General features: G+C 71.4%; 183 protein-coding genes, 4 tRNA genes, 9 pseudogenes and 1 riboswitch (1 of these 197 cut by a window edge). Of the genes and pseudogenes, 84 read left to right on the top strand and 112 right to left on the bottom strand.

Annotated elements, in window-relative coordinates; all coding sequences use genetic code 11:
• Positions 1-106 precede the first annotated feature (106 nt).
• A pseudogene (locus tag QIS99_RS10690) lies at positions 107-326 on the top strand (amino acid permease); the annotation flags it as partial.
• Between the two features lie 27 nt (positions 327-353).
• Here the strand turns inward: QIS99_RS10690 and QIS99_RS10685 are convergent.
• Both QIS99_RS10685 and QIS99_RS10680 read right to left on the bottom strand, forming a co-directional pair.
• Complete coding sequence (locus QIS99_RS10685; protein WP_282512745.1) at positions 354-638, bottom strand: hypothetical protein; 285 nt, start codon at positions 636-638, stop codon at positions 354-356.
• 75 nt (positions 639-713) lie between these two features.
• Positions 714-1,550, bottom strand: a complete 837-nt coding sequence (locus QIS99_RS10680; RefSeq protein ID WP_282512743.1) for a MurR/RpiR family transcriptional regulator — start codon at positions 1,548-1,550, stop codon at positions 714-716.
• A 136-nt stretch (positions 1,551-1,686) separates the two neighbouring features.
• Here QIS99_RS10680 and QIS99_RS10675 point away from each other — a divergent pair, with 136 nt between their 5' ends.
• Positions 1,687-3,087: a purine-cytosine permease family protein gene (locus QIS99_RS10675; protein ID WP_282512741.1), complete on the top strand. Its 1,401-nt coding sequence runs from the start codon at positions 1,687-1,689 to the stop codon at positions 3,085-3,087.
• 298 nt (positions 3,088-3,385) lie between these two features.
• Here the strand turns inward: QIS99_RS10675 and QIS99_RS10670 are convergent, their stop codons facing one another.
• Entirely contained in the window at positions 3,386-4,780 is a 1,395-nt protein-coding gene (locus tag QIS99_RS10670; protein WP_282512739.1) for a cystathionine beta-synthase, read from the bottom strand.
• A 172-nt stretch (positions 4,781-4,952) separates the two neighbouring features.
• Between QIS99_RS10670 and QIS99_RS10665 the strand changes: the two genes are divergently transcribed.
• The 3 genes from QIS99_RS10665 to QIS99_RS10655 all read left to right on the top strand — a co-directional run bounded on the left by QIS99_RS10665 (position 4,953) and on the right by QIS99_RS10655 (position 8,670).
• Entirely contained in the window at positions 4,953-6,164 is a 1,212-nt protein-coding gene (locus QIS99_RS10665) for an SGNH/GDSL hydrolase family protein (RefSeq protein WP_408909525.1), read from the top strand.
• 63 nt (positions 6,165-6,227) lie between these two features.
• A complete protein-coding gene (locus tag QIS99_RS10660; RefSeq protein WP_282512737.1) occupies positions 6,228-7,448 on the top strand; it encodes an acetyl-CoA C-acetyltransferase in 1,221 nt (406 codons plus the stop codon).
• 370 nt (positions 7,449-7,818) lie between these two features.
• Positions 7,819-8,670, top strand: coding sequence for a hypothetical protein (locus QIS99_RS10655; RefSeq protein WP_456316494.1), 852 nt, complete (start codon positions 7,819-7,821; stop codon positions 8,668-8,670).
• A 42-nt stretch (positions 8,671-8,712) separates the two neighbouring features.
• Here QIS99_RS10655 and QIS99_RS10650 read toward each other — a convergent pair whose 3' ends face one another.
• A complete protein-coding gene (locus QIS99_RS10650; protein ID WP_282512733.1) occupies positions 8,713-9,024 on the bottom strand; it encodes a hypothetical protein in 312 nt (103 codons plus the stop codon).
• 98 nt (positions 9,025-9,122) lie between these two features.
• On the opposite strand from QIS99_RS10650, the gene QIS99_RS10645 reads away from it, so the two are divergent.
• Complete coding sequence (locus QIS99_RS10645) at positions 9,123-9,353, top strand: DUF4287 domain-containing protein (RefSeq protein WP_282512731.1); 231 nt, start codon at positions 9,123-9,125, stop codon at positions 9,351-9,353.
• 142 nt (positions 9,354-9,495) lie between these two features.
• Here the strand turns inward: QIS99_RS10645 and QIS99_RS10640 are convergent, their stop codons facing one another.
• Both QIS99_RS10640 and QIS99_RS10635 read right to left on the bottom strand, forming a co-directional pair.
• Positions 9,496-10,401 carry a Bax inhibitor-1/YccA family protein gene (locus QIS99_RS10640; protein WP_282512729.1) on the bottom strand — a complete coding sequence of 302 codons (906 nt, stop codon included), beginning with the start codon at positions 10,399-10,401 and terminating at the stop codon, positions 9,496-9,498.
• Positions 10,402-10,534: 133 nt separating this feature from the next.
• Positions 10,535-10,617 (bottom strand) — tRNA-Leu (locus tag QIS99_RS10635).
• A gap of 414 nt (positions 10,618-11,031) precedes the next feature.
• On the opposite strand from QIS99_RS10635, the gene QIS99_RS10630 reads away from it, so the two are divergent.
• Positions 11,032-11,832, top strand: a complete 801-nt coding sequence (locus tag QIS99_RS10630; protein ID WP_282512727.1) for an ABC transporter ATP-binding protein — start codon at positions 11,032-11,034, stop codon at positions 11,830-11,832.
• 41 nt (positions 11,833-11,873) lie between these two features.
• The gene (locus QIS99_RS10625) at positions 11,874-14,405 is read left to right on the top strand and encodes an ABC transporter permease (RefSeq protein WP_282512725.1); all 2,532 of its coding nucleotides are present in this window, start codon (positions 11,874-11,876) and stop codon (positions 14,403-14,405) included.
• 93 nt (positions 14,406-14,498) lie between these two features.
• Here the strand turns inward: QIS99_RS10625 and QIS99_RS10620 are convergent, their stop codons facing one another.
• The 14 genes from QIS99_RS10620 to QIS99_RS10555 form a co-directional block, all read right to left on the bottom strand.
• Positions 14,499-15,788: an SAM-dependent methyltransferase gene (locus QIS99_RS10620; protein ID WP_282512723.1), complete on the bottom strand. Its 1,290-nt coding sequence runs from the start codon at positions 15,786-15,788 to the stop codon at positions 14,499-14,501.
• A 227-nt stretch (positions 15,789-16,015) separates the two neighbouring features.
• The gene (locus tag QIS99_RS10615) at positions 16,016-17,434 is read right to left on the bottom strand and encodes an NAD(P)/FAD-dependent oxidoreductase (RefSeq protein WP_282512721.1); all 1,419 of its coding nucleotides are present in this window, start codon (positions 17,432-17,434) and stop codon (positions 16,016-16,018) included.
• A 465-nt stretch (positions 17,435-17,899) separates the two neighbouring features.
• Positions 17,900-18,841 (bottom strand): Ppx/GppA phosphatase family protein, encoded by a 942-nt coding sequence (locus tag QIS99_RS10610; RefSeq protein ID WP_282512719.1) that lies wholly within the window; start codon positions 18,839-18,841, stop codon positions 17,900-17,902.
• Positions 18,838-19,377, bottom strand: coding sequence for a DUF501 domain-containing protein (locus QIS99_RS10605; protein WP_282512717.1), 540 nt, complete (start codon positions 19,375-19,377; stop codon positions 18,838-18,840). Before QIS99_RS10605 ends, QIS99_RS10610 begins: the two co-directional genes overlap by 4 nt.
• A gap of 69 nt (positions 19,378-19,446) precedes the next feature.
• Complete coding sequence (locus QIS99_RS10600) at positions 19,447-19,935, bottom strand: FtsB family cell division protein (protein WP_282512715.1); 489 nt, start codon at positions 19,933-19,935, stop codon at positions 19,447-19,449.
• A gap of 91 nt (positions 19,936-20,026) precedes the next feature.
• The gene (eno, locus tag QIS99_RS10595; RefSeq protein WP_282512713.1) at positions 20,027-21,307 is read right to left on the bottom strand and encodes a phosphopyruvate hydratase; all 1,281 of its coding nucleotides are present in this window, start codon (positions 21,305-21,307) and stop codon (positions 20,027-20,029) included.
• A 489-nt stretch (positions 21,308-21,796) separates the two neighbouring features.
• Complete coding sequence (locus QIS99_RS10590; RefSeq protein ID WP_282512711.1) at positions 21,797-22,495, bottom strand: LysM peptidoglycan-binding domain-containing protein; 699 nt, start codon at positions 22,493-22,495, stop codon at positions 21,797-21,799.
• 4 nt (positions 22,496-22,499) lie between these two features.
• A riboswitch (cyclic di-AMP (ydaO/yuaA leader) is annotated at positions 22,500-22,743 on the bottom strand.
• Between the two features lie 218 nt (positions 22,744-22,961).
• Positions 22,962-23,954, bottom strand: coding sequence for a LysM peptidoglycan-binding domain-containing protein (locus QIS99_RS10585; RefSeq protein ID WP_282512709.1), 993 nt, complete (start codon positions 23,952-23,954; stop codon positions 22,962-22,964).
• Positions 23,955-24,133: 179 nt separating this feature from the next.
• Complete coding sequence (locus tag QIS99_RS10580; protein WP_282512707.1) at positions 24,134-25,414, bottom strand: cytochrome P450 family protein; 1,281 nt, start codon at positions 25,412-25,414, stop codon at positions 24,134-24,136.
• Positions 25,411-26,397, bottom strand: coding sequence for a nucleoside triphosphate pyrophosphohydrolase (locus QIS99_RS10575; RefSeq protein WP_282512705.1), 987 nt, complete (start codon positions 26,395-26,397; stop codon positions 25,411-25,413). The genes QIS99_RS10580 and QIS99_RS10575 overlap by 4 nt, the downstream gene beginning before the upstream one ends.
• Before the next feature lie 80 nt (positions 26,398-26,477).
• Positions 26,478-27,119 (bottom strand): SurA N-terminal domain-containing protein, encoded by a 642-nt coding sequence (locus QIS99_RS10570; protein ID WP_282512703.1) that lies wholly within the window; start codon positions 27,117-27,119, stop codon positions 26,478-26,480.
• A 151-nt stretch (positions 27,120-27,270) separates the two neighbouring features.
• Positions 27,271-28,809 carry a serine/threonine-protein kinase gene (locus QIS99_RS10565; protein ID WP_282512699.1) on the bottom strand — a complete coding sequence of 513 codons (1,539 nt, stop codon included), beginning with the start codon at positions 28,807-28,809 and terminating at the stop codon, positions 27,271-27,273.
• A complete protein-coding gene (locus QIS99_RS10560) occupies positions 28,806-29,459 on the bottom strand; it encodes a hypothetical protein (protein ID WP_282512697.1) in 654 nt (217 codons plus the stop codon). The genes QIS99_RS10565 and QIS99_RS10560 overlap by 4 nt, the downstream gene beginning before the upstream one ends.
• Positions 29,460-29,586: 127 nt before the next feature.
• Positions 29,587-30,360, bottom strand: coding sequence for an N-acetyltransferase (locus tag QIS99_RS10555; protein WP_282512695.1), 774 nt, complete (start codon positions 30,358-30,360; stop codon positions 29,587-29,589).
• Positions 30,361-30,443: 83 nt separating this feature from the next.
• Between QIS99_RS10555 and QIS99_RS10550 the strand changes: the two are divergent.
• Positions 30,444-30,734: pseudogene (locus tag QIS99_RS10550) on the top strand (nuclear transport factor 2 family protein); the annotation flags it as partial.
• A gap of 4 nt (positions 30,735-30,738) precedes the next feature.
• Here QIS99_RS10550 and mfd read toward each other — a convergent pair.
• Complete coding sequence (mfd, locus tag QIS99_RS10545) at positions 30,739-34,278, bottom strand: transcription-repair coupling factor (RefSeq protein WP_282512693.1); 3,540 nt, start codon at positions 34,276-34,278, stop codon at positions 30,739-30,741.
• A 231-nt stretch (positions 34,279-34,509) separates the two neighbouring features.
• Here mfd and QIS99_RS10540 point away from each other — a divergent pair, with 231 nt between their 5' ends.
• On the top strand, positions 34,510-35,928 hold the full coding sequence (locus QIS99_RS10540; RefSeq protein ID WP_282512691.1) for a DUF2079 domain-containing protein: 1,419 nt from the start codon (positions 34,510-34,512) through the stop codon (positions 35,926-35,928).
• A gap of 80 nt (positions 35,929-36,008) precedes the next feature.
• Positions 36,009-37,652, top strand: coding sequence for an MFS transporter (locus QIS99_RS10535; protein WP_408909522.1), 1,644 nt, complete (start codon positions 36,009-36,011; stop codon positions 37,650-37,652).
• Positions 37,653-37,749: 97 nt separating this feature from the next.
• Here QIS99_RS10535 and QIS99_RS10530 read toward each other — a convergent pair whose 3' ends face one another.
• The 3 genes from QIS99_RS10530 to QIS99_RS10520 all read right to left on the bottom strand — a co-directional run bounded on the left by QIS99_RS10530 (position 37,750) and on the right by QIS99_RS10520 (position 43,053).
• A complete protein-coding gene (locus tag QIS99_RS10530; protein ID WP_282512689.1) occupies positions 37,750-38,652 on the bottom strand; it encodes a cellulose-binding protein in 903 nt (300 codons plus the stop codon).
• A gap of 338 nt (positions 38,653-38,990) precedes the next feature.
• Positions 38,991-42,032: an SUKH-4 family immunity protein gene (locus QIS99_RS10525; protein ID WP_282512686.1), complete on the bottom strand. Its 3,042-nt coding sequence runs from the start codon at positions 42,030-42,032 to the stop codon at positions 38,991-38,993.
• A 7-nt stretch (positions 42,033-42,039) separates the two neighbouring features.
• Positions 42,040-43,053 (bottom strand): SMI1/KNR4 family protein, encoded by a 1,014-nt coding sequence (locus tag QIS99_RS10520; protein WP_282512684.1) that lies wholly within the window; start codon positions 43,051-43,053, stop codon positions 42,040-42,042.
• Positions 43,054-43,425: 372 nt separating this feature from the next.
• Between QIS99_RS10520 and QIS99_RS10515 the strand changes: the two are divergent.
• Both QIS99_RS10515 and QIS99_RS10510 read left to right on the top strand, forming a co-directional pair.
• Positions 43,426-43,914 (top strand): annotated as a pseudogene (locus QIS99_RS10515) (YwqJ-related putative deaminase); the annotation flags it as partial.
• Positions 43,915-44,042: 128 nt separating this feature from the next.
• A complete protein-coding gene (locus tag QIS99_RS10510; RefSeq protein WP_282512683.1) occupies positions 44,043-44,552 on the top strand; it encodes an SUKH-3 domain-containing protein in 510 nt (169 codons plus the stop codon).
• A 149-nt stretch (positions 44,553-44,701) separates the two neighbouring features.
• Here the strand turns inward: QIS99_RS10510 and QIS99_RS10505 are convergent, their stop codons facing one another.
• Entirely contained in the window at positions 44,702-46,006 is a 1,305-nt protein-coding gene (locus QIS99_RS10505) for a sensor histidine kinase (protein ID WP_282512682.1), read from the bottom strand.
• Positions 46,007-46,169: 163 nt separating this feature from the next.
• Here QIS99_RS10505 and QIS99_RS10500 point away from each other — a divergent pair, with 163 nt between their 5' ends.
• From QIS99_RS10500 to QIS99_RS10470, 7 genes are all read left to right on the top strand, one after another.
• Entirely contained in the window at positions 46,170-47,024 is an 855-nt protein-coding gene (locus QIS99_RS10500; protein ID WP_282512681.1) for a hypothetical protein, read from the top strand.
• A gap of 14 nt (positions 47,025-47,038) precedes the next feature.
• A tRNA-Gln gene (locus QIS99_RS10495) sits at positions 47,039-47,115 on the top strand.
• Between the two features lie 127 nt (positions 47,116-47,242).
• Entirely contained in the window at positions 47,243-48,694 is a 1,452-nt protein-coding gene (gene glmU, locus QIS99_RS10490) for a bifunctional UDP-N-acetylglucosamine diphosphorylase/glucosamine-1-phosphate N-acetyltransferase GlmU (protein ID WP_282512680.1), read from the top strand.
• Positions 48,695-48,795: 101 nt separating this feature from the next.
• A complete protein-coding gene (locus tag QIS99_RS10485; RefSeq protein WP_282512679.1) occupies positions 48,796-49,770 on the top strand; it encodes a ribose-phosphate diphosphokinase in 975 nt (324 codons plus the stop codon).
• A 214-nt stretch (positions 49,771-49,984) separates the two neighbouring features.
• Complete coding sequence (locus tag QIS99_RS10480) at positions 49,985-50,575, top strand: 50S ribosomal protein L25/general stress protein Ctc (protein ID WP_282512678.1); 591 nt, start codon at positions 49,985-49,987, stop codon at positions 50,573-50,575.
• A 111-nt stretch (positions 50,576-50,686) separates the two neighbouring features.
• Positions 50,687-51,283 carry an aminoacyl-tRNA hydrolase gene (gene pth / locus QIS99_RS10475; RefSeq protein ID WP_282512677.1) on the top strand — a complete coding sequence of 199 codons (597 nt, stop codon included), beginning with the start codon at positions 50,687-50,689 and terminating at the stop codon, positions 51,281-51,283.
• A gap of 55 nt (positions 51,284-51,338) precedes the next feature.
• Complete coding sequence (locus QIS99_RS10470; RefSeq protein WP_282512675.1) at positions 51,339-51,815, top strand: hypothetical protein; 477 nt, start codon at positions 51,339-51,341, stop codon at positions 51,813-51,815.
• A gap of 143 nt (positions 51,816-51,958) precedes the next feature.
• Here QIS99_RS10470 and ppc read toward each other — a convergent pair whose 3' ends face one another.
• On the bottom strand, positions 51,959-54,712 hold the full coding sequence (gene ppc, locus QIS99_RS10465; RefSeq protein WP_282512673.1) for a phosphoenolpyruvate carboxylase: 2,754 nt from the start codon (positions 54,710-54,712) through the stop codon (positions 51,959-51,961).
• A gap of 329 nt (positions 54,713-55,041) precedes the next feature.
• On the opposite strand from ppc, the gene QIS99_RS10460 reads away from it, so the two are divergent.
• Together QIS99_RS10460 and QIS99_RS10455 are read left to right on the top strand one after the other, a co-directional pair.
• Positions 55,042-56,043 (top strand): acyl-CoA desaturase, encoded by a 1,002-nt coding sequence (locus QIS99_RS10460; RefSeq protein ID WP_282512671.1) that lies wholly within the window; start codon positions 55,042-55,044, stop codon positions 56,041-56,043.
• Between the two features lie 46 nt (positions 56,044-56,089).
• A complete protein-coding gene (locus tag QIS99_RS10455) occupies positions 56,090-56,791 on the top strand; it encodes a TetR/AcrR family transcriptional regulator (protein WP_282512669.1) in 702 nt (233 codons plus the stop codon).
• 80 nt (positions 56,792-56,871) lie between these two features.
• Here the strand turns inward: QIS99_RS10455 and QIS99_RS10450 are convergent, their stop codons facing one another.
• Complete coding sequence (locus QIS99_RS10450) at positions 56,872-57,696, bottom strand: trans-aconitate 2-methyltransferase (protein WP_282512668.1); 825 nt, start codon at positions 57,694-57,696, stop codon at positions 56,872-56,874.
• Positions 57,697-57,827: 131 nt separating this feature from the next.
• Between QIS99_RS10450 and tamR the strand changes: the two genes are divergently transcribed.
• The gene (tamR, locus tag QIS99_RS10445) at positions 57,828-58,325 is read left to right on the top strand and encodes a MarR family transcriptional regulator TamR (RefSeq protein WP_282512666.1); all 498 of its coding nucleotides are present in this window, start codon (positions 57,828-57,830) and stop codon (positions 58,323-58,325) included.
• On the opposite strand, the gene QIS99_RS10440 is transcribed toward tamR, so the two are convergent.
• The 4 genes from QIS99_RS10440 to galT form a co-directional block, all read right to left on the bottom strand.
• Complete coding sequence (locus QIS99_RS10440) at positions 58,284-59,060, bottom strand: response regulator transcription factor (RefSeq protein ID WP_282512665.1); 777 nt, start codon at positions 59,058-59,060, stop codon at positions 58,284-58,286. The genes tamR and QIS99_RS10440 overlap by 42 nt on opposite strands.
• Before the next feature lie 329 nt (positions 59,061-59,389).
• Entirely contained in the window at positions 59,390-60,562 is a 1,173-nt protein-coding gene (gene galK, locus QIS99_RS10435) for a galactokinase (RefSeq protein WP_282512664.1), read from the bottom strand.
• A complete protein-coding gene (galE, locus tag QIS99_RS10430; RefSeq protein WP_282512663.1) occupies positions 60,523-61,503 on the bottom strand; it encodes a UDP-glucose 4-epimerase GalE in 981 nt (326 codons plus the stop codon). Before galE ends, galK begins: the two co-directional genes overlap by 40 nt.
• Complete coding sequence (galT, locus tag QIS99_RS10425; RefSeq protein ID WP_282512659.1) at positions 61,500-62,567, bottom strand: galactose-1-phosphate uridylyltransferase; 1,068 nt, start codon at positions 62,565-62,567, stop codon at positions 61,500-61,502. Before galT ends, galE begins: the two co-directional genes overlap by 4 nt.
• Positions 62,568-62,748: 181 nt before the next feature.
• Here galT and QIS99_RS10420 point away from each other — a divergent pair, with 181 nt between their 5' ends.
• Both QIS99_RS10420 and QIS99_RS10415 read left to right on the top strand, forming a co-directional pair.
• A complete protein-coding gene (locus QIS99_RS10420) occupies positions 62,749-64,419 on the top strand; it encodes a sodium:solute symporter family protein (protein WP_282512657.1) in 1,671 nt (556 codons plus the stop codon).
• A 20-nt stretch (positions 64,420-64,439) separates the two neighbouring features.
• Entirely contained in the window at positions 64,440-64,730 is a 291-nt protein-coding gene (locus tag QIS99_RS10415) for a hypothetical protein (RefSeq protein WP_282512655.1), read from the top strand.
• On the opposite strand, the gene QIS99_RS10410 is transcribed toward QIS99_RS10415, so the two are convergent.
• The 11 genes and pseudogenes from QIS99_RS10410 to rsmI all read right to left on the bottom strand — a co-directional run bounded on the left by QIS99_RS10410 (position 64,615) and on the right by rsmI (position 78,755).
• Positions 64,615-65,388, bottom strand: a complete 774-nt coding sequence (locus QIS99_RS10410; protein ID WP_282512653.1) for a response regulator transcription factor — start codon at positions 65,386-65,388, stop codon at positions 64,615-64,617. The genes QIS99_RS10415 and QIS99_RS10410 overlap by 116 nt on opposite strands.
• Before the next feature lie 225 nt (positions 65,389-65,613).
• Positions 65,614-67,440, bottom strand: coding sequence for an outer membrane protein assembly factor BamB family protein (locus tag QIS99_RS10405; protein WP_282512651.1), 1,827 nt, complete (start codon positions 67,438-67,440; stop codon positions 65,614-65,616).
• A 114-nt stretch (positions 67,441-67,554) separates the two neighbouring features.
• Complete coding sequence (locus QIS99_RS10400) at positions 67,555-69,450, bottom strand: outer membrane protein assembly factor BamB family protein (protein ID WP_282512649.1); 1,896 nt, start codon at positions 69,448-69,450, stop codon at positions 67,555-67,557.
• 255 nt (positions 69,451-69,705) lie between these two features.
• Entirely contained in the window at positions 69,706-71,523 is a 1,818-nt protein-coding gene (locus QIS99_RS10395; protein ID WP_282512786.1) for an ABC-F family ATP-binding cassette domain-containing protein, read from the bottom strand.
• Positions 71,524-72,015: 492 nt separating this feature from the next.
• A pseudogene (locus QIS99_RS10390) lies at positions 72,016-72,921 on the bottom strand (acyltransferase family protein); the annotation flags it as partial.
• Positions 72,922-73,108: 187 nt separating this feature from the next.
• Positions 73,109-74,014, bottom strand: coding sequence for a 4-(cytidine 5'-diphospho)-2-C-methyl-D-erythritol kinase (locus QIS99_RS10385; protein WP_282512647.1), 906 nt, complete (start codon positions 74,012-74,014; stop codon positions 73,109-73,111).
• Positions 74,015-74,890 carry a 16S rRNA (adenine(1518)-N(6)/adenine(1519)-N(6))-dimethyltransferase RsmA gene (gene rsmA, locus QIS99_RS10380; RefSeq protein WP_282512645.1) on the bottom strand — a complete coding sequence of 292 codons (876 nt, stop codon included), beginning with the start codon at positions 74,888-74,890 and terminating at the stop codon, positions 74,015-74,017.
• A gap of 18 nt (positions 74,891-74,908) precedes the next feature.
• On the bottom strand, positions 74,909-76,204 hold the full coding sequence (locus QIS99_RS10375; RefSeq protein ID WP_282512643.1) for a resuscitation-promoting factor: 1,296 nt from the start codon (positions 76,202-76,204) through the stop codon (positions 74,909-74,911).
• Between the two features lie 139 nt (positions 76,205-76,343).
• Positions 76,344-77,231, bottom strand: coding sequence for a TatD family hydrolase (locus tag QIS99_RS10370; RefSeq protein ID WP_282512641.1), 888 nt, complete (start codon positions 77,229-77,231; stop codon positions 76,344-76,346).
• A 23-nt stretch (positions 77,232-77,254) separates the two neighbouring features.
• Positions 77,255-77,707 carry a hypothetical protein gene (locus tag QIS99_RS10365; protein ID WP_282512639.1) on the bottom strand — a complete coding sequence of 151 codons (453 nt, stop codon included), beginning with the start codon at positions 77,705-77,707 and terminating at the stop codon, positions 77,255-77,257.
• Positions 77,708-77,876: 169 nt separating this feature from the next.
• Positions 77,877-78,755 (bottom strand): 16S rRNA (cytidine(1402)-2'-O)-methyltransferase, encoded by an 879-nt coding sequence (gene rsmI / locus QIS99_RS10360; RefSeq protein ID WP_282512637.1) that lies wholly within the window; start codon positions 78,753-78,755, stop codon positions 77,877-77,879.
• 155 nt (positions 78,756-78,910) lie between these two features.
• On the opposite strand from rsmI, the gene QIS99_RS10355 reads away from it, so the two are divergent.
• The 4 genes from QIS99_RS10355 to QIS99_RS10340 all read left to right on the top strand — a co-directional run bounded on the left by QIS99_RS10355 (position 78,911) and on the right by QIS99_RS10340 (position 84,093).
• Positions 78,911-80,662 (top strand): dolichyl-phosphate-mannose--protein mannosyltransferase, encoded by a 1,752-nt coding sequence (locus tag QIS99_RS10355; protein WP_408909521.1) that lies wholly within the window; start codon positions 78,911-78,913, stop codon positions 80,660-80,662.
• Positions 80,663-80,819: 157 nt separating this feature from the next.
• On the top strand, positions 80,820-82,592 hold the full coding sequence (locus tag QIS99_RS10350) for a penicillin-binding transpeptidase domain-containing protein (protein ID WP_408909520.1): 1,773 nt from the start codon (positions 80,820-80,822) through the stop codon (positions 82,590-82,592).
• A gap of 98 nt (positions 82,593-82,690) precedes the next feature.
• On the top strand, positions 82,691-83,245 hold the full coding sequence (locus tag QIS99_RS10345) for a YbaK/EbsC family protein (protein ID WP_282512635.1): 555 nt from the start codon (positions 82,691-82,693) through the stop codon (positions 83,243-83,245).
• On the top strand, positions 83,242-84,093 hold the full coding sequence (locus QIS99_RS10340) for a DMT family transporter (protein WP_282512633.1): 852 nt from the start codon (positions 83,242-83,244) through the stop codon (positions 84,091-84,093). Before QIS99_RS10345 ends, QIS99_RS10340 begins: the two co-directional genes overlap by 4 nt.
• 265 nt (positions 84,094-84,358) lie before the next feature.
• On the opposite strand, the gene QIS99_RS10335 is transcribed toward QIS99_RS10340, so the two are convergent.
• Genes QIS99_RS10335 through QIS99_RS10320 form a run of 4 tightly spaced genes read right to left on the bottom strand, consistent with a single transcriptional unit; the run spans position 84,359 to position 88,333 of the window.
• A complete protein-coding gene (locus QIS99_RS10335) occupies positions 84,359-85,624 on the bottom strand; it encodes a serine hydrolase domain-containing protein (protein WP_282512631.1) in 1,266 nt (421 codons plus the stop codon).
• A 15-nt stretch (positions 85,625-85,639) separates the two neighbouring features.
• Positions 85,640-86,416, bottom strand: a complete 777-nt coding sequence (locus tag QIS99_RS10330; protein ID WP_282512629.1) for an energy-coupling factor ABC transporter ATP-binding protein — start codon at positions 86,414-86,416, stop codon at positions 85,640-85,642.
• Positions 86,404-87,165: a cobalt ECF transporter T component CbiQ gene (gene cbiQ, locus QIS99_RS10325; RefSeq protein WP_282512627.1), complete on the bottom strand. Its 762-nt coding sequence runs from the start codon at positions 87,163-87,165 to the stop codon at positions 86,404-86,406. Before cbiQ ends, QIS99_RS10330 begins: the two co-directional genes overlap by 13 nt.
• 1 nt (position 87,166) lies before the next feature.
• On the bottom strand, positions 87,167-88,333 hold the full coding sequence (locus tag QIS99_RS10320) for an energy-coupling factor ABC transporter permease (protein ID WP_282512625.1): 1,167 nt from the start codon (positions 88,331-88,333) through the stop codon (positions 87,167-87,169).
• Between the two features lie 257 nt (positions 88,334-88,590).
• Here QIS99_RS10320 and QIS99_RS10315 point away from each other — a divergent pair, with 257 nt between their 5' ends.
• The 3 genes from QIS99_RS10315 (at position 88,591) to QIS99_RS10305 (ending at position 92,754) form a co-directional block, all read left to right on the top strand.
• Positions 88,591-88,974, top strand: a complete 384-nt coding sequence (locus QIS99_RS10315) for an SsgA family sporulation/cell division regulator (RefSeq protein ID WP_282512623.1) — start codon at positions 88,591-88,593, stop codon at positions 88,972-88,974.
• A 106-nt stretch (positions 88,975-89,080) separates the two neighbouring features.
• On the top strand, positions 89,081-92,383 hold the full coding sequence (locus QIS99_RS10310) for a S41 family peptidase (protein WP_282512621.1): 3,303 nt from the start codon (positions 89,081-89,083) through the stop codon (positions 92,381-92,383).
• A 101-nt stretch (positions 92,384-92,484) separates the two neighbouring features.
• The gene (locus tag QIS99_RS10305; RefSeq protein WP_282512619.1) at positions 92,485-92,754 is read left to right on the top strand and encodes a hypothetical protein; all 270 of its coding nucleotides are present in this window, start codon (positions 92,485-92,487) and stop codon (positions 92,752-92,754) included.
• A gap of 116 nt (positions 92,755-92,870) precedes the next feature.
• On the opposite strand, the gene QIS99_RS10300 is transcribed toward QIS99_RS10305, so the two are convergent.
• Genes QIS99_RS10300 through QIS99_RS10290 form a run of 3 tightly spaced genes read right to left on the bottom strand, consistent with a single transcriptional unit; the run spans position 92,871 to position 96,225 of the window.
• The gene (locus QIS99_RS10300) at positions 92,871-93,746 is read right to left on the bottom strand and encodes an SDR family oxidoreductase (RefSeq protein WP_282512617.1); all 876 of its coding nucleotides are present in this window, start codon (positions 93,744-93,746) and stop codon (positions 92,871-92,873) included.
• The gene (locus QIS99_RS10295; RefSeq protein WP_282512615.1) at positions 93,743-94,681 is read right to left on the bottom strand and encodes an alpha/beta fold hydrolase; all 939 of its coding nucleotides are present in this window, start codon (positions 94,679-94,681) and stop codon (positions 93,743-93,745) included. Before QIS99_RS10295 ends, QIS99_RS10300 begins: the two co-directional genes overlap by 4 nt.
• Entirely contained in the window at positions 94,678-96,225 is a 1,548-nt protein-coding gene (locus QIS99_RS10290; RefSeq protein WP_282512613.1) for a flavin-containing monooxygenase, read from the bottom strand. Before QIS99_RS10290 ends, QIS99_RS10295 begins: the two co-directional genes overlap by 4 nt.
• 290 nt (positions 96,226-96,515) lie before the next feature.
• Here QIS99_RS10290 and QIS99_RS10285 point away from each other — a divergent pair, with 290 nt between their 5' ends.
• Positions 96,516-97,136 carry a MerR family transcriptional regulator gene (locus tag QIS99_RS10285; RefSeq protein WP_282512779.1) on the top strand — a complete coding sequence of 207 codons (621 nt, stop codon included), beginning with the start codon at positions 96,516-96,518 and terminating at the stop codon, positions 97,134-97,136.
• A gap of 22 nt (positions 97,137-97,158) precedes the next feature.
• Here the strand turns inward: QIS99_RS10285 and QIS99_RS10280 are convergent, their stop codons facing one another.
• A complete protein-coding gene (locus tag QIS99_RS10280) occupies positions 97,159-97,971 on the bottom strand; it encodes an exodeoxyribonuclease III (protein ID WP_282512611.1) in 813 nt (270 codons plus the stop codon).
• A gap of 8 nt (positions 97,972-97,979) precedes the next feature.
• On the opposite strand from QIS99_RS10280, the gene QIS99_RS10275 reads away from it, so the two are divergent.
• A complete protein-coding gene (locus QIS99_RS10275) occupies positions 97,980-98,462 on the top strand; it encodes a GNAT family N-acetyltransferase (RefSeq protein WP_282512609.1) in 483 nt (160 codons plus the stop codon).
• Between the two features lie 100 nt (positions 98,463-98,562).
• Here the strand turns inward: QIS99_RS10275 and QIS99_RS10270 are convergent, their stop codons facing one another.
• The 9 genes from QIS99_RS10270 to galU all read right to left on the bottom strand — a co-directional run bounded on the left by QIS99_RS10270 (position 98,563) and on the right by galU (position 105,987).
• Positions 98,563-99,774: a sensor histidine kinase gene (locus QIS99_RS10270; RefSeq protein WP_282512607.1), complete on the bottom strand. Its 1,212-nt coding sequence runs from the start codon at positions 99,772-99,774 to the stop codon at positions 98,563-98,565.
• 20 nt (positions 99,775-99,794) lie between these two features.
• Positions 99,795-100,289 carry a hypothetical protein gene (locus tag QIS99_RS10265; protein ID WP_282512605.1) on the bottom strand — a complete coding sequence of 165 codons (495 nt, stop codon included), beginning with the start codon at positions 100,287-100,289 and terminating at the stop codon, positions 99,795-99,797.
• Positions 100,290-100,413: 124 nt separating this feature from the next.
• Positions 100,414-100,487, bottom strand: a tRNA-Ala gene (locus QIS99_RS10260).
• An 87-nt stretch (positions 100,488-100,574) separates the two neighbouring features.
• A complete protein-coding gene (gene sepX, locus QIS99_RS10255) occupies positions 100,575-101,738 on the bottom strand; it encodes a divisome protein SepX/GlpR (protein WP_282512604.1) in 1,164 nt (387 codons plus the stop codon).
• 196 nt (positions 101,739-101,934) lie between these two features.
• The gene (locus QIS99_RS10250; protein WP_282512778.1) at positions 101,935-102,582 is read right to left on the bottom strand and encodes a GNAT family N-acetyltransferase; all 648 of its coding nucleotides are present in this window, start codon (positions 102,580-102,582) and stop codon (positions 101,935-101,937) included.
• On the bottom strand, positions 102,579-103,094 hold the full coding sequence (locus QIS99_RS10245) for a MogA/MoaB family molybdenum cofactor biosynthesis protein (RefSeq protein ID WP_282512777.1): 516 nt from the start codon (positions 103,092-103,094) through the stop codon (positions 102,579-102,581). The genes QIS99_RS10250 and QIS99_RS10245 overlap by 4 nt, the downstream gene beginning before the upstream one ends.
• 86 nt (positions 103,095-103,180) lie before the next feature.
• A complete protein-coding gene (gene moaC / locus QIS99_RS10240; RefSeq protein WP_282512603.1) occupies positions 103,181-103,660 on the bottom strand; it encodes a cyclic pyranopterin monophosphate synthase MoaC in 480 nt (159 codons plus the stop codon).
• A gap of 82 nt (positions 103,661-103,742) precedes the next feature.
• A complete protein-coding gene (gene glp, locus QIS99_RS10235) occupies positions 103,743-105,080 on the bottom strand; it encodes a molybdotransferase-like divisome protein Glp (protein ID WP_282512602.1) in 1,338 nt (445 codons plus the stop codon).
• A 4-nt stretch (positions 105,081-105,084) separates the two neighbouring features.
• Positions 105,085-105,987, bottom strand: a complete 903-nt coding sequence (gene galU / locus QIS99_RS10230; RefSeq protein WP_282512601.1) for a UTP--glucose-1-phosphate uridylyltransferase GalU — start codon at positions 105,985-105,987, stop codon at positions 105,085-105,087.
• 93 nt (positions 105,988-106,080) lie between these two features.
• Here galU and QIS99_RS10225 point away from each other — a divergent pair, with 93 nt between their 5' ends.
• On the top strand, positions 106,081-106,683 hold the full coding sequence (locus QIS99_RS10225; RefSeq protein ID WP_282512776.1) for a 5-formyltetrahydrofolate cyclo-ligase: 603 nt from the start codon (positions 106,081-106,083) through the stop codon (positions 106,681-106,683).
• On the opposite strand, the gene QIS99_RS10220 is transcribed toward QIS99_RS10225, so the two are convergent.
• Complete coding sequence (locus QIS99_RS10220; RefSeq protein ID WP_282512598.1) at positions 106,673-109,483, bottom strand: penicillin acylase family protein; 2,811 nt, start codon at positions 109,481-109,483, stop codon at positions 106,673-106,675. The two genes, QIS99_RS10225 and QIS99_RS10220, sit on opposite strands and share 11 nt — an antisense overlap.
• Before the next feature lie 260 nt (positions 109,484-109,743).
• Here QIS99_RS10220 and QIS99_RS10215 point away from each other — a divergent pair, with 260 nt between their 5' ends.
• The 6 genes from QIS99_RS10215 (at position 109,744) to mscL (ending at position 115,622) form a co-directional block, all read left to right on the top strand.
• Positions 109,744-111,243, top strand: a complete 1,500-nt coding sequence (locus tag QIS99_RS10215; RefSeq protein ID WP_282512775.1) for a potassium/proton antiporter — start codon at positions 109,744-109,746, stop codon at positions 111,241-111,243.
• Between the two features lie 284 nt (positions 111,244-111,527).
• The gene (locus QIS99_RS10210) at positions 111,528-112,811 is read left to right on the top strand and encodes an MFS transporter (RefSeq protein WP_282512596.1); all 1,284 of its coding nucleotides are present in this window, start codon (positions 111,528-111,530) and stop codon (positions 112,809-112,811) included.
• Between the two features lie 67 nt (positions 112,812-112,878).
• Entirely contained in the window at positions 112,879-113,232 is a 354-nt protein-coding gene (locus QIS99_RS10205) for an FmdB family zinc ribbon protein (RefSeq protein ID WP_282512594.1), read from the top strand.
• Positions 113,233-113,333: 101 nt separating this feature from the next.
• A complete protein-coding gene (locus QIS99_RS10200) occupies positions 113,334-114,194 on the top strand; it encodes an S-methyl-5'-thioadenosine phosphorylase (protein WP_282512592.1) in 861 nt (286 codons plus the stop codon).
• Between the two features lie 366 nt (positions 114,195-114,560).
• The gene (locus QIS99_RS10195) at positions 114,561-114,968 is read left to right on the top strand and encodes a hypothetical protein (protein WP_349017290.1); all 408 of its coding nucleotides are present in this window, start codon (positions 114,561-114,563) and stop codon (positions 114,966-114,968) included.
• 108 nt (positions 114,969-115,076) lie between these two features.
• Positions 115,077-115,622: a large conductance mechanosensitive channel protein MscL gene (gene mscL, locus QIS99_RS10190; RefSeq protein WP_282512588.1), complete on the top strand. Its 546-nt coding sequence runs from the start codon at positions 115,077-115,079 to the stop codon at positions 115,620-115,622.
• A gap of 7 nt (positions 115,623-115,629) precedes the next feature.
• Here mscL and QIS99_RS10185 read toward each other — a convergent pair whose 3' ends face one another.
• The 4 genes and pseudogenes from QIS99_RS10185 to QIS99_RS10170 all read right to left on the bottom strand — a co-directional run bounded on the left by QIS99_RS10185 (position 115,630) and on the right by QIS99_RS10170 (position 119,453).
• Entirely contained in the window at positions 115,630-115,842 is a 213-nt protein-coding gene (locus tag QIS99_RS10185) for a hypothetical protein (protein ID WP_282512587.1), read from the bottom strand.
• A 148-nt stretch (positions 115,843-115,990) separates the two neighbouring features.
• Complete coding sequence (pflA, locus tag QIS99_RS10180) at positions 115,991-116,794, bottom strand: pyruvate formate-lyase-activating protein (RefSeq protein WP_282512584.1); 804 nt, start codon at positions 116,792-116,794, stop codon at positions 115,991-115,993.
• Between the two features lie 96 nt (positions 116,795-116,890).
• Positions 116,891-117,802: pseudogene (locus QIS99_RS10175) on the bottom strand (pyruvate formate lyase family protein); the annotation flags it as partial.
• Between the two features lie 220 nt (positions 117,803-118,022).
• Positions 118,023-119,453 carry a NarK family nitrate/nitrite MFS transporter gene (locus tag QIS99_RS10170; protein ID WP_282512582.1) on the bottom strand — a complete coding sequence of 477 codons (1,431 nt, stop codon included), beginning with the start codon at positions 119,451-119,453 and terminating at the stop codon, positions 118,023-118,025.
• A 227-nt stretch (positions 119,454-119,680) separates the two neighbouring features.
• Between QIS99_RS10170 and QIS99_RS10165 the strand changes: the two genes are divergently transcribed.
• Positions 119,681-120,871, top strand: a complete 1,191-nt coding sequence (locus tag QIS99_RS10165; protein WP_282512580.1) for a P1 family peptidase — start codon at positions 119,681-119,683, stop codon at positions 120,869-120,871.
• Positions 120,872-121,035: 164 nt separating this feature from the next.
• Positions 121,036-121,833 carry a DUF6227 family protein gene (locus tag QIS99_RS10160; RefSeq protein WP_282512579.1) on the top strand — a complete coding sequence of 266 codons (798 nt, stop codon included), beginning with the start codon at positions 121,036-121,038 and terminating at the stop codon, positions 121,831-121,833.
• Between the two features lie 238 nt (positions 121,834-122,071).
• On the opposite strand, the gene QIS99_RS10155 is transcribed toward QIS99_RS10160, so the two are convergent.
• The 4 genes from QIS99_RS10155 to QIS99_RS10140 all read right to left on the bottom strand — a co-directional run bounded on the left by QIS99_RS10155 (position 122,072) and on the right by QIS99_RS10140 (position 127,918).
• The gene (locus QIS99_RS10155) at positions 122,072-124,198 is read right to left on the bottom strand and encodes a PTS fructose transporter subunit IIABC (protein WP_282512578.1); all 2,127 of its coding nucleotides are present in this window, start codon (positions 124,196-124,198) and stop codon (positions 122,072-122,074) included.
• Between the two features lie 184 nt (positions 124,199-124,382).
• The gene (gene pfkB, locus QIS99_RS10150) at positions 124,383-125,330 is read right to left on the bottom strand and encodes a 1-phosphofructokinase (protein WP_282512577.1); all 948 of its coding nucleotides are present in this window, start codon (positions 125,328-125,330) and stop codon (positions 124,383-124,385) included.
• Positions 125,331-125,500: 170 nt separating this feature from the next.
• Entirely contained in the window at positions 125,501-126,262 is a 762-nt protein-coding gene (locus tag QIS99_RS10145; protein ID WP_282512576.1) for a DeoR/GlpR family DNA-binding transcription regulator, read from the bottom strand.
• 135 nt (positions 126,263-126,397) lie between these two features.
• Complete coding sequence (locus tag QIS99_RS10140; RefSeq protein WP_282512774.1) at positions 126,398-127,918, bottom strand: MFS transporter; 1,521 nt, start codon at positions 127,916-127,918, stop codon at positions 126,398-126,400.
• A gap of 224 nt (positions 127,919-128,142) precedes the next feature.
• Here QIS99_RS10140 and QIS99_RS10135 point away from each other — a divergent pair, with 224 nt between their 5' ends.
• Positions 128,143-129,132, top strand: coding sequence for a helix-turn-helix transcriptional regulator (locus QIS99_RS10135; protein ID WP_282512574.1), 990 nt, complete (start codon positions 128,143-128,145; stop codon positions 129,130-129,132).
• Positions 129,133-129,296: 164 nt separating this feature from the next.
• On the opposite strand, the gene QIS99_RS10130 is transcribed toward QIS99_RS10135, so the two are convergent.
• Complete coding sequence (locus tag QIS99_RS10130; RefSeq protein WP_282512572.1) at positions 129,297-130,313, bottom strand: sigma-70 family RNA polymerase sigma factor; 1,017 nt, start codon at positions 130,311-130,313, stop codon at positions 129,297-129,299.
• Positions 130,314-130,512: 199 nt separating this feature from the next.
• On the opposite strand from QIS99_RS10130, the gene QIS99_RS10125 reads away from it, so the two are divergent.
• Positions 130,513-131,043, top strand: coding sequence for a GNAT family N-acetyltransferase (locus QIS99_RS10125; protein WP_282512570.1), 531 nt, complete (start codon positions 130,513-130,515; stop codon positions 131,041-131,043).
• 243 nt (positions 131,044-131,286) lie between these two features.
• Here QIS99_RS10125 and QIS99_RS10120 read toward each other — a convergent pair whose 3' ends face one another.
• Positions 131,287-132,072, bottom strand: coding sequence for a dioxygenase family protein (locus QIS99_RS10120; RefSeq protein ID WP_282512568.1), 786 nt, complete (start codon positions 132,070-132,072; stop codon positions 131,287-131,289).
• A gap of 118 nt (positions 132,073-132,190) precedes the next feature.
• On the opposite strand from QIS99_RS10120, the gene QIS99_RS10115 reads away from it, so the two are divergent.
• Positions 132,191-132,691 carry a MarR family winged helix-turn-helix transcriptional regulator gene (locus QIS99_RS10115; protein ID WP_282512566.1) on the top strand — a complete coding sequence of 167 codons (501 nt, stop codon included), beginning with the start codon at positions 132,191-132,193 and terminating at the stop codon, positions 132,689-132,691.
• A gap of 30 nt (positions 132,692-132,721) precedes the next feature.
• Here the strand turns inward: QIS99_RS10115 and QIS99_RS10110 are convergent, their stop codons facing one another.
• On the bottom strand, positions 132,722-134,311 hold the full coding sequence (locus QIS99_RS10110) for an MFS transporter (protein ID WP_282512564.1): 1,590 nt from the start codon (positions 134,309-134,311) through the stop codon (positions 132,722-132,724).
• A 142-nt stretch (positions 134,312-134,453) separates the two neighbouring features.
• The gene (locus QIS99_RS10105; protein WP_282512772.1) at positions 134,454-135,071 is read right to left on the bottom strand and encodes a TetR/AcrR family transcriptional regulator; all 618 of its coding nucleotides are present in this window, start codon (positions 135,069-135,071) and stop codon (positions 134,454-134,456) included.
• A gap of 507 nt (positions 135,072-135,578) precedes the next feature.
• Between QIS99_RS10105 and QIS99_RS10100 the strand changes: the two genes are divergently transcribed.
• The 4 genes from QIS99_RS10100 to QIS99_RS10085 all read left to right on the top strand — a co-directional run bounded on the left by QIS99_RS10100 (position 135,579) and on the right by QIS99_RS10085 (position 138,879).
• Complete coding sequence (locus tag QIS99_RS10100; protein ID WP_408909519.1) at positions 135,579-136,868, top strand: M6 family metalloprotease domain-containing protein; 1,290 nt, start codon at positions 135,579-135,581, stop codon at positions 136,866-136,868.
• 72 nt (positions 136,869-136,940) lie between these two features.
• Positions 136,941-137,549, top strand: a complete 609-nt coding sequence (locus tag QIS99_RS10095) for a TetR/AcrR family transcriptional regulator (RefSeq protein WP_282512562.1) — start codon at positions 136,941-136,943, stop codon at positions 137,547-137,549.
• A 35-nt stretch (positions 137,550-137,584) separates the two neighbouring features.
• Positions 137,585-138,538 (top strand): DMT family transporter, encoded by a 954-nt coding sequence (locus QIS99_RS10090; protein WP_282512560.1) that lies wholly within the window; start codon positions 137,585-137,587, stop codon positions 138,536-138,538.
• Between the two features lie 265 nt (positions 138,539-138,803).
• A tRNA-Arg gene (locus QIS99_RS10085) sits at positions 138,804-138,879 on the top strand.
• Between the two features lie 269 nt (positions 138,880-139,148).
• Here the strand turns inward: QIS99_RS10085 and QIS99_RS10080 are convergent.
• From QIS99_RS10080 to QIS99_RS10070, 4 genes and pseudogenes are all read right to left on the bottom strand, one after another.
• Positions 139,149-139,307, bottom strand: a complete 159-nt coding sequence (locus QIS99_RS10080) for a hypothetical protein (RefSeq protein ID WP_282512558.1) — start codon at positions 139,305-139,307, stop codon at positions 139,149-139,151.
• A 434-nt stretch (positions 139,308-139,741) separates the two neighbouring features.
• A complete protein-coding gene (locus tag QIS99_RS32320; RefSeq protein ID WP_408909518.1) occupies positions 139,742-139,882 on the bottom strand; it encodes a hypothetical protein in 141 nt (46 codons plus the stop codon).
• 88 nt (positions 139,883-139,970) lie between these two features.
• Positions 139,971-140,324 (bottom strand): annotated as a pseudogene (locus QIS99_RS32315) (dihydrofolate reductase family protein); the annotation flags it as partial.
• A 345-nt stretch (positions 140,325-140,669) separates the two neighbouring features.
• Positions 140,670-141,125 (bottom strand): excalibur calcium-binding protein, encoded by a 456-nt coding sequence (locus tag QIS99_RS10070; protein ID WP_282512554.1) that lies wholly within the window; start codon positions 141,123-141,125, stop codon positions 140,670-140,672.
• 108 nt (positions 141,126-141,233) lie between these two features.
• Between QIS99_RS10070 and QIS99_RS10065 the strand changes: the two are divergent.
• Positions 141,234-141,575 (top strand): annotated as a pseudogene (locus QIS99_RS10065) (PadR family transcriptional regulator); the annotation flags it as partial.
• A 568-nt stretch (positions 141,576-142,143) separates the two neighbouring features.
• Here the strand turns inward: QIS99_RS10065 and QIS99_RS10060 are convergent.
• Both QIS99_RS10060 and QIS99_RS10055 read right to left on the bottom strand, forming a co-directional pair.
• Complete coding sequence (locus tag QIS99_RS10060) at positions 142,144-143,400, bottom strand: Cmx/CmrA family chloramphenicol efflux MFS transporter (RefSeq protein WP_282512769.1); 1,257 nt, start codon at positions 143,398-143,400, stop codon at positions 142,144-142,146.
• 437 nt (positions 143,401-143,837) lie between these two features.
• Entirely contained in the window at positions 143,838-146,426 is a 2,589-nt protein-coding gene (locus QIS99_RS10055) for a D-alanyl-D-alanine carboxypeptidase family protein (protein WP_282512552.1), read from the bottom strand.
• A gap of 204 nt (positions 146,427-146,630) precedes the next feature.
• Between QIS99_RS10055 and QIS99_RS10050 the strand changes: the two genes are divergently transcribed.
• From QIS99_RS10050 to QIS99_RS10040, 3 genes are all read left to right on the top strand, one after another.
• Positions 146,631-147,380 carry a GOLPH3/VPS74 family protein gene (locus tag QIS99_RS10050; protein ID WP_282512550.1) on the top strand — a complete coding sequence of 250 codons (750 nt, stop codon included), beginning with the start codon at positions 146,631-146,633 and terminating at the stop codon, positions 147,378-147,380.
• Between the two features lie 437 nt (positions 147,381-147,817).
• Positions 147,818-148,684: a helix-turn-helix domain-containing protein gene (locus tag QIS99_RS10045; protein WP_282512548.1), complete on the top strand. Its 867-nt coding sequence runs from the start codon at positions 147,818-147,820 to the stop codon at positions 148,682-148,684.
• Between the two features lie 326 nt (positions 148,685-149,010).
• Complete coding sequence (locus QIS99_RS10040) at positions 149,011-149,217, top strand: DUF397 domain-containing protein (RefSeq protein WP_282512546.1); 207 nt, start codon at positions 149,011-149,013, stop codon at positions 149,215-149,217.
• A gap of 117 nt (positions 149,218-149,334) precedes the next feature.
• Here QIS99_RS10040 and QIS99_RS10035 read toward each other — a convergent pair whose 3' ends face one another.
• Complete coding sequence (locus tag QIS99_RS10035) at positions 149,335-150,174, bottom strand: hypothetical protein (RefSeq protein ID WP_282512544.1); 840 nt, start codon at positions 150,172-150,174, stop codon at positions 149,335-149,337.
• Positions 150,175-150,264: 90 nt separating this feature from the next.
• On the opposite strand from QIS99_RS10035, the gene QIS99_RS10030 reads away from it, so the two are divergent.
• A complete protein-coding gene (locus QIS99_RS10030) occupies positions 150,265-151,047 on the top strand; it encodes an SDR family oxidoreductase (RefSeq protein WP_282512542.1) in 783 nt (260 codons plus the stop codon).
• 145 nt (positions 151,048-151,192) lie between these two features.
• Here QIS99_RS10030 and QIS99_RS10025 read toward each other — a convergent pair whose 3' ends face one another.
• Both QIS99_RS10025 and QIS99_RS10020 read right to left on the bottom strand, forming a co-directional pair.
• On the bottom strand, positions 151,193-152,308 hold the full coding sequence (locus QIS99_RS10025; RefSeq protein WP_282512541.1) for an ADP-ribosylglycohydrolase family protein: 1,116 nt from the start codon (positions 152,306-152,308) through the stop codon (positions 151,193-151,195).
• A gap of 160 nt (positions 152,309-152,468) precedes the next feature.
• Complete coding sequence (locus QIS99_RS10020; protein WP_282512539.1) at positions 152,469-155,093, bottom strand: bifunctional FO biosynthesis protein CofGH; 2,625 nt, start codon at positions 155,091-155,093, stop codon at positions 152,469-152,471.
• 158 nt (positions 155,094-155,251) lie between these two features.
• Here QIS99_RS10020 and QIS99_RS10015 point away from each other — a divergent pair, with 158 nt between their 5' ends.
• On the top strand, positions 155,252-155,953 hold the full coding sequence (locus QIS99_RS10015; protein WP_282512537.1) for a hypothetical protein: 702 nt from the start codon (positions 155,252-155,254) through the stop codon (positions 155,951-155,953).
• Positions 155,954-155,961: 8 nt separating this feature from the next.
• On the opposite strand, the gene QIS99_RS10010 is transcribed toward QIS99_RS10015, so the two are convergent.
• From QIS99_RS10010 to QIS99_RS10000, 3 genes are read right to left on the bottom strand one after another with little or no spacing between them, the layout of a single operon-like run.
• Positions 155,962-156,366: a helix-turn-helix domain-containing protein gene (locus tag QIS99_RS10010; RefSeq protein ID WP_282512536.1), complete on the bottom strand. Its 405-nt coding sequence runs from the start codon at positions 156,364-156,366 to the stop codon at positions 155,962-155,964.
• Between the two features lie 4 nt (positions 156,367-156,370).
• Positions 156,371-156,700, bottom strand: coding sequence for a hypothetical protein (locus tag QIS99_RS10005; protein ID WP_282512535.1), 330 nt, complete (start codon positions 156,698-156,700; stop codon positions 156,371-156,373).
• Positions 156,701-156,720: 20 nt separating this feature from the next.
• Entirely contained in the window at positions 156,721-157,182 is a 462-nt protein-coding gene (locus tag QIS99_RS10000) for a prevent-host-death family protein (RefSeq protein WP_282512533.1), read from the bottom strand.
• Positions 157,183-157,277: 95 nt separating this feature from the next.
• Between QIS99_RS10000 and QIS99_RS09995 the strand changes: the two genes are divergently transcribed.
• Entirely contained in the window at positions 157,278-158,624 is a 1,347-nt protein-coding gene (locus QIS99_RS09995) for a radical SAM protein (RefSeq protein WP_282512531.1), read from the top strand.
• Between the two features lie 117 nt (positions 158,625-158,741).
• Entirely contained in the window at positions 158,742-160,250 is a 1,509-nt protein-coding gene (locus QIS99_RS09990) for a CehA/McbA family metallohydrolase (RefSeq protein WP_282512529.1), read from the top strand.
• Between the two features lie 21 nt (positions 160,251-160,271).
• Here QIS99_RS09990 and QIS99_RS09985 read toward each other — a convergent pair whose 3' ends face one another.
• Positions 160,272-160,670, bottom strand: a complete 399-nt coding sequence (locus QIS99_RS09985) for a type II toxin-antitoxin system VapC family toxin (RefSeq protein WP_282512527.1) — start codon at positions 160,668-160,670, stop codon at positions 160,272-160,274.
• Positions 160,667-160,897, bottom strand: a complete 231-nt coding sequence (locus tag QIS99_RS09980) for a FitA-like ribbon-helix-helix domain-containing protein (protein WP_282512525.1) — start codon at positions 160,895-160,897, stop codon at positions 160,667-160,669. Before QIS99_RS09980 ends, QIS99_RS09985 begins: the two co-directional genes overlap by 4 nt.
• Positions 160,898-160,981: 84 nt before the next feature.
• On the opposite strand from QIS99_RS09980, the gene QIS99_RS09975 reads away from it, so the two are divergent.
• Positions 160,982-161,317 (top strand): putative quinol monooxygenase, encoded by a 336-nt coding sequence (locus QIS99_RS09975; protein ID WP_282512523.1) that lies wholly within the window; start codon positions 160,982-160,984, stop codon positions 161,315-161,317.
• Between the two features lie 240 nt (positions 161,318-161,557).
• On the opposite strand, the gene QIS99_RS09970 is transcribed toward QIS99_RS09975, so the two are convergent.
• From QIS99_RS09970 to QIS99_RS09950, 5 genes are all read right to left on the bottom strand, one after another.
• Complete coding sequence (locus QIS99_RS09970) at positions 161,558-162,667, bottom strand: methyltransferase domain-containing protein (protein WP_282512521.1); 1,110 nt, start codon at positions 162,665-162,667, stop codon at positions 161,558-161,560.
• Between the two features lie 136 nt (positions 162,668-162,803).
• A complete protein-coding gene (gene tgmB, locus QIS99_RS09965) occupies positions 162,804-163,721 on the bottom strand; it encodes an ATP-grasp ribosomal peptide maturase (RefSeq protein ID WP_282512519.1) in 918 nt (305 codons plus the stop codon).
• A gap of 50 nt (positions 163,722-163,771) precedes the next feature.
• Positions 163,772-163,990: a putative ATP-grasp-modified RiPP gene (gene tgmA, locus QIS99_RS09960; RefSeq protein WP_282512517.1), complete on the bottom strand. Its 219-nt coding sequence runs from the start codon at positions 163,988-163,990 to the stop codon at positions 163,772-163,774.
• 97 nt (positions 163,991-164,087) lie between these two features.
• Entirely contained in the window at positions 164,088-164,402 is a 315-nt protein-coding gene (locus tag QIS99_RS09955) for a hypothetical protein (RefSeq protein ID WP_282512515.1), read from the bottom strand.
• Complete coding sequence (locus tag QIS99_RS09950; RefSeq protein ID WP_282512513.1) at positions 164,387-164,608, bottom strand: hypothetical protein; 222 nt, start codon at positions 164,606-164,608, stop codon at positions 164,387-164,389. The genes QIS99_RS09955 and QIS99_RS09950 overlap by 16 nt, the downstream gene beginning before the upstream one ends.
• A gap of 338 nt (positions 164,609-164,946) precedes the next feature.
• On the opposite strand from QIS99_RS09950, the gene QIS99_RS09940 reads away from it, so the two are divergent.
• The 3 genes and pseudogenes from QIS99_RS09940 to QIS99_RS09930 all read left to right on the top strand — a co-directional run bounded on the left by QIS99_RS09940 (position 164,947) and on the right by QIS99_RS09930 (position 166,533).
• Positions 164,947-165,789 (top strand): helix-turn-helix domain-containing protein, encoded by an 843-nt coding sequence (locus QIS99_RS09940; RefSeq protein WP_282512509.1) that lies wholly within the window; start codon positions 164,947-164,949, stop codon positions 165,787-165,789.
• Complete coding sequence (locus QIS99_RS09935; RefSeq protein ID WP_282512506.1) at positions 165,786-165,995, top strand: DUF397 domain-containing protein; 210 nt, start codon at positions 165,786-165,788, stop codon at positions 165,993-165,995. The genes QIS99_RS09940 and QIS99_RS09935 overlap by 4 nt, the downstream gene beginning before the upstream one ends.
• 80 nt (positions 165,996-166,075) lie before the next feature.
• A pseudogene (locus QIS99_RS09930) lies at positions 166,076-166,533 on the top strand (NUDIX hydrolase).
• Here QIS99_RS09930 and QIS99_RS09925 read toward each other — a convergent pair.
• From QIS99_RS09925 to QIS99_RS09895, 7 genes are all read right to left on the bottom strand, one after another.
• Positions 166,530-166,988 carry a hypothetical protein gene (locus QIS99_RS09925; RefSeq protein ID WP_282512504.1) on the bottom strand — a complete coding sequence of 153 codons (459 nt, stop codon included), beginning with the start codon at positions 166,986-166,988 and terminating at the stop codon, positions 166,530-166,532. The pseudogene QIS99_RS09930 and the gene QIS99_RS09925 sit on opposite strands and share 4 nt — an antisense overlap.
• 133 nt (positions 166,989-167,121) lie before the next feature.
• On the bottom strand, positions 167,122-168,660 hold the full coding sequence (locus tag QIS99_RS09920) for an APC family permease (RefSeq protein WP_282512502.1): 1,539 nt from the start codon (positions 168,658-168,660) through the stop codon (positions 167,122-167,124).
• Between the two features lie 222 nt (positions 168,661-168,882).
• The gene (locus tag QIS99_RS09915; protein ID WP_282512500.1) at positions 168,883-170,343 is read right to left on the bottom strand and encodes an aldehyde dehydrogenase family protein; all 1,461 of its coding nucleotides are present in this window, start codon (positions 170,341-170,343) and stop codon (positions 168,883-168,885) included.
• Positions 170,340-172,079, bottom strand: a complete 1,740-nt coding sequence (locus QIS99_RS09910; RefSeq protein WP_282512498.1) for an N-acyl-D-amino-acid deacylase family protein — start codon at positions 172,077-172,079, stop codon at positions 170,340-170,342. The genes QIS99_RS09915 and QIS99_RS09910 overlap by 4 nt, the downstream gene beginning before the upstream one ends.
• A gap of 96 nt (positions 172,080-172,175) precedes the next feature.
• On the bottom strand, positions 172,176-173,294 hold the full coding sequence (locus QIS99_RS09905; RefSeq protein WP_282512496.1) for an LLM class flavin-dependent oxidoreductase: 1,119 nt from the start codon (positions 173,292-173,294) through the stop codon (positions 172,176-172,178).
• A gap of 173 nt (positions 173,295-173,467) precedes the next feature.
• Positions 173,468-174,253: an SDR family NAD(P)-dependent oxidoreductase gene (locus QIS99_RS09900; RefSeq protein WP_282512494.1), complete on the bottom strand. Its 786-nt coding sequence runs from the start codon at positions 174,251-174,253 to the stop codon at positions 173,468-173,470.
• An 8-nt stretch (positions 174,254-174,261) separates the two neighbouring features.
• Entirely contained in the window at positions 174,262-175,209 is a 948-nt protein-coding gene (locus tag QIS99_RS09895; RefSeq protein ID WP_282512492.1) for a TIGR03619 family F420-dependent LLM class oxidoreductase, read from the bottom strand.
• A gap of 221 nt (positions 175,210-175,430) precedes the next feature.
• On the opposite strand from QIS99_RS09895, the gene QIS99_RS09890 reads away from it, so the two are divergent.
• Positions 175,431-176,300 carry a hypothetical protein gene (locus tag QIS99_RS09890; RefSeq protein ID WP_282512490.1) on the top strand — a complete coding sequence of 290 codons (870 nt, stop codon included), beginning with the start codon at positions 175,431-175,433 and terminating at the stop codon, positions 176,298-176,300.
• 72 nt (positions 176,301-176,372) lie between these two features.
• On the opposite strand, the gene QIS99_RS09885 is transcribed toward QIS99_RS09890, so the two are convergent.
• Positions 176,373-177,707, bottom strand: a complete 1,335-nt coding sequence (locus QIS99_RS09885; protein WP_282512488.1) for a tetratricopeptide repeat protein — start codon at positions 177,705-177,707, stop codon at positions 176,373-176,375.
• A 186-nt stretch (positions 177,708-177,893) separates the two neighbouring features.
• Between QIS99_RS09885 and QIS99_RS09880 the strand changes: the two genes are divergently transcribed.
• The 5 genes from QIS99_RS09880 to QIS99_RS32165 all read left to right on the top strand — a co-directional run bounded on the left by QIS99_RS09880 (position 177,894) and on the right by QIS99_RS32165 (position 179,420).
• Positions 177,894-178,229 (top strand): hypothetical protein, encoded by a 336-nt coding sequence (locus tag QIS99_RS09880; protein WP_282512486.1) that lies wholly within the window; start codon positions 177,894-177,896, stop codon positions 178,227-178,229.
• Entirely contained in the window at positions 178,226-178,411 is a 186-nt protein-coding gene (locus tag QIS99_RS09875) for a hypothetical protein (protein WP_282512484.1), read from the top strand. The genes QIS99_RS09880 and QIS99_RS09875 overlap by 4 nt, the downstream gene beginning before the upstream one ends.
• A 47-nt stretch (positions 178,412-178,458) precedes the next feature.
• The gene (locus tag QIS99_RS09870; RefSeq protein ID WP_282512483.1) at positions 178,459-178,725 is read left to right on the top strand and encodes a hypothetical protein; all 267 of its coding nucleotides are present in this window, start codon (positions 178,459-178,461) and stop codon (positions 178,723-178,725) included.
• Between the two features lie 138 nt (positions 178,726-178,863).
• The gene (locus tag QIS99_RS32170; RefSeq protein WP_349017289.1) at positions 178,864-179,181 is read left to right on the top strand and encodes a hypothetical protein; all 318 of its coding nucleotides are present in this window, start codon (positions 178,864-178,866) and stop codon (positions 179,179-179,181) included.
• A complete protein-coding gene (locus tag QIS99_RS32165) occupies positions 179,181-179,420 on the top strand; it encodes a hypothetical protein (RefSeq protein WP_349017288.1) in 240 nt (79 codons plus the stop codon). The genes QIS99_RS32170 and QIS99_RS32165 overlap by 1 nt, the downstream gene beginning before the upstream one ends.
• Positions 179,421-179,585: 165 nt before the next feature.
• On the opposite strand, the pseudogene QIS99_RS09860 reads toward QIS99_RS32165, so the two are convergent.
• Positions 179,586-180,803: pseudogene (locus QIS99_RS09860) on the bottom strand (amidohydrolase family protein); the annotation flags it as partial.
• Between the two features lie 171 nt (positions 180,804-180,974).
• Here QIS99_RS09860 and QIS99_RS09855 point away from each other — a divergent pair.
• Positions 180,975-183,911, top strand: a complete 2,937-nt coding sequence (locus tag QIS99_RS09855; protein WP_282512481.1) for an AfsR/SARP family transcriptional regulator — start codon at positions 180,975-180,977, stop codon at positions 183,909-183,911.
• A 209-nt stretch (positions 183,912-184,120) separates the two neighbouring features.
• Complete coding sequence (locus tag QIS99_RS09850) at positions 184,121-184,279, top strand: hypothetical protein (protein ID WP_282512479.1); 159 nt, start codon at positions 184,121-184,123, stop codon at positions 184,277-184,279.
• Between the two features lie 156 nt (positions 184,280-184,435).
• On the opposite strand, the gene QIS99_RS09845 is transcribed toward QIS99_RS09850, so the two are convergent.
• A complete protein-coding gene (locus QIS99_RS09845) occupies positions 184,436-184,951 on the bottom strand; it encodes a DUF3515 family protein (protein WP_282512477.1) in 516 nt (171 codons plus the stop codon).
• A 210-nt stretch (positions 184,952-185,161) separates the two neighbouring features.
• Here QIS99_RS09845 and QIS99_RS09840 point away from each other — a divergent pair, with 210 nt between their 5' ends.
• Positions 185,162-185,353: a hypothetical protein gene (locus QIS99_RS09840; protein WP_282512475.1), complete on the top strand. Its 192-nt coding sequence runs from the start codon at positions 185,162-185,164 to the stop codon at positions 185,351-185,353.
• A gap of 340 nt (positions 185,354-185,693) precedes the next feature.
• A complete protein-coding gene (locus QIS99_RS09835) occupies positions 185,694-186,350 on the top strand; it encodes a hypothetical protein (protein ID WP_282512473.1) in 657 nt (218 codons plus the stop codon).
• Here QIS99_RS09835 and QIS99_RS09830 read toward each other — a convergent pair.
• A complete protein-coding gene (locus QIS99_RS09830) occupies positions 186,325-186,843 on the bottom strand; it encodes an ATP-binding protein (protein ID WP_349017287.1) in 519 nt (172 codons plus the stop codon). The two genes, QIS99_RS09835 and QIS99_RS09830, sit on opposite strands and share 26 nt — an antisense overlap.
• Before the next feature lie 266 nt (positions 186,844-187,109).
• Here QIS99_RS09830 and QIS99_RS09825 point away from each other — a divergent pair, with 266 nt between their 5' ends.
• The 3 genes from QIS99_RS09825 to QIS99_RS09815 all read left to right on the top strand — a co-directional run bounded on the left by QIS99_RS09825 (position 187,110) and on the right by QIS99_RS09815 (position 188,752).
• Positions 187,110-187,961: a helix-turn-helix domain-containing protein gene (locus tag QIS99_RS09825; protein WP_282512471.1), complete on the top strand. Its 852-nt coding sequence runs from the start codon at positions 187,110-187,112 to the stop codon at positions 187,959-187,961.
• 11 nt (positions 187,962-187,972) lie between these two features.
• Positions 187,973-188,164 (top strand): hypothetical protein, encoded by a 192-nt coding sequence (locus tag QIS99_RS09820; RefSeq protein ID WP_282512469.1) that lies wholly within the window; start codon positions 187,973-187,975, stop codon positions 188,162-188,164.
• An 81-nt stretch (positions 188,165-188,245) separates the two neighbouring features.
• Entirely contained in the window at positions 188,246-188,752 is a 507-nt protein-coding gene (locus QIS99_RS09815) for a pyridoxamine 5'-phosphate oxidase family protein (protein WP_282512467.1), read from the top strand.
• Here the strand turns inward: QIS99_RS09815 and QIS99_RS09810 are convergent.
• Entirely contained in the window at positions 188,749-190,362 is a 1,614-nt protein-coding gene (locus QIS99_RS09810) for a FadD3 family acyl-CoA ligase (protein WP_282512465.1), read from the bottom strand. The genes QIS99_RS09815 and QIS99_RS09810 overlap by 4 nt on opposite strands.
• A 133-nt stretch (positions 190,363-190,495) precedes the next feature.
• Here QIS99_RS09810 and QIS99_RS09805 point away from each other — a divergent pair, with 133 nt between their 5' ends.
• From QIS99_RS09805 to QIS99_RS09795, 3 genes are all read left to right on the top strand, one after another.
• Positions 190,496-191,650, top strand: coding sequence for a lipid-transfer protein (locus tag QIS99_RS09805; RefSeq protein WP_282512463.1), 1,155 nt, complete (start codon positions 190,496-190,498; stop codon positions 191,648-191,650).
• Positions 191,651-191,751: 101 nt separating this feature from the next.
• A complete protein-coding gene (locus QIS99_RS09800; protein WP_282512461.1) occupies positions 191,752-192,210 on the top strand; it encodes a Zn-ribbon domain-containing OB-fold protein in 459 nt (152 codons plus the stop codon).
• Positions 192,207-192,986 (top strand): enoyl-CoA hydratase/isomerase family protein, encoded by a 780-nt coding sequence (locus QIS99_RS09795; protein ID WP_282512459.1) that lies wholly within the window; start codon positions 192,207-192,209, stop codon positions 192,984-192,986. Before QIS99_RS09800 ends, QIS99_RS09795 begins: the two co-directional genes overlap by 4 nt.
• Positions 192,987-193,132: 146 nt before the next feature.
• Here the strand turns inward: QIS99_RS09795 and QIS99_RS09790 are convergent, their stop codons facing one another.
• The 3 genes from QIS99_RS09790 to QIS99_RS09780 form a co-directional block, all read right to left on the bottom strand.
• A complete protein-coding gene (locus tag QIS99_RS09790; RefSeq protein ID WP_282512457.1) occupies positions 193,133-193,663 on the bottom strand; it encodes a hypothetical protein in 531 nt (176 codons plus the stop codon).
• 191 nt (positions 193,664-193,854) lie between these two features.
• Complete coding sequence (locus QIS99_RS09785; protein WP_282512456.1) at positions 193,855-196,395, bottom strand: outer membrane protein assembly factor BamB family protein; 2,541 nt, start codon at positions 196,393-196,395, stop codon at positions 193,855-193,857.
• A gap of 263 nt (positions 196,396-196,658) precedes the next feature.
• Entirely contained in the window at positions 196,659-197,468 is an 810-nt protein-coding gene (locus QIS99_RS09780; RefSeq protein ID WP_282512455.1) for a VOC family protein, read from the bottom strand.
• A 166-nt stretch (positions 197,469-197,634) separates the two neighbouring features.
• Here QIS99_RS09780 and QIS99_RS09775 point away from each other — a divergent pair, with 166 nt between their 5' ends.
• Entirely contained in the window at positions 197,635-198,282 is a 648-nt protein-coding gene (locus tag QIS99_RS09775) for a TetR family transcriptional regulator (RefSeq protein WP_282512454.1), read from the top strand.
• Positions 198,283-198,434: 152 nt separating this feature from the next.
• Here QIS99_RS09775 and QIS99_RS09770 read toward each other — a convergent pair whose 3' ends face one another.
• Together QIS99_RS09770 and QIS99_RS09765 are read right to left on the bottom strand one after the other, a co-directional pair.
• On the bottom strand, positions 198,435-198,911 hold the full coding sequence (locus QIS99_RS09770; protein ID WP_282512452.1) for a nitroreductase family deazaflavin-dependent oxidoreductase: 477 nt from the start codon (positions 198,909-198,911) through the stop codon (positions 198,435-198,437).
• Complete coding sequence (locus QIS99_RS09765; protein WP_282512451.1) at positions 198,911-200,170, bottom strand: acyl-CoA dehydrogenase family protein; 1,260 nt, start codon at positions 200,168-200,170, stop codon at positions 198,911-198,913. Before QIS99_RS09765 ends, QIS99_RS09770 begins: the two co-directional genes overlap by 1 nt.
• Before the next feature lie 151 nt (positions 200,171-200,321).
• Between QIS99_RS09765 and QIS99_RS09760 the strand changes: the two genes are divergently transcribed.
• From QIS99_RS09760 to QIS99_RS09750, 3 genes are all read left to right on the top strand, one after another.
• A complete protein-coding gene (locus QIS99_RS09760) occupies positions 200,322-201,512 on the top strand; it encodes a thiolase C-terminal domain-containing protein (protein WP_282512450.1) in 1,191 nt (396 codons plus the stop codon).
• 174 nt (positions 201,513-201,686) lie between these two features.
• On the top strand, positions 201,687-202,109 hold the full coding sequence (locus QIS99_RS09755; RefSeq protein ID WP_282512448.1) for a pyridoxamine 5'-phosphate oxidase family protein: 423 nt from the start codon (positions 201,687-201,689) through the stop codon (positions 202,107-202,109).
• 27 nt (positions 202,110-202,136) lie between these two features.
• Entirely contained in the window at positions 202,137-202,841 is a 705-nt protein-coding gene (locus QIS99_RS09750) for a pyridoxine/pyridoxamine 5'-phosphate oxidase (RefSeq protein WP_282512446.1), read from the top strand.
• Between the two features lie 104 nt (positions 202,842-202,945).
• Here QIS99_RS09750 and QIS99_RS09745 read toward each other — a convergent pair whose 3' ends face one another.
• The 4 genes from QIS99_RS09745 to QIS99_RS09730 are packed head-to-tail and all read right to left on the bottom strand — an operon-like array spanning position 202,946 to position 204,625.
• Positions 202,946-203,113: a PIN domain-containing protein gene (locus tag QIS99_RS09745; RefSeq protein WP_282512443.1), complete on the bottom strand. Its 168-nt coding sequence runs from the start codon at positions 203,111-203,113 to the stop codon at positions 202,946-202,948.
• Between the two features lie 44 nt (positions 203,114-203,157).
• The gene (locus QIS99_RS09740; protein WP_282512441.1) at positions 203,158-203,736 is read right to left on the bottom strand and encodes a GNAT family N-acetyltransferase; all 579 of its coding nucleotides are present in this window, start codon (positions 203,734-203,736) and stop codon (positions 203,158-203,160) included.
• 8 nt (positions 203,737-203,744) lie between these two features.
• Positions 203,745-204,173: a Zn-ribbon domain-containing OB-fold protein gene (locus QIS99_RS09735; protein ID WP_282512439.1), complete on the bottom strand. Its 429-nt coding sequence runs from the start codon at positions 204,171-204,173 to the stop codon at positions 203,745-203,747.
• The gene (locus QIS99_RS09730) at positions 204,173-204,625 is read right to left on the bottom strand and encodes a DoxX family membrane protein (protein ID WP_282512437.1); all 453 of its coding nucleotides are present in this window, start codon (positions 204,623-204,625) and stop codon (positions 204,173-204,175) included. The genes QIS99_RS09735 and QIS99_RS09730 overlap by 1 nt, the downstream gene beginning before the upstream one ends.
• Before the next feature lie 223 nt (positions 204,626-204,848).
• Between QIS99_RS09730 and QIS99_RS09725 the strand changes: the two genes are divergently transcribed.
• Both QIS99_RS09725 and QIS99_RS09720 read left to right on the top strand, forming a co-directional pair.
• Positions 204,849-207,104, top strand: a complete 2,256-nt coding sequence (locus tag QIS99_RS09725; protein ID WP_282512435.1) for an acetate--CoA ligase family protein — start codon at positions 204,849-204,851, stop codon at positions 207,102-207,104.
• Between the two features lie 151 nt (positions 207,105-207,255).
• Positions 207,256-207,789, top strand: the 5' portion of a protein-coding gene (locus tag QIS99_RS09720) for an enoyl-CoA hydratase/isomerase family protein (protein ID WP_282512433.1). 258 nt of this gene lie beyond the right edge of the window; 534 of the gene's 792 nt are visible here — the first part of the coding sequence; it begins with the start codon at positions 207,256-207,258; its stop codon lies beyond the right edge, outside the window.

Raw genomic sequence — 207,789 nt, 5'->3', positions numbered from 1 at the left:
GTAGCCGAGGTAGACACTGCGGACCCGTGCACACAACGCCGTCAGAGCAGCCCTGAGAAGCCATTCCCTACCGGGCTGAAGCCCGGTACTCCCTGGCTAGATCCTGGTGGCGGTGCTTGTGCTTCGCAGGGACCGCGTGGAGCCCAAGCACTTCCGTACGCCGATGATCCTGCCGGTCCTCGGCGCCCTCACGGCCCTGATCCTCGCCAGCCCCCCTGGCCGACCGCCCGGCCAACGTCTACATCCGCGCCGGCGTCCTGCTGGCCATCGGCATCGCGCTGTGGGTTGTCAACAAGCTGGTGCTGCGGGCGCGCGCCGAGGACTGAGGGCGCCTCTGTCCAGGAGCAGCGGCTTCACCGGATGCGGCCCTCATCGATCCACTCCCCGATCAGTTCTTCATGGCGACGGGCCGTGTCCCGGTGTCCGGAGCGCCCCATCCCCACGAAGGCGGCGAACCCAGGCCGTTCGATGGCCGGAGGCAGCTCCTCCTCCCCTTCCTCCGGTTCCTCCGGTTCCTCCGGTTCCTCCGGCTCAAGCTCGGGGTCGTTGTCCGCAACGGCACGCAAGTGCCGAAGCTGTTCCGGCCCCAGCTTGTCCAGCAAGTGCCGCAAGTGGTCGTAGTCCCCTGCTGAGCTCATGTCCCGAGCGTACGACCGGGTCCGGCTCCCCTGACACCGTCCCGCATTCGTTCACCCGTACGAGCGAGCGCGCCCTCACTCCACGAACAACCCCCGCTCCGCGGCCCGGGTGTCGAACTCCTCCAGGCGGGACTGGGCGTCCGGGAGGGCGTCGGCCATGGACTCCAGGAGGACGCGGCCGAGGAGCATCGGGGCGCAGGCCGTGTCGAAGGCGAGGCCCGTGCCGACCGCCGCCGGGATCAGCAGGTCGGACACCTTCGCGACCGGCGCGAACGCGCTGTCGGCCACCGTCACCACGGTCAGCCCGGCCGCGCGCGCGTACGTGAGCGCCTCGACCACCTCGCGCGAGTGCCGGGGCAGCGCGAAGCAGAGCAGCGCCGAGGCCCCGGCCCGTACCGCCGCGTCGATCCGGTCGGCGAGCATCGTGCCGCCCTCGTCCAGGAGCCGGACGTCCGGGTGCACCTTGGCGGCGAAGTACGCGAAGCCGTACGCCTGGGCCGCCGCCGCGCGCAGGCCGAGGACCGGCAGCGGCCGGGACGCGGCGAGCACCTGCCCGGCCCGCTCGACCGGCGCCGGGTCGGCGAGCGCGGCGGCGAGGTGCCGCAGGTTCTCGATCTCGGCCTCGACGGCCTGCTGGTACTCGTTGAACTCGCCCTGGCCCACGGCCTGTTCGGTCGGTGCGACCTCACGCAGGTGGCGGCGGAGCGCCGGGTAGCCGTCGAAGCCGAGCGCCACCGCGAAGCGGGTCACCGAGGGCTGGCTGACGCCCGCAAGCTCGGCCAGCTCCACGCTCGACAGGAACGGCACCTCGGCGGCGCGCCGCACCATGCAGTGGGCGATCCGCCGCTGCGTGGGCGTGAGGCGGTGCCCCTCGAAGAGCTGCTGCAGGCGGGCGGCAGGGCTGTCCGTCACCGGGCCCCTCCTTCGTAACCAGTCGGATTGCGCCAAGGCGTTTCGCGCCAGGGTATTGACAAAATATTCAGTCACCCAGAACTCTGCATGACGTTATACAGACAGGCAGCACCGCTCCACCGAACCTGGGAGACCCATGGCAGGCTCACTCGTCGAACAGCGGTCCATCGATGTCGTCCCGGACGAGGAACGGCACGGTACCGCCTTCTCCCAGTTCACTCTCTGGCTGGGCGCCAACCTGCAGATCACCGCCGTCGTCACCGGCGCCCTCGCCGTCGTCTTCGGCGGCGACGTGGTCTGGTCGATCGTCGGCCTGGTCGTCGGCAACCTGCTCGGCGGGGCCGTGATGGCGCTGCACTCCGCGCAGGGGCCCAAGCTCGGACTGCCCCAGATGATCCAGTCCCGGGCGCAGTTCGGGGTGCGCGGCGCGGTCGTGCCCCTGGTCCTCGTGATCCTGATGTACATCGGCTTCTTCGCCTCCGGCAGCGTCCTCGCCGGGCAGGCCGTGGGCGAGCTGACCCACCTCGGCGAGACCCCCGGCATCCTCATCTTCGCGGCCGTCTCCGGCCTGATGGCGGCCGTCGGCTACCGCCTGATCCACGCCGTCGGCCGCATCGCCGGCGTGGTCTGCGCGCTCGCCTTCGTCTACCTCGGCAGCCGCCTCCTGGAGCGCGCCGACCTCACCGCGCTGCTCGCGGACGCCCACTTCGACCTGCCGATGTTCCTGCTCGCCACCTCCCTCTCGGCCTCCTGGCAGCTGGCGTTCGGCCCGTACGTCGCGGACTACTCGCGCTACCTGCCGCGTACGACCTCGACCCGCGCCACGTTCTGGTGGACCCTGTCCGGCTCGGCGCTCGGCTCGCAGTGGTCGATGACGTTCGGTGTGCTCGTGGCGGCGACGGCGGGCGGCGCGTTCATGGACAGCCAGGTCGGGTACGTGGTCGGCCTCGGCGGGGGCGGGCTCGTCGCCGCGTTCCTGTACTTCGTGATCGCGCTCGGCAAGCTCACCATCAACGTCCTGAACACGTACGGCGGCTTCATGTCGATCGTGACGAGCGTCAGCGGCTTCCGCGGCCGGCGCGTGCTCTCCCCGCGCGGCCGGGCCGCCTACATCGCGCTGATCATGATCGCGGGCACGGCGGTCGCCCTGCTCGGCAAGGACAGCTTCCTCACCTCGTTCAAGGACTTCCTGCTCTTCCTGCTGACCTTCTTCACGCCCTGGTCCGCGATCAACCTGGTCGACTACTACCTGATCTCCCGCGAGCAGTACGACCTGCCGGCCCTGTCCGACCCGAACGGCCGCTACGGCGGCTGGCGCTGGGACGCGCTCGCGGTCTACGCAGTCGGCATCGGCGTCCAACTCCCCTTCCTGGTAACCCACTTCTACACCGGCCCGCTCGTCGCCCCGCTGGGCGGCGCGGACGTCTCCTGGATCGTGGGGCTGACCGTTCCGGCGGTGCTGTACTGGGGCGTGGCGGGCCGGAAGCGGGGCACGGAGGCCGAGCCCACTCCGGTGCCCGCCGGTCACCTGGACTGACCTGAGGGAACCGACCTGAGGGAACCGACCTGAGGGAGGGGGCGCGAGACGCGCGGGGACCACCACACCTCCGGCCGGGCCGGAGGGCGGGACGACGGTGGTCCCCGCGGGGACGCGCGTGCGCGTCCGGGCGTTCAGGAGGTCCGGGAGCCGCTCCGGAGGGGTCCTGTGCGCCGACACCCACCAAGGTGCCGGAGCCGCATGAAGCGGGCGCTGCGCGAACGTGTCGCGCGCGTACCGTTTTCCCGAACCCCGAACCCCGAACCCCGAACCCGACCGAACCCCGAGTCCGTACGGGCTAGTTCTTCTCGCGCGCCAGATACGCCAGCAGATCCTGCCGGCTCACCACCCCCGTCGGCTTGCCCTCGACCAGGACGATCGCCGCGTCCGCGCCGGTCGCCGCGGACAGCACGGACATCAGGTCGGCCACCGGCTCGCCCGAGCCGACCTGCGGCAGCGGCGACGACATGTGCTTCTCCAGCGGGTCGGCGAGCGAGGCGCGCTGCGTGAACAGCGCGTCGAGCAGCTCGCGTTCGACCACCGAGCCGATGACCTCGGCGGCCATCACATCCGGGTGGCCCGCGCCCGGCTTCACGATCGGCATCTGCGAGACGCCGTACTCGCGCAGCACGTCGATGGCCTCGCCGACGGTTTCCTCCGGGTGCATGTGCAGGAGCTTCGGGATGCCGCCCTGCTTGTGCTCCAGGACGTCGCCCACGCGCGGTGCGTCGCCGGGCTGCTCCAGGAAGCCGTAGTCGTTCATCCACTCGTCGTTGAAGATCTTCGAGAGGTAGCCGCGCCCGGAGTCCGGAAGGAGCACCACCACCACGTCGTCCGGACCGAGCCCCTCGGCCACCTTCAGGGCCGCCACGACCGCCATGCCGCAGGAGCCGCCGACGAGCAGCCCCTCCTCCTTGGCGAGCCGCCGGGTCATCTGAAACGAGTCCTTGTCGGACACGGCGACGATGTCGTCCGTCACGTGCCGGTCGTACGCGGTCGGCCAGAAGTCCTCGCCGACGCCCTCGACGAGGTACGGCCGCCCGGAGCCGCCGGAGTACACCGAGCCCTCGGGGTCGGCGCCGACGATCCGGACCCTGCCCTCGCTGATCTCCTTCAGGTAGCGGCCCGTGCCCGAGATGGTGCCGCCGGTGCCGATGCCCGCCACGAAGTGGGTGATCCGCCCGTCGGTCTGCTGCCACAGCTCGGGGCCGGTGGTCTCGTAGTGCGAGCGCGGGTTGTCGGGGTTGCTGTACTGGTCCGGCTTCCAGGCGCCCGGCGTCTCACGGACGAGCCGGTCGGAGACGTTGTAGTACGAGTCGGGGTGCTCGGGGTCCACGGCGGTCGGGCAGACGACGACCTCCGCGCCGTACGCGCGCAGCACGTTGATCTTGTCCGTGGAGACCTTGTCGGGGCAGACGAAGATGCACTTGTAGCCCTTCTGCTGGGCCACGATCGCCAGGCCGACCCCGGTGTTGCCGCTGGTCGGCTCGACGATGGTGCCGCCCGGCTGCAGCGCGCCGCTCGCCTCGGCCGCCTCGATCATGCGCAGCGCGATGCGGTCCTTCACGGAGCCGCCCGGGTTGAAGTACTCGACCTTGGCCAGGACCGTCGCCTTGAGGCCGGCGGTCACGTTGTTGAGCCTCAGCAGCGGGGTGTTGCCGACGAGGCTGATCATCGAGTCGTGGAATTGCACCGTTGTCTCCGGTTCTCCCTAGGAATGCGGTCAGCCTAAGCGGAATTGGGCTGTCCGGCGCTGACTTCCGAGGGCCCGCACCAGCTCGGAGATTGACCGGCGGTACGTACCGGGCAAGGAGTTGATGTACGGCGCTTCAGGGAGGTGGCTTCGGTCCATGTCGAGGGCAAGGGTGGCGCGGCGGATCGCCGCGGGTGCCGCGTACGGCGGCGGCGGGGTCGGGCTGCTCGGCGCGGCGGCGGTCGGGGTGCTGCTGGCCGAGGTGCAGCTGGCGAAACGGCAGGTGGGCAACGGCTCCGGCACCGAGTCGGGGCATCCGCCGAACGCCGACGGCCTGTACGGCAGGGCGTTCCTCGACCCCGCCGACACCCGCTCCCCGCTGCGCCTGACCCTGCTCGGCGACTCCACCGCCGCCGGCCAGGGCGTGCACCGCACCGGCCAGACGCCGGGCGCGCTGCTCGCCCAGGGCCTCGCGGCGGTGGCGGAGCGCCCGGTGCTGCTGCGGAACGTGGCCCTGCCGGGCGCGCAGTCCGACGACCTGGCCCGCCAGGTCACGCTGCTGCTCGCCAACTCGTCGGCGGTGCCGGACGTCTGCGTGATCATGATCGGCGCCAACGACGTCACCCACCGGATGCCCCCGACCAGCTCGGTCCGCTGCCTCGCGGCGGCGGTACGGCGGCTGCGCACCGCGGGCGCCGAGGTGGTCGTCGGCACCTGTCCCGACCTGGGCTCGGTCGAGCGGGTCTACCAGCCGCTGCGCTGGCTGGCCCGCCGCGTCTCCCGCCAGCTGGCCGCCGCCCAGACCATCGGCGCGGTCGAGCAGGGCGCCCGTACGGTCTCGCTCGGCGACCTGCTCGGGCCCGAGTTCCTGGCCAACCCGCGCGAGCTGTTCGGCCCGGACAACTACCACCCGTCGGCCGAGGGGTACGCGACGGCGGCGATGGCCGTGCTGCCCACGGTCTGCGCGGCGGTCGGCCTGTGGCCGGAGGAGGAGCGCCCCGACACCTCCCGCGACGAGGGCTTCCTGCCGGTCGCGCGCGCGGCGGCCGAGGCGGCGTCCGAGGGCGGTACGGAGGTCACGGCCGCCATGCCGACCGGGCCGCGGGGTCCGTGGGCCCTCCTCAAGCACCGCAGGCGGCGCCGCATCCACGCCCCGGAGAAGGTCCCGGAGAAGGTCGCGGAGAAGGTCGCGGAGAAGGTCGCGGGAAACGTCACGGAGAGCGCCCCGGAGAACTCCCCGGAGAACGCCCCGGAGAACCTCCCCGAGAACGGCACGGAGAAGTTCCCGGAGAGCGGGGAGTCCGGGGAGTCCGTCGACCCAGGCCCGTCAAACCCTGAGCAAGCGCTTAGAAAAGAGGCGGGTGTCACACGCCAAGAGCGATGACCCGCGCGGTACGTGCAGGTAACTTCCCTCACGGTCCGCCAAATCCTCAGTAGGGAGCCTCCCGTGCCCGAAGCCGTGATCGTCTCGACCGCCCGCTCCCCCATCGGCCGCGCCTTCAAGGGCTCCCTGAAGGACCTCCGCCCGGACGACCTGACGGCGACGATCGTCCAGACCGCCCTCGCCAAGGTCCCCGAGCTGGACCCGAAGGACATCGACGACCTGATGCTCGGCTGCGGCCTGCCCGGCGGCGAGCAGGGCAACAACCTGGGCCGCATCGTCGCCGTACAGATGGGCATGGACCACCTGCCCGGCTGCACGATCACCCGCTACTGCTCCTCGTCCCTGCAGACGACCCGGATGGCCCTGCACGCCATCAAGGCCGGCGAGGGCGACGTCTTCATCTCGGCGGGCGTCGAGATGGTGTCCCGCTTCGCCAAGGGCAACTCGGACTCGCTGCCCGACACGCACAACCCGCTCTTCGCCGAGGCCGAGGCCCGTACCGCCGAGGTCGCCGCGCAGGAGGGCACCACCTGGCACGACCCGCGCGAGGACGGCCTGGTGCCGGACGCGTACATCGCGATGGGACAGACCGCCGAGAACCTGGCCCGGCTGAAGGGCATCACCCGCGAGGACATGGACGCCTTCGGCGTGCGCTCGCAGAACCGTGCCGAGGAAGCCATCAAGAACGGCTTCTGGGAGCGCGAGATCACCCCGGTCACCACTCCTGACGGCACGGTCGTCGCGAAGGACGACGGCCCGCGCGCGGGCGTGACGCTTGAGGGCGTCTCGGGCCTGAAGCCGGTCTTCCGCCCCGACGGACTGGTCACCGCCGCCAACTGCTGCCCGCTGAACGACGGTGCCGCCGCCCTCGTCGTCATGTCCGACACCAAGGCCCACGAGCTCGGCCTGACCCCGCTCGCCCGCGTCGTCTCCACCGGCGTCTCCGGCCTCTCCCCGGAGATCATGGGCCTCGGCCCGGTCGAGGCGTCGAAGCAGGCCCTGAAGCGCGCCGGGCTCGGCGTCTCCGACATCGACCTGTTCGAGATCAACGAGGCCTTCGCCGCGCAGGTCATCCCGTCCGCCCGCGACCTGGGCATCGACGAGGACAAGCTGAACGTCAACGGCGGCGCCATCGCCGTCGGCCACCCCTTCGGCATGACCGGCGCCCGGATCACCGGCACGCTGATCAACTCGCTCCAGTTCCACGACAAGCAGTTCGGCCTGGAGACCATGTGCGTCGGCGGCGGCCAGGGCATGGCCATGGTCATCGAGCGCCTCAGCTGACGGCCGCGCGCCCCAGCTGACGGCCGCGCGCCCCAGCTGACGGCCGCGCGCCTCAGCCGACGACCGCGCACCTCAGCTGACACCGGCCACGGCGCCCGGCTCGACAGGGGGCGCGCGCCGGACGCCTCGCGCGTCCCGCGCACCCCGCGTAACCCCCCGAGTCCCGGCCGTGACACAACCTCCCCCAGGATGTGACCTATGTCCTGGGGGAGTAGCATTTTCGCAGGTCAGAGCGGCGCGGGCGAAAACCTCGGGTAGAAAGTCCTGTCCCTTTCGTGACCTAATGCACTGACAGCCCACAGTCGTCTCCGACAAGCTGCTGTAGTAAGTCGGGGGTCGACTTGAAACCGGGAGTACGTCAGTGAGCGCCATGACCCTTGCCCTGCTGCTCGCCACCGCCGCCGCCACGGCCGTGGGAGCCGCCGCGCTGAACACCGTGCGTGGCCTCCGCAAGCAGCTCTCCGAGATCTCCGCGCTGCGCACCGAGCTCGCCGCGAGCCTGGACCGCCGCACCGACCTGGCCGCCGTGCCGCACGCCCGTGAGGCCGCCGAGTCCGGCGTGCCCGCGCAGGGCGCGGAGGTGATCCGCACGGCCGTCGCCGAGGCCCTGGCCGAGGAGCGGGAGCGGGAGCTGGCCGAGGCGCGCGCGTTCTGGGCCGCGCAGGAGGCCCGCGACGCCGCCGACGCCCCGTCGCTGCTCGGCGGACTGCCGCCGCACCTGGCCGAGGAGCTGTTCCTGCCCCGCCAGTCGGACTTCGTCGGCCTGGAGCGCGAGCTGCAGCACGAGCTGGCCGAGCCCGCCGAGGAGCCGCTCACCGGCGAGGAGTTCCCCGAGGACTCCCCGGAGCTGGCCGCGGCCCGCCGCCGCCACCCCTCGCACCCCGACTTCGTGCCCGTCAAGCCGGTACGGGACGGCGTCACCGGCGACCACGAGCACACGCTGCGCTGCCTGGAGGAGCTCGCCCAGGACCGCACCGCGCTCTCCGACGTCCGCCCGGGCCCGCTCGGCACCCTCGACGTGTACGTCTTCACGGACGGTACGACGCTGTGCATGACCCCGGGCCACCGTGAGACCGCGGAGCGCCTGGCCGCGGCCCTGCAGGCGGGCGACACCCCGGTGCTGCTCGGCGGCTCCGGAGTCTCCGGCGCTTACACACTGACCTTCGGCTGCGGCGAGGAGAACGTCTACATCCTGGCGGACCGCGTCATAGCCTCCGCCTGACCTCGGGGGCGCACGCCGCCCGACCCCGATACGCGCCGGTGTTCATACCCCGGCGCGTTTCTGCGCTTCGCGCACCAGCTCGACCGCCTCCGCGAGCTGCGCCTCGTCCGTCAACACGAGGGCCAAGTCGCGCCCCGCGACGGTGACTTGGTCGGAGACCGCGAACAGGCCCGCGTCGGGCATCTCCCGCGGCTCGGCCCGCGGGTCCTCGACGGTCTGCGCGCGCACCGCCAATTCCCTGGCAAGGGACCGGGCTTCGGCCGCGGCAACGCGCTGGAGGCGGCTCTCCGGGGCGGCCCGAAGGCGGTCGGCGAACTGGTCCACGGCATCCGTCAGGGGCGTCGTATCAAGCACCCTGCGACCCTATGCGCCCTTGCCGGACTGTTGCCAACGCCCGGGAGCTCAGGCACGGTGACCTGAAGGACTCGCATCGACAGCGTCCGGAGGCGCCGATGTCCCTAGTCTTCTCCGAGGAGACCCACCGCAACCTGCTCTCCCGCATCCCTCATTGCACCGGCCGCGAAGTCGCCGAATGGCTGCGCGCGGTCGACGAAGGCCCGTCCTTCCTCCGCTTCGACGAGAAGGTCAGCTGGCTCCGTGCCGAGTACGACCTGGCGTACGGGCACGCGAAGGCGATCGTCCACGAACACGACATGAGGAGGGCCGCGCGCAGACTCCTCTGAGCGCACCCCGTCCCACCCCCCAGGCAAGCCCAGACAAGCCCCAGACAAGCCCCCCGACAGGCCCCGGACAGGCCCCGGACAAGCCGAAGGGCCCGCGAAGCGAACGCTTCGCGGGCCCTTCGCAGGACCGGACGGCGGTACGTCAGTCGCTGCTGTTCAGGATCGCGACGAGGCGCAGCATCTCCAGGTAGATCCACACCAGCGTCATGGTCAGACCGAACGCGGCCAGCCAGGACTCCTCACGCGGAGCGCCGTACGCGATGCCGTCCTCGACCTGCTTGAAGTCCAGGGCGAGGAAGAAGGCGCCGAGCAGGATGCCGACGATGCCGAAGACGATGCCGAGGCCGCCGCTGCGGAAGCCGAGGCCGTCACCGCCGCCGAAGACCGCGAACAGCAGGTTCACGGCGGTCAGCACCAGGAACGCCGTCGCGGCGATCATCAGGAAGCGCGTGAAGCGCCGCGTGACGCGGACGATGCGGGTCTTGTAGAGGACCAGCATCGTGACGAACACGGCCATCGTGCCGAGCACGGCCTGCATGGCGGCGCCGTCGGCGATGTACGTGTTGACGTAGTTGCTGATCGCGCCGAGGAAGACGCCCTCGAAGGCGGCGTACGCCAGGATCAGCGCGGGGTTGGCCTTGCGCTTGAAGGCCTGGACGAGCCCGAGAACCATCGCGATCAGCGCTGCGCCGATGGCGATGCCCAGGCCGACGTTCATGACCCAGGCGACGGTGGCGCCGGCGATCACGGTGCCGAGCGTGATGCCCGTCCGCATGACGACGTCGTCCATCGTCATCTTGTTGCCGGTGCTGACCGGCGCCTGCGGGGCGCCGTGCTGGAGGTCCTGCTGTGCGTAGGGGTTCTGCGCGTACGGGTTCGTCGGCGCCTGGGCGTACGGGTTGCCGCCCGCGTACGGGTTGCCGCCCGCGTACGGGTTGCCCTGGGTACCGACCGCGGGGCCCCCGGCCTGCGGCGCCGAGCCGAAGCCCGCGTAGCCGTTGTCGCGGCTGAACCCCCGTCGCGAGAAGACCGGGTTGCTGCTCCTCATTTCACTCCTCTGCGCCAAACACGACAGGCCACCCTGCGCGGCCTTACCTCAAGGGTAATGCGTAAGCAAAAGAAGCACCCTAGTGCTCTGGGAGGATCTTCTCTCACATCCCGGACGAGTGGGGTGGAGAAGGTGCCCGGAACCGGATTTGAACCGGTACGCCCCCGAGGGGCAGCGAGGTTTAAGCTCGCCGTGTCTGCATTCCACCATCCGGGCAGACCGTGGACTCCGCGTGTGCGGGGTCCTGAGCCTATCGGGACGCGTCCCCCGAACGGCCGAACTGGAGCCCGATGTTGTCTTGTTTTATTGACGTCTGAGGGTGCGTCAGCGCTCGTGAGGGGTGTTCGGCGCTTACGTGACCGCCCCCGCGCGCGCTCCGGCAGGCCCCGTCGGAATGACGGGATTCTGTCGCCCCGCGCGGGGGTGCGCGGGGGTGCGCGGCGGTCCGGACTCCGTGGCCGGACTCCGGGCCGGACTCAGGGTCGCGACTCCTCCCCAGGTATGACTCCGGCCCCACCGGTCAGCCTGAAGAGGAAGCAGCGAACGAGAGCTGGGGCTGACTTCTTCACACGGATCCGACAGCACGATGGATACCGGAAGTTGACGTCGTGCCGACAGGAGCCCCGCCCCGTGACCACCACCCCCGTCGCTCAGCAGGCGACCGCAGTAGCCGCCCGTGCCACCGAGCTGACCAAGGTCTACGGCCAGGGCGAGACCCAGGTGGTCGCCCTGGACCGGGTCACGGTCGACTTCCGGCAGGCCGAACTCACCGCGATCATGGGCCCCTCCGGGTCCGGCAAGTCGACCCTGATGCACTGCGTCGCCGGGCTCGACTCGTTCAGCTCCGGCTCCGTGCGCATCGGCGACACCGAGCTGGGGTCCCTGAAGGACAAGCAGCTGACCAGGCTCCGCCGGGACAAGATCGGCTTCATCTTCCAGGCGTTCAACCTGCTGCCCACCCTCACCGCGTACGAGAACATCACCCTGCCGATGGACATCGCCGGGCGGAAGCCGGACAAGCAGTGGGTCGAGCAGGTCATCCGCATGGTGGGTCTCTCCGGGCGGCTCGGGCACCGGCCGAGCGAGCTCTCCGGCGGCCAGCAGCAGCGCGTGGCCGTGGCCCGCGCCCTCGCCTCGAAGCCCGACATCATCTTCGGCGACGAGCCGACCGGAAACCTGGACTCCCGCTCCGGCGCCGAAGTCCTCGGCTTCCTGCGCAACTCCGTACGGGAGCTGGGCCAGACCGTCGTCATGGTCACGCACGACCCGGTGGCCGCCGGATACGCCGACCGCGTCGTGTTCCTCGCCGACGGCCGCATCGTCGACGAGCTGCACGAGCCGACCGCCGAGGGCGTCCTCGACCGCATGCTGCGTCTTCCTGGGGGGGACCCCCAGACCCCCGGATTCGACGCCAAGGGCCGGACCAGCTGAGCCCCGACGCCCACCACTGACCTCAGGACTCAGGACCCCACATGTTCCGTACCGCCTTGCGCAATGTGCTCGCGCACAAGGCCCGGCTGCTGATGACCGTGCTCGCCGTCCTCCTCGGCGTGGCCTTCGTCTCCGGCACCCTGGTCTTCACCAACACCATCTCCGACGCGTTCCAGAAGAGCTCCGCCCAGGGCTTCGAGCACGTCGACGTCGCCGTACAGCCGAAGAAGGGCGACGACGCCGCGCCGGGCGCCGCGCCCGCGCTGAGTCAGGACCTCCTCGACCAGGCCGGGAGCGTGCCCGGCGCCGCCTCCGCGACCGGCAGCGTCTCCGGCTTCGCCGCGCTCGCCGGCAAGGACGGCAAGCTGATCGGCGAGGGCTGGTCCACGACCGGCGCCAACTACTACGGCGAGAACGACTCCCGCTACCCGATGAAGGACGGCCGCGCCCCGTCCGGCAAGGGCGAGATCGCCCTTGACGCGAAGACCGCGGAGCGCGCCGGGTTCAAGGTCGGCGACACGGTACGGATGTCCATCGACGGGCCCGTGCTCACGCCGAAGGTCACCGGCATCTTCACCACCGACGACGGCAACGTCGCCGCGGGCGGCAGCCTCGCCCTCTTCGACACCGAGACCGCGCAGGCGCTGTACGGCAAGCCCGGCGAGTTCAGCGAGATCGACGTGCGGGCCGCGCCCGGCACCAGCCAGGCCGAGCTGAAGGCCGAGATCGAGAAGGTGCTGCCGAAGAACGGCACCGCCGAGGCCACCACGGGCGCCGAGCTCGCCGACGAGCAGGCGAAGCAGATCGAGAGCGGCATGAGCGGCATGCAGACCGGCATGCTGGCCTTCGCCGGGATCTCGCTCTTCGTCGGCATCTTCATCATCGCCAACACCTTCACCATGCTGGTCGCCCAGCGCACCAAGGAGCTCGCCCTGATGCGCGCGGTGGGCGCGTCCCGCCGCCAGGTCACGCGGTCCGTGCTGATCGAGGCGTTCGTCGTCGGCGCGGTCGCCGCGGTGGTCGGTCTGGCCGCGGGCGTCGGCATCGGCGCCGGGCTTCGCTCCCTGATGGGCTCCTTCGGCGGCACCGTGCCGGACGGGCCGCTGGTCGTCTCCCCGTCGACGGTGATCGCCTCGCTGGTCGTCGGCATCGTGGTGACGATGCTCGCCGCCTGGCTGCCGGGCCGCCGCGCCGCGAAGATCCCGCCGGTCGCCGCGATGAACAGCGTCCACGCCACGGCGACCACCAAGTCCCTCGTCGTACGCAACACCATCGGCGCCCTGCTCTCCGGCGCGGGCATCGCCGCCGTACTGGCCGGGACGCAGATGGGCGACGACGGCAAGCTGCCGATGGGCCTGGGTGCCGCGCTGCTGCTGATCGGCGTCTTCGTCCTCACCCCGCTGCTCTCCCGGCCGGTGATCGCGGCCGCCGCCCCGGTCCTGCGGCTCTTCGGGGTCTCCGGGAAGCTCGCCCGGCAGAACTCGGTGCGCAACCCGCGCCGCACGGCCGCCACCGCCTCGGCGCTGATGATCGGGCTCACCCTGATCACCGGCATGACGGTGATCGCGGGCAGCGTGCAGAAGTCCATCGACAAGATGGCCACGGACTCCCTCAAGGCCGACTACGTGGTCTCGATGCAGAACTTCAACACGCTCTCCCCCGACGTGGAGAAGAAGCTGGCGGACCTCGACGGCGTCACCGCCACCAGCCCGCTGCGCAACTCGCCCGCGCGGATCGACGGCGAGAAGGATTACGCGTACCTGACGGGCGTCGACGCGCAGACCATCGGCTCGCTCGCCTCCCTCGACTTCGAGCAGGGCTCGTGGGGCGGCCTCGGCGGCGGCAAGGTCGTCGTCGACAGCGACACCGCGCAGCGGTACGGCTGGAAGGCCGGCTCGGACTTCCGCGTCACGTACGAGGACGGCGAGAAGGGCACGCTGCGGGTCGCGGGCGTCTACCAGGGCAACGAGATGATGCGCGGCATCCTGCTCGACAAGGACCAACTCGCCCCGCACCAGCGGGAGATCACCGACATGCAGGTGATGGTGAAGACCGCGGACGGCGCGACGCCCGCGGCCAAGGACTCGATCCGCGCTGCCCTCGGCGACAACCCGGCGATCGCCGTCGAGGACAAGCAGGACATCTCCAACGGGATCGCCCAGATGTTCACGCTGATGCTGAACATGCTGTACGGGCTGCTCGCCATGGCCGTGATCGTGGCCGTGCTCGGCGTGATCAACACCCTGGCGATGTCGGTCTTCGAGCGGTCCCAGGAGATCGGGATGCTGCGCGCGATCGGCCTCGACCGCAAGGGCATCAAGCGGATGGTCCGGATGGAGTCCCTGGTGATCTCGCTCTTCGGCGGGGTCCTCGGGATCGGCCTCGGCGTGTTCTTCGGCTGGGCCGCCGGCGAGCTGATCGGCTCGTCCCTGGCGACGTACGAGCTGGTGCTGCCGTGGGGCCGGATGGGCGTCTTCCTCGCGCTGGCGGCGGTGGTCGGAGTCCTGGCCGCGCTGTGGCCGGCGCGGCGGGCGGCCCGGTTGAACATGCTGGCCGCCATCAAGGCGGAGTAGCGGAGTAGCGGATACCGCAGCCGAACGCCGGAGGGGCTCAAATCGAGCCCCTCCGGCGTTTGAGGAGCGGGGGCCTGAGGGCGGAGGCCCCGGTTACCGCCAGTCCCGCGCGCGCAGGGGCACGCCGGAAGTGCCGGACTCCTCAGTCCGCACCGCCACCACCTGGTTCACCCCGATCCGGTTCCGCTCGAAGGCCAGCGCGGAAGCGGCCATGTACAGGCGCCACACCCGCGCCCGCCCCGGCGAGACCAGGCGCAGCGCCTGCGGCCACGCGGCCTCCAGGTTGGCCACCCACTGCCGCAGCGTCAGCGCGTAGTGCTCGCGGATCGCCTGCACGTCGCGGACCTCGAACCCGGCCTCCTCCAGGAGCGAGACCGTACGGCCCACGGGGGCCAGCTCGCCGTCGGGGAAGACGTACGCGTCGATGAAGGCGTCCACGCTGTACGCGTCCTCGTCGCCCACCGGCCGCCGCGCGATCTGGTGGTTGAGCAGCCGCCCGCCGGGCTTCAGAAGGGCGTACAGGTCGTGCGCGTACCCCAGGTACCGCACCGAGCCGACGTGTTCCGCCATCCCGACGGAGGAGATCGCGTCGTACGGCCCGTCCCGGACGTCGCGGTAGTCCTGGACGCGGATCTCGATCCGGTCGGTCAGCCCCTCGTCCGCGATCCGCTTGCGGGCGTACGCGGCCTGCTCCTGGGAGAGCGTGACACCGACGACCTGCACGCCGTGCTCGCGGGCCGCGTGGACGGCGAGGGAGCCCCAGCCGCAGCCGACGTCGAGGAGGCGCTGGCCGGGCCTCAACTCCAGCTTGCGGCAGATCAGTTCGAGCTTGTCCCGCTGGGCGTCCTCCAGGGTGGACTCCGGCGACTCCCAGTATGCGCAGGAGTAGACCATCGACGGGCCGAGGACCAGTTCGTAGAAGTCGTTGCCGACGTCGTAGTGGTGGCTGATGGCCTGGCGGTCGCGGATCTTGGTGTGCAGGGGGCCGCTGCGCCGGCCGACCTCCTCGGCGGGCGGCGCCGGGGGCAGCAGCAGTGGTCCGGCGAGGGAGAGCAGCTCGCGGATCGCGGCGCGGGTGTCGGGGTCGCGCAGCGAGGAGCGCGAGGCGTCCTCGGCGCGCTCCCAGATCAGCTCGGAGATCAGGTCGAGGGCGGCGTAGAGGTCGCCCTCGACCTCCAGGTCTCCGGCCACCCAGGCACGGGCCATGCCCAGTTCGCCGGGCTTGAAGAGGATCCGGCGCAGGGCGCGGCGGTTGCGTACGACCAAGGTGGGGGCGCCGGGGGGGCCGCCCTCGCTGCCGTCCCAGGCGCGGATGCGGACGGGGAGCGGGGCTCCGAGGAGTTGCTCGGCGAGAGTCCTCAGCCGCAGCGCGGCGTCTGTCATGGCGGGTCACCTTCCTGGTCGTCACCGGTAGGTCCAACACCACGTAAACACCAACAGGGGGCTCATGCAGTCCCGTTGCGACATAAAGGGATCGCAAAACAGTTGCCTCGGGACACCTCATCGCCCCTGGGGTCGCAGAAAACCCCGCAGGGGCCGCCCGCACCACGGATGGCGGGCGGCCCCTGCGGGGTCTGACGGGTGAGCCGGAGCTCAGGCGGCTTCGGCGCTCAGGAGGCCTTGGCCTTCTCCGACTTGGCGTCGGCCTTGTCGGCGGCCTTGTCGGCGGCCTCGGCGGCCGGCGGGGCGACCGGGGCGGGCTTGGCGGCCTCGTAGAACTCCTCGCGCGGCGACTCCATCGCGCCGAGGGAGACGACCTCGCGCTTGAGGAACATGCCGAGGGTCCAGTCCGCGAAGACCCGGATCTTGCGGTTGAACGTCGGCATCGCCATGCCGTGGTACGCGCGGTGCATGTACCAGGCGAGACGGCCCTTGAGCTTGATCTTCATCTTGCCCATGACGATCATCGCGACGCCCTTGTGCAGGCCGAGACCGGCGACCGCACCCTTGTTGGCGTGGCTGTACTCCTTCTGCGGGAAGCCCCGCATGCCGGAGATCACGTTGTCGCCGAGGACCTTCGACTGACGCAGCGCGTGCTGGGCGTTCGGCGGGCACCAGGCGTTCTCGTTGCCCGCCTTGCGGCCGACCATGTCGGGCACCTGGGCGTTGTCGCCCGCGGCCCAGATGTAGTCGCTGCCCTGGACCTGGAGCGTGGCCTGGGTGTCCACGTGGCCGCGCGGGCCGAGCGGCAGACCGAAGCGGGAGAGCACCGGGTTGGGCTTCACACCGGCGGTCCACACGATCGTGTTGGAGTCGACCTCAAGGCCGTTCTTCAGCACCACGTGGCCGTCGATGCAGGAGTCCATGGAGGTCGAGAGGTAGACCTCGACGCCACGGCTCTCCAGGTGCTCCTTGCCGTACTGGCCGAGCTTCGGGCCGACCTCGGGGAGGATCTTGTCGGCGGCGTCGACGAGGACGAAGCGCATGTCCTCGCGGGACACGTTGTTGTAGTACTTCGCCGCGTCCCGGGCCATGTCCTCAACCTCGCCGATGGTCTCCGCACCGGCGAAGCCACCGCCCACGAAGACGAAGGTCAACGCCTTGCGGCGGACCTCCTCGTCGGTCGTGGAGTCGGCCTTGTCGAGCTGTTCGAGGACGTGGTTGCGCAGGCCGATGGCCTCCTCGATGCCCTTCATGCCGATGCCCTGCTCGGCGAGGCCGGGGATCGGGAAGGTGCGGGAGACCGCGCCCATCGCGATGACCAGGTAGTCGAAGGGCAGCTCGTAGGCCTCGCCGACGAGCGGCGCGACCGTGGCGACCTTGCGGTCCTGGTCGATGGTGGTGACTCGGCCGGTGAGCACCTCAGCCTTGGGCAGCACACGTCGCAGCGGGACGACGACATGCCTGGGCGAGATGCTGCCGGCGGCAGCTTCGGGGAGGAAGGGCTGGTACGTCATGTACGACCGGGGGTCGACGACCGTGACGGTCGCCTCGCCGTAGCGCATCTTCTTGAGGATGCGCCGAGCTGCGTACAGGCCTACGTACCCACCGCCTACAACGAGGATCCTGGGACGCTCCGTGGTGCTCATGCCATCGAGTATCCACCCCCCGATGAGGGGTCGCTCGTGAGCCCCTTCACAAGGGTGTCGACACCTTCTGCTACACTCCGCGGCCCACGTGACCCAGGTCATGGTGCGCCCGGGGAACCATCACCCCGGCCGAACGCGTTGAGACCGCCGCTGAGCTGCCCCTCCGGCCGCGACTCCGAGTGGACCACGCCCCGGTTTCGCGGCGGTTACCTCCACCCGACCCGCCTCTGAAACCCAGGGTGAGGCCAGGCGGAGCCCGCCATTCAGGACGAGAGGCGCACAAAGACGCCCGTCGGCCCCCTTTTCCTTGTGAAGAAGTTCACGAAGTTCGTGCGCGCCCCGGTCGATCCGCCCCACCGCCAAGGATTCCAAGGCGGATTCCGTGGCCTGCCTCTCGGGGTGCTACCGACGGCGCCGGGCCATCAGCAGGCCCGACGTCCACCGCAACCTGCAGCACCCCGCCCCTCAGGCCAGGGACCAGGCGATCCCGTCCAGAATGTCGTGTTCGCTCACGACGACCTCGTCCGCGCCGACGCGTTCCATGATCATCAGCAGTACGAGGGCGCCCGCGGCGATCACGTCCACCCGGCCCGGGTGCATCGGGCCGATCGCGGCGCGTTCCGCGTGGGTCGAGCCGATGAGGCGCTCGGTGATCTCCTTGACCTGGGTGAAGGGGATCCGGGAGTGGTGGATCGCGGCGGACTCGTACGCGTCGAGGCCGAGCGCGATCGCGGCGATCGTCGTGACCGAGCCCGCGAGGCCGACCAGCGTGTGCGCCGAGCCGATCGGCACCGTCTGCGCGGCCAGGTCGAGGGCGGCGCCGATGTCCGCGCGGATGGCCTCGACCTGCGCCTCGGTGGGCGGGTCGGAGACCGCCCCGTCCCGTACGAGATGGCGCTCCGTCATGCGGACGCAGCCGACGTCCACGGAGCGGGCGGCGCGCACCCCGTCCGCGTCGCCGACGACGAACTCGGTGGAGCCGCCGCCGATGTCCACCACCAGGTACGGCGTCTCCAGACCGGACCCGGTCAGCTCCTTCGTGGCGCCGGTGAAGGAGAACTCCGCCTCCTGGTCGCCGGTGATCACCTCGGGCTCCACACCCAGGATGCCGACGACGCCGCGCACGAACGCGTCCCGGTTCTCCGCGTCCCGCGAGGCCGAGGTGGCCACGAAGCGGAGGTGCTCGGCGCCGTGCTCCTTGATGATCTCGGCGTACTCACGGCAGGCCGCGAAGGTGCGCTCCAGGGCCTCGGGGGCGAGCCGGCCGGTCCGGTCGACGTCCTGGCCGAGCCGGACGATCGTCATCCGCCGGTCCAGATCGACCAGTTGACCGGTCTTCGGGTCCGCGTCCGCGACAAGCAGGCGGATCGAGTTCGTACCGCAGTCGATGGCGGCGACGCGGGTCATGCGGTCTCCTCCGGCTTGTCCTCGGCGGTCGTCACGCAGGCGCCCTTGCGCCACCACTCAGGCAGCATCGCGATCGCCTCGTCGCCCAGCGGGTTCACGCCGGGGCCGGCCGCCAGCGAGTGGCCGACGAGCACGTGCAGGCACTTCACCCGGTCCGGCATGCCACCCGCCGAGGGGAAGCCCTGGAGGACCTCGATCTCGTCGCGACGGCGGATGTAGTCCTCATGCGCGGCGCGGTACGCGGCGGCCAGCTCCGGGTCCGTGGCGAGGCGCTCCGTCATCTCCTTCATCACGCCGTTGGCCTCAAGCGTGCCGATCGCCGAGGCGGCCTTCGGGCACGTCAGGTAGTACAGCGTCGGGAAGGGCGTGCCGTCGGGCAGCCGCGGCGCCGTCTCCACCACGTCGGGCTGACCGCACGGGCAGCGGTGGACGATGGCCCGCAGGCCGCGCGGCGGGCGGCCGAGCTGCTGCTTGAAGGCCTCGACGTCGGCGTCGGTCGGCTCGGTGCGGGGGGTGGAGGGCGGGGGCGTTTCCATGCCGGTGCTCGTGTTCTTTCGGTGAGGTCGAGGAGAGTGCGGGTCAAAAGTGCGGGTCAAAAGGGGCGGTCAGTCTTCGGCTGCGTCGGCTCGGCGGTCCGCCTTGTCCACGCTGTCGAACAGGTTGCTGTACCAGGCGCGGTCGGCCGCTCCCGGTTTGGTGGGGCGCACGCGGCCGCCGCTCGGGTCGACCACGGTGTACCCGGTCTCGCCGGGCCGCACCATGTGCAGCCGCTCGCGGGCCTGCCGCTCGACGTAGGCCGGGTCGCTCCAGCGGGCCTTGGCGTCCTTGAGCTTCTCGGTCTGCTCGCGCGCCTCGGCCAGCTGCTGCTCCTGCTCCTCTATGTCCGCGCGCTGGGCGACGTACTGCCTTATCGGGTACGCGAGCGCCACGACAAGGGAGCAGACGACGAGCGCGAGCAGCGCGGCGCGGCCGGTGAGGCGGGAGCGGCGGGCCTGGCGGCGGGACTGGGAGCGGTAGACGCGCGCCGCGGTCTGCTCGCCGAACAGCCGCAGCCTGGTCGCGGTGGAGAACCGGTCCTTCTCCTTCACGGCCATGTCCCCGCCTCCCGTTCACACGCGCGTACGTCCCCGCACACGGTACGGGACCGGGTGCGGGGACGTACGTAACTGCTCAGGCCGTGAGGGGTCAGCCCTTGAAGCGCGGGAAGGCGCTGCGGCCGGCGTAGACCGCCGCGTCGTCGAGGATCTCCTCGATGCGAAGGAGCTGGTTGTACTTGGCGACGCGCTCGGAGCGGGCCGGGGCGCCGGTCTTGATCTGGCCGCAGTTGGTGGCGACGGCCAGGTCGGCGATGGTGACGTCCTCGGTCTCGCCGGAGCGGTGGCTCATCATGCACTTGAAGCCGTTGCGCTGGGCCAGCTCGACGGCGTCCAGGGTCTCGGTCAGCGAACCGATCTGGTTGACCTTGACGAGCAGGGCGTTCGCGGACTTCTCCTCGATGCCGCGGGCCAGGCGCTCCGGGTTGGTGACGAACAGGTCGTCGCCGACGAGCTGGACCTTGTCGCCCAGCTTCTCGGTGATGACGTTCCAGCCGGCCCAGTCGTCCTCGAACAGCGGGTCCTCGATGGACACGAGCGGGTACGCGGAGACGAGCTCCTCGTAGTACTCGGTCATCTCGGCGGCGGAGCGGTCCTTGCCCTCGAAGGTGTACGTGCCGTCCTTGTAGAACTCGGAGGCGGCGACGTCGAGGGCGAGGGCGATCTGCTGGCCGGGGACGTAACCGGCCTCCTTGATCGCTTCGAGGATGAGGTCGAGGGCCTCGCGGTTGGAGCCGAGGTTCGGGGCGAAGCCGCCCTCGTCGCCGAGGCCGGTGGCCAGGCCCTTGCTCTTCAGGACCTTCTTGAGGGTGTGGTAGACCTCGGTGCCCCAGCGCAGCGCCTCGGAGAAGGACTCCGCGCCGATCGGCGCGATCATGAACTCCTGGATGTCCACGTTGGAGTCGGCGTGCGAGCCGCCGTTCAGGATGTTCATCATCGGCACCGGCAGCAGGTGCGCGTTCGGGCCGCCGAGGTAGCGGAACAGCGGCAGGTCGCTCGCCTCGGAGGCGGCGTGGGCGACGGCGAGGGAGACGCCGAGGATGGCGTTGGCGCCGAGGGAGCCCTTGTTGTCGGTGGCGTCCAGGTCGAACATGGCCTGGTCGATCAGGCGCTGCTCGGTGGCGTCGTAGCCGACCAGCTCCGGGCCGATCTGCTCGATGACCGCGAGGACGGCCTTCTCGACACCCTTGCCCTGGTAACGGTTGGGGTCACCGTCACGGAGTTCGATGGCCTCGAAGGCACCGGTGGAGGCGCCGGACGGAACAGCAGCACGACCCGTGCTGCCGTCGTCGAGGCCGACCTCGACCTCGACCGTGGGGTTGCCTCGGGAGTCCAGGATTTCCCGGGCTACGACGACGTCGATGGACGGCACGAGCATCTCCTTCTGGGATGTGACGCATAGCTGTGCTTGCACGCGGACCGCGCCGTTGCGGCCGACCATGCTTTGCCTTGCGTCTCACGAGCCTAACCGCCCCGGGAGGCTCGGCCACCCGGCCGCCCGCCCGCTGGGACGAAAAGAGGCGCGAAGACGCGCATTGAGGGTCAAAGAGCAACAACACTACCGAGCGGTACGCGGGTGTGCGCCCGCCCGCTCGTACGCGCATGACCCCGCCCCGGCGCGTACGGGGGAATGCACGCCGGGGCGGGGAGTGGGGGGAGTTGGCGGGCGGCCGGGGACGGTTGGTGGGGGGATGTGCCGGTTCCGTCCGGGCCGCGCGCCGGGGGTGCTGCTGCTTGGTTCAGGCGCTTGCCGACAGGCGCTTACTGTCAGGCACTTGCCGACAGACGCTCGCAGGCGCTTGCCGACAGGCGCTCGCAGGCGCTTGCCGACAGGCGCTCGCAGGCCCTTGCTGACAGGCGCTTACTTCAGGTGCAGCTGCTGGCCCGGGAAGATGACGTCGGCGTCGTCGACGATGTCCTTGTTCAGGTCGAACAGCTTCTCCCAGCCGCCCTTGACGTCGTGCGCCTCGGCGATCTTGGAGAGCGTGTCGCCCTTCTTCACCTTGTACTCGCCGTCACCCTTCTTGACCTTCTTGCCGGTCGGGGTCTCGACGGTCTTCTGCGGGGCGCGCTCCTGCGAGCGGGAGGCGGGCTGCTCGGCCTTGCGCTCCGGCTGCGGGGCGGCCTGCTGCTGCGGGGCCTGCTCGGCGGGCTGCTCCGAACCGCCGCCGTCGTACGCGGCGTTGGAGAGGCCGGTGCCGCAGTTCGGCCAGGCGCCCTTGCCCTGACCGGCGAGGACCTTCTCTCCGATCTCTATCTGCTGGGCCTTGGTGGCCTGGTCGGCGGTGGCCGCGTACTTGCTGCCGCCGTACGCGTTCCAGGTGGAGGCCGAGAACTGCAGGCCGCCGTAGTAGCCGTTGCCGGTGTTGATGGACCAGTTGCCGCCGGCCTCGCACTGGGCGACGGCGTCCCACTCGGAGGCGGTGGCGGCGGAGGCGGAGCCCGCGGTGGCGATCGGCGCGGCGACCGCGGCACCGGCGACACCGGCGACCGCGAGGGCGCGGGTGGCCTTGTCGGCCTTGGTCAGACGGCGGTGCTTGCCCTTGCCGGAGAACAGCATGGAGTAATCCCCTCACCGACGCCTGCGAGGTGAGCTGTCGGGTTCGGGCGGTGGGGTATCCCCTGCTCCTTAAGAGCTTGGGGAAGAGTTGCCCGGCCACCGGTTCGTACGTGGTGTACGTACGCGGCGACTTCACCCCAAGCCGTTCCCTGCGCCGCTGCGGACTCCTCGTTCCTCGTGGAGCTCCGGGCGGCCGGGCCCGGCACAAACCTTGGGTCCCCCGCTCCTGCCTACGGCGCGTTGCGCGACGACTGTTCCCAAGGGCCGCCGGCAGGATTCGGCGTGACGGCCATCGGGGCCCGCCAGTGGCGAGCGGTGACGACGGTAGCCATGCGATCCGCGGAAATACCAAGCCGATCAAGGCTGATGAGACTCATCTCTCACCATGGGCGAAGTGTCTTTATAACGGACATTCAGCACTGAACTGCCGCCGGATTCCGCCCAGTTTCGCCCTGGTTCCGACGGACTAGATCCCGGTGAGGTCGAGGCGCTGGCCAGGCAGGATGAGGTCCGGATCGGCGCCGACGGTGTCCTCGTTGGCCTCGTACAGGGCGGGCCAACCGCCGTCCACCCCACGGGCGTCGGCGATCGCGGAGAGGGTGTCGCCGAGGCGGACCGTGTACGCGCCTTCGGCATCGCCGCGGGAGTCGTCACGGGCGCCGTCACGGGCATCGTCGCCGCGCGAGGCGTGCCGACCCGAGGAGTTGGGGTCGCGGTCGTCGTCCGGGACCTCGGGGGCGGGTTCGCCGCGGTGCTTTCCGGAGCCGGTCTGGCCGGAGTTGCCCGTTTCGCCCGATGCGTCACCTGACGGGGTGTCGGTGGGGGTATCTGGCGTATCAGGCGTATCAGGGGTATCGGTGGGGGCGTCGGTGGGCTCGTCGACGGATGTGTCGGCGGGCGGCTCCGCGCCGGGGTCCTCGGCCGACGGGTCGCCGTTCGCCGGGTCTTCGGCCGACGGGTCGCCCGAAGGCTCGTCGGCCGGTTGCGCGGGGTCGGCCTCCGGCTCGCCCACCGGGTCCGCCGAGTCCGCCGGGTCCGCCGGGTCCGCCGGGTCCGCCGGGTCCGCAGAGCCTTCGAGCGGGAACCCGGCGACCAGGCCGCAGGTGGGCCAGGCGAGCGGGCCCTGCTCGGCGAGGACCTTCTCCGCGACGGCGATCTGCTGGGCGCGACTGGCGAGGCCGGCCGTCGGCGCGTACTCCAGGCCGCCGTGGGCCTCCCAGGTGGCCTGGGTCAACTGGAGCCCGCCGTAGTACCCGTTGCCCGTGTCGGCGCTCCAGACCCCGCCGCTCTCGCAGTCGGCGAGCCGGTCCCAGGTGTTGGCGTCGACGGTGGCCTCCGCGGCACCGGCGCCGGTCGCGCCGAGCAGCGGGATGGCGATCGCCGACCCGGTCACTCCTGCCGCGACCACGAGGGCCGGGGCCTGGCGGGGGCGTCGGTGACGGCCGTTCCCGGAGAGCATGCGGTTCCCTTTCGCGCGACAACAGGCGTGGCGTCTGACAGCAGTGGCGTCTGAGACCCCTCGGCGTCGAGGGTGAACGTAGCGACAGTCGAACGCTTGTCACAACCCGATACAGCGCAGATCACGTGAAAGTCACAGTCTTGACGCCCCGTCAGACAGCCCGGCCCGCGGCCCGTACGTCACTCCGGCGTGAACTCCGGCGTGAACTCCACCGGAAGCGTGCGCAGTCCGCGCATGATGAGGCCGCCGCGCCAGCGCAAATCGGCAGGTTCCGCCGCGAGCCGCAGGTCGGGAAGGCGGCGGAGCAGCGTCGCGATCGCCGTCTGCCCTTCTAGACGGGCCAGCGGCGCGCCCAGACAGTAGTGGATGCCGTGCCCGTAGCCGAGGTGCTGGTTGTCGCGCCGGGCGAGGTCGAGGGTGTCGGGCTCGGGGAAGCGCTCCGGGTCGCGGTCGGCGGCCGCGAGGACGACCAGGACCGGGTCGCCGGGCGCGATGTCCTGGCCGCCGATGGTGAGCGGCTGGGTGGCGAAGCGCCAGGTGGCGAGCTCCACCGGGCCGTCGTGGCGCAGCAGTTCCTCGACGCCGGTCTCAAGGAGGTCCGTCTCCCCCGCCGCCAGGGACCGCTGCAGCCGCTCGCGCTGGCCGGGGTTGCGGAGCAGCTGGTACGTGCCGTTGCCGATGAGGTTGACCGTGGTCTCGAACCCGGCGAAGAGCAGGATGAAGGCCATCGCGGCGGCCTCGTTCTCGGTGAGGTGCTCGCCGTGGTCGCTGGCCTTGATGAGGCCGGAGATCAGGTCGTCGCCCGGTTCTAGACGCTTGCGGTGGATGAGTTCGGCGAGGTAGCCGCGCATCTTCTTCACCGAGCGGGCGACGCCGCCGCGCGGGCCGCCGCCGTGCCCCGGTTTGAAATGTCGCAGCATCATCCCGGCCCAGTCGCGGAAGTCGTCCTGGTCCTCGCGCGGGACGCCGAGCAGGTCGCAGATCGCGTAGATGGGCAGCGGGAACGCGAACTCGTGGATGAGGTCGGCCTCGCCCTTGCCCGCGAAACCGTCGATCAGCTCATCGGTGAGCTCCTGCACGCGCGGCGCGAACTCCGCCACCCGGCGCGGGGTGAACGCCTTCGCCACGAGCCGCCGGAGCCGGGTGTGGTCCGGCGGGTCGATGTTGAGCAGATGCGTCATCAGCTCGGCCTTGCGCTCACCCGGAATGCCCGTCTTGCCCTTGGCGTGGGAGGGCTCGTCGTGGTGCTCGGGGTTCTTGCTGAGCCGCTGGTCGGCCAGGGCCTGCCGGGCGTCGGCGTACCGCGTGACCAGCCAGGCCTCCACCCCGCTCGGCAGCCGGGTGCGGTGCACCGGCGCGTGCTCGCGCAGCCAGGCGTACGCGGGGTAGGGGTCGCTGGCGAACTCCCAGGTGAACAGCGGGGGTTGGGGGCCTTCGGGGCACTGTCCGGTGGTGCTCACGCGTGGCCCTCCGCCGCGCGGATCGCATCGCGGTAGGCACGGGCGGCGGCGCGCAGGGCGGCCTCCGGGTCGGTGCCGGCGGCCTCGGCGCGCACGGCGAGGGCAAGCAGCTCGTAGCCGACGCCTTCCCCTGCGGGCAGCTCCACGTCAAGGCCCGCCGTCCGCGTACGGGACGCGAGCTTCGCGGCGAGCGCCAGGCCGGGCTGGCCGAGCGGGACGCCGTCGGTGACGGAGTCGCGCTGCTTCTCCTCGGCCTTGGTGCGCAGCCAGTGCGCCTTGACGTCCTCCGGGGTCTCGGCGGAGTCGTCGCCGAAGACATGCGGGTGGCGGTGGATCAGCTTGGCGACGATGGTGCCGGCCACGTCGTCGATCGAGAACGGCTCGCCCTCTTCCCCGGGGTCGGCCTCCTCGGCGATGCGGGCGTGGAAGACGACCTGGAGGAGGACGTCCCCCAGCTCCTCGCGCAGTTCGGCGCGGTCGCCGTCCTCGATGGCCTCGACGAGTTCGTACGCCTCCTCGATGCCGTACTTGGCGAGGCCCTTGTGCGTCTGCTGCGAGGACCAGGGGCACTCCCGCCTGATCCGGTCCATGACCTGCACGAGGTCGATCAGGCGCGCGCCGGGCAGGTCGTACGAGGCGGGCAGCAGCTCCAGGTCCGGCATCGTGATCCGCCCCGACCCTGCGAGCCGGGCGAGGCCGTCGGTCAGGCGCGGCTCACCCTCGCCGGTGGCGACGACGACCACGGTGCGGCCGCCCGCGCAGGCGTCGACCAGCTCCTCGGCGGCGGGGGCGGCCTCGTCGACGGTGACGCCGGCGTCCCGGAGGTACGGGAGCTGGGGGTGCGCGGGGTCTGCGCACACCACCTGGTCCGCGTCGTGCAGGGCCTTCCAGGCCGGCCAGGAGAGGAGGCCGGGGGCGACACGGTGCGAGGTGGTGAGGAGGACGATGCGGCCGGGGCTCGCCGAGGCGTGTTCGGGGTTCACACCCCGAACCTAACCCGTGGGGTGTGGGGTGGGCGCGGGTGGTCTTCTCCGGGGGCGGAGCCCCCTGCGGTGGCCTACGCCTACGCGTCCGACACGTTCCGCACCCACGGCGGCTTCGCGTCCACCCGCCGGCTCTTCTCCACGTCCCACGTCCCGTACCGCGGGTTGAGGTCGATGTTCAGGGCCCCCGACGCCTTGGCGAGGGCCTTCCAGAACGTGGCCTGGCCCTGGGCCGTGTTGGGGTCGGCGCCCAGCTCGCTGTAGAGCTTCTGGGCCTCGATCTCCGTACGGAGGCTGTCGTCGATGCGGGACGCCGGGATGTTGTACTGCCGCAGCCACCCCGCCTCCAGCGCCTCCGCGCCGCCCGCCTGCTTCTCCAGGTTGCCGCGCAGGCCCTGCACCTCCTTGCGGCTCACCTGCACCCCGGCGTCGGTGGCCGCGCGGTGCAGGACGCGGTCGAGGACCAGGGACTGCAGGGTGTCGCGGGTGAGGCCGCCGGTCTTCTCCACGGCCTGGGCGTACTGCCCGGACTCCTCGGTGGCCGACCGCTGCGCCGCCCGCACTTCCTGTACGCGGGACTGGAGTTGGGCGACCGTGATGCGCTCGCCGCCGACCACGGCCGCGGCGCCTGGGTGTGCCTCGTCGCCGCAGGCGGTCAGGAGCGGGGCCGCGACCAGGGCGGCGGCAGAGAGGGCGAGCGCGGTGCGACGGCGGCGGTGCAAGAGGGCCTCCCGGCGGCGTGACGGCGAGCTTGTGCTTCGTTGCACAAGGGCCTTGCGTTGATCGATGTTAGGCAGTGGCCGGGGGTTCGGCCACTGATTCGACCAACGATTCGGGGAGAGTTCCGGGTACGCCCGGAGGCCGGGCCGGGGTTCAGCCGCGCACCTGCCCGAGCCAGTGCAGGGTGCGGCGGATCTCGCCGGGCAGCGGATGGCCTGGCCCGTGCACCCGCTCCGCGTCGTACAGGAGGCGGGCCAGGGTGTCGTGGGCGCCCGCGCGGTCGCCGAGGGCGAGCAGCAACTGGCCGATGCGGCGGCGCAGTTCGAGCGCCTTGCCGGGGTCGCCGACCGTGCTGGCCACGTACTGGTTCTCGTGGAACGGCAGCAGCGAGCGGTACTCGGCGAGCGCCGCGGCCGGTTCGCCGAGCTGTTCCAGGCACTGCGCCATCTCGTACCGGAACTGCAGCGAGGCCGGGTCGGCCTTGCCCGCCTCGGCGCTGCGTTCGTCGGCGAGGCGGCGCAGCTCGGGCAGGGCGCGGCGGAACTGGCCGTCGTCCATGAGCGTGGCCGCGTACTGCTTGCGGAGCGTGCGTACGACGGTGGAGCGGGGGCCGTGCTGGGCCTCGGCGGTGGGCAGGATCGCGCCGAGGAGGTCGACGGCCTGGGTGACGCGGCCCTCGCCGAGCAGCCGCTTCACGTCGTCGACGGCGCGGGCGATCTGCGAGGTGCCCGCGGCCGAGGGCGGGGCGGCGGGGCGCGGCGGGACCGGTACGGGTGCGGGCGTGCCGGCGCGGTCGGGCCAGGGGGCGCCGGGGCGCAGGAAGGGGCGGGTGGGGTCGAGCATGCCGGTGGGGGTGCCGCGCGCGGGCAGGAGCGGGGCCAGCGCCTCGAAGACCTCCTGCGCGGAGTCCGGGCGTTCCTTCGGCTCCTTGGCGAGCAGCCGCGTCACGAGCGCTTCGAGCTGTTCGGGGATCTCGGGGCGCTTGCTGCGGACGGGGACCGGCGCTTCGTAGAGGTGGCTGTGGAGGACACCGAGGACGGTGGCGCCGTCGAACGGGACGTTCCCGCTGAGGAGTTCGTAGAGCAGGATGCCCAGTGCGTACAGGTCGGTGTACGGGCCGACGGCGCCGCCCATGGCCTGTTCGGGGGCCATGTACGCCGGGCTGCCGATGGGCGAGCCGGTGTGGGTGAGGCGGGTGGAGTCGGTGTCCATGACGGAGGCGACGCCGAGGTCGAGGACGGTGAGCGTGCCGTCCGGTTTCACCATCACGTTCCGCGGCTTGAGGTCGCGGTGCACGATCGGCACGGCGTGCACCGAGCAGAGCACGGCGCACAGTTGCGCGGCGACGGCGACGGCCCACGGCCAGGGGTAGGGCGTGTGCCGCTCGATGTGGTCGGCGAGGTCGGTGCCGTCGACGTGCTGCATGACGAGGAACAGGTCGTCGCCTTCGCTGCCCGCGTCGTGGACCGTGACCAGGCCGGGGTGGTCGACCTGGGCGGTGACGCGGCACTCGCGCACGAAGCGGCGGCGCAGCTCCTCGGCCTCCCCGCCGGCGACCCGGTCGGGGCGGAGTAGCTTGACGGCGACGCGGCGGTCGAGGCGCTGGTCGTAGGCCGTCCAGACCTGGCCCATGCCGCCCTGGCCGATCTGCTGGGCGAGTTCGTACCGGCCGGAGATCAGGCGTCCGCTCACCGGCGCTCGCCCTCAGCGCGGCCGTCCTGCTGGGTTCCGTCCTGCTGGGTTCCGTCCTGCTGGGTTCCGTCCTGCTGGGTTCCGTCCTGGCGCAACAGGCTGCTCAGCTCGTCAAGTTCGGCTCTGACCTGGTCGATGCGGGCGGGCGCGGGGTGCTGCGGGGCGGCGGCGCCGGGCGTTTGACCGGGCCCGGGCTGCGGCAGGCCGGTGGGGCGGGTCGGCTCCTGGGCGGGGTTGGGCTGCGCCGGGTACCCGTACTGGCCCTGGACGGGCGGGCCCTGGGGCGGTGCGAACGGGGCGGCGTACGACGGCTGCTTCGCGAAGTGACGGATCTCCGCGATGAGGTAGTACGTGACGGCGGCGACGAGACCGCCGAGCAGGAGCATCAGGCCCAGGTTCTCCTGGACGGTGTCGAGGTCGGCCGTGCTGTCGTCCCCGATCAGCATGACGGAGGCGAAGACGAGGAAGATCGACCCGGCGAACAGCCACCAGTCCCGCACCGCGCGCGTGACGATGGCGAGGCGCAGCAGCGGGACCCAGGAGAGGAAGCCGCAGGACATCAGCGCCAACGTCACGAAAAGCACGCGCAACCCGACGAGCTGCGCGGACGAGGGGCGCTGTGGCGGCGGTGCATAGCCGTGGCCGTGCATGGGGGCTGCTCCTGGAAACCGAACGGGCGTGTGCAAGGTCGAGACTAGCCCCCAGAACCGACAGCCGGACCTGAGTTGCCCGGCTGGGCGCCCGAGCCGCGTACGCGGAGCGTGCCCGTCCGACGGCTCAAAGCGTGTGCCGGACCCACACATTGGGCTCGACATACACGGCGTAACCCTGGTCCGCAGCGCAGTGCACCGGCACCAGCGCCCGGGGCACCTCGACCTCACCGGCCGCGTCGAAGGGCAGGCCCGTCCACGTACGCCACTCCTCCAGGGTGCCGGAGACAGTCATGGAGGTGCGGGCCACCGACTCGACGACGCCGCCGAAGCGGACGTGGACGCGCAGCCAGGGGTCGTGCGGCAGCCCGTCGCGGCGCAGCCGGCGCGCGTACTCCTCCATGGGCGTGCGCGGTTCGAGGTGCTTGGCGCTGGGCCGGACCGGCGCGACGAGCGTCCCGAAGCCACGCGCGCGGGCGCCCGCGGCCATGGCGTCGAGCATCGCGTACGAGAGACCGCCGCCCTGGGCGCCGGGTGCGACGGTGATCTCGATGGCGCTGACGGTGTCGGGCGCGGTGCCGTGCCTGCGGTCGGAGAACGCCCACATGAGGACGCGGTCCCAGCCGCCGTCGGGCAGGGCGCCGCGGCCCTTGGCGTCCAGGGCGAAGGGCACGCTGAGCGCGCGGGCGACGAGTTCACCGCGCGCATCGGTGGCGACCAGCACGTACTCCGGCAGCTCGGACACGATGCGGCCCCAGAGGATCCATCCGACCGGGTCCTCGGTGACGAACCGCGGCCAGGCGTCACCCAACACCCAGAAGGCGTCGGCCAGTTCGGGCCGCTCGGCGAGCGTGCTGATCGTCAGGTCGCTGCGGGCGGCGCGGGGCTTCTCGGCGTCCATGCGGCGCACGCTAGCGGGGCGTCCGACCGGGACGGTACCGAATTACGACGGCCCCTTACCTCCCGGGTAATCGCCCCCTCCCCCACCCCCCGGCAGGGTGGATCCGGCCGCGGTCGACGGGGTGCGAATGTGCCGCTCAGGGTGTTGAGTTGGGTGCGTACGTCGAGGGCCAGCAGGCCTCCGTGGACGCGCTGATCGTCGACGGGGCGGACGCCGGGGTCGTCGGGCGCCTCTCCGGGGTCGTACGGGCCACGGGGAAGGCCTTCGGCGGGCCGTTCGCGTTGCGGCTCAGCGTTGAGGACGGCCGGATCACCCGGCACCACCTCTACGAGAACAGCCTGTCGATCGCGCAGGCGTGCACCCCGGCCGAGTGAGCCGTCACGAGCCGAGGATCGACGTCAGGAACTCACCCACCCACGCCAGGAGTTCACGTCCGACCACCGGCTTGCCGCCGACCTTCGCCGTCTTCGGGCGGGGGACGAGGAGTTGCCGGCCCGTGGGCTTGACGACCGTGCCCGGGTAGAGCCGCTTGAGGCGGAGCTCCTGGGACTCGCGCAGCTCCACCGGCGCGAAGCGGATGTTGTTGCCCTGGAGCACGATCTCGCCGACCTCGCAGGCGCGGGCGAGCATGCGCAGGCCCGCGACCAGGAGCAGGTTCTCCACCGGTTCCGGCAACTTGCCGTAGCGGTCGACAAGTTCCTCGCGTACGGCCTTGATGTCCTCCTCGGAGCCCGCCGAGGCGATGGCGCGGTAGGCCGCCAGGCGGAGGCGCTCGCCGGGGGCGTAGTCGTGCGGGACGTGCGCGTCGACCGGGAGCTCGATCTTGACCTCAAGCGGCGGCTCCTCCTCCACGCCGCCTTCGAGCGAGGCCCGGTAGTCCGCCACCGCCTCGCCGACCATCCGGACGTACAGGTCGAAGCCGACGCCCGCGATGTGGCCCGACTGCTCGCCGCCCAGGAGGTTTCCGGCGCCGCGGATCTCCAGGTCCTTCATCGCCACGTACATGCCCGCGCCCATCTCGGTGTGCTGGGCGATCGTGGCGAGGCGTTCGTGGGCGGTCTCGGTGAGGGGCTTCTCCGGCGGGTAGAGGAAGTACGCGTAGCCGCGCTCGCGGCCACGGCCCACGCGGCCGCGCAGCTGGTGCAGCTGGGAGAGGCCGAAGTTGTCGCCGCGCTCGACGATCAGGGTGTTGGCGTTGGAGATGTCGATGCCGGACTCGACGATCGTGGTGGAGACGAGCACGTCGTACTTCTTCTCCCAGAAGTCCACCACCACTTGCTCCAGGGCCTGTTCGGACATCTGGCCGTGGGCCGTCGCGATCCGCGCCTCCGGCACGATGTCCCGGAGGCGGGCCGCCGCCCGGTCGATGGACTCCACCCGGTTGTGGATGTAGAAGACCTGGCCCTCGCGCAGGAGTTCGCGGCGGAGGGCCGCGCCGATCTGCTTCTCCTCGTACGGGCCGACGAAGGTCAGGACCGGGTGCCGTTCCTCCGGCGGGGTCGTGATGGTCGACATCTCGCGGATGCCGGTCACGGCCATTTCGAGCGTACGGGGGATGGGCGTGGCCGACATCGTCAGGACGTCGACGTTCGCGCGGAGCTTCTTCAGCTGCTCCTTGTGCTCGACGCCGAAGCGCTGCTCCTCGTCGACGATGACCAGGCCCAGGTCCTTGAACTTGGTCTCGGAGGAGAACAGGCGGTGCGTGCCGATGACGATGTCGACCGCGCCGCCCTTCAGCCCTTCCAGGGTCGCCTTGGACTCGGTGTCGGTCTGGAAGCGGCTCAGCGCCTTTACGCTGACGGGGAATTGGCCGTACCGCTCGGTGAACGTGCCGAAGTGCTGCTGCACGAGAAGAGTCGTCGGGACGAGGACGGCGACCTGCTTGCCGTCCTGGACCGCCTTGAACGCCGCGCGGACCGCGATCTCCGTCTTGCCGTAGCCGACGTCGCCGCAGATCAGCCGGTCCATCGGGACCGACTTCTCCATGTCCTCCTTGACCTCGGCGATCGTCGTCAGCTGGTCCGGGGTCTCCGCGTACGGGAAGGCGTCCTCCAGCTCGCGCTGCCACGGCGTGTCCGGGCCGAAGGTGTGGCCGGGGGCCGCCATTCGCGCGGAGTACAACTTGATGAGGTCGGCGGCGATCTCCTTGACGGCCTTCTTCGCGCGGGCCTTGGTCTTCGTCCAGTCGGCGCCGCCCAGCCGGTGCAGGGTGGGGGCCTCGCCGCCGACGTACTTGGTGATCTGCTCCAGCTGGTCGGTGGGGATGTACAGGCGGTCGCCGGGCTGGCCGCGCTTGGCCGGGGCGTACTCGACGACCAGGTACTCGCGGGTCGCGCCCTGCACCACGCGCTGCACCATCTCGATGTAGCGGCCCACGCCGTGCTGCTCGTGCACGATGTAGTCGCCGGATTCGAGGGTGAGCGGGTCGATGGTCTTGCGGCGCCTGGCCGGCATCCGCTGCCCGTCCTTGCCGGCGGCCTTCTGTCCGGTCAGGTCGGTCTCGGTGAGCACGGCGAGCTTCAGCGCCTCGTCCACGAAGCCGTACTCGACGGAGCCGCAGGCCACGTGCACCACGGACGGGGAGATCTCCGCCAGGTCCGCATCGAGGCGGGCGGCGATGCCCTCGCCGCCGAGCACCTCGACGGTACGGGCGGCCGGGCCGTGGCCCTCCGTCACGTACACCGTGCGCCAGCCGTCGGCCAGCCAGCCCTTGGTGTCGGCGAGGGCGCGGGCGGTGTCGCCGCGGTACGTCTCGGGGGCGTGCATGCCGAGCTTGAGGGTGTCGCCGTCCTCGGGGTCCAGCTCTTCGTCGGCGGCGAAGGGGGACACCGACCACCACATCATGCCGAGCTCGCGCGCCCGGTCCCGGACGTCCGCGATGCCCCACAGCGAGGCCGCGCCCACGTCGATCGGCGCCTCCCCTCCCCCGGCGGTCGCGGCCCAGCTGGCCTGCAGGAACTCCTGCGACGTGGCGACCAGGTCGGCGGCGCGCGTCCGCACCCGCTCCGGGTCGCACACCACCGCCATGGCGTTCGACGGCAGGACGTCGAGCAGCAGCTCCATGTCGTCCACCAGGACCGGGGCAAGGGATTCCATGCCCTCCACGGCGATGCCCTCGGCGATCTTGCCGAGCAGTTCGCCCAGCTCGGGGTGGCGTTCGGCGAGGTCCGCGGCCCGCTCCCGTACGTCCTCGGTGAGCAGCAGCTCGCGGCAGGGCGGCGCCCACAGGCCGTGCTCGGCGATCTCCAGGGACCGCTGGTCGGCGACCTTGAAGTAGCGGATCTCCTCGACGTCGTCGCCCCAGAACTCGATCCGCAGCGGGTGTTCCTCGGTCGGCGGGAACACGTCGAGGATGCCGCCGCGGACCGCGAACTCGCCGCGCTTCTCGACCAGTTCGACCCGGGCGTACGCGGCGGCCGCGAGCGCTTCGACGGTGTCGTTCAGGTCGACGGACCAGCCCTGCTTCAGGCTCACCGGCTCCAGGTCGCCGAGCCCCTTGACCTGCGGCTGCAGCACGGAACGCACGGGGGCCACGACGACGGAGACCGGGCCGGTCTCCGGGTCGTCGGTGCTCGGGTGGGCGAGGCGGCGCAGGACGGCGAGGCGGCGGCCCACGGTGTCGCTGCGCGGGCTGAGCCGCTCGTGCGGCAGCGTCTCCCACGACGGGTACTCCACGACCCCGCTCGGGTCGAGCAGCGAGCGCAGCGCCGCCGCCAGGTCCTCGGCCTCGCGGCCGGTGGCGGTCACGGCGAGCACCGGCCGCTTCGCCTCCCGCGCGAGCGCGGCGACCGCGAAGGGGCGGGCGGCGGGCGGGCCGACCAGGTCGACGTGGTTGCGCCGGCCGTCGGTGGCGGCGTTCACCGCTTCGGTGAGTGCGGCGTCCTTGACGACCGTGTCGAGCAGACCGTGCAGGCTCATGAAGGGGCTTTCCGTCCGGGAAGCGGGCAACGCGCGACGCCCGACACGGGTTCCGGGCCGGGGGTTCCCAGCGTACGCCGGTTCTTTCCCCACCCCGCCCCTTCCCGAAAGCCTGCGGCGCTTCGGGGGCCGGCCCCCGGACCCCCGCTCCTCAATCGCCGGAGGGGCTCAGTTTTGAGCCCCTGGAAGGGGCGGGTAAGGGAAAAACGCCCAGCTGCGACCATGGCCCCCATGCCCGGTACCGACCTGACCACCGCCCGCGGCGCCAGCACCGACACCCGAGCGGCGGGGGCCGCGTGCCGCGCGAAGTACGACCCGTACCTCCTCGCCACCGCCCTCTTCCTCGCGTACGCCCTGCTCTCCGTCCTCCGCTGGTACCGGATGGAGAACCGTTCCTGGGACCTCGGGATCTTCGAGCAGGCGATCCGGGCCTACGCCCACCTGCAGGCGCCGATCGCCGACCTCAAGGGTCCCGGCACGCACATCCTCGGCGACCACTTCTCGCCCGTCACCGCGCTCCTCGCGCCCCTCTACCGGGTCTTCCCCTCGCCGGTGACGCTGCTGCTCGCGCAGGCCGCGCTGTTCGCGCTGTCCGCGGCGGTGGTGGCGCGGGTCGCGGCCCGGCTGCTCGGGCGGGCGCGGGGCCTCGCGATCGGGGTGGCGTACGGGCTCTCCTGGGGGCTGCAGCGCGCCGTCGACTTCGACTTCCACGAGATCGCCTTCGCCGTACCGCTGATCGCGCTCTCCCTGGAGGCCGTGCTGCGCGAGCGGTGGCGGGCCGCGCTGTGGTGGGCGCTGCCGCTGGTGTTCGTCAAGGAGGACCTGGGGCTCACCTGCTCCGCGCTCGCCGTGGTCGTCGCGGTGCGCGCCCGCCGGACGCGGCGGCGGACCGCGTGGTGGGCCGTCGGGCTCGCCGCCTTCGGGGCGCTCGCCGCGCTGCTCACGTTCACCGTGCTCATACCCGCGTTCAACACCACCGGCGGCTACGACTACTGGTCCAAGGTCAGCGCGGGCCCCACCCCGCTCGACGGCCTCGACGTCAAACTCCGCACCCTCGGCTGGCTGCTCATCCCCACGACCGGGCTGCTCGCCCTGCGCTCCCCGCTCCTGATCGTCGCCCTGCCCACGCTCGGCTGGCGCTTCGTCTCCGGCGACAGCCACTACTGGGGCACCGACTGGCACTACAGCGCCGTCCTCATGCCCGTCGTCGCGCTCGCCCTCGTCGACGCCCTCCGCCGCTCGCGCCACAGCCCCCGGCCCTGGCTCCGCGCATACGCGGCCCAGCTGCCGGCCGCCGTGGCCGCCGCGGCGCTCGCCCTGACCACGGCCCTGCCGCTCGGCACGCTCACCGAGGCCGCCACGTACCGCGAGACCCCGCGCGTCGCCGCCGCCAAGGAACTCCTCGACCGCATCCCGGACGGCGCGAGCGTCGAGGCCAACATCGCCCCGATCAGCCGCCTGACCTCCCGCTGCCGGGTCTTCTGGATCGGCAACACCCAGGGCGTCACCCCCGACTACCTCGCCCTCGACAACACCGACGGCAAGTACGAGGACCCGCTGCGCACGGCCCGCGACCTGCACCCGGACGCCACGTACGAGATCGCGGGCACGGCCGGCGGGCATGTGGTGCTGCAGCGCGTCGTCGGGTGACGCCTCTCCCGCCGCGGCCGAAGAGGTGAGAAGGTGTCCGACGGCGCGCAGATGGATGTATAGGGAAAGGAACGGGGCCGGTGGCGGCAGCGCAAGGCATACCGGAAACACCGGGCGGCACCGGCCCACGCAGGCGCGGGGCCGTCGTGGCCGCCCTGATGCTCGCCATGGCGCTCGCCGCGCTCGACGCCACGATCATCGCGACCGCCGTCCCGCAGATCGTCGGCGACCTCGGCGGCTTCTCCGTCTTCTCCTGGCTGTTCTCCGGCTACCTGCTCGCCGTCACCGTCACCCTGCCCCTCTACGGCAAGCTCTCCGACACGTTCGGCCGCAAGCCCGTCCTGATCTTCGGCATCGCCCTCTTCCTCGTCGGCTCGCTGCTCTGCGCCGGCGCCTGGGACATGGCCTCCCTGATCGCCTTCCGGATCGTCCAGGGCCTCGGCGGCGGTGCCATCCAGGGCACCGTCCAGACCCTCGCCGCCGACCTGTACCCGCTGGAGCAGCGCCCCAGAATCCAGGCCCGGCTGTCCACCGTGTGGGCGCTCTCCTCGGTGGCGGGGCCGGGGCTCGGCGGGGTGCTCGCCGCGTACGCCGACTGGCGCTGGATCTTCCTCATCAACCTGCCCGTCGGAGCCTTCGCCCTCTGGCTGATCGCCCGCCACCTGCACGAACCCGCACGCGAACGGGCCACCCGGCTCAGCGTCGACTGGGCGGGCGCGCTCGCCGTCTTCGCCTGCGGCGGCGTCCTGCTCACCGCGGTCGTCCAGGGCGGCGTCGCCTGGCCCTGGCTGTCCGCCCCGTCCCTCGCCCTCTTCGGTACGGGCGCGCTGCTCGCCGTCGTCACGGTGGTCGTCGAGCGCCGGGCGGCCGAGCCGATCATCCCCGGCTGGGTGTGGAAGCGCCGCACGATCGCCGCCGTCAACCTGGCCCTCGGCGCGCTCGGCCTGCTGATGGTCGCGCCGACCGTGTTCCTGCCGACGTACGCCCAGTCCGTGCTGCGGCTCGACCCGGTGGCCGCCGGGTTCGTACTCAGCGTGATGACGCTCAGCTGGCCCGTGTCGGCGGCCCTCAGCCAGCACGTCTACCGGCGGATCGGCTTCCGCAACACCGCCGTCGTCGGCGTCGGCGCCGCCGCCCTGGTCCTGCTGTCGTTCCAGCTGGTGCCGTATCCCGGCGCGGCCTGGCAGCCCGCGCTGATCATGCTGCTGCTCGGCGCCGCGCTCGGCCTGTTCCAGCTGCCGCTGATCGTCGGCGTGCAGTCCACGGTGGGCTGGGCGGAGCGCGGTACGACGACGGCTTCCGTGCTGTTCTGCCGCCAGATCGGCCAGACCGTCGGCGCCGCCGTGTTCGGCGCGGTGGCCAACGGCGTCCTGACGGACCGGCTCGGCGGCTCCGCCGACCTGGACTCCGCCGCGCGCAACCCGGGCGACGCGGGGGTGCGCCGCGCGATCGACGCCGCCGTCGACTCGGTGTACCTGGGCGCGGCCTGCGCCGCCGGCCTCGCCCTCGTCGTCCTGCTGACGGTGGCGCCGCGGCGGTTTCCCGTACGGAAGGGGGAGCCCGGAGAGACCGGGGCGACCGGAGAGACCGGGGCGGCCGGGGAGACCGAGGCGGCCGGGGCGGCCGGGGCTGCCGGGGAGACCGGGGCGGCCGGGGCTGCGACCCAGGAACCGTCTCAGGCGCCCCGCGAAAACCCCAGGCCCCACGCGCCCTCGGCCGACTGATCACTTCGGTCGAACCGAACGCCATGTGCAGCCTGCCTCACGCCAGGTACAGCCTGCCTCACGAGGCGCAGCGCCGATCGGTTCGCCCACAGCAACCTCACCCGGAAGCCTGCGGCGGCACCGTACTCCCGGACCCCACCAAGCCGGCCAAGCTGCTCCGTACGTGGTCCATATGCGCCCGCACCTCCTCCGAGGCCTCCGCATGCTCCCGCAGCACCCGCTCCGTCTCCCGCTCCAGCCGCTCCGCCCGCAGCCGCGCCTCGGCAAGGACCTCCGCCGCGCGCGCCTCCGCGTCCTCCTGCCCGTGCCGCGCCGACTCCTCCGCCTCGGAAAGCGCCCGCTCCGCCTCCGCGAGCCGCGCCTCGCCCGCCCCGGCGAGCTCCGACTCGTACGCCTCCGCCGCCGCGCCCCGCTCCGCCTCCTCCCGCCGCTCGGCCTCACGCTGCTCTGCCTGCCCCTTCGCCTGGTCCGCGAGGAGCCGCTCGCACCGCTCCCGCGTCGCCCGCAGCACCGCGAGGGCCTCGCCGCGCACCTCCTTGGTCCCGGCCCGCACGCCGGCCCTGATCCCGTCGACCTCGCCGCGCGCCGCGTCCAGCACCCGCCCCGCATGGTCCTCCGCCGCCCCGCGCACCGACTCGGCGTACCCGGCGGCCTCCTCGCGCTGCCGCAGCCCGTACGCCTCGGCCTCCTCGGTCGCCCGCAGCGCTCCGGCCCGGCCTGCGCCGAGAACGTCGTCGGCCTCCTCCCGGGCGGTGGCGAGCAGCTGCCGGGCGCGGCTGCTGAGGGTGTCGTACGTCTGCGGGGACAGCTGCGCCACGACCTCACGCAGCCGGACGGCCTCGTCCTCCATCTCCTTGGCGAGCACGGTCAGCCGGGCCGCCCGCTCCCAGGCGGCGTCCCGGTCGGCGCAGACACCCGCGGCGTACGCGTCCACCTGCTGCGGCCGATAGCCACGGCCCCGTACGACAGTGAAGCCGGGGGGTGTCGGCGCTGCACTCATCCTGGAACCTCTTCTCCCGCGAACTCTTCGGCGCACATCTTGATGGATCACGCGGAAGCGCTCATACCGCGACACTCCACCCATGTCCTCGGTCAAGGATGCGCGAAAACCGGGCGAAGCCGGAATTCCGGCCGACGAGGCGTACGAGACGGGCATACGGGGCGGGTATACGAGGCGGGGGCATACGGGGCGGGTATACGGGGCGGGCATACGGGGCCGGTATACGAGACGGGGGCATACGAGAACGACGCGGCGCCGGGACCGCCCTGTCCTGGGCGGAACCCGGCGCCGGAGTAAGGCAGACCGACCTGACCGAGCAGCATTGCCTGACCGAGGCCCTACAGCAGCCCGTCCCACATCTGCTCAAGCAGCACCGACCACCAGCTGTCCGGCGACCCGAGCGCGGCCCCGTCGAGCGCGGCCAGCTGCTGCTGGAAGTCGACCGTCCAGCGGCCCGCCTGCTCCTGGTTGAGCCCGTACCGCAGCCGCCACATCCGCCCGAGCAGCGCCAGGCAGCGGACGAACTCCGGCAGGCCCGTGTTGACGAACTGCGGCGCGGCCGACGCACCGCCGGGCCCGGCCTCGACCGGCACCGCCACGATGTTCGCCGTGCCGTACTGCACACAGATCGCCCGGCCGAAGTCGCTGCCCATGACGAGGTACGACCCGGCGTCGGACGCGGGCTGCACACCGCGCTCCTGCGCCAGCTCGGCCAGCGTCGGCACCGGCCGCCCCGGCTGGGCCTGCGCCCAGAAGAACGGGCCGACGTCCACCGGCAGGCCGGACCACATCAGCGTGTGCGCCACGATGTCCGGCACGCCCTGCCGCGACACCGCCCGCTGGTCGAAGCGGAAGATGCCCTGCGGCCCGAACGCCCCGGCCAGCTCCTGCGCCACCCCGTCCGGCGGAATCGGCGGCGCGGGCTGCACCGGCTGCACCGGCACCCGCACCGGCGCCGGCCGCGCCGGACCGTCCGCGACCTGGTGCAACTCGCCCTGGTGGGCGAGGAGTTGCTGCATGCCCTGCTGGCGCGAGGCGTGGTCCGTGCCGTACGGGGCGATCGACGTGATGCGCGCCTGCGGCCAGTTCTCGCGGATCATGCGCGCGCAGTAGGCACCGGGCAGCTCGCAGGACTCCAGCTCCGTGTGGAGTTCGAGCACCTGCTGCGGCGGCACGTTCATGCCGCGCAGCTCGTGCAGCATCTGCCACTCCGGGTGCGGCATACCGGGCGCGGAGCGGCGGATCAGCTGCTGCTCGGAGCCGTCCTGCGCGCGGTAGCGCAGCACGGCCTGGTAGCCGGGTCCGACGGTCGGCTGCCCGGCGGGCTGCTGCTGCGGATAGCCGTACGCGGGGGCCTGGCCGGGAGCGGGGGCCTGGCCGGGAGTTGGTGCCGGGGCCTGGCCGGGAGCCGGTGCCGGGGCCTGCGGCGGCTGCGGCGCGCCGGGCGGCGGGCCCGGCGGCGGACCGGGCGGCCCGACGGGCGCGGCCGGACCGCCGACCGCGGGACCGGCGAGCATCGTCGCGGCGTGATGCACGCCCTCGCCGGGGGCACCGGGAGCACCGGGAGCACCAGGCGTACCAGGCGCGGCGGGGGCTCCAGGTGCCGCGGGCGCAGCCGGAGTCGAGCCCGCACCCGGAGCACCGGGCGCGCCGGGAGCGCCAGGCGGGCCGGGAGGCTGAGGCGCGCCGGGCGCACCGGGCGGGCCGGGCGGCTGCGGGGCGCCCGGGCCCATCGCGCCAGGGCCCATCGCGCTCGGGTCGGCGAACATCGTCGCCGCGTGATGCATCCCACCGGACCCCGCACCGGGCACCCCGGGCGGACCGGGAGGCTGCGGCGCACCCGGAACACCGGGCGGACCGGGCGGCTGCGGGACGCCGGGTGCACCAGGCGCACCAGGAGGTCCAGGGGGACCGGGCGGCTGCGGGGCGCCCGGGCCCATCGCGCCAGGGCCCATCGCGCTCGGGTCGGCGAACATCGTCGCCGCGTGGTGCATCCCGCCACCGGCACTGTCACCCGCCGACGGCGGTGCGGGAGGACCGGGAGGAGCGGGGGGACCGGGAGGAGTGGGGGGACCGGGCGGGTTGGGCGGCCCGGGTGGCTGCGGCCCGTCGGGGCCGAGCGAGGAGACCAGCTGCGTCGGTACGTACCCACCGGCCGGAGTCCCGGGCGCACCCGGCCCCGAGGCGGGCGCCGTCGGCTCGGCGGCCGCCTCCTCCTCGAAGTCGGACGGCGAGGCGGCGGTGGACACGTCATCGCCCGCCACATCTCCGGCCCCGGCCCCGGCAGCGCCCCCGGCAGCCCCGGACTCCGCGGGCGGCGCGGGCGGATACCCGTACGACGACGGCTGCGGCGCACCCGGAACCCCCGGCGCCGCGGGTACGGCGGGAGGCGGCGGAGGCGTGCCCGGACCGCCCGAGGCGGGCGGCGCGGGCGGTGCGACCGACTGCTCCTCGCGCCGGTAGGCAGGCGACACGGCGGTCGGCGGGAGCTGGCTGCCGCCCTCCATCAGCGCGGTCTTGGCGTCCGGCGCGACCGCGGGCGGCGCCGCGTCGTCGTCCGAACCCGAAAGGGCAGGCGCGGTCACGGTGTTGGGCAGCGAGACGGAACGGTCGTCGTCGTCCGCGTTCGTGTCCGTACCGGCCCAGGGCGTCGCGTCCACGGGCCCGGCCCCGGCCTCGGTCCGCGCGAGCGTCTCGCCCCCACCCGCACTCGGCCAGCCGTCACCGGCGGCAGCCGCGGCATCCGGCACAGCCGGGGCATCCCGTACGACGGGAGCCTCGGGCGCGACCGGCGGCTCGGGCACGACGGGAGCCTCGGGCACGACCGGCGGCTCAGGCACGACCGGCGGCTCAGGCACGACCGGCGGCTCAGGCACAGCGGGAACCGCAGGGGCAGCCGGAGGCACAGCCGCCCCCGAAGCCCCAAGCGACACCGCCCCGGACGCAGGCCCGGACGGAACCCCGGACGAAGCCCCGGACGAAGCCCCGGACGGCACCTCCCCCCGCCCCCCGATGCCCATCTGATCCGCGGCCTCCTGCAGCCACTCCGGCGGGCTCAGCAGGAACGACGTCTGGTGGAGGTCCACCCGCTCCGGGCCCGCCGGGGCGTCCGGCGTCCCGGCGACCGCGTACTCCTCCTCGTACCGCCTGATCACCTCGCCCACCGGAAGCCCCGGCCACAGCGTGGCCTCGCCGCTGTCCCGGGCGATCACCAGGCGCTGCCCGCCGCCCTCGGACCGCGGACCCTCCGCACGGTCCTCGGCCCAGACCACGAAGCCCAGGTCGAACTCGCGCACCCGCACCTCACGGTGCTGATACGCCGGCACATCGCCGTTGATCCACTCCTCGGCGCGCTCCTGCGCCTGTGCGAACGTCACCATCGCCTGCTCACTCCCCCACCGCGGACACCGGCACGGCACGCGCGAAGCCGCCGTCCACCATCAGGTTCGCCACCGTCTCCAGCTCCGGCGGATTGCCCGCGAGGCGGGACAGAAACGCGTCGAAGTCCTCACCGCACGGCAGCAACAAACGCTCCACCCGGTCCTCGATCGTCAGACCGTCCCGGTCACGAGCATCGTCGTACGGACAGAACCACACCGAACCGAGCCGGTCACCGCGCACCTTCACCGCGATGATCCCGCCCTGCACGAACGCCACCCCCAGGTAGTCCTTCGTCAGGTGGTCCCGCAGACACTTGTTGACGTAGAAGAGGTCGTTCACCGCCGCCTCGTCCCGCACCGTGAAGAACGGCTGATCGACGAGCAGCCCCAGCTCCGCGTCGAGCGCCGCCCCGGCCGGCGCGCAGCCGCCCGCCGCCTTCAGGAACGAGCGGTACGCACCCGGCAGCCGATAGCCCAGGTCCTCCTCGATGCCGATCAGCTGCTGCTCCGACACCGCGAGCCGCGCCTTCGGCAGCCGGAAGTGCGCGGGCAGCGTCTCCTGCAACGGCCGCGTACCGCGCTTCTCCTGGTCCACCACCGCCGTCGCGATACCGCCGTGATGCCGCAGCAGCGCCTTCACCTCGACCGGGATCAGCTCCAGGCGACGCGTGCCCGCCACGTGGTGCCACGTCCAGCCGTGCGGCGTCGCCACCGCCGGGATCGTGTCCCACAGCTCATGGCCGTCCGCCGCGAGCGCCGCGTTCGCCGACACGTAGTCCGTCAGCCGCAGCTCGTCCACGCCGAAGCCCTCCGGCGGATCCGCCACCTCCGCGGCGGCACGCGCATACGGCGAGAAATCCGGATGGCCGTCCGAGCCCATCCGCACCCCGCGCGGATGGCGCGCGGCCCGCACCGGGTCCGGGAAGTGCACGAGCTGACCGGCGTACGCCGCGTTCGGCGGCGCGGCTGCCGCGGCCTGGGAACCGGGCGATACCCCAAGGCCGAGCCGACCTGTCGTCATGGCGGTTGCCCCCTGCGGCACATCTGAAGGTTCGGATCGAATCCATCGCGTCCCCGACGGAATCACCGAGTCCACCGAGTCCTGAGACGGGCCGGCCACGCACGGCCGACACGCCACAGCCTAAGCGCTGCCGCACCCCCGGTCACCGGGCGTCCGCTTCCGTGACCTGCGGTCACCCGTACGTGACGGTACGACGAAACGACACAACACACACAGCCCCAGCTTCCGCACCAGGCACGCCATTTGGCAGGCTGTCCCCGCACTCCGGGGAGTGCAGGGGGCGCCACCAGAGGTCACCCCCACGGGCCGGCCAAGCCCCACGCCCCCGGCAAGATCCGCCGGACGGGGCCCAGGGAGGGGACCAGAGCCCACATGCACACCGCACAACCGCACAGCGCGGGCGACCCGCGCCTCAGCTGGAGCGCCACCGGGACGACCCCGCCGCCCGCGCTCCGGCACCGCCGCGACGGCATCCTGCCCACCGTCGCCGCCGCACTCTCCGTACGCGGCGAAACCCTCACCTCCACCGCCGGACGCGGCGACACCGCCCCCGAACTGCACCCCCTCGTCCAGGACTTCCTCGACACCCTCACCAGCGGCCAGCGCGAACGCTCCACCGGCCGCTGCCCCGAAGCCCTCCTCCTCTCCCGGCACCTCAGCGTCGTCGAGGCCGGACGCTCCAAGCGCGCCCAGCGCAAGCCCCTCACCCCGAGCGAAGCCCGCAAAGCGCTCAAACATGCCAAACTCACCACCCGCCGCATCCGCGAGGCCGGCGACCCCCTGCACGGCGCCTTCGCCACCCCCTGCCGCTCCTGCAGCGCCCTCATCGCCCACTTCGGCGTACGCGTCGTCGCCCCCGCCGAACCCGCTGAACCCACGGGCCACGAACCCACCGGGCCTACGGGAGCCACCAGACCCACCGGACCCACCGGGCCCACCGAGAACGCAGCACCCGCCGCACCCGCCGCACCCGCCGAGGACCAGGCCTGATGCCCCCCGCCGACCGCGCCGCCGCGCGCACCTCCACGACCCGCTTCTCCGTCACCGTCGACGACGCCCTGCGCGCCTCCGGCTGGCAGCCCGGCCGCTGGGACATCAAGCAGGCCGAACACTGGGCCGACGCCCTCCGTCAGCACACCTCACCCGCAGGCCACCGGCACACCGTCTTCCCCGCCGCCGTCGAGGTCTGGGCCGAATTCGGCGGCCTCACCCTCACCCCCACCGGCCCCGGCCGCCAGATCGCCCCCGTCACCCTCCGCATCGACCCCCTGTGCGGCCTCCACATGGCCCGCACCCTCGGCGACCTCGGCCGCGCCCTCGACACCGAGATGTGCCCCCTCGGCGAGGAGACCGACACCCAGGCCCTCATCGCCATCGACGCCGAAGGCCGCGTCTACGCCCTCGACCACTCCGGCGACTGGTACGCGGGCCCCGACATCGACGCCGCCCTCGACACCCTCATCTCCGGCACCATGCCGACCCGCCTCACGGCAAACTGACACACGAGCGCTGGCACGAGCCCCGGGCCGGGCCTGGCAGGGGCCGGACACAAGCCCCGACAGGGAGCCCGGCAGGGGCCTGACACAAGCCCCGGCAGGGAGCCCGACAGGGGCCTGACACAAGCCCGGCAGGGAGCCCAGCAGGGGGCCTACCCCCGAGCCGGAATCACCGCCGACACCCGGAACCCACCCGCATCCGTCGGCCCCGACACAAACACCCCACCGAGCGCCCCCACCCGCTCCTTCATCCCCACCAGACCATTCCCCCCGCTCGGCAACCGCGCCTCGTCCCCCACACCCTCCGGCGGCGGCTCGTTCTCCACCTGCATCGCCACCTCACCTCCGCGATGCGCCACCCGCACATACGTCTTCGCACCCGACGCATGCTTGTGCACGTTCGTCAGCCCCTCCTGGATCACCCGGTACGCGGTCTGCTCCACCTCCGCCGGATAACTCCCCGGCACCCCGTCCACCGACAGCACCACCGCCATCCCCGCCGAGCGGGACTGCCCCAGCAGCTCCTCCAGATCCGCCAGACACGGCCCCGGGCCCTCCTCGACCCGCGCCCGCGAAGCCGCCGCCGCAGCCGCCTCCCCCACCACGGCAAGCGGCGCCTGCACCCCGCTCCGCACCGCCTCCCCCGTACGCAACACCCCCAGCATCTCCCGCAGTTCGGTCAACGCCTGCCGACCCATGTCCCCCACCAGCGCCGCGTTCCGCACCGCCATCTCCGGGTCCTTCCGCGCCACCGCCTGCAACGCCGCCGCATGCACCACCATCAGGCTCACCCGGTGCGCCACCACGTCATGCATCTCGCGCGCGATCCGCGTCCGCTCCTCGTTGCGCGCCCACTCCGCCCGCTCCTCGGCCCGCTCCGCGAGCAGCTGCAACTCCCGCTCCAGGCTGTCCGCACGCTCCCGCAACGACTCCATCAACCGCCGCCGCGCCCCCACGTACAGACCCAGCAACAACGGCGGAGCCGTCACCCCCAGCGAGGCCGTCACCGCGATGAACGGCACGAACCACTCGCCCAGCTCCAGGTTCCCCTGCGCCATGTCCTGCCGGGACCGCACGAACGTCACGATCATCGTGCCCGCGAGCGACATCCCCGCCAGCGCAGCCGTGATCCGCCGCGGCACCTCGGACGCGGCGAGCGTGTAGAGCCCCACCACCGTCAGCAGAAAGCCCATGTTCGCCGGAGTCACCGCGATCGACACAAGGACCACCGCGATCGGCCACCGCCGCCGCAGCACCAGCACGGAACCGGCCAGCACGCCGATCACCACACCCACCGCGACCGGCACCCCGGCCCGCCCGGCGAACGCCACACCCTCGGCCGCGCACTCCGCGCCCGACACCACCCCCAACCCCACATCGAACACGGCACTACGCCGCCGCCCCCACCACCACGGCCCCCCGGCCGCCTCGTGGTCCGCTACCCCCGTCGTGGTCATGCCTCCAGCGTACGGGCGAGCACTGACGATCAGGGGCCGGCCGAAAAACCGCAACTGGCAGATGCGACGCTCAAACGGAAGCGAAACGCGACGGTATTAACCGAACTGGTGAATCGCTCAAAGATTCGACCCGGACGTCCGCATTCCGGACGAGGCTTGCCGCATGAACGACAGCACGAGCCGCTACGGCGACTTCGAGACCCTCCGCGAACAAGCCATCGCCCTGCGCCGAGCCGGCCTCAGCCTCCGCCAGATCCGAGACGAACTGAAGATCTTCAACAACGACCTACTCAACCGCCTGGTCAAGGGCGAACCGGCCCCCGCCCGGCGCCACCGGGCAAAGGACGACCTCCGGGACCGCGCCCGAGAGCTCCGCCTCCAGGGCTGGACGTACGACCAGATCCAATTGGAGCTGGGCTGCTCGAAGAGCTCCATATCCCTGTGGGTACGGGATCTGCCGAAACCCGAGCCGCGCTACACACCGGAGGAACAGCAGGCACTCATGCACGCCGGGCTCGCCAGGCTGCGCAGTGCGCAGAACGAGGAACGTGAGCGCGTCAGGCTCGCGGCACACCAGGAGACCGCCGACCTCTCCGACCGCAAGCTGTTCCTGGTCGGAGTAGCTCTCTACTGGGCGGAGGGCAGCAAGAGCAAGCCGCACGCCCGTCGCGAGCGCGTGATCTTCGTCAACAGCGACACTGGCGTCATCGAGACCTTCGTGTCGTGGCTGGACTTACTGGGAGTCGAGCCGGAACACCGGCGCTACCGCATCCTGATCCACGAGTTCGCCGACATCCCCGGCGCTCACCAGCACTGGGCAGACGTGCTCGGCGTGGACGTCGACGCCTTCAGCCGCCCGACCCTGAAGCGGCACAACCCCAAGACCCTCCGCAAGAACACCGGCGACGACTACCACGGCTGCCTCGTCATCGGGGTCAACCAGAGCGCCCGGCTGTATCTGCGCATCGAGGGGTGGTGGAACGGAATCGCTGCCCACGCACAAGGCCGTCTCAGGTAAGGTCTCAAGGGCTGTCCCCCGTGGTGTAACCAGGCAGCACACGGTCTTTTGGTGGCCGCAGGTCAAGGTTCGAATCCTTGCGGGGGAGCCACAGTCCCCAAGGGCCAGGTTCGGGTCCTGACCACAAGGTCAGGACCCGTCCCCATTTCCGCCCCACAACGCCCCGGTATCCTGCGGATGTCCACCCCGCAACACCACCAGAGCCGAAGGGCATATCCGTGAGCGTCACACCCCCGGCCGCCGTTGTCGTCCTTGCAGCGGGTGAGGGCACCCGCATGAAGTCCAAGACCCCGAAGGTCCTCCACGAGATCTGCGGGCGTTCGCTCGTGGGTCATGTGGTGTCCGCCGCGCAGGAGTTGACGCCGGAGCGGCTCGTCGTGGTCGTCGGGCACGCGCGGGAGCAGGTCGTCGCGCACCTCACCGCCGCCGATGCGGCGATCCGTACCGCCGTGCAGGAGGAGCAGAACGGCACCGGGCACGCGGTGCGGATGGGGCTTGAGGAGCTGGCCGCGGAGCGGGCGGTGGACGGGACCGTGATCGTGGTGTGCGGGGACACTCCGCTGCTGACGGGTGAGACGTTGCAGGCGCTGGCCGCGACGCATGCCGCGGACGGGAATGCGGTGACGGTGCTGACGGCGGAGGTGCCGGATGCGGCCGGGTACGGGCGGATCGTGCGGGATGCCGCGGGTGCGGTGACGGCGATCGTGGAGCACAAGGACGCGGATGACGCGACGCGGGCGATCCGGGAGATCAACTCGGGTGTGTTCGCGTTCGACGGTGCGCTGCTTGCGGATGCGTTGGGCAAGGTGCGTACGGACAACAGTCAGGGTGAGGAGTACCTGACTGATGTGCTCGGGATTCTGCGGGCGGCGGGGCATCGGGTGGGGGCTTCGGTTGCGGGTGATCACCGGGAGATCGCGGGGATCAACAACCGGGTGCAGTTGGCCGAGGCGCGGCGGACGTTGAACGACCGGCTGCTTGAGCGGGCGATGCTCGGCGGCGTGACGGTGGTGGACCCCGCGTCGACGTTGGTGGACGTGACGGTGACGTTCGAGGCGGATGCGGTGGTGCATCCGGGTACGCAGCTGTTGGGGGCCACGCATGTGAGTGCGGATGCCGAGGTGGGTCCGAACACGCGGTTGCGGGACACGTCGGTGGGTGCGGGTGCGCGGGTGGACAACACGGTGGCGGAGGGTGCGGAGATCGGTGCCGAGGCGCTGGTGGGTCCGTTCGCTTATCTGCGGCCGGGGACGCGTCTGGGTGTGAAGGCGAAGGCCGGCACGTATGTGGAGATGAAGAACGCGTCGATCGGTGCGGGGACGAAGGTGCCGCATCTGTCGTATGTGGGGGACGCGACCATCGGTGAGCACTCGAACATCGGGGCCGCGAGTGTGTTTGTGAATTACGACGGTCGGGACAAGCACCACACGACGATCGGGTCGCACTGTCGTACCGGGTCGGACAACATGTTTGTGGCTCCTGTCACGGTCGGGGACGGTGCTTACACGGCCGCGGGGTCGGTGATCACGAAGGATGTGCCGCCTGGTTCGCTGGCTGTTGCGCGCGGTCAGCAGCGGAATATCGAGGGTTGGGTGGCTCGTAAGCGTCCGGGGAGCGCGGCTGCGAAGGCGGCTCAGGCGGCTGCTTCGGAGCCGGAAGGCGAAAGCTGACCGGAAACAGGTGCGTCTGAGGCGGCGTACCGTGATAGGTGCACGTTATTCGGCTGGCTCGTAATCAGGGCTGCGATGAACACGTCTGAGGAGACTGTGCTGTGAGCGGGATCAAGACGACCGGCGAGAAGAAGTTGATGCTCTTCTCCGGCCGCGCCCACCCCGAGCTGGCCGAGGAGGTCGCCCACCAGTTGGGCATCGGCGTCGTTCCGACGAAGGCGTTCGATTTCGCCAATGGCGAGATCTACGTCCGCTATCAGGAGTCGGCGCGTGGTGCGGACTGCTTTCTGATCCAGAGCCACACGGCTCCGATCAATAAGTGGATCATGGAACAGCTGATCATGATCGATGCGTTGAAGCGGGCGTCCGCTCGGAGCATCACGGTGATCGTGCCGTTCTACGGTTACGCGCGGCAGGACAAGAAGCACCGCGGACGTGAACCGATCTCGGCGAAGCTGGTCGCGGATCTGATGAAGACGGCGGGTGCGGACCGGATCGTGACGGTCGATCTGCACACGGACCAGATCGTGGGCTTCTTCGACGGTCCGGTGGACCACCTGTTCGCGCTGCCGATCCTGGCGGACTATGTGGGCGCGAAGGTGGACCGGGACAAGCTGACGGTGGTGTCTCCGGACGCCGGCCGTGTGCGCGTGGCGGACCGCTGGTGCGACCGCCTGGGCGCGCCGCTCGCGATCGTGCACAAGCGGCGTGACAAGGACGTGGCGAACCAGGTCACGGTCCACGAGGTCGTGGGTGACGTGAAGGGCCGGGTCTGTGTCCTGGTCGACGACATGATCGACACGGGTGGCACGATCTGTGCGGCTGCGGACGCGCTGTTCGCGCATGGTGCGGAGGACGTCATCGTGACGGCGACGCACGGTGTGCTGTCGGGTCCGGCGGCGGACCGGCTGAAGAACTCGAAGGTGAGTGAGTTCGTGTTCACGAACACGCTGCCGACGCCGAACGAGTTGGAGCTGGACAAGATCACGGTGCTGTCGATCGCGCCGACGATCGCGCGGGCGCTGCGTGAGGTGTTCGAGGACGGTTCGGTGACGAGCCTCTTCGAGGAGCAGTAAGCGGAGCAGTACGCGGAGCAGTAAGCGGCAAGCAGCGCAGCAGCTGCTGTAGATCGATTTCTGGTACGGCCTTCCCGCCGAGTAAGCTGTCGAAGTTGCTCGGCGAGGGAGGCCGTACCGCTGTGTGCGGCTCCGTTATCGACGCGCTCTTCGTAGCAGGCCGTTCGTGGCCGGGTGACCTGTCCGTTTCTCACCCGTACGAGGAGTGAAGAGCATGTCTGAGGTCAAGATTTCCGCTGAGGTCCGTAGCGAGTTCGGCAAGGGCGCTGCCCGCCGTCTGCGTCGTGCGGACAAGCTGCCGGCCGTGGTTTACGGTCACGGCGAGGCCCCGGTGCACGTGGCGCTGCCGCACCACGACACGCTGATGGCGCTGAAGACCTCGAACGTCCTGATCAACCTGGACATCGACGGCAAGTCGCAGCTGGTCATCCCGAAGGCCGTGCAGCGTGACGTGCTGCGTCAGGGCATTCTGGAGCACGTCGACCTGCTGCTTGTGAAGCGCGGCGAGAAGGTCCAGGTCGAGATTCCGGTGCACACCGAGGGCGAGCTGGCCCCGGGTGGCAACCTGCTTGAGCACGTGCTGAACTCCCTGCCGGTCGAGGCCGAGGCGACGCACATCCCCGAGTCCGTGACGGTGTCGGTCGCCGGTCTGGACGCGGGTGCTTCGGTGCTGGCGAAGGACATCGTGCTGCCGAAGGGCACGACGCTGGCCGTCGAGGAGGACGCTGTCGTCCTGCAGGTCCTGGCCGCGCAGGCCGAGGAGGCCCCGGCCGAGGGTGCCGAGGACGAGGCCGCGGAGGCCTGATCCGCTGTTGTTCCGGTGCCGGGTACCGTCGTGCTGCGACGGTGCCCGGCATCGGGCGTTTCTGTCCGCCGTACGACATGACGAGAGCTGCGAGATGACGAGAGCTGCGAGATGACGACCGATGCGAACGCGCCCTGGCTGATCGCCGGCCTGGGCAATCCGGGGCCGGGGTATGCGGCCAATCGCCACAATGTCGGGTTCATGGTGGTGGATCTCCTCGCGCAGCGGATGGGCGGCGGCTTCAAGCGGCACGGGAAGGCGCAGGCGCAGGTGGTGGAGGGCCGGGTGGGTCCGCCGGGTCCGGCGAGCCGGCGGGTGGTGTTGGCGAAGCCGATGTCGTACATGAATCTGTCGGGTGGGCCGGTGACGGCGCTGCGGGATTTCTACAAGGTGCCGACGGCGAACATCGTGGCAGTGCATGACGAGTTGGACATCGATTTCGGTGTGCTGCGACTGAAGCTGGGCGGCGGGGACAACGGGCACAACGGGCTGAAGTCGATGACGAAGGCGATGGGTGCGGATTATCACCGGGTGCGGTTCGGGATCGGGCGGCCGCCGGGGCGGATGCCGGTGGCGGACTTCGTGCTGAAGGATTTTTCGGGGGCGGAGCGCAAGGAGCTCGACTATTTCGTGGACCGGGCGGCGGATGCGGTGGAGGCGCTGGTCGCGGAGGGTCTTGAGCGGGCGCAGGGTACGTACAACTCGTAGGTCGGGGTGGGCCCGAGCTTGACCGAGGGCTCATTGTTGGCCAAGGATTTCGGCCATGTCTGCCGCTACTGCCCAGCCGGGTCTGCTGTTGTTCGGTCGGCGTGCCGGGTCTGTCCTGCTTGCGCTGTTGTTGCTGGTGGCGGGGGTGTGGACGTCCTGGGCGACGGCGCAGCACGTGGTGTTCTCCCAGGACCGTGAGCAGGGCACGTTGACGGTCGCGCGGTGTGAGGGTGAGGCGTGTACGGGGTCGTTCGCGCCGGCGGATCCGGAGGGGAAACCGCGGGGGTCGGTGGTGATCGACCGGTCGATCGGTGAGCACAAGGGTGCGCGGGTGCCGGTGGCGGTGAAGCCGGGCACGGATGAGGTCGTACGGACGGGGGGTCCGGGTTTTCTGCATGCGTGGGTGCCGTTGGGCGGTGCGCTGCTGTTGGCGGCGGTGGTGCTCGGGGGTGGTCTGCGGTCGGCGCGGTTGGCGTGGGGTGTGGGGTTGACGGGGGGCTTGTTGCTGGTGGCTTCGTTCGCGACGTTGTAGTTCTGGTCGTACGAAACGGTTCTGGTCGTTTACGAACGGTTCTGGTCGTAGGAACGGTTCTGCTCGTACGAACGCCCGTGCCGGGCAACGCGGTCAAGTGCGTTGCCCGGCACGGGCGTTTCCGGTGTGCGTACGGGTCGGTGTCAGCCGGTGTTGCGCAGTCCGGCGGCGACTCCGTTGACGGTGAGGAGCAGGGCGCGGCTCAGCGTCGGGTCGGGCTCGGCGTCGGTGGCTGCGGCGTCGCGCTGGCGCTTGAGGAGGGCGACCTGGAGGTAGGAGATGGGGTCGAGGTAGGCGTCGCGGATGGCGAAGGTCTGCTGGAGGACCGGGTTGGTGTCGAGGAGTTCCTTGCCGCCGGTGATGCGCAGGACTTCCTGCACGGTGAGCGCGTGCTCGGCCTCGATGGTGTCGAAGACGTGCTTGAGCTCGTCGGGGACGAGGGTGTCGACGTAGTGGCGGGCGATGCGCAGGTCGGTCTTGGCGAGGGTCATCTCGACGTTGGAGATGAAGTTCTGGAAGAAGTGCCAGTGCTCGTGCATCTCGTCGAGGACGGTGTCGAGTCCGGCTTCGCGCAGGGCCTTGAGGCCGGAGCCGACGCCGAACCAGCCGGGGACGATCTGCCGGGACTGGGTCCAGCCGAAGACCCACGGGATGGCGCGGAGTCCGTCGAGCGAGACGCCGGAGCCGGGGCGGCGGGAGGGCCGCGAGCCGAGGTGCAGGTCGGCGAGCTGGTCCACGGGCGTGGAGGCGAGGAAGTACGTCGGCAGGTCGGGGTCTTCGACGAAGCGCCGGTAGGCGGCGTGGGCGGCGTCGGAGACGGTGTCCATGGCGGCGTCCCAGCGGGCGAGGGCCTCGTCGGACTGGCGCGGGGCGGTGTGCAGGGCGGAGGCCTGCAGGGTCGCGGCGACGGTCAGTTCGAGGTTTTCGCGGGCGAGGGACGGGACGAGGTACTTGTCGGAGATGACCTCGCCCTGTTCGGTGACCTTGATCTCGCCTTCGAGGGTGCCCCAGGGCTGGGCGAGGATCGCGTCGTGCGAGGGGCCGCCGCCGCGGCCGACGGTGCCGCCGCGGCCGTGGAACAACCTCAGCCTGACTCCATACCGGTGGGCGACGTCGCGCAGGCGGCGCTGGGCGCGGTGGATCTCCCACTGGCTGGTGGTGATGCCGCCGAACTTGGAGGAGTCCGAGTACCCGAGCATGACCTCCTGGACGTCGCCGCGCAGCGAGACGAGGCGGCGGTACGAGGGGTCGGCGAGCATTTCGTCGAGGATGACGTCGGCTGCGCGGAGCTCTTCGGTGGTCTCCAGGAGCGGCACGATGCCGATCTTGGCCCAGCCGGCGTGCAGGTCGATGAGTCCGGCCTCGCGGGCGAGGACGGCGGCGGCGAAGACGTCGTCGGCGCCCTGGCACATCGAGATGATGTACGACTCGATGACTTCGGGGCCGAAGACCGCGAGGGCCTTCTTGACGGTCTCGAAGACGCCGAGGGTCTTCTGGCCTGCGGCGTCGAGCGGGGCCGGGCGCGGGCCGAGGGGGCGGCGGGAGCGGAGTTCCTTGGCGAGGAGCTTCTGCCGGTAGTCGCGGGGCATGTCGGCGTAGCGCCAGGTCTCCTCGCCGAGCCGGTCGAAGAGCTGGCCGAGGGCGTGGTGGTGGGCCTCGGCGTGCTCGCGTACGTCCATGGTGGCGAGCTGGAGGCCGAACGCGGCGAGGGTGCGGATGACCCGGTCCATGCGACCGTCGGCGAAGAGGGCGCCGCGGTGTTCGCGCAGGGAGGTCTGGACGAGGGTGAGGTCGCTGATGAGCTCGGCGGTGCCGAGGTAGTCGCGGCCGGGCTCGTGCGGGGTGCCCTTGGCGAGGCGTTCGCGGGTGTTGACGAGCTTCTGCCGGATGCAGGTGGCCTTGAGGCGGTACGGCTCTTCGGCGTTGAGGCGCTTGTAGCGGGGGCTGATCTCCGGCAGGCGCTCCAGGTCGGCCTGGAGGGAGCTGCGGAGCTCTTCGGTGGCGCCCGCGTAGCGGATGGAGTTGGAGAGCAGTCCGCGCAGGTGGTCGACGAGTTCCAGGGCGTCGGTGATGCCGTGCTCGTGCTGCAGGATCAGGACGTCCCAGGTGACCTGGGGGGTGACGTTGGGGTTGCCGTCGCGGTCGCCGCCGATCCAGGTGCCGAAGGTGAGGGGGCGGGTGCCGGCGGGCAGCTCGACGCCGACGCGGTCCAGTTCGGCGGTGAGGTCCTCCAGGACGTCGCCGACGGCGCCGGTGTGCAGCTCGTCGAGGTAGTAGATGGCGTTGCGGGCCTCGTCGGCGGGCTCGGGGCGGACCACGCGGAGCTCGTCGGTCTGCCAGACGAGGTCGATGTTCTCGGCCAGGCGCAGGTCGAGGCGGCGGCGGTCGGCGGCGGAGCCGGGGGATTCGAGGAGCTCGGCGATGCGGCGGAGCTTGTTGAGGACGGAGCGGCGGGCGGCCTCGGTGGGGTGGGCCGTGAAGACGGGCCGCACGTTGAGGTGCGCGACGGTTTCCCGCAGGTGCGCGGGGTCGGCGTCCTTGAGGAGGTCGGCGGTGCGGGCGAGGGTGCCGCCCTCGGCGTCGCGGCGGACGGCGAGCTCGCGGCCTCGGTGCACCTGCTCGGTGACGTTGGCGAGGTGGAAGTAGGTGGAGAAGGCGCGCACGAGCTTGGCGGCGGTCTCCAGCTCGGTCTCGCCGAGGAGGCGGGCGGCGGCCTCGCCGTCCTCGCGGGTGAGGGCGCGGACCTGCTCGACGAGGTCGAGGAGTTCGTGGCCCTCCTGGCGTACGAGGGTTTCGCCGAGGAGGTCGCCGAGGCGCCGGATGTCGGCGCGGAGGGCGGCGTTGGCGTTCGTACCGCTGGTGCTGGTGCTGGTGTTCTGGTGGTCGGCACTGCTCACAGGTGCGGCTCCTTGCAGTGTTGAGCTCGTATCTGGAGGAAAACTGAGGGAACTCCGTAATCCGCAGAAGACCCGAGCTGGATCTCCGGATCACGGGGAAGACTCAGAGCGGACCACGCTGTCCGACGTCACCAGGATAGGTCGCGGTCCGGCGGGGCCCGTCCGTGGCCACTTGTGGCCGGGGCGAGCGCTGCCATACTTACGATGCCGTAGGTTACGCAGCCGTAGGAACTGCGCGGGAAGACCGCGCGAGGCCGGCGGCAGGACCGCAGGAATTCCCGTGACCCGGCGCACCTGCCGAAAACCCTCGACCCCCCAGGGGACTCCCCATGACCACGAGGTCCGAAGTGATCGACGATGCCCGGAAGGATTCCGCTCAGCGGAAACAGGGCGGCGCGGCGGAGCTGCCGTCCGCCACGCTCGGCGGTGAGCAGAAGCGTTCACTCGAACAGATCACTCTGCTGCTCTTCATCACGGTTCCGTTCCTCGCACTGCTCGCGGCGGTGCCGCTGGCCTGGGGGTGGGGGGTGAGCTGGCTGGATCTGGGTCTGCTCGTCTTCATGTACTACCTGGGCTGCCACGGCATCACGATCGGCTTCCACCGCTACTTCACGCACGGTTCGTTCAAGGCGAAGCGGCCGCTCAGGATCGCGCTCGCGGTGGCGGGTTCGCTGGCGGTGGAGGGGCCGCTGGTGCGGTGGGTGGCGGATCACCGCAAGCACCACAAGTTCTCCGACGCGGAGGGTGATCCGCACTCGCCGTGGCGGTTCGGGGAGACGATTCCGGCGCTGATGAAGGGCCTGTGGTGGGCGCACATCGGCTGGATGTTCGACGAGGAGCAGACGCCGCAGGAGAAGTACGCCCCGGATCTGGTCAAGGACCCGGCGCTCCGTCTGATCTCGCGGCAGTTTGTCCTCTGGACGGTGGTGTCGCTGGCGATCCCGCCGCTGGTGGGCGGCCTGGTGACGATGTCGTGGTGGGGCGCGTTCACGGCGTTCTTCTGGGGTTCTCTCGTACGGGTGGCGCTGCTGCATCACGTGACGTGGTCGATCAACTCGATCTGTCACGCGGTCGGCAAGCGGCCGTTCAAGTCGCGTGACCGTTCCGGGAACGTGTGGTGGCTGGCGGTCCTGTCCTGCGGTGAGTCCTGGCACAACCTGCACCACGCGGACCCGACGTCGGCGCGGCACGGGGTGATGCGCGGGCAGCTGGACTCGTCGGCGCGGCTGATCCGCTGGTTCGAGCTGCTCGGCTGGGCGCGGGACGTGCGCTGGCCGTCGCAGTCGCGGATCGACTCCCGGCGCAAGCCGCAGGTGGCGGACGCTGCCTAGGCAGGGCCCAGCCAGGCCGTTTCCTTCGGGCCGGGCCGGACACGGCATGATGGAGGGCGTGGCCACCGACTCAAGCACCCCGCGCACCCCGAACAGCACGAACAGTGACCGGCCCGAGAAGGCCCGGCGCGGGCGGCGTACGCGGATGACGGGGGCCGAGCGGCGCCAGCAGCTTCTGGAGATCGGCCGCACGCTGTTCGCCGCGAAGGGTTTCGAGGGCACGTCGGTGGAGGAGATCGCCGCGAAGGCGGGGGTGTCCAAGCCGGTGGTGTACGAGCACTTCGGCGGCAAGGAGGGCCTGTACGCGGTCGTCGTGGACCGGGAGATGCGGCAGCTCCTCGACATGGTGACGGGGTCGCTGACGGCGGGGCATCCGCGGGAGCTGTGCGAGCAGGCCGCGTTCGCGCTCCTCGACTACATCGAGGAGTACACGGACGGTTTCCGGATCCTGGTCCGCGACTCCCCCATTCCGCAGTCGACGGGTTCCTTCGCGTCGCTGATCTCGGATATCGCGACGCAGGTGGAGGACATCCTGGGCCGGGAGTTCAAGGCCCGCGGCTTTGACCCGAAGCTGGCGCCGCTGTACGCGCAGGCGCTGGTGGGGATGGTCGCGCTGACGGGTCAGTGGTGGCTGGACGCCCGTAAGCCGAAGAAGGCCGAGGTGGCGGCGCATCTGGTGAATCTGGCGTGGCACGGCCTGGACGGGCTTGAGGCCAAGCCGCGGCTGATAGGGCATCGCAAGAACTGACGTGTGCACGAGGACGGGCCCGGCGGCGGTTGCTGCCGGGCCCGTCGTCGTACGGGTGCCGATGACCGCTTACGGCTGCCTCAGCCCGTCTTGACGGCGAGCGCGAAGATGCGGCGGAACGGGAAGACGGTGCCGTGCGGGCCCGGCGGGTAGGCCTTGCGGAGCAGGTCGCGGTATTCGGCGAGGAAGTCCGCGGCGGCGGCCGGGTCGTCGGCGAGTTCGGTGAGGACGGGGCGCAGGGCGGTGCCCTTGACCCAGTCGAGCACGGGGTCCTCGCCCTGCAGGAGCTGGGAGTACGTGGTCTCCCAGGCGTCGGCCTCGCAGCCGAGGTCGGTGAGGCGGATCAGGTAGTCGGCGGGGTCGAGTATGTGGACGAAGCGGCGGCCGTGGTCGCCGAGCCGGTCGCGCCACTGCGGGGTGTCGCAGAGTTCGCCGAGCAGGGCGTGGCTGGGCGAGGTGAAGTTGCCGGGGACCTGGAAGGCGAGGGTGCCGCCGGGGCGGAGCGCGTCGATCCAGGCAGGGAAGGACTCGGGGTGGTTGGGCACCCACTGGAGCGCGGCGTTGGAGACGATCAGGTCGAAGGTTTCGTCGGGGGTCCAGTGGGTGGCGTCGGCCGGTTTGAAGTCGAGGCGGCCGCCGCCCGGGGTGGGGCCGGCGTGGTCGGCCGCCTTGGCCAGCATCTCCGGGGAGCTGTCGAAGCCGGTGATGTGGGCGGTGGGCCAGCGGTCGGCGAGCAGGGCGGTGACGTTGCCGGGGCCGCAGCCCAGGTCGGCGATGCGCGGCGGCTCGTCGGGCCCGGCGGTGGGCAACTCCGGTAGGCGCGCGAGCAGATCAAGGAAGGGGCGGGTCCGGTGGCTGGTGTGGCGGAGGTACTGTTGCGGGTCCCAGGTTGGTGCGGAATGCATGTTCGAGCTCCCTGCCAGGTACGCGGTGCAGATCCGGAAGGCACTTGCTTCGCGACGATGCCCACAGCGAAGCCGGAATATCTCTCGACGTCAAGAGACTTCACGTCGAGGGACCCCTTACACTGATCGCCATGGAGGACGAGGTCGACCGGCTGGTCGCGGCGTGGCGCAGAGAACGCCCCGACCTGGACGTGGAACCGCTTGAGGTGCTGAGCCGGGTGAGCAGACTCGCCCGCCATCTCGACCGGGCCCGTCGGCTTGCCTTCTCCGAGCACAACCTGGAGCCCTGGGAGTTCGACGTTCTCACGTCGCTGCGCCGCGCGGGCGCCCCGTACCAGCTCTCGCCCGGGCAGCTGCTCACGCAGACCCTCGTCACCTCCGGCACGATGACCAACCGCATCGACAGGCTCGCCAAGAAGGGCCTGGTGGAACGGCTTCCGGACCCCAGCGACCGGCGCGGCGTGCTCGTCCGGCTCACGCCCGAGGGCCGGGACCGGGCCGACCAGGCGCTGGCCGGACTGCTCGACCAGGAGCGGGCGATCCTCGCGGAGCTGTCGCGTACGCAGCGGGGTGAACTGGCCGGACTGCTACGCCAGTTGACCGCCCCGTTCGACAACATCCCCGGCTAGGGCCTGTCCTGGGTCGAGTTCGGCCGGGCCCACCCCCGCGCGCCGGGCGAGCGCGACGGCGGCGAGGGTGGAGTGGACGCCGAGCTTCCCCAGGACGTTCTGCATGTGCGTCCGGACGGTGTGCGGGGACAGGAAGAGGCGCTCGGCCACCGCTTTGCGCCCCAGGCCCGCCACCATGCAGCGCAGCACTTCCCGCTCACGCGGTGTCAGGGACTCCACGAGCTGCTCGCTCTCGGTGCGGTGCTTGCGGGCCGCGGTGAGTTCGCGCAGTACGCCGGTCAGCAGCGCGGGCGGCAGATGCGTCTCGTCGCGCAGCACGCCGCGGACGACGGTGAGCAGCCGGGACAGCGAGCACTCCTTGGCGACCCAGCCGGAGGCCCCGGCCTGCAGCGCGTGCGCCGCGCGGCGCGGGTCGTCCTTCTCGGCGAGTGCGACGGTACGGACCGTGGGGTGTGCCGAACGCACGGCCGCGACCAGGGAGATGCCGTCGGCGGGGCTCTCGTTCTCGGGCGGGGGCGCGGCCCGCACGGCTCGTACGCCGTCGCCCAGGTCCGCGTCGACGAGCAGGACGTCGAAGCCGCGGCCTTCGGCGAGGCCGCGCTCCAGGCAGCGCAGGGCGGCGGGGCCGCTGCCCGCGGCCGCCACCTCGACGTCGGGCTCGGCCGCGAGCGCTGCCGCCAGCGACTCGGCGAAGATGCGGTGGTCGTCGACGACCAGGACCCGGATGCGGACCACGTGATACCCCCAGGCTCGTGTTCCGGGGAGCGCGTCGGCTCCCCGCCCCCCGGCGGGAGACGGACAGCGGGAGACGGACATCGGTGCCATCGGCACGGGTACGGCGCCCGGGTGCGGGTCGGCACGGCCGCCGCCGTGCTCTGACTGCTACCCCCACTCCGGGTGCCGCACCCGGCTGTCTCGCCCCCTGATCGGCACCGGCCCCCACCGGTGCTGTGCATCAGAGTACGGCGGGGAGCGGGGGGTGGAAGGGCAGTTGCGGTTTTTTCCCCTCCCCGCCCCTTCCCGAAAGCCTGCGGCGCTTCGGGAAGGGGCGGAGTGGGGAAGAATCACGCCAGTCGGCGTGCGCCCGGCGACGAGATCGCTGTGAAGACGCGGGGAGCCGCGAGGCCCGCCCCTTCGAACGCCGCCTCGACCGCCTTCGTCACCGTGTCCACCGAGGCCGCCTCCACCAGCGCGATCGCCGAACCCCCGAAGCCACCCCCCGTCATCCGAGCCCCCAGCGCCCCCGCGCCGAGCGCCGTGTCGACCACCAGGTCCAGCTCCGCGCAGGAGATGCGGAAGTCGTCCCGCAGCGAGGCGTGGCCCTCGGTCAGGACCGGGCCGATCGCCCGCACCTCGCCCGCCGACAGATGCTCGATGACCCGCTCCACGCGCCGGTTCTCCGTGACGATGTGCCGGACCAGGCGCCGCACCTGAGCGTCGTCGAGCCGGGCGAGGGCCGCGTCCAGGTCCTCGTACGCGATGTCCCGCAGTGCCGTCACTCCCAGCGAGGCCGCCCCCGCCTCGCAGCCCGCGCGGCGCTTTCCGTACTCGCCGTCGCTGTGGGCGTGCTTGACCCGGGTGTCGACGACGAGGAGGCACAGGCCGTGCGCCGCCAGGTCGAGGGCCACCTGTTCCTGCGCGAGGTCGCGGGTGTCGAGGAACAGGGCGTGGCCTTCCGTGCAGCAGGCCGAGGCGGTCTGGTCCATGATGCCGGTCGGCGCGCCCACGAAGACGTTCTCGGCGCGCTGGCAGAGGCGGGCCAACTGCCAGCGCTTCAGGCCGAGTTCGTACACGTCGTTCAGGGCGAGTGCCGTGACGATCTCCAGGGCCGCCGAGGAGGACAGACCCGCCCCCGTCGGCACCGTCGACTCGATGTGCACGTCCGCACCGCCCACCGCGTGCCCGGCGTCGCGCAGCGCCCAGGCGACGCCCGCGACGTAGTCCGTCCATCCGGACGCGGGGGTGAGCGTGTCGAGGTGCAGCTCGACCGGGGCGCCGTCGGCGTCCGCCGAGTGCAGTCGCAGTACGCCGTCGTCGCGGCGGCGGACCGCGGCGGTCGCGGTGTGCGGCAGCGCGAAGGGCATCACGAAGCCGTCGTTGTAGTCGGTGTGTTCACCGATCAGGTTGACGCGGCCGGGGGCGGCCCAGACCCCCTCGGGGGCCCGGCCGTACAGCTCCGCGAAGGTCTCGGCGGCGGTCACTCGCCCGCCCCCGAAGAACGCTGTGCGAACGCCCACGCGTCGGCGACGATGCCCGCGAGGTCCGCGCGGGACGGGTTCCAGCCGAGCTGCTCGCGGGCGTTGTCCGCGGAGGCGACGAGGACGGCCGGGTCGCCGCCCCGGCGCGGGGCCATGACCTCGGGGACCGGGTGTCCGGTGACCTGCCGGACGGTCTCGATGACCTCGCGCACGGAGAAGCCGTTGCCGTTGCCCAGGTTGCAGATCAGGTGCTCGCCGGTCTTCGCGGCCGTGACGGCGAGCAGGTGGGCCTCGGCGAGGTCGGCGACGTGGATGTAGTCGCGTACGCAGGTGCCGTCCGGGGTCGGGTAGTCGTCGCCGAAGACGGAGATGGCCTCGCGGCGGCCCTGGGCGACCTGGAGGACGAGCGGGATGAGGTGCGACTCGGGGTCGTGCCGCTCACCGAACTGACCGTACGCACCGGCCACGTTGAAGTAGCGCAGCGAGACGGCCGCGAGCCCGTGGGCCGCGCACTCGCCGGTGATCATGTGGTCGACGGCGAGCTTGGAGGCGCCGTACGGGTTGGTCGGCGCGGTCGGCGCGGACTCGCGGATCGGGACCTCCTCGGGCTCACCGTACGTGGCGGCCGTGGAGGAGAACACCAGCTTGCGCACACCCGCCGAGCGCATCGCGGCGATCAGCGCCATGGTGCCGCCGACGTTGTTCTCCCAGTACTTCTCGGGCTGCACGACGGACTCGCCGACCTGCGAGAACGCGGCGAAGTGCAGCACCGCGTCGTAGGACGGGTCCAGCCACTTGGCGGCGTCGCGGATGTCGCCCTCGATGAACTCGGCGCCCGCGGGCACGCCCTCGCGGAAACCGGTGGAGAGGTTGTCGAGGACCGTCACCTCGTGGCCCGCCTCCAGGAGATGGGCGGCCACCACACTGCCGACATAGCCCGCGCCACCGGTGACCAGATACTTGCCGTACCTACCGCTCATTTGCTCGCTACCTCTCGCAGTCGCTCGGCCGCGGTCTCCGGCGGCACGTCATTGATGAACACGTTCATGCCGGATTCGGAACCCGCGAGGAACTTCAGCTTGCCGGAAGTGCGGCGAATGGTGAAAAGCTCAAGGTGAAGCGCGAACGCGTCGCGGTTCACCCCGAACTCGCCGAGGTCCGTGAACGGCGCCTGGTGCCAGGCGGCGATGTACGGCGTGGGCGGTTCACCGGGGCCGAAGATCCGGTCGAAGCGCCGCAAGAGTTCCAGATAGAGCTGTGGGAACTCGGTGCGCGCCCCCTCGTCCAGGGCGAGCAGATCGGGCACGCGACGCTTGGGGTGCAGATGCACCTCGTACGGCCAGTGCGCCGCGTAGGGGACGTACGCGATCCAGTGCTCGCCCTCCAGGACGACCCGGTCGGAGGCGGATTCGCGGGCGAGGACGTCGTCGAACAGGTTGCGGCCGGTGGCGGCGCGGTGCGCGGCGAGGTTGCGGAGCATCAGGGCCGTGCGGGGGGTGACGTGCGGGTAGCCGTAGATCTGGCCGTGCGGGTGGCCGAGGGTCACGCCGATCTCGGCGCCGCGGTTCTCGAAGCAGAAGACCTGGGCGACGGACGGCAGATGGGACAGCTCGGCGGTCCGGTCGGTCCAGGCGTCCAGGACGAGCCGGGCCTGTGCGTCGGTCAGGTCGGCGAAGGACGCGTCGTGGTCGGCGGTGAAGCAGACCACCTCGCAGCGCCCAGAGTCGCCGGCGAGGGACGGGAAGCGGTTCTCGAAGACGACGACGTCGTACGAGGAGTCCGGGATCTCGGTGAGCCGGTCACCCTCGGAGGGGCCCTCGGAGGGGCACAGGGGGCATTCGTCGGCCGGCGGGTGGTAGGTGCGGCCCTGGCGGTGCGAGGCGATGGCGACGAAGTCGCCGAGCAGGGGGTCCTCGCGGATCTCGGAGCCGGTTCCGACGGGGTCGAGGGGGCGGCGGTCGACGGCCGTGCGGACGGTGTCGTCGCGCAGGTCGTAGTGGATGAGCTCACGACCGTCGGCGAGCCGGGTCGAGGTCTTCTTCACGCAGGGACTCCCCAACACATCTACGCAGGCATCAAACAGAACCGAACACAACAAACCACAAGTCAACATGCGCGTCAACGATCACAATCAAACAAAGAACACCAACACAAGTGTTCAGTTTCTGAAGCTGGGGGCGTAGGTTCCGGTCTGATCAGTTCGCGCGACGAAGCGAGAGACCCCCATGCATCACTTGGCCGACGGGCTACGGCTCCCCACCAACGGGCTGGATTACGCGATCCTGGCGATCTACTTCGCCGTCGTCCTGGGCATCGGTTTCGCCGCCCGGCGCAGCGTGCGGACCAGCCTCGACTTCTTCCTCTCCGGGCGCTCGCTGCCCGCCTGGGTCACCGGACTGGCCTTCGTGGCCGCCAACCTGGGCGCCACCGAGATCCTGGGCATGGCCGCCACCGGCGCGCAGTACGGCGTGGCCGTCGTGCACTGGTACTGGATCGGCGCCATCCCGGCGATGGTCTTCCTCGGCCTGGTGATGATGCCGTTCTACTACGGCTCCAAGGTCCGAAGCGTGCCCGAGTTCCTGCTCCAGCGGTTCGACAAGTCCGCACACCTGTTGAGTTCGGTCCTGTTCGCCTTCGCGTCGATCCTGATCGCGGGCGTCAACCTGTACGCCCTGTCGATCGTCGTCGAGGCGCTGCTCGGCTGGCCGCAGTGGGTGTCGATCGTCGTCGCCGGGTTCTTCGTGCTCGCGTACATCACGATCGGCGGTCTCTCCTCGGCGATCTACAACGAGGTCCTGCAGTTCTTCGTGATCCTCGCCGCGCTCATCCCGCTCACCATCCTCGGCCTGAAGCGGGTCGGCGGCTGGGACGGTCTCACCGGCTCGCTCACCGAGCGGCACGGCGGCAACTTCCTCACCGCGTGGGGCGGTACGGGCATAGGTGACCCCAACCCGCTCGGTGCGAACTGGCTGACCATCGTGCTCGGCCTCGGCTTCGTGCTGTCCTTCGGCTACTGGACGACCAACTTCGCCGAGGTGCAGCGCGCCCTGTCCGCGAAGAACCTGTCCGCCGCCAAGCGCACCCCGCTGATCGCCGCCTTCCCGAAGATCTTCATCGTCTTCATCGTGATGATCCCCGGCCTGGTCGCCGCCGTCCTCGTCCCGAAGATCGGCACCGCCGGCTCCGACCTGACGTACAACGACGCGATCCCGCTGCTCATGCAGGAGTTGCTGCCCAACGGCGTGCTCGGGATAGCCGTGACCGGTCTGCTCGCCGCGTTCATGGCGGGCATGGCGGCCAACGTCTCGTCCTTCAACACCGTGTTCACCGCGGACATCTGGGCGAAGTACGTGGTCAAGGGCCGTGAGGACACGTACTACTTGAAGTTCGGGCGGCTCATCACCGCGATCGGTGTGGTCGCCTCCATCGGCACGGCCTTCCTCGCCGCCAGCTTCAGCAACATCATGGGATACCTGCAGACGCTGTTCTCCTTCTTCAATGTGCCGATGTTCGTGGTCTTCATCATCGGCATGTTCTGGAAGCGGGCCTCCATGAAATCCGGTGTGTGGGGGCTGCTCGCGGGCACCTCGGCCGCGATGGTCAACTACTTCGTCATCTACCAGGGGGGCGTCATCGACATCCCCTCCGACCAGGGCGCCAACTTCGTCTCCGCGATCGTCGGCTTCGTCGCCGGTGCCGTGGTGATGGTCCTCGTCACCCTGTTCACCGCGCCCAAGCCGGAGGCCGAGCTGGCCGGTCTGGTGTACGGCACCACCTCGCCCGGCATGGAGGAGGCGCCTCAGGAGGGCGACCAGGTCTGGTACCGCAGGCCCGCCCTGCTCGGCTGGGGCGCGATCGTCATCGCCGCCGCCTGCTACGTCCCGTACTCCTTCTGACCGACACGGAGGCCCAGAGAATGTCTGAACTGCAGCGCGAAGTCTCCGAGTTGGAGGCCAAGTCCGCCACCGCCGCCCGTCTCTTCGACATCCGGCGCATCATCGGCGGCCTGTTCGTGGTCTACGGCGTGATCGTCACCATCGCCGGGATCACGGCGTCCGAGGCCGACCTGAAGAAGGCCCAGGACATCAACATCAACCTGTGGACCGGCCTCGCCATGCTGGCGCTCGGGCTGTTCTTCCTGGTGTGGCTGAGGCTTCGTCCGGCGGTTGCGCCGGTGCCGTCGGAGCCCGGGGAACAGTCGCCGTAACAGCCCGGTCGAGCAGGCCCGTACGCGCGGCAAGCGCCGCCGCCTCCAGGCGGGAGCCGACGTCCAGTTTCATCAGGACCCGCTGGACGTGCGTACGGGCCGTGCTCGGCGCTATGCCCATGCCCGCCGCGATTCTCCGGGTGTCCTCGCCCTCCGCGACCCGCACCAGGACCTCCACCTCGCGCGGCGTGAGCAGCAGCAGCAGCCGGTGGCCCTCGTCGTCCGCCTTGGCCGGCGGGTTGAGCAGGTCCGCGAAGGCGCCCCGCAGCAGCGCCGGGGCGACCGCGGCCTCCCCCGCCCTGGCCTTCATGATGGCCCGCTCGACGCCCTCGATGCGCTCGTCGTGCCGTACGTAACCGGAGGCGCCCGCGGCGAACGCCGCCGCTATGCCGCGCGGGGACGGCACCGGGCCGAGGACCAGCACCGCGACCTGCGGACGGTCCCGCTTGATCCGCGCCACCGGGTCGAACGCGCCCGGCTCCGCGGGCGCCGCCGTGCCGAGGACGCAGACCTCCGGCGCCCGCTGCACCACGAGCTCCGCCGCCCCCGCGGCCGGCGCCGCCGCGGCGAGCACCCGGTGGCCGCGCAGCTTCAGGGCCGAGGCCAGCGCCTCCGCATGCAGACGGTGATCGTCGACCACCATGAGCCGCACCGCCATCGCGCTACCCCCAGATCCCCGGCGACCCGTCGTCGGGCGGGACCCCCCGGCCCGACGTTTCCCGGAAGCTACACGCTTGTTCGACGGCGCGCGCCCTTTACCGGACAGATGCCTGTCGGAACCGGCGAAAATCCCGCCCCGGCCCGCCCGTGCACACGACGGCGGGCCGCCCCTCCAGCGGAAGCTCCACCGGAAGGGACGGCCCGCCGCTCGGCCGGCGCGCGGTCAGCCGGTGCCGAACACCACGGCGAGGTGCCGCTTGCGGGTGTCGGACGGGCTCGGCTTCGACATCAGCTTGTCCGAGATGTACAGGGCGCCGTCGCCGTACAGCATCTCGGCGCCCTCGGGCAGGGAGTACTGCGTCTCGGCGTCCCGGATGTCTTCCTGCGCCGGGTTCTCCAGGAGCACCGTCTGCTTGCCGGTCTTCGGGTCGATGGTGACGACCTGACCGCCCTTGTCGTACGGCGGGATCTTGTACGCGAGGATGTTCGTGCCGTCCATGCGCAGCGGCAGCATCTGGTACCGGTCACCCGCGTCCGCCTTCGGGCCGACCTTCTCGCCGGTGGCCAGGTCGAACGAGATGATCTCGTTGGTCATGCCGTACTCGCCGCTGCCCTCGTGCTGGGCCGTCGGCACGTACACCCGGTCGTTGCCGACGACGACGCCGGAGCACTCCTGGACCTTGTTCACGTCGCAGTCGAGCTGGTACTCACGCTTGCCGAGCGCCGCCTTGCTGCGCAGCTTGCCCGCCTCGTCCAGGGCGAAGATGTCCGAGACGCCGGACGCGGTGATGTCGGTCGAGTCCACGCCGAAGACGACCGGCTTCGTCGACATCACCTTGGCGTTGTCGATGCCGGCGGGCAGCTTGTACGTCCACTTGGGGGTGCCGGAGACCGGGTCGATCACCTGGACCTCAAGCCGCGGGTTGTCGTACGAACCGCACTTGCGGACCGCGACCAGCTGCTCGCCGCCCGCGTACCCGGCGTCCTTGCAGGTGTCCGAGGGCTTCGGCGCCCAGCGGGGCTTGCCCGACTTCAGCTCGAAGGCGGCGCCGCCGTCCGTGCCGCCGCCGACCGCGACGGTCTCACCGGAGATGACGACCTCCTGGAAGTCGGCCTTGCCGCCGCCGTCACTGACGCTCTTCTGCCACAGCTTGTCGCCGGTCTTGGTGTCGAAGACGGCGATCTGGCTGCAGCCGTTGTACTCCTTCTTGCCCTCGGCCTCGAAGACCACGGCGGCCAGGCCGTCGTCCGAGACCTGGCGGGAGCCCGCGCAGGTCGGGCCGGTCAGCGGGAGCGTCCAGAGCTCCTTGCCGTCCTTCGGCGCATACCCGACGATCTTGCTGTCGCCGCTCTTCACGTACGCGTCGTCGGTGAGCCAGGAGCCCTTGACGCTCAGCGTGGTGTCCTCGCCGACCTTCGGCGCGGGCAGCTGGAAGCGGACCTGGGCGGCGGTGTTCGACGGCACCTTCTCCTCGCCGCCGCCACCGGCCGGGCCGCTCTCGCCGCCCTTGCCGCCCTCGCCGGTCTTCGCCTCCTCCTTCGGCTCGTCGCCGTCGGACGCGTACCAGAATCCGCCGCCGACGATCAGCGCGACCGCGACCACCGCGGCGACGATGATCGCCAGCTGCGAGTTGATCTTCTTGCCGCCGCCGGTCCCGCCGGGACCGCCCATGGGCTGCGTGATGTGCTGCTGCGGGAACTGCTGGTAGCCGTACGGGGGCTGCTGGGGCTGCTGGCCGGGGGCCTGCGGGTAGCCGTAGCCCGGCTGACCCGGCTGACCCGGCTGACCCGGCTGGCCCGGCGGGGGCGTGCCCGGGGCGGGCGGCGGCGGGGTGCCGGGCGCCTGCGGGTAGCCGTACGCGGGCGGCGGGGTGCCCGGCGCCGGGGGCGGCGGGGTGCCGGGGGCCGGCGGGGGCGGGGCGCCGAAGCCGCCGCCGGGGGGCGGGCTCTGCGGCGCGCCGAAGCCCTCCTTCGGCGGGTCCTGCGGGGCGCCGAAGCCCTCCTTGCGAGGCTCGTTCGGCGGCTGGGGCGGCTGCGGCGGCTGGGTCATCGTGATCTCTACCTGTCTGACTGAGGGGACGGGCCGGGCGTACGAACGGCCAGAGGGCGTCCCGCCGGCCCGCGAGCCGTCGGCTCACGGAACCCGGGGGACGCCCAGGGGGACTTACTTGCCGAAGGACAGCATGCGGGTCTCCTCCTCGCCGTCACGGCCCATCAGCCGCGAGGACGTGGCGTAGAGACGGCCGTCCGCGTAGGCCATCTGTCCCGCGCCGACGATGGAGTTCTCGACGCTGGCGGTAGTCTCCGGGTGCTGCAGGAGCAGCTTCGGCTTGCCGCCGTCCGGGCTGAACCGCACGGTCTGGCCCGGCTTGTCGAAGGTCGGCTCGACGTACGCGATCAGGTTGCCGTCGGAATCCGCGGACAGCGGCATCAGGGAGCGCGGGTCCTCGGTCTTGCCGCGCCACTTGGGCTTTCCGCTGTCGAGGTCGAACGCGACGATCTCGTTGCTGCGGTCGTAGTCGCCGGACTTCTTCTCCTCGGTGGCCATGAAGAAGAGGTCGTCGGTGGCGACCATGCCCTGGCAGCTCTGCAGCTCCTTCTCCAGGATGGACATGCCGCAGCGCTGCGTGAAGGAGTCCTTGCCGCCGTCGATCTGCGAGCGGACCTTGCCGTTCTCCTTGAACGCGACGATGTTCCAGGCCTTGTCGTCCCGGTTCACCAGGGAGACGACGAGCGGCTTGACCGAGTAGACCTTCTGCACCTGGTAGCCCTTGGGCGTCATGTAACGCCACTTGACCTTGCCGGTCTTCGGGTCGATCGACTTGAGCTGCTCGTTCTCGTCCGGCTGGGCCAGGCAGGAGTCGACGGCGAGGACCGTGTCCCCGTCGGCCGCGAAGGAGTTGGGGAAGCAGCCCCGGTCCTTCTTCAGCGTGTACTGCTCCTCGCCGTCCTTGAGGCTGTACGCGCTGCCGGACTGGGAGCGGGCCACCATCACGTTCTCCCCGGCGATCTCCAGGTCGAGCGTGACGGTCGAGTCGAAGAGGCCGCCCGTCTCGGTCTTCTTCTGCCAGCCCTTCTCACCCGTGTTGAGGTCGATCATCTGGAGCTGGTTGCACTTGCTCTTCTCACGGTTGTCGGTGTCCTTGTAGGCCACGACGACCATGCCGTCCTCGGAGGGGCGGGGCGGGGTGTCGCACACGGCGTGCGGGAGCTTGACGCTCCACGCCTTGCTGCCGTCGCTCGCCTTGAAGGCGGTGACCTCGTTGTACCCGGCCTGGATGACGTTGTCGCCCACGGTCCAGATGTCCATGAGCGGGGCGCCGTTGCGCGGGGGGTCGAGGTCGTTCTTGGCGACCCAGACCCTCGCCTCGCCGGGCTTGCGGCCGGCGTTGAGGTCGTCCTCGCCGCCGTTGCGGCTGCCGGCGGTCTCCTCGCCGGCGTTGGTGGGCTTGCCGTCCTCGCTGCCCTTGGCGATCGGCTCCTTCTTCTTCGGCTTCTCGTCGTCACCGCTGGTGGCGAACCAGACGCCGCCGCCGATCACGAGGACCGCGGCGAGGGCCGCACCGATGATCGCGGCGGGCTTGCCCTTGAACGGGCTGCCCGAGCCGCCACCGGGCCCGGCGGGCCCGCCGGGCATACCGGGCGCGGGCGCCCCCGGGTACTGCGGCTGCTGCGGGTAGCCGTACGCACCCTGCGCGGGCGCGCCGGGCTGGCCGCCGGGCTGCCCCGGCTGGCCGTACGGACCCGGCTGCGGCTGACCCGGCTGTGCCTGGGCGTACGGGTTGTCGGCGGCGGGCTGGCCGGGCTGGCCTGGCTGCGGGTAGCCGTACGAGGGCTGGGCGGGCGGCGGTCCGGCCGGCGGGGTCGCGGGCCCAGCGGGCGGTGCGGAGGGTACGGAGGGCGGGGCGGCGGGCGGCGCGGACGGCGGCGCCGGCGGCACCGGAGGCGTCTGCGGCGACTGCGGCGGCTGGCCGGGCTCCTTGGACATCCCCTGCTGAGGGTCCTGCGGAGCCCCGGCACCGCCTTGCGGCTGCGGCGGCTGGCTGGGCGGCTGACTCATCAGCGGTGTACCTCTTCACACGGGTCCCGCAGCCCAACCGGCCTCCCCCGCAATTCCGTTGGTCAAATCCCCTCGGAAAGGAGCGAATCGGGCATTGTCCCCGTACCTGTATGTCTGTCGAGCGGGAGTTCTTTGTACCACTGACCACCGACATCCAGCCGTGCCGGCCGCCCCCTTGTTCCCAAGGGAGGACCGGCCTGTGATGCCGCCGTTATCGCCCTGCGCGGGGCGTGAGCGAGCCGTTGCAGGTGGGGCTCAGGAGGCGTCCTCGGCGAGTTCCAGCCACCGCATCTCCAACTCATCGCGCTCCCCCGCCAGTTCGCGCAGCTCGGCGTCGAGCTGGGCGACGCGGCCGAAGTCCGTGGCGTTCTCGGCGATCTGCGCGTGCAGCTTTGTCTCTTTTTCGGAGATTTTGTCCAACTGGCGCTCGATCTTCTGGAGTTCCTTCTTCGCGGCCCGGGCGTCCGCCGAGGACTTCGCGGGCGCCGCGCCGGTCTGCGGCTGCGCGGCCGGGGTCGCCGCGGCGGCCGTCGCCTCCTCCATGCGGTGCCTGCGCTCCAGGTACTCGTCGATGCCGCGCGGCAGCATCCGCAGCGCGCCGTCGCCGAGCAGCGCGAACACCCGGTCCGTGGTGCGCTCGATGAAGAAACGGTCGTGCGAGATGACCACCATCGAGCCCGGCCAGCCGTCGAGCACGTCCTCCAGCTGGGTCAGCGTCTCGATGTCGAGGTCGTTGGTGGGCTCGTCGAGGAAGAGGACGTTCGGCTCGTCCATCAGCAGCCGCAGCAGCTGCAGCCGCCGCCGCTCACCGCCGGACAGGTCCCCGACCGGCGTCCACTGCTTCTCCTTGCCGAAGCCGAACTGCTCGCACAGCTGACCCGCGGTCAGCTCCCGCCCCTTGCCGAGGTCGACCCGGTCCTTGACCTGCTGCACGGCCTGCAGCACCCGCCACGTCGGGTCCAGCTCGGCGACCTCCTGGGACAGGTACGCCAGCTTCACCGTCTTGCCGACCACCACCCGGCCCGCCACCGGCTGCTCCTCGCCCTGGCTGCGGGCGGCCTCGGTGAGCGTACGGAGCAGCGAGGTCTTGCCCGCGCCGTTCACACCGACCAGACCGATCCGGTCACCCGGGCCGAGGTGCCAGGTCAGGTGCTTGAGCAGCACCTTCGGGCCGGCCTGTACGGTCACGTCCTCCAGGTCGAAGACGGTCTTGCCGAGCCGGGCGGAGGCGAACTTCATCAGTTCGCTGGTGTCGCGCGGCGGCGGCACATCGGCGATCAGCTCGTTGGCGGCCTCGATGCGGTAGCGGGGCTTGGACGTACGGGCGGGGGCGCCGCGCCGCAGCCAGGCCAGCTCCTTGCGCATCAGGTTCTGCCGCTTGGCCTCCTCGGTGGCCGCGATCCGCTCGCGCTCGGCCCGCGCGAAGACGTAGTCGCTGTAGCCGCCCTCGTACTCGAAGACGTCGCCGCGCTGCACGTCCCACATGCGGGTGCAGACCTGGTCGAGGAACCAGCGGTCGTGGGTGACGCAGACGAGCGCGGAGCGGCGCTCGCGCAGGTGCCCGGCGAGCCAGGCGATGCCTTCGACGTCCAGGTGGTTGGTGGGCTCGTCCAGGACGATCAGGTCCTGCTCGGCGATCAGCAGCTGGGCGAGCGCGATACGGCGGCGCTCACCGCCGGAGAGTGGGCCGATGACGGTGTCGAGGCCCTTCTCGAACCCCGGCAGGTCGAGCCCGCCGAACAGCCCGGTCAGTACGTCCCTGACCTTGGCGTCGCCCGCCCACTCGTGGTCGGCCATGTCGCCGATGACCTCGTGCCGGACGGTGGCCTCGGGGTCGAGGGAGTCGTGCTGCGTGAGGACGCCGAGGCGCAGGCCGCCGCTGTGCGTGACGCGGCCGGTGTCGGCCTCCTCCAGCTTGGCGAGCATCCGGACGAGGGTGGTCTTGCCGTCGCCGTTGCGGCCCACGACGCCGATGCGGTCGCCTTCGGAGACGCCGAGGGAGACTGCGTCGAGCAGGGCACGGGTGCCGTACACCTTGCTGACTGCCTCGACATTGACCAGGTTGACGGCCATTTCACTCCTGAGAAGGTTTTCGATCGACGTCCCAGCGTAGTCGCTGCGCGCGGGCCCCTCGGGGCTCACCCCCAGGGGGCTCCGCCCCCCGGGCCCCCGATCGCGCTCCGCGCCCGTCCGGCTTTCCCACCGTCGTGGCTGATCGCGCAGTTCCCCGCGCCCCTGTCGGGGCCCGGGGGCGGGGTGGGGGAAGAAGCGCCCGCGCCCCACCAACGCCCACCCGCCGCACACCATCCCCACCGCCACCGGCGCCGATACGTCCACCGCGATCAGCAGCGCCGTCCGGCCCTCAAGCAACCCGCCGAAGCCGACCATCGACAGGCCGAGGACGCCGAACAGGCACAGCGTGACGCCGAGGACCGCCAGCGGGCCGGAGCCGGGGCGTGCCGCGGCGGAGACCGGGCGCTCGAAGCGGCGGAAGGCGGCCACGAGCAGAGCCGTGAGCAGCGCCGCCGCAAGCACCCGCAGCGGCACCTGCGCCCACCACGCCGCACTCGCCGGCTCCGGCAGCGGAACGTCGAGGGCAAGCAGCACGCCGTACACCCCGAGCATCGCCGTGAGGTGCCAGAGGAAGGCCGTCATGGCGATGCCGCTCGCGGCGACGACCCCGCGCCACACCCGGGGCCGCCGCAGCCACGCCCCGAGCGGACCGCGCGCCAGCTCGACCGCGCCGACCAGCCACAGCCCGTGGCAGAGCAGGGCGAGCGTGGGCGGGGCCATGTTGGAGATCTCCGCGCCGGGCATGCCGACCATCGACAGCGGATACGGGCCGTACGTCACCAGCGCCACCACCCCCGCGAGCCCGCAGCCGGCGAGCGCGGCCGCCGTGCCCCGGGCGTCGAGGCGGCCGTCGGCGCGCAGGAAGCCCAGCTGGTGCACGGCGAGCCAGACGAGGGCGAAGTTGAGGAACTCGACGTAGGGGACGCCGAGGGCGAAGCGCAGCACGTCGACCGTGGCCGCCGCGGCGGCGAGCGCGGCGAACGCGCCCCAGCCCCACCGCTCGTGCGCGCGCAGCAGCGGCGGGGTGAACGCGACCATCGCGAGGTAGATGCCGATGAACCACAGCGGCTGGGCGACGAGGCGCAGCGTGATGTCGAGCAACCCGCCGCCCGCGCCGAGGAGTTGGAGGACCAGGGCGAGTGCTCCCCAGGTCAGGACGAACACGATCGTGGGGCCGAGCAGGCGCTGCAGGCGGGCCCGCAGGAACGCCGCGTACACCGGCTGGGAGCCGGACCTGCGGCGCAGCGAGCGGTACGACGAGGCGTGTGCGAAGCCGCCGACGAAGAAGAACACCGGCATGATCTGCAGCACCCAGGTGAGCGGTTGCAGCTCGGGCACGACGGCGAGCAGGTTGCCGACCTCGACGCCCCCGCCCGCCCCCGTGGCGACGGCCGCCATCAGCCAGTGGCCGAGGACGACGGTGGCGAGCGACGCGACGCGCAGCAGGTCGATGCAGCGGTCCCGGGTGTCCGGGGTGGCCTCGGCGAGCCGGGCGGCGGCGGTGGTGTTCATGCCCGTACGGTCTCGCCCGGGGCGCGCCGCCCGGCAGGGCTCAGGTACTCAACTGGGGCCTGAGTACGTACGGCTACACCGCCGGGGCGATCACCGTCGCGCCCGGTGCCGGGGCCGGGGCGACGCGGACCGCGCGGCAGGTGTCGGACTTCAGCAGGGCCTCGGCGACGGACTCGGCGGAGGCGGCGTCCTCGGCGAGGAAGGCGGTCGTCGGGCCGGAGCCGGAGACCAGGGCCGCCAGCGCGCCGCCGTCCGTGCCCGCCGCGAGGGTCTGCTCCAGGGCGGGGAAGAGGGCGAGGGCGGCCGGTTCCAGGTCGTTGCCCAGCACCCCGGCGAGGGCGCGCGGGTCACCGGCGCGCAGGGCCTCGATCAGGGCGGGCGAGGCCTGCGGGGCCGGTACGTCGAGACCTTCCCACTGGCGGTCGAACTCGCGGTACACGGCCGGAGTGGAGAGGCCGCCGTCGGCGAGGGCGAACACCCAGTGGAACGTACCGCCCACGTCGAGGGGCGTGAGCTGTTCGCCGCGGCCGACGCCGAGCGCCGCCCCGCCGACCAGGCCGAACGGCACGTCGCTGCCCAACTCGGCGCAGATGTCGAGGAGTTCGGCCCGGGAGGCGCCGGTCCCCCAGAGCGCGTCGCACGCCACGAGCGCGCCCGCCGCGTCCGCGCTGCCGCCCGCCATGCCGCCCGCGACGGGGATGTCCTTGGCGATGTGCAGATGGACGCCGGGGGTCACGCCGTGCCGCTCCGCAAGGGCGAGGGCCGCGCGCGCCGCCAGGTTGCTCCGGTCGAGCGGGACCTGGTGGGCGTCCGGGCCCGAGCACGTCACCCGGAGCCGGTCGGCGGGCGTCGCCGTGACCTCGTCGTACAGCCCCACCGCCAGAAACACGTTGGCCAGGTCGTGGAAGCCGTCGGGGCGGGCGCCGCCGACCGCGAGCTGGACGTTGACCTTGGCCGGTACCCGTACCGTCACACTCACTTACGCCACTCCCCGGTTCTCGGCGATCTTCGCGAACTGTTCGACGGTGAGGGACTCGCCGCGCGCCTGCGGGGAGACCCCGGCGGCGACGAGCGCCTTCTCTGCGGCGGCGGCCGAACCGGCCCAGCCGGCGAGCGCGGCGCGCAGGGTCTTGCGGCGCTGGGCGAACGCGGCGTCGACGACGGCGAACACCTCCGCGCGCGAGGCGGTCGTGGCGACGGGCTCGGTGCGCCGCACCAGGGAGACCAGGCCGCTGTCGACGTTCGGCGCGGGCCAGAAGACGTTGCGGCCGATGGCGCCGGCGCGCTTGACCTCCGCGTACCAGTTGGCCTTCACGGAGGGCACGCCGTACACCTTCGAGCCGGGGGTGGCGGCGAGGCGGTCGGCGACCTCGGACTGGACCATGACGAGCGTGCGGTCGATGCTCGGGAAGGTGGCGAGCATGTGCAGGAGGACGGGCACGGCGACGTTGTACGGCAGGTTCGCGACGAGCGCGGTGGGCGGCGGGCCCGGCAGCTCCTCGACGTGCATCGCGTCGGAGTGCACGAGCGCGAACCGGTCGGCGCGCTCGGGCATGCGGGCCTCGACGGTGGCGGGCAGCGCGGCGGCGAGCACGTCGTCGATCTCGACGGCGGTGACCCGGTCCGCGGTCTCCAGGAGCGCGAGCGTCAGCGAGCCGAGTCCGGGCCCGACCTCCACGACCACGTCGTCGGGGCGCACCTCGGCGGTGCGGACGATCCGGCGGACCGTGTTGGCGTCGATGACGAAGTTCTGGCCGCGCTGCTTGGTGGGGCGTACGCCCAGGGCGGCGGCCAGTTCACGGATGTCGGCCGGGCCGAGGAGGGAGTCGGGGCGGGAGTCGGGGCTGTTGCTCACCGCACAAGGGTAAGCGGGTCACAGCCGTGCCCCGCAGTGCGGCCAGGGGCTGGCCCCGCGCTGCACGTACAGCTTCTTCGCGCGGTACGTCTGCTCGGCGGGCGGCGCGTCCTGGGGGCGGCCCGAGCCGCCGAGGCTCTGCCAGGTGCCGGTGTCGAACTGGTAGAGGCCGCCGTACGTGCCGGAGGGGTCGACCGCGTCCGGGCGGCCGCCGGACTCGCACTGGGCGAGCGCGTTCCAGTCGAGGCCGTCGGCGCCCCGCACGCTGGTCGGCAGCGGCCGGGTGCCGACGAGCACGCGCTGGGTCCGCGGGGCGCGCACCACCTGCGAGTCGACCCGCCGCGGCCGCTGCCGCACACCGTTGACGGTGCGCAGCTCGTACGTGACGCGGCGCGCGCCCTGCCGGCCGGCGCGCTCGACGACCTCGGTGCCGCGGTAGAGCGTGGCGTCGTCGGTGCGCTGCACGTCGAAGGCGATGGGTTCCTCGCGCACCTCGCGGCTGCCGGTGACGCGCAGGACGGTGAGGGTCTGGCCGTCGCGCGGGAACGAGTCGGGCGGTACGGAGGTGGTGTCCTGGCCGCGCAGCGAGATCCCGGCCTCGGCGACGGCCTCGCGTACGGTCGCGGCGTTGGTGCGGATGGTGCGTTCGCGGCCGTCGGCCATCACGGTCACGGTGCGTTCGGTGCGGACTCGAAGCTCCAGGCCGTCGCGGGCGATCCGCTGCGAGCGGTCGACGGACAGGTAGGCGCCCTGCACGCGCACGCCGAGCCGGCGCAGCGCGCCCTCGACGGTCCGGGCGGTCGTCCACACCTGGCGGCGCTCCCCGTCGAGGGTGAGGCGAAGGAGCCGCCCGTACCGGATGACGACCTCGTCGCCGCTGGTCAGCGGGGTGTCGGGGGCGGGCGCGACGCTGTCGTGGGCGCCCGGGGCCAGGCCCTCGTCGGCGATGAGTTCGCCGACGTCGTCCGCGAAGGTGTGCAGGGTGCGGGGCCTGCCGTCGATGGAGAGCTGGACGGCCTTGTCCTTGGCGACGAACGCGGTGGTGCCGCCCGCGAGGAAGGCGACGACGAGGGCCTGCGGCAGCAGCCGGCGCAGCACCTCGGGGCGCTCGGCGCTCCGCTTGCGCCGGGCCGCCTGCTTGCGCCCGGCCGCCTGCTTGCGCCGGGCCGCGCGCCGGGCCTCGGCCCGGCTGCCCGCGACCGGGGCGGCCGGGGTGGCCAGGGTGGCCGGGGTGGGTTCGGCGGCGGGTCCGGCGGCGGGTTCGGCGGCGGGCGCGGGCGGTGCGACGGTCGGGCCGCGCCAGTCAAGGTTCACGACGAGCACTCCGGTGACGGTCCTGAACTCGGGCGAGCAGAACCTAGCGGAGTCGCGAGGCCGTAGTCACCCTCCGGACTCGTTCGGTCACATTGTGTCGCAGCGTTGCCCCGGGCTGCCGGACCCGGCGCATTATCGGTCAGTAATCAAATGCGCGCGCCGTGTTGGCGCGTACCGCCTCCGCCAGCGCGTCCTCGTCGAGGCCCTTGACCCGGGCCATGGCCCGCAGCGTGACCGGAATGAGATAGGGCGCGTTGGGCCGACCGCGGTAGGGCGCGGGCGTGAGGAAGGGCGCGTCGGTCTCGACGAGGACGAGTTCGCGGGGCGCCACGTCCAGGGCCTCGCGCAGCGGCCCCGCGTTCTTGAACGTGACGTTGCCGGCGAAGGACATGAAGTAGCCCTGCTCGGCGCAGATCCGGGCCATCGCGGCGTCGCCGGAGTAGCAGTGGAAGACGGTGCGCTCGGGGGCGCCCTCCTCCTTGAGGACCCGCAGCACGTCGGCGTGGGCCTCGCGGTCGTGGATGACGAGGGCCTTGCCGTGCCGCTTGGCGATCTCGATGTGCGCGCGGAACGACCGCTCCTGCGCGTCCTTGCCCTCGGGCCCGGTGCGGAAGTAGTCGAGCCCGGTCTCGCCGACGCCCTTGACCTGCGGCAGAGCGGCGAGCCGGTCGATCTCGGCGAGCGCGTCGTCGAGCGCGGCGTCCCCGCCGGGCTCGCGCGCGCCCTGCCGGGACCACCCGTCAGGATCCCCCAGGACGATCCGCGGCGCCTCGTTGGGATGCAGGGCGACGGTGGCGTGCACGGCCTCGTACTGCGCGGCGGTCTCGGCGGCCCAGCGGGAGCCCTTGAGGTCACAGCCCACCTGGACCACGGTCGTCACGCCGACGGACGCGGCGTCGGCAAGGCTCTCGGCGACGGTGGCCGACTGCATGTCGAGGTGGGTGTGCGAGTCCGCCACCGGAACCCGCAGGGGCTCCGGCAGCGGCGGCGGTGCGTCTTTGGCGTCCTTGACGTCCTTGGGGCTCATGCCCCGATCCTACGAAGGTCTGTTCAGCCGTCGTTCCTGTGCTGGTGCCGGAAGGGGTGCAGCAGGTCGGAGAGGTGCCAGTGGTGCCCGGACTTCCGGGCGGCGTCCGCTTCGGACTCCCCGGACTCCCCTTCGGACTCCGCTCCCTGGGTTTCGGCCGCGGACTGACCGGCGTACTCGAAGGGCTGCCCGGAGGCGATCTTCTGGACCGAGGACACCCGCCCCGGCCGCATGATCCGTACGACGTGGCCGCCGCAGTTCATGCAGGTGGGCCTGGTCAGCGGGGACGGCACCCGCCGGCCGTCGACCACGTACATCACGAATTCGTTGCCCGTGCCGTCGACGAAGTGCTCGATGTCGTACGACTGCTCCCAGCCGTGCCCGCAGCGCATGCAGGCGAAGGAGTACGACTCTTGAACGGTGGCTATGGCCTCGCGCGGCATACCCGTGGCGATGCGGCCGGTGGTCTCACTCATGCCAGCTCCTCTTGTCCCCTGGACAAGCACGTTCCGGGACGGTCGGTGTTGTCCCTGCTTCCAGTGGACTCCCGCGCCCGGAGGAGCGCATCAGGCCTGTCGAGATATTGGAGCGTTCTTGGCCTTCTCTATGCGAAAAAAGCCTGGTGCGCGGCCTGCGCTTTGCCTTTCACGATAGTCCTTTGCCGTCCGATGGCGCGCTGCGAGCGGCATTCTTTGCCGCGACCACCGCATCGAACACCTCCCGCTTGGGCAGGCCCGCGTCGGCCGCCACCGCGGCGATCGCCTCCTTGCGGCGCTCCCCCGCCTCCTCACGCACCTGGACCCGCCGCACCAGCTCGTCCGCGTCGAGCTCCTCGGCGGTCTCGGGGGCGCCCTCGACGACGACGGTGATCTCGCCGCGCACCCCTTCGGCGGCCCAGGCGGCGAGCTCGCCGAGCGGGCCGCGCTTCACTTCCTCGTACGTCTTGGTCAGCTCGCGGCAGACGGCCGCGCGGCGGTCGGAGCCGAAGGCCTCGGCCATCGCGGCGAGGGTGTCGTCGAGGCGGTGCGGGGCCTCGAAGTAGACGAGGGTGCGGCGCTCGTCGGCGACCTCGGCGAGGCGGGAGCGGCGCTCACCGGCCTTGCGCGGGAGGAACCCCTCGAAGCAGAACCGGTCCACGGGCAGCCCGGAGAGCGCGAGCGCGGTGAGCACCGCGGAAGGCCCCGGCACGGCGGTCACCCGGATGTCCCGCTCGACGGCGGCGGCGACCAGCCGGTACCCGGGGTCGGAGACGGACGGCATCCCGGCGTCGGTCACGAGCAGCACCCGCGCCCCGTCGGCCAGGGCTTCGACCAGCTCTGGCGTACGGGCGGCCTCGTTCCCCTCGAAGTACGACACGATCCGCCCGCCCGGCTGCACCCCGAGCGCCTGCGTGAGCCGGCGGAGGCGGCGGGTGTCCTCGGCGGCCACGACATCCGCCGACTCCAGCTCGGCGGCGAGCCGGGGCGGGGCGTCGGAGGTGTCGCCGATGGGGGTGCCTGCGAGTACGAGCGTTCCTGCTGTCACGGGGCCATCCTCGCAGGGATACGGGGGCGCCCTCGCGGCGGATGCGGCGGTGGCCCGCGGCGTGTGCGGCGGTGGCCCGCGGCGGATCGGGCGGTGGCCCGCCCGGGAGGCCGGTACCGCGGTGCTCGCACAGTCGCGTTCCCTACGATGGCGCGGTGACCAGTGCAGCGTCCACGACGGACTCCACCGACGCGCAAGCGGGCCGCCCGGCCGCCGAAGCCGCCGATCCGGCCCGGCCGCCGGCCTGGCAGCTGCGGCTGCGGCGGTTCGGGTACACGGCGGGCCCCGGAGCCGACGTCCGTGCCCGGCTGGTCCCGCCCTTCCCCGAGCCCGCCCTGCGCGTGTGGGCCGCGCTCGGGGTGGCCGCCTACCGGGTCGCGCCGATGAACCGGCTGCTCGGCTGGGTCGGCCCGCTGCTCGTCGCCCTGGTCGCGGGGGCCCTGCGGTTCTGGAACCTGGGCCGCCCGGACAAGGTGATATTCGACGAGACGTACTACGCCAAGGACGCCTGGGCACTGATCCACCGCGGTTACGAGGTGAACTGGCCCAAGGACTACAACGACGAGGTCATCCGGCTCGGCTCGGACGTGCCGCTCGGCACCGACGCCTCGTACGTGGTGCATCCGCCGGTCGGCAAGTGGGTCATCGGGCTCGGCGAGTGGATGCACGGCTTCACGCCGTTCGGCTGGCGGTTCATGACGGCGGTGCTCGGCACGCTGTCGGTGCTGCTGATCTGCCGGATCGGGCGGCGCCTCTTCCGGTCGACGTTCCTCGGCTGTCTGGCGGGCGCGCTGCTCGCGGTGGACGGCCTGCACTTCGTGATGAGCCGGGCCGCGCTGCTCGACCTGGTCCTGATGTTCTTCGTGGTGGCGGCGTTCGGCTGCCTGGTCGTGGACCGGGACCGGTCGCGGGCGCGGCTCCTGGCCCAACTGCCCGTGGACGAGGACGGGTTGGTCCGCCCTGACGCGGACATCGCCGAGACCGCCCGCCTCGGCCGGCGCCCCTGGCGGATCGCGGCCGGGGTCTGCCTGGGCCTCGCCTTCGCCACGAAGTGGAACGGCCTCTACATCCTGGCCGCGTTCGCCCTGATGTCGGTCCTGTGGGACGTCGGCGCCCGCCGCGTCGCCGGGGCCGGACGGCCGTATCCGACGGTCCTGAAGAAGGACGTGCTCCCGGCGTTCGTGTCGACGGTACCGGTGGCGATCGGCACGTACGTCGTGTCGTGGACCGGCTGGATCGTCACCGACGACGGCTACTTCCGGAACTGGGCGGCCACCGCGGGCAAGGGCGGCAACTGGACGTTCCTGCCGGACTGGCTGCGCTCGCTGTGGCACTACGAGTACGAGGTCTACCAGTTCCACATCGGCCTGACCTCCGGCCACACCTACGACTCCAACCCGTGGAGCTGGCTGGTCCTCGGCCGGCCCGTCTCGTACTACTACGAGTCCCCCGCGCCCGGCGTGGACGGCTGCCCGAAGGACACCGCCGGGAAGTGCGCCGCGGAGGTCCTCGCGCTCGGCACCCCGCTGCTGTGGTGGGCGGCCTGCTTCGCGGTGGCGTACGCGCTGTGGCGCTGGCTGCTGCGCCGGGACTGGCGGGCGGGCGCGATCCTGTGCGGCATCGCGGCCGGGTACCTGCCCTGGTTCGCGTACCAGGAGCGGACGATCTTCTACTTCTACGCCGTGGTCTTCGTGCCGTTCCTGTGTCTGGCCGTGGCGATGATGATCGGCGCGATCCTGGGCCCGCCCGGCTCGACGGAACGCCGCCGCATCGTGGGCGCGGTGGGCTCGGGCGTCCTGGTCCTGCTGATCTTCTGGAACTTCATCTACTTCTGGCCGATCTACACCGGGACACCGATTCCGGTGGATTCCTGGCGGGCTCGGATGTGGTTCGACACATGGGTGTGACCTGGAGCGGTGCGGGCCCGGCCACCCGGCCGGTGAGCGTGGTCACTTACGGCCTATAGGGTGCCCATTCGGCGGCCTGGCCCGGTCGGAGAGCACGGGCAATCCGCGAACGTACGGAGCATCCGCGAACCAAGCAGCTGTGGTCAGGAGAGAGCGCATGGAACCCGAGGGCGGGCGGCACGGCACCGGAGCGACGGGCGCCAGGAGCGGGATGCGCAAGGAGGCCAAGGTCACCCTGATCGGGGCCGCGGTCGTCGCCGTCGCGGCCGGCGCGGGCTTCACCGCGTACGCCCTGACCGGCGGCGGCTCCGAGAGCGGCGGCGCCCAGGGCGGCGACCGCACGGCCGCGGGCGAGCCGAAGAAGGAGCTGGGCCCGCCGAGCGCCGCCGAGGTGAAGTCGACCACCGCGAAGTTCCTCACCGCGTGGTCCAAGGGCGACGTGGCGGCGGCCGCCGCGCAGACCGACGACGCCGCGGCCGCCCGCACCGCCCTGACCTCGTACCGCGAGGACGCCCACCTCACGAAGGTCGAGCTGACGCCGGGCACGGCGAGCGGGCGGAAGGTGCCGTTCTCCGTGTCGGCCGTTGCCTCGTACGAGGCAACGAGCAAGCCCTTCACGTACGACTCCGAACTGACCGTCGTGCGCGACGAGAAGACCGACAAGCCGGTCGTGCACTGGCAGCCGTCCGTGGTCCACCCGGAGCTGCGCGAGGGCGACGTGCTGCGCGCCGACGAATCCGGGAAGCCGCCGATCAAGGCCGTGGACCGGGACGGCGCGGAGCTGAGCGCCGAGAAGTACCCCTCGCTCGGCACGGTCCTGGACTCGCTGCGCGAGAAGTACGGCGACAAGGCGGGCGGCGAGCCGGCCGTCGAACTCCGCATCGTGCGGGGCGAGTCGACCCAGAAGCCGGGCAAGTCGGAAGGGGCAGAAGAGTCGGACGAGTCGGACGAGTCGGGCAAGTCCGATGACAAGGCGCTGTCCGACAAGACGCTGCTCACGCTCTCCAAGGGCACCCCGGGCACCGTCGAGACGACGATCAGCGCGAAGGCGCAGGCCAACGCCGAGGCGGAGGTGGCCAAGCGGCAGGATGCCTCCGTCGTGCTGCTCAAGCCGTCCACGGGCGAGGTGCTCGCGGTCGCCAACTCCAACACCTCGGGCCTGAACATCGCGCTGCAGGGCTCCCTCGCGCCGGGCTCCACGTTCAAGATCGTGTCCGCGTCGATGCTCCTGGAGAAGGGCCTCGCGGGCATCGACAAGCCGCACCCGTGCCCCAAGTACGAGACGTACGGCGGCTGGCGGTTCCAGAACGTCGAGAAGTTCGAGATCAAGAACGGCACGTTCCGCTCCAGCTTCGCGGCGTCCTGCAACACGGCCTTCATCTCGCAGGCCAAGAAGCTCAAGGACGACGACCTGACCCAGCAGGCCCAGGAGGTCTTCGGGCTCGGCAAGGGCAACTGGACCAGCGGCGTCTCGACCTTCGACGGCCGGGTGCCGGTGCAGTCCGACGCGCAGATGGCCGCCTCGCTGATCGGCCAGGGCGGGGTGCGGATGAACCCGCTGAACGTGGCGTCGTTCATCGCCACGGCCAAGACGGGCACGTTCCGCCAGCCGTACCTGGTCTCCCCGGAGGTGGACGGCCGCACCCTCGCGACGGCGCCGCGCAAGCTGAAGCCCTCGGCCCAGGCCCAGCTGAAGGAACTCCTCACGTACACCGCGACCTCCGGCTCGGCCGCCGCAGCCATGTCCGGGCTCGGCCCCGACATCGGCGGCAAGACCGGCTCCGCCGAGGTCATGGGCCAGAAGAAGCCCAACGGCTGGTTCACCGCCTGGCGCGGCGACCTGGCGGCGGCCGCGGTGATGCTGGAGGGCGGCCGCGGCGGCTCGTCCTCCGGACCGCTGGTGGCGGCGGTGCTCAAGGGCGGGGCGTAGGGCCTGTCCGGCGGACCTTCGCGGGACCGGGCGTGGCTGGTCCCGCGGGCCGGATGGTGGTCGCGTGCTGAGTACACGTACAGCTAGCGTGTGCGGCCATGACCAGCTCAACCGGCAACACTGCCCACCCCCGCTTCGCCGAGGCCCTGCGTGACCTCGGCCTGGAGTCCGTCCTGGCCGAGGTCCGCGCCTTCCCGGACGCCACCCGCACCGCCGCGCAGGCCGCTCAGGCGGTGGGCTGCGCGCTCGGCGAGATCGTGAAGTCGCTGATCTTCGCAGCGGACCAGGTCCCGGTCCTGGTCCTCATGGACGGCGCCTCGCGCGTCGACATGGAGCTGGTCCGGCGGGAGCTGGGCGCCGAGAAGGTCACGCGGCCGAACGCGGACGTCGTACGGGAGACCACCGGGTACGCGATCGGCGGGGTGCCGCCCTTCGGGCACCGCACCCGCACCCGGGTCCTCGCCGACCGCGGCCTGCTCGACCACGACGTGGTGTGGGCGGCCGCGGGCACCCCGCACACCGTGTTCCCGATGGACCCGAAGGAACTGGTCGCGCACGCGGGCGCCACGCTGGTGGACGTCCGCGAGGTCCGCGGGACGGGCGAAGTTCACGGGACTCGCGGGACGGGCGAGGTTCGCGGGACGGTCCGATGACGCCGCTCGTGGCCGGGGCCGTCGTCCTGGCCGCCGTCACGCACGCCAGCTGGAACGCGATGGCGCACCGCATCAAGGACCAGTTGGTCGCGTTCACCCTGATATCCGGCGGCGGCGCCCTCATCGGCGCCGTCCTCGCCTGCTTCGCCCCGTTCCCGGCCGCGGGCGCCTGGCCGGCCCTGATCGCCTCCGCGGTCCTGCACGTGGCCTACCAGGCGCTGCTCATGCGGTCGTTCAGCCTCGGCGACTTCGGGCAGATGTATCCGATCGCGCGCGGTACGGCGCCGCTCGTCGTGACCGTCGCCGCTGCCGTCTTCGTCGGCGAGCGCATCGACGGCTGGCAGCTGACCGGTGTGGCGGTGTCCTCCGCCGGCCTCGTCGGCCTCGCCCTGTGGGGCATCCGCGGCTCGGGCCGCCGCCCGCACTGGCCCGCGCTGCTCGCCGCGCTCGCGACCGGGCTTTCCATCGCCGCGTACACGGTGGTGGACGGCGTGGGCGTACGCGCCTCCGGCACTCCGCTCGGCTATATCGCCTGGCTGATGATCCTGGAGGGCGTCTCGATCCCGGCGTACGCGCTCTACCGGCACCGCTCCCGGCTCCCGGAGCTGCTTCGCCCGCACGCGGTCCACGGGCTGCTCGGCGCGGGCCTCTCGGTGGCGGCGTACGGCCTCGTCCTGTGGGCCCAGACCCGCGCGGCCCTCGCGCCGATCGCTGCGCTGCGGGAGTCGTCGATCATCGTGGGGGCGGCGATCGGGGCGGTCTTCTTCAAGGAACGGTTCGGGGCGCCGAGGATCGCGGCTGCGGGGTTGATGGTGGTGGGGATCGGGCTGATGCTGCACGCGGGGTAGGGCTGGGCAGGGCGGTTCTTCTTCCCCTCCCCGCCCCTTCCCGAAGGCTGGATTCAGCCCCGAAGGGGCTGGCCTTCAGGGGCGCGGGGAAACTGCGCGACCAGCCACGACGGCACGGCAGACGGCAGACGGCAGACGGCAGACGGCAGACGGCAGACGGCAGACGGCAGACGGCAGACAGCAGACAGCGCAATGAAAGCCCCTCCGGCGTTTGAGGAGCGGGGGCCGGGGCGGAGCCCCTGGGGGTGCCCGAGTCGACCCCGACTCAGCCGACGACCTGACGTACCGCCCGTACCAGGGCCTGCGCCCGCGGATCCCCCGTAACCCCCTGCTGCAACCCGTTCGTCACGTACCCGAACCCCACCCCCGACTCCGGGTCGGCGAACGCGAGGGGCCCGCCGCGGCCGGGGTGGCCGAAGGAGCCGGGGGCGAGGAGCGGGGACGACGGGCCGTGCAGCATGTAGCCGAGCCCGAAGCGGGTGTTCACGACGAGCACCCGGTCGGGCCCCGCCGACTCCTCCGTACGCGCGAGAGCGACCGTCGCGGGCGCGAACAGCCGGGCGTGGCCGTCGACTTCGCCGATCAGCGAGGCGTAGAAGCGGGCCAGGGCGCGGGCGGTCGCGATGCCGTTGGAGCCGGGGAGCTCGGCCGCACGGTAGGCCGCGGAGTTCTCCTCGGGTGCGCTGAGCGCGGCGAACGCGCGGCGGGTCAGCGACGACGGGTCGGCGTAGGCCTCCGCGACGTTCCGCTTGGGCCGCAGCCGCAGCACGCCGCCGCCCGCCCGGGGCTCGGGCGGCGCCACCGGGCCGACCCGGCCGACGCGGCCGGCCACGGCGGCGGGCAGCCCGAGCCACAGGTCGAGGCCGAGCGGCCCGGCCAGCTCCTCGGCCAGCCAGGTCCCGAGGGTCCGCCCGGTCACGCGGAGCACGAGTTCGCCGAGGAGCCAGCTGTACGTCTGCGCGTGGTAGCCGTGGTCGGTGCCGGGCTCCCAGACGGGCGGCTGCGCGGCGACCGCCGACGGCGCCGCGTCCAGCCCGGCCATGGAAACCGGCCGGTCGAGCACGGGCACGCCCGCGCGGTGCGACAGCAGGTGCCGGACGAGGGCGCGCTCCTTGCCGTGGGCCTTGAACTCGGGCCAGTACGTGGAGACCGGGGCGTCCAGGTCGAGGAGTCCGCGCTGGTGCAGGAGGAGCGGGACGGCGGCGGCGACGCCCTTCGTCGCCGAGCGGACTATCTGCGCGGTGCCCTCCCGCCAGGGCTCGCCGCCGTCGACGTCCCCGTCGGCTTCCCGGATCGCTTCCCGGTTCGCTTCCCCGTCGGCTTCCCCGTTCGCGTCCCGGGTGCCCGCCCACAGGTCGACGACCTTGACGCCGTCCCGGTAGACGGCGACGGCCGCGCCGCGCTCGCCGCCCTCGGTGAAGTTGCGTACGAAGGCGTCCTCGACGGGCTCGAACCCCGACGCCACACTGCCCTGGACGTCCACGTCCGTGCCCTTTCCGTCCCCGGCGCCCCGTCGGCGCCGGTCCTCCATGGTGCCAGTGCCGGGTCAGCGAACCGGCGGGGCGGGGTGGAAGCCGTACGGCAGCTCCAGTCGGTGGGCGCGCATCAGCTCCGGGTCGGCGAGCAGCTCGGCGGTGGGCCCGTCCGCGGCGATCACGCCGTCGCTGAGGACCAGCGCCCGCTCGCACAGCTCCATCGCGTACGGCAGGTCGTGCGTGACCATCAGCACGGTCACGCCCAACGACCGCAGGATCTCGGCAAGTTCGCGCCGCGAGGCCGGGTCGAGGTTGGAGGACGGCTCGTCCAGGACCAGGATCTCCGGCTCCATCGCGAGCACCGTCGCCACCGCCACCCGTCGGCGCTGGCCGAAGGACAGGTGGTGCGGCGGCCGGTCCGCGTATGCGGCCATGCCGACCCGGTCGAGGGCGCGCTGCACCGAGGCTTCGAGCTCCGCCCCGCGCACCCCCGCCGCGGCCGGGCCGAACGCCACGTCCTCGCGCACCGTCGGCATGAAGAGCTGGTCGTCCGGGTCCTGGAAGACGATGCCGACGTTCCGCCTGATCTCGGCGAGGTGGTCCCGGGCGACGGGCAGCCCGGCGACCCGCACACTGCCCGCGCCGGCGGTGAGGATGCCGTTGAGGTGCAGGACGAGCGTCGTCTTGCCGGCGCCGTTCGGCCCGAGCAGGGCGACCCGCTCGCCCCGCCGCACGGTGAGGTCGACGCCGAACAGGGCCTGGTGGCCGTCGGGGTAGGCGTAGGCGAGGCCGGAGACCTCAAGCGAAGGCGGCGGAGCGGCAGAGGTGGAAACTGTCACAGGAACCATCCCAACAGGCAGATCAGGAGCGCCGCACAGGGCAGCGCGAGGGCGTACGCCCACTGGGCGCGGGTCGCCGTGGCCACGTCGATGACCGGCATGGTCCCGGCGTAGCCGCGGCTGACCATGGCGAGGTGGACGCGTTCGCCGCGTTCGTAGGAGCGGATGAACAGGGCGCCCGCCGACTTGGCAAGGACGCCCCAGTGGCGGACGCCGCGCGCCTCGAAGCCGCGGGACTCGCGGGCGATCCGCATGCGCCGCAGCTCGTCGGTGACGACGTCCCCGTACCGGATCATGAAGGCGGCGATCTGGACGAGCAGCGGGGGCAGCTTGAGGCGCTGCAGGCCGAGGAGGAGTGCGCGCAGTTCGGTGGAGGCGGCGAGCAGGACGGAGGCGGCGACGCCGAGGGTGCCCTTGGCGAGGACGTTCCAGGCGCCCCAGAGTCCGGAGACGCTCAGCGAGAGGCCAAGGACCTGCACTCGCTCGCCCTGCGAGACGAACGGCATGAGCAGGGCGAACGCCACGAACGGCACCTCGATGACGAGCCTCCGCAGCAGGAACCGGCCGGGCACGCGGGCGGCGCGGGCGACGGCCGCGAGCAGCAGCGCGTACCCGGCGAAGGCCCAGACGGCCTCGCGCGGCGTGGACACGACGACCACGACGAAGGCGAGGACGGCGGCGAGCTTGCAGTGCGGCGGCAGCGCGTGCACGGGGCTGTCCGCGTGCCGGTAGAGCCGATGCGCGTGACCCGATCCCACGTCAGCCCGTCTCGTCCGTGCGCGCCGCGGACTCGGTGCGCGCTGAGGACTCGGTGCGCGCTGAGGACTCCGTGCGCGCTGCGGCTTCCGTACGACCAGTCGCTTCCGTACGACCAGTCGCTTCCGTACGACCAGTCGCTTCCGTACGACCGGCCGCTTCCGTACGGCGGCGGCGCACCGTCCAGAAGACGCCGGTGCCCACCACGATCGTCGCGGCCACGCCGATCACGCCCGCGAGGCCGCCGGAGAGCCGGGCGTTCGCGATGTCCTGGACGCCGTAGTCGGCGAGCGGGGAGTCCTTCGCGGCGTGCTCCTCGACCTTCCGGTCGATGCCCTGGTCGGCGGCGACCTTCTCCAGGCCGTCGGGGCTCGCGGAGGCGTAGAAGCTGACGAAGCCCGCGAGCAGCAGGGAGGTGACGAGCCCGGCGATCCACACCTTGCGGGGTGAGCGCGGCGCGGGCGCGGGGGTCGCCGGGGCGGCGTCGACGAGTTCGCCGCCGACGCGCAGCTTCAGCGGGGCGGTCAGTCCGCGCGCGCCGTGCACGAGGTCGGGGCGTACGGCGATGACCGCGCCGACGGTGGCCGTGGTGATGACGGCCTCGCCGATCCCGATGAGGACGTGCACGCCGACCATCGCGGTGAGGACGGTGCCGGCGGGGACGTCGGTGGTGCCGCCGACCGCGTACACCAGGGTGAAGAAGGCCGCGGCTGCGGGCACGGAGAGCAGGGCGGCGACGAAGGCCGCGACGGTGACCGAGCCGCGGCGGCGCGGCAGCACGGCGAGCAGTCCGCGGAAGGCGAAGGAGGCGACGAGGACGGTGACGACGCCCATGGTGGTGATGTTCACGCCGAGCGCGGTGAGCCCGCCGTCGGCGAAGAGCACGCCCTGCATGAGCAGCACCACGGATATGCAGAGCACTCCGGTGTACGGGCCGACGAGGATCGCGGCGAGCGCACCGCCGAGGAGATGGCCGCTGGTGCCCGCGGCGACCGGGAAGTTGAGCATCTGCACGGCGAACACGAAGGCGGCGACGAGCCCGGCGAGCGGCGCGGTGCGCTCGTCGAGCTCCTTGCGCGCGCCCTTGAGGGACACGGCGACGGCGCCCGCCGCGACGACTCCGGCTACCGCGGAGGCGGGGGCGTCGATGAATCCGTCGGGGACATGCATGGCGACTCCGCTGCTGACCGGTGGGCTGCTCGGCCGGACACCCGCGGGTCCCGGCCGTTCGACCGTCCGATGATAGGGGCCTTCCTGCAAAGGGGTTGCAAAAGCTCCAAGAGGTCAGCAAGACCCCCGCGCTCGGCGCGATGTGACCGGCGCGACGCCCGGACCCCCTGGAGCAACCACCGAAAAATATGGGACATTAGGCATGTAACGCAGCAAATACGGCGTTCGTTCGGGTGCCGTGAGCCGAAGGAGCAGCGATGTCCGCCGTGGTCGAGCAGCACGCCCGGGCCCACCTCGTCACCGACGCCCCGGACGGTCACCGCGCGATCCGTGTCGCCCTGCGGTACGACCCCTCGGCGCAGAGCCCGAGCATCCACATCGCGCTGCCGGGTTCGCCGGGCCAGGCGGAGTGGGACCTGCCGCGCGCGCTCCTGGAGAAGGGCCTGCGCACGCCGGCCGGCAGCGGCGCCGTCCAGGTCTGGCCGTGCGGCCGGGTCCAGGCCGTGATCGAGTTCCACGCCGAGGGCGGGGTGACGGTGCTGCAGTTCGACTGCGTCGCCCTGATGCGCTTCCTGCGCCGGACGTACGCGGTCACCGCCACCACCGCCACCGCCACCACCGCCACCACCGCCACCCGATAGGGAGCGCCTCCCGAAGGCCCCCTGTGAGGCCGGGGCTCACCAATGAACCGCGCCGGGTGCCGAGTCTCAGGTTGCCGCCCCCTTCGTACGGGAAAAGCATGGTGACGTGAGAGACGCCGCATACCTCCGCTTTCCGCATCTGCACGGCACCGCCCTCTGCTTCGCCGCCGAGGACGATCTCTGGGTGGCGCCCATCGCCGAGGAGGGAGCGGTCCCCGAACGGGCCTGGCGGCTGACCGTGGACCGCACCCGGGTCGGCCATCCCCGCTTCTCCCCCGACGGCACCCGGATCGCGTTCACGACCTGGCGCAGCCTCGACCCGGAGATCCATGTCGTCCCGGTCGCCGGCGGCCCCGCCACCCGGCTCACCTACTGGGGCAACACCGACACCAAGGTGTGCGGCTGGTCGCCCGACGGCGACGTCCTCGCCGTCGCCTCGCACGGCCAGCCCTTCTCGTACTTCACCTGGGCCTACTCGGTGCACCCCGACGGCTCCCCCGGCGGCAAGCTGCCCTGGGGCCCGGTCGACGACATCGCCGTCGGCGAGCTCGACGGGGAGCGCCGCACCCTGCTGCTCACCGGGCGGCCCCCGCACGAGCCGGCCGCCTGGAAGCGGTACCGCGGCGGCGCCACCGGACGGCTCTGGCTGCACGGCGAGCGGCTGCTGCCGGACCTGAGGGGGCACTTCTCCAGCCCGATGTTCGTGGGCGGCCGGATCGCCTTCCTCTCCGACCACGAGGGCATCGGCAACCTCTACTCCTGCCGCCCCGACGGCTCCGACCTGCGCCGCCACACCGACCACGACAGCTTCTACGCCCGGCACGCCTCCAGCGACGGCGAGCGGGTCGTCTACCAGTGCGCGGGCGAGCTGTGGATCGTGGACCAGCTGACCCCCGACTCCGAGCCCCGCAGGCTCGACGTCCGCCTCGGCGGTCCCCGCGCGGGCCGCCGCGTCTACCAGGTCCCGGCCGCCAGCAACCTGGACGCGCTCGCCGTGGACGAGACGGGCCGGGCCAGCGCGGTCGTCGTCCGCGGCAGCCTGTACTGGCTCACCCACCGCGACGGCCCGGCCCGCACCATCACGGACACCCCGGGCGTACGGGTCCGGCTGCCGGAGATGACCGGCTCGGGCGGCCAGGTCGCGTACATCACCGACGCGGACGGCGCGGACGCGGTCGAGATCGCCTACCTGCCGCGGGCCAGCGGCGACCGGGAGCCGCGCCGCCTCGCCTCCGGCGAACTCGGCATCGTGCAGGAGATGGTCGCCGACCCGGACGGGGAACGCCTCGCCATCGCCTCCAACGACGGGCGGCTGCTGCTCCTCACCGTGTCCGAGGACGCGGCTGACGCCGCGGGGGCCGAGGAGCCCGGGGGCACCTCCCGGACGGAGTCCGGGGGAGGCGAGGTGACCGAGCTGATCCAGTCGATCAACGGGCCCGTGCGCGACCTCGCGTTCTCGCCGGACGGCGCCTGGCTGGCCTGGTCGCACCCCGGGATCGGCCGGTCCCTGCGCCAGATCAAGCTGGCCCGGATCAAGGACCGCACGATCGTCGACGTCACCAACGGCCGCTTCGAGGACGAGAATCCGGTGTTCACACGGGACGGCCGCTATCTGGCGTTCCTGTCCTGGCGCGGCTTCGACCCGGTGTACGACGTGCACACCGGCGACCTCTCCTTCCCGCTCGGCTGCCGCCCCTATCTCGTACCGCTGTCCTCGGCGACGCCCTCGCCGTTCGCGCTCTCGCCGCACGGGCGGCCCGCGGCGGGCGGGCTCGATCCGGACGAGAGCGCGGGCGACAGCACCACCGTCACCGTGGAGACCGAGGGCCTGGAGAACCGGGTCACGCCGTTCCCGGTGGCCGCGTCCAAGTACTCCGCGCTGCAGCCGGTGAGCGGCGGCGGCCTGGTCTGGATGCGCTGGCCGATCTCCGGCGCGCTCGGCGAGACCTTCGCCAACCCGACCGACACCTCGGGCCGGCCCAGCCTGGAGCACTTCAACATCGCCAAGGCCCGCAGGACCGAACTCGTCGACCACCTCGACATGTTCGCGGTCAGCGGCGACGGCAGCCGCCTCGTCGTCCTGGACGAGGGCGAGCTGCGCGCCGTGCCCGCCACCGAGCCCGGCGACGGCGACTCCACGGTCTGGATCGACCTGCGTCGCATCCTGCACGAGGTCGACCCGCCGGCCCAGTGGCGCCAGTCGTACGCTGAGGCGGGCCGGATCATCCGCGCCTACTTCTGGGACCCCGGCATGTGCGGCGTCGACTGGGACGCGGTGCTCGACCAGTACCGCCCGCTCGTCGAACGGGTCGCGTCCCCCGACGAGTTCGCCGACCTGCTCCGCGAAGTCCTCGGCGAGCTGGGCACGTCGCACGCGTACGTCTCGCCCGCGCGGCGGAACGAGGGCCCGCCGCACTACCAGCGCGCCCAGGGCCTGCTCGGCGCCAACCTGGTCTGCCGGGACGGGAGTTGGCTGGTCAAGCGCATCCTGCCCGGCGAGTCCTCCGACTCCAAGGCCCGCTCGCCGCTCGCCGGCGCCGGCATCCGCGAGGGCGCGGTGCTCACGCATGTCGACGGCCGGCCGGTGGACCCGGTGACCGGCCCCTACCCGCTGCTCGCGGGCGCGGGCGGTACGACGGTCGAGCTGACCTTCGTTCCGGCCGAGGGCGAGGGGCACGCCCGGCGCGTGGCGGTGGTCCCGCTGGTCGACGAGCGCCCCCTGCGCTACCAGGACTGGGTGGCCAAACGCCGGGATGTCGTACGGGAGTTGAGCCACGGCAAGTGCGGCTATCTGCACATCCCGGACATGGGCGGCTCGGGCTGGGCCCAGTTCAACCGCGACCTGCGCATGGAGATGTCCCGGCCCGCCCTGATCGTGGACGTACGGGGCAACGCGGGCGGCCACATCAGCGAGCTGGTGGTCGAGAAACTCACCCGCACGATCCTCGGCTGGGACCTGACCCGCAACGCCCAGCCCGTCTCGTACGCCTCAAACGCCCCGCGCGGCCCGGTCGTTGCGCTCGCGGACGAGGCGACCTCCTCCGACGGCGACATGATCACCGCCGCGTTCAAGCTGCTCGGGCTCGGGCCGGTGGTCGGGCAGCGCACCTGGGGCGGCGTGGTCGGCATGACCGGACGGCACCGGCTCGGCGACGGCACGGTCATCACGGTGCCGATGAACGCCGCGTGGTTCGACGCGTACGGCTGGGACATCGAGAACAAGGGCGTCGAGCCGGACCTGGAGGTGCTGCGCACCCCGCTCGACTGGGCCGAGGGCCGGCACGCCCAACTCGACGACGCCGTAAGGCTCGCGCTCGACCTCCTGGAACGGCACCCGGCGGCGGCGCCGCCCGACCACTCCGACGTACCGGACCGGCGGCGGCCGAAGCTGCCGCCGAGGAGCCTGTGACCTGGCCGGTCACACAGCGCCATGGGTCGAAATGCGGCTTTCATTCCCCCGTGCCAGGCTGGGTCACGCCCCACCCCACTACCTCTCAGGAGTGAAAACACATGGGCATGAAGGACCAGTTCAACGAGAAGTCCGAAGAGCTCCGCAACAAGGCCAAGGAAGCGATGGGCGGCTCGCAGGACGAGCAGCAGCAGGAGCAGCAACAGCGCGGCCAGCAGGAGCAGCAGCAGCGCGGCCAGCAGCAGGAGCAGCAGCAGGGCGGTCAGCAGACCCGCGAGCAGGCCTCGGAGCGCACCTCGGACCTCCGCGACGAACGCGAGCGCACGACGCAGGAACAGCAGGACCGGTTCGACCAGGACTACGAGTCCTGACGCTCGCGACAGGAACGTGAGAGTGCGCCCGTACTTTCGAGTACGGGCGCACTTTCGTCGTACGTGCACCTGCGGTGCCGCCGCTTGGTGGCCGCTGTGCCCGCTGTGGGGCGCCCTCAGCCCCGACGGGCAGCGTCGTCCGCCGCACCCCCCGCCCCGACCAGCCCCTTGTCCACCTGCCCGAGCCGCGGCTCGAACCGCCGCATCTCCCGCTGCCCGACGGCACCGATCATCCCCGGCAGATACCCCCGCAGGGACTGCATCCCCCGCAACCACCACTGCGCATACACATGCGGAGCGCGCCGCTCGATCCCCGTCACGATCCGGTCGACGGCCGGGCCGAGCGGGTACGTCTTGTTGGACGGCCACGGCAGCCGCTGCCGCAACTCCCGCATCACGTCGTTCTGGTCCGCCCCGCGCACCATGTCCGTGTCGGTCCACGACAGATACCCGACGCCGACCTTCACGCCCTTGTAGCCGACCTCGGCGCGCAGCGAGTGCGCGTACGCCTCCACGCCGGACTTGGACGCGCAGTACGCGCTCATCATCGGCGCCGGGGTGAGCGCCGCGAGCGAGGCGATCTGCAGCAGATAGCCGCGCGACTCCATCAGCACCGGCAGGAACGCCCGCCCGGTCACCGCCGAGCCGATCAGATTGACCTCGATCACCCGCCGCCACGCCACCGGGTCGGAGTCGAGGAACGGGCCGCCGCTGGCCACACCGGCGTTGGCGACGACGATGTCGACCTTCCCGAACCGCTCCTTGACCCCCTGCGCGACCCGCGCCATCGACTCGTGGTCGGTGACGTCGGCGTGCCAGTGGTCGCTCTCGCCGGGCAGCCGCGCCGAGACCTGCTTCAGCTCGTCCGGCTCCAGGCCGACGAGCGCCACCTTGGCCCCGCGCGCCGACAGCTTGCGGGCGAGCAGCTCCCCCACGCCGCGCGCCGCACCGGTGACGACGGCGACCTGCCCCTCCAGGCTGACCTTGCTCATGCGCCCTCCCTGACCTTCTCGCTTCGTACGTACGTACCGACCAGCTCACGGATCTTCCCGGTGACCGCCTCCGGCGCCTCGACCGGGGTCATGTGGCCGAGCCCCGCCAGCTCGGTGAGGCCCACGCAGTTCGGCAGCACGGCGGCCAGGGTGCGGGAGTGCACGGCGGGCGTGAGCCGGTCCGCGGCGCCGACGAGCACGGCGGCCGGCACGGTCAACTGCCGTACTTCGGCGGCCACATCGAGCGTCTCCAGGACGTGCGACCAGCCGTACCGCACCCGCCGCGGGCAGGCGTGCACGATCCGCGCGCAGGCCTCGACCTTGTCCGGCGCGGAGCCGGGACCCATCGTCGCGAACTTCAGCACCTTCTTGCCGACGGGCGTGACCGGCCCGAGCGGGGCCCGCGAGCCGAGCACGGACTTCGTCAGCCGCCTGCGCACCTTGCCCGCGCGCATCGGGACGACCGTCGCCTCGTCGAGGAGGTTCCAGCCACCGGTGCTGCACAGCAGTACGGCGGCCGCGTGCTCCCGCAGCTTCGCCCGGCCCGCGGCGGCCATCAGTGTCATGCCGCCCATGGAGTGCCCCACGAGCACGGCCTGCTCGCCGGGTGCGAGGGTCGCGGAGAGCACCGCCTCCAGGTCGTCGGCGAGCGCCCGGGTGCTGTACCCGTCGGGCACGGCGGGACTGCGCCCGTGCCCGCGCTGGTCGTACGCGATGACGCGGTGGTCGCGGGCCAGCTCCCGTATCTGCGCGGCCCAGAAGGCGGTCGAGCAGGTCCAGCCGTGGGAGAGGACGACGGCGGGCGCGGCGGGGTCGTCGAGAGGGCCGTGCACCTCGACGTGGATACGGGAGCCGTCCGCGGAGAGCGCGGTGAGCTCGCGGGCGGCGGCGGGCGGGGCGTAGGGCCCGTACTCGACGTGCATCAGTCGGCTCATGCTCCGGCCTCGGCCTTCTTCTTGCGGCCGGGCTTCGCCTTCCCCGCCGGGGCTTCCACGGGCTTCGGCGCCCGGACGACCTCGTACTCGCCGAGGTCCACGCGCCTGGTGGCGGCCCGGAACTCGGTGGTGGTGCCGGGCCAGACGGTGGTGTTGACGCCGTTCTCGTCCAGGTACCAGCTGGTGCAGCCGCCGGTGTTCCACACGGTGCGCTTCATCCGCTCCTGGACCTTCGCGTTCCAGGCGGCGACTGCGGCGGGCCTGGCGTCGAGGGCCGCCTCGCCGCCGAGGACGTCCAACTGCCGCATGTAGTCGGCGAGATAGTTCAGCTGGGCCTCGATCATCAGGATCATCGAGGAGTTGCCGAGCCCGGTGTTGGGGCCGATGACGGTCAGGAAGTTGGGGAAGCCGTCGACGGCCGCGCCGCGCATCGACTGCACGCCGCCCTTCCAGTGCTCGGCGAGCGGGATGCCCTCGGCGCCGATGACGCGCTCCGCGATCGGCATGTCCGTGACGTGGAACCCGGTGCCGAAGATGATCGCGTCGACCTCGGTCTCGGTGCCGTCGGCGGCGACCAGGGTGTTGCCCCGCACCTCGGTGAGGCCGCTCGCGACGACGTCCACGTTGGGCTGGGCGAGCGCCGGGTAGTAGGTGTTGGACAGCAGGATGCGCTTGCAGCCGATGCGGTAGTCCGGCGTCAGCTTGGCCCGCAGCGCCGGGTCCTTGATCGCGCGCCGCATGTTCGCCTTGGCCAGGGACTCGACCAGGCCCAGCTCGTTCGGGCGCTTGGTGAACGCCTGCACCTGGAGTTCCCGGATGCCCCAGAGCACGCCGCGCCGCGCCTGCGTGGTGAACGGCAGCTGCCGGTGCAGCCAGCGCTCGGCGCCGCTGATGGCCCGGTCGGCCCGCGGCATGACCCAGGGCGGGGTGCGCTGGAAGAGGGTGAGGTGGCCGACCTCGCGCTGGATGGCCGGCACGATCTGGATGGCCGAGGCGCCGGTGCCGATCATGGCGACGCGCCTGCCGCGCAGGTCGTAGTCGTGGTCCCAGCGGGCCGAGTGGAAGACCTTGCCGTCGAAGGAGTCGAGGCCGGGGATGTCCGGCGTCTTCGGGTCGGAGAGCGGCCCGGCCGCCGAGACGACGACGTCGGCGGTGAGGCGTCCGCGTACCGTCTCGATCTCCCAGCGCAGCTCGCCGGCGTCCCAGCGCAGCTGCGTCACCTCGGAGTTGAAGCGGATGTGCGGCCGCAGCCGGAAGACGTCCGTGACGTGTTCCAGGTACGCCCGGATGTGCTCCTGCCCGGAGAAGGCGCGCGGCCAGTCGGGGTTGGGCGCGAAGGAGAAGGAGTACAGGTGCGAGGGCACGTCGCAGGCGCACCCCGGATAGCTGTTGTCCCGCCACGTGCCGCCCACGGAGTCGGCCCGCTCCAGGACGACGAAATCGGTGATGCCCTCGCGGCGCAGCCGGACGGCGGCACCGAGCCCGCCGAACCCCGACCCGATCACCGCCACCCGCACGTGCTCGCGCTCCTCCTGCTCGGCCATGCCGCCGCCTCCCGCACTCCACGACTATGCCAGTGATTACTGGCGCAATGGGGAGACTAGAGCAGCCCCTTACTCATGGGTAGGGGTTGAACGGAAGAAGTTACTGGCGGTACGCCCGCCTGTTCGCACACCGGCCCGTACACCGGCCCCGCACACCGGTCCGTACACCGGCCCCGTACACCGGTCCGTTGCACCGCCCCCGTACACCGGTCCGTACGGCATCCCGTCGGACGGTGCCGCTGACATAGGGTCGAGTCGTGCCCGAAGAACCGGAGACCCGCGAGTACCGCATGAACGAGCTGGCCGCCGAGGCCGGCATCACCGTGCGCACCCTGCGCTTCTACCGCGAGCGCAAGCTGCTCCCGCCGCCCCGCCGCGAGGGCCGCATCGCCTGGTACGACGAGCACCACCTGGCCCGCCTGCGCACGATCACCGCACTCCTGGAACGCGGCCACACCCTCAACGCCATCGCCGACCTCACCGACGCCTTCGAGTCGGGCCGCGACGTCGGCGAGATCCTCGGCCTGGCCGGCGCCCCCACCGAGGAGACCCCGGTCCGCCTCACCCCCGAGGAGCTGGCCGACTACTTCGAGGGCGAGGTCACCACGGAGAACCTCCAGGCGGCCCTCGACCTCGGCTACATCGGCACCGACGGCGACGAGATCGTGCACATCAGCCGCCGCCTGCTCGACGTCTCGGCCGCCCTCGTACACGAAGGCGTGCCCCTCGCCGAGGTCCTGTCGGCCGGCCGCCGGGTGCGCGAACACGCCGACGCCATGGCCGAGTTGTTCCTGGACATCCTGCACAGCCACGCCCCCGAGTCCGACCCCGGGAAGCTGCGCCCGCTCGCCAAGGCGGTCGTGGAGGCGGAACTCTCCCTCGCCATGGACCGCCGGCTCGGCGCGCCCTGAGACCGGGGGCGCCCAGCAGGGCCTACAGGCCGTAGACCACCGTCACCGGCGCGTGGTCACTCCACCGCTCGGCATGCGTGGCGGCCCGCTCCACATACGCCTTGACCGCCTTGCCCGCGAGGCCCGGGGTCGCCATCTGGCAGTCGATCCGCCAGCCCGTGTCATTGTCAAAAGCCCGCCCCCGGTACGACCACCAGGAGTACGGTCCCTCGACGTCCGGGTGCAGCTCGCGCACGACGTCGACGTAGTCCTCCAGGACCTCGTCCAGCCAGGCCCGCTCCTCGGGCAGGAACCCGGCGTTCTTCTTGTTGCCCTTCCAGTTCTTGAGGTCCGCCTCGCGGTGGGCGATGTTCCAGTCGCCGCAGACCACGACCTCGCGCCCGTCGGCGGCGGCCTTCTGCTTCAACTCCCGCAGGTGGACGAGGAATTCGGCCATGAACCGCTCCTTCTCGTCCTGCCGCTCCGTGCCGACCTCACCCGAGGGCAGGTACAGGCTCGCCACCGTCACGCCCGGCAGATCCACCTCGACGTACCGCCCGGCGGCGTCGAACTCCGCCGAGCCCCAGCCGATCCGCACCCGGTCCGGCTCGCGCCGCGTGTAGAGCGAGACGCCCGCGCGCCCCTTGGCCGCGGCGGGCGCGTGCACCACGTGCCAGCCCTCCGGCGCGCGCACCGGCTCCGGCAGCTGCGCCTCCTCGGCCCGCACCTCCTGCAGGCACACGGCGTCGGCGTCGGTCGCGGCCAGCCACTCCACGAAGCCCTTCTTGGCGGCGGCACGCAGCCCGTTCACGTTCACAGTGGTCACAGTCAGCACCCCGACACGGTACCGGCACACTGGAACGCATGGAGATCAGGCCGACGCCGTACGACCACCCCGACGCGATCAAACTCAGCGACGAGGTACTGCAGGAGTACATCCGCCGCTACGGCGAGGACGAGGGCGACGCCACCCCGCTCGCCCCGTCGATGTTCCGGCCACCGCACGGCCTCTACCTCCTCGCGTACGACGAGCACGACCGCCCCGTCGCCACCGGCGGCTGGCGCACCCAGGACGCCAACCCCGAGGGCTACGCGGACGGCGACGCCGAGATCAAGCGGATGTACGTCATCCCAGAGGCCCGCGGCCGCGGCCTGGCCCGCCGCATCCTCGCCCGCCTGGAGGGCGACGCCCGGGCCGCGGGCCGCACCCGCATGGTCCTGGAGACGGGCATCGAACAGCCCGAGGCCCTCGCCCTCTACGCCTCCGAGGGCTACGCCTTCTGTGCCACCAAGTTCGGCCACTACCGCCACCACGACCCGAGCCGCTGCATGGCCAAGCCGCTGTGAGCCAGGCCATTCCCCGGTGAGCCCGCCTGTGAGCCCCCTGCGGCCCGCCTGTGGGTCCAGCCGTGGGCCCGCCCGCCGGTGAGCCCGCCGATGGCCCCGCTCACTCCTCGCTGAGCGCGGCCCGCAGATCCAGTACGGCCAGCGCCCCGCCGCCCGCCGGGTTCTCAAGCCGCAACCGCGCCCCGAGCACCCGTGCCTGCCCCCACGCGATGGTCAGCCCGAGCCCGAGCCCCTGCTCCCCCGCGCCCGTACGGAACCGCTGCGGCCCGCTCGCCAGGACCTCCGCCGGAAACCCGGGCCCACGGTCGCGTACGCGGACGACGCCGCCCTCGACCTCGACGGCCACCGGCGCCGCCCCGTGCCGCAGCGCGTTGCTCACCAGGTTCGCGACGATCCGCTCCACCCGCCGCGGATCCGTCTCGACCCGCGCGTCCCGCACCACGTCGACGCTCACCCCGCCCTGTCCTGCGGCGCCCGCGGCGGCCGCCTTGCGCACCAGGTCGCCGAGGCCGCACAGCTCCGCCTCGGCCTGCTCGGACGCGACGTCGAGGCGGGCCACCTCGATCACGTCGTCGACCAGCTCCCGCAGCCGCCGCGCGCTGTCCTGCACCAGCTCCGACGGCCGCCCCGGCGGCAGCAGACCGGCCGCCGTCACCATCCCGGCCACGGGCGTACGGAGTTCATGCGCGATGTTCGCGGTCACCTCACGCTCGGCGGTGAGCCGTCCGGCGAGCGCGTCCGCCATCGTGTTCACGGCCCGGGTGAGCCGTGTCACCTCGTCCTTGCCGTGCAGCGGAAGGCGTGCCGTCAGATCCCCGTCGGCGATCCGCTGCGCCGTGTCCGCCGACGCGGTCAGCCGCCGCCCGAGCCGCGTCGCCACGACCAGGCCCATCGCACACGCCAACGCCGTCCCGGTCCCCCCGGCCAGCCAGAGCACCCGGTCCAACTCCCGTACGGTGACGGCCTCCCGGTCGTACGGCCGGCGCAGCGCGATCACGTCGCCGTCCCGCCCGCTCGCCGCCCACAGCCACTGTTCCCCGCGCCGGTCCGTGTCCAGGAACACCCCCCACCGCCCGGCGGCCACCGCGTCCGCCAGCGGCTTCGGCAGGTCCGGCGGGTTGATCAGCGTCCCGGCCACGTCGACCCCGGCGGCGCGGTCCTGCACGGCGGTGTGCAGCCGGTCCCCGATCGTGCCGGTGGCGGCCGTGAACTGGTCGTCGACGGTGCGGTGGTGCACGAGCAGCCCGATCACCACGGACACCAGGGCCGCCGTCCCCGCGATGGCGAGCCCGATCTTCGTCCGCAGTCCCATGCCGTGCCGCCGCCGCCCGCTCAGAACGCCGGCACCGAGAGCCGGATGCCCTGCAGCTGCACGTTCTCCGCGGCCTGCGGCAACTCCTCGGGCCGCGCGGGCACGACGGTCGCCCGCCGGTAGTACGCCACCCGCTCCTGCTTCTCCAGGCCGCTGAGCGTCACCGTCACCTCGTACGGCTCCCGCCCGCAGCCCGGCTGGCACCAGGCCCCGCTGAGCCGCCCGGTCGCGGTCGCCTTGGCCCCGCCCCAGTCACCCCAGCGCAGCCCGGACAGACCTACGGAGTCGCTGAGCCCCACCGAGGTGGGCCGCTGCAACGGCTGCCCCAGCGCATCGGCGACGTACACCGGACCGCTCACCGGCGACGGCTCGATCGCGGGCCCCTGTACGTACAACCCGCTCGGCCCGCCGCAGCCGCCGAGCAGCAGTACGCCGAGCAGCACGCCGGGCAGCAACCCGGGCACCCCGGGCACCCCGCCACCGGTGCGGAGGAAGGACGGAGATCGGCGACACATGGGTCAAATGTATTGATACGGGCAAATCTCCGCATATGGCGCCCGAGTCGGAGTCCGGGGTGGAGGAGTGCCCCGGCAAGACGAGAACCCCGCCGGATGAATCCGACGGGGTTCTCAATTGCGGTGGACCTGAGGGGATTTGAACCCCTGGCCCCCTCGATGCGAACGAGGTGCGCTACCGGACTGCGCCACAGGCCCTTGCAACGAGTGAAACTCTAGCACCCTCATCAGGGTGCTCGGAAATCCGTCCCCGCGCGGCTCCCGCGCTGGTCAGATACCCGGCCCTCACTCGTTGGCCGCGCGCGGCCGGTCGCCGTCCTCGTACTGGTCGAAGAGCGGCGTGCGTCCGCGCTCGCGGCTGCGCCGTGCGGCGGCCCGGCGCGCGGGGCCCTCGCCTCCGGAGCGTCCGCGGCGCGGCTCCTCCCCGGCCGGCTGCGCCGCCTCCTCGGCCTGAGGCTCCTGCGGCTGTCCGGCCGCGCTGGACCGCGCCGAGCTCCAGGTGTCGGGGGCGCTGAGGTCGATGCTGCCGGTGGCGCGGGGCGCGACGGGGGCGGTGACGTACGTCGGCAGCGGCACCGGCACGGGCTCCCAGCTGTCGCCGCGGGCGGCACCGCGGTCCCGCTCGCGCTGCTGGTCGACCCATTCGGCGTGGTCGGTCTGCTCGACCAGGGCCCGGCGGTCGGCGGCGAGCGCGGAGAGGCCGGGCCTGTCGGCGGAGCCGGCGCCGTGGCCGTCACCGTCCTGCTCGTCCGCGCTCTCGCCCGCCGCGGGCCTGCGCCCGGCGGGCCGCCGCTCCCGCAGCTGCCGCGCCGCGGCCTCGGCCCGGCGGCGGTCCATCACGTAGGTGTAGCGGCGCCGCTCCTGCGCACGCAGATAGACGATGTACGTGCTCAGCAGCACCGCCGGGACGCCGGGCGCCCACAGGAACGCGAGCCCGCCCACGGCCGCGACGACCGAGCCGAGCGTGAACGCCAGGAAGAGCACCACCGTGGTGCGCCGACGGCGCGCGAGCACCTTGGTGCGCCGGGCGCGCGCGGCGGCCGCGGCCACCTCGGGGCGCGCGGGGCGCTGCTCCTGCCGGGGTTCTCGGGGCTGCTCGCGCGTTCTCGGCTTTTCGCCGCGCTGCTCTTGTTCGCCGCGCTGCTCGTGTTCGCCGCGCTGCTCGCCGTCCTCGGACACGGCGAAGGCCCGGACGTCGACGGATCCCGTGAGGGGTTCCGTCGCGGCGTCCGGGTCGGCCATGGGCTCTTCCCCTTCGGTACGCGCCCGCAGGTCCTTGGCGTACCGACGCTCCATTCCCGCCCGCCCGGACAGCAGGCGGATGGCGGTACTGAAGCGTTCCGTCGGACGGGCTTCGTTGAGCTCGTCCTGCCTACGGAGCCACATCGGCACCAAGTAGGCGGCCCAGGCCCCGACAATGACTGCGTAGATGAGGCCGCTGCTGCTCACGCCTCACACGGTAGAGGGGTTTCGTTGAGGCCATCTGCCAATTCCGCCGGTGTGTCGCACGATCTGGCTGATATCTCGAACTTTTTTTGTGACTGATGCGATCAGCAGGCTTCGCGAGCAGGACATCCGGAGGCACCGGAGGCATATTCGCGGTCAATCCGCGCGCTTTTTCGAACACACATTTTATTTCGCGGAGTCAGGTCGTGTTCCGCGGTGTGTCCTTCGGGTTGTTTCCGGATCGCCGCTGGTGCCAGCGGGTGAGCAGCCCTTCCGGGACCTCTTCCACGGTGAGCGCGAACACGAGGTGGTCCCGCCAGGCGCCGTCGATGTGGAGATAGCGCGGGCGCAGCCCTTCCTCACGGAATCCGAGTTTCTCCACGACCCGGCGGCTCGGGGTGTTCTCCGGCCGAATGCAGACTTCGACGCGGTGCAGACCGACGGTCCGGAAGCAGTGGTCGACGACGAGCGCGACCGCCGTCGGCATGACGCCGCGCCCGGCCACGGAGCGGTCGACCCAATAGCCGATATGGCCCGAGCACATCGAGCCCCAGGTGATCCCGGCGACCGTCAACTGGCCCACCAGACGCCCCTGGTACTCGATCACGAAGGGCAGCATCCGGCCCGCGTGGGCCTCCGCGCGCAGGTGTCGCACCATCTGCCGGTAGGTCGGCCGGGCCGTGATCGGGCCGCCGGGTCCGGGCGGCGGAATCGTGGCTTCCCAGGGCCGCAGCCAGTCGCGGTTGCGCTGGTTGACCTCCCGCCAGGCGCGCTGGTCGCGCAGCTTTATGGGGCGGAGGACGACATCGCCGTCCGCCGGCCTCGCGGGCCAGGCAGGGCTGTTCAGCTCGGGCTCCCGGGGGCTCCGGTGCCGTGGCCCGCGTCGGGTCTGGGGTGGTCGCCGCCGCGGATCTGCTCGACGGCGTGCACGAGCAGCGGTTCCAGTACGGCGAGCCCGTCCCGTACGCCGCCGGTGGAGCCCGGCAGGTTCACGATCAGGGTGTGGCCCGCGAGGCCGGCGAGGCCGCGGGAGAGGACCGCCGTGGGCACCTTGTCCCGGCCGTACGCGCGGACGGCCTCGGCGATGCCGGGCACGTCGAGGTCGAGGACGCGGCGGGTGGCCTCGGGGGTGCGGTCGGTGGGCGAGAGGCCGGTGCCGCCGGTGGTGAGCACCACGTCGTAACCGGCGTCGACGGCCGCGCGCAGCGCCTGCTCGACCGGGTCGCCGTCGGGCACGACCTGAGGCCCCTCGACCTCGAAGCCGAGGCCGCGCAGGCCCTGGGCGAGGATCGGGCCGCCCTTGTCCGGGTAGACCCCGGCGGAGGCGCGGTTGGAGGCGGTGACGACGAGGGCCCTCATGCGCGGCTGGGGCTTCGTGCCCGGCTGGAGCGCCGTGCCTGGCTGGGGCTTCGCGCCCGGCTGGGGCGCCGTGCCCGGCTGGGCGTTCATGCCCGGCTCCAGTCTCCGGACTTGCCGCCGGTCTTCTCCTCGACGCGGACGTCGGTGATGACGGCGCCCTTGTCGACCGCCTTGACCATGTCGATCACGGTGAGCGCGGCGACGGTGACGGCGGTCAGTGCCTCCATCTCGACGCCGGTGCGGTCGGTGGTCTTCACGGTGGCGAGGATCTCCACCGCGTCGTCGGCGACGCTGAGTTCGACCTTCACTCCGGAGACCGCGAGCGGGTGGCAGAGCGGGATCAGGTCGGGGGTGCGCTTGGCACCCATGATCCCGGCGATCCGGGCGGTGGCGAGGGCGTCGCCCTTGGGCACGCCCTCGCCCCTGAGCAGTTCGACGACGCGCGGGGAGACCAGGACGCGGCCGCCGGCGCGCGCGGTGCGGGCGGTGACGTCCTTGTCCGATACGTCGACCATCCGGGCGGCGCCCGCCTCGTCGATGTGCGTCAGTCGGTCCTGCGTACTCATCTGCTGTGCGCTCCCGGTCAGGGCTCCGGCGGGCCGTGGTGGGCCTCGTGTGGGCAGCCACGGTACCCGCACCGGGCGGGGCTCAGCGGAGCAGGATCACGTCGAGTTCGGTGCCGGGGGCGGCCTCGGCGGTGTCCTCGGGGACGACGATCAGGGCGTCCGCGTGCGCCAGGGCCGCGATCAGGTGGGAGCCGGAACCACCCACGGGGGCGACGGTGCCCTGCTCCTCGTCGTACCGCCCGCGCAGGAACTGGCGCTTGCCGGAGGGGGAGGTCAGCGGCTCGCGGCTGTCTAGGGCGGCGCGGACGGTGGGGCGGCTGACGTCCTTGAGGCCCATCAGGGCGCGGATCGCGGGACGGACGAACAGCTCGAAGGAGACGTACGAGCTGACCGGGTTGCCGGGGAGGGCGAGCAGCGGGGTGTGGTCGGGGCCGATGGAGCCGAAGCCCTGGGGCTTGCCGGGCTGCATGGCGAGCTTGCGGAACTCGATGCCGCTGCCCGAATCGCTGCCCTCCTCCCAGTCCCCGGCGCCCTGGAGCGCCTCCTTCACGACGTCGTACGCCCCTACGGAGACGCCGCCCGTGGTGACGAGGAGGTCGGCGCGGATCAGCTGGTCCTCGATGGTGGCGCGGAGCGTCTCGGCGTCGTCGGCGACGGCGCCCACGCGGTAGGCGATGGCTCCGGCGTCCCGCGCGGCGGCGGTGAGGGCGAAGCTGTTGGAGTCGTAGATCCGGCCCTCGGTCAACTCCTCGCCGGGCTGGGTGAGTTCGCTGCCGGTGGACATGACGACCACGCGCGGGCGGGGGCGTACGCGGACCGTGCCGCGGCCGATCGCGGCGAGCAGGGAGATCTGCGGCGGGCCGAGGACGGTGCCGGCGGCGAGGGCGCGCTCGCCGGACTTCACGTCACTGCCGCGCGCGCGGACGTGGGCCCGCGCGGCGGCCGGGCGGTGCACGCGGACCTCGCCGGCGGCGCCTTCGGGGGCCAGGCTGTGCGGCGTCATCGTGCCGGCCGGGCCCTCGCCCAGGCCGCCGTCGGTCCACTCCACCGGGACGACGGCCTCGGCGCCGGGCGGCAGCGGGGCGCCGGTCATGATGCGGGCGGCCTGGCCGGGGCCGACGACCAGGGAACCTGCGCTGCCCGCGGCGACGTCGCCGATGACTTCGAGGACGGCGGGGAACTCCTCGGTGGCGCCGGCGACATCGGCGGTGCGGACCGCGTAGCCGTCCATCGAGCTGTTGTCGAAGGGCGGCAGCGAGACGGGCACCGTGATGTCCTCGACGAGGACGCAGCCCTGGGCGTCGAGGAGCTGCAGCTCGATGGGGTCCAGGGGGTGGACCGTGTCGAGAATGTCCTCAAGGTGCTCGGACACCGACCAGAGGGGGGTCTGGCCGGTGGCCGCCGTCGTGCTGCTGCTCAAGGTGCTACATCTCCTCTGCGACGTAACTGCGAAGCCAGGCGCGGAAGTCCGGGCCCAGGTCTTCACGTTCGCACGCGAGTCTGACAATGGCACGCAGATAGTCGCCGCGGTCGCCGGTGTCATAGCGGCGGCCCTTGAAGACGACGCCGTGCACGGGGCCGCCGATCTTCTCGTCCGCGGCCAGCTGCTGGAGCGCGTCGGTCAGCTGGATCTCGCCGCCGCGGCCGGGCTCGGTCTTGCGGAGGACGTCGAAGACGGCGGGGTCGAGGACGTACCGGCCGATGATCGCGAGGTTGCTGGGGGCGTCGGCGGGTTCGGGCTTCTCGATGAGGCCGGTGACCTGGACCACATCGCCCTCGCCGGTCGGCTCGGCGGCCGCGCAGCCGTAGAGGTGGATCTGGGAGGGCTCGACCTCCATGAGCGCGATGACGCTGCCGCCCTCGCGGGCCTGGATGTCGACCATGCGCTGGAGCAGCGGGTCGCGGGCGTCGATCAGGTCGTCGCCGAGGAGGACCGCGAAGGGTTCGCTGCCGACGTGCGGGGCGGCGCAGAGGACCGCGTGGCCGAGGCCCTTGGGGTCGCCCTGGCGGACGTAGTGCATGGTCGCCAGGTCGCTGGACTCCTGGACCTTGGCGAGGCGGCCCTGGTCACCCTTGCGGGCAAGGGCCTCTTCCAGCTCGTAGTTGCGGTCGAAGTGGTCCTCAAGGGGGCGCTTGTTGCGGCCCGTGACCATCAGGACGTCGGACAGACCGGCTGCCACGGCCTCCTCGACCACGTACTGGATCGCCGGCTTGTCGACGACCGGCAGCATCTCCTTCGGGGTGGCCTTGGTGGCCGGGAGGAAGCGCGTGCCGAGGCCTGCTGCCGGGATGACAGCCTTGGTGATCGTGGGGTGCGACTCAGTCATGCCCAGCACCATAACCGGTGCGAATGTGCGGAACATGTGCGTCCGGTTAATTGATTCGCTTAGGCCTGGATATGAGGGGTTTGTGAGTTGGCTGTGAACTCGAACACCAACGGCAAGGCTGACAAGGCGACGTTGCGCGGAGAACTCCTCGAAGCGAGGCGCCGGTTGCCGGAAGATGACGCGCAGGAGGCGGCCGCGGTTCTCGCCCGCCGCGCACTCGAACTCGACGAGCTCGCGGACGCGCACACAGTCGCCGCGTATGTCTCGGTCGGCCGCGAACCCGGCACCCGCGCGCTGCTCGACGCCCTGCACGCGCGCGGGGTGCGGGTTCTGCTGCCGGTGCTGCTGCCGGACAACGACCTCGACTGGGGCCTCTACACGGGCACTGAGCGGCTCGTACGCGCGGGGCGCGGGCTTCTGGAGCCGGACGGGGCTCGGCTCGGCCCGGACGCCGTTCTGGGCGCCGACGCGGTGCTCCTTCCCGGCCTCGCCGTGGACGCCCGCGGCATGCGCCTGGGGCGCGGCGGCGGCTCGTACGACCGGGTGCTCGCCCGGCTCGCGCACGCGCGCGTGCAGCCGCCGCTCGTCGTGCTCCTCTACGACGACGAGGTGGTCGCGCGGGTCCCGGAGGAACCGCACGACCACCCCGTGCACGCGGTGGTGACCCCTTCCGGGGTCCGGCGCTTTACGGCTTGAGCACCAGGTCGTTCTCCGTCCTCGCCTCGACCGCCTTCTCCGAGTAGGCCCAGTTCAGGAGCTCGCCCTTGACCCATTTCTCGGTCTGGTCGGTGTAGTTGGGGCTGTACGCGTGCCCCGACGCACCGGTCAGGTTGATCCACTTCGACTTGTCGAAGTCGCCGAGGTTCACCACCATGCGCATCGACGGCACCCAGATCACGCCGTAGCCGCCGGCCGCGTTCCAGCCCGTGGCGTTCACCGCGGCCTCGCCGCCGCCCAGCTCCCAGGGGCCGCGGTTGAGCAGCCACTGCATGAAGCCGGGGCCGTCGGTGCCGATGGTCTGGTTGTCCAGCTGCAGGCGGTGCAGGCGGCCCCAGCTCCAGCTGTCGATGTTCTTGCCGAGCTTCGCGGTCAGCTCCCAGCGGGCGTCCTCCATGGCACGCGCGAAGAGCTGGTCGCGGGTCTTGGTCTCGGAGTCGGTACGCGTGGAGGGCGACTGCCACCAGTCGTTGTCCTCGTCGTCCAGGATGTTCCGTACGACCTCGAACCAGCGGTCGCCGCCGTCCGGCTGGGCCGCGTCCGCCGCCCGCTCGCCGCACTCGCGCACCCGCGCGTCCGGGTCGTCGACGGGACCCGTCTTGTCGGCCGGCGGCACGTTGATGCAGGAGCCCTCGACCCGCAGCTCCTTGGGCAGCTTGTCGCCGAAGGCCAGCTTCAGGATGTTGCGCCAGACCGCGTTGAAGTACGCGGCCGCCGCCGAGTCGGCGTCCTGCGTGTAGTCCCAGCCCTCCAGGAGTTCCTGCGCCTCGCGCACGTACGGGTCGGTCACGTCGATCTTGAGCAGCTTGGGCGTGAGCATCTTGGCGACCTCACTGCTGTTGTCCAGCTGCATCGTGCGCATGTCCTCGGTCGAGATCTTGCCGCCGTCCTTCAGCTTCGACTCGATGAGGTCGTTGATGCGCTGGCTGCGCGCGCCGTAGCCCCAGTCCTTGGTGAGCTCGTACGGGTACTTGGAGTCGGTCACCGCCTGGTTGGCCGTCACGATGTACCCGCGCTCGGGGTTGTACTCGTAGGGCAGGGCGCTCTGCGGGATGTATCCGGTCCAGCGGTACTCCGGGTCCCAGCCGGGGGCCGGGAGCGTGCCGTCGTGCTGCTTCGCGCGCGTGGGGATCTTTCCGGGGGCCTGGTAGCCGATGTTGCCCTCGGTGTCGGCGTAGATCAGGTTCTGCGAGGGGACCTCGAAGTCGGCCGCGGCCTTGCGGAAGTCCTGGAAGTTCTTCGCCTTGTTGAGCGCGAACACGGCGTCCATGGACTTGCCGGGGCTCAGCGCGGTCCAGCGCAGGGACACCGCGTACCCGTCGGCGCGGTCGGGGGCGGCGCTGCCCACGGGCGCCTCCTGGCCGACCTTGCCGAGCTCGTCGTTGCGGTCGGAGACCACCGGGCCGTTGTTGGTCTCGCGGACCACGATGGTCTTGTCCTCGCCGCCGGCGACCTTGATGGTCTCCTTGCGGGTCTTGAACGGCTCGACCTTGCCGCCGTACTGGTAGCCGTCGCCCTGGATCTTCTCCAGGTAGAGGTCGGTGACGTCGGCGCCGAGGTTGGTCATGCCCCAGGCGATGTCCTGGTTGTGGCCGATGATCACGCCCGGCATGCCGGAGAAGGTGTAACCCGACACGTCGTACTGGCACTTTGCGGAGACGTCCCGGCAGTGCAGGCCCATCTGGTACCAGACCGACGGCAGCTGGGGCGCGAGGTGCGGGTCGTTGGCGAGCAGGGGCTTGCCGGTGGTGGTGTGGTCGCCGGACACGACCCAGGAGTTGGAGCCGATGCCGTTGCCGTTCGGGCCGATGGCGTCGGGAAGCTTGTCGAGCACGTCGGAGAGGCCGGACATCTGGGTCGCGAGGCCGCCCGCGGTGCTGCCGCCGCCCGCGATGCCGTTGGCGGTGCCGGTGCCCGCTTCGGTGCCGGTGCCCGCCTGGATGCCGGTTCCTGTGCCGGTGCCCGCGCCCGTGCCGGACTGCTCCTGGACCGAACTCCCCTCGGGGTCGTACGTCTTGGAGCCCGCGGCGAGACCGCCCTCCTCGACGATCGGCTTGTGCAGGTCGTACGGATAGTCCGGGTACAGGTCCTGGATCTGCTTCGGGCCGAGGCGGCTGTGCATCAGGGAGCGGTCGATCTCGTCCTGCATGTTGCCGCGCAGGTCCCAGGCCATGGCCTTCAGCCAGGCCACCGAGTCGACCGGCGTCCACTTCTCGATCTTGTAGTCGTTGGTGAAGCCCAGGGCCGCGTATTCGACGGAGACGTCCGCGCCGTCCTTGCCCTCCAGGTACGCGTTGACCCCCTTGGCGTACGCCTGGAGGTACTTCTTGGTCTCCGGGGTCAGCTTGGTGTCGTACTCCCGCTGTGCGACGTGGTGCCAGCCGAGGGTGCGCAGGAATTCATCGGTCTCGACCTGGCTCTTGCCGAACATCTCGGAGAGCCGACCGGAGGTCATGTGGCGCCGGACATCCATCTCCCAGAAGCGGTCCTGCGCCTGCACATACCCCTGGGCCATGAACAGATCCTCGTCCGAGGAGGCGTAGACCTGCGGGATGCCGTTGCTGTCACGGCGGACGTCGACCGGGCCTGCCAGGCCGTCGAGCTGGATCGAGCCCTTGGTCTGCGGCAGCGAGGCACGCACCGTACTGACGCTCCAGTACGCGCCGAAGGCCACGCCCGCGACGACGGCAAGGACCAGTGCAATCACGACGAGGCGGGCACGTCGCCCCTTCTTCTTGCCGGTCTTCTGGCCGGAAGAGGCGCTTTCATTGGCGGGCATCGCTGTCCTTGCTGTCCTTCGAGCGGGCTGGTCGGCCGAGCTGGCTCTGCGGTCCGGGAAGTGCTGGGAGCAACCATAGGACGAGGCAATGACAGCCTCGGACTCGGTGTGGACAACTCCGGCCGGCAGCAGTTGCCGGGGACGTTTCGGCCGCGGAGTCCGATATCCGATCGACATCAAGGAAGCGTTAACGATTAGGTAAGGTAACGAAGTACCCCGCTCTTACGCGCCAAGTCCCGCGCCCCTGAAAGGAACGGCCACTGACTGTTCATCAGCTCAACGAGCTCCTTCTCGTCTGCTCCCTCGTCCTGCTCATCGCGGTCGCGGCCGTGCGCGTCTCCTCGCGCAGCGGCCTGCCGAGCCTGCTCCTGTATCTGGGGATCGGGATTGCGATCGGCCAGGACGGATTCGGCAACGTCGTGTTCGACAATGCCGAGTTGACCCAGGTGATCGGCTATGCCGCGCTGGTGGTGATCCTGGCCGAGGGCGGTCTGGGCACCAAGTGGAAGGAGATCAAGCCCGCGTTGCCGGCGGCAGCTCTGCTGTCGCTGCTCGGCGTCGCGGTGAGCGTGGGCATCACGGCCGCGGGCGCGCACTATCTCGTCGGGCTCGACTGGCGCCAGGCCCTCATCATCGGCGCGGTCGTCTCGTCCACCGACGCCGCCGCGGTCTTCTCCGTGCTGCGCAAGGTGCCGCTGCCCTCGCGCATCACCGGCGTGCTCGAAGCGGAATCCGGCTTCAACGACGCCCCCGTCGTCATCCTCGTCGTCGCGTTCTCCACCACCGGCCCCATCGACGAGTGGTACCTCCTCGTCGGCAAGATCGCCCTGGAGCTGGCCATCGGCGCCGCCATCGGCCTCGCGGTGGGCTGGCTCGGCTCATACGGGATGCGGCACGTCGCCCTGCCCGCCTCGGGCCTCTACCCGATCGCCGTGATGGCCATCGCGGTGTCGGCGTACGCGGCCGGCGCACTGGCGCACGGCAGTGGCTTCCTCGCCGTCTATCTGGCAGCGGTGGTGCTCGGCAACTCCAAGCTGCCGCACTGGCCGGCCACCCGGGGCTTCGCCGACGGGGTCGGCTGGATCGCGCAGATCGGCATGTTCGTCCTGCTCGGCCTGCTCGTCACGCCGCACAAGATGCTCGACGACATCGTGCCCGCCATCCTCATCGGCCTGGTCCTGACCCTCCTCGCGCGGCCGGTCTCGGTCTTCCTCGTGCTGCTGCCGTTCCGGATGCCCTGGCCGGAGAAGGCCCTGATGTCCTGGGCCGGCCTGCGCGGCGCGGTGCCCATCATCCTGTCGACCATTCCGATGGTGACCGGCGTCCAGGGCAGCGAAAAGATCTTCAACATGGTCTTCGTCCTGGTCGTCGTCTACACCCTCATCCAGGGCCCGACCCTGCCCTGGCTCGCCAAGGCGCTCGGGGTCGGCCGGGGCGAGGAGGCGGCCGACCTCGGCGTCGAGTCCGCGCCCCTTGAGCGGCTGCGCGGGCACCTGCTCTCGATGACAATCCCCGAGAAGTCCAAGATGCACGGCGTCGAGGTCGCGGAGCTGCGGCTGCCGGCCGGCGCCGCCGTCACCCTCGTCGTACGGGACAAGCAGTCGTTCGTGCCCACCCCGGCCACCGTGCTCCGGCGCGGCGACGAACTGCTCGTCGTCACCACCGACCCGGTGCGGGACGCCACCGAGCGGCGGCTGCGCGCGGTCGGGCAGGGCGGCAAGCTGGCGGGCTGGCTCGGCACGGGCGGGCCGTCCTCGTAGTCCCGGTCGGGTGCCGGTTTCGGGGCCGGCCCTCCTGGTGGCGCCCGTCAATCGCAGGCTCAGACTGTGTGATCCCCCTCATTCGGAGGCGTATGCGGCCGCCGCCCCGTACAATCAAGGCACAACGAATCGAACCACCTCTGTCTGAAGCAGAGCTGGCGCGACCGCACGGCGGCCGCGGTCCCCCGCAGTGGACCGGGTATCACCGACGTTCTTCTGCGCAAGAGGACAGCTCTCGGCGCCGCCACACGGGCCCGCCACCAGGCAGCAGAAAGGCAAGGACCGTGGAATCCGCGGTCAACTCCACCTCCCGCCCCGGGTACGGACAACTCCTGCGCACACCCCGCGCCCTCTCGTTCGTCCTGCCCGGCTTCGCCGCGCGTCAGCCGTTCGCGATGCTGACCATGTCGATCGTCCTGCTCGTCCAGCACACCACCGGCTCGTTCGGCAGCGCGGGCGCCGTCGCCGCCGTCGCGGGCGTCTCCATGGCGCTGTGCGCCCCGCAGAGCGGCAAGCTCACCGACCGCTACGGCCAGGCCGCCGTCCTGATCCCCGGCGTCCTCGTGAACGCCGTCTCGGTGATCGCCCTCGCCGCACTCGCCCTCGCCGACGCGCCCCTGTGGGCGCTTTTCGTCGCCGCTGTGCCCGTCGGCGCCTCGGTGCCGCAGGCCGGGCCGATGGTGCGGGCCCGCTGGGCGGCCGTCCTCGACCACCCCGAGCGGCGTGCGCTGACGCCCACTGCGGCCGCTTTTGAATCCGTCACGGACGAGTTCACGTTCGTGGTCGGCCCGGTGCTCGCCACCGCCCTGTGCACCTTCGTCCACCCCGGAGCGGGCCTCGCCGCCCAGGCCGCGCTGACCCTGGCCGGCGGTCTGCTCTTCGCCGCGCAGCGCGACACCCAGCCCGCGGCGCACGGTGCGCTCGCCGGCCACGCGCGCGTGGAGCACGTTTCCGCGTTCTCCGTGCCCGGTGCGCGCGTCCTCGCGGTCGCGTTCCTCGGCATCGGCTCGGTCTTCGGCGGCATGCAGGTCGCCCTCACCGCCTTCGCCGAAGAAGCCGGCCAGCCCGGCGTCAACGGCCTCCTGTACGGCATTTTCGCCGCGGGCAACATGCTCGCCGGGATCGCCTGCGGAGCCATCGCCTGGAAGGTCGGCCCGCGCCGCCGCCTCCTCGTCGGGTACGCCGCCCTGGCCGTCACCGCGTCCATGCTGTGGACGGTGCACTCCGTGGCGCTCTTCGCCGTACTGGGACTGCTCGTCGGCATGTGCATCGCGCCCGCGCTGATCTCCGGGTTCACGCTCGTGGAGAGCCTGGTTCCGGCCTCCGCGCGGACCGAGGCGTTCACGCTCCTCACGGGTGCGGTGGCGCTCGGTCAGGCCGGCGCCGTCACGCTGACCGGCCGGCTTGCCGACGCCCATGGTGCGAGCGCCGGATTCCTGGTGCCGATGGCCGGTACGGTGCTCGCGCTGCTGACCCTCGTCGCCCTGCGCTCCCGCCTCGCTCCGGCCGTGAAGAGCCGGACCGTGGCACGTGGCGTCGGTCACCGCTCGCCCGTGGCAGTGGACTGATCCCGAGGAATACGTCACTATGGACCGTCGTTAGCACTCATCGAGTGAGAGTGCCAGGAGGAAGCAAGTGCCGACCTATCAGTACCAGTGCACCGCGTGCGGCGAGGGCCTTGAGGCGGTGCAGAAGTTCACCGACGACGCCCTGACCGAGTGCCCCGGCTGCAGCGGACGCCTCAAGAAGGTGTTCTCGGCGGTCGGCATCGTCTTCAAGGGTTCCGGCTTCTACCGCAATGACAGCCGCAACTCGTCGTCGAGCAGCACGCCCGCGGCGTCCGCGTCGAAGTCCGCCTCGTCGACGTCCACGGCGTCCTCGGACTCCGGCTCTTCGTCGTCGACGAGCTCGTCGTCGGGCTCATCGACCGCCGGTTCCTCGTCGTCCAGCTCCTCCAGCTCGACCGGAAGCAGCAGCTCCGCGGCCTGACCGGCCCGCACCACACGTTCCGGGAGCCCCGCAGGTCAGCCGACCGCGGGGCTTTCGGCATGCCTGCCCCCGGAGATCCCGGCTGCACTACGCTGCTGCGCATGGCGAACGCACACAACGGTGGCGCTGCGGCGTCCGCGGACATAGGCGTCATCGGCGGCTCGGGTTTCTACTCGTTCCTCGACGACGTCACCGAGATCCAGGTCAGCACCCCTTACGGCGAGCCGAGCGACTCCCTGTTCCTCGGCGAGATCGCCGGCCGGAAGGTGGCGTTCCTGCCCCGCCACGGCCGCGGCCACCATCTGCCGCCGCACCGGATCAACTACCGCGCCAACCTGTGGGCGCTGCGCTCCGTGGGCGTGCGCCAGGTGTTCGGCCCCTGCGCGGTGGGCGGGCTCCGCCCCGAGTACGGCCCGGGGACGCTGCTCGTGCCCGATCAGCTCGTCGACCGTACGAAGAGCCGCGTACAGACGTACTTCGACGGGGTGCCGCGGCCCGACGGCAGCATCCCGAACGTGGTGCACACGACGTTCGCCGACCCGTACTGCCCCGAGGGCCGCAGCGTCGCCCTGAAGGCGGCCCGCGCCCGCGACTGGGCGGCGGTGGACGGCGGCACCATGGTCGTCGTGGAGGGCCCGCGCTTCTCCACCCGCGCCGAGTCGCAGTGGCACGCGGCCGCCGGCTGGTCGGTGGTGGGCATGACCGGGCACCCCGAGGCGGTGCTCGCCCGCGAACTGGCCCTCTGCTACACGTCGTTGTCCCTCGTCACCGACCTGGACGCGGGCGCGGAGACCGGCGAGGGCGTCTCGCACGCGGAGGTCCTGAAGGTCTTCGGCGAGAACGTGGCCCGGCTGCGGGACGTGCTGTTCGACGTGGTGGCGGGCCTTCCGGCGGCCGACGAGCGGGACTGCCTGTGCACGCGGGCGCACGACGGGTGGGACTTGGGGATCGAGCTGCCCTGAGGGTCCTCGTACGGGGGGGTGGGGCCGGAACTTCCCCTTCGGGTGAGGGAGTTGTCCACAACCGCGAGGTTGTCCACAGGGCCGGGCGGGATCGGCCGGAACCGTGGATCGTGAGGGGCGTTCAGGCGAATTCCCCTACGGCAGGCGGTGGTTGCCATGCCCTCGCGCTCCAGCGCCCACACCTCTCCCCCGGTCCCTCCTCCGATCCCTCCTCCAGCCCCTCCCCCGCTTCCTCCTCACTCGGTGCCTCCTCCCTCCACGCCGACTCCGGTTCCGCCCACGTGCGAGGTTCCGCACTTTCCTCCGCTGCGGGTGCGCGGCGGCCGGCTGCGGGGTGCTCTGCGCCGCAGCCGTAACCGTCGCACCGTGGCCGCGGGGCTCGCGATGGCCGCGGCCGCGCTCGCGGCTGCGGGACCGCAGGGGTTCGCCGGGCCGCCGGACCGCCCGGCGGAGGACCAGGGCGAACGCACCACGCCCTCGGCGAAACCGGGCGGGCCCTCCGCCCCTGATCTCGTGCGCGCCCCGGTACGCATCGCGGACGCGGAGACCGTACGGCTGCTGCGCCCCGGCGACCGCGTCGACGTCATCGCGGCCCCCACCTCCGGCGCCCGAGCCACCCGCGTGACCTCGGGCGCACGCGTCACGGATGTCTCGGCCGGCGAGCAGGCGTCCCTGGAGGGCGGCGCGCTGATCGTGCTCTCCGTACCGCGCGCGGATGCGGTGAAGTTGGCCGGTGCGGGCGCCAACTCCCGTCTGGCGGTGGTCCTGTGCTGACCCGCACGCACTTTTCGTCAACTCACCTGATCGTGTCAGCGGATTGGACGCACCTCACATGTGCCGGGCCTAATTGCACGGTCAATCGCACATACGAAGAAAGGCTCCGTGGTGAGCGAGGAGAAGAAGCCGGGCGTCTGGGAAGGCTTCAAAGCGTTCCTGACGCGTGGGAACGTGATCGACCTGGCCGTCGCGGTCGTCATCGGTGCGGCGTTCACGAACATCGTGAACGCGGTGGTGAAGGGCGTCATCAACCCGCTGGTCGGCGCCTTCGGCACGAAGGACCTGGAAAGCTACAGCTCCTGCCTGAAGGGCCCCTGCGAGACGGACCCGGAGACCGGGGACGTCATCTCCGGCATCCCGATCAACTGGGGCACAGTCCTCAGCGCGACGCTCAGCTTCCTGATCACCGCCGCGGTCGTCTACTTCCTCATGGTCCTGCCGATGTCGAAGTACCTCGCCAAGGCGGAGGCGCGGCGGAAGGCCAAGGAGGGCGTCCAGGAGACGCTGGAGGTCTCCGAGCTGGAGGTGCTCAAGGAGATCCGGGACGCGCTGGTCGCCCAGCGCGGCGGTCCCGGTGGTGGCGCTTCCGGGACAGGTGGTGCCGGGGACGGCGGTGGCTCCGGCGACGGTCCGGTGGACACCAGCAAGTAGCGGACGCTCAGAGGTGGTGGGGCGGCTTCTCGTCGAGGAAGCGCGCCAGGTCGGAGGCGCTGTCGCTGCCGCTGGGCCGCTCGCCCCACCCTCGGTCCGTGTCGTCCGCGGACTGCTGGTCCAGCGGATCGTCGAAGTTCAGGGCCGGGGCCGGCTTGGCCTTCGGCTCGGGCCCGGTCTTCGCGTCTCGCGGTCCGGGTGCGGGGGCGGCGCTGCTCATGCCTCCAGGATACGGCTCCGGCGACCCGGCGGGCGCTGCTCTGGGTCCAGCTCTGGGTCCAGCTCTGGGTCCAGCTCTGGGTCCAGCTCTGGGTCCAGCCCCAGCTCCAGCCCCGGCTCCGGCTCCGGCTCCGGCTGCGACTCCGGCTTCACACCGCCTTCAGGCCGTGGGCCTCGAAGATCTCCTTCGCCAGAGCGAGCTGCTCGGGGGTGGGCGACGGGGTGTCGTGCAGCGTGAAGTTCATGCCGAGCGCTTGCCACTTTCCCTCCCCCAGCCTGTGGAAGGGCAGCACGTCCACGCGCGCGACGTTGCCAAGCCCGCCGGCGAAGGTGGCCACTCCCTCGATGTTCGCCGGGTCGTCGGTCAGACCGGGGACGAGCACGAACCTGACGTGCACCTCCTTGCCGAGGTCGGCGAGGCGCCGGGCGAAGTCCAGGGTGGGCTGCAGGGGCCGTCCGGTCACCTTCTCGTAGGTCCCCCGGTTCCAGGACTTGATGTCGAGCAGCACCAGGTCGACGTCCCGCAGCAGGGCGCCGGTGGCGCGGGCGCCGAGAAAGCCCGAGGTGTCCAGGGCGGTGTGCAGGCCGAGTTCGTGCTTGAAACGGTGCAGCAGCTCCCCGGCGAAGACGGGCTGCAGCAGCGGCTCACCGCCGCTGACGGTGGCGCCACCGCCGGCCGCCGCGATGAACCCGGTGTACTTCGCGGCCTCCTTGACCACGTCGTCCGCCGAGGTGCGCTTCCCGTTGCGCATCCGCCAGGTGTCGGGGTTGTGGCAGTACAGGCAGGTGAGCGGGCAGCCGGAGAGGAACGTGACGAAGCGGCTGCCGGGGCCGTCCACGCCGGACGACAGGTCCCAGGAGTGCACCGTGCCCTCGATCGGGCGGTGCTTGGCGGCACCCGCGAGGGTGGCGGCGCCGAGGGCTGCGAGGTTCTGGTCGAGCAGGACGGTCATGGCGTAACTCCACTGTTCCTCGGCGGAGTTGAGGTCAGCGGCGCCCGGTGCCGGGGTGAGGGCCCGGCACCGGGGCCGCAGCTGAGGGGTGGCTCACAGAAGGGCCTTGGCTACGTTGACGCGGGCGCCGAAGAACTGCATCTGCTTGCCGACCGCCATCGCGGAGACGCAGCAGGCGATCGCGGTGTCATCGCCGTACTTGGGGCGCATCAGGTCGTCGGACTCGAACTGGAGGGCCGACGTGTCGATGGCGACCCGCGCGGCGAAGTCCTTGAAACCTTGCGGAAGTTGCCGCGACCAGAGGACGGTGAGGTTCGGCTCGGGGGCCGGGCCCAGGTTGTAGAGGGTCTGCAGGGCGCGGAACGTGGTCCGCGTGACCAGCGGGCGGGCGTCCGCGCCGATGCCCGCCATGGACCAGGTGACCAGGCCGGGTCGCCGGAGTACAGCTCGTTGTACTCCGGGGTGCGCAGGAAGCGGACGATGCGGAGCTTGATGACGAAGTCGTCGATGAACTCCTGCGCCCGCTCCTCGGTGAGGACGCCGTTGTCGATGTCGCGCTGGAGATAGACGTCGAGGAAGGCGTCGATGCGGCCGATCGACATGGCCGCGCCGTTCTGCTCCTTCACGGCGGCGAGGTACGCGAAGTACAGCCACTGGACGGCCTCCCGGCCGGTGGCGGCGGGGAGGGAGATGTCGTTTGGAGGGGTCGATGAAGCCGGGCCGGAAGGCGTCGATGCGGGAGGGGGTCTGTACGTCGACGTCGTGGACGCCCTGCTCGATCTCCTTCGGGAACATCGCGAGGAGCTGGTCCCAGAGGGCGGTGGTGCGCTCGGTGGGGCCGGCGAGGAAGGAGGCGTCGCCCTCGTACGGGGTGTAGTTCTGCTGGACAAAGTCGCGGACGTCGACGGCGTCGCGCCACAGCCCGCCCTTGAAGCCCTCCCAGGCCTCGCCGTTCGCCGTCTTCTCCAAGGGAGTTTTCGCCGTCTCCTCCAAGGGAGTTGCGGTCATCGTGCACGCCTTCCGCTCGCTGTGCCTGCGCTCCCCTCCATTGCACTCCCGTTGATCGATCATTTGGCTCGGCGATGGTCCCCTGTTTCGAGCCGGAGGACCCGTGATCCTCCGGGACTTACGGCCACGGGGCTTACGGCGACGAGGCTTACGGCCACGGGGCGTACGGCCACGGGACGAGCCCCCGAAGGGACCCGCCTCGTGAGTGGCCGCGCGCCGGTCAGGAGGGCGACTCGGCGCCCTTGCGGGCGTAGAACCACCAGGTGACCGCGATGCAGCTGACGTAGAAGGCGACGAAGCCCCACATCGCGCTGGTCACCGAGAAGTTGGCGAAGAGCGCCGGGATGAAGAAGAAGCCGTAGGCGGCGACGCCGGCGGTGAAGCCGGTGACCGCGCCGGACTCCATCTCGGTCTGCTTCAGGGCCCTGGCGTACTCCGGGGTGCCTTCGGTCAGGCCCCTCAGGTGCTGGTTGCGGAAGATCACCGGGATCTGGCGGAACGTCGAGCCGTTGCCGATGCCGGAGAAGAAGAACGCGGCGAGGAAGCAGAGGAAGAAGCCGGTGAAGTTGCCGGTGGAGTTGCCCGAACCTGAGCCTGCGGGCAGGAAGTTGATGACACCGATGATCGAGAGGGCCATGCCGGCGAAGGAAAGGATGGTGACGCGGGCGCCTCCCAGCTTGTCGGCGATCCAGCCGCCGGCCCAGCGCGCCAGGGCGCCGAGTGCGGGGCCCATCCAGGCGTACGTCGCGACCGAGTAGTCCGGGAAGGTCGTCTTGATCAGCATCGGCAGGGCGGCGGCGAAGCCGATGAAGGAGCCGAAGGTGCCGACGTAGACCCAGGTCATCAGCCAGTTGTGCTTGCGCCTGAAGATGATCTTCTGCTGGCGGAAGGAGGTCGACGCCGACTTCAGGTTGTTCTGGCCGAACCAGGCGACGAGCGCCAGCACGATCAGCACCGGGACCCACACGAACGCGGCGTTCTGCAGGTACACCGGCGAGCCGTCCGCCTTGTGCTGGGCCGAGCCGACGGCGACGACCGAGCTGGTGATGACGATCGGGGTGAGCAGCTGGACGACGGAGACGCCGAGGTTGCCGAGGCCGCCGTTGATGCCGGTGGCGTTGCCCTTCTGCGACTTCGGGAAGAAGAAGCCGATATTGGCGAGGGAGGAGGAGAAATTGGCGCCGCCCACGCCGCAGAGCGCGGCGATCATCGCCATTTCCGTGAAGGAGGTCGAGGTGTCCTGGATCGCAAATCCGAGCCAGATCAGCGGGACGATCAGAACGACCGTGGAAAGGGCGGTGAAAGTGCGCTGGCCGATCTTGGGGCCGAGAAAGGTGTAGCAGATCCGGGCCGTACCGCCGGTCAGACCTGGGATCGCCGTCAGCCAGAACAGCTGCGAGGTACTGAAGCCGAAGCCGACGTCCTTGAGGTTCGTTGCGGTGACGCTCCACACCTGCCACACCACGAAGGCGACGAGAAGGGCGGGGACGGCTATCCACAGATTGCGGGCGGCGACCCGCTTTCCGATGGACTTCCAGAAGAGTTCGTTCTCCGGTTCCCAGTCGGTGATGGTGCGTCCGGGCCGGTATTGCGCGAGGTCGTACGACCGCCCGGCACTTGTGGCCACTTCTTCCCTTACGGCAGGACTCATGGCGTGGTTCCTGGGGGTGAGGAGGATGCCTTACTCATTCAGGGTGTCTGCGGAACAGGAGAGGAATCAGAGCAATTGGTCGTGACCGCGCGTTGCCCAAGGGCCGTCTTTGGACGTGTCCTAGGTCCCGGGCGAGCCGGCCGCACCGACTGGTCGGACCCGCCGGCCGTGCCACGCGGACGACCAGCTCCTCCCGCCCCAACTCCCCTGATCCGTAAGGTGCGTCCATGGACTCCTCAAGCAGCTCGAAGAACAGGGCGGGCCGAACCGGCGGCAAGGATTCGCTCACCGATGTGGGCGGCCTCCGGGTCGGGCACGCGAGTCGCGTCGGGGACGGCTGGCTCACGGGTACGACCGTCGTCCTCGCACCGGCCGGCGGGGCGGTCGCGGCCGTGGACGTACGCGGCGGCGGCCCCGGCACACGGGAAACGGACGCGCTCGACCCGCGCAACCTCGTGCAGCGCATCGACGCGGTGGTGCTCACTGGCGGCAGCGCGTACGGGCTCGACGCTGCGGCCGGGGTCATGGGGTGGCTGGAGGAGCACGGGCGGGGCGTGCCGGTGGGCGGGCCCGGCCGGGTCGTGCCGGTGGTGCCCGCAGCCTGCCTCTTCGACCTGGGGCGGGGCGGCGACTGGCAGGCGCGTCCGGGTGCGGAGCTCGGGCGCGAGGCGGTGGAGCGGGCCTCGGCCGAGGTGACACAGGGCAGCGTCGGCGCCGGGACCGGTGCCGTGGCGGGAGGAATGAAAGGGGGCGTGGGGACGGCGAGCGTGCGCCTGGGTTCGGGGCACACAGTCGGCGCGCTGGTAGTGGTGAACGCCGCTGGCTCGGTGGCGGATGCGTCGTCCGGGGTGCTGTACGGGCGGTACTTCGAGGACGGCGCGGGGCCGGTCGAGCGCCCGGCGCCCGAGGTGCACGCCCGCGCGCGAGCCCGGCTCGCGGAGGCGCAGACGGAGACCGCGCGCCGCCAGAACGGCGGTGAACCCAGCATCGCAACGGCAGTGACGACAGCGACGGAAGCGACCGCAGTGACGGAAGCGACCGCAGCGACGGCGCCGACGGAGCCCGGGCGTCCGAAGCTCAACACCACGCTCGCCGTCGTCGCCACCGACGCCACGCTCAGCCGGGCGCAGGCCCAGAAGCTCGCGGGCACCAGCCACGACGGCTTCGCACGCGCCATCCGGCCGGTGCACCTGCTGCACGACGGGGACACCGCGTTCACCCTGGCCACCGGCGAACACCCCTTGCCCCAGGATGAGTTGGAGCAACTTAATGCGGTCAACGCGATCCTGGCGGCGGGCGCGGACACGGTCACCCGCGCGATCGTCCGGGCGGTCGAGGCCGCGGAGACGGTCGACGGACCGGGCGGGGTGTTTCCGTCGTACGGAGACCTGTACGGGGGCCCGCACGGAGACCTGTAACAGGGAGGTGATCGAGTAACGGTGCCGTGGTCCGACAGGCGTGCGGGAACTTCGACGGAGGCCCGTACGTTTTCCAGAACCCCGGGCATGATGTTCCGCCGAGGGGCTACGGTGAGCGGTCACAAGGTGACATGCAGCGACGCGAGCGACGCCGGGAGTATGCCTTGAGCGTTCCGTACGAGACACCGGAGACGCCGGAGACACCGGAGACACCGGAGGAGCACCTCGAAGGGCTGCTCGGGCGGGCCCTGAACTCCTTCGAGCTGCCCGACGAGACGATAGCCCTGCTTGAGTCGGCCCTCACCTTCGACAGCTCGCTGCGCTCCGCCCACCACAGCGCCGGCCTGCACCTCGAGACGCACCGGCACACGTTCCTGCTCGCCGACGGCCAGGCGCTCACGCTCTGGGAGTTGGAGCACAACACCGGACCGGGCGGCACTCCGAGCGCAGAGACCCTCCACGAGCTCTACGCGGACGAGGAAGAGGCGCATATCGCCGCGTCCCGTCTGCTCCCGAGCGACACCTGCGGCCCCGCCTGCCCGGACGCCGCGGAGGGCCGCATCCCCGGCTGCGAACCGCCGACGTTCGACCCCGTCCAGCTGATCGCGTCCCCCGCCCCGATCCAGCGGTCGTACGCGCTGGACGACTCCGCCGACCACGCCCGGCGCCTCCTCCGCCGCGCGGAGAACACCGACCGGCCGGACACGGACACGACGCTGCTGCTGCGCACCGCGCTCGCGCACCAGATCACGCAGGCCTTCGGCAACCCCTGCCGGACGGGCACGCCCGGCCTCTGCTTCGCGCTCTACGAGCACGCGTTCCTGCTCGCCGACGGCCGCGAGGTCAGCCTCTGGGAGGTCGAGCACACGGCCACGCCGGACGGCCGCCACATGTGCGAGGTGTACGTCAGCGAGACGGCAGCACGTACGGCGATGAAGCGGCGGGCTTCTCGTACGAGTTGAGGCGTACGTGCGGAGGCTTACGCGTTGCGGCGTACGCGCACAGGACACCGGGCCGCCGGGCCGCCGGGCTCACTTCTCAGCCGCGGCGGCCCGTCAGCTGGCGGCCGGGAGTTCCACCGGCTCGGCCGGATGCGCGTGCTGGCGGTGCAGAAGGGGCAGGGAGACGCCGGCGACGTACGGGACCGCGCTCGAAGCGACCTATCTCGCAGATCTGTCGCAGACCTGTCGCACCCCTTGCTCAGGCCGCCGCCACCGGCTCCTTCACCGACTTCTTCACCGGCTCGGCGGCCTTCGCGGACGTCGCCTCGTCCGCCGTGGCCGAAGTCTGCTCGGGGTCGATCCCGCGCATCCCCTTCAGCAGGACGACCAGGCCCGTCGTGACACACGTACCGGCGACGATCGCCACCAGGTACAGCAGCGGCTGGCCGATCAGCGGGACCACGAACATGCCGCCGTGCGGAGCCTGCAGCGTCGCGCCGAAGCCCATCGACAGGGCGCCGGTGACCGCGCCGCCCACCATCGAGGCGGGAATGACACGCAGCGGGTCGGCCGCCGCGAACGGAATGGCGCCCTCCGTGATGAAGGAGGCGCCGAGCACCCAGGCCGCCTTGCCGTTCTCCCGCTCGGCCTTGGTGAACAGCCTGCCGCGCACGGTGGTCGCCAAGGCCATGGCCAGCGGCGGCACCATGCCGGCCGCCATCACTGCCGCCATGACCTTCAGGTTGCCCTCGGTCGCGTTGGCGCCGAGTCCGCCGACGGCGAAGGCGTACGCGACCTTGTTGAGCGGGCCGCCCAGGTCGAAGCACATCATCATGCCGAGGATGACGCCGAGGATGATCGCGTTGGCGCCGGTGAGGGACTCCAGCCAGTTGCTGAGGCCGCCCTGCAGGGAGGCGATCGGCTTGCCGACCACCAGGAACATCAGGAAGCCGACCACCGCCGCGGAGATCAGCGGGATCACCACCACCGGCATGATGCCGCGCAGCACGGCCGGGATCCGCACCTTCTGGATCGCCATGACCGTCGCACCCGCGATGAGACCGGCCGCCAGACCGCCGAGGAATCCGGCCTCGATGTTCACGGCGACCGCACCGCCGACGAAGCCCGGCACCAGACCCGGCCGGTCCGCCATGCCGTACGCGATGTACCCGGCGAGCACCGGCACCAGGAAGGAGAAGGCGAGCCCGCCGACCTGGAACAGCAGCGCGGCCCAGCTCGCGGCCTCGGTCCAGACGAAGTGCTCGGCGACGGACTTGGCCTGGTCGATCTCGTAGCCGCCGATGGCGAAGCCGAGCGCGATGAGGAGGCCGCCGGCGGCGACGAACGGAACCATGTAACTGACGCCGGACATCAGCCACTTGCGCAGCTTGGTGCCGTAGCTGTCGCCCGCGTCTCCGGCTCGCTCCACGGGGGTGTCGGCGGCGGCGCCCGAGGAGACCTCGCCGCGCTCGGCCTTGCCGCGCACCTCGGCGATCAGCTCGGCGGGGCGGTTGACGCCCGCCTTTACGCCCACGTCGACGGTGGGCTTTCCGGCGAACCGCTCCTTGTCCCGTACGGGCACGTCGTGCGCGAAGATCACGCCGTCGGCGGCGGCCACCACCGCCGGGTCGAGCCGGGCGAAGCCGGCCGAGCCCTGCGTCTCCACGACGACCTCGACCCCGGCCTCGCGACCGGCGCTCTCCAGGGACTCGGCGGCCATATACGTGTGGGCGATGCCGGTCGGGCAGGAGGTCACTGCGACGATCTTGAAGGGGGTGTCGCCCGGGGCGGGTTCCGTAGGGGAAACCGAGCTCTCGCCCGTACGGGAAACCGGGCCCTCGTCCGTAGCGGAATGCGAGCTCTCGTCCGTACGGGAATCCGAGCTCTCATTCGTACCGGAATCCACGCCCTCGTCCGTACCGGAGTCCGAAGCCTCCGCCGGTGTCGCATCGCCGCGGATCAGCGCCGCCGCGTGCCCCGCGTCGTCCACCGAGCGCAGGGCGCCGGTGAACTCGGCGTTCATCAGCTGGCGGGCGAGCGACGAAAGGATGGTGAGGTGGTCGCTGTCGGCACCGGCGGGCGCGGCGATGAGGAACACCAGGTCGGCGGGGCCGTCGGCGGCGCCGAAGTCGATGCGCTGGGACGCGCGTCCGAACGCGAGGGTCGGCTCGGTGACATGGGCGCTGCGGCAGTGCGGGATGCCGATGCCGCCGTCGAGACCGGTCGGCATCTGCGCCTCGCGGGCGGCCACATCGGCGAGGAAGCCGTCAAGATCCGCGACCCGGCCCTGAGCGACCATCCGCTCGGCCAGGGCACGGGCGGCCGCTTCCTTGGTGTCGGCGGACAGGTCGAGGTCGACCAGGTCCGCGGTGATCATCTCGCTCATCGCGGGCTCCTTCGCGCGCATATCGCCCGACGGGCGGGGGTGGGGACGAGGGTGGGGACAGAGGTGGGGACAGCGGTGGGGACGGGAACGGGGACGGGAACGGGGACGGGAATGGGGACGGGGTACGGCGAACCGGGGAGCGCGTTCGTACGCATCCGCCGGGAACGGTTCAGGAGTGGGGCGCTCATGACACGGGCTCCGTCAGTACGCGATCCAGCGGTACGTCGGCCGTGACGGTCACGGCGGACGGGTCCAGGTCGGCGGGCGTGGGCATCACGCTGCCGGGCAGCTGCACGGCGGCCGCGCCGTGCGCCACGGCGGAGGCCAGCGCCTCGGGGCCGTCGCCGCCGGCGATGAGGAAGCCGGCGAGCGAGGCGTCACCGGCGCCGACGTTGCTGCGTACGGTCCCGACGCGGGCGCTCGCGAACTGCGCGCCGGAGTCGTCGACGAGCAACTGGCCGTCGGCGCCGAGGCTGGCGAGCACGGCACGGGCGCCGAGCTGCCGCAGTTCCTCGGCGGCCTTGACCGCGTCGCCGACGGTGGCGAGGGGACGCCCGACGGCCTCGGCGAGCTCCTCGGCGTTGGGCTTGACCACATCGGGGCGCTCGCCCAGCGCGGCGAGCAGCGCCGGGCCGGAGGTGTCGAGGGCGATCCGCGCGCCCGCGGCGTGCGCTCGGGCCACCAACTCGGCGTACCAGGAAGGCCGCAGGCCGCGCGGCAGGCTGCCGCAACAGGCGATCCAGGTGGCGCCCGCGGACCGGTCGCGGACCGCGGCGAGCAGCGCCTCGGACTCGTCGGCGGAGAGCGCCGGCCCGGCCGCGTTGATCTTGGTGAGGGTGCCGTCGGGCTCGGCGAGCGAGATGTTGGAGCGGGTCTGGCCCGCGACGGCGACGGGCGCGACCTCGATGCCCTGCTCACCGAGGAGTTCGGCGACGACGTCACCGGGCGCTCCGCCGAGCGGCAGCACCGCGAGGGTGCGCCGCCCGGCCGCGGCGACGGCCCGGGACACGTTGACACCCTTGCCGCCCGGGTCCATGCGGTCGCCGCCGGCCCGGATGACCTCGCCACGGTCGAGCGCCGGCACCTCGTAGGTCCGGTCCAGGGACGGGTTCGGGGTAACGGTGAGGATCATCCCGGCACTTGCTTTCTCGTACGGGCCATGAGGGGTTGCGGTGTTCAGGGGCGCCGCCGAGCTCAGGGGGGTTCCAGCCCTCAGGGGGGTTCCAGCCCTCAGAGGGGCTCCGGCACTCAGGGGGATTGCGGAACTCAGGGGGTTCACGGGGTTCAGGGAGGTTGCGGAGTTCATACACGTACGACCTCCGTACCGCCGCGTTCGATCGCCGCGGTCTCCTCGTCACCGAGACCCTTGTCCGTGATCAGCAGGTCGACGTCGGCGAGGTCGCCGAAGCGGGCGAAGTGCTCCTGCCCGTGCTTGGCCGAGTCGGCGAGCAGGACGACGCGGCGGGCGGAGGCGACAGCGGCACGCTTGACGGCGGCCTCGGCGAGGTCGGGCGTGGTCAGCCCGTGCTCGGGCGAGAAGCCGTTCGCCGCGAGGAAGACGACGTCCGCGCGGATCTCCCCGTACGCCCGCAGCGCCCAGGCGTCGACGGCGGCACGGGTGCGGTGCCGGACGCGGCCGCCGATGAGGTGCAGCTGCACCCCGGGGTGGTCGGCGAGGCGGGCCGCGGTCGGCAGCGAGTGCGTGACGACGGTGAGGCCGGACTCCAGCGGCAGCGCGGCCGCAAGCCGGGCGACCGTCGTACCCGCGTCGAGCACCACGCTGCCGTCGGCCGGCAGCTCGGCGACAGCGGCCTGCGCGATGCGGTCCTTCTCGTCGGCCGCGGTGGACTCGCGCTCGGCGAGGTCGGGCTCGAAGTCGAGCCGCCCGGCCGGTATGGCACCGCCGTGCACCCGTCGTACGAGACCGGCGCGGTCCAGGGCCTTCAGGTCGCGCCGGATGGTCTCGGCGGTGACCTGGAACTCCTCGGCGAGGGACAGCACGTCGACCCGGCCGCTGTCACGTGCGAGGCGGAGGATCTCCTGCTGCCGCTCCGGTGCGTACATGTGGGTTCAGCTCCGATTCATGCCCGAGCGTGTTGTTTCACCACCACGGTACGACCGGGTGGCCGCGAAGTAAACACATTCGGGCATGGCTCGGACAGAAACAGACTCTCGGGCAGGAACAGACTTTCGCGCCGCTCAGTGCACCAGCTCAGGCTCAGGTATGCCCCCGGTCGACGGTGTGCCGTCGACCGACGCACCGCCCACCGAAGCCGCCTCCGCCCCCTCCACATGCTGCGCAGGCCGCGCCGGCAGCGCGAACATCAGCAGGAAGATCGCACCGAGCACCCCCGCGACCCACCACAGCGCGTGCTGGAACGCGTCCGCATACGCCGCACCCATGGCGGCCCCGGCCAACGGCTCGTCGATGACGCCGAAGAACACCACCGACACCAGGCCGAGCCCGAGCGCGTTGCCCATCTGCATCACGGTGTTGACCAGGCCGGACGCCGAACCGGAGTGCTCGCGCGGCACCTCGGAGAGGACCGCGTCGGTCAGCGGCGCCACGATCAGGCCCATGCCGACGCCCATCACCACCAGCGGCAGCGCCATCTGCCAGGACGTGATGCCCTGCCCGTACCGCTCGGCCTCCCAGATGTAGAGCACCACCCCCGTCGCCATCAGCAGCGCGCCCGCCTGCAGCACCTTGCGGCCGAAGCGCGGCACAAGACGCTGCACCGATATCCCGGCGGCCACGGACACCGCGAGCGAGAACGGTATGCCCGTCGCCCCCGCGCGCAGCGGGCTCCAGCCGAGACCGACCTGCATATACAGCGTCCAGACCAGGAAGAACACCCCGCTGACCAGCCCGAACGTCAACTGCACGGCAGCGCCCGCAGCGAAGCTCTTCACCTTGAACAGCGACAGCTCGATCAGCGGCGAACCGTCCTTGCGCGCCTTGTGCCGCTCGTACGCCACCAGCGCCGCGCCCACCACGAGCGCGCCGCCCATCAGCACGTACCCCCACAGCGGCCAGCCCAGCTCGCGCCCGCGCGTGAGCGGGTAGAGCAGCATGAGCAGTCCGGCCACGACGAGCACGACGCCGATCGGGTCCAGGCGGAGCGCCTTCGGGGCCTTGGACTCGGTGATGAACGTCCGGCCGAGGAGCAGCCCGGCTATGCCCACCGGCAGGTTGATCAGGAAGATCGGTCGCCATTCGAGTCCGAACAGGTTCCACTCGGTGAGCAGTGCCCCGAGCATCGGGCCGGACACCGCGCCGAGCCCGACGATCGCCCCGAACAGGCCGAAGACCTTGCCGCGTTCGTGCGCGGGGAACGTGGCGTGCACGATCGACAGGACCTGCGGCACCATCAGCGCGGCCGTGGCACCTTGCAGGATGCGTGAGCCGACGAGCATCTCCGGGCTCGCCGCGAACCCGCAGAGCGCGGAGGCGAGCGTGAAACCGCCTATGCCGAGGAGGAAGATCCGCTTCCGCCCGTAGATGTCGCCGAGCCGGCCGCCCGTGATGAGGCCCGCGCCCATCGCCAGCGCGTAACCGGCGGTGATCCACTGGATCTGGCTGAACGTGGCGCCCTCGTCCGCCTGGATGGAGGGCAGCGCGATGTTCACGATCGTCACGTCGACGAGGTCCATGAACGCCGCCGTCATCACGATGGCCAGCGCGAACCAGCGCCGCCGGTCGCCGGGTGCGGCACCCATGCCGGGTGCGGCCCCGGTGCCGGGTGCGGCCCCGGTGCCGGGTGCGGCGGAGGAGGTCGGAGCCGTCGCCACGGAAGGCGTGGTGGATGGGCTGGTCTTCACGCGTGCTCTCACGCGGGCCTTCATGCGGGTCTTCACGTGGGCCTTCATGCGGGTCTTCATGCGGTGAAGCTAGGTCCCATCTAGGTCAGTTCTTGTCCGCATTGGCGCCCATGATGGATGCCATGACGACGGACACTCCGGCACGACTGCTGCAGCTCCTCTCTCTGCTTCAGACCCCTCGCGAGTGGCCCGGCGGCGAGCTCGCGGACCGGCTCGGCGTCTCCCGCCGGACGGTGCGGCGGGACATCGACCGGCTGCGCGAGCTCGGCTATCCGGTCCAGGCCACGCTGGGCGCGGAGGGCGGTTACCGGCTCGCGGCCGGCAAGGCGATGCCTCCTCTCGTCCTCGACGACGAAGAGGCGGTCGCGATCGCCGTCGGCCTGCGGGCGGGGGCGGGCCATGCGGTGGAGGGCGTCGAGGAGGCCTCCGTTCGCGCGCTCGCCAAGCTGGAACAGGTACTTCCGTCCCGCCTCCGCCACCGCGTCACGACGCTCCAATCCGCCACAACTCCCTTGGTCTACGGGGCGGGTGACGGGGCGACGATCCCACCCGAGACGCTCACCGTGATCGCCTCGGCCGCCACCGGAACCGAGAAGCTCCGCTTCCACTACCGCTCCGGCGACGGCACTGAGTCCCGCCGCCAGGTCGAGCCCTACCGCCTGGTCTCGACGGGCCGCCGCTGGTACTTGGTGGCGTACGACCTGGAGCGCGAGGCCTGGCGCACCTTCCGCGTCGACCGCCTCACCGAGCCCTTCGCAACCGGCGCCCGCTTCGCCCCGCGGCCCCTTCCGGAGGGCGACGCGGCGGAGTTCACCCGCCGCGCGATATGGCGCGGCCGGCCGACGCACGAGCTCGACGTGACGTTCGCCGCCCCGGCGGAGTTCGTCGCGTCCCGCATCCCCGCAGCCCTGGGCACGCCGACCCCCGAGGGTCCGGACACCTGTCGGCTGCGCGCCACGGTCTCGGACGCCATCGAGTGGCTGGCGGTCCGCCTGGCCCTGGTGGAGGCGGATTTCACGATCCACGCCCCACTCGAACTGTCCGCGCACCTACGGGAGTTGAGCGCACGACTCGGCAGGGCAGCCGGGGGTGCGGCCGGCCCTTCCGCGTAGGTCCTGCCTGTGTGCGGGCGCACGGCGCGGCGGAAGTGAGCCCCGGCACCGCGGGGGAACGGCGCCGGGGCTCGGCCTTGAGGGGAGCGGGGTGAGAGGGGCGGGAGGGGCGGAAGCCGTTTACCCCAGGGCCCCCGTTTACCCAAGGGCCTGCCCCGCCTGTCTCATGCCGCCGCGTCGAACCCCGTGTCCCTGGCGAGCCGCTTCAGTTCGAGGAGTGCGTGCTTCTCGATCTGGCGGATCCGCTCACGCGTAAGGCCGTGCTCCTTGCCGACCTCGGTGAGGGTCCGCTCCCGGCCGTCGACTATGCCGTACCGCATCTTGATGATGGACGCCGTCCGCTGGTCGAGCCGGCCTATGAGGTCGTCCAGTTCCTCGCTGCGCAGCAGGGTCAGGACGGACTGCTCGGGCGAGACGGCCGAGGTGTCCTCCAGGAGGTCACCGAACTGGGTGTCGCCGTCGTCATCCACCGACATGTTGAGCGAAACCGGGTCACGGGCCCAGTCCAGCACGTCGGAGACCCGCTCCGGCGTGGAGCCCAGTTCGGCGGCGATCTCGGCGTGCTCGGGGTCCCTGCCGTTCTCACGGTTGAACTCGCGCTGCACCCGGCGGATCCGGCCGAGCTCCTCGACCAGGTGGACGGGGAGGCGGATCGTGCGGGACTGGTCGGCTATGGAGCGGGTGATGGCCTGGCGGATCCACCAGGTCGCGTACGTCGAGAACTTGAAGCCCTTGCGGTAGTCGAACTTCTCGACGGCACGGACCAGTCCGGCGTTGCCCTCCTGGATCAGGTCGAGCAGGGGCAGGCCGCTGCGCGGGTAGCGGCGGGCCACCGCGACGACCAGGCGGAGGTTGGAGCGGATGAAGATGTCCTTGGCGCGCTCACTGTCGGCGACGAGCGCTTCGAGCTCTTCGCGGCTGGCGCCGTCAGCGGCCTTGCTCGCCTCCTCGACCTCTCCGTCGAGGATCTTCTGGGCGTAGACCCCTGCCTCGATCACCTGCGACAGCTCGACCTCGCGAGCGGCGTCCAGCAGCGGCGTGCGCGCGATCTCGTCGAGATACATGCCGACCAGGTCGCGGTCGGCGATCTCGCCGCCTACGGCGCGAACACTGCTGGCCGCGTCGGTCTTGCCGGCCGATCCGGCTGCAGACTTACGACGGGCGACGGCACGGGTTGCCATGCGTGCTCCCTTGCGTTGAGTGGGTCGGCAGTTCTGACGGGGCTCCGGGGCGGGGTCCGAGGCGGCCCGTGGCGAAGAGCACACGTTCCAGGTGCCCTGCATCCGATGGAAACAACGACTGGAATCCGGACAGAATTCCCAAGCCGCTCAACAATTTTCCTGATCTTGCAGTATCCTGCGCCGCCACCCAGGAGGCGAGATGCCGAAGGAGTCGACAGAGGTGCAGGTCAGACCAGGTACCGAGGACGACCTCGCGCCCCTCACGGAGATCTACAACCACTACGTCCGTGAGACCGCCGTCACGTTCGACACGACGCCCTTCGCCCCCGAGGGGCGCGTGCCGTGGCTGCGCTCCCACCCTGAAGACGGCCGTCACCGCCTCCTGGTTGCGCAGCGGGCCCCGGGTTCCCCGATTCTGGGGTACGCGACCAGCAGCGCCTTCCGACCGAAGCCGGCGTACGAGACCTCCGTGGAGGTCTCCGCCTACCTCACCCCGGACGCCGCAGGCCGCGGCGTGGGCACTCTCCTCTATACGCATCTCTTCGACGCCCTGTCCACGGAGGACGTCCACCGTGCATACGCGGGCATCGCCCTGCCGAATGCCCCATCGGTCCACCTCCATGAACGCTTCGGCTTCCGGCACGTGGGGACGTACGCGGAAGTGGGCCGGAAGTTCGGCCGGTACTGGGACGTGGCCTGGTACGAGCAGCGGCTCGGCCCCGACTGCTGACGAGCCTGCCACGTCGGACGAGCGTTCGGGGCGCTGAAACGGTTCGCCCTCACTCGAACGCGTGAACCATTTCCGGAAGCCTGTCGTCCGCCGCCGCGAGCTTCCTACTGTGCGAGAGCAGCTTGCTTCCCGGGCAAGCGCACCCGCCCACAGAGCAGGAGGCACCCTCATGTCCGCTCGCGCCACGCACAGCGCCCCGTACGTCCACAGCCGCGAAACCGGCCGTGAACCCGCCGGCCTCGCTCAGCCGAACTGCACCGACCGCTTCGCCAGCCCCATCCAGAAGCCATCGATGACGGAGCGCTGCCGGCCGAGCTCGCCGGTCGCGTCGGCCGCACCCATCGCCACGAAGAGCGGGGCGAAGTGTTCCGTGCGCGGGTGCGCGAGCTGCCCCGCGGGTGACTTGTGCGCGAAGTCGAGAAGAGCGTCCACGTCCTGGGCGTCCAGCGCCTCGCGCCCCCACGCGTCGAACTCCGCCGACCAGGTCGGGACACCCCCCTGCCGGAGCGCGGCCAGATTATGCGTGAAGAATCCGCTGCCGACGATCAGAACGCCCGCGTCACGCAGCGGGGCCAGCCTGCGGCCGATCTCCATCAGACGCTGCGGGTCGAGCGTGGGCAGAGAGATCTGCAGAACGGGGACGTCGGCGTCGGGATACATCTCGACGAGCGGGACGTAGGCGCCATGGTCGAGCCCGCGCTCCTCGATGTCCTGCACGGGCGCGCCGGCGGTGCGCAGCAACTTGCGTACGGCATCGGCCAGTTCGGGCGCCCCGGGCGCGGCGTACCGGACCTGGTAGTAGTGCTCGGGGAAGCCCCAGAAGTCGTAGACGAGGGGCACGGTCTCGGTGGCGGCCAGGGCGAGCGGGGCCTCTTCCCAGTGCGCGGAGACCATCAGTACAGCCTTGGGCCGCGGGAGTTCGGCCGACCAGGCGGCGAGCTGTCCGGGCCACACGGCGTCGTCGGCGAGCGGCGGCGCACCGTGGCTCAGATAGAGGGCGGGCATGCGCTCCGGTGCGACGGCGGTCATGGCGGCTCCTGACGCTCGCAAGCCAAGCAGGCTTCGCAATCTTGAATGCTCAAGCTCTTGATTGGAGAGTACGCAGTGTTTGTTGAAGTTTCAAGAATGGGCTTCGTAGAGTGGATGTATGAAGACCCACGACGAAGACACGCGCTGGCTCAACGACGAAGAACAGCGCACCTGGCGGGCGTACCTGCACGCCACCATGCTCCTTGAGGACCACCTCGACCGACAACTGCAGCGCGACGCCAAGATGCCGCACGTCTACTACGGGCTGCTCGTCCAGCTCTCCCAGGCACCGCGCCGCCGGATGCGCATGACCGAGCTCGCGCGGAACGCGAAGATCACCCGCTCCCGGCTCTCGCACGCCGTGGCCCGACTCGAACAGCACGGCTGGGTGCGCCGCGAGGACTGCCCCTCCGACAAGCGGGGCCAGAACGCGATCCTGACGGACGCCGGATACAAGGTGTTGAAGGAGTCGGCACCCGGGCATGTGGCCGCCGTACGCCAGGCGATCTTCGACCGGCTCAGCACCGAACAGCAGAAATCCCTCGGCGAGATCATGCGGATCATCGCCGAGGGGCTTCAGCCGAACGAGGCGGGTGCCGATCTGCCCTGGCTCAGGTGACCACCTGGGCCGTCGCGCCGACCGGGCCGGTCAGTGAGCGATCACCGGGACTCGCACCTCGGCCTCCCGGTCCGCTCCGGTGGCGTCGCTCTTGGCCACCGGCGTGCCGCCCTGGTGGCCGGTGGTGATGAGGGTCAGGGCGATGCCCGCGGAGATCACGAGGATGCCGACCGCCCACCAGATCGCGCTGGTGTAGCCGTCGACCATGGCCTGCGCCTGCAGCAGCTTCCGCGCGGCCGGAGTGGTGGCATCCGCCGCGTGGGCCGTCAGGTAGGCCGTGGTGGCGGAGGCGGCGATGGTGTTGAGCAGTGCGGTGCCGATCGCGCCGCCCACCTGCTGGGAGGTGTTGACCATGGCGGAGGCGACACCGGCGTCGCGGGCCTCGACCCCGTGCGTGGCCAGGGACATGGCCGGCATGAAGGCCGTGCCCATACCCAGTCCGAGCAGCAGCTGCGCCGGAAGGATCAGGCCCGCGTACGAGGTGCCGATCTCCAGCTGGGTCAGGAGCAGCATGCCGAGCGCGGCGGCAAGGAAGCCGGGGCCCATCAGCAGACGCGGGGGCACGCGGGTCATCAGACGGGCCCCGATCTGCGTGGAGCCCGTGATCATGCCGACGATCATCGGCAGGAAGGCGAAGCCGGTCATCACCGGCGAGTAGCCCTTCACGACCTGCAGGTAGTAGGTGAGGAAGAGGAACAGGCCGAACATCGCGATCACCGCGAGACCCAGCGACAGGTAGACACCGCCACGGTTCCGGTCGGTGAGCACCCGCAGCGGCAGCAGCGGCGCCTTGACCCGGGACTCGACCAGCAGGAAGGAGGCGAGCAGGACGGCCGATGCGACGAACAGTCCGATGGTCGTGGCGTCGGACCAGCCCTCGGACTCGGCGCGGGTGAAGCCGTACACCAGAGCCACCAGGCCGAGCGTCGACAGCACGACGCCCGGGATGTCGAGAGGAGAACGATTGCGGGAACCGGCCGGCTCACGGATCACGAAGTACGCGCCCACGGCGGCGACCACGGCGAACGGGATGTTGACGAAGAACGTCCAGCGCCAGTCCAGGTACTCCGTGAGGAAGCCACCGAGGATGAGACCCACGGCGCCACCACCACCGGCGATCGCGCCGTAGATGCCGAACGCCTTGGCGCGCTCCTTGGCATCGGTGAACATCACCGCGAGCAGCGACAGCGCGGCGGGCGCGAGCAGTGCGCCGAACACGCCCTGCAGGGCACGAGCGCCCAGCATCATCGCCTCACCGGTCGCGGCGCCACCGAGCGCGGACGCCCCGGCGAAGCCGATCAGGCCGGTGATGAAGGTGCGCTTGCGGCCCCACAGGTCGGCCACGCGACCGCCGAACAGCAGCAGGCCGCCGAAGGCGAGGGCGTAGGCCGTGATGACCCACTGCCGGTTGCCGTCGGAGATGCCGAGGTCCTGCTGGGCGGAGGGCAGCGCAATGTTCACGATGGTGGCGTCCAGGACCACCATCAGCTGGGCGAGCGCGATGAAGACGAGGGCCCTCCAACGCCTGGGGTCGGGGCCGGTATCGGGGAGGTGACTATCAGGGAAGCGACTATCAGGAATGCCGCTTTTTGCGGATATCGAAGGTGCTGTTTCAGACATGGGGGTACCCACCTCGGGACTCAAAGGGTTCGGCGCTCGGGACTCAAAGGGTTCGGCGAGCGATAGCCGCACGCGCTCTGCGCGCTTTGCGCGCTCTGGGTCAGCGGTCAGCGGTCAGCGGTCAGCGGTCAGCGGTCAGCGGTCAGGCAGAGCGTCGGAGGTCCTCCAACGTCGCGGCGCTGCCGGGGAGTTCGGAACGGGCCGGGGTCTGCAGTCCGTCGAGGAACAGCTGCAGATGCCGGTGCACGAACTGGTCGAAGTCCGTACAGCCGCTGCCCGGCAGGGGCCTGGTGAGCTGGGAGAGCGCGACGAGCAGATCACCGACGGCGATGTCGGTGCGCAACTGCCCGGCGGCACGCGCCCGCTCCATGACCTCTTCGACCTGCTGCTCCAGGCGACGCCTGGAGCCGTCCAGATCGGAGTGGTCCTTGTCGAACGTGCCGGAGAGCATCGGGCACAGCGCGCCGATGCGCTCGTCCGCCGCGACGTGCACGAAACGGCGCAGCGCCTGGAACGCGTCGGCCTCCTCCGCGAGGGCCTCCTCGGCCCGCTCGGAGGTACGGTCCATCACCGAGCAGACGACCTCGCGGATCAGCACGGAGCGGTCGGCGAAGTGCCGGTAGACCGTGGCATTGCCGACGTGGGCGCGGCGGGCGATCTCGTCGAGCGGCACCTCGGGGCCGAACTCGACGAACATCTCCCGCGCGGCGGCGACGATCCGCTCGCGGTTCCGCAGCGCATCGGCCCGCGGACGCGGCATCCGACGCGACTGCCGCGGTGCAGTGCAGGCTTCGGTGCCGGTGCCGGTGCCGGTGTCGGCTTCGGTGCCGGTGCCTCCGTCGGTGCCGGTGCCTGCGCCTGCGCCTGCGCCTGCGTCGGCTTCGGCTTCGGCTTCGGCTTCGGCTTCGGTACCGACACCGGTATCTGTGTCGACATCCACGGCTGCGCTCCTCACGGTCTTGTCCAGATGTACCGCCGGTGTACCGCCGATGTAGCGCCGATGTAGCGCCGATGTAGCGCCGATTCACCGTCGATGCACCGCCGATACGGGGAAACTCTCCCCGGTTCGCGGAACACCTCTGTAAACGGGGAGAGCATCCCCGGTTATTTCCCGCCCCGCGTGTGACCCACCTCACGCGACGCCACCCGCCCAGGGAAAGCACACGATCGGTCGCCCTCAGCGCGCGCCCGCGCACCCCCCGACACAGGGTGAGCGACAAGGGCGCAGCCAGGACCGGCCGGCTGCCAGGGACCGGAAGGCGGGCGGATGCAGCTGTCCCGACACTCCCGACACTGGATATCCAGGCCGCGGCGCAGGCCCGTACTCGCCGCACTCGCGGCCCTCGTCCTCGCCGTCACCGTGACGGCCAGCACCGGGCGCCTCACCGTGGACCCGCAGGCCGCAGACCCCGGCAGCCCCGGCCGGGCCGGCGCCCTCGCCCCCTGCATGATCAGTGGAACCATGGGCATCCAGATGTCGGAAGGCGTCCCCACGCAGCCGGGCTACGCCCGCTCGACGGGCACCGTCCACGCCCTGAACCTCATGGTCGACTTCTCCGACGCCCGCGGCCAGGGCCGGGCCACCGACCGCCTCGGCGAATTCTTCCCGCAGACCCAGGAATGGTTCCGCACCAGCTCGTACGGCCGCCTCGACTACCGGCCGCACGCCCCGATCAAGGACTGGCTGCGCATGCCGCGCTCGTTCGCCTCGTACGGGATAGAACGCGGCGCCCCCTTCGACCCCGGTTACCGCCAGCTGGTCGAGGACATCGTCGAGACGGCGGACGCGGAGGTGGACTTCCGCGAGTACGACCTGGTCAACGTGTTGATGACACCCAACGCCGGGCCGTCCGCGCTGGACACCGTCCTCTCGGTGACGTTCGCGGGCAACCACGACGCGCCGGTCGCGGACGGCGTGCCGGTCGCCAACGCGTCCTTCATCTACAGCCGCCAGGACGACGGCTCGGGCTCGTACCACGAGACGGGGTATCGCGTACTGCCGCACGAGAACGGGCACGTCTTCGGCCTGCCCGACCTCTACACCTCGGACGGCGGCGGGGCCGTCGGCCACTGGGACATCATGAGCGAGGACTGGGGCGCCAACAACGACCTCCTCGGCTGGCACAAGTGGAAGCTCGGCTGGCTCGACGACGCACAGGTCAGCTGCGCCGCCGCACACGGCCCGACCGAGCTCGCCCTGAAGCCGCTCGCCGCGAAGGGCGGCGGCACGAAGCTCGCCTTCGTCCCCCTCAACGGCCGCACCGGCTATGCCATCGAGGTTCGTACCCGCGGCGGCAACGACGAGGCGGTGTGCAAGCCCGGCGTCCTCATCTACCGCGTCGACGCGGACGTCGACACCGGCCAGGGCCCGATCACGGTCACCGACTCCGCCCGCGACTCCGGCGGCTGCACCCGCCGCCCCAACGTCCACGCGGAACTCTCCGACGCCCCGTTCACCTCCGGCGAGACCTTCACCGACAAGGAGAACGACCTCCGCATCACGGTCGGCCCGGTCGAGAAGGACGGCACGCACCACATCCACATCACCCGCACCTGACCGCCCCGCGCCTGTCGTACTCACTGTGTAGACTGCTCTACCTAAATAGAGAGCCTGAACAGAGGGACCACGATGAGCACGACAGGCGCGGGGGCGGCACAACCCCGCAAGCGGCGGGGAGCCGCTCGGGCGAAGCTCCTGGCTGCCGCGGCTCGGCGCTTCTACGCGGACGGGGTGGCTGCCACAGGCATCGACACCATCACCGCCGAGGCGGGCGTGGCGAAGATGAGCCTGTACAACAACTTCTCCTCGAAGGCCGACCTGGTCAGGGCCTATCTCGACGAGCGGCACGAGGAATGGCTCGGTCTGTACCGACAGCGGCTCGCGGACGCGCAGGATCCGCGCGGTGGCGTGCTGGCGGTCTTCGACGCGTACGCCGACCACGCGGCCATGCCGTACGAGCACGGGTTTCGCGGCTGCGGCCTGCTGAACGCGGCCGCCGAACTGCCTGCTGGGCACGAGGGCCGGGCGGTTGTGCGGCGGCACAAGGAGGAAGTCGAGTCCCTGCTCGCCGGTCACCTGACAGAGCTGATGCCCGACCGGCCCGACGAGGTCCGTGCGGCGGCTGAGCATCTGTCGCTCCTGCTGGAGGGCGGGATGGCGCGAGCCGGACTCGAAGGCAACGGCACACGCCTGGCCAACGCGCGGACCATCGCGGCGCACCTGATGGACCGGCTGTGACGAGGGGCGCAGCGCAGTCGGCCACCGGGGTTCGGATGGGATCTGCCTGCGTGCTGATGGCGTCGGTGCTGTGGGCAACCACAGGGACGGCCGCCACCTTCGCCCCGGACGTGGGGCCGCTCGCCATCGGGGCGGCCGCCATGGGACTGGGCGGTCTGCTCCAGGCCCTGATCGCCGCTCCGCAGATTGCCCGGCACCCATCGGGCCTGCGCGCGCAGCCCCGTGCAGTGCTGCTCGGTGCGCTCGCGGTGGGCGCGTACCCGCTGGCGTTCTACAGTTCCATGCACCTGGCCGGGGTCGCGACCGGAACCGTGGTCTCCATCGGCTCGGCCCCGCTCGCCTCCGCGGTGATCGAGCGCATCGTGGACAAGCGCCGCCTCACCCCCAGGTGGATGACCGGCGCCGCGCTGGGCCTGTCCGGGACGGTGCTGCTCTGCGCCGCCGAAGCAGCGGGCGGGCACGCGGGTCCCGGTGCTCGTTCCGCCGGGGCAACGATGCTCGGTGTGGGTCTCGGGCTCGTCGCGGGTCTTACGTACGCCCTCTACTCCTGGGCCGCCCACCGTCTGATCAGTCGCGGTGTCACCTCCGGGGCCGCCATGGGGACGATCTTCGGCCTGGGTGGCGTGCTGCTGGTTCCGGTCCTGTTGGTCACCGGCGCCCCGCTGCTCGAATCCTGGTCCCATGCGGCCGTGGGCGCGTACATGGCCCTGGTGCCGATGTTCCTGGGTTATGTCCTGTTCGGCTGGGGTCTGGCACGCGTGCCTGCGAGCAGGGCGACCACGCTGTCGCTGCTGGAGCCCGCCGTCGCGGCCGTGCTGGCCGTGCTGGTCGTGGGCGAGCGCCTGCCCGCGCTCGGTTGGACGGGCATCGCCCTGGTCGTCGGCTGCCTCACCGTTCTCACCACACCTGCGCGCAGGCCCGGCGCTCGGACGCGTCAGAAGGGGACTCCAGTCCGGCTGGGTCCGGCGCCCGGTCGAGTTGAGACTTGATCGGAGATGCGCCAGCGACGTTCGTGGTCACCTCTGCCGTAACCCCCGCCCGCGGGAGGGGAATGGACGGACAGCACGGCCCATGACCGCACCGCGCCCCGGCCGGTCCGCATTCCGCTCAGCGAGCGCTCCGCGGCACCTCGGACCGCCCTGGCAACGGCCGCCGCGCCCCTAACCGGCCCGTACCGCCCCCGTCCTCAGCCGCCGGCGGGGCTCACCCGCTACACTGGCGCCGTTGCGCCACCTTCAGTCGGGTGGCGGCCCTGCCTTCGTAGCTCAGGGGATAGAGCACCGCTCTCCTAAAGCGGGTGTCGCAGGTTCGAATCCTGCCGGGGGCACCATGCCTGACCAGGCAAAACAAGGTGAGAAGCCCTCTCGGAGAACACTCCGGGAGGGCTATTTCATGTGCGGGAACAGTGCGGGGACACAACTCTGCGTGACCTGCCTGTCACGGCATCAACTCCCGGGGCGACAGGGCCCTATGCCGCGCCTTCACCAGCAGCCGACTGCTGCCCCTTCCGCGGGACGACCGCGATCGGCGCATCCGCTGCTGAGGCCAAGGAGAAGCGGAAGCGGTACGACCACCCGTACGTCGAATCCGGCCGCGTCTTCACCTGGGGGTCTGCGCCGCCTTCCACTCCTCGTGCCTCTGCTGCCACTCCGCCTTCTTCGCCTTCTCCGCCTTCTCCGCCTTCTCCGCCTTCTCCGCCTTCTCCGCCTTCTCCGCCTTCTCCGCCTTCTCCGCCTGCTGCCTGCGCCGCCAGAACAAGAGGAGTTCCCGGGTCTGTGCATCGAGTAGGAAAGTGCGTGCGCCGCTGTCGCTCTTGGGGTGTCTTCCCACACGTCATACGAGGAGGCGACGAGTTGTTCGCTGATGTGGACGACACCGGTCTGGAGGTCGGTCTCCGCCCAGGGATGGCCTGCTGATTCACCTCGTCCGGGGGCTCGGAAGACGATGAGGTGGAACATCGGGTAGAGGCGGTGGTCCGCGACGCCGTCGAGGAACTCGCCGGTCTGTTCCGGTGTCCGGACCATCACGGGGCCCGGCTTCTCGCCGGTCTCACGCCAGCGGGCCACGCGCTCGTCGGTCCAGACCAGCGGCTTGGGCGGCGTGTACTTGGACAGTACGACGTGCTGCGCCCAGTGCGGAGGGCGGGTGGGAGTGTCCGCGGCAGATGGACCGAGGCCAGGGCCCGATGGATGCTAGGCGCCCCGGGCGGGCTGGTAGGTGAGAAGGGCGAGGCCGTCACCGACAGTCTGGGTGTCGACCAGGCGCATCGGCTTCTTGTCGCTGACCTCGCTGAAGAGGCGCTCGCCTGCCCCGAGCACGCACGGGAAGATCATCAGCCGAAGCTCGTCGACGAGGGAGGTCGTGCTCCAGCAGCGAGTGCACGAGCCGTCCGCTGGCGTAGACGACGATCTCCCCGTTCACCTCTTGCTTCAGCTTCGAGATCTCGTTCACGACGTCGCCCTTCAGGACCGTCGAGTTGTTCCAATCGAGGTCTTCGAGGGTCGAGGACACGACGTACTTCGGCAGGCTGTTCAGCCGGTCCGCCCACTCACCGCTGCGTGATGGCCACCGCGCGGCGAACCACTCGTAGCTCCGTCGCCCCAGCAGCAGGGCTTCGGCGCCAAGCGCCTCGGCGAACTCGACCTGGGCCCACGCTTCGCGGTCCTGGTCCTCAATCTGGCCGAACCAGCCGCCGAGTCTGAAGCCCTCCTCTCCGGTCGGGTCCTGGATAACTCCATCGAGCGAGACGTTCTCGCTGATGACGATCTTTCCCATCTCGGTTCTCCTCAGCCGGGCGGCGTCGGCCTCGGCAAGCTCGTCGACCAGCGCGGAAGTCATGGTGTAGCGCACGCTCTGGTGGAGCTTGCAGGTGAACCCGCCACGTGAGCGCCCCGGGCCCTCACCTCCCGTACCGCCTCCACCATCCGGGCGACCAGGCTCTGCCAGGCGGTCTCGCCCCGATGTTCTGGGATTTCCGCCCTCCTTGAGGTGCGTGCAGGCGGCGGAGCAGTGCGGGCGCCAGCCGCGTGCTGATGCGGGCGGACGGTGGCGAGGGTCCACCGCAATGTCCCAGTCGGTCTCTCCCGCGGCATCAGCCGCAGTCGCTCACCCGCACAAGCCCTAAGCGCGGCGCCGACGCCGCAGGACGGTGTAAACGATGCCGGCGGTCGCGCCGGTCACGAGGAAGATGCCCGCGCCAGTATCGAAATCGCTGGGGCCTGCTGCGCCACCCACTCCGCCCTGGACGCCGCGGGAAGGCATCGCGGTCGGGCTGACAGGCGTGGGGGTGACGGTCGGGCTGACAGGCGTGGGGGTGACGGTCGGGCTGACAGGCGTGGGGGTGACGGCGGTGCTACCTCTTCTGGGCAGCGCCTCGCAGGCGATGCCGTCGTCCGGACCTTGGTCCTCGTCGAGCCGATTCGGGTCACTGAGGTCCGTGTTGAAGTGGGCCTGAGCATCTTCCTGGAACTGAAAGTCACGGCAGTCGAGATCCACTTGAGCGTGCGCCACCTCGGAGAGCGGAGCGATGAAAGCGAAAGCCAGGGCTATGCAAGGCACGGCAGTACGGCGCTTCACTTAGGCCTCCTTACGTTCCCCGAGACCTTCGGTTCGACCTTAGGGGGACTGCCTCTGACAGGCGCCGAAGAGTAGGCCGAACGAGTACGGCACCGTCTGCCCGACGCGCCCCCGAACTCGGCCGCTCAGCGGCACACCCTGAGCCTGACCGACACCGGCCGCTGCGAACTGCTGCGCCGACTGCGGGACGCCAACGGCCTGGACATCACCGACAGCACCCGGTACTTCACGGTCCTGGCCTTCCTCTCCCACCTGCCCGACATCACCGACCAGCACGCAGTACTGCGTCGGTGGCTGGACTTCCTGGAACAGCCCGCGAGCTTCTTCCACGACGGTGACCGCCCACTGGGTGCCGACGACACCGACGACCTCTACCGGCGCGGCATGCTCACTATCGCCCGAGCCACCCGCCGCGCGGAAAGGTCCTGGCTTCGGGAGGTGTTGGCCTGACTCCACACCTGCAGGCACCTCACCCGTTCTGAACCCGGACGTCTCCTCTTCCCGAGAGACTGTGCGGGTGGCAGAGCCAGTACGGCTCCGCGAGATCGACAGCGATCAGGGGCAGCGCCTGCTGCGGGTCATCCGCAGGGGCACCGGTTCCAGCCTGGCCTGTCGGCCGTTCTCCGCTCGCTCGTCGGGGTCTCGAAGGCCGTCTCGATCCTCTTGGGCGCCGTCATCGTCACCGGCGTCGGTCGTCGAGGCCGCCGCCATCGGCACCTTCGCGGTGACGATGGGCCACCGGTCGATCGACGCGGTCAACCGGCTGGCTCACCCGGCTCCGGGCGGCTCCGACTCCGGCTCCGGCTCCGGCGCGGTGGCCGACCGGGGGATCAGCAGTGTCGGCATGTGGCGCGCCGGATCGCGCTCGTCGTCTGGAGTGCCAGGCTCACCGGGCCGCGCGCCACGGCCGAGGCCGAGCCCCCGCCCCCTCTCGTCGCCGGAGCGGGCACGGGCACGGTCACGGGCACGGGCACGGTCACGGGCACGGTCACGGTCACGGGCACGGGCACGGGCACGGTCACGGCGAGGCGCTGCGCGTCGCCACGGACTTCCGTACGAGGAGAGCCGTACCGCCCACCGCGCCCGCGAGGGCCACCAGCCCCGCGCTCACCCACAGCGGTGCGCGGTAGTCCGCGCCGACTGCGATCGGCAGACCGCCGAGCCAAGGGCCGAGGGCTGCGCCGACGTTGAAGGCCGCGGTGGCGTAGGCGCCGCCGAGGGTCGGGGCGTCGGGAGACGCGTACAGGGCGCCGGAGATCAGTGTCGTACCGACCGCGAAGGAGCCGACACCCAAAAGGAAAGCGCAGGTCAGAACCGCCGGAGCCCAGTTCGCCGCGAGGGCGGGGAGGGGCCAGCCGACGCACAGGGCGAGCGTCCCGCCGGCCAGCAGGCGGGCGGCGTGCACGTCCGCGTACCGGCCGCCGAGCGTGACGCCGAAGAACGAGCCGGCGCCGAACAGCGCGAGCAGCACCGGCACCCAGGACGCGGGCGCGCCCGTGACCTCGGTGAGGAGCGGGGCGAGGTAGGTGAAGGCGCAGAACGTCGCGCCGTTGACCAACGCGCCGAGGAGGAGGGCGAGTTGGAGGCGCGGGCGGCGCAGAGCGGCGAGTTCGCGGCGGGCGTCGGGGCGGGTGTCGGGGTGAACCTCAGGGCGGGTTTCGGGGTGGGCGTCGGCGTGGGCGTCGGCGTGGGCTGCGGGGCGGGTGTCGGGGTGCGGTGTCCCCTTGTCGCGACCGCCCGGCACGGACCGTACGAGGGTGAACAGGGCGGGCAGGGTCAGCAGCGCCACCGCCCAGAACGCGGCGCGCCAGCCCCAGAGTTGGGCGAGCAGCGCACCGCCGGGCACGCCCGCGACGCAGGCGACGGTGACGCCGCCGAGCAGCGCGGACGTGGCGCGGCCCTTGGCGTCGGGCGCGACCAGGGAGACCGCGGTGGCGAGGGCGACCGCGAGGAACCCGGCGTTGGCGAGCGCCCCCACGAAGCGCAGCGCGAGCAGCGGCGCGAAGCTCGACGTCAGCGCTCCCGCGACGTGCGTGAGCAGGAAGACGCCGAGGAACACGACGAGCGCCCTGCGGCGTGGCCAGCGCAGACTGAGCAGCGCGGCGGCCGGGGCCCCGACGATCATCCCGACGGCGAACACCGAGGTCAGCGTGGCGGCGGTCGGGACGGAGACGTGCAGGTCGGCGGCGATGTCGGGGGTGAGCCCGGACAGCATGAACTCGGACGTCCCCATGGCGAAGACGGCGAGCCCCAGCAGCCGGACGACGAGGGGCACACGCGTCGGGGCAGAGGGTGCGGGCTCCGGGGGTACGGGCTCCGGGGGTGCGGGCTCCGGGGGTGCGGGGACCGGGGATACGGGGACCGGGGATACGGGGACCGGGGGTGTGGGCATGTCGAAGCAGCTCCTGCCGATGTCGCGGCAGCGGAGCGGCGGCATCGGATGCGAGGCGAGGCAAGGCGAAGTGAGGCGAGGTGAGGTGAGGTGAGGTGAGGCGAGCAGAGGATGGGCGCTTCGGCTGCACGCGAAGTCGGCGTGCGGCAACACGCCTGCACGCTTCTACGTACGACTCGTACAGCCACCGGAGGTGATCCGGTGGCTAGCCTCTGGAGGACTCGGGGCTCGACATGCCGCGCACGCTAGCCGCCCGGCCGCCGGCGGGTCCACCGAATTTCTTCGGGCACCGAACCCCCCGACGACCGAACTTCTTCGACTCAGCCGATGCGGGTCAGCTTCGCGCCGAAGCCCGGTTCGGCCAGGTCCTCCTGGAGGGCCACCGGCACCTTCACGGCGCCTTCGTTCCCGTCGCCGACGCTCAGGACGCCGACCTCCGTACCGGCCTTCGCGGTGTGCGGGACGGTCTTGCCGCCGTCGCCGACCGCGAGGTCGACGGTGAGTCCGGGCCAGCCGACCGCCGAGACGTCCTTGGTCGCGACGACCGGGGTGGTGCCGCCGAGGCCGTCGTCGACGTGCCCGACGACGTCGCCCTTCCGCACCACCGTCCGGGTCTCCAGGAGCTCCTGGGCCCGCAGGATCAGGTCCTTGCTGCGCGCGGTGGCGGTGTCGATGATCGGCGGCAGGTGCTGGCCGAAGACCGCGCCGATGATCAGCTGCCGGGTGCCGTTGATCTCCTTCTCCGCGGCGAACAGCAGGTTGCCGCCGGCCTTGGTGGTGGTGCCGGTCTTGATGCCGACGACGCCGAACACCGGCACCAGCTTGTTGAAGTTCCTCTGGTCCTGCGGGCGTTCGGAGGTCGTGGAGTCGAACTCCGGCATCCGGACGATCTTCCGGAACAGCGGGATCTCCATGGCGGCCTTGCCGAGCTTCACCTGGTCGACCGCCGTGCTGACGGTGGTCTCGTCGAGCCCGCTCGGATCGGTGTACGTGGTGTTCTTCATGCCGAGGTCCTTGGCGGCGGCGTTCATCTTCTTGACGAACGCGTCCTCGTCGCCGCCGCTGTCCCAACGGGCAAGCAGCCTCGCGATGTTGTTCGCGGACGGCAGCATGATGTCCTTGATGGCCTCCTCGACCGTGATGACGTCGCCCTCCTTGACCTCGACCACGGACTCGTTGGCCTGCTCACCGGTCTTGAAGTGATCGGCGGCCGCCTTGTCGACGGTCAGCTCAGTGGTCGCCTTGTGCTCCTTGAGGATCAGGTAGGCCGTCATGACCTTGGCGACGCTGCCGACCGGGATGGGCTCCTCGTCCCCGTATGTGCCGAGGCTGCCGATCCCTTCGACCTCGACGACCGCCTGGCCCTCGGTCGGCCAGGGCAGGCTCGGCGCGCTGCCGTCGAAGGTGTACTTCGCGTCGGTGGTGAGCGCGAGCGTCGGCGTGGGCAGCGGGCGGACGGACTGTACGACCGCGAACACGATCACGAGCAGCAGGACGAGCGGCGTCCAGATCTTCACCCGGCGTACGGCGGTCCGCAGCGTCGTCTCCGGCGGCTTCGGCCGGTTGGTCAGCTCGGCGAGCAGGTCGAGCGGCGGCTTCGGTGGCAGCGGCTGCTGCGAGGTGCGTTCGGGGCCCACGTGAGCGGTGCCGGAGGCGGGACCGGACGCGGGACCGGACGCGGGACCGGAGGCAGCGCCGGGAGCGGCCGACGGTGCCTCGGGCGGCAGCTCGGGGCCTGGCGTGGCCTTGACGTCGTTCTTCGTGTCGGGCTTCGCGTCGCTCTTCGTGTCGGGATTCGCGCCGAGCTTCGTGTCGGGCTTCGCGTCCGGCTGCGTTTTGTCGGGCTGCGTTTTGGGGGGCCTCGGCTCGTCGAGCGGTTTGAGCGCTACGAACTTGCTGGTGCGCTCGGACTCGGGCTCGGGGGCGGGCTCGGGGGCGGGCTCGGGGGCGGGCTCGGGCGAAGGCTCGGGGGCCTCGGCGTCGCCCTTGCCCGTGTCGGCGTCGGCGTCAGCCTCGGCCTCGGCCTCGGCGGGCAGCTTGAGCATGGCCGTCGGGTGGTCGACCTTCGACTCCGGCGACTTGAAGACCGCCGTGGGCTGATCCACGGGTTCGGCGGCTTCGTCTTCGTCGGAGTCGTCGGAGTGGTCGGTGTCGTCAGGGCCGTCGGTGTCGTCAGGGCCGTCGGAGTCGTCAGGGCCGTCGGAGTCGTCAGGGCCGTCGGAGTCATCGGGGCCGTCGGAGTCATCGGGCTCGTCGCCCTCGTCGGCGGGGTCGTCCTCCGACTCGGGCTCCGACTCGGACTCGGACTCCGACTCGACCTCAGCCTCGGGCTCCTCCTCCGCCACCTCCGGCTCGGCACCCTCAGCGCCCTCCTCAGCCCCCTCCGTCACCGCCTCGGGCTCCTCCGTACCCTCCGCGCTCCCCTCGTCCTCAGCTGGCCGAGAATCGCCGTTCCCGTCGGATCTGGCGACCCAGGCGGCAACCGCGGCGCGCAGGCGGGCGTCCTTGGAACCGTCGGCCTCCCCCTCGACGCCCTCCTCCACGCCCTCCGCCTCGGAAGGAGAACCCTCCGCCTCGGAAGACGAACCCTCCGCCTCGGACGAAGCAGCCTCCGCCCCGGAAGACGAACCCTCCGCCTCGGACGAAGCAGCCTCCCCCTCAAGAGAAGCCGTCGAGAACACGGCGGTCGGCTGGTCGACGCGCGCCGGGGCGTCGTCCTCGGGGACCCGCTGCCGGGACACGGCGAGCCGTGGATCGGCGGGCTTCAGCGCTGCTTCGCCCGAAGACCCCGCCGCTACGTCACCCGAGACCGCCGGGCCGTCCGAAACCGCACGGTCGCCCGAGGAACCGCCCGAGGACGTCCCCGAAGCCTTCTGCTGCCCCGACGTGTCGGGGGTCTCGCCCGCCACCCATGCCTCCTCGATACGCCTTGCGCCCACACTCGCGCGCTACGTCAGTGTCCGAACCATGTACCAGTGTCCTGTGTGCGGGGTTGCCCGCCGGGCTAGACGAGAACGACATATCTCCAGGTTCCATTACGAACCGGACACGCACTCTCGACAGACCAATGTGAGAGGGGTCACCCTGTCATTCATCCACGCGGGGAGGCATGGATGGGCAGGAGCCGCAGAACAATTCCGGAGGAGCTTCTGCTGCTCGCTCTGGACCCGACCACGGGTACCACAGCGCAGCCGCAGTCGCTCGACCTCGGTCTGGCCGGAGCACAGCTAGTAGAGCTTGCTCTGGCCGGACGGATAGCCCCAGACGGGGATCGTATCGCCGTGGTCGTACCACGGCCGACCGGAGATCCGACGCTGGACTGTGCACTGGAACTACTCCGCAGGCGCGGGGCCCCGGTGCGCGCGGTCCACTGGATCGGCGGGCCCCGGCTGGGGTTGCGCCAGACCTATCTCTCGCATCTGGAGCGGTGCGGCATGGTGCATGCCGTGGCGGGCCAGATGTGCGGAGTGCTGCCGACGACTCGCTATCAGGCGACGGACACGGCAATCAGCCGGGAGATCAGGTCCCGGCTGGACTCCGCGATCCGCACCGGCGTACCGCCGGACCCGCGGACCGCGGCGCTCGCCGCGCTGGCCCATGCGGTCGGCCTCGGCAAGCACCTGTATCCCGGGAACGAGGGGCGCTCGTCGCGCTCCCGCCTCCGGGATCTGATCAGGCACGACCCGATGGGCGGCCTCGTGGCGCACGCCGTGATGGACGTCCAGAACGGAGTGGCGGTCCAGCCCCGCCGCTCCCCGGCCACGGCCCGCAAGCCGGACCGTGCGGCCGCCGCGGAGACCCCCGCCAAGGGGATCCCGATGCAGCCACGCCGAGGTTCCATGGCACGGGCCGTCGCCCACTGAGGCACAACCCGTAACCACGCGCACCACCCGCACAACCAGCACCACCAGCACCACCAGCACCACCAGCACAACCCGCACCACCCGCACCACCCGCACACCAGAACCGCACCACACGCACCGCACCGCACCGCAGTCCCCCGAGACCGGTCCGGGAGCCGCAGAGGAGCGCGGGGTGGTGGCCGGCCGTCCGGACGACGACGCCGACCCACCACCCCGCGCTCGCGCGCGTACCCACCACCCCGCGCTCGCGCGCGTACCCACCACCCCGCGCTCGCGCGCGTACCCACCGGCGCGCAAAAACGGTCGCGGCCTCCGTATATCCGCTGTTTCCCAGCGCTACGACACCCGTTGGTGGCACTCTGCTGAGCAGTAGATACGCAAAGTAGATGCGCAAGCAGATACGCAAGTAGAGGCACGCAGCCGGAGGTGCACGTCCCGTGGCGTCCAATGTCAATCCCACCGTCAGGCGACGCCGGTTGGGCCAGGAGCTGCGCAGGCTCCGTGAGCTCAAAGGCATGACGGCGGAGGAGGTGGCCGACAAACTCCTCGTCTCCCAGTCGAAGATCAGCCGCCTTGAGAACGGTCGGCGCAGCATCAACCAGCGCGACGTCCGCGACCTGTGCGGCGTGTACGAGGTGCAGGACCAGCGCGTCGTCGAGTCGCTGATGCAGATGGCCAAGGACAGCCGCCAGCAGGGCTGGTGGCACGCCTTCGGCGACATCCCGTACAGCGTCTACATCGGTCTGGAGACCGACGCCGCCTCGCTGCGGGTGTACGAGCCGCAGGTGGTGCCCGGACTGCTGCAGACCCGGGCGTACGCCGAGGCGCTGATCGGCGGGGCGCTGCCGGAGACCGCGCACTCGGACATCGAGAAGCGCGTCCAGGTACGCATGCGCCGCCAGGAGCGGATCAACTCCGGCGAGGCCCCGCTGCGGCTGTGGGCCGTGCTCGACGAGGCGGCGCTGCGTCGCGTGGTCGGCGACCGGCAGCTGATGATCGAGCAGTTGGAACACCTCGTCGAGATGTCGCACGAGCCCCACGTCACCGTGCAGGTGATGCCGTTCACGATGGGCGCGCACCCGGGCGTGAACGGCCAGTACGCGATCCTGGAGTTCCCCGACGCGGCCGACTCCAGCGTCGTCTACATCGAGGGCGTGACCAGCGACCTCTACCTGGAGAAGGCGAACGACGTGCAGAAGTACAGCGTCATGTACGAGCACTTGCGGGCGCAGGCGCTGAATGTGGACCAGACCCGGCAGTTCATCTCGGAGGCGGCCAAGAGCTACGCCCGCGAACACGCCTGAGCCCGCCTGAGCCCGCCAGAGCCCGCCAGAGCCCGCCGGAGCCCGCCGGAGGCAGACGTGACCAGAGTGACCAGAGCAACCAGAGCAACCAGAGCAACGGATGCTGAAGCCGCGGCACGGTACACCCTCGCCTCGTCAACAGGGAAGCCCCAACCGGTATATGCCATCCGGTCGAGTGAATGCCCGCCTCGCGCTCGGATGTTGGCGAGTAGCGTCGATCACGCCAACAACAGGCAAGCGCCAACAGGCAAGCAGCAACAGGCAAGCGACAACAAGCCGTTGGCAGCGCACCCCCACTCATCCGGCGATACGCAAGCGGAGCGAAAATGGCAATTCAGCAAGGCGTCACGGACACCTGGACCAAGTCCTCGTACTCCACCGGAAACGGCGCATGTGTAGAGGTCAAGTCCCCGGTGATGCACGCGGTCGACGTGCGTGACTCGAAGGTTCCCGAGGGGCCTGCGCTGGCGTTCGCCCCGGATTCCTGGAGCGCGTTCGTCGGGCAGGTCACCCGGGGAACGTGGGGCGCCTGATCCTCATCAGCCCCACACACAACTGCACGACCGAGCACCACAGAAGAGCCCTCTCGACTGGTCCGCCGTCCCGGCCGAGGGGGCTCGGCCGTTCCCCCGCCTCCCGGCCCGACACCGCTACCGCAGCTGGTCCGCATAGAGATCCGTGCCCGGCACCGTCGGCACGAACGGCGCGACCAGCTCGACCCGCCCCAGGCCGGATCCGGCCACCTCCGCCTCGCGCCCGGCGAACAGTTCCGGCCAGCACGGCCGCGGGTCGGACTGCAGGAACCACAGCAGCGTCAGCCGGTCGTCGACGCCCTCGACCTGCTTCACGTACGACATCCGGTCCCCCGGCAGCGGCGTCGGCCGGAACAGCACCACCATCGCGGCCGGGGACCCGGCGAGCCTGGCCGGCAGGTGGTCCGAGCGCAGCCAGTCCGCCAGCTCGGCGCGCTGCCCGGGCCCTTCGGTGTCGATGACTTCGAGGACCAGGCCCTCGTAGGGGTGGTCGAGGGCGTGGAAGTCGCGCGGCCCTGAGGCGCCGTCGCGGTAGACCGTGGCGACGTGGTCCTGGAAGGCCGTGAAGACGTGCGTGCGATCCTGGTGGACGCGGCCGTCGCGGCCCAGGCGCTTGTTGATGGAGACGGTCCAGCGCATGTGGTCGTCGTAGCGGCCCTCGGTGATCCAGTACGTGGAGAGATAGCAGCCGGCCGTGACGGGCCGCGCGACCGCCGACTTCTCCGGGCGGCGCAGGAGTTGCAGATCCCGGGTGGCGACCCAGCGGCGGCCCGCGTACATCCAGGGCATGGCCATCGCGCCCGCGTAGTAGTGGTCGTCCTCGTACCAGCGGTTGTAGGCGTGCTCGTGGCCCGGGTGCGGCTCGACCATGGTGATCAGGGCGTGCCCCGGGCGCACTCCGTACGGCCCCACCGACGCCAGCTCGGCGTATGTCTCGCTGCGAGTCTCCTCAGCCATGACGCTCCCCTTTCCTCCTCTTTCCTCCTCCGTACGACCGCCCTACTCTGACGCCCCGTCAGGAAATTCGCCAGGGCCACGGAGGCGCCGATGCTGCTCGACGGAAAGACCGTGATCGTCTCGGGGGTCGGCGCCGGACTCGGCCACGAGGTCGCAGCGGCCGTGCTGCGCGACGGCGGCAACGCCGTGCTCGGCGCCCGCACGGAGGCCAACCTCGCCAAGGCGGCCGCCGGGATCGACCCGGGCGGCGCGCACACCGCGTACCGGGCCACCGACATCGCCGACGAGGAGCAGTGCCGCGCGCTCGCCGGGCTCGCCGTGGAGCGGTTCGGGCGGATCGACGCGCTGGTCCAGGTCGCCGCCCTGGACGCGCACTTCGGCGGCCTGGAGGACGCCGACTTCACCGCCTGGCAGGGCGTGGTCGACGTCAACCTGCTCGGCTCCCTGAAGATGACCCGCGCCTGCCTGCCGTCCCTGAAGGAGCGCGGCGGCTCGGTCGTCCTGGTCGGCACGCAGTCCTCGGTGGCGGCGCCCTCGCAGGTGCGGCAGGCGGCGTACGCGGCGTCGAAGGGCGCGCTGGTGTCGGCGATGTACTCCCTCGCCCGCGAGCTGGGCCCGCACCGCGTCCGGGTCAACACCGTCCAGCCGGGCTGGATGTGGGGGCCGCAGGTGGAGGCGTACGTCCGCAGTGCCGCGCAGGACGAGGGCGTGCCGGACGACGAGGTGAAGGGGCGGCTCGCCGAGCGGATGGCACTGCCGGAGCCGGCCACGGACGGGGACGTCGCGGACGCGTGCGTGTTCCTCGCCTCCGGGCGGGCGCGAGCCATCACGGGACAGTCGCTGCTGGTGAACGCGGGTGAGGTGATGCGCTAGCGGGCCCGGGCGCCGTCACTGTCGCGGACGGTGCGGGACGTGGGACGGAGGCCTCTCAGCCCCGCGGGAACCCTCAGCCCCGCGGGACCCCTCAGCCCCGCGGGTACCGCGGGACCCCTCAGCCCCGCGGGTACCGCGGGACCCCTCAGCCCCGCGGGTACCGCGCCAGCCACCCCGCCGAAGACCCCGCAGGGCCATGCAGCGCCGGCCCCTGCGTCATCTCCATCGCGAAGTCGTCCGCCAGCTCAAGCATCGTCGCGCGGCCCTCCAGCTCGGCCAGCCAGCCCGGCGGGAGGGCCGTCTCGCCGTGCAGGGCGCCGAGCATCGCACCGGTCAGGCACGCCACCGAGGACGAGTCGCCGCCCTGGTTCACGGCGAGCCGCAGCCCGTGCCGGATGTCCTCGCAGACCGTCGCGCAGTACACCGCCGCCCCGAGCACCGCGTCCGCCGTGCCCTCCTCGGCGAGCGACTCGACCCGGGCCGGGCTCGGCATGCCCTGGCGGACCGCGCCGAGCGCCTGCTGCAGGGCGTCCGTGACCGGCTGGTGCCCCGGCCGGGCCGCGAGCAGGGCGAGGGCCCGCTGCACCGCCCCGTCCAGGGACTCCCCGCGGGCCAGCGCGTGCACGATCACCGCGTGCGCGCCCGCCGAGAGGTACGCCGAGGGGTGGCCGTGCGTCTGCGCGGCGCACTCCACGGCCAGCTGCAGCACCAGCTGCGGCTCCCAGCCGACGAGCAGCCCGAACGGCGCGGACCGCGTGACCGCCTCCGGCCCGCGCTCCGTGGGATTGCGCGGCGACTCCAGGGTGCCCATCGGCTCGTCGCCGAAGCCTCCGAGGCAGGCGCGGGCCGGGTCGCGGCGGGCGTACAGCCACTCCTCGCGGGCCAGCCAGCCGTCCTCCTTGCGGCGTTCGTCGGGGCCCCACTCGGTCTGGGTGAGGGCCCAGCGGCGGTGGGCGCGGTGGATGTCGGTCGGCGGGTGCCAGGCGCCGGTGTCCCGGCGGACCTGGGCGCGGATCAGCCCGTCCACGGTGAACAGGGCGAGCTGGGTGGCCGCGGTGACCGCCCCGCGCCTGCCGTATGCGGGGGCCAGGTCGGCCAGGCCCTCCGCGCCGTGCTCGGTACGGATCGCCTCCAGGCCGAGCCCGGTCACGGGGGCGCCGAGCGCGTCGCCGAGCGCCGCCCCGAGCAGGGAGCCCCGCACCCGGCTGCGGAAGTCCTGCTGTTCGGCACGGCCCCAGACCGCTGTCACACCTGCGCTCACCGCGCCTCCCTTCCACGAGTCGTGTGCGCAGCACTGTAATCGAACGGGGACGGTCCGTTCCGGGTGCGGTTCTCTCCCCGCCCCGCCCCTTCCCGAAATCCTGCGGAGCTGTCGTCCGGCTGCGGCCGCGTCATGGCTGATCGCGCAGTTCCCCGCGCCCCTATCGGGGCCCGGAGTCCCCCTCCACCACCGGCAGCAATTCCGGCAGGTGCCCGTCCGAAGCCGCCGCCGCCCGCCGCCGCTCCTCGGGCACCTCCCCGTACAGCGTCGTACGAGCACGAGCCGGCCGCCCCGCCGCCGAGGCAATGGTGACGAGGTCCTCGATGGAGCGGTACGAGCCGTACGACGAGCCCGCCATCCGGGAGATGGTCTCCTCCATGAGCGTGCCGCCCAGATCGTTGGCACCGGAGCGCAGCATCTCCGCGGCGCCCTCCGTGCCGAGCTTGACCCAGCTGGTCTGGATGTTGGGGATGTGCGGGTGCAGCAGCAGGCGGGCCATGGCCGTGACCGCGCGGTTGTCCCGCGTCGACGGGCCAGGCCGGGCGATCCCCGCCAGGTACACCGGCGCGTTGGTGTGGATGAACGGCAGCGTCACGAACTCCGTGAAGCCCCCGACGCCCCGGGACAGTGCGGCCTCCTGGATCCCGGCGAGCGTCCGGAAGTGCCCGAGCCAGTGCCGGGGCTGGTCCACATGCCCGTACATCATCGTGGACGAGGACCGGATGCCCAGCTCGTGCGCGGTGCGGATGACCTCGGTCCAGGTCGATGTGGGCAGCTTGCCCTTCGTCAGTACCCAGCGGACCTCGTCGTCGAGGATCTCGGCGGCCGTGCCCGGGAGGGAGTCGAGGCCGGCCTCGCGCGCCCGGGTCAGCCAGTCCCGGATGCTCAGGCCCGTCCTCGTCGCGCCGTTGACGACCTCCATCGGCGAGAAGGCGTGCACATGCATGCCGGGGACGCGTTCCTTCACGGCCCGCGCGATGTCGAAGTAGGCCGTGCCCGGAAGGTCCGGGTGGATGCCGCCCTGCATGCAGACCTCCACCGCCCCCACGTCCCACGCCTGCTGGGCACGGTCGGCGACCTGGTCCAAGGACAGGGTGTAGGCATCCGCGTCGGTGCGGCGCTGGGCGAAGGCGCAGAAGCGGCAGCCCGTGTAGCAGACGTTGGTGAAGTTGATGTTCCGCGTGACGATGTACGTGACGTCCTCGCCGACCACGGATTTGCGGAGGTCGTCCGCGACGCCGCACAGCGCGTCGAGCGCCGGCCCGTCCGCGTGCAGCAGGGCGAGCGCCTGGTCGTCGCCGAGCCGGGTCGGGTCGTCGGCGGCGACGCGCAGGGCCTCCCGTACGTCGGTGTCGATGCGCTCCGGGACCATGCCGGGCGCGGCGGCCTCGCGCAGGGCCTCCCAGTCGCCGTACACCTCGTCGAAGTCGTCGCGCCGGTCCGCCGTACGGCCTTCGGTGTCGATGGTGCGGTGCAGGTCGGTGCGGCCGGAGGGGACGAAGCTGTCCTCGGGCTCCTGCCAGGGCAGGCCGCGCACCTCGGCGTCCGGGTTGGCGAGGCCGGTCCCGGGGTCGGCGAGGGCGTGTACGTGCGGAAGCACCCGCGGGTCGATCCAGGGCTCGCCGCGCTGGATGAACTCCGGGTAGACCGCAAGGCGTTCTTCGAGGCGGAAGCCCGACTCGGCCGATTTCGCGGCGAGTTGTTCGATCTGCGGCCAGGGGCGTTCGGGGTTCACATGGTCCGGGGTGATCGGGGAGACCCCGCCCCAGTCGTCGACGCCCGCGCCGATGAGCCGGGCGAACTCGTCGTCGACGAGGTTGGGCGGCGCCTGCAGGCAGCCCGACGGCCCCATGATGTGCCGCGCGACGGCCACGGTCGCGACGAGATCGTCCAGCTCGGCGTCCGGCATGCCGCGCATCGCCGTGTCCGGCTTGGCGCGGAAGTTCTGCAGGATCAGCTCCTGGATGCCGTGGTACGCGCGGGAGACGCGGCGCAGCGCGAACAGCGACTCGGCCCGCTCCGTCGCCGTCTCCCCGATCCCGAGCAGCAGCCCGCTGGTGAGCGGCACGGAACTGCGCCCGGCGTCTTCGAGATGCCGCAGCCGTACGGCGGGTGACTTGTCCGGCGACCCGTAGTGCGGCCCCCCGGGCTCGCTCCACAACCGCTCCGCCGTCGTCTCCAGCATCAGCCCCATGGAAGGGGAAACGGGCTTGAGCCGCTGGAAGTCGGTCCAGGACATCACGCCCGGGTTGAGGTGCGGAAGCAGCCCGGTCTCCTCCAGGATGCGAATCGACACGGCCCGCACGTACGCGATGGTGTCGTCGTAGCCGTGCGCGTCCAGCCACTCGCGGGCCTCGGGCCAGCGGTCCTCGGGCTTGTCGCCGAGGGTGATCAGCGCTTCCTTGCAGCCGAGTTCGGCTCCGCGCCGGGCGATGTCGAGCACCTCGTCCGGCGACATGAACATCCCGTGCCCGGCCCGGCGGAGCTTGCCGGGGACGGTCGCGAAGGTGCAGTAGTGGCAGCGGTCCCGGCACAGGCGGGTGAGCGGCACGAAGATGCTCTTCGAGTACGTGAGCACGCCGGGCCGCCCGGCCGCCTCCAGTCCCGCGTCCCTGACCCTCGCGGCCGACGCGGCCAGATCCTCCAGGTCATCGCCCCGCGCCTGCAGCAGCACGGCCGCCTCTTCGACATCGATCGCGACGCCGTCCCGGGCCCGCTTCAGCGCTCTGCGCATGGAGTTGGCGGTGGGCGGCTGCGGACTCGGGGATGCCTGCTGATCCGTCATCCCCCGAGGATACGAGCGGGGTGCGCGGGTGGGATGGGCAAGGGGTATGGGGAGTTGCACACGGGGCCGGGGAATGTGCGCGGTTGAGTAGCCGCACCTGCCCGGGATAAGTGCCCGTACTCGGGTGCGGCCCCGGGGCCCGGCCGTACGTTGCGGTCATGAACGCGACCGAAGACCCGCCCCCACAGCCCGAGTTGATGCACACGCCCTCGGAGGCGGCGCCGGCGGCCGTGAACGCCGCGAAGGGCCTCGCGATCGGCTGCGCGGCACTCGTAGGCATCCCGCTCCTGGTCGTCCTCGGCTACATCGTCACGTTCATGGCGCAGCGCGCGACCCCGGAGGACTACCCGACGGTCACGCCGGAGACGGCCGCCGGGCGGCTCACCGCCGCATCGCAGGAGATGTACGAGGTGGCCGGGTTCGACCGCACGCTGCCGCCGGGCGTCGAGCGGATCGCGGTCAGTACGGAGAACGTTCTGGACTCCGGCTTCTGCTATCCGGGCGGCCTGGAGAGCATCGCCGACGAGTCGGTCGACGGGGCGTACTCGCTGCACCACCGCTGGGGCGTACCGGACGTCCCGAAGGACCAGGGTCTGGCCGCGCTGCGCAGGCTCCGCGAACACCTGCGGAACGCGGGCTGGACCATCACCGATTACGGCAAGGAGCAGCGGTCCGACGAGTGGGAGCTGCGGGCCGAGAAGGGTGAGGACCGGCGTGCGTCGTTCAGGTGGCGCGCGGACCTCGGCTATTTCGACGCCGGCGCCGGCTCCGGCTGCGCCTACGACCCGGCCTGGACCGTGAGCGACAGCGGCCCGCCGGGCGAGCACCTGGACCCGCCGACGCTGACGCCTGGACGGTGAACGCGGCCTCAGTCGCGCCGGCGCGCCTTCTCGGCGGCGATCCTGTAAATGTTGCCGAGGATGTCGGGGGCTCGACCGAACGCGTCGTCGCTCACATCGACGCCCATGATCTGCCGGGCGACTTCCCGGTCGGCGCGCAGCCGCTCGGCGAGGGCACCTGCCAGCCCGGCGAGGAGAGCGGGCGTCGGGACGGCGTCGGAGCCCTCCATGCGCAAGATCTCCGCCTGGGTCAGGCCGGCGCGGTCGGCCAGCTCGGCCTGCGTCAGACCGAGCTCGGTACGCAGTACGTACACGGCCTGCGCGAGTTCCATCGACAGCCGGGTCTCGCGCCGCACCTCGGACACGTCCTCGGACTCCCCGAGCCCCTCGGCCAGGTTGCGCTCCCGCAGCGTCTTCCAGCGGCTCTGCCCCATGCGCCTACTCCGTGTCCTTGGGGTGGCGCGTCGACGCGTACACGAGGTGCACGGTGCGGCGCGGCTCGTCGACCAGGTAGCGCACCCGGCCTCCTGCCGTGACTTCGTACTCCCACTGGGGATATGTGCGTCCACCCACGGTCGCGGTCGCGAGCCGACCTCGCAGCCGGTGCTGCCGGTCACGGTCTGCGTACGACAGCGGATCGGCCCGCAGCACCTCGAAGCAGCGGCGAGCATTTCCCGGAGCCTCGGCGCACAGCTCGCCCCAGCCCTTGGCCGCCTCGTTCGACCCGAACTTCAGCCGCCACTCCTCGCCGACGGACGGCGGGGCCACGTCATCTCCACGCTTCGGCGTCAAGGTGCGGTCACCTCGCCATGGTCCTCGTCCGGGTAGCTCCGCATCAGCTGGGCGGTGAGTTCCGGGTCGGCGAGGATGCGGGCCGTCGCACGCCACTCGACGATGACGCCGTGCAGATTGGCGTGCACGTCCAACTCGACGGCGTCGTGCGTCGCGTCGATGAGGTCCTGCGTGAACTCTCGCATCTCGTCCCCCGAAAGATGCCTTACCCACGGGAAGACCTCGGGCAGTGCCCGTCTTATGGCACGCTCCCCGCCCTCGGCCCCGACCAGGGCCGTGAGCAGGCGCGCGACGACTTCAGCGGTCTCGTCGCGCTGCTGGTCATGGCGGGCCGTAGTGAGATACAGGTCCTCGCCGTCCCTCCGCGTGATGTGAACCCGCTGCGCCTTGTCGAGGGTCTCGGCGACGCGCTTCGAGTTCTTGGACAGCTCAGAGAAGGAAACCGTCGGAGCAGACATGACCCGACCATAGTTCGGAATACGTTCCGAAGTCAATCGGGAGCAGTCCCCGACCCGGACCGCGAGCCGCCCGCACACTCTGGTCCAATGAGGACATGGAGACGCCGAATCGCACCGCACTCGTCGAAGACCTCATGGAACGCTTCCCGCACGTACCGCGGGAAGCCGTGATCAAGGAAGACCTGCTGCGGGGCGGCATGGCCTTCGACGAGTCCGCCCTGTCCGGGGGCGCCGACGGGTCCGGCGGTGACGTCAAGCCGAAGTCGTACTTCATCTTCTCCTTCGACCACCGCACCCTCCCCGAGCTCGGCCAGGCCGCCCTGAACCGGCCGCCGGAGGAGATCGTGCTGACCGGCGGCCCGTACGAGCTGCGCCGCACCGTCGTCTCGGTGCGCGTGAACCCGGACTCGCCGTACCGCGTCAAGGGCGACGAGAACGGCACGCTCGGCCTCTACCTCGACGGGAAGCGGATCTCGGACGTCGGCCTGCCGCCGATGCCCGAGTACTACCGGCACAAGCTGTCCAACGGGAAGTCCGTGATGGAGGTCGCGCCCACGATCCAGTGGGGGTACCTCATCTACCTGACCGTCTTCCGGGTGTGCCAGTACTTCGGCGCCAAGGAGGAGTGCCAGTACTGCGACATCAACCACAACTGGCGCCAGCACAAGGCCGCCGGCCGGCCGTACACGGGCGTGAAGCCGTCCGACGAGATCCTCGAAGCGCTGGAGATCATCGACAAGTACGACACCGCGAAGGCCTCCACCGCGTACACCCTCACCGGCGGCTCCATCACCTCGAAGGTCGGCGGCAAGGACGAGGCGGACTTCTACGGCAGTTACGCCAAGGCCATCGAGGAGACCTTCCCGCGCCGCTGGATCGGCAAGGTCGTCGCGCAGGCCCTGCCCCTCGACGACGTGAAGCGGTTCCACGACTACGGCATCCAGATCTACCACCCGAACTTCGAGGTCTGGGACAAGCGGCTCTTCGAGCTGTACTGCCCGGGCAAGGAGCGCTACGTCGGCCGCGAGGAGTGGCACAAGCGGATCCTGGACTCGCGCGAAGTGTTCGGCGCCCGGAACGTGATCCCGAACTTCGTCGCGGGCGTGGAGATGGCCGAGCCCTTCGGTTTCCAGACCGTGGACGAGGCCATCGCCTCCACCCACGAGGGGCTGCGCTTCTTCATGTCGAACGGCGTCGTGCCCCGCTTCACCACCTGGTGCCCGGAGCCGACCACCCCGCTCGGCAAGGCCAACCCGCAGGGCGCGCCGCTTGAGTACCACATCCGGCTCCTGGAGACCTACCGCGCGACGCTCGAAGAGTTCGGCCTGACCTCCCCGCCCGGCTACGGCCCGGCGGGCCCCGGCCGCGCCGTGTTCTCCGTCAGCTCGTTCATGGACAGCATCCCGCAGGGCGCGGAGGCCGAGGCGGCCACCGGGGCCTGACACTCCGGCGGTACGGGTGCCCGTACCCGTACCGCCCTCTTCCCTTGCCGTCCCGTTCACGGCTCAATACCAGGGTTGCGTACGCCACTTCGCACCGTCCGCCCCTGGGGAGCCGCCATGCGCAAGGACGAACAGGACGTCAACGGCATAGCCAGACGCGCGCTGCTCGTGACCTCGGCCGCCACCGCGTTTACGTTGAACGGCGTGACCTTCGCGAGCGCCGAGGACGGAAACGGCAGGGACGCCACGAGAACCCTGCGCGGAACGCTGCCCACCGGCTCCCCCGACTATGTCTACGTACCGGTCGAAGTCCCGGACGGCGTACGGGAGTTACACGTCTCGTACACGTACGACAAACCGCCCGTGCCGACCGGCACGCAGGGCAACGCCCTGGACATCGGCCTGTTCGACGAGCGCGGCACCGGCCTCGGCGGGCCCGGCTTCCGCGGCTGGTCCGGCGGCGCCCGCAGCGAGTTCTTCGTCCGCGCCGACGCCGCGACGCCCGGCTATCTGCCGGGCCGCATCCGCCCCGGCACCTGGCACATCGCGCTCGGCCCGTACACGGTCGCGCCGCAGGGCCTCTCGTACGAGATCACGGTCACGCTGCGGTACGGCGACGCGTCCGGCGCCACCCCGCGCCGCCCGTCCTACCCGCCGGAGCGGGCGAAGGGCCGGGGCCGGGCCTGGTACCGCGGCGACTGCCATCTGCACTCCGTCCACTCCGACGGCCGCCGCACCCCCGCCGAGATCGCCGCGCTCGCCCGCGAGGCCGGGCTCGACTTCATCAACAGCTCGGAGCACAACACCCCCTCCGCGCACGTGCATTGGGCCGAGCACGCCGGGGACGACCTGCTGATCCTGCTCGGCGAGGAGGTCACCACGCGCACCGGCCATGTGGTGGCGCTCGGCACGGACCCGGGCACGTTCGTCGACTGGCGCTACCGGGCCCGCGACCACCGCTTCGGCCACTACGCCCGCGAGATCCGCCGCGCCGGCGGCCTCGTCGTACCCGCCCACCCGCACGCCACCTGTATCGGCTGCAACTGGAAGTTCGGCTTCGGCGAGGCGGATGTGGTGGAGGTGTGGAACGGCCCCTACACGCCCGACGACGAAGCCTCCCTCGCCGACTGGGACTCCACCCTCCAGGCGGCCGGGCGGGGCGGGCGCTGGATCCCGGCGATGGGCAGCAGCGACGCCCACCGCGACCCGGACCGTGTCGGCGGCCCCCAAACCGTCGTCCTCGCCGAGGAGTTGAGCCGCACGGCGATCCTCGCGGGCCTGCGCGCGGGCCGCTCCTACGTCGCCGAGTCGGCGTCGGTCTCCCTCGACTTCTCGGCGGCCGGCGGCCGGGGCAGGCGGGCGGGCATCGGGGAACGCCTCGCCGTCGACCGCGACACCCCGGTCACGGTCCGCCTGGAGGTGCACGGCGCCCCGGGCTGCACGATCCGCCTCGTCACGGACCAGGGCACCCTGCTCACGTCGGACTCGGCGAGCACGGAGTGGCGGACGACGCCCGCGTACGCGTCGTACGTACGGGCGGAGGTACGGCACCCGGCGACGGTGCCGGGCCTGCCGGGGCCGCTCGCGGCGTTCACGAACCCGGTGTTCCTGGGCGAGCGGAGCTAGATCCGGGCTGCCGGGCCTGCGTCAGGCGCCGAAGACCTCCACCGGGCACTTGGCCGCGCCGCTGCGGGCGATGCGTGCGTCGCAGGTGATCAGCGGGGCGGCCAAGACCTCGGCCAGGGCCACGTATTGGGCGTCGTACACGGACAGGTTCTGGCGCAGTGTGCGGATGCGGTCGAAGAACGGCAGCGTCTCGTGGCGCGTCAGGGGAATCTGCCGGTAGTCGCCGACCGCCTTGGTGACCTGGCTGTGGTTCAGCTTGCCGCCGCGTTCCAGACCCAGGAGCGCGGACTGGATCTCGTAGTCGAGGAGGGTGGGGGCGAAGAGGGTGCCCGCTTCGGCGACGCGCTGCCGAAGGAGGTGCGCATCGGCCGAGCCGGAGGTCAGGACGGGGACCAGGGCCGAGCAGTCGACGACGATCACCGCCCGGCCCTCATCTCGTCGATGACCCCCAGCACGTCACCGGCGCTGACGTCGGCGTTCGCCTCGCGGTCGAGGCGCTCCATCATCTCGGCAAGGGTCGGCTTGGCCGTCTCGCGGGCCAGGAGGTCTCGCACATAGGCCTGCAGGCTCTGTCCGGCCTGGGCTGCCCGGACCTTGAGCGTCTGCACTTCCTCGTCGGGCACGTCTCGAATAGTCAGGACTGTCATGAATGCAGTTTAGAGCCGTCAGCTGCAAAATGCATGCACGGCTGAATTTGGCTCCGTCCGCCCGAGCGCGGCAGGCTGAGGGCCATGATCTTCATCGCCGTACGTTTCACCGTGCACGCCGACCGCGCCGACGAGTGGCTCGACCTCGTCGCCGACTTCACCGCCGCGACCCGCGCCGAGCCGGGGAACCTGTTCTTCGACTGGTCGCGCTCCGTGGAGGACCCGAACCAGTTCGTCCTGCTTGAGGCGTTCGCGGACGAGGACGCGGGGGCGGTGCACGTCCAGTCGGACCACTTCAAGGCGGGCCTGGAGGCGATGGCGGACATGATCGCCTCGACGCCCGAGATCATCAACGTGGAGATCCCGGACGCCCAGGGCTGGGGCGCGATGGCGGAGCTTTCGCCGAAGCGTCCGGCCTAGGCCTGTCCGGCGGATCTTCGCGGATCAGGCCGCGGCGTCTGGTGCGTGCTCTGGGGGTCCCCCCGGCCGAAGGCTGGGGGAGTGCGCCCGGATCTCCCTCGTACTGGACGTACTTGGGTGATTCGGGCGTGCGGCGAGTGGGGGTACCCCCGGCCGGAGGCTGGGGGAGCGTGCCTGGGGGCACCTCCCAGCGGTAGCCGGGGGAGCGTCGTGGGCCCGCGAAGATCCGCCGGACAGGCCCTAGCGAGACGCCTGGCCCGGGCCAGTCGGGAGTGCGCCGACCGGCCGGTCCGGGGTGTCGAGCCACACGGTGTTCTCGCCGCCGGTCACGGTCAGCCCGTACCGCTCGATGCCGGGCCGGCCGTCGGCGAGCCACCGCGACGCCGCCTCCTCAAGGCGCGTCCACAGTCGCTGCGGGCCGCCCTCGTACGCGCACGGCGGGTCGCCCTGTGACGTCTCCAGGACCGCCCACGAGCCGTCGGGGTGCAGGAACCAGCGGCCCGACGTCTCACCCGTGGTGAGCCCCACCCGCACGACTCCGGGCAGGGCGATCTGTGCGGTCCACATCAGCGCGGTGCTCTCCAGGACGCCGGGATCGACTCCGACGTCCACGGGGCGAGCGGCGTCCCGGCGGGCAAGCGCGGACCGCATCATCGGCCCGATGTCCGGCCGCGCCAGCTCGCGGGAGCGCATGAACGACACGTCGCCGTTGCGGAATTGGCCCTCCGCTGTGTCGTTGCCGGTCTTGACCAGGCGGACGTATGCGTAGGCATCCAGGCTGCCGCCGAGCGAAACGAGGATCACCCCACCCGTCTCGGTCTGCTCGACCCACTCCGCGGGCACGGCGCTCGGCGAGTACGTCGCGATGACCCCGCCGTACGGAGCCCCCGCGGGACAGCCCTGGGCGGCATCCCCGGTCAGGAGTTTCGGATGATGCCCGAGGGACGCGAGGCGCTCGCCGACGAGGGCGGAAAGGCGCGGATCGTGCTCGGTGCTGGTGACGCACGCGTCGCCGTACCGGACACAGGCCAGCGCAGTCGAGTAGCCGGTGCCGCTGCCCGCCTCGTAAATCCGCTTGCCTTCGGGTACGTCGAAGTCCTCGAACATGCCGACGACGACACTCGGCAGCGTGGACGAGCTGGTGGGGACGCCGAGGACCGCTTCGCCGCCTTCCCCGGTCGTGGTGCCGTGGTCGAGCTGGGTCACCCACGTCCTGTTCCGGTAGACGAGCCTCAGCCACTCCTGCTCGCCGTTGTCCCGGCTGACGTGCGTGTACCGGGTGATGCCGTCGGGGCCGGGCGCATCGGTGAAGAACGACGGCAGGAACACCTCCCGAGGCACTGTCTCCACGGCTGCTCGCCAGTGCGGCGAACGCACCGCTCCGTGCTGTTCCAGTTCGTCGGCGAGAGCGGCCCTGAGACTCCGTGAGGTCTGTGAGGTCTGTGAGGTCTGTGAGGTCCGTGAGGTCTGTGCGTCCTGCCCGGTGTCACTCATGCGTCATGCCCTTCTCCAGGAGTTCGGCGATGGCGTACGAGATCGGCACACCTGTCCTGTGCTCGATCCACGACCACTGCCCGTTGGGGTTCACCTCCAGGAACCGCCACCGCCCCGACGGCGTCACGATGAAGTCGAACGCTCCGAAGACCAGCCCGAAGTGCCGCATGAACGCGGTGACAGCGTGCCGTACGCGGTCGGGCACGGTGGTCGGTTCGTACGTGAGGCTGTCGTAGTCCGTGCGCCAGTCGATCCGGGCCTCTTCGGAGCCCGCGTGAATCTCCACGGCGAAGAACCGGCCGCCGACCACGGTCAGTCGCACTTCGTGCGCCTTGTCGATCCACTCCTGGAACAGGTGGGCGCACAGCCGCACGGAGTCGTCGAGTTCGGCGGGGTCCACGATCACGGTGTCCACCGGGGCCCCGAGGCTCTTGGTGATGACCTGCCCGCAGATCTGCGTGGCGAACTCCCTTGCTGCGCAAGGGTCGTTGGTAATGATGCTGCGCGGCGGTTCAAGTCCGAGACGCCGGGCGACCGCGAGCTGCCACGGCTTGTGGTTCGCGTCCAGGTCCCGCGCGGGATGATTGATCCACAGGCACGGCAGTGCGACGGCCACCCCGACGAAGCCCGCCCGCGACTGGGCGGCGGCGAACCGCCGCTCAGCCTCGGACATACTGTCGGGCAACCGGAACTCTTCGGGCCTGCGGAAGTACACCGACCGCACGGCAGCGAGGTCGAGGGTTCGGTGCCCGTTGTCGAGCAATCCGCCCCAGCGCTGCTCCCCGAGCGTCGCCGTCAGCGTGAGTTCCAGGGGGAACTCGGCGGTGTCGCACCGGAACACCGGAACGTTCCGGTGGTTCAGCCGGTCGACGACCAGGTCGGCGGTGGAGTCGAGCTGGTTGGTCAGCACCAGCACCGCTCCTGTGCGTGGTCCGTGAGGTTCCGTCACCTCGGCGTCTCCTAGTAGAAGTCGGTGCCTTCGTCGTTCCGGCTGTCGGAGTTCGTGTTGCTGCTGGTCTCACCGGCGGCCGTCATCGCCCACGGGTTGCCCTCACGGGTGAGGGCGATCTGCAGGTGGTTGTCGTACGTGACGCCGATGGTGTCAGCGGGCGCGCCGGTCTGCCGGGCCGCGAACCGCATGGCGAACGGCTCGGCGGGTTCCCTGTCGGTGACGCTCAAAGCGGTCTCCTCCTGTTTCTGCCCGCCCTCGGATGGAGCGGGACGTCTCAATGGCCATTGCTGGGCCGAGGGTTGGGGCAGTACCCCGGCTCGCCGGTCACGCTGCGGCCCGTACGGGCGAGACCAGGCTGGCGAGGGGTTCTGCGGGGTGGTCGTAGTCCACCCCGAGCTCCGCGAACGCGGCGGCCCACGCGCGTTCGCGCTGCGGGGTGGGCAGCGCGAGGGTCTGCGGGTCCCGGAAGATCGCGCGTACGTCCGCGCCCGAGGGGGAGGTCCACGGCCGGGACCACGGGGATACGGGTTCGGGTACGGGTTCGGCGGCCCGCTGTGCGGCGAGGTGTTTCGCGCTGTGCCGTCCGGGGCGTCGCCGCCAAGGGGCCCAGGAGAGGGCGCGGGCTAAGAGGGCACGCATGGGGTGTTACCTGCGCGCAGGGCGGCGGCGAGGGCCCGGGCGGTGGCGACGTTGCAGCGCCCCAACTCGACCAGAACAAACGGTTGTTGACGGGTGTACGCGACCAGGTCGACGCCGAGGGACGGCAGGTTGACACCGGCTGCGGCGAGGGCCGCGCCCAGCTCGGCGAGGGCCTCCTCGGCCTCCTTGAGCGCATCGGCGGTCACAGCAACTCCCCTCGGGAGCGGGCGTTGGCCCGGGCGGTCGCGACACGTAAGCGCTGTTCGACGGTGGCCGGCCGGGTGCGCTCGGGCGCGACCTCCCACTCCGTCCCGCCACACGCGGGCCGCAGGAACCAGCGGTTACCCAATTCGCCTCGGAACTCACCGAGTTGATCGCAAACGAGGTCCAGGAGAAGCGTTCCGATCGCAGGGGCAGGGGTGGGCATGTGGGGTGGGCACACAATTACTCCTGTCTGTAGCCATTCGACTACCGGGAGCCTTCAGCGTGGCCTAGGGTCAAGTCGCGTTCAAGCTGTCAATGCGGCAGGAAAGGTTGCGCCCGCATGGTGAACATCAAGGAACTGAACCCGGACAGCAGCCCAGCGGCAGCGTTCGGGGCCCGCTTACGCAGGGAGCGAGAGTCGAAAGGGCTGAAGCAGGAAGAGCTGGCCATCCTGATGGACTACTCCAGCACGCACATCTCGGCCGTAGAAACTGGTCGCAAGATTCCAACTCTTCGCTTCTCGCGCAGTGTTGACCGTGCGCTGGGTACCGATGGGACCGCCGACACGTTCGAACGTCAGTGGCGCGAGATGCAGCACGGCTCACTGCTTGAAGGGTTCCCGGAGTTCGTGGGCTACGAGGGACGAGCCGCCGAGATCCGGCTGTACGAGGTCGGCGTCATACCGGGCCTTCTCCAGACACCGCAGTACGCGTCCGCGCTGGCGGACAGCGCGCTCAAGCGGAGGGCGATCTCCGCGGAGCAGGCGCGCGAGCGCGTCTCGGTCGTCGCTGAGCGCCAGTCGGTCCTGGACCGCAGGAAGAATCCGCCGGAGATCTTCGTTGTGCTGGACGAGGGCTGCATCCGCCGACCCATCGGCGAACCGGACGCCATGGACGCACAGCTGGCGCACCTGATCGCCTTCGCGGAGCAGCCGAACACGACGCTTCAGATCGCGCCCTTCAGCATGGGGGTCCGGCGCCCCTTCAATCTTCCGGTCACGGTGCTGACGATGGCAGACCGCTCGCTCATGTCCTACGCGGAGTCCTCCCACCGGGGCAACCTGGAAAGGGAAAGCACGTTCGTGGTGCCCCTGTTGAAGGCCTACCATCAACTGCAGGCCGAATCGCTCTCCCAAGCGGAGTCGGTGGCCATGATCCGCCAGCTGAGAAAGGGCACCCCGTGACGACCGAATCCCCCCGCTGGTTCAAGTCCTCCTACAGCGACAACGGCGGCCAGTGCGTAGAGGTCGCCACCAACCTCGCCGCAACCCACAGCACCGTTCCCGTGCGCGACTCCAAGAACCCCACCGGCCCCACCCTCAACATCCACGCCGACGCGTTCTCACACTTCCTCACCGGCGTCAAAGACAGCCGACTGGGCACCATCTGAGCGCCACCGCACTACAACGGCCCCGTCGCACAGCCAGTTTGAGGGTGCGACGGGGCCGACGGCTACGAGAGGACGTACCGATGGCTACCTCCCAGAAGCCGTCGACCCCGCTTCACTCGGTATCCGTGGCCGGAGTCGTGGCGGGAGAGGACGGGCACGTCCTGGTGATCCAGCGCGCCGACAACGGCCGCTGGGAACCGCCGGGCGGCGTACTGGAGCTGGGGGAGTCCATTGAGGATGGCGTGCGCCGCGAAGTCTACGAAGAGACCGGAATCAACGTGCACGTCGATCGGCTCACCGGGGTCTACAAGAACATGACGGCGGGGGTGGTCGCCCTGGTGTTCAGGTGCACACCTGAGAGTGGCCACGAACGGCTTTCCGATGAATCGACCGCAGTGGACTGGCTGACACCTGAAGAGGTCGTGACCGCGATGAGTGAGGCGTACAGCATCCGTATCACCGACGCCCTGGCAGACGAAACGGCCCCCGAGTCCGCACGCACGACGGACACAAGCTCACCGACCTGGCAGGCATCTAGGCGTCACTGTCCGGCCAGATCTGCAAGAGCCATTCCTCGACGCCCTCGTAAAACAGCTTCTTGCCGATCCGGGCATGGGCCTCGCCACGGCCGCGGCAGTGGATCCGCACCCGGTACCGGCCTGCGGCTGGGAGGGTGAGAGGGGATCCAGAAGGGCCGCCGTCCCACTCCCGGACACCAAGTGCCGTGTCCTCGCACGCGAGCCCGGTTTCCTCCACCACGTCCCAGGCCTCAGCACTGGCCGTAGGCGCCGAATCCCTGAGTTCGGCCCGGACCAGGGGGAAGAAGTCGTTGCCTGCGCTGCACAGGATGAGGCCCACGCGGCCGGGGATCGCGATACGGGGGTCCTCGGCCCAGCCCCGCGGCGGTTCGACGTACCCGGAATCATCGGTGAGCAGGAAATGGCGGTACTCGATCCGCGGATGCGTTTCGAAGGCCTGGTACGGCGAAGTCATGATCCGATCCTCTCGAAACAGGGCAGAGCCGGGGAAGGGCCGGGCGCGGCGGGCGCTGGATCCCGGCGATGGCACAGCGACGCCCACCGCGGCCCGGACCCGGCCGACGGCCCCCAACCGTTCGTACTGAGCTTCATGGACGGACAGACCGGCCCCGGAAGAACGCCGGGCTGCGCCGTTCCGTGACGAACATGATGACCAGGCCGAGGGCGAGCAGGCCCACGCCGATCACGAACACGGATCCGACGCCGAAGACCGACGATCCGCTGCCGTACGCCGGGTCCCACATGTCGTACAGCGTCTTGCCGAAGACCGCCGTCAGGAGCGCGCCGCCGAGGACCGGGAACAGGCCCTTGTAGACCAGGTCCCGCACCGAGCGGGTGAGTTCGCGGCGGAAGAACCAGGCGCAGGCGAACGCGGTGAGGGCGTAGTAGAAGCAGATCATGAGGCCGAGCGCGTAGATCGTGTCGACAAGGACGTGCTCGCTGACCAGCGTCATGATCGTGTAGAACGCGCCGGTGGCGACGCCGGCCACGATCGTCGCGCGGCCCGGGGTCTTGAACTTCGGGTGGACGCGGGCGTACACGGGCGGCAGCGCCTCGTACGTCGACATGGCGAGGACCGTACGCGCGACCGGGATGAACGTCGTCTGCAGACTGGCCGCCGCCGAGGCGAGGACGGCGACGAAGAGCAGGATGCCGAGCAGCGGGCCCATGACGGGTCCGGCGAGCGCGGCGAAGACGTTGTCGGAGGTGTCCGGGTTGGCGAGCCCGAGGCCCTTGTCGCCCGAGCCGACGGCCATCTGCGCGGCGACGCCGGTGGCGAGGTAGGAGCCGACGAGCACGACCATCGCGATGAGCGCGGCCCGGCCGGGGGTCTTCTCGCTGCCGGAGGTCTCCTCGTTGGCGGTGAGGCAGGCGTCCCAGCCCCAGAACATGAAGATCGAGAGGGAGAGGCCGGCGGTGAAGGCGGCGAAGGACTGGACCGCGAAGGGGTTGAGCCAGGACCAGGAGAAGTCGAGCCCGGTGGCGAACTCGCCGCTGCCCGCCTTCTGGAACGCCATGGCGACGAAGATCGCGAGCACGACGAGCTGGAGTCCGACGAGGGCGTACTGCACGCCCTTCGTAGCGGTCATGCCGCGGTAGCTGATGGCGGTGGCGGCGGCGATCAGGGCGAGGCAGGTGAGGATGTGGACCGGCTTGCTGTCGTCCAGGGCCGCGATGGACTCGGACCCGGTGACCTCACCGGCGAGAAGCCAGAAGTACGAGGTGGCGACGCCCGCGAGGTTGGAGAGGACGATGATCGTGGCGATCACCAGGCCCCAGCCGCACATCCACCCGACGCGCGGGCCGAAGGCCTTCACGGTCCAGGTGAAGGAGGTGCCGCAGTCCGGCATCGCCTTGTTGAGCTCGCGGTAGGCGAAGGCCACGAGCAGCATCGGCAGGAATCCGGCCAGGAAGACGGCGGGCATCTGCACGCCCACCTCGCCCGCGGTGGAGCCGAGCGTGGAGGTCAGGCAGTACACCGGGGCGACGGTCGAGATGCCGATGACGGCACTGCCGGCGAGGCCGACGGAGTTCCCGCCGAGCCCTTTGGACCGCACACCGCTTCCGGCCTCGGTCACGCCCCGTACCGTGTCTCCGCCCTGGGGCGGCGTTTCCAACTGCGTCATGAACAGGACGTTAAGTGCTGCGGTTTCCATGTCCGGAAGGTTGAACTCCGGGTAATCACCCTTCAATCGAGCTATACAAAACGGAAGTCGACCATCGATACGCAGGCATCTCGCGCACTGTGACCCATCACACCAAGGTCCGCTCCCGCGATTCCGCAATGCGGGAATCGCAGGAGCGCCCCAAATGTCCGTTTCAAAATTTTCCCGTACGGCTTCGCGCCGTCACCCGGGCCACACGATCGCCTGCAGCTCGCTGTAGGCGTGCAGCGCGTACGAGCCCACGTCCCGGCCCACCCCGCTCCGCTTGAACCCGCCGAACGGCGCCTCCATGTTCCGGCCGACCGTGTTCACGCCGACCCCGCCCGCGCGCAGCCGCCGGGCGACCCGGAAGGCGCGGGACACGTCGCCGGACCAGACGTAGTCGATCAGGCCGTAGTCGCTGTCGTTGGCGAGGCGTACGCCCTCCTCCTCGTCGTCGAAGGGGATCACCACGACCACCGGCCCGAAGATCTCCTCGCGCGCGACCCGCATGTCGTTGGTGCAGTCGGCGAGCAGCGTCGGCGCCACATAGAAGCCGCGGTCCTGGTGCGCCGGCCGCTCGCCGCCCGCGACCACCCGCGCCCCCTCCTTACGGCCGAGCTCCACGTACGACTCCACCCGGTCCCGGTGCGCGGCCGAGATCACCGGGCCGACCACCGTGCCCCGCGCCGTGGGGTCTCCGACCTTCATGAACCCGATGCAGCCGGTCAGCTTCTCGATCAGCTGCTCGTAGATCCCGCGCTGCGCGAGCACCCGCGTCGGCGCCGTGCAGATCTGCCCGCTGTAGAAGGCGTACGTGGTGGCGATGCCGCGCACCGCCGAGTCGAGGTCGGCATCGTCGAGGACCAGGGCGGCGCCCTTCCCGCCCAGCTCCATCAGCTGCCGCTTCATGCCCCGGCCGCACACCTCGGCGATGCGCTGTCCGACGGCGGTGGAGCCGGTGAAGCTGACCATGTCGACGTCCGGGGAGTCCACGGCCGCCTCGCCGACGTCCACCGAAGTGCCGGAGACGACGTTGACCACCCCGCGCGGCACGCCCGCCTCCTGAAGGGCCCGCGCCATCCGGTACACGGACAGCGGGTCCTGCGGCGCCGGCTTCACGACCACCGTGTTGCCCATCGCGAGCGCGGGCGCGACCTTGCCCGCCGGGTTGGCCCACGGGTTGTTGTACGAGGTGATGCAGGTGACGACGCCGACCGGCTGCCGTACGGCCAGCGCGCCGAGCACACTCGCGGGGCCCATCGGTCCGGCCTCGGTGATCTGCGGCGGAAGGGCTTCCTCCACCGGCTCAAGGGCGCCCTTCGCGTACCGCCGGAACCGGGCCGCGCCCACCGCGACCTGCATGCCGCGGGCGGTGCCGGTCGTCGCGCCGGTCTCGGCCTGCGCGAGCCGGGTCGCGTCGCCCGCGTCCCGCTGGATCAGCTCGGCGGCCCGGTCGAGGATGCGGGCCCGCTCCTCGGGTGTCGTACGCGACCAGGTCTCGAACGCCTCGCGGGCCGCGGCCGCCGCCGCGTGCACCTGCGCGCGCGAGGCTTCGGGGGCGAGCCCGACGACGTCCTCGGTCGCCGGGTTCACCACCTCGTAGTGCCCGCCGTCCGGCTCGACCCACTCCCCGCCGACGAACAGCGGCTGCTTGACGGTCATATGGTACTCACCGTCCGGGTGTCGGTCCCGGAGCGCAGCACCTTGCCGGGCACCGCGCCGGTCACCACGTCCTCGCGGATCGCCTCGACGCCGTTGACCCAGACCGCGTTCACGCCGATCGCCTTGGAGTCGAGGCGCGGGGAGTCGCCGGGCAGGTCGTGGACGAGGGTGGCCTTGCCCGCGTCGATCTTCTCCGGGTCGAAGAGGACGAGGTCCGCGTGGTGGCCCTCGGCGATCCGGCCCCGGTCGACCAGGCCGAAGAGCCGCGCCGGATCGTCCGTCAGCATCTGCACGGCCCGCTCCAGGGAGGTCAGCTTCCGGCCGCGCAGGCAGTCCCCGAGAAAGCGGGTGGTGTACGGGGCCCCGCACATGCGGTCCAGATGGGCGCCCGCGTCGGAGCCGCCGAGCAGGACGTCCTCGTGCTCCCAGGTCTGCTTGCGCAGCTCCCAGGACGCCGGGTCGTTGTCGGTGGGCATCGGCCACAGGACCGTACGCAGCTCGTCGTTGGCGCAGATCTCGACCAGGCACTGGAAGGCGTCCTGGCCGCGCTCGGCGGCGATGTCCTGCACGACCCGCCCCGTCAGGCCCTCGTTCTCCGGGCTGTACGTGTCGCCGATGACGTACCGCCCGAAGTCCGCGAGCCGCCGGAAGACGCCCGCCTCCTTGGAGTCGGCGCGGCGCAGCATCTCGGCCCGTACGCCGGGGTCCCTGAGCTTGACGATCCGCTCGGGCACGGGCAGGCCGAGGATGTCGCCCCAGCCGGGGATGAGGTTGAGGGCGCAGAAGGTGCCGAGGGACATGTTCATCGGCGTGAGGATCGGCATGGTCAGGGCGACGATGCGGCCGCCGGCCTTGCGGGCGCGCTCGCTCGGCACCAGCTGGCGCGGGACGCGCTCGGGCACGGCGGCGTCGATGGTGAGGACGTTCCAGTTGAGGGGCCGTCCGGCGGCGGCGGACATCTCCACGAACAGATCGATCTCGTCGTCGCTGAACTGGTCGAGGCAGCCCGCGACGATCGCCTCCAGCTGCGTGCCCTCGTGCTCGGCGACGGCGCGGGAGAGGGCGAGCAGCTCCTCGGGGTCCGCGTGCCGGGAGGCGACGGGCTGCCCGTCGCCGTCGGAGTGGGTGGAGGACTGGGTGGTGGAGAGCCCCCAGGCGCCCTCGTCCATCGCCTGGTGGAAGAGGTCGAGCATGGCCTGCAGCTGTGCCTCCGTGGGTTTCCCGCCGACCGCGTCCTCGCCCATCACGTACCGCCGCAGCGCGCAGTGGCCGACCATGAATCCGGCGTTGACGGCTGTCCGGCCTTCAAGCTGGTCCAGGTACTCGCCGAACCCCGACCAGTTCCAGGGCGCGCCCTCCTCAAGGGCGACCAGGGACATGCCCTCGACCTTGGACATCATCCGGCGCGTGTAGTCGGCGTCGCCCGGCCGCTCCGGGTTGAGCGGGGCGAGCGTGAACCCGCAGTTGCCGCCCGCGACGGTGGTCACGCCGTGGTTGAGGGAGGGGGTGGCGTACGGGTCCCAGAAGAGTTGGGCGTCGTAGTGCGTGTGCGGGTCGACGAAGCCGGGCGCGAGCACCTTGCCGGTGGCGTCCTCGCTGCTGCGGGCCGCTTCGGTGACGGTGCCGGGGTCGGCGATCACGGCGATGCGGCCGTCCCGGATGCCGAGGTCGGCGCGGTACGCGGGGGTGCCGGTGCCGTCTACGACGGTCGCGCCCTTGATGAGGTGGTCGAGCATCAGGTCCCTTTCTCGGTGCGGTACGTGTACGCGTAGGGGCGCGGGAAACGGCGCGACCGGCCACGACGGCGGGATCGGCCACGACGGCGGGGAGACCTACGCAGCCTGGCGGAAGCGTGTCGTCCGGTGGACCGGGTCCGTGTCGATCCGGGGAATCACGTGCTCCCCGACCAGCCGGATCGTCTGCAAGGTGTCGGCCTTCGAGACCCCGGTCGGCAACCCGAACGACAACTGATCCGCCCCCGCCCGCTCCCACCGGCGGCACTGCGCCAGCACCTCGTCCGGATCGCCGCAGATCAACAGCTCCTCGGCGATGAGCAGTTCGATGATCTCCTCGTTGAACTCCGGCAGCGTCTCGGGCCACACCGGAAACCCCTCGGGCCGGGGAAACGTGTCGTGATAGCGGAAGACCAGCGACTGCAGGTAATGGAGACCTCCCTGGGCCGCGATCCGCACCGCCTCCGCGTGCGTGGGCGCGCAAATGGCCGTCGACGTCACCATCACGTTGTCGTTGACGTAGTCCCCGACCGGCTCGGCGTCCCCGATGGCCCCCTTGTACTGCTCCAGGACCCACTCCATGTCGGACACCTTCTGCACGCTGAACCCGAGCACCCCGAGCCCCTTCTTCGCCGCCATCGCGTACGAGGGCGGGGACCCGGCGGCGTACCACATCGCGGGGTGGGACTTCCCGTACGGCTTGGGGAGAATCTTGCGGGGCGGCAGGGACCAGTGCTTGCCCTGGAACCCCTGGTACTCCTCCTGGAGCCACATCCTGGGGAACTCGGCGATGGTCTCCTCCCACACCTCCTTGGTGAAGTTCATGTCGGTGACGCCGGGGATGAACCCGAGGATCTCGTGCGACCCGGCGCCGCGCCCGGACCCGAACTCATGCCGCCCCTCCGACAGATGGTCGAGCATGGCGACCTTCTCGGCGACCTTCACGGGGTGGTTGACCTGGGCGAGCGGGTTGAAGATCCCGGACCCCAGATGGATCCGCTCGGTGGCGTGCGCGAGGTAGCCGAGGAAGACGTCGTTCGCGGAGAGGTGCGAGTACTCCTCCAGGAAGTGGTGCTCGGACGCCCAGGCGTACTTGAAGCCGGACTTGTCCGCCTGGATGACGTACTCGGTCTCCTCCATCAGCGCCTTGTGCTCGGCGAGCGGATCGGTCTCCGCCCGCTTGCCGACGTACCCCTGAACAAAAAGCCCGAATTCCACGGGGGGTTCACCGTCCTCTGATTCTCCTGATTCTCCTGATACTCCTGATACTCCGACGATTTTCTGACGTACCGTCAGATCTCGACGCGCCCGACTGTTCCACCGCACACGGCGGCCGTCAATACCTGACGGCCCGTCAGGTCGCCCCGTCAGGCCATCCGTCCGAGGGCAGGTCACACAATGCTCACCCCGGCCAGCCACCCGCCGTCGATCACGAACGGCTGCCCCGTGATGTACGAGGAGTCCTGGCCGGTCAGGAAGAGCGCCAGGTCGGCCACCTCCCGGGGCCGCCCCACCCGGCCGAGCGGCACGAGCTTCCGGTACAGCTCGTCGAGCGCCTCCGTCATCGCCTCCGGGTCGGCGTCCGGGTCCAGCTGGGCCGGGTTGGACATGGCGGTGTCGATCGCGCCCGGGCAGACCGCGTTGACCCTGATCCCGTCGCCGGCCAGCTCCATCGCGGCGACCCGGGTGAGGCCGAGGATCGCGTGCTTGGTCGCGGCGTACGTGCCGACGGCCGCCATCCCGGTCATGGCGGTGTACGAGGCGGTGTTCACGATCGTCCCGCCGCCCGCCTCGCCGATGGCTGGAGCCACGGCCCGTATCCCCAGAAAACACCCCACCTGGTTGACGTTCACGACCTGCATGAACTCGTCCAGCGGCGTGTCCACGAGCGCGTTGAAGCGGAGAATCCCCGCGTTGTTGACCAGCCCGTCGACCTTCCCGAAGCCCTCCTTCGCGGCGGCCACCGCGCCCGCCCACCCCTCCTCGCTGCTCACGTCGAGGTGGACGTACCGCGCCCGCCCCTCCCCTATCTCCTTGGCCACGGCCTCGCCCTGCTCGTCGAGCACGTCCGCGAGCACCACCCGCGCGCCCTCCTCGGCGAAGAGCCGCGCCTCCTGCTCGCCCTGGCCGCGCGCGGCCCCGGTGACGATGACGACGCGTCCGTCCAGCTTGCCCATGCCGACTCCTAGTCGTTGAGGTGGGGGGCGACCTCGGCCCCGAATGCGGCCATCTGGTCGACGAGTTCGGTGCGGCACCTGCTCCGGAACCGCACCTGGATCTGCTGCACGCCCATCGCGCGGTACTCACGCAGCGACTCGGCGATCGCCTCGGCCTTGCCGGACAGCGTCCAGCGGCCCACGTCCCAGTCCGCCTCGCCTACGTAGATCGGCTCGGCGATGGTCCCGACGGTGAGCGGTTCCGTGATCCCGGCGTCCTCGCGGAGCCGCGCGATACGGGCGATCTTTGCGGGCAGTTCGGTGCGCCGGTCGCCCTGCGGCAGCCAGCCGTCGCCCCGGGTCGCCGCCCTGCGGACGGCGGGCACGGAGGAGCCGCCGACCCAGATCGGCACGCGCGCCTGCGCGGGACGCGGCAGCTGCCCGAGTCCGCTGAACTCGTAGCGCTCACCGTGGTGTTCGGGATACTCGTCCGGTCCGAGCGCGGCCCGCAGCGCGTCCACGGTCTCGTCGAGCACGGCCCCGCGCCCCTCGAAGTCCGCCCCGAGCACCTCGAACTCCTCGCGCACATGCCCCGCCCCGACGCCCAGGATCAGCCGCCCGCCGCTGAGGTGGTCGAGCGTGGCGTACTGCTTGGCGGACGCGAGCGGGTGCCGCAGCCCTACGACGGCCACGTGACTGAGCAGCCGTACGCGCTCGGTGATCCCGGCGAGGAAGGAGAGGGTGGCGACGGGGTCGTACCAGACGGTGCTCATCGCTGCCGCGAGGCGACGGGGGATCGCGACGTGCTCGCAGCAGGCGATGTAGGCGAAGCCGTTGCGGTCGGCGGTTCTCGCGATCTCGGCGAGGTCGGCCGCGCCCGCTTCGGCTTCCCAGGGTTCGGTGTAGAGGGTGCTCTGGGACTGGATCGGTAGCTGGATGCCGTAGGCCAGGCGGTCTTGCAGGAACGGATGCACCATGACTGCGGGCTCCCTTGTCTCTGACGGTCCGTCATAAACGCTCGCCGGGGGCCATCGTGATAGCTGATGCGCCATCAAACAAGGGCGTACGTAGGGCTTTTCCGGAGCCCACCGACGAGGGAAGCGGCAGCGGTCAACCGCCCCCTCCACTCACACTCGATCGAGTGACCGATTGGGCATATGCCAGAGGGTCATGCGTCTACCCGCCTAACGTCCCCGGCATGGTCAGCTCACCCCACGAAGCACTGCACCGGATCTTCCAGGAAACCCCCGATGTGTTCTCCCGGACCTTCCGCACCCTGGGCCTGCCGTTCCCGGACCCCGTCGAGGTGTCCCTGATGCCCACCGACCTCACGGAGACCAGGCCGCTGGAGCGACGGGTGGACACACTGCTGCACATGCGGACGCGCGACGAGGGCAGCTATCTGCTCGCCGTCGAGTCCCAGGGCAGGAAAGACAAGGCCAAACCGGCGAGTTGGGCGTACTACGCCGCCCACCTGCACTCCAAGTACGGACTACCGCTCGTCCTGCTCGTCACGTGCCAGGACAAGGCCACCGCGGAGTGGGCCTCCGGCCCGTTCACCATCGGCACCCGCCAGTGGCGCACGATGACCCTGAGTCCTCTCGTCCTCGGGCCGCACAACGTACCGGTGGTCACCGACCCCGAAGCCGTGGCCCGCGACATCCCGTTGGCCACCCTCTCGGCCATCACTCACGGCAAGAACGCGGACGCCACTGGCATACTGAAAGTCCTGGCCGACACCTTGAAAAGTCTCGAAGACGAAGAGAACGCACAGCTCTTCGCCGAACTCACCGAACTCGGCCTGGGCGACAGCCAAGGCGCCGAAACCTGGAGGCACCTGATGACCGTTCCCACGTCGTTCTTCCGCTCCAAGACGTCGCAGCGGCTGCGAGCGGAAAACCGCGCAGAGGACATCCTCCGCATCCTCGACCGGCGGTCCATCGACGTCACCCCCGAAGCCCGCGACCGCATCACCAACTGCCACGACCTGGACGTCCTGGGCGACTGGCTGGACCGCACCCTCACCGCCACCGTCGTCGACGACCTGTTCGACCCCAACGAGAGCTGATCAAGCCCCACGGGCGGGACCCAGCCGCCCCGCCCGTGGCCCCAACGCGCCCCAGACGCGGGCGGGCTCGCCCTACAGGAGGGCGGGGGCCACCAGTCGGGCACGCTCGTGGAGATCGCGCGCGGCGCCGTTCTTCAGGTGCGGGCGCAGAAGGCGGAACATCGCCCTGATGCGGTCGTCGGCGCGGCCGGACTGGACCATGGGGTAGTCGTCCAGTGCCTGGTGCCAGGTGGTGCAGGCGGCTTCGAGGTGGCCGATTTCGAGTTGGCGTTCGGCGAGTAGGGCCCGCCGGTGCACTCGGGTGCGCCGATAGATGCTGTGACGGAGCCGGTCTGCCTGCTCCATGGCTTCGACAGCCCCAGTCCTGTCACCGAGTTCGTACCGGACTTGACTGATGTGGTAGTTGAGGGCAGCGGGGTCGTAAGCGCCAAAGGTCTTGCCGCGCGACTCCGCTCGGTCCATCGCTGCCTCTGCCTCCCTGAGATACCGCAACGCACCCGTTCGGTCACCGGTCTGGGCGGCAGCGTGCGCCTGCTGTCCCACAATGAACGCCTGCAGTCGGGGCCCTGCCTTTGGTGATGCGGCGGCAGCGGCATCACCAAGCTCCATGGCCTTCACCCCGTGCCCCAGGTCGACCGCCTGCACGCTCATGCCCCGCAGGGTGGTGCAGTACGTGAGGTGATCCTCGGCCGCACCCGCCAACTCCAGGGCCTTGACGTAATAGTTCTGGGCGAGACCGTGCAAGCCCTCGTCAACGGCCATGTACCCGGTCAGGTACAGCAGGTCGGAGGCCGCGGACAGCATCTCCTTGCGTACGTCTTCGGGTGCATCCGCCCGCAGGTAGGGGGCCACCGTGTTGATAACGAAGGCCGCCGCCATAGGGCGCGAGTGCCTGCCGCCGAACTGGTCGTCCAGGTCGGAGATCCGCTCGGTCATGTCGATGGCCATGTTCACTTCGGACATCCCGATGCGCTGAACGCCGCCCGTCCGCGCGGCTTCCATGCGCCCGACCACATCGGGCCAGTTCGGCACAGTCAGCGCCACGGAGAAGAGCGCCGCCCCCAGGACGCCACGCCGGGACGGGTCCATGTCTCGCCTCCCGAGGTCGACGATCCCATCCACCGTACGCGGCGGAGCGAGGGCCTCGTCAGGGGCCGATGGAAATCCCACCTCACCGTGCGTCACAGGACGCCGCAGCCTGCGAGCCAGCGCTTCGCAGATCAGCGGCCGGACCTCCGCTCGCGGCAAGTGCCCCTTGAGCCACTGATGCACCGACGGTTCGCGGTACCGGAGCGGCGTTCCGCGCTGCGTGCCGACGCGGTTGACCTCCAGGGCGAACTGACGCAGCGTCCAGCCGGATTCGCGGTACAGGCGGTGCAGTCCTTCGTTCGGCGTCGGCGTACCCACAGACCCTCAACTCCCCGCGCTCGTCGAGAACTTAAAGCTCTTAAAAACGGCTCCCTCGACAACGGTACCGCTCTGCGTGATCAGGCAGTTCCCTGGAGTGACGAAGTCGCCACACGCACGACAGACCCCCGCGACCGCACTGGGAGCGGCCCGGGGGCGTGGCCATCAACCCAAGGAATTGACGACGTGACTCACGCTATCGCGAGGCTGCTGGAATCGGTCCTCCGATTCCTGCTGCCCGCCCCTCCCGGCCGGCATCGGCTGCCCGCCGAACCTCCCGCCGCCGCGCACCCTGTGGCCGCCCCGGTGGTACGCATCCCCGTGCTGCGCGGCGAGGACTCCCCGCTCGTACGCCCGTACGTGATCGCTCACGAGCGACGAGAGGAGCAGCAACGTCGGCGGCAGGAAGAGCAATGGCAGGAGCTGTTGCGGCAACGGGCGCGACGACGGGAGCTCTGGCTAGCGCTGCTCGGAGTGGACATCGGCCCCCGGCTCATCCACGGAGTGGAGGTGAGCGCGTGACGACCGTGCCCGCCGTCGGCGACACCGTCTGGGACGCCGCCCGCGACCGCGTGGGCCAGGTCATGGGGCACGTGGGCCCGCGTGTGCAACTGCGCCCGCTGTGCGGCGGCGTGGAGTGGGAGGCAGACTTCGACGACCTCCGGCCCGCCACGCTGAGCGACCCTCCGGGCGGTGACGCATGAGGTGCTACGCGGCGACCGGCATGCCGGAGGAACTGCGAGATCAGGCCATGGCCTACCCGGCAGTGGACGACGAACCCGTCCCCGGCACCGCCGTCTGCGACCTGGACCACCACCCGTACGGCGAACACATGGCGATGGTCCGGGACTTGGACACCGGCGGTGGCGAGGGCGCCGCCTGGGCCCGGTGGGAGGACGGCCATCCACCTCGTCTGGACGTGCTCCCCTACTGCCCGTCCACCACCCCGTCGGGGAGCGACGCCTGCTGGCTCTTCGAGAAGCACCGGGGCGGTCACACCTGGGAGCACTACCTGTGACCCCTCAGGCAGCAACGCAAGGCGGGCCATCCGGGCCCGTCAGGACCCCGGTCAACCGCCCCTGCACTCACACTCGATCGAGTGACCGATTAGGCATATGCCAGAGGGTCATGCGTCTACCCGCCTAACGTCCCCGGCATGGTCAGCTCACCCCACGAAGCACTGCACCGGATCTTCCAGGAAACCCCCGATGTGTTCTCCCGGACCTTCCGCGCCCTGGGCCTGCCGTTCCCGGACCCCGTCGAGGTGTCCCTGATGCCCACCGACCTCACGGAGACCAGGCCGCTGGAGCGACGGCTGGACACACTGCTGCACATGCGGACGCGCGACGAGGGCAGCTATCTGCTCGCCGTCGAGTCCCAGGGCTCGAAGACGAAGAGAACGCACAGCTCTTCGCCGAACTCACCGAACTCGGCCTGGGCGACAGCCAAGGCGCCGAAACCTGGAGGCACCTGATGACCGTTCCCACGTCGTTCTTCCGCTCCAAGACGTCGCAGCGGCTGCGCGCGGAAGGCCACACGGAGGGCCGCGCAGAGGACATCCTCCGCATCCTCGACCGGCGGTCCATCGACGTCACCCCCGAAGCCCGCGACCGCATCACCAACTGCCACGACCTGGACGTCCTGGGCGACTGGCTGGACCGCACCCTCACCGCCACCGTCGTCGACGACCTCTTCCACGACACCGAGAGCTGATCAAGCGCCACGGGCGGGACCCAGCCGCCCCGCCCGTGGCCCCACCCCGGTGGGGTACCCCTACCGAGAAGCGGAAGGGGAGGGGGAGGAGGGGGAGGGGGAGGGGGAGGGGGAGGGGGAGGCGGAGGAGGAGGCGGAGGAGGACGGGGCGGGAGCCGAAGGCCCCCACAGCCCGTCCCCCGTGAGCCCCAGCAGCGACATCGCGTTGCCCCGCACCAGCCGCTCCACCACATCCGGCGCCAGGTGCCCCATCTGGGACTCCCCCACCTCCTTCGACTTCGGCCACGTCGAATCGGAGTGCGGGTAGTCCGTCTCGTACAGGACGTTGCCGACACCCACCGCGTCCAGGTTCCGCAGCCCGAACGCGTCGTCGAAGAAGCAGCCGTAGACATGGTCCGCGAAGAGCTCCGACGGCGGGCGGGTGACCTTGTCGGCGACGCCGCCCCAGGCGCGGTTCTCCTCCCAGACGACGTCCGCGCGCTCCAGGATGTACGGGATCCAGCCGATCTGACCCTCCGCGTACATGACCCTCAGGTTGGGGAAGCGCTCGAACTTGCCCGACATCAGCCAGTCCACCATCGAGAAGCAGCAGTTGGCGAAGGTGATCGTGGAGCCGACGGCGGGCGGGGCGTCCGCCGAGGTCGAGGGCATCTTCGAGGACGAGCCGATGTGCATGGCGACGACCGTGCCGGTCTCGTCGCAGGCCCGCAGGAACGGGTCCCACGCGTCGGTGTGGATGGACGGCAGGCCCAGGTGCGGGGGGATCTCCGAGAAGGCCACCGCCCGTACGCCGCGCGCGGCATTCCTGTACACCTCCTCCGCCGCGAGCTGCGCGTCCCAGAGGGGGATCAGGGTGAGCGGGATCAGGCGGCCCCGCGCCTGCGGGCCGCACCACTCCTCCACCATCCAGTCGTTGTACGCGCGCACCCCGAGCAGCCCGAGTTCGCGGTCCTTCGCCTCGGTGAAGGTCTGCCCGCAGAAGCGCGGGAAGGTGGGGAAGCAGACGGCCGACTGGACGTGGTTCACGTCCATGTCGGCCAGCCGGGCCGGCACGTCGTACGAGCCCGGGCGCATCTGCTCGTACGTGATGACTTCGAGTTTGATCTCGTCCCGGTCGTAGCCGACGGCGGTGTCGAGGCGGGTGAGGGGGCGGTGCAGGTCCTCGTAAACCCACCAGTCGCCTATCGGCCCGTCGTCGCCCTTCGCGCCCATGACCGGCGCGAACTTGCCGCCCATGAACGTCATTTCCTTCAGGGGCGCGCGCACGACGCGCGGGCCGGTGTCCTGGTATTTGGCCGGGAGCCGGTCCCGCCAGACGTTCGGCGGCTCCACCGTGTGGTCGTCGACCGAGATGATCTTCGGGAAGGTCTCCGCGCTCTCCATGGTCTCCATGTACGCCACGGTAGCGCCGATCTGACGAACCGTCAGCTAGTGGAACGGACCGGGAACCATGCGTGGACCCTGTGAGAGCTGTCCCGGGCGGCTGACGCAACGGCCCTGGACAAGGCAGACTGGCGGGGGCAAATTCCAGTACTCGTACCGGGTGGGACAACGATGGACGGTGTACCGCGCGTACCCGGGCAGCGGCGCCCGGAGTCACAGCCGTTGCGCTTCAGCGTGCTCGGACCGGTCCGCGCCTGGCGCGGCAGCGAGCCCCTGAACACCGGATCTCCGCAACAGCGCGCCCTGCTCGTGGCCCTGCTGCTGCGCGAAGGACGCACCGCCACCGCAGCCGAACTCATCGACGCGATCTGGGGCGACGAACCCCCCTCGCAGGCCCTCGCCGCCGTCCGTACGTACGCATCACGGCTGCGCAAGTCCCTCGCCCCCGGCGTCCTGGCCAGCGAGTCCGGCGGGTACGCGATCCGGCTCCCGGTCGCCGCCGAGGGCCTGGACCTGGCGCTCGCCGAAGAGCTGTGGGCCGACGCCGAGAAGGCGCGCGGCGCGGGCGACCTGTGCCAGGCCCGCTCCCTGATCAAGAAGGCGCTCAGCCTGTGGGACGGCGAGCCACTGGCCAACATCCCCGGCCCGTACGCCGACACCCAGCGGGTCCGCCTGGAGGAGTGGCGCCTCCAACTCGTCGAGACCCGGCTCGACATGGACCTGGAGCAGGGCTGCCACGCCGAGGCCGTCTCCGAGCTGACCGCCCTGACCGCCGCGCACCCGCTGCGCGAGCGCCTGCGCGAACTCCTGATGCTCGCCCTCTACCGCTCGGGCCGCCAGGCCGAGGCCCTCGCCGTGTACGCGGACACGCGCCGCCTCCTCGCCGACGAGCTGGGCGTCGACCCGCGCGCCGGCCTGTCCGAGCTGCAGCAGCGGATCCTGCAGGCCGACCCGGGCCTCGCCGAGCCGTCCGCCGCGCCCGCGGAGACGGCCTCCGCGCCGGTACGCCCCGCCCAGCTCCCGGCGACCGTGCCCGACTTCACCGGGCGGGACGCCTTCGTCGAGGAGCTCGGCGCCGTACTCGCCTCCGCCGAGGGCCGCGTCATGGCGGTCTCCGCGCTCGCGGGCATCGGCGGCGTCGGCAAGACCACGCTCGCCGTGCATGTCGCGCACGCGGCCCGCGTCCGCTTCCCGGACGGCCAGCTCTACGTCGACCTGCAGGGCGCGGGCGCGCGCGCCGCCGAGCCGGAGACGGTGCTCGGCGCGTTCCTGCGCGCGCTCGGCACGGCGGACTCGGCGATCCCGGACACCCTTGAGGAGCGCGCGGCGCTGTACCGCTCACTCCTCGACGGCCGCCGGGTCCTGGTGCTCCTGGACAACGCCCGCGACGCGGCCCAGATCCGGCCCCTCCTTCCCGGTACGGAGGGCTGCGCGGCGCTCATCACCTCGCGGGTGCGGATGGTCGACCTGGCGGGCGCGCATCTGGTCGACCTGGACGTGATGTCCCCGGAGGAAGCCCTCCAGCTGTTCACCCGGATCGTGGGCGAGGAGCGGGTCGCGTCCGAGCGCGAGGCGGCCCTCGACGTGGTCGCGGCCTGCGGTTTCCTCCCCCTCGCCATCCGCATCGCCGCCTCCCGCCTGGCCTCCCGTCGTACGTGGACGGTCTCCACGCTCGCCGCGAAGCTCGCCGACGAACGCCGCCGCCTGGACGAGCTGCAGGCCGGCGACCTCGCGGTCAAGGCGACCTTCGAGCTGGGCTACGGCCAGCTGGAGCCGGCCCAGGCCCGCGCGTTCCGCCTCCTCGGCCTGGCGGACGGCCCGGACCTTTCGCTCGCCGCGGCGGCTGCGATGCTCGACCTGCCGGCCGAGGACACGGAGGACCTCCTGGAGGCGCTGGTCGACACGTCCCTCGTGGAATCCGCCGCCCCGGGCCGCTACCGCTACCACGACCTGGTTCGGCTCTACGCGCGTGCTTGTGCGGAGCGGGACGAGTTGCCGCCCGATGAGCGGGAGTCGGCGCTTTCCCGGGCGCTGGATTTCTATCTGTCGACGGCCACACAGGTGTACGCGCTGGAGCGGCCGGGCGACCGCACGGTCGACCACCTGGAGCGCACCACGTACCCGGGGCTGACGTTCGGGGACAACTCCCAGGCCGTGGACTGGCTGCACAACGAAGCCCACTGCATCCTCGCCTGCGTACAGCAATCCCTGACCGTCGGCTCGCTGCGCCGGGGCGTCGATCTGCTCATGGCGGCCAAGGACCTCGCCGAGTCGGGCGTCAGCTCCCGGCGGTACGAGATCGCCACGATCGCCGCGTGCGACGCCGCCGGCGCCGCCCAGGACCTGCACTCGGAGGGCCGAGCGCGCACCACGCTCACCCAGGTCCACAGCCGGGCCGGCCGCTTCGACGACGCGGACGCCGAGGCGGAGCGGGCCACGGAGCTGGGCCGGGTCGCGCAGGACCCTTGGACCAGCGGGAACGCGCCCAACGAGCGCGGCATCATCGCGATCTACCGCAAGCAGCACACCGAGGGCGAAGCCCACCTTCAGGAGGCCATCCGCGCCTTCCGCGCGGACGGCAACGAGCCGGGCGAGGCCAGCGCCCTGTGCAACCTGTCCCGCATCCTCGTCGCCATGGGCCGCACCACCCAGGCCATCGACCTGGCCCGGCAGGGCATCGGCATCTACGACAAGCTGGGCCTGACGGTCCGCCTCGCGAACGGGCTCCTCGCCCTCGGGATCGCCCTGACCAAGGCAGGCCGGCAGCCGGAGGCCCTGGGCCACCTCTCGGACGCACTGGGCATTTTCACCGAGAACCGGCAGCGCCTGTGGGAGGGCACCACCCACTTCCGCATCGCGGAGGCCCACCTCTCCGCAAACCGCCCCGCTCAGGCCGCCCAGCACGCCGAACAGGGCCTGGCCCTCGGGTGCATCGGTGGCGACTGGGCGCAGGGCAACGTCCTGACGGTGCTGGGCTGCGCCCTGTCCGCCCTCGGCCAGGCCGACCGCGCCAAGGCCTGCTGGACGGAGGCCCTCGCGATCTACGAGCAGACGGACGCGCCGGAGGCGGAGCAGGTCCGCCGTCTGCTCGTCCCGGTCGCGGCCTGACCGAGCACCCCGGCCGCCGCGTTCATCATTCGTTTATCGCCGTACGGCATCGTCTGTTCCGTCGAACCGTCGCCTCGGGGGGCAGACGGCTTGGCCCGGAGTCGCCCCGTTAGGGTGTACGACTCCAATGAGCCCGTCCGGCGGCCCTCGGGGGAGCTGCCGGGCGGGTCTTTGCCACCAACACAGCCGCTCCAACAGGGGAGTTCATCATGAGCGAGGAAAAGAAGAACACCACCGTCAAGCCTCTGGACAGTCACGCGGGCAGCGAGCCCGTGGACGAGATCACCACCCAGGACAGCCACGCGGGCAGCGAGCCCGCCGGCGGCATCACCACGCAGGACAGCCACGCCGGCAGCGAGCCCGCGTAACTGCCGGCCCCGCACGGGGAATCGGCCGCGACGGCGCGGAGGGGAGCCGTCGCGGCCGAGGTGTGTCCAGACGGATTCAGCCGAGTCCTGGCGTGAGACGACCGACAACGGGTCGGCTTCCGCATTTTGACCTACCAGCACATCGCTCTCGGGCAATTACGAGACGTCACCTGCGCCCACACACTTCGCGCCCTGCTCGATCCACGAGACGGCTCCGCTCAACTCGGCGACGGCACCCACTGCTTCTTCCTTCGGGCCGGAGAAGGTCACCTCCACGGCGGGCGCCCTTCCGTACGTCGTCATCCTGCTCACGCCGTCACGATTGAGCCGCCCTTCGTCCAGGACCCAGTCAACCTCTTCGACATGAACACACAGGTTGACCGTGGGCTCAGGTTCCTTCACTCCGCACCGCAGCGTGATGAGGCCGTCCCCCCACTGCACAGTCCCTTCACTCCCCGCCGAGGTGCGTTCACTTCCCAGGATTTCCCCGGGGGACCTGTCCACCACTTCCCCGCACGCCGCACTCGCCCCGTTCGGCGCCGGCTCAGGGCCGCCGGACAGCGAGACGTACGCGATAGCCGCAGCCACCCCGACACCGCTCACGGCGATCCACACCGGAGCCGGGCCAAGCGCCCGGAAAGCGCGGGGTATCGGGGATCTGGAAGGTCGCATGTGCGTCGTCCTCGGTGCTGTGTCTCGACACGGGCGGCGGGAAAGGGCTCGCGGCAGTATTACGTACACGGTGCGGAATTCATCGACGCCGAGATGCAGTTGCAGAAGTACCGTGCCCAATTGGACGCCATGGAGCGGGTCGCTCTCAGCCCCACCGCCTCACGCGACTTCGTCCAGGCCCTCGCCAGAGACCTCTAGGAGACCACGCCCGTGCCCGCAATCGACTGGGAAGACCCCTTCTGCGGCGAAGGAGCCAACTGCTTCCGCCTCGGCACCGACACCGACGGCAACGCCTACATAGCCGTCGCAGGCAAGGAAGACGCCCCCCTCACCGACACCCGCGAAGCGCTCCGCGCCCTGATCCGCGACATCAAGACCGGCAAGGCCGACCATCTGCTATGAGACGGCACGGGCGCCGCACAGCCGAACTCGTACCGCCGGTACGCGCTTGGGGTAGCTGCCCTGACTTCGTCGACTCTTCGGGCACCCCGTTCGAGCGCCTGTGAACGCCCCGGTACTCTTGCCGCGCGCGAATCCGGCAGAGGAGGAGTTCGGCGGCCGGGTCATCGACGTCGACACCGAGGGCCACAGCGGCTAATGGGACGAGGACAGCCAGAGCCTGGCCAATCAGGGCAACATCATCGCGGGCATTCCGCCCTCGGAGGGGGATTACTACGTGCCGCCGCATCCGCCGCAATACCCAGGCGCTCCTGGCTCACCTGGTCCGGGGGCACGCTGAACCGTGGATCTGAAACGACGCCGCATCGCCCTGCCGCTGCTGGCTCTCTTCGCCCTGCTCGCCACCGCAGGGTGCATGACCGACAACGGGAAGAACGACCCACTCCCCGTGAAGAGCAAGTCGAAGGCCGAACATGAGGTCAGGGCACTGATCGATCTGCTGGCCGACGAGATCGGTTCCGAGGTCGACACCGAGACCGTGGACAAGAACTTCCACGAATGCCGGGGCAGGCAGGGCGAGGAAGCCAACGACGGACGGTTCGACCTCGGCTATTCGGTAGCGGTCCCGCAGCCGCGCGCGGAGTACAACTCAGCGCTGAAGAGGCTCAGGAAGAGGCTGGAGGCGGAGGGCTACAAAGTCAGCGACTACCGCGAGGGCGACTGGCGGCACGTCCTGCTCTACGCGAAGGGAGGGAACGCCAACTACTTCGTTTCCGTAGGCGCATCGAAGCCCCCGTACGACGAGATGACCCTCGCCGTGAAAACGCCCTGCTTCCTCCCACCCGGGGTGGAACAAGAACAGGTCTCAGCCCCGCTCCCGCGCCCGCAGGGCGATGCCACGCCCGAGGTACCGGTCGCGGCCGCACCGCAGACGACCCCCACGCCCGCGCAGGACGAAGGGGGCGCGCCACCCGTCATGCGTCCTTATTCGCCGTACTGAATCCACCTGCGACACGCACGGGCAACAGCGCCCACATCCGCGTCCCGCCCCCGGGTTCCCGCGACTCCCCGAAGCCCCACTCGCCGCCGCAGGCCCCCACGACGCGGGCCAACAGCCGAAGCGCCGACCTCCGCCGCCCGTCGCAGGCCGCGGCCAGGCGGGGGCTGGTGTGGCGCGGGTGGCCGTCGTACACGGTGACGCGGATCGTGTTGCCGCTGTGGCGCAGCGATACGTAGAACTCCGCGTCCGGCGTGAACCGGCAGGCGCAGGCGGCCAGTTCGCCGAGCGCCTGGACTGTGACGTCGACGGCCTCGTCCAGGCCGTGCGCGCACAGCATCGCGCGGGCGGCCCTCCGGGCGATCGCCGGGCTCGTGAGCGCGGCGGGCAGCGTCATGCTGTACGCGAGCTCGTCGGGGGCGGGTGGCGTCATGACGGTCGCGTCGTCGACGTGCGGCGTGCGGCATGCGGTGGCGAGGGGTGCGCGGCTGGACATGGTGACTCCCTGATGCGGTACGGGTGTTCGTCGCTGCGGGGCGGTGGCCTGTCTCCCTGACGCGGGCCCGCCCCTCCCAGGGCTGGAGTTCCGGGCAGGCTCGCGTGATGCGCTTCCGCTCGCCGCTTGGGTGAGCGTTGCGTTACTTACCGTAGGGAGTGAGGGGTATCGTGTCTATTCAGTCGGGGATATTTACCCCTATAGAAGTTGGACCGTCCCCTCCCTTCGGGGCAGACTGAACGCCACCGCACACCGAGGGGGGATTCATGGCGACCAGGTCCATGCCGACGGAGCGCCAGAAGAGGATCGGCGCCGAGCTGCGCAAGATGCGTCTGGCGGCCGGAGTCACCACCGAGCACGCGGCCGGCCTGCTCGGCATCGACCGGCCGAGGATCGCCAACATGGAGTCCGGCGTCCGCCCCATCTCATCGGACCGTATCCGGACCCTGGCAGCCAACTACGCCTGTACGGACGACCATTACGTCGACGCGCTGGCCGCCATGGCATCAGGAAGGGAGCGCGGCTGGTGGGAGAAGCACCGGGGCACGCTGTCCGCCGGGCTCCTCGACATCGCCGAGCTGGAGTGGCACGCGCAGCGCGTCCGCACGGTCCAGGTCATGCACGCGCCCGGCCTGCTGCAGACGGAGGACTACGCCCGGGCCGTCTTCAGCGCCGTGCTCCCCGCCCTCACCAGACTTGAGGTCGAGCTGCGCGTGGCGCACCGCATGGACCGACAACAGGTGTTCGCCCGCTCGGAGCCGCTGCCCTATGTGGCGTACGTACATGAATCCGCCCTGCTCATGCGGTTCGGAGGTGCCGAGGTGACTCGCAGGCAACTCCAGCACCTGTGCGCGGAATCGGAGCGCAGCACCATTGACGTACGGGTCGTCCCCCTCGATGCCGACGGCTTCCCCGGGGCCGGACACGCACTCCTCTACGCCGACGGGGCCACCCCTCGACTGGACACCGTGCAGCTGGACTCGGCGCACGGACCCGAGTTCACGCACGCCGAGGCGCAACTCGCGAAATACCGCGCGCACTTGGAGTGGGCAGAACGGGCCGCACTCCGCTCCGCCGCCTCCCGAGACCTCATCCACAAGACCGCACGCACCCTCTGAGGAAGAGCAAAGTGACTGACATCCACTGGGAAGACCCCTTCTGCGGCGAAGGCAACAACTGCTTCCGCCTCGGCACCGACACCGACGGCAACGCCTACATAGCCGTCGCAGGCAAGGAAGACGCCCCCCTCACCGACACCCGCGAAGCGCTCCGCGCCCTGATCCGCGACATCAAGTCCGGCAAGGCGGACCACCTGCTATGAGACGGCATGGGCGCGCTCGTCCGGAGGGCCGCCCCAGGGGCCGGGTGGCAGCACCGTGCTGCACGCGCCTACCGTGAAGTCGTGGATGCTCTGCCTGCCCCCGTGGCCGAACCGCCCGTCCTGTTCGGTGTGCAGATGCCCGCCGGTGAGCTGCTGCCCTGGTCGGGGGCGGTCGAGCGGCTGGTCGCGGCGCGTACGTACTGGATCGCGACGACACGGCCCGACGGCAGCCCGCACACCCGCCCCGTCTGGGGGGTGTGGCTGTCGGACGGCTTCTGGTTCAGCACCGGCTCGCTCGCCCGGAAGAACGTTCCCCGCAACCCGGAGATCACCGTCCACCTGGACACCGGCGACCGTCCGCTGATCGTCGAGGGCACGGCGGAGGAGGTCGCGGACCGGACGGAACTGGCCCGGTTCGTGGCCGCGTACAACCCGAAGTACGACTGGGACTGCGCGGTGTCCGACGACGGGTGGGTGTCCGACAGCTCCGGAGCGGCGGGGCCCGCCTTCCGCGTCCGCCCGCGCCGTGTCCTCGGCTGGGAGACAGACATGCGCGCACCCACCCGCTGGCGGTTCCCCGCGAGTTAGAGGGCGCCCGCCGACCGCCCCCGCAACTCCCCCTTCACCACCTTCCCGCTCGCATTGCGAGGCAGCGCCCCCACGAACTCCACCGCCCGCGGCACCTTGTAGTTCGCCATTTCGCGGCGGGACCAGGCGATCAGGTCGTCCGCCGTCGCCACCGCGCCCGGGCGGCGGACCACGTATGCCTTGCCGACCTCGCCGAGGCGGGTGTCCGGGACGCCGATGACCGCCACGTCGGCCACGTCCGGGTGGAGGCCGAGGAGTTGCTCTATTTCCGCCGGGTACGCGTTGAAGCCGCCGACGATGAACATGTCCTTGATGCGGTCGGTGATGCGCAGGTTGCCCGACTCGTCGAGGACACCCACGTCGCCCGTGCGCAGCCAGCCTTCCGGGGTGATGGACTTCTTCGTCTCCTGCGGGTCCTCGAAGTAGCCGCTCATGACGTGGTGGCCGCGGACCAGGACCTCGCCGGGGCGTCCGGGCGGCAGCTCCTCGCCCGCCGGCGAGACCACCCGTACCTCCGTGTCCGGGATCGCGCGGCCCGAGGTCTGAGCGATGACCTCCGCCGGGTCGCCCCTGCGGCACATCGTCACGATGCCGCCGGCCTCGGAGAGGCCGTACGCCGTGAGGACCGTGCCGATGTGGAGTTCCGTGCGCAGGCGTTCCACCAGCCGGAGCGGGACGACCGCCGCGCCCGTGACGACCAGGCGCAGGGCCGAGAGGTCGTGCGTGCCGCGTGCCGGATGGTCCAGGAGGGACTGGTGCAGCGTGGGCGGGCCGGGCAGGACCGAGATGCGCTCCGCCGCGATGTTCGCGAGCACCGTGTCCACGTTGAACACCGGCTGGGGCACCATCGTCGCGCCGCGCGTCAGGCAGGCGATGATGCCCGCCTTGTAGCCGAAGGTGTGGAAGAACGGGTTGACGATGAGGTAGCGGTCGCCCTCGCGGAGGCCGGCGAGCTCGGCCCAGATGTCGTAGCAGCGGAGCGTCTGCTCGTGCGTGATCACCGCGCCCTTGGGGCGGCCCGTGGTGCCCGAGGTGAAGATGATGTCCGAGGGGGAGGACGGGTCGACCGAGCTCCCCCGTTCCGCGACCGCCGTCGGAGACACTTCCGCCCCGCTCGCCAGGAACTCCTTCCACGTACGGAAGTCCTCCGGGGCGTCGTCCGCGAGCACCACCACCTGCTCCAGGTGCGGCAGCGCGGGCAGCGGGCCGGTCCCGGTGCCCTCCGCGGTCGCGCGCCGCAGCGAGGCCACGTACGACGTGCCGAGGAACGTGCCCGTCACGAACAGCAGCTTCGCGCGGGAGCGGGCCAGTACGTACGCCGCCTCCGTGCCCTTGAAGCGGGTGTTCAGCGGGACCAGGACCGCCCCGGCGGTGACGGCGCCGAGGGCCGAGACGATCCAGTCGAGGGTGTTGGGCGCCCAGACCGCGACCCGGTCGCCGGGCTCGACCCCGTTCGCCAGGCAGGCCGCGGCGGCGTGCTCGACGCGGGCGCCGAGTTCCGCGTACGAGATACGGGCGCGGCCCTCGACAACCGCCTCGCGGTCCGCGTACCGCTGTGCTGCCGACCGCACCAGTTCCGGGACGGTGCACCGTTCCAGGTCCCCGAGCATCACAAGGCCTCCCACCGCAGTAGCTGACTATCCGTCAGATTAGCTGTAGCCTTCGCCGCTGTCAGCACTGACGCTGCCGCACATGAGGCAAGAGTGAGGCAACAGTGAGGCACCGCATCGCACGGAGGTGATGATGGCGTCGTCGAGTCTCAAGGACGCTACAGCGATAGTCGGGATCGGCCAGACCCCCTTCGCGAAACAACTCCCGGAATCCGAGAAGACCTTGGCGGCCCGCGCCATCGTCGCCGCGCTCGACGACGCCGGGATCGCGCCGTCCGAGGTCGACGCCCTCGCCTCGTACACGATGGAGGAGACCGACGAGGTCGAGATAGCCAAGGCCGTCGGCGCCGGGGACGTGACCTTCTTCAGCAAGGTCGGCTTCGGGGGCGGCGGCTCCTGCGCGACCATCGCGCACCTCGCCGCGGCCGTCGCCACCGGCCAGGCCAACGTGGGCGTGGCCTGGCGGTCCAGGAAGCGGGGCTCCGGCCCCCGCCCCTGGAAGAACACCGCCGTCCAACTCCCCACCCCCGCCCAGTGGACCCGCCCCTTCGGCCTGCTCCGCCCCGCCGACGAGATCGGCATGCTGGCCCGCCGCTACATGCACGAGTACGGCGCCACCCGCGACCACCTCTTCAACGTCGCCCTCGCCTGCCGCAACCGGGCCAACCAGAACCCGGCCGCGATGATGTACGAGCGCCCCCTGACCCGCGACATGTATATGACCTCGCGCTGGATCAGCGAACCCCTCTGCCTCTTCGACAACTGCCTGGAGACGGACGGCGCCCTGGCGTGCGTGATCGTCTCCGCCGAGCGCGCCCGGGACTGCCGGCAGCGGCCCGTGTACGTGCACTCCGCGGCGCAGGGCCTGCCCGCCCAGCATCACGGCATGGTCAACTACTGGAACGACGACCCGCTCACCGGCCCCGCCTGGACCGCCGCCCGCCACCTGTGGAAGCACGCCGACTTCGGCCCGCAGGACGTCGACGTCGCCCAGATCTACGACGCGTTCACGCCCCTCATCCCGCTCTCCCTTGAGGGCTACGGCTTCTGCGGGCGCGGCGAGGGCGGCGCGTTCACCGAGGGCGGTGCCCTGGAGATCGGCGGCCGGCTGCCCCTGAACACGGGCGGCGGCGGCCTCAGCGAGGCGTACGTGCACGGCTTCAACCTGATCAACGAGGGCGTGAAGCAGCTGCGCGGCACGAGCACGGCTCAGGTTCCCGATGCCGGTACCTGCCTGGTCACGGCGGGCGAGGGCGTGCCGACATCGGCGGTACTGCTCAGAGCCTGATCAGGGGCGCCCCCGAAGGGGCGCGGGACTGTGACATTTGCGGCTGCGCCGCGCGGGCGCGACCAGCCACGACGAACCGGCACCCGGCAAAGGACTGAAACGTGACAGACGCGACCCGGACCAGCGACCTACTGAAACCCCACGTGGACGACGACGGAAAACCCTTCTGGGAGTACGCCGCCAAGGGCGAGCTACGCGTACAGGCCTGCGCAAGGCCCGACTGCCAAGAGCTCCGCTTCCCCCCACGCCCCTGCTGCCCCCACTGCCAGTCCTTCGACAGCGAATGGCGCCGCATGAGCGGCAAGGGCAGGATCTGGTCGTACGTACGACCGCACCCGCCCCTGCTGCCCGCGTACGCGGAACTCGCCCCGTACAACGCGATCGTCGTCGAGTTGGCGGACGCGCCGCGAATCCGGCTGGTCGGGAACCTGGTGAGCGAGGCGGGGGCCGCGCCGAACTCGGTGGACCCGGCACGCCTGAAGATCGGGGCGCGGGTGCAGGTGGTCTTCGGCGAGGTCGGCGGCCAGGTGCTGCCGCAGTGGGTCCTGGAGCGGCCGTGAGCGGCGCCGGACTGCGGGTCGAGCGGGACGAGAAGGCCGGCGTCGCCGTCGTGACCCTCGACCGGCCGTCCCGGCACAACGCGATCGACCTCGACACCGCCTCCCAACTCGCCGCCACGTGGAGGGAGTTCAGGTTCGACGACGCGGTGCGCGCGGTCGTCGTCACGGGCGCCGGGGACAAGGCGTTCTGCACCGGCATCGACCGCGACGCCGAAGCCCCGCAGCCGCCCTCGCCGTACTCGATCGACGACCCGCTCATCGCGATCGGCCCCAAGGCCAACGGCCTGTGGAAGCCGGTGATCGCCGCCGTCAACGGGATGGCCTGCGGCGGGGCGTTCTATCTGCTCGGCGAGGCCGAGTTCCTGGTGGCCGACGAGCGCGCCACGTTCTTCGACCCGCATACGACGTACGGGATGGTCAGCGCGTACGAGTCCATCGCGATGGCGCAGCGGATGCCGTTCGGCGAGGTGGCGCGCATGGCGTTGCTCGGGACGGCCGAGCGGATGTCGGCGGCGCGGGCCCACGCGATCGGCCTGGTCAGCGAAGTGGTTCCGGACGGCGGGGCGTTGGCGGCGGCGCTGGCGTGCGCGCGGACCGTCGCCGGGTACCCGCCGGGCGCCGTGGAGGGCACCGTACGGGCGGTGTGGGCGGCGAAGGAGGCGGCGCGCACGCAGGCTCTCGCGCACGCGCCGCACCTCATCGCACTCGGCAACCTGCCGCCGGAGCAGCAGGCGGGCCTGTTCGGGCGGCGGGGCGGGGACTACCGGATTCGCTGAAGCCAGTCCCGTCCCGTCCCGTCCCGGCCCGGCGCGACCCGGCCCGACCCGGCGCGACCCGACCCGACCCGGCCCGACCCGGCCCGACCTCGGTCGGGCCTCAGCAGGCCGTTCTCGTGCGCCCCAACCGCTGCGCCCCAACCACCTTACAGCGAGGGCGACTTGATGACCGAGCTGACCTCGCAGCGGCCCTGGAGCGTGGACACGTCGTCGTCGTAGACGGTGGTCTCCTCCGTGCCCTCGTAGGGCGTGCCGACGGCCACGGCGTCGTGGCTGAAGAAGGCGGAGCCGAGCCGGTCGCCGGTGGAGTCGTTGAAGGCGAAGGTGCCGCTGTAGTCCGCGGAGCCGCTGCCGTCGCCGTTGGTGATGGTGTACTTCCAGGTGATCTTGGCCTGGGTCGTGCTCACGCCGCTGATCACGCAGTCGGTGATACGGATGTCCGACTCGGCCGGGGTGGTGGGGCCTGCGGAGGGCGTGCTGCCGTAGTCGCCGGTGGACGACTGGTAGTCGTCATCGTCGTCGTAGTCGCTGGAGCCGCCGGAGCTGTAGCCGCCGGACGAGCTGGAGCTGGACGAGGAGCTGTCGTCGCAGCCTCCGCCGTCGCTGCGCCGGGCTCCCGTGAGGGCGACCACGACGGCGGCGGCCACCGCCACGGCCCGTACGTGACGCATCTTCATGTTTTTTACTCCCCCGAAGTGTGTGCATGCGTGGGCGGCGCACTGATGGCGCGCGAAAGGACCCGTTCCTGACGGGTGCACGTCACCTTAACAGTGGCACTTACACAGTCTTTATACGGCCGTCGGGGCGCGCACGGTCCACCGCGAGCAGGTCCGTTACACGGCTGTCGATGTGGCGTGCGCGGCCGTTACTACCTCGAAGACCCCGTCCCCTTGACCGCGTCGAGCGCGTACACGCAGCGGTCCTTGCTGCAGGCGTACACGACGCCCGCCTCCGCGACCGGGGAGCCGGTGATCTCGCCGCCCGTGGCGAGCTTCCAGCGGAGCTGGCCGCCGGCCGCGTCGAGCGTGTAGAGGCAGTGGTCGGCCGAGCCGAAGTGGATGCGGCCGTCCGCGGCGACCGGGGAGCCGACCACCTCGCCGCCCGCCTGGAAGCGCCACTTGGGCGTGCCCGTGACCGCGTCCAGGGTGTACAGGCCGTTGCCGCTGCCCACGTGGACGTGGCCGCCGGTGACCAGGACCGGCTCGACGGACGAGCGGGCCTCGGTGGCGATGCGCCAGCGGTCGCGGCCGTCGGAGGCGTCCACCGCGTACACCGTGCCGAGGTAGTCCGCGAGGTACACGCCGCCGCCGGTCACCGCGGGGCCGGGCGCGAACGCGGGCGGCGAGAGGAACACGGCCGGGGCCTCGAAGCGCCAGGGCACATGGCCGCCGTCGATGTCGATGGCAAGGACCCGGGTCCCGGCGGCCACGTACACGTACCCGTCCTCGGCGGGCGTGATCCGCACCGGCACCCCGCCGCAGGACGCGGCGTCGCCGACCGGGTACGACCAGCGCTCGACGCCGGTGCGGGCCTCCAGGGCGCGGAGGCGGGCGTCCTGCCAGACGAAGACCGTGCCGTCGTGGATGACCGGTCCGGCCTCGGGGGTCTCGAAGTCGGTCTGGACGCCGGTGATCTCCCACAGCTTCTCGCCGTTGGCGGCCTCGACGGCCTGCACGCCGCCGCCGCGGGTCGCGGTGACGACGGTGCCGCGGTCGGCGCGCAGCGCGTACACCCAGGCGTCGGACTGGCGGCGCCACAGGTCGGTGCCGTCGGTGGCGTCGAGCGCGTACAGGGTGGGGCCGTCCGAGGCGTGGATGCGGCCGTCGGACACGGCCATCGACCAGGCGACGTCGCGGGTCTTGAACTGCCGCCGCCCGGTGGACACATCGAGGGCGTGCACCTCGAAGGAGGTGACGTAGACCCGGTCGCCCGCGACGTGCGGGGTGCCCCATACGTCGTTGGACATGCGGAACCGCCAGGGCCGCCAGGGCGCGTCCGGCTGATGCTGCGGCGGCACCTCGGGCGCGCGGGGCGTGCCGTTGGCGTGTCCGGTACGGGCCGGGTCCTGCTGCTCGGGTACGGCGCCGGGGCCGCCCCGCACCCAGGACGCGGCGAGCCCGTCGACGGGCGAGGGCGGCGCGGCGGCGCGGGCGTCGGCGACCCGCGGCCCCGGACCGATCGGCACGGGGGCGCCGGGCAGCCGCACGGGGCCCGAGTCGACCCGGCCGGGGGTGCGGGCGGCGCCGGGGCCTGCGGCCGCGTCCCAGCCGTCCTGCGCGAACGCGGGGCCGGGCGGGCGCTGCGGCGCGGGGTCGGCGGCGACGGCCCCGGCGTCCATCGACGGCATGGGCGGCGCGGCCGCCGGCGCGCGCGAGGGCGGCGGGGGCACGGGCGCGGGCGCGGGGGGCGGGGGCACGGGCGCGGGGGGCGGGGGCATGGGCGCGGGCGGGGCCTGCGCGGCGCTCTTGCCCGCGCTGCGCCCTGAGCCGGACGCGGCGGGCTTGACCGGCGGGCGGCCGCCGCGCCGGCTCTCGATCAGGGCGACGGCACGCTCGGGCAGCCAGGCCGATGCGGTGCCGGAGTCGTCCGAGCCGGAGGAGAACAGATGCGGGGCGAGCTGGGCCTGGAGGTCGGCGGGCGAGGGCCGCATCGCGGCCTCCATGTGCATGCACGTCTCGATCAGCGGCCGCAGTTCCTCGGGCAGCCCCTCCAGGTCGGGCCCCTCGCGCAGCAGCATGAAGACGGTCTCGACGGGGTTGGCGCCGTGGAACGGGGCGTGCCCGGTCGCGGCGAAGGCGAGGGTCGAGCCGAGCGAGAAGATGTCGCTGGCCCCGGTGACGCTGCGGGAGTCCTTGGCCTGTTCCGGCGACATGTACGCGGGCGTGCCGACGGCGACGTTCGTCATGGTCAGGCGGGTGTTGGAGACGCCGGACGCGATGCCGAAGTCGATCACGCGCGGCCCGTCCTCGACGACGAGCACGTTGGACGGCTTCAGGTCGCGGTGGACCAGGCCCGCGCCGTGGATGGACTGCAGCGCCTCGGCGACGCCCGCCGCCAGCCAGCGCACGGCCTGGGCCGGCAGCGGCCCGCACTCGTTCACTATCTCTTCGAGCGAAGGGGCCGGTACGTAGGCGGTGGCGAGCCAGGGCACGGCCGCGCGCGGGTCGGCGTCGACCACGGCCGCGGTGTAGAACCCGGACACGGCGCGGGCCGCCTCCACCTCGCGCGTGAAGCGGACGCGGAACAGCTGGTCCTCGGCGAGCTCCGTCCGGACCGTCTTGATCGCCACGCGCCGCCCGGAGGCCGAGCGCGCGAGATAGACGAGCCCCATGCCGCCGGCCCCGAGCCGGCCAAGCACCTCGAACGGCCCGATCCGCCTCGGATCGTGCTGCGTCAGCTGCTCCACCACTTGCCTGCCACCTCCCCGTACGAGACCGCGACGTATCGCTTCTGCGTCGCATGAGTCGCGTACGAACCGACCGAGCGTGCAAACCGCTTCCGGTCAGCGTCTCACCAAGGAGCCGCGGCGGCGGCACGCACCCCGATTCTTCCGGTACTGGGCGATGGTTGCGAACCCGAGGGCAAACCGGGATGTCTCGCTCATTCAAGGCGATATCAGGTCATTCTCTCCGGTGGGAGACGCCTGTACGTGACGGTAACTCGCGACGGCGGCTACGGCTCCGGATCCTGCAGCACGGCGAAGACGGCGCCCTGGTCGTCGGTGATGACGGCCATGCGTCCGTACGGGATGTCGAACGGCTCGGCGCGCAGGCGGCCGCCGAGGCGCCTTGCCGTGGCGGCGACCGCGTCACAGTCCGTGACGTTGAAATAGATCAGGAAATGGGCGGGCATCTCGGCCGGGAACTTCCCGGCGACCAGTGAGCGGCCGCCGATCGCGGTGTCCGGGCCGGGCGCCGTCCCGGCGGGCGACCAGGTGCGGAAGTCGTCGCCGGCGTCGGCCAGGTCGGTGCCGCCGTACCCGAAGACCGACTCGTAGAAGGGGTCGACGAGGTCCTTGTCCCGCGAATACACCTCGGTCCAGCAGAACGAGTCCGGCTCGCCGCGCTTCCCGAAGCCGGGGTGCGTGCCGGCCTGCCAGAGGCCGAAGACCGCGCCCTCGGGGTCGGCCGCGAGGGCCAGCGTCCCGGCGGTCCCGACCGGCATCGGCTCCCTGACGAGCTGGCCGCCCTCGTGCTTGATCCGGCGGGCGAGGGCGTACGCGTCCGGGGTCGCGAAGTAGACGTTCCACACCGTCGGCATGCGGCCGTCCCGCTTGGGCGCGAGGGCGGCCACGGCGCGGCCCTCGCTGTACGCCTGCGCGTACCGCCCGGCCTGAGGGCCCTCGCCCTCGTCGAAGGTCCAGCCGAAGAGCTCGCCGTAGAAGCGTTTACCGGCCTCGACGTCGGACAGCTGGGCGTCCACCCAGCAGGGGACGCCTTCCGCGAAACCCTCCGCGAAACCGGACACCGCGGTGTCTGCCATGAGCCCGCCCTTTCTCGGGACCTTCCCCCTCAACGTAAGACCGTGTCCAGATCGCGGCGAGCCCACACAGACCGGTTTCCGCGGGACCTTCTGGTCGTTCCGCTCCTTCCGCCCCATTTGCAGTCGGCCGAATCGCGCTCCGATCACCCCTCGGTAAGCTGACGGCATGACAGGACAAGTACGCACCGTCGACGGCCGTGTTGCCGGTCGACGCGGTCAGGCGACGCGGCAGAAGTTGCTCGACTGCCTCAGCGAGATGCTCAGTTCTTCGCCGTACCGGGACGTCAAGGTCATCGATGTCGCCCGCAAGGCCGGGACTTCGCCCGCGACCTTCTACCAGTACTTCCCCGACGTCGAGGGCGCGGTCCTGGAGATCGCCGAGCAAATGGCCGCCGAGGGCGCGGGGTTGACGGATGTGCTCGCCAAGCGCTCCTGGGTCGGCAAGTCCGGCTGGCAGGCGGCGCAGGAGCTGGTCGACGGGTTCCTGGACTTCTGGCGCAAGAACGACGCGATCCTGCGCGTGGTGGACCTGGGCGCGGCCGAGGGCGACAAGCGGTTCTACAAGATCAGGATGAAGATCCTGAACTCCGTCACCAACTCCCTTACGGACACGGTCAAGGAGTTGCAGTCCAAGGGGAAGGTCGACAAGGACGTCAGCGCCGCGGCGATGGCGGGCTCCCTGGTCGCGATGCTCGCGGCGGTCGCCTCGCACCAGAAGGGGTTCCAGAGCTGGGGCGTCAAGCAGGCGGAGCTGAAGCCGAACTTGGCGTTGCTGGTGCATTTGGGAATCACTGGCAAGAAGCCGACGAAGTAGTCGCGCAGGGGGTTTCCCTGCGCACCCTGTCCTGTCAAGAAGGCGACGGCCCGTCCGAGCAACGGGCCGTCGCCTTCTGCGTATTACTCGGGTTACTCGGGTCACTCGGGTCACTCGGGTTACTCGGGTCACGCGGGTCACTCGGGGAAATCTCAGGCTCGGCGCTCCAGCCGGAACAGGCGGATCTCGCGGTCCACACGGGCCTGATAAATCGCGTACGGCGGCCAGAACCGAAGCGCCGCCGCCCACGCCTCCGCCCGCTCCTCCCCCTCCAGCAACCGCGCCCGCACCGCGATCTCCGCCCCCTTCCAGCTGATCGAAACCTCCGGATGCGCAAGCAGATTGCTCGTCCAGGCAGGGTGCCCGGGCCGGCCGAAGTTGGAGCCGATCAGCAGCCACGTCCCGGCCGCCTCCTCCGGCATGCAGGCCAGCGGGGTGCGCCGCACCCGCCCGGTCCTCGCGCCGCGCGCGGTCAGCACGACCCCGGGCAGCATCCGGGCGCTGAGCAGCACTTTCCCGCGCGTGAGCCGGTGTACGGCCCGGTCCACGGCGGGGATGACGCGGGGCGCGGCCTTCGCGAAGGCGCGGGTCGAGGAGACCTTCTGGACGAGCCGGATTCCGACGGGCATCAGACCGCCGCCCCCGGCCGCGCCGCGAAAAGCCCGGCCCGTTCCGCCGCGTCCTCGCGCAGCCGGTGCACCGGCCCGAACAGCAGTTCGTCGCCCGCGGCCCGCTTGAAGTACCGAGGCCCCTCGTCCTCCCAGCCGGCGCCCGCACCGCCATGCAGCTGGACGGTCTCGGTGGACGCGGTGCGCAGCGCTTCGAGGGTCTGGGCGAGGGCGAGCGCCCCGGCCCGCCGAGCCCCGTCCGCGCCCGCCTCCCACGCCGCGTAGTACGCCGCCGAGCGGGCCGCCTGGACGGCCACGTACACGTCCGCGAGCCGGTTCCTGGCCGCCTGGAACGAGCCACTGCCCTGCCCGGACCGCCCGGACCGCCCGGACCACCCGGACCACTCGGACCGCCCGGACCACTCGGACCGCCCGGACCGCTCGCACTGCCGCAGCTGTCCGGCGGTCCTGGTGAGTGCTGCCTCCGCCGCGCCCGCGGCCTCCGCGGCGAGCGCGGCCGCCGCCGCGTCCCCGGTCGCAGTGAGCGCGTCGGTCACGGCCCGCGCATCGTCCGCCCCCAGCAACTCCGCCCCTGCGTCACGCAGTTCGACGCGCGCCTGCGGCCGGGTCTCGTCGAGCGCGGTCTGCCGTACGGCGGCGACTCCGGGCGAGTCCGCCCGTACGAGGAAGAGCAGTGTCCGGGACCGGGCGAAGCCGCCGGTGTGGGCGGCGACCACGAGCAGGCCCGCGCTGTGCCCGTCGAGCACCTGCTCGGCCTGCCCGTACAGCCGCCACCCCTCGCTGTCGCAGCTCGCCTGTACGCCGCCGGCGCGGCCCCCGCCCGCCCAGTCGCCGGTGACGTCGCCGGCCAGGCCGAGCGCGGTGGCCAGGGAGGCGCCGGGGACGGCGAGGGCGGCGGTGGTGCGGCCCGCGGCGATCTCCGGCAACCAGGCGCGGCGCTGGTCCTCGGTGCCGAGGCGGGCGAGCAGCGGGGCGGCGAGCACGGCCGTGGCGAGCAGCGGGCTCGGCACGAGCGCGCGGCCGGTCTCCTCACAGGCGAGGGCGAGTTCGGTGGCCGTGCGGCCGCCCCCGCCGTACGCCTCGGGCACGGCGAGGCCGGCCAGCCCCAGCTGTCCGGCGAGGGTCTGCCAAAGCGCGGTGTCGTGGCCCGGGGGCGTGCGGACCGCGGCCTTGACCTCGTCCGGGCCGCAGCGCTCGGTGACGAGTTCGCGCAGGGTGCGCCGGATCTCGTCCTGCTCCGCGGTGAAGGCGGCATCCATCGGCGGGCTCCTCCCCTGGGCGGCGGGTACGGCACCCACCCCCGATCTGACGGGCCGTCATGTTAGGTCGGCGGCGGCGAGATGCACAGGGGTCGGAGTCCTGCTGCCGACGCGGGTATCCGATGCAAGTATCTGATGTACCGTCAGATTCATGTCATCCGCCGCCACACCCTCAGCCTCCCCTCCCCGCAAGGTCGCCGTCGCCGGTGTCGCCCTGTCGGACTGCGGCAAGGTCGACGACGCCACCCCGTACGCCCTGCACGCCCAGGCCGCCCGGCGCGCGCTCGCCGACTCCGGGCTCGACCGCTCCGTGATCGACGGCTTCGCCTCGGCCGGGCTCGGCACGCTCGCGCCGGTCGAGGTCGCCGAGTACCTGGGCCTGAGGCCGACCTGGGTCGACTCCACCTCCGTCGGCGGCTCCACCTGGGAAGTCATGGCCGCGCACGCCGCCGAGGCGATCGCCGCCGGGCACGCCCGCGCGGTGCTGCTCGTCTACGGTTCCACGGCCCGCGCCGACATCAAGGCGAAGCGCCGCACCTCCAACCTCTCCTTCGGCGCGCGCGGCCCGCTCCAGTTCGAGGTCCCGTACGGGCACACCCTGATCGCCAAGTACGCGATGGCCGCGCGCCGCCACATGCACGAGTACGGCACGACCATCGAGCAGCTGGCGGAGGTCGCCGTGCAGGCGCGGGCCAACGCCGCGCACAACCCGGAGGCGATGTTCCGCGAGCCGGTCACCGTGGACGAGGTCCTGGCCGGGCCGGTGATCGCGGACCCGTTCACCAAGCTGCACTGCTGCATACGGAGCGACGGCGGCGCGGCGGTCCTCCTCGTCGCCGAGGACCTGCTGCCCGACTGCGCCAAGTCCCCGGTGTGGGTGCTCGGTTCGGGCGAGCACGTCTCGCACACCACGATGTCCGAGTGGGACGACTTCACGGTCTCCCCGGCGGCGGTGAGCGGCCGGCTCGCCTTCGAGCGGGCGGGCGTACGGCCGGACGAGATCGACCTGGCGGAGATCTACGACGCCTTCACGTACATGACCCTCGTGACCCTGGAGGACCTCGGCTTCTGCGCGAAGGGCGAGGGCGGGGCGTTCGTGGAGAAGGGGCGGCTCACGCGCGACGGCGAGCTGCCGGTGAACACGGACGGCGGCGGCCTCTCGGCCCAACACCCGGGCATGCGGGGCCTGTTCCTGCTGGTGGAGGCGGTACGGCAGCTGCGCGGCGAGGCAGGCGCGGGCCAGGTCCACAAGCCGGACGGCCGCCTTCCGGAGCTGGCGGTGGCGTCGGGGACGGGCGGCTGGTTCTGCTCGTCGGGGACGGTGGTGCTGGGGCGGGGGTGAGGGGGCCCTCCGGTCGGCGGCGGCCAGGGTGAGAGGGCCCTTCCCTCCGACCGGCGGTGGCCGGGGTGAGGGGGACGACACGCAGCCCGGAATACCTTCCGCAGGTAACGGGGTTGGCCATCCTGACAGACGTACGACCGCCCCTGTCATCCGCCCGCACCGAGGGAGTTCCCCATGCCGCTGACCCCTGACGAGCGCGAGAAGTTCCTGGCCGAGCCGCACATCGGCGCGATCTCGGTCAACGAGGAGGGCAGGGCGCCGCTGACCCTGCCGATCTGGTACCAGTACACGCCGGGCGGCGAGCTGTGGGTGATCACTGCCGCCGACAGCAAGAAGGCCCGGCTGATCGAGGCGGCGGGCCGCTTCTCCCTGATGGTCGACCGGGTCGCTCCCACGCTCCGGTACGTGTCGGTGGAGGGCCCCGTGGTCCGCGCCGAGAAGGGCACCGAGGAGCAGCTGCGGGAGATGACGGCGCGCTACCTCCCGGCCGACAAGGTCGAGGGTTACCTGCAGTACTCGGCGGAGAACCTCGGCGAGAACACGGTGTTCCGCATGCGCCCCGAGCACTGGTACTCGGCGGACCTCGGGCAGGTCTGAGCGGCGCCGGGCAGCGACAATCCCCGTATGAACGAAGCGAATCCCCGTAGGAACGAAGCGACCGCACAGACCGGGGCCGCCGCCTTCCGCGCCCTGCTGCACGCCCAGCGCGTCTGGGACGTGGACCACCTCCCGCCCTTCGACCCGGAGGCGGCGCCCGGCTCCCCGACGGAGCTGTTCCACTCCTGGTTCGCCGACGCCTGCGCGGCCGGGCAGCCCGAGCCGCACACGATGCAGCTCGCCACGGCCGACGCGGACGGCCTGCCCGACGTCCGCACGCTGATGCTGCACGGCGCCGCCGACGGGGTCTGGGAGTTCGCCTCGCACTCCGGCAGCCGCAAGGGCCGCCAGCTCGCCGCCCGCCCGCAGGCCGCCCTGCACTTCTACTGGCCACGGCTCGGCCGCCAGATCCGCGTCCGCGGCACGGTGACCACGGCCCCGCCCGAGCGGGCCCAGGCCGACCTGCACGCCCGCTCGACCGGCGCGCTCGCGGCGGCCCTCGTCGGCCGGCAGAGCGAACCCCTGGGCTCCGCAGCCGAGTTGGCGTCCGCATCACAGTCGGCCTGGGACCGGGCCGACCGCCACCCGGACACCGACGTCCCGACCTGGACCCTCTACGAACTCACCGCGAACGAGCTGGAGTTCTTTCAGGGCGACGCGAGGCGCCGCCACGTACGCCTGCGGTACCGGCGGGAGGGCGAGGGCTGGTCCACGGGGCTGCTGTGGCCGTAGGCCTTACACGGCCACGACCGTGACGGCGCTGTCGAGCCCCTTGAAGTCGCCCGCGTTCCGCGTGAACAGCGGCAGCCCGGCGACCGACGCGATCGCGGCGATCATCAGGTCCGGCCTGCGCGGTCGCGGGTCCGCCGAGCAGCGATGGTCAACGAGACGAGGGTTCCGCAGCGCGCGGACGCCTCGCCGTCGAAAGGCAGCGGGTCGAAGGCGGCCACCGCGTCGGCCAGTCTCTCCACTCGGCTCGCTCGCGCCGCGGGTTCCTTGGCCATGGCGACCCCCTGCCGCGTAGTCCACACGTGGAAGCGACAGCTCGCTACGCCTGCCCTGCGGCCGCCCCCTCCCCCCGCACCCGCCCGTGCAGATGCGCGTCCTGGTACGTCCCGTCCGCGTTGCGGTGGGAGTCGCGGAGGGTGCCCTCGTGGGCGAAGCCGCAGCGTTCGGCGACGCGGCAGGAGGCGGTGTTGGTGACGGCGTGGTCGAGGGCGATGCGGTGCACGCCGAGCGTGAAGGCCCAGTCGGTGACCAGGGTGAGGGCGCGGGACGCGACGCCGCGGCCGCGGGCCTCGGGCAGCACCCAGTAGCCGACGGCCGCCGAACGGTTCGGCCAGTACAGGGACTTGAGGCTGACGTGCCCGAGGACCGTGCCGTCGTCCGCGCCGGTGACGCAGAGCCCGCCCTCCGCGCCCGTCTCCCACTGCCGGGCCCGTTCCCGCAGCGCGAGCCGGGCCGCGTCCAGGTCGTCGACATGGCGCAGCGGGTTGTTGAAGCGCCGGAACTCAGGGTCGGTGACGCCCAGCAGGTAGGCCGACACATCGGAGTCGGAGGCGGGGTCCCAGGGGCGCAGACGCAGCCCTTCGGCGTGGAGTTCGGTTCTGTTCAGACGGAAGATCACCCGGCCATTCAACCGCGCGGCCGGAACACGGGCACCACGATTTCCCCGTCGCACTCGGCACGGAAGGCCACGTCCAGCTCCATGCCGACCCGCAGCCGCCCCTCCGGGCAGTCCACGACCTCGGTCATCATGCGGGGGCCTTCGGCGAGGTCGACCACGGCGGCGACATAGGGCGTACGGGAGCCGAACGGCGGCAGGTCGTTGCGGTGCACGACGGACCAGGTGTAGAGGGTCGCGGTGCCCGCCGCCTCGATCCACTCGACGTCGGCGTCGTGCCAGCAGTGCGGGCAGAACTCGCGCGGGTAGTGGTGCGTACGGCCGCAGGCCCCGCAGCGGCGGAGCAGCAGCTTCCCCTCGGCCGCCGCGTCCCAGTAGGGCCGGGTGAAGGCGTCGGGCTCGGGCAGGTCGAAGCGGACGGAGTCGGAGGTGGCCGCCATCAGAGGAACAGTCCCATCGCGGAGTCGAGTGACCAGGTCTGCCAGGACATGCCGAGGAGGGCGACGAGGGAGATCAGCGCCATCATCGCGTTCTGCCCCTGCTCGGCCCAGTCGTGGATCATCAGGACGAGATAGAGCAGGTTCAGGAGCAGCCCGCCGACCAGGGCTATCGGCGTGAGGAAACCGCTGATCAGGCCGAGTCCGAGGGCGAGTTCGGCGTAGACGACGACGTACGCCATGAGCTTGGGGCGCGGCGCGACCACGCTCTCGAAGCCGCTCCTCACGGCCGGCCACTTGTGCTTGCCCGCGACGTCGGCGGCCCAGGCGATCCCCGTACCGCGCTCGAACCAGCCCTTCCTGTCCTTGTGCCGCCAGCTCTCCAGCCACCACAGGCCGAGCCCGATGCGGAGCACGGCAAGCCATTCGGCGCCGCCGATCCAGATCGTCTGCATGTCCTGCCCGCCCCTTCATTCGTTTCTGACGGCACGTCAGTTATATGAGTTCTACGGACAGGGTGGCGCGCGCGCAAGGGGGCGGCGCCTCGAAAGGGCCAGGAAGGGGAAGGAAACAAGCTCGCGCCGCACAGAGGTTCCTGACAGGACGTCAGTTAAGTAATCTGACAGGGCGTCAGCTCGACGAACCGATACCGCGGCACCCAGGAGGCGGGCCTCAGCGATGCTTGGATCGACGCACGGCACCCTCACCACCGACCCCCGCCGCGCCCGCGTAGTGGCCTGCGGCGACCACCCCGCACCCACCGTGCACGGCACCGCGCCCGGCACCGCGCACGGCCCCGGGGCCGGGGAAACCACTCTCGACCTAGACGTCAGCGGCCGCCCCCTGCACGCCGACGTCCCCGACCTGGACCGCTTCTTCCGGCCCGAGTCCGTGGCCGTCGTCGGCGCGTCCGACGCCGAGGGGCGGCCCAACACCGGCATCACGCGGCAGCTGATCGCCTGGGCCGAGCGGGTCGGCGCCCGCATCCACCCCGTGCACCCGGCCCGCGAGACCGTCTTCGGGCTGCCCTGCGTGCCGTCCGTCGCCGAGCTGCCCGAGCAGGTCGACCTGGCCGTGCTGCTCGTCGGCGACCCGCTGCCCGTGGTCGAGGAGCTGGCCGAGGCCAAGGTGAGGTTCGCGGTCGCCTTCGCCTCCGGGTTCGCCGAGACCGGCGAGGAGGGCGCCGAGGCACAGGCCCGCCTGACCGCCGCCGTCGAACGCTCCGGAATCCGCCTCCTCGGCCCCAACACCAACCTCAACGCCTTCGAGGAGTTCCGCGACGACCTGGAAGGACCGGCGATCGCCCTGATCACCCAGTCCGGTCACCAGGGCAGGCCGGTCTTCACCCTGCAGGAGATCGGCGTACGCCTCTCGCACTGGGCGCCGACCGGCAACGAGGCCGATCTGGAGACCGCCGACTTCCTCTCCTACTTCGCGAGCCGGCCCGAGGTCGGGGCGATCGCCGCGTACGTCGAAGGGCTGAAGGACGGCCGGTCCTTCCTGCTCGCCGCCGATCACGCGGCGCGGCGCGGGGTGCCGGTGGTCGCGGTGAAGGTGGGCCGCACGGAGACGGGCGCGCGGACGGCCGCCTCGCACACCGGGAAGCTCACCGGCGCCGACACCGTGGTGGACGCGGCGATGCGGCAGTTCGGGGTGATCCGGGTCGACGGGCTCGACGAACTCCAGGACACGGCAACCCTGTTGGCACGGGCACGCAGGCCGCAGGCGGAGGGAGTCGTCGTCTACTCCATCTCCGGCGGCACCGGCGCCCACTTCGCCGACCTCGCGACGGAGGCCGGGCTCCACCTGCCCACCCTCTCCCAGGCCAAGCAGGACGAGCTGCACGAGTGGATCCCGCCGTACCTGGGCGTCGCCAACCCGGTCGACAACGGCGGCCACCCGGTGGGCGACTGGCGCGGCCCGAAGATCATCGAGGCGATCCTCGACGACCCGGACGTAGGCGTCCTGATCTGCCCCATCACCGGGCCCTTCCCGCCGATGAGCGACAAGCTCGCCCAGGACCTGGTGGCGGCGGCCGAGCGCACCGACAAGCTGGTGTGCGTGGTCTGGGGCTCGCCGGTCGGCACGGAGGCCGCGTACCGCGAAACCCTGCTCGGCTCGTCCCGCGTCGCGACCTTCCGTACGTTCGCCAACTGCATCACAGCCGTACGCGCCTACCTGGACCACCACCGCTTCACCGCCGACTACCGCTCCCCCTTCACGGACGCGCCCCGCACCCCGTCCCCCTCGTACCGCAAGGCGCAGGCGCTGATGCGGCCCGGGCAGCAGCTCAGCGAGCACGCGGCGAAGCAGCTGCTGCGGGCGTACGGGATACGCGTCCCGCGCGAGCAGCTGGTGACGAGCGCGGCGGCGGCGGTACGGGCGGCGGGGCAGGTGGGCTACCCGGTGGTGATGAAGGCGTCCGGCGCGCGCATCGCCCACAAGACGGAACTCGGCCTGGTCAAGGTCGGGCTGACCTCCGCGAGCCAGGTCCGGGACGCGTACCGCGAGCTGACCGACATCGCCCGGTACGAGGGCATCGACCTGGACGGCGTACTCGTCTGCCAGATGGTGGAGCGGGGCGTCGAGATGGTCGTGGGGGTGACACAGGACGAGCTGTTCGGGCCGACGGTGACGGTCGGGCTCGGCGGCGTCCTGGTCGAGGTCCTGAACGACGCGGCGGTACGGGTGCCGCCCTTCGGGGAGGACCAGGCGCGGGCGATGCTGTCGGAGCTGCGGGGGCGGGCGCTGCTTGAGGGGGTGCGGGGCGGGCCGCCGGTGGATGTGGACGCGCTGGTCGAGGTGGTCCTCCGCGTGCAGCGGGTGGCGCTTGAACTGGGCGATGAGCTGGCGGAGTTGGACATCAACCCGTTGATGGTGCTGCCCCGGGGACAGGGCGCGGTGGCGCTGGACGCGCTGGCCGTGTGCAGGTAGCCCACCTCACCCCAGGGGGCTCCGCCCCCGGCCCCCCGCTCCTCAAACGCCGCAGCGGCTGATTCGGCCGTCGTTCGGCTGCGGCTCCGCCGTGGCCCCTCGCGCAGTTCCCCGCGCCCCTGTCGGGGCGCCCGACACCTTACGGAGTCCCATGACCGCCTCACCCCTCCTCCACTCCACCACCGACCACATCACCACCCTCACCCTCAACCGCCCCGACTCCATGAACGCCCTCACCCGGGACCAGCGAGAACACCTCATCGCCCTCCTCGACGCCGCCTCCGCCGACCCGGAGATCCGCGCCGTCGTCCTCACCGCCACCGGCAAAGGCTTCTGCGCGGGCGCGGACCTGCGAGGCGGGCCCGCGCCCGCCGAGCGCGTACCCGGCGACGTGGCCCGCACCATCCGCCGCGGCGCCCAACGCCTCATCGCCGCGGTCCTGGACTGCGAGAAACCGGTGATCGCCGCCGTGAACGGCACCGCCGCCGGCCTCGGCGCGCACCTCGCGTTCGCCTGCGACCTCGTCATCGCCGCCGAGCACGCCAAGTTCATCGAGGTGTTCGTACGCCGCGGCCTCGTCCCGGACGGCGGCGGCGCGTACCTCCTGCCCCGCCTCATCGGCCCGCAGCGCGCCAAGGAGCTGATGTTCTTCGGGGACGCGGTGAGCGCGGCGGAGGCGGAGCGG

It is taken from the genome of Streptomyces solicavernae, assembly GCF_029968095.1.
In the GTDB taxonomy this organism is placed as follows: Bacteria; Actinomycetota; Actinomycetes; order Streptomycetales; family Streptomycetaceae; genus Streptomyces; species Streptomyces solicavernae.
The sequence above is the reverse complement of the archived record's forward strand: the minus strand, read 5'-3'. Positions and strand labels throughout refer to the sequence as shown.

Bases quoted from the DNA above. Each gene is read 5' to 3' on its own strand.
- QIS99_RS10685 (WP_282512745.1), bottom strand. From the start codon at position 638: ATGAGCTCAGCAGGGGACTACGACCACTTGCGGCACTTGCTGGACAAG.
- QIS99_RS10675 (WP_282512741.1), top strand. From the start codon at position 1,687: ATGGCAGGCTCACTCGTCGAACAGCGGTCCATCGATGTCGTCCCGGAC.
- QIS99_RS10655 (WP_456316494.1), top strand. From the start codon at position 7,819: ATGACCCTTGCCCTGCTGCTCGCCACCGCCGCCGCCACGGCCGTGGGA.
- QIS99_RS10645 (WP_282512731.1), top strand. From the start codon at position 9,123: ATGTCCCTAGTCTTCTCCGAGGAGACCCACCGCAACCTGCTCTCCCGC.
- QIS99_RS10640 (WP_282512729.1), bottom strand. From the start codon at position 10,401: ATGAGGAGCAGCAACCCGGTCTTCTCGCGACGGGGGTTCAGCCGCGAC.
- QIS99_RS10625 (WP_282512725.1), top strand. From the start codon at position 11,874: ATGTTCCGTACCGCCTTGCGCAATGTGCTCGCGCACAAGGCCCGGCTG.
- QIS99_RS10620 (WP_282512723.1), bottom strand. From the start codon at position 15,788: ATGACAGACGCCGCGCTGCGGCTGAGGACTCTCGCCGAGCAACTCCTC.
- QIS99_RS10615 (WP_282512721.1), bottom strand. From the start codon at position 17,434: ATGAGCACCACGGAGCGTCCCAGGATCCTCGTTGTAGGCGGTGGGTAC.
- QIS99_RS10610 (WP_282512719.1), bottom strand. From the start codon at position 18,841: ATGACCCGCGTCGCCGCCATCGACTGCGGTACGAACTCGATCCGCCTG.
- QIS99_RS10605 (WP_282512717.1), bottom strand. From the start codon at position 19,377: ATGGAAACGCCCCCGCCCTCCACCCCCCGCACCGAGCCGACCGACGCC.
- QIS99_RS10600 (WP_282512715.1), bottom strand. From the start codon at position 19,935: ATGGCCGTGAAGGAGAAGGACCGGTTCTCCACCGCGACCAGGCTGCGG.
- QIS99_RS10590 (WP_282512711.1), bottom strand. From the start codon at position 22,495: ATGCTGTTCTCCGGCAAGGGCAAGCACCGCCGTCTGACCAAGGCCGAC.
- QIS99_RS10585 (WP_282512709.1), bottom strand. From the start codon at position 23,954: ATGCTCTCCGGGAACGGCCGTCACCGACGCCCCCGCCAGGCCCCGGCC.
- QIS99_RS10560 (WP_282512697.1), bottom strand. From the start codon at position 29,459: ATGCACGGCCACGGCTATGCACCGCCGCCACAGCGCCCCTCGTCCGCG.
- QIS99_RS10555 (WP_282512695.1), bottom strand. From the start codon at position 30,360: ATGGACGCCGAGAAGCCCCGCGCCGCCCGCAGCGACCTGACGATCAGC.
- mfd (WP_282512693.1), bottom strand. From the start codon at position 34,278: ATGAGCCTGCACGGTCTGCTCGACACGGTCGTCAAGGACGCCGCACTC.
- QIS99_RS10540 (WP_282512691.1), top strand. From the start codon at position 34,510: ATGCCCGGTACCGACCTGACCACCGCCCGCGGCGCCAGCACCGACACC.
- QIS99_RS10530 (WP_282512689.1), bottom strand. From the start codon at position 38,652: ATGAGTGCAGCGCCGACACCCCCCGGCTTCACTGTCGTACGGGGCCGT.
- QIS99_RS10525 (WP_282512686.1), bottom strand. From the start codon at position 42,032: ATGGTGACGTTCGCACAGGCGCAGGAGCGCGCCGAGGAGTGGATCAAC.
- QIS99_RS10520 (WP_282512684.1), bottom strand. From the start codon at position 43,053: ATGACGACAGGTCGGCTCGGCCTTGGGGTATCGCCCGGTTCCCAGGCC.
- QIS99_RS10510 (WP_282512683.1), top strand. From the start codon at position 44,043: ATGCCCCCCGCCGACCGCGCCGCCGCGCGCACCTCCACGACCCGCTTC.
- QIS99_RS10505 (WP_282512682.1), bottom strand. From the start codon at position 46,006: ATGACCACGACGGGGGTAGCGGACCACGAGGCGGCCGGGGGGCCGTGG.
- QIS99_RS10500 (WP_282512681.1), top strand. From the start codon at position 46,170: ATGAACGACAGCACGAGCCGCTACGGCGACTTCGAGACCCTCCGCGAA.
- QIS99_RS10480 (WP_282512678.1), top strand. From the start codon at position 49,985: ATGTCTGAGGTCAAGATTTCCGCTGAGGTCCGTAGCGAGTTCGGCAAG.
- pth (WP_282512677.1), top strand. From the start codon at position 50,687: ATGACGACCGATGCGAACGCGCCCTGGCTGATCGCCGGCCTGGGCAAT.
- QIS99_RS10470 (WP_282512675.1), top strand. From the start codon at position 51,339: ATGTCTGCCGCTACTGCCCAGCCGGGTCTGCTGTTGTTCGGTCGGCGT.
- QIS99_RS10460 (WP_282512671.1), top strand. From the start codon at position 55,042: ATGACCACGAGGTCCGAAGTGATCGACGATGCCCGGAAGGATTCCGCT.
- QIS99_RS10455 (WP_282512669.1), top strand. From the start codon at position 56,090: ATGATGGAGGGCGTGGCCACCGACTCAAGCACCCCGCGCACCCCGAAC.
- QIS99_RS10450 (WP_282512668.1), bottom strand. From the start codon at position 57,696: ATGCATTCCGCACCAACCTGGGACCCGCAACAGTACCTCCGCCACACC.
- tamR (WP_282512666.1), top strand. From the start codon at position 57,828: ATGGAGGACGAGGTCGACCGGCTGGTCGCGGCGTGGCGCAGAGAACGC.
- galE (WP_282512663.1), bottom strand. From the start codon at position 61,503: ATGAGCGGTAGGTACGGCAAGTATCTGGTCACCGGTGGCGCGGGCTAT.
- QIS99_RS10420 (WP_282512657.1), top strand. From the start codon at position 62,749: ATGCATCACTTGGCCGACGGGCTACGGCTCCCCACCAACGGGCTGGAT.
- QIS99_RS10415 (WP_282512655.1), top strand. From the start codon at position 64,440: ATGTCTGAACTGCAGCGCGAAGTCTCCGAGTTGGAGGCCAAGTCCGCC.
- QIS99_RS10410 (WP_282512653.1), bottom strand. From the start codon at position 65,388: ATGGCGGTGCGGCTCATGGTGGTCGACGATCACCGTCTGCATGCGGAG.
- QIS99_RS10405 (WP_282512651.1), bottom strand. From the start codon at position 67,440: ATGACCCAGCCGCCGCAGCCGCCCCAGCCGCCGAACGAGCCTCGCAAG.
- QIS99_RS10400 (WP_282512649.1), bottom strand. From the start codon at position 69,450: ATGAGTCAGCCGCCCAGCCAGCCGCCGCAGCCGCAAGGCGGTGCCGGG.
- QIS99_RS10395 (WP_282512786.1), bottom strand. From the start codon at position 71,523: ATGGCCGTCAACCTGGTCAATGTCGAGGCAGTCAGCAAGGTGTACGGC.
- QIS99_RS10370 (WP_282512641.1), bottom strand. From the start codon at position 77,231: ATGAGCCCCAAGGACGTCAAGGACGCCAAAGACGCACCGCCGCCGCTG.
- QIS99_RS10365 (WP_282512639.1), bottom strand. From the start codon at position 77,707: ATGAGTGAGACCACCGGCCGCATCGCCACGGGTATGCCGCGCGAGGCC.
- QIS99_RS10350 (WP_408909520.1), top strand. From the start codon at position 80,820: ATGGAACCCGAGGGCGGGCGGCACGGCACCGGAGCGACGGGCGCCAGG.
- QIS99_RS10345 (WP_282512635.1), top strand. From the start codon at position 82,691: ATGACCAGCTCAACCGGCAACACTGCCCACCCCCGCTTCGCCGAGGCC.
- QIS99_RS10340 (WP_282512633.1), top strand. From the start codon at position 83,242: ATGACGCCGCTCGTGGCCGGGGCCGTCGTCCTGGCCGCCGTCACGCAC.
- QIS99_RS10335 (WP_282512631.1), bottom strand. From the start codon at position 85,624: ATGGAGGACCGGCGCCGACGGGGCGCCGGGGACGGAAAGGGCACGGAC.
- QIS99_RS10330 (WP_282512629.1), bottom strand. From the start codon at position 86,416: ATGGTTCCTGTGACAGTTTCCACCTCTGCCGCTCCGCCGCCTTCGCTT.
- QIS99_RS10320 (WP_282512625.1), bottom strand. From the start codon at position 88,333: ATGCATGTCCCCGACGGATTCATCGACGCCCCCGCCTCCGCGGTAGCC.
- QIS99_RS10315 (WP_282512623.1), top strand. From the start codon at position 88,591: ATGTCCGCCGTGGTCGAGCAGCACGCCCGGGCCCACCTCGTCACCGAC.
- QIS99_RS10305 (WP_282512619.1), top strand. From the start codon at position 92,485: ATGGGCATGAAGGACCAGTTCAACGAGAAGTCCGAAGAGCTCCGCAAC.
- QIS99_RS10300 (WP_282512617.1), bottom strand. From the start codon at position 93,746: ATGAGCAAGGTCAGCCTGGAGGGGCAGGTCGCCGTCGTCACCGGTGCG.
- QIS99_RS10295 (WP_282512615.1), bottom strand. From the start codon at position 94,681: ATGAGCCGACTGATGCACGTCGAGTACGGGCCCTACGCCCCGCCCGCC.
- QIS99_RS10290 (WP_282512613.1), bottom strand. From the start codon at position 96,225: ATGGCCGAGCAGGAGGAGCGCGAGCACGTGCGGGTGGCGGTGATCGGG.
- QIS99_RS10285 (WP_282512779.1), top strand. From the start codon at position 96,516: ATGAACGAGCTGGCCGCCGAGGCCGGCATCACCGTGCGCACCCTGCGC.
- QIS99_RS10275 (WP_282512609.1), top strand. From the start codon at position 97,980: ATGGAGATCAGGCCGACGCCGTACGACCACCCCGACGCGATCAAACTC.
- QIS99_RS10270 (WP_282512607.1), bottom strand. From the start codon at position 99,774: ATGGGACTGCGGACGAAGATCGGGCTCGCCATCGCGGGGACGGCGGCC.
- QIS99_RS10265 (WP_282512605.1), bottom strand. From the start codon at position 100,289: ATGTGTCGCCGATCTCCGTCCTTCCTCCGCACCGGTGGCGGGGTGCCC.
- QIS99_RS10245 (WP_282512777.1), bottom strand. From the start codon at position 103,094: ATGAGGGCCCTCGTCGTCACCGCCTCCAACCGCGCCTCCGCCGGGGTC.
- moaC (WP_282512603.1), bottom strand. From the start codon at position 103,660: ATGAGTACGCAGGACCGACTGACGCACATCGACGAGGCGGGCGCCGCC.
- galU (WP_282512601.1), bottom strand. From the start codon at position 105,987: ATGACTGAGTCGCACCCCACGATCACCAAGGCTGTCATCCCGGCAGCA.
- QIS99_RS10220 (WP_282512598.1), bottom strand. From the start codon at position 109,483: ATGCCCGCCAATGAAAGCGCCTCTTCCGGCCAGAAGACCGGCAAGAAG.
- QIS99_RS10200 (WP_282512592.1), top strand. From the start codon at position 113,334: ATGGCGAACGCACACAACGGTGGCGCTGCGGCGTCCGCGGACATAGGC.
- QIS99_RS10185 (WP_282512587.1), bottom strand. From the start codon at position 115,842: ATGAGCAGCGCCGCCCCCGCACCCGGACCGCGAGACGCGAAGACCGGG.
- pflA (WP_282512584.1), bottom strand. From the start codon at position 116,794: ATGACCGTCCTGCTCGACCAGAACCTCGCAGCCCTCGGCGCCGCCACC.
- QIS99_RS10170 (WP_282512582.1), bottom strand. From the start codon at position 119,453: ATGAGTCCTGCCGTAAGGGAAGAAGTGGCCACAAGTGCCGGGCGGTCG.
- QIS99_RS10165 (WP_282512580.1), top strand. From the start codon at position 119,681: ATGGACTCCTCAAGCAGCTCGAAGAACAGGGCGGGCCGAACCGGCGGC.
- QIS99_RS10155 (WP_282512578.1), bottom strand. From the start codon at position 124,198: ATGAGCGAGATGATCACCGCGGACCTGGTCGACCTCGACCTGTCCGCC.
- pfkB (WP_282512577.1), bottom strand. From the start codon at position 125,330: ATGATCCTCACCGTTACCCCGAACCCGTCCCTGGACCGGACCTACGAG.
- QIS99_RS10145 (WP_282512576.1), bottom strand. From the start codon at position 126,262: ATGTACGCACCGGAGCGGCAGCAGGAGATCCTCCGCCTCGCACGTGAC.
- QIS99_RS10140 (WP_282512774.1), bottom strand. From the start codon at position 127,918: ATGGGTGCCGCACCCGGCGACCGGCGGCGCTGGTTCGCGCTGGCCATC.
- QIS99_RS10135 (WP_282512574.1), top strand. From the start codon at position 128,143: ATGACGACGGACACTCCGGCACGACTGCTGCAGCTCCTCTCTCTGCTT.
- QIS99_RS10130 (WP_282512572.1), bottom strand. From the start codon at position 130,313: ATGGCAACCCGTGCCGTCGCCCGTCGTAAGTCTGCAGCCGGATCGGCC.
- QIS99_RS10125 (WP_282512570.1), top strand. From the start codon at position 130,513: ATGCCGAAGGAGTCGACAGAGGTGCAGGTCAGACCAGGTACCGAGGAC.
- QIS99_RS10120 (WP_282512568.1), bottom strand. From the start codon at position 132,072: ATGACCGCCGTCGCACCGGAGCGCATGCCCGCCCTCTATCTGAGCCAC.
- QIS99_RS10115 (WP_282512566.1), top strand. From the start codon at position 132,191: ATGAAGACCCACGACGAAGACACGCGCTGGCTCAACGACGAAGAACAG.
- QIS99_RS10110 (WP_282512564.1), bottom strand. From the start codon at position 134,311: ATGTCTGAAACAGCACCTTCGATATCCGCAAAAAGCGGCATTCCTGAT.
- QIS99_RS10105 (WP_282512772.1), bottom strand. From the start codon at position 135,071: ATGCCGCGTCCGCGGGCCGATGCGCTGCGGAACCGCGAGCGGATCGTC.
- QIS99_RS10100 (WP_408909519.1), top strand. From the start codon at position 135,579: ATGCAGCTGTCCCGACACTCCCGACACTGGATATCCAGGCCGCGGCGC.
- QIS99_RS10095 (WP_282512562.1), top strand. From the start codon at position 136,941: ATGAGCACGACAGGCGCGGGGGCGGCACAACCCCGCAAGCGGCGGGGA.
- QIS99_RS10090 (WP_282512560.1), top strand. From the start codon at position 137,585: ATGGGATCTGCCTGCGTGCTGATGGCGTCGGTGCTGTGGGCAACCACA.
- QIS99_RS32320 (WP_408909518.1), bottom strand. From the start codon at position 139,882: ATGATCTTCCCGTGCGTGCTCGGGGCAGGCGAGCGCCTCTTCAGCGAG.
- QIS99_RS10050 (WP_282512550.1), top strand. From the start codon at position 146,631: ATGGGCAGGAGCCGCAGAACAATTCCGGAGGAGCTTCTGCTGCTCGCT.
- QIS99_RS10040 (WP_282512546.1), top strand. From the start codon at position 149,011: ATGGCAATTCAGCAAGGCGTCACGGACACCTGGACCAAGTCCTCGTAC.
- QIS99_RS10035 (WP_282512544.1), bottom strand. From the start codon at position 150,174: ATGGCTGAGGAGACTCGCAGCGAGACATACGCCGAGCTGGCGTCGGTG.
- QIS99_RS10030 (WP_282512542.1), top strand. From the start codon at position 150,265: ATGCTGCTCGACGGAAAGACCGTGATCGTCTCGGGGGTCGGCGCCGGA.
- QIS99_RS10020 (WP_282512539.1), bottom strand. From the start codon at position 155,093: ATGACGGATCAGCAGGCATCCCCGAGTCCGCAGCCGCCCACCGCCAAC.
- QIS99_RS10015 (WP_282512537.1), top strand. From the start codon at position 155,252: ATGAACGCGACCGAAGACCCGCCCCCACAGCCCGAGTTGATGCACACG.
- QIS99_RS10010 (WP_282512536.1), bottom strand. From the start codon at position 156,366: ATGGGGCAGAGCCGCTGGAAGACGCTGCGGGAGCGCAACCTGGCCGAG.
- QIS99_RS10000 (WP_282512533.1), bottom strand. From the start codon at position 157,182: ATGTCTGCTCCGACGGTTTCCTTCTCTGAGCTGTCCAAGAACTCGAAG.
- QIS99_RS09995 (WP_282512531.1), top strand. From the start codon at position 157,278: ATGGAGACGCCGAATCGCACCGCACTCGTCGAAGACCTCATGGAACGC.
- QIS99_RS09990 (WP_282512529.1), top strand. From the start codon at position 158,742: ATGCGCAAGGACGAACAGGACGTCAACGGCATAGCCAGACGCGCGCTG.
- QIS99_RS09980 (WP_282512525.1), bottom strand. From the start codon at position 160,897: ATGACAGTCCTGACTATTCGAGACGTGCCCGACGAGGAAGTGCAGACG.
- QIS99_RS09975 (WP_282512523.1), top strand. From the start codon at position 160,982: ATGATCTTCATCGCCGTACGTTTCACCGTGCACGCCGACCGCGCCGAC.
- QIS99_RS09955 (WP_282512515.1), bottom strand. From the start codon at position 164,402: ATGCGTGCCCTCTTAGCCCGCGCCCTCTCCTGGGCCCCTTGGCGGCGA.
- QIS99_RS09940 (WP_282512509.1), top strand. From the start codon at position 164,947: ATGGTGAACATCAAGGAACTGAACCCGGACAGCAGCCCAGCGGCAGCG.
- QIS99_RS09925 (WP_282512504.1), bottom strand. From the start codon at position 166,988: ATGACTTCGCCGTACCAGGCCTTCGAAACGCATCCGCGGATCGAGTAC.
- QIS99_RS09920 (WP_282512502.1), bottom strand. From the start codon at position 168,660: ATGACGCAGTTGGAAACGCCGCCCCAGGGCGGAGACACGGTACGGGGC.
- QIS99_RS09915 (WP_282512500.1), bottom strand. From the start codon at position 170,343: ATGACCGTCAAGCAGCCGCTGTTCGTCGGCGGGGAGTGGGTCGAGCCG.
- QIS99_RS09910 (WP_282512498.1), bottom strand. From the start codon at position 172,079: ATGCTCGACCACCTCATCAAGGGCGCGACCGTCGTAGACGGCACCGGC.
- QIS99_RS09900 (WP_282512494.1), bottom strand. From the start codon at position 174,253: ATGGGCAAGCTGGACGGACGCGTCGTCATCGTCACCGGGGCCGCGCGC.
- QIS99_RS09895 (WP_282512492.1), bottom strand. From the start codon at position 175,209: ATGGTGCATCCGTTCCTGCAAGACCGCCTGGCCTACGGCATCCAGCTA.
- QIS99_RS09890 (WP_282512490.1), top strand. From the start codon at position 175,431: ATGGTCAGCTCACCCCACGAAGCACTGCACCGGATCTTCCAGGAAACC.
- QIS99_RS09870 (WP_282512483.1), top strand. From the start codon at position 178,459: ATGGCCTACCCGGCAGTGGACGACGAACCCGTCCCCGGCACCGCCGTC.
- QIS99_RS32170 (WP_349017289.1), top strand. From the start codon at position 178,864: ATGGTCAGCTCACCCCACGAAGCACTGCACCGGATCTTCCAGGAAACC.
- QIS99_RS32165 (WP_349017288.1), top strand. From the start codon at position 179,181: ATGACCGTTCCCACGTCGTTCTTCCGCTCCAAGACGTCGCAGCGGCTG.
- QIS99_RS09855 (WP_282512481.1), top strand. From the start codon at position 180,975: ATGGACGGTGTACCGCGCGTACCCGGGCAGCGGCGCCCGGAGTCACAG.
- QIS99_RS09850 (WP_282512479.1), top strand. From the start codon at position 184,121: ATGAGCGAGGAAAAGAAGAACACCACCGTCAAGCCTCTGGACAGTCAC.
- QIS99_RS09845 (WP_282512477.1), bottom strand. From the start codon at position 184,951: ATGCGACCTTCCAGATCCCCGATACCCCGCGCTTTCCGGGCGCTTGGC.
- QIS99_RS09830 (WP_349017287.1), bottom strand. From the start codon at position 186,843: ATGTCCAGCCGCGCACCCCTCGCCACCGCATGCCGCACGCCGCACGTC.
- QIS99_RS09825 (WP_282512471.1), top strand. From the start codon at position 187,110: ATGGCGACCAGGTCCATGCCGACGGAGCGCCAGAAGAGGATCGGCGCC.
- QIS99_RS09810 (WP_282512465.1), bottom strand. From the start codon at position 190,362: ATGCTCGGGGACCTGGAACGGTGCACCGTCCCGGAACTGGTGCGGTCG.
- QIS99_RS09805 (WP_282512463.1), top strand. From the start codon at position 190,496: ATGGCGTCGTCGAGTCTCAAGGACGCTACAGCGATAGTCGGGATCGGC.
- QIS99_RS09790 (WP_282512457.1), bottom strand. From the start codon at position 193,663: ATGAAGATGCGTCACGTACGGGCCGTGGCGGTGGCCGCCGCCGTCGTG.
- QIS99_RS09780 (WP_282512455.1), bottom strand. From the start codon at position 197,468: ATGGCAGACACCGCGGTGTCCGGTTTCGCGGAGGGTTTCGCGGAAGGC.
- QIS99_RS09775 (WP_282512454.1), top strand. From the start codon at position 197,635: ATGACAGGACAAGTACGCACCGTCGACGGCCGTGTTGCCGGTCGACGC.
- QIS99_RS09770 (WP_282512452.1), bottom strand. From the start codon at position 198,911: ATGCCCGTCGGAATCCGGCTCGTCCAGAAGGTCTCCTCGACCCGCGCC.
- QIS99_RS09765 (WP_282512451.1), bottom strand. From the start codon at position 200,170: ATGGATGCCGCCTTCACCGCGGAGCAGGACGAGATCCGGCGCACCCTG.
- QIS99_RS09760 (WP_282512450.1), top strand. From the start codon at position 200,322: ATGTCATCCGCCGCCACACCCTCAGCCTCCCCTCCCCGCAAGGTCGCC.
- QIS99_RS09755 (WP_282512448.1), top strand. From the start codon at position 201,687: ATGCCGCTGACCCCTGACGAGCGCGAGAAGTTCCTGGCCGAGCCGCAC.
- QIS99_RS09750 (WP_282512446.1), top strand. From the start codon at position 202,137: ATGAACGAAGCGAATCCCCGTAGGAACGAAGCGACCGCACAGACCGGG.
- QIS99_RS09745 (WP_282512443.1), bottom strand. From the start codon at position 203,113: ATGGCCAAGGAACCCGCGGCGCGAGCGAGCCGAGTGGAGAGACTGGCC.
- QIS99_RS09735 (WP_282512439.1), bottom strand. From the start codon at position 204,173: ATGGCGGCCACCTCCGACTCCGTCCGCTTCGACCTGCCCGAGCCCGAC.
- QIS99_RS09730 (WP_282512437.1), bottom strand. From the start codon at position 204,625: ATGCAGACGATCTGGATCGGCGGCGCCGAATGGCTTGCCGTGCTCCGC.
- QIS99_RS09725 (WP_282512435.1), top strand. From the start codon at position 204,849: ATGCTTGGATCGACGCACGGCACCCTCACCACCGACCCCCGCCGCGCC.